The organism is Stenotrophomonas sp. DR822, from assembly GCF_019793815.1.
In the GTDB taxonomy this organism is placed as follows: domain Bacteria; phylum Pseudomonadota; class Gammaproteobacteria; order Xanthomonadales; family Xanthomonadaceae; genus Stenotrophomonas; species Stenotrophomonas indicatrix.
The window spans coordinates 2,822,501-3,051,917 of the sequence record NZ_CP081826.1; the positions used below are offsets into that span (position 1 = coordinate 2,822,501).

General features: G+C 67.1%; 194 protein-coding genes, 1 tRNA gene, 2 rRNA genes, 2 pseudogenes and 1 riboswitch (2 of these 200 cut by a window edge). Of the genes and pseudogenes, 122 read left to right on the forward strand and 77 right to left on the reverse strand.

Features of this window, described 5'->3' with window-relative positions; genetic code table 11:
• Together K5K93_RS12980 and rrf are read left to right on the forward strand one after the other, a co-directional pair.
• Positions 1-1,319 (forward strand): 23S ribosomal RNA (locus tag K5K93_RS12980); it begins 1,561 nt to the left of the window's first position.
• 168 nt (positions 1,320-1,487) lie between these two features.
• Positions 1,488-1,602 (forward strand): 5S ribosomal RNA (gene rrf, locus K5K93_RS12985).
• A 388-nt stretch (positions 1,603-1,990) separates the two neighbouring features.
• Here the strand turns inward: rrf and K5K93_RS12990 are convergent.
• From K5K93_RS12990 to hemH, 4 genes are all read right to left on the reverse strand, one after another.
• Positions 1,991-4,087 carry a methyl-accepting chemotaxis protein gene (locus K5K93_RS12990; protein WP_222388104.1) on the reverse strand — a complete coding sequence of 699 codons (2,097 nt, stop codon included), beginning with the start codon at positions 4,085-4,087 and terminating at the stop codon, positions 1,991-1,993.
• A 14-nt stretch (positions 4,088-4,101) separates the two neighbouring features.
• Complete coding sequence (locus tag K5K93_RS12995; RefSeq protein WP_222388105.1) at positions 4,102-4,251, reverse strand: hypothetical protein; 150 nt, start codon at positions 4,249-4,251, stop codon at positions 4,102-4,104.
• 127 nt (positions 4,252-4,378) lie between these two features.
• A complete protein-coding gene (locus tag K5K93_RS13000) occupies positions 4,379-5,236 on the reverse strand; it encodes an alpha/beta hydrolase (protein WP_222388106.1) in 858 nt (285 codons plus the stop codon).
• Entirely contained in the window at positions 5,233-6,195 is a 963-nt protein-coding gene (gene hemH / locus K5K93_RS13005; protein ID WP_033832561.1) for a ferrochelatase, read from the reverse strand. The genes K5K93_RS13000 and hemH overlap by 4 nt, the downstream gene beginning before the upstream one ends.
• A 166-nt stretch (positions 6,196-6,361) precedes the next feature.
• Here hemH and K5K93_RS13010 point away from each other — a divergent pair, with 166 nt between their 5' ends.
• From K5K93_RS13010 to tatC, 4 genes are all read left to right on the forward strand, one after another.
• Positions 6,362-7,252 carry a YSC84-related protein gene (locus tag K5K93_RS13010; protein ID WP_222388107.1) on the forward strand — a complete coding sequence of 297 codons (891 nt, stop codon included), beginning with the start codon at positions 6,362-6,364 and terminating at the stop codon, positions 7,250-7,252.
• A gap of 74 nt (positions 7,253-7,326) precedes the next feature.
• Positions 7,327-7,554, forward strand: a complete 228-nt coding sequence (tatA, locus tag K5K93_RS13015) for a Sec-independent protein translocase subunit TatA (RefSeq protein ID WP_025878762.1) — start codon at positions 7,327-7,329, stop codon at positions 7,552-7,554.
• A gap of 15 nt (positions 7,555-7,569) precedes the next feature.
• Complete coding sequence (gene tatB / locus K5K93_RS13020; protein ID WP_222388108.1) at positions 7,570-8,043, forward strand: Sec-independent protein translocase protein TatB; 474 nt, start codon at positions 7,570-7,572, stop codon at positions 8,041-8,043.
• Entirely contained in the window at positions 8,040-8,789 is a 750-nt protein-coding gene (tatC, locus tag K5K93_RS13025) for a twin-arginine translocase subunit TatC (protein WP_025878764.1), read from the forward strand. The genes tatB and tatC overlap by 4 nt, the downstream gene beginning before the upstream one ends.
• A 91-nt stretch (positions 8,790-8,880) precedes the next feature.
• Here tatC and K5K93_RS13030 read toward each other — a convergent pair whose 3' ends face one another.
• Genes K5K93_RS13030 through K5K93_RS13040 form a run of 3 tightly spaced genes read right to left on the reverse strand, consistent with a single transcriptional unit; the run spans position 8,881 to position 12,397 of the window.
• Positions 8,881-9,792, reverse strand: a complete 912-nt coding sequence (locus K5K93_RS13030) for a BPSS1780 family membrane protein (RefSeq protein ID WP_025878765.1) — start codon at positions 9,790-9,792, stop codon at positions 8,881-8,883.
• 51 nt (positions 9,793-9,843) lie between these two features.
• A complete protein-coding gene (locus K5K93_RS13035; RefSeq protein ID WP_093821105.1) occupies positions 9,844-10,590 on the reverse strand; it encodes a glutamine amidotransferase in 747 nt (248 codons plus the stop codon).
• Entirely contained in the window at positions 10,562-12,397 is a 1,836-nt protein-coding gene (locus tag K5K93_RS13040; RefSeq protein ID WP_222388109.1) for a GspE/PulE family protein, read from the reverse strand. The genes K5K93_RS13035 and K5K93_RS13040 overlap by 29 nt, the downstream gene beginning before the upstream one ends.
• Positions 12,398-12,480: 83 nt before the next feature.
• Between K5K93_RS13040 and glyQ the strand changes: the two genes are divergently transcribed.
• The 6 genes from glyQ (at position 12,481) to K5K93_RS13070 (ending at position 27,482) form a co-directional block, all read left to right on the forward strand.
• Positions 12,481-13,392, forward strand: coding sequence for a glycine--tRNA ligase subunit alpha (glyQ, locus tag K5K93_RS13045; protein ID WP_222388110.1), 912 nt, complete (start codon positions 12,481-12,483; stop codon positions 13,390-13,392).
• Positions 13,393-13,480: 88 nt separating this feature from the next.
• Positions 13,481-15,556, forward strand: a complete 2,076-nt coding sequence (glyS, locus tag K5K93_RS13050) for a glycine--tRNA ligase subunit beta (RefSeq protein ID WP_222388111.1) — start codon at positions 13,481-13,483, stop codon at positions 15,554-15,556.
• A gap of 243 nt (positions 15,557-15,799) precedes the next feature.
• A complete protein-coding gene (locus K5K93_RS13055) occupies positions 15,800-17,596 on the forward strand; it encodes an autotransporter assembly complex family protein (RefSeq protein ID WP_081794577.1) in 1,797 nt (598 codons plus the stop codon).
• Positions 17,593-21,483 carry a translocation/assembly module TamB domain-containing protein gene (locus K5K93_RS13060; RefSeq protein WP_222388112.1) on the forward strand — a complete coding sequence of 1,297 codons (3,891 nt, stop codon included), beginning with the start codon at positions 17,593-17,595 and terminating at the stop codon, positions 21,481-21,483. The genes K5K93_RS13055 and K5K93_RS13060 overlap by 4 nt, the downstream gene beginning before the upstream one ends.
• A 169-nt stretch (positions 21,484-21,652) precedes the next feature.
• Positions 21,653-23,800 carry a S46 family peptidase gene (locus K5K93_RS13065; protein WP_222388113.1) on the forward strand — a complete coding sequence of 716 codons (2,148 nt, stop codon included), beginning with the start codon at positions 21,653-21,655 and terminating at the stop codon, positions 23,798-23,800.
• Positions 23,801-24,038: 238 nt separating this feature from the next.
• Positions 24,039-27,482 carry a PAS domain-containing hybrid sensor histidine kinase/response regulator gene (locus K5K93_RS13070; protein WP_222388114.1) on the forward strand — a complete coding sequence of 1,148 codons (3,444 nt, stop codon included), beginning with the start codon at positions 24,039-24,041 and terminating at the stop codon, positions 27,480-27,482.
• Between the two features lie 39 nt (positions 27,483-27,521).
• On the opposite strand, the gene K5K93_RS13075 is transcribed toward K5K93_RS13070, so the two are convergent.
• The 3 genes from K5K93_RS13075 to acs form a co-directional block, all read right to left on the reverse strand.
• Positions 27,522-28,097 carry a manganese efflux pump MntP family protein gene (locus K5K93_RS13075; RefSeq protein ID WP_032976929.1) on the reverse strand — a complete coding sequence of 192 codons (576 nt, stop codon included), beginning with the start codon at positions 28,095-28,097 and terminating at the stop codon, positions 27,522-27,524.
• An 11-nt stretch (positions 28,098-28,108) separates the two neighbouring features.
• A riboswitch (yybP-ykoY riboswitch) is annotated at positions 28,109-28,276 on the reverse strand.
• Positions 28,277-28,564: 288 nt separating this feature from the next.
• A complete protein-coding gene (locus tag K5K93_RS13080; protein ID WP_006477308.1) occupies positions 28,565-29,230 on the reverse strand; it encodes a response regulator transcription factor in 666 nt (221 codons plus the stop codon).
• Between the two features lie 81 nt (positions 29,231-29,311).
• Positions 29,312-31,255, reverse strand: coding sequence for an acetate--CoA ligase (gene acs, locus K5K93_RS13085; RefSeq protein WP_222388115.1), 1,944 nt, complete (start codon positions 31,253-31,255; stop codon positions 29,312-29,314).
• A 245-nt stretch (positions 31,256-31,500) separates the two neighbouring features.
• Here acs and K5K93_RS13090 point away from each other — a divergent pair, with 245 nt between their 5' ends.
• The 4 genes from K5K93_RS13090 (at position 31,501) to xth (ending at position 37,224) form a co-directional block, all read left to right on the forward strand.
• Positions 31,501-32,922 carry a DcaP family trimeric outer membrane transporter gene (locus K5K93_RS13090; RefSeq protein ID WP_025878777.1) on the forward strand — a complete coding sequence of 474 codons (1,422 nt, stop codon included), beginning with the start codon at positions 31,501-31,503 and terminating at the stop codon, positions 32,920-32,922.
• A gap of 61 nt (positions 32,923-32,983) precedes the next feature.
• Complete coding sequence (locus tag K5K93_RS13095; protein ID WP_132823602.1) at positions 32,984-34,639, forward strand: MFS transporter; 1,656 nt, start codon at positions 32,984-32,986, stop codon at positions 34,637-34,639.
• A gap of 189 nt (positions 34,640-34,828) precedes the next feature.
• On the forward strand, positions 34,829-36,235 hold the full coding sequence (locus K5K93_RS13100; protein ID WP_222388116.1) for a coniferyl aldehyde dehydrogenase: 1,407 nt from the start codon (positions 34,829-34,831) through the stop codon (positions 36,233-36,235).
• 221 nt (positions 36,236-36,456) lie between these two features.
• Entirely contained in the window at positions 36,457-37,224 is a 768-nt protein-coding gene (gene xth / locus K5K93_RS13105) for an exodeoxyribonuclease III (protein WP_222388117.1), read from the forward strand.
• 72 nt (positions 37,225-37,296) lie between these two features.
• Here xth and K5K93_RS13110 read toward each other — a convergent pair whose 3' ends face one another.
• A complete protein-coding gene (locus tag K5K93_RS13110; protein ID WP_025878785.1) occupies positions 37,297-37,548 on the reverse strand; it encodes a GlsB/YeaQ/YmgE family stress response membrane protein in 252 nt (83 codons plus the stop codon).
• An 84-nt stretch (positions 37,549-37,632) separates the two neighbouring features.
• Between K5K93_RS13110 and K5K93_RS13115 the strand changes: the two genes are divergently transcribed.
• From K5K93_RS13115 to K5K93_RS13155, 9 genes are all read left to right on the forward strand, one after another.
• A complete protein-coding gene (locus K5K93_RS13115) occupies positions 37,633-38,232 on the forward strand; it encodes a 4'-phosphopantetheinyl transferase superfamily protein (RefSeq protein ID WP_099785896.1) in 600 nt (199 codons plus the stop codon).
• Between the two features lie 39 nt (positions 38,233-38,271).
• A complete protein-coding gene (gene rsmG, locus K5K93_RS13120; protein WP_033832551.1) occupies positions 38,272-38,910 on the forward strand; it encodes a 16S rRNA (guanine(527)-N(7))-methyltransferase RsmG in 639 nt (212 codons plus the stop codon).
• 112 nt (positions 38,911-39,022) lie between these two features.
• Positions 39,023-39,820, forward strand: coding sequence for a ParA family protein (locus K5K93_RS13125; RefSeq protein ID WP_025878788.1), 798 nt, complete (start codon positions 39,023-39,025; stop codon positions 39,818-39,820).
• Positions 39,820-40,743 carry a ParB/RepB/Spo0J family partition protein gene (locus K5K93_RS13130; protein ID WP_049465059.1) on the forward strand — a complete coding sequence of 308 codons (924 nt, stop codon included), beginning with the start codon at positions 39,820-39,822 and terminating at the stop codon, positions 40,741-40,743. Before K5K93_RS13125 ends, K5K93_RS13130 begins: the two co-directional genes overlap by 1 nt.
• Positions 40,744-40,885: 142 nt before the next feature.
• Positions 40,886-41,611 (forward strand): suppressor of fused domain protein, encoded by a 726-nt coding sequence (locus tag K5K93_RS13135; protein ID WP_093821077.1) that lies wholly within the window; start codon positions 40,886-40,888, stop codon positions 41,609-41,611.
• Positions 41,612-41,675: 64 nt separating this feature from the next.
• A complete protein-coding gene (locus tag K5K93_RS13140; RefSeq protein ID WP_222388118.1) occupies positions 41,676-42,641 on the forward strand; it encodes an NAD-dependent epimerase/dehydratase family protein in 966 nt (321 codons plus the stop codon).
• Positions 42,642-42,731: 90 nt separating this feature from the next.
• Positions 42,732-43,454, forward strand: coding sequence for a glycosyltransferase family 2 protein (locus K5K93_RS13145; protein WP_093821073.1), 723 nt, complete (start codon positions 42,732-42,734; stop codon positions 43,452-43,454).
• Positions 43,454-43,801, forward strand: coding sequence for a lipid-A-disaccharide synthase N-terminal domain-containing protein (locus K5K93_RS13150; protein ID WP_005414908.1), 348 nt, complete (start codon positions 43,454-43,456; stop codon positions 43,799-43,801). Before K5K93_RS13145 ends, K5K93_RS13150 begins: the two co-directional genes overlap by 1 nt.
• Before the next feature lie 266 nt (positions 43,802-44,067).
• The gene (locus K5K93_RS13155; protein ID WP_093821071.1) at positions 44,068-45,840 is read left to right on the forward strand and encodes a DUF885 family protein; all 1,773 of its coding nucleotides are present in this window, start codon (positions 44,068-44,070) and stop codon (positions 45,838-45,840) included.
• A gap of 122 nt (positions 45,841-45,962) precedes the next feature.
• On the opposite strand, the gene K5K93_RS13160 is transcribed toward K5K93_RS13155, so the two are convergent.
• The 5 genes from K5K93_RS13160 to K5K93_RS13180 form a co-directional block, all read right to left on the reverse strand.
• The gene (locus K5K93_RS13160) at positions 45,963-49,172 is read right to left on the reverse strand and encodes a CusA/CzcA family heavy metal efflux RND transporter (RefSeq protein WP_222388119.1); all 3,210 of its coding nucleotides are present in this window, start codon (positions 49,170-49,172) and stop codon (positions 45,963-45,965) included.
• A gap of 9 nt (positions 49,173-49,181) precedes the next feature.
• Positions 49,182-50,375, reverse strand: coding sequence for an efflux RND transporter periplasmic adaptor subunit (locus tag K5K93_RS13165; protein WP_222388120.1), 1,194 nt, complete (start codon positions 50,373-50,375; stop codon positions 49,182-49,184).
• Positions 50,372-51,625: a TolC family protein gene (locus tag K5K93_RS13170; protein WP_222388121.1), complete on the reverse strand. Its 1,254-nt coding sequence runs from the start codon at positions 51,623-51,625 to the stop codon at positions 50,372-50,374. The genes K5K93_RS13165 and K5K93_RS13170 overlap by 4 nt, the downstream gene beginning before the upstream one ends.
• 56 nt (positions 51,626-51,681) lie before the next feature.
• Positions 51,682-52,026 carry a hypothetical protein gene (locus K5K93_RS13175; RefSeq protein ID WP_222388122.1) on the reverse strand — a complete coding sequence of 115 codons (345 nt, stop codon included), beginning with the start codon at positions 52,024-52,026 and terminating at the stop codon, positions 51,682-51,684.
• Between the two features lie 161 nt (positions 52,027-52,187).
• On the reverse strand, positions 52,188-52,586 hold the full coding sequence (locus tag K5K93_RS13180; protein ID WP_222388123.1) for a RidA family protein: 399 nt from the start codon (positions 52,584-52,586) through the stop codon (positions 52,188-52,190).
• A gap of 110 nt (positions 52,587-52,696) precedes the next feature.
• Here K5K93_RS13180 and K5K93_RS13185 point away from each other — a divergent pair, with 110 nt between their 5' ends.
• Positions 52,697-53,590 carry a LysR family transcriptional regulator gene (locus tag K5K93_RS13185; RefSeq protein WP_080149557.1) on the forward strand — a complete coding sequence of 298 codons (894 nt, stop codon included), beginning with the start codon at positions 52,697-52,699 and terminating at the stop codon, positions 53,588-53,590.
• On the opposite strand, the gene K5K93_RS13190 is transcribed toward K5K93_RS13185, so the two are convergent.
• The gene (locus tag K5K93_RS13190; RefSeq protein ID WP_222388124.1) at positions 53,559-54,791 is read right to left on the reverse strand and encodes a glycosyltransferase; all 1,233 of its coding nucleotides are present in this window, start codon (positions 54,789-54,791) and stop codon (positions 53,559-53,561) included. The genes K5K93_RS13185 and K5K93_RS13190 overlap by 32 nt on opposite strands.
• 203 nt (positions 54,792-54,994) lie before the next feature.
• Here K5K93_RS13190 and dnaQ point away from each other — a divergent pair, with 203 nt between their 5' ends.
• The 7 genes from dnaQ (at position 54,995) to K5K93_RS13225 (ending at position 61,857) form a co-directional block, all read left to right on the forward strand.
• Complete coding sequence (gene dnaQ / locus K5K93_RS13195; RefSeq protein WP_208081474.1) at positions 54,995-55,504, forward strand: DNA polymerase III subunit epsilon; 510 nt, start codon at positions 54,995-54,997, stop codon at positions 55,502-55,504.
• Positions 55,505-55,744: 240 nt separating this feature from the next.
• Positions 55,745-55,981 (forward strand): 50S ribosomal protein L28, encoded by a 237-nt coding sequence (rpmB, locus tag K5K93_RS13200; RefSeq protein WP_005411638.1) that lies wholly within the window; start codon positions 55,745-55,747, stop codon positions 55,979-55,981.
• A gap of 10 nt (positions 55,982-55,991) precedes the next feature.
• On the forward strand, positions 55,992-56,159 hold the full coding sequence (rpmG, locus tag K5K93_RS13205) for a 50S ribosomal protein L33 (RefSeq protein ID WP_170272460.1): 168 nt from the start codon (positions 55,992-55,994) through the stop codon (positions 56,157-56,159).
• Positions 56,160-56,366: 207 nt separating this feature from the next.
• Positions 56,367-57,785: a cardiolipin synthase gene (cls, locus tag K5K93_RS13210; RefSeq protein ID WP_093821058.1), complete on the forward strand. Its 1,419-nt coding sequence runs from the start codon at positions 56,367-56,369 to the stop codon at positions 57,783-57,785.
• Between the two features lie 24 nt (positions 57,786-57,809).
• Complete coding sequence (locus K5K93_RS13215; protein WP_222388125.1) at positions 57,810-59,231, forward strand: FAD/NAD(P)-binding protein; 1,422 nt, start codon at positions 57,810-57,812, stop codon at positions 59,229-59,231.
• Positions 59,232-59,240: 9 nt separating this feature from the next.
• On the forward strand, positions 59,241-61,433 hold the full coding sequence (gene uvrD, locus K5K93_RS13220) for a DNA helicase II (RefSeq protein WP_032976788.1): 2,193 nt from the start codon (positions 59,241-59,243) through the stop codon (positions 61,431-61,433).
• Between the two features lie 97 nt (positions 61,434-61,530).
• Complete coding sequence (locus tag K5K93_RS13225; RefSeq protein WP_059065622.1) at positions 61,531-61,857, forward strand: low molecular weight protein tyrosine phosphatase family protein; 327 nt, start codon at positions 61,531-61,533, stop codon at positions 61,855-61,857.
• A 12-nt stretch (positions 61,858-61,869) separates the two neighbouring features.
• Here K5K93_RS13225 and K5K93_RS13230 read toward each other — a convergent pair whose 3' ends face one another.
• A complete protein-coding gene (locus K5K93_RS13230; RefSeq protein ID WP_261311845.1) occupies positions 61,870-62,496 on the reverse strand; it encodes a hypothetical protein in 627 nt (208 codons plus the stop codon).
• A gap of 140 nt (positions 62,497-62,636) precedes the next feature.
• Between K5K93_RS13230 and K5K93_RS13235 the strand changes: the two genes are divergently transcribed.
• Positions 62,637-63,191, forward strand: coding sequence for a hypothetical protein (locus K5K93_RS13235; RefSeq protein WP_222388127.1), 555 nt, complete (start codon positions 62,637-62,639; stop codon positions 63,189-63,191).
• Between the two features lie 118 nt (positions 63,192-63,309).
• Here the strand turns inward: K5K93_RS13235 and rtcR are convergent, their stop codons facing one another.
• Entirely contained in the window at positions 63,310-64,902 is a 1,593-nt protein-coding gene (gene rtcR / locus K5K93_RS13240) for an RNA repair transcriptional activator RtcR (protein WP_025878051.1), read from the reverse strand.
• Positions 64,903-65,089: 187 nt separating this feature from the next.
• Here rtcR and K5K93_RS13245 point away from each other — a divergent pair, with 187 nt between their 5' ends.
• The 4 genes from K5K93_RS13245 to K5K93_RS13260 all read left to right on the forward strand — a co-directional run bounded on the left by K5K93_RS13245 (position 65,090) and on the right by K5K93_RS13260 (position 70,129).
• Positions 65,090-66,637 (forward strand): VWA domain-containing protein, encoded by a 1,548-nt coding sequence (locus K5K93_RS13245; protein ID WP_222388128.1) that lies wholly within the window; start codon positions 65,090-65,092, stop codon positions 66,635-66,637.
• Between the two features lie 528 nt (positions 66,638-67,165).
• Positions 67,166-68,392 (forward strand): RtcB family protein, encoded by a 1,227-nt coding sequence (locus K5K93_RS13250; protein WP_222388129.1) that lies wholly within the window; start codon positions 67,166-67,168, stop codon positions 68,390-68,392.
• A gap of 81 nt (positions 68,393-68,473) precedes the next feature.
• Positions 68,474-69,490, forward strand: a complete 1,017-nt coding sequence (gene rtcA, locus K5K93_RS13255; RefSeq protein ID WP_222388130.1) for an RNA 3'-terminal phosphate cyclase — start codon at positions 68,474-68,476, stop codon at positions 69,488-69,490.
• A 192-nt stretch (positions 69,491-69,682) separates the two neighbouring features.
• Positions 69,683-70,129: a universal stress protein gene (locus K5K93_RS13260; RefSeq protein ID WP_025878044.1), complete on the forward strand. Its 447-nt coding sequence runs from the start codon at positions 69,683-69,685 to the stop codon at positions 70,127-70,129.
• Positions 70,130-70,760: 631 nt separating this feature from the next.
• Here K5K93_RS13260 and K5K93_RS13265 read toward each other — a convergent pair.
• Positions 70,761-71,045, reverse strand: coding sequence for a DUF2782 domain-containing protein (locus K5K93_RS13265; RefSeq protein ID WP_222388131.1), 285 nt, complete (start codon positions 71,043-71,045; stop codon positions 70,761-70,763).
• A 97-nt stretch (positions 71,046-71,142) separates the two neighbouring features.
• Between K5K93_RS13265 and polA the strand changes: the two genes are divergently transcribed.
• Together polA and K5K93_RS13275 are read left to right on the forward strand one after the other, a co-directional pair.
• The gene (polA, locus tag K5K93_RS13270; protein ID WP_222388132.1) at positions 71,143-73,917 is read left to right on the forward strand and encodes a DNA polymerase I; all 2,775 of its coding nucleotides are present in this window, start codon (positions 71,143-71,145) and stop codon (positions 73,915-73,917) included.
• Between the two features lie 315 nt (positions 73,918-74,232).
• On the forward strand, positions 74,233-74,715 hold the full coding sequence (locus K5K93_RS13275) for a YetF domain-containing protein (RefSeq protein WP_093819541.1): 483 nt from the start codon (positions 74,233-74,235) through the stop codon (positions 74,713-74,715).
• 95 nt (positions 74,716-74,810) lie between these two features.
• On the opposite strand, the gene hemF is transcribed toward K5K93_RS13275, so the two are convergent.
• The 6 genes from hemF to K5K93_RS13305 are packed head-to-tail and all read right to left on the reverse strand — an operon-like array spanning position 74,811 to position 81,555.
• Entirely contained in the window at positions 74,811-75,707 is an 897-nt protein-coding gene (gene hemF, locus K5K93_RS13280; protein ID WP_093819539.1) for an oxygen-dependent coproporphyrinogen oxidase, read from the reverse strand.
• Between the two features lie 10 nt (positions 75,708-75,717).
• The gene (locus K5K93_RS13285) at positions 75,718-76,896 is read right to left on the reverse strand and encodes a hypothetical protein (protein WP_222388133.1); all 1,179 of its coding nucleotides are present in this window, start codon (positions 76,894-76,896) and stop codon (positions 75,718-75,720) included.
• Positions 76,897-76,937: 41 nt separating this feature from the next.
• A complete protein-coding gene (locus tag K5K93_RS13290) occupies positions 76,938-78,137 on the reverse strand; it encodes a hypothetical protein (RefSeq protein ID WP_222388134.1) in 1,200 nt (399 codons plus the stop codon).
• Positions 78,138-78,172: 35 nt separating this feature from the next.
• Positions 78,173-78,736, reverse strand: coding sequence for a hypothetical protein (locus K5K93_RS13295; protein ID WP_222388135.1), 564 nt, complete (start codon positions 78,734-78,736; stop codon positions 78,173-78,175).
• A 30-nt stretch (positions 78,737-78,766) separates the two neighbouring features.
• The gene (locus K5K93_RS13300; protein ID WP_222388136.1) at positions 78,767-79,186 is read right to left on the reverse strand and encodes an NUDIX domain-containing protein; all 420 of its coding nucleotides are present in this window, start codon (positions 79,184-79,186) and stop codon (positions 78,767-78,769) included.
• A complete protein-coding gene (locus tag K5K93_RS13305) occupies positions 79,183-81,555 on the reverse strand; it encodes a S9 family peptidase (protein WP_222388137.1) in 2,373 nt (790 codons plus the stop codon). The genes K5K93_RS13300 and K5K93_RS13305 overlap by 4 nt, the downstream gene beginning before the upstream one ends.
• Before the next feature lie 167 nt (positions 81,556-81,722).
• Between K5K93_RS13305 and K5K93_RS13310 the strand changes: the two genes are divergently transcribed.
• The 26 genes from K5K93_RS13310 to K5K93_RS13435 all read left to right on the forward strand — a co-directional run bounded on the left by K5K93_RS13310 (position 81,723) and on the right by K5K93_RS13435 (position 106,617).
• Positions 81,723-82,052 (forward strand): hypothetical protein, encoded by a 330-nt coding sequence (locus tag K5K93_RS13310; protein WP_025878030.1) that lies wholly within the window; start codon positions 81,723-81,725, stop codon positions 82,050-82,052.
• 37 nt (positions 82,053-82,089) lie between these two features.
• Complete coding sequence (locus tag K5K93_RS13315; protein ID WP_222388138.1) at positions 82,090-82,731, forward strand: sigma-70 family RNA polymerase sigma factor; 642 nt, start codon at positions 82,090-82,092, stop codon at positions 82,729-82,731.
• On the forward strand, positions 82,728-82,943 hold the full coding sequence (locus tag K5K93_RS13320; RefSeq protein WP_032976798.1) for a membrane protein: 216 nt from the start codon (positions 82,728-82,730) through the stop codon (positions 82,941-82,943). Before K5K93_RS13315 ends, K5K93_RS13320 begins: the two co-directional genes overlap by 4 nt.
• Before the next feature lie 384 nt (positions 82,944-83,327).
• Positions 83,328-84,725, forward strand: a complete 1,398-nt coding sequence (locus tag K5K93_RS13325) for a cytochrome ubiquinol oxidase subunit I (RefSeq protein ID WP_222388139.1) — start codon at positions 83,328-83,330, stop codon at positions 84,723-84,725.
• A gap of 1 nt (position 84,726) precedes the next feature.
• Entirely contained in the window at positions 84,727-85,740 is a 1,014-nt protein-coding gene (cydB, locus tag K5K93_RS13330) for a cytochrome d ubiquinol oxidase subunit II (protein ID WP_222388140.1), read from the forward strand.
• Between the two features lie 229 nt (positions 85,741-85,969).
• Positions 85,970-86,716 (forward strand): beta-ketoacyl synthase chain length factor, encoded by a 747-nt coding sequence (locus K5K93_RS13335; RefSeq protein WP_093819519.1) that lies wholly within the window; start codon positions 85,970-85,972, stop codon positions 86,714-86,716.
• The gene (locus tag K5K93_RS13340) at positions 86,709-87,506 is read left to right on the forward strand and encodes a lysophospholipid acyltransferase family protein (RefSeq protein ID WP_025878020.1); all 798 of its coding nucleotides are present in this window, start codon (positions 86,709-86,711) and stop codon (positions 87,504-87,506) included. Before K5K93_RS13335 ends, K5K93_RS13340 begins: the two co-directional genes overlap by 8 nt.
• Entirely contained in the window at positions 87,493-87,750 is a 258-nt protein-coding gene (locus K5K93_RS13345; protein ID WP_222388141.1) for a phosphopantetheine-binding protein, read from the forward strand. The genes K5K93_RS13340 and K5K93_RS13345 overlap by 14 nt, the downstream gene beginning before the upstream one ends.
• A 16-nt stretch (positions 87,751-87,766) precedes the next feature.
• On the forward strand, positions 87,767-88,024 hold the full coding sequence (locus K5K93_RS13350) for an acyl carrier protein (protein WP_025878014.1): 258 nt from the start codon (positions 87,767-87,769) through the stop codon (positions 88,022-88,024).
• A gap of 22 nt (positions 88,025-88,046) precedes the next feature.
• Positions 88,047-88,598, forward strand: a complete 552-nt coding sequence (locus tag K5K93_RS13355; RefSeq protein ID WP_093819572.1) for a hypothetical protein — start codon at positions 88,047-88,049, stop codon at positions 88,596-88,598.
• On the forward strand, positions 88,591-90,279 hold the full coding sequence (locus K5K93_RS13360; protein WP_222388142.1) for an AMP-binding protein: 1,689 nt from the start codon (positions 88,591-88,593) through the stop codon (positions 90,277-90,279). Before K5K93_RS13355 ends, K5K93_RS13360 begins: the two co-directional genes overlap by 8 nt.
• A complete protein-coding gene (locus tag K5K93_RS13365) occupies positions 90,269-91,039 on the forward strand; it encodes a glycosyltransferase family 2 protein (RefSeq protein WP_222388143.1) in 771 nt (256 codons plus the stop codon). The genes K5K93_RS13360 and K5K93_RS13365 overlap by 11 nt, the downstream gene beginning before the upstream one ends.
• Before the next feature lies 1 nt (position 91,040).
• On the forward strand, positions 91,041-91,982 hold the full coding sequence (locus tag K5K93_RS13370) for an acyltransferase (protein WP_132823665.1): 942 nt from the start codon (positions 91,041-91,043) through the stop codon (positions 91,980-91,982).
• Positions 91,972-93,522 (forward strand): aromatic amino acid ammonia-lyase, encoded by a 1,551-nt coding sequence (locus tag K5K93_RS13375; protein ID WP_025878005.1) that lies wholly within the window; start codon positions 91,972-91,974, stop codon positions 93,520-93,522. Before K5K93_RS13370 ends, K5K93_RS13375 begins: the two co-directional genes overlap by 11 nt.
• Entirely contained in the window at positions 93,509-93,940 is a 432-nt protein-coding gene (locus K5K93_RS13380) for an acyl-CoA thioesterase (RefSeq protein ID WP_025878003.1), read from the forward strand. Before K5K93_RS13375 ends, K5K93_RS13380 begins: the two co-directional genes overlap by 14 nt.
• Positions 93,937-94,566, forward strand: a complete 630-nt coding sequence (locus K5K93_RS13385) for an outer membrane lipoprotein carrier protein LolA (protein WP_049466720.1) — start codon at positions 93,937-93,939, stop codon at positions 94,564-94,566. Before K5K93_RS13380 ends, K5K93_RS13385 begins: the two co-directional genes overlap by 4 nt.
• The gene (locus K5K93_RS13390; protein WP_222388144.1) at positions 94,559-96,904 is read left to right on the forward strand and encodes an MMPL family transporter; all 2,346 of its coding nucleotides are present in this window, start codon (positions 94,559-94,561) and stop codon (positions 96,902-96,904) included. The genes K5K93_RS13385 and K5K93_RS13390 overlap by 8 nt, the downstream gene beginning before the upstream one ends.
• A 62-nt stretch (positions 96,905-96,966) precedes the next feature.
• Complete coding sequence (locus K5K93_RS13395) at positions 96,967-98,241, forward strand: NAD(P)/FAD-dependent oxidoreductase (RefSeq protein ID WP_222388145.1); 1,275 nt, start codon at positions 96,967-96,969, stop codon at positions 98,239-98,241.
• Complete coding sequence (locus tag K5K93_RS13400; protein ID WP_222388146.1) at positions 98,229-98,783, forward strand: DUF3261 domain-containing protein; 555 nt, start codon at positions 98,229-98,231, stop codon at positions 98,781-98,783. Before K5K93_RS13395 ends, K5K93_RS13400 begins: the two co-directional genes overlap by 13 nt.
• Positions 98,780-99,967: a beta-ketoacyl-[acyl-carrier-protein] synthase family protein gene (locus tag K5K93_RS13405; RefSeq protein WP_140225349.1), complete on the forward strand. Its 1,188-nt coding sequence runs from the start codon at positions 98,780-98,782 to the stop codon at positions 99,965-99,967. Before K5K93_RS13400 ends, K5K93_RS13405 begins: the two co-directional genes overlap by 4 nt.
• Positions 99,964-100,422: a hotdog family protein gene (locus K5K93_RS13410; RefSeq protein WP_222388147.1), complete on the forward strand. Its 459-nt coding sequence runs from the start codon at positions 99,964-99,966 to the stop codon at positions 100,420-100,422. Before K5K93_RS13405 ends, K5K93_RS13410 begins: the two co-directional genes overlap by 4 nt.
• Positions 100,419-101,150 carry a 3-ketoacyl-ACP reductase FabG2 gene (locus K5K93_RS13415; protein ID WP_025877991.1) on the forward strand — a complete coding sequence of 244 codons (732 nt, stop codon included), beginning with the start codon at positions 100,419-100,421 and terminating at the stop codon, positions 101,148-101,150. Before K5K93_RS13410 ends, K5K93_RS13415 begins: the two co-directional genes overlap by 4 nt.
• Positions 101,150-102,388 (forward strand): beta-ketoacyl-ACP synthase, encoded by a 1,239-nt coding sequence (locus K5K93_RS13420; RefSeq protein WP_025877989.1) that lies wholly within the window; start codon positions 101,150-101,152, stop codon positions 102,386-102,388. The genes K5K93_RS13415 and K5K93_RS13420 overlap by 1 nt, the downstream gene beginning before the upstream one ends.
• Positions 102,389-102,425: 37 nt before the next feature.
• Complete coding sequence (locus K5K93_RS13425) at positions 102,426-102,866, forward strand: hypothetical protein (RefSeq protein WP_025877987.1); 441 nt, start codon at positions 102,426-102,428, stop codon at positions 102,864-102,866.
• A gap of 159 nt (positions 102,867-103,025) precedes the next feature.
• The gene (locus K5K93_RS13430) at positions 103,026-103,286 is read left to right on the forward strand and encodes a YcgL domain-containing protein (RefSeq protein ID WP_032976812.1); all 261 of its coding nucleotides are present in this window, start codon (positions 103,026-103,028) and stop codon (positions 103,284-103,286) included.
• Positions 103,279-106,617: an ankyrin repeat domain-containing protein gene (locus K5K93_RS13435; RefSeq protein ID WP_222388148.1), complete on the forward strand. Its 3,339-nt coding sequence runs from the start codon at positions 103,279-103,281 to the stop codon at positions 106,615-106,617. Before K5K93_RS13430 ends, K5K93_RS13435 begins: the two co-directional genes overlap by 8 nt.
• A 54-nt stretch (positions 106,618-106,671) precedes the next feature.
• Here K5K93_RS13435 and K5K93_RS13440 read toward each other — a convergent pair whose 3' ends face one another.
• A complete protein-coding gene (locus K5K93_RS13440) occupies positions 106,672-108,459 on the reverse strand; it encodes a monovalent cation:proton antiporter-2 (CPA2) family protein (RefSeq protein ID WP_032976814.1) in 1,788 nt (595 codons plus the stop codon).
• Positions 108,460-108,803: 344 nt separating this feature from the next.
• Here K5K93_RS13440 and mgtE point away from each other — a divergent pair, with 344 nt between their 5' ends.
• The gene (gene mgtE, locus K5K93_RS13445; protein ID WP_093819494.1) at positions 108,804-110,174 is read left to right on the forward strand and encodes a magnesium transporter; all 1,371 of its coding nucleotides are present in this window, start codon (positions 108,804-108,806) and stop codon (positions 110,172-110,174) included.
• A gap of 135 nt (positions 110,175-110,309) precedes the next feature.
• Positions 110,310-113,036 (forward strand): bifunctional acetate--CoA ligase family protein/GNAT family N-acetyltransferase, encoded by a 2,727-nt coding sequence (locus K5K93_RS13450; RefSeq protein ID WP_222388149.1) that lies wholly within the window; start codon positions 110,310-110,312, stop codon positions 113,034-113,036.
• 42 nt (positions 113,037-113,078) lie between these two features.
• On the opposite strand, the gene K5K93_RS13455 is transcribed toward K5K93_RS13450, so the two are convergent.
• Positions 113,079-113,459: a YbjQ family protein gene (locus tag K5K93_RS13455; RefSeq protein ID WP_222388150.1), complete on the reverse strand. Its 381-nt coding sequence runs from the start codon at positions 113,457-113,459 to the stop codon at positions 113,079-113,081.
• Positions 113,460-113,504: 45 nt separating this feature from the next.
• On the opposite strand from K5K93_RS13455, the gene K5K93_RS13460 reads away from it, so the two are divergent.
• Positions 113,505-114,206, forward strand: coding sequence for an alpha/beta hydrolase (locus K5K93_RS13460; RefSeq protein WP_222388151.1), 702 nt, complete (start codon positions 113,505-113,507; stop codon positions 114,204-114,206).
• A gap of 73 nt (positions 114,207-114,279) precedes the next feature.
• Here K5K93_RS13460 and dkgB read toward each other — a convergent pair whose 3' ends face one another.
• Together dkgB and K5K93_RS13470 are read right to left on the reverse strand one after the other, a co-directional pair.
• Entirely contained in the window at positions 114,280-115,089 is an 810-nt protein-coding gene (gene dkgB / locus K5K93_RS13465) for a 2,5-didehydrogluconate reductase DkgB (protein ID WP_093819486.1), read from the reverse strand.
• Positions 115,090-115,174: 85 nt separating this feature from the next.
• Positions 115,175-116,389: an MFS transporter gene (locus K5K93_RS13470; protein WP_093819484.1), complete on the reverse strand. Its 1,215-nt coding sequence runs from the start codon at positions 116,387-116,389 to the stop codon at positions 115,175-115,177.
• 105 nt (positions 116,390-116,494) lie between these two features.
• On the opposite strand from K5K93_RS13470, the gene K5K93_RS13475 reads away from it, so the two are divergent.
• On the forward strand, positions 116,495-117,397 hold the full coding sequence (locus tag K5K93_RS13475) for a LysR family transcriptional regulator (RefSeq protein WP_222388152.1): 903 nt from the start codon (positions 116,495-116,497) through the stop codon (positions 117,395-117,397).
• Positions 117,398-117,499: 102 nt separating this feature from the next.
• On the opposite strand, the gene K5K93_RS13480 is transcribed toward K5K93_RS13475, so the two are convergent.
• Complete coding sequence (locus K5K93_RS13480) at positions 117,500-119,620, reverse strand: methyl-accepting chemotaxis protein (RefSeq protein ID WP_222388153.1); 2,121 nt, start codon at positions 119,618-119,620, stop codon at positions 117,500-117,502.
• 183 nt (positions 119,621-119,803) lie between these two features.
• Between K5K93_RS13480 and K5K93_RS13485 the strand changes: the two genes are divergently transcribed.
• Entirely contained in the window at positions 119,804-120,259 is a 456-nt protein-coding gene (locus tag K5K93_RS13485; protein WP_117311710.1) for an Rrf2 family transcriptional regulator, read from the forward strand.
• Positions 120,249-121,154, forward strand: a complete 906-nt coding sequence (locus K5K93_RS13490) for an NAD(P)/FAD-dependent oxidoreductase (protein WP_222388154.1) — start codon at positions 120,249-120,251, stop codon at positions 121,152-121,154. The genes K5K93_RS13485 and K5K93_RS13490 overlap by 11 nt, the downstream gene beginning before the upstream one ends.
• A 65-nt stretch (positions 121,155-121,219) precedes the next feature.
• Here the strand turns inward: K5K93_RS13490 and K5K93_RS13495 are convergent, their stop codons facing one another.
• Positions 121,220-122,176 (reverse strand): aldo/keto reductase, encoded by a 957-nt coding sequence (locus K5K93_RS13495; RefSeq protein WP_222388155.1) that lies wholly within the window; start codon positions 122,174-122,176, stop codon positions 121,220-121,222.
• 169 nt (positions 122,177-122,345) lie between these two features.
• Here K5K93_RS13495 and K5K93_RS13500 point away from each other — a divergent pair, with 169 nt between their 5' ends.
• Both K5K93_RS13500 and K5K93_RS13505 read left to right on the forward strand, forming a co-directional pair.
• Positions 122,346-123,203: a class I SAM-dependent methyltransferase gene (locus K5K93_RS13500; RefSeq protein ID WP_025877590.1), complete on the forward strand. Its 858-nt coding sequence runs from the start codon at positions 122,346-122,348 to the stop codon at positions 123,201-123,203.
• An 80-nt stretch (positions 123,204-123,283) separates the two neighbouring features.
• Positions 123,284-123,823, forward strand: a complete 540-nt coding sequence (locus K5K93_RS13505; RefSeq protein ID WP_093819472.1) for a pseudouridine synthase — start codon at positions 123,284-123,286, stop codon at positions 123,821-123,823.
• Between the two features lie 89 nt (positions 123,824-123,912).
• Here the strand turns inward: K5K93_RS13505 and K5K93_RS13510 are convergent, their stop codons facing one another.
• Together K5K93_RS13510 and hrpB are read right to left on the reverse strand one after the other, a co-directional pair.
• Entirely contained in the window at positions 123,913-124,302 is a 390-nt protein-coding gene (locus tag K5K93_RS13510) for a hypothetical protein (protein WP_093819471.1), read from the reverse strand.
• Between the two features lie 128 nt (positions 124,303-124,430).
• On the reverse strand, positions 124,431-126,938 hold the full coding sequence (gene hrpB / locus K5K93_RS13515; protein ID WP_222391072.1) for an ATP-dependent helicase HrpB: 2,508 nt from the start codon (positions 126,936-126,938) through the stop codon (positions 124,431-124,433).
• A gap of 68 nt (positions 126,939-127,006) precedes the next feature.
• Between hrpB and K5K93_RS13520 the strand changes: the two genes are divergently transcribed.
• Entirely contained in the window at positions 127,007-127,804 is a 798-nt protein-coding gene (locus K5K93_RS13520; protein WP_222388156.1) for a TatD family hydrolase, read from the forward strand.
• 17 nt (positions 127,805-127,821) lie between these two features.
• Here K5K93_RS13520 and K5K93_RS13525 read toward each other — a convergent pair whose 3' ends face one another.
• The 4 genes from K5K93_RS13525 to K5K93_RS13540 all read right to left on the reverse strand — a co-directional run bounded on the left by K5K93_RS13525 (position 127,822) and on the right by K5K93_RS13540 (position 132,148).
• On the reverse strand, positions 127,822-128,745 hold the full coding sequence (locus tag K5K93_RS13525; protein ID WP_222388157.1) for an NAD-dependent epimerase/dehydratase family protein: 924 nt from the start codon (positions 128,743-128,745) through the stop codon (positions 127,822-127,824).
• Positions 128,746-128,749: 4 nt separating this feature from the next.
• Positions 128,750-129,688, reverse strand: coding sequence for a 2-dehydropantoate 2-reductase (gene panE / locus K5K93_RS13530; RefSeq protein WP_093819465.1), 939 nt, complete (start codon positions 129,686-129,688; stop codon positions 128,750-128,752).
• Positions 129,689-130,382: 694 nt separating this feature from the next.
• Positions 130,383-131,183, reverse strand: a complete 801-nt coding sequence (locus K5K93_RS13535) for an ABC transporter permease (protein WP_088101854.1) — start codon at positions 131,181-131,183, stop codon at positions 130,383-130,385.
• Positions 131,180-132,148 (reverse strand): ABC transporter ATP-binding protein, encoded by a 969-nt coding sequence (locus tag K5K93_RS13540; protein WP_177177050.1) that lies wholly within the window; start codon positions 132,146-132,148, stop codon positions 131,180-131,182. Before K5K93_RS13540 ends, K5K93_RS13535 begins: the two co-directional genes overlap by 4 nt.
• 84 nt (positions 132,149-132,232) lie before the next feature.
• On the opposite strand from K5K93_RS13540, the gene K5K93_RS13545 reads away from it, so the two are divergent.
• Positions 132,233-132,982 (forward strand): ferredoxin--NADP reductase, encoded by a 750-nt coding sequence (locus K5K93_RS13545; RefSeq protein ID WP_222388158.1) that lies wholly within the window; start codon positions 132,233-132,235, stop codon positions 132,980-132,982.
• Positions 132,983-133,047: 65 nt separating this feature from the next.
• Here K5K93_RS13545 and K5K93_RS13550 read toward each other — a convergent pair whose 3' ends face one another.
• Complete coding sequence (locus K5K93_RS13550) at positions 133,048-134,217, reverse strand: lytic polysaccharide monooxygenase (protein ID WP_222388159.1); 1,170 nt, start codon at positions 134,215-134,217, stop codon at positions 133,048-133,050.
• Positions 134,218-134,453: 236 nt separating this feature from the next.
• On the reverse strand, positions 134,454-134,939 hold the full coding sequence (locus tag K5K93_RS13555; RefSeq protein ID WP_222388160.1) for a DUF1203 domain-containing protein: 486 nt from the start codon (positions 134,937-134,939) through the stop codon (positions 134,454-134,456).
• A 145-nt stretch (positions 134,940-135,084) separates the two neighbouring features.
• Between K5K93_RS13555 and K5K93_RS13560 the strand changes: the two genes are divergently transcribed.
• The 4 genes from K5K93_RS13560 (at position 135,085) to K5K93_RS13575 (ending at position 139,848) form a co-directional block, all read left to right on the forward strand.
• A complete protein-coding gene (locus tag K5K93_RS13560) occupies positions 135,085-136,278 on the forward strand; it encodes a GGDEF domain-containing protein (RefSeq protein WP_227416516.1) in 1,194 nt (397 codons plus the stop codon).
• A 119-nt stretch (positions 136,279-136,397) separates the two neighbouring features.
• Positions 136,398-137,924, forward strand: a complete 1,527-nt coding sequence (locus K5K93_RS13565; protein ID WP_222388161.1) for an alpha/beta hydrolase — start codon at positions 136,398-136,400, stop codon at positions 137,922-137,924.
• Complete coding sequence (locus tag K5K93_RS13570; RefSeq protein WP_025877565.1) at positions 137,921-138,667, forward strand: ATP-binding cassette domain-containing protein; 747 nt, start codon at positions 137,921-137,923, stop codon at positions 138,665-138,667. Before K5K93_RS13565 ends, K5K93_RS13570 begins: the two co-directional genes overlap by 4 nt.
• Positions 138,664-139,848: an ABC transporter permease gene (locus tag K5K93_RS13575; RefSeq protein ID WP_222388162.1), complete on the forward strand. Its 1,185-nt coding sequence runs from the start codon at positions 138,664-138,666 to the stop codon at positions 139,846-139,848. Before K5K93_RS13570 ends, K5K93_RS13575 begins: the two co-directional genes overlap by 4 nt.
• A 72-nt stretch (positions 139,849-139,920) precedes the next feature.
• On the opposite strand, the gene K5K93_RS13580 is transcribed toward K5K93_RS13575, so the two are convergent.
• Positions 139,921-140,724 (reverse strand): helix-turn-helix transcriptional regulator, encoded by an 804-nt coding sequence (locus K5K93_RS13580; RefSeq protein WP_222391074.1) that lies wholly within the window; start codon positions 140,722-140,724, stop codon positions 139,921-139,923.
• Positions 140,725-140,799: 75 nt separating this feature from the next.
• On the opposite strand from K5K93_RS13580, the gene K5K93_RS13585 reads away from it, so the two are divergent.
• A complete protein-coding gene (locus K5K93_RS13585) occupies positions 140,800-141,054 on the forward strand; it encodes a hypothetical protein (RefSeq protein ID WP_105164841.1) in 255 nt (84 codons plus the stop codon).
• 74 nt (positions 141,055-141,128) lie between these two features.
• Here K5K93_RS13585 and K5K93_RS13590 read toward each other — a convergent pair whose 3' ends face one another.
• Entirely contained in the window at positions 141,129-142,136 is a 1,008-nt protein-coding gene (locus K5K93_RS13590) for an energy transducer TonB (protein ID WP_025877557.1), read from the reverse strand.
• A gap of 200 nt (positions 142,137-142,336) precedes the next feature.
• The gene (locus K5K93_RS13595; RefSeq protein ID WP_117311696.1) at positions 142,337-142,966 is read right to left on the reverse strand and encodes a TIGR00645 family protein; all 630 of its coding nucleotides are present in this window, start codon (positions 142,964-142,966) and stop codon (positions 142,337-142,339) included.
• A gap of 113 nt (positions 142,967-143,079) precedes the next feature.
• Here K5K93_RS13595 and K5K93_RS13600 point away from each other — a divergent pair, with 113 nt between their 5' ends.
• The 4 genes from K5K93_RS13600 (at position 143,080) to K5K93_RS13615 (ending at position 148,566) form a co-directional block, all read left to right on the forward strand.
• Positions 143,080-143,769, forward strand: coding sequence for a glutathione binding-like protein (locus tag K5K93_RS13600; RefSeq protein WP_033832494.1), 690 nt, complete (start codon positions 143,080-143,082; stop codon positions 143,767-143,769).
• Between the two features lie 157 nt (positions 143,770-143,926).
• On the forward strand, positions 143,927-146,152 hold the full coding sequence (locus tag K5K93_RS13605; RefSeq protein WP_222388163.1) for a DPP IV N-terminal domain-containing protein: 2,226 nt from the start codon (positions 143,927-143,929) through the stop codon (positions 146,150-146,152).
• 25 nt (positions 146,153-146,177) lie between these two features.
• Positions 146,178-146,693 (forward strand): cytochrome c oxidase assembly factor Coa1 family protein, encoded by a 516-nt coding sequence (locus K5K93_RS13610; protein ID WP_222388164.1) that lies wholly within the window; start codon positions 146,178-146,180, stop codon positions 146,691-146,693.
• A gap of 76 nt (positions 146,694-146,769) precedes the next feature.
• Positions 146,770-148,566, forward strand: a complete 1,797-nt coding sequence (locus K5K93_RS13615; RefSeq protein ID WP_049467778.1) for a DUF885 domain-containing protein — start codon at positions 146,770-146,772, stop codon at positions 148,564-148,566.
• 76 nt (positions 148,567-148,642) lie between these two features.
• Here the strand turns inward: K5K93_RS13615 and K5K93_RS13620 are convergent, their stop codons facing one another.
• The gene (locus tag K5K93_RS13620; RefSeq protein WP_025877548.1) at positions 148,643-149,101 is read right to left on the reverse strand and encodes a hypothetical protein; all 459 of its coding nucleotides are present in this window, start codon (positions 149,099-149,101) and stop codon (positions 148,643-148,645) included.
• Between the two features lie 181 nt (positions 149,102-149,282).
• Here K5K93_RS13620 and K5K93_RS13625 point away from each other — a divergent pair, with 181 nt between their 5' ends.
• The 4 genes from K5K93_RS13625 (at position 149,283) to K5K93_RS13640 (ending at position 151,884) form a co-directional block, all read left to right on the forward strand.
• The gene (locus K5K93_RS13625; protein ID WP_032952021.1) at positions 149,283-149,531 is read left to right on the forward strand and encodes a hypothetical protein; all 249 of its coding nucleotides are present in this window, start codon (positions 149,283-149,285) and stop codon (positions 149,529-149,531) included.
• Positions 149,532-149,654: 123 nt separating this feature from the next.
• Positions 149,655-150,572: a bestrophin family ion channel gene (locus tag K5K93_RS13630; RefSeq protein WP_222388165.1), complete on the forward strand. Its 918-nt coding sequence runs from the start codon at positions 149,655-149,657 to the stop codon at positions 150,570-150,572.
• A 19-nt stretch (positions 150,573-150,591) separates the two neighbouring features.
• Entirely contained in the window at positions 150,592-151,581 is a 990-nt protein-coding gene (gene hemB / locus K5K93_RS13635) for a porphobilinogen synthase (RefSeq protein ID WP_025877543.1), read from the forward strand.
• Positions 151,582-151,614: 33 nt separating this feature from the next.
• Positions 151,615-151,884 carry an SHOCT domain-containing protein gene (locus K5K93_RS13640; protein ID WP_025877541.1) on the forward strand — a complete coding sequence of 90 codons (270 nt, stop codon included), beginning with the start codon at positions 151,615-151,617 and terminating at the stop codon, positions 151,882-151,884.
• 160 nt (positions 151,885-152,044) lie between these two features.
• Here the strand turns inward: K5K93_RS13640 and K5K93_RS13645 are convergent, their stop codons facing one another.
• Positions 152,045-152,908, reverse strand: coding sequence for a hypothetical protein (locus K5K93_RS13645; protein ID WP_222388166.1), 864 nt, complete (start codon positions 152,906-152,908; stop codon positions 152,045-152,047).
• 48 nt (positions 152,909-152,956) lie between these two features.
• Between K5K93_RS13645 and aroE the strand changes: the two genes are divergently transcribed.
• The 3 genes from aroE (at position 152,957) to dinG (ending at position 156,411) form a co-directional block, all read left to right on the forward strand.
• Positions 152,957-153,802, forward strand: a complete 846-nt coding sequence (aroE, locus tag K5K93_RS13650) for a shikimate dehydrogenase (RefSeq protein ID WP_093819437.1) — start codon at positions 152,957-152,959, stop codon at positions 153,800-153,802.
• A 3-nt stretch (positions 153,803-153,805) separates the two neighbouring features.
• Positions 153,806-154,156: a hypothetical protein gene (locus K5K93_RS13655; protein ID WP_222388167.1), complete on the forward strand. Its 351-nt coding sequence runs from the start codon at positions 153,806-153,808 to the stop codon at positions 154,154-154,156.
• Between the two features lie 152 nt (positions 154,157-154,308).
• Entirely contained in the window at positions 154,309-156,411 is a 2,103-nt protein-coding gene (gene dinG, locus K5K93_RS13660; protein ID WP_222388168.1) for an ATP-dependent DNA helicase DinG, read from the forward strand.
• 40 nt (positions 156,412-156,451) lie between these two features.
• Here the strand turns inward: dinG and K5K93_RS13665 are convergent, their stop codons facing one another.
• Positions 156,452-157,063 carry a hypothetical protein gene (locus K5K93_RS13665; RefSeq protein ID WP_222388169.1) on the reverse strand — a complete coding sequence of 204 codons (612 nt, stop codon included), beginning with the start codon at positions 157,061-157,063 and terminating at the stop codon, positions 156,452-156,454.
• Positions 157,064-157,144: 81 nt separating this feature from the next.
• Entirely contained in the window at positions 157,145-158,983 is a 1,839-nt protein-coding gene (gene ilvD / locus K5K93_RS13670; protein WP_222388170.1) for a dihydroxy-acid dehydratase, read from the reverse strand.
• A gap of 322 nt (positions 158,984-159,305) precedes the next feature.
• On the opposite strand from ilvD, the gene K5K93_RS13675 reads away from it, so the two are divergent.
• The 3 genes from K5K93_RS13675 to K5K93_RS13685 are packed head-to-tail and all read left to right on the forward strand — an operon-like array spanning position 159,306 to position 161,711.
• On the forward strand, positions 159,306-159,875 hold the full coding sequence (locus tag K5K93_RS13675; RefSeq protein WP_140225328.1) for a DUF1190 domain-containing protein: 570 nt from the start codon (positions 159,306-159,308) through the stop codon (positions 159,873-159,875).
• Positions 159,876-159,882: 7 nt separating this feature from the next.
• A complete protein-coding gene (locus tag K5K93_RS13680) occupies positions 159,883-161,061 on the forward strand; it encodes a glutathionylspermidine synthase family protein (RefSeq protein ID WP_025877526.1) in 1,179 nt (392 codons plus the stop codon).
• Positions 161,061-161,711, forward strand: coding sequence for a hypothetical protein (locus K5K93_RS13685; RefSeq protein WP_222388171.1), 651 nt, complete (start codon positions 161,061-161,063; stop codon positions 161,709-161,711). Before K5K93_RS13680 ends, K5K93_RS13685 begins: the two co-directional genes overlap by 1 nt.
• A 147-nt stretch (positions 161,712-161,858) precedes the next feature.
• Here K5K93_RS13685 and K5K93_RS13690 read toward each other — a convergent pair whose 3' ends face one another.
• The 10 genes from K5K93_RS13690 to K5K93_RS13735 form a co-directional block, all read right to left on the reverse strand.
• The gene (locus K5K93_RS13690; protein ID WP_222388172.1) at positions 161,859-163,157 is read right to left on the reverse strand and encodes a DUF58 domain-containing protein; all 1,299 of its coding nucleotides are present in this window, start codon (positions 163,155-163,157) and stop codon (positions 161,859-161,861) included.
• Complete coding sequence (locus K5K93_RS13695; protein WP_132825852.1) at positions 163,154-164,140, reverse strand: MoxR family ATPase; 987 nt, start codon at positions 164,138-164,140, stop codon at positions 163,154-163,156. Before K5K93_RS13695 ends, K5K93_RS13690 begins: the two co-directional genes overlap by 4 nt.
• Entirely contained in the window at positions 164,137-165,327 is a 1,191-nt protein-coding gene (locus tag K5K93_RS13700) for a DUF4350 domain-containing protein (protein WP_222388173.1), read from the reverse strand. The genes K5K93_RS13695 and K5K93_RS13700 overlap by 4 nt, the downstream gene beginning before the upstream one ends.
• The gene (locus K5K93_RS13705) at positions 165,324-166,958 is read right to left on the reverse strand and encodes a DUF4129 domain-containing protein (RefSeq protein WP_222388174.1); all 1,635 of its coding nucleotides are present in this window, start codon (positions 166,956-166,958) and stop codon (positions 165,324-165,326) included. Before K5K93_RS13705 ends, K5K93_RS13700 begins: the two co-directional genes overlap by 4 nt.
• Positions 166,948-167,946: a stage II sporulation protein M gene (locus K5K93_RS13710; RefSeq protein ID WP_222388175.1), complete on the reverse strand. Its 999-nt coding sequence runs from the start codon at positions 167,944-167,946 to the stop codon at positions 166,948-166,950. The genes K5K93_RS13705 and K5K93_RS13710 overlap by 11 nt, the downstream gene beginning before the upstream one ends.
• Complete coding sequence (locus K5K93_RS13715; protein ID WP_032976856.1) at positions 167,943-168,632, reverse strand: RDD family protein; 690 nt, start codon at positions 168,630-168,632, stop codon at positions 167,943-167,945. The genes K5K93_RS13710 and K5K93_RS13715 overlap by 4 nt, the downstream gene beginning before the upstream one ends.
• Positions 168,633-168,756: 124 nt before the next feature.
• Complete coding sequence (locus tag K5K93_RS13720; protein WP_093819425.1) at positions 168,757-169,287, reverse strand: gamma carbonic anhydrase family protein; 531 nt, start codon at positions 169,285-169,287, stop codon at positions 168,757-168,759.
• 94 nt (positions 169,288-169,381) lie between these two features.
• The gene (locus tag K5K93_RS13725) at positions 169,382-170,200 is read right to left on the reverse strand and encodes a nucleotidyltransferase domain-containing protein (RefSeq protein WP_093819423.1); all 819 of its coding nucleotides are present in this window, start codon (positions 170,198-170,200) and stop codon (positions 169,382-169,384) included.
• Positions 170,201-170,303: 103 nt separating this feature from the next.
• Positions 170,304-172,193 carry a tRNA uridine-5-carboxymethylaminomethyl(34) synthesis enzyme MnmG gene (gene mnmG, locus K5K93_RS13730; protein WP_222388176.1) on the reverse strand — a complete coding sequence of 630 codons (1,890 nt, stop codon included), beginning with the start codon at positions 172,191-172,193 and terminating at the stop codon, positions 170,304-170,306.
• A 557-nt stretch (positions 172,194-172,750) separates the two neighbouring features.
• Positions 172,751-173,218 (reverse strand): hypothetical protein, encoded by a 468-nt coding sequence (locus tag K5K93_RS13735; protein WP_093819419.1) that lies wholly within the window; start codon positions 173,216-173,218, stop codon positions 172,751-172,753.
• Between the two features lie 159 nt (positions 173,219-173,377).
• Between K5K93_RS13735 and K5K93_RS13740 the strand changes: the two genes are divergently transcribed.
• Positions 173,378-174,340 carry a pyridoxal-phosphate dependent enzyme gene (locus tag K5K93_RS13740; protein ID WP_025877505.1) on the forward strand — a complete coding sequence of 321 codons (963 nt, stop codon included), beginning with the start codon at positions 173,378-173,380 and terminating at the stop codon, positions 174,338-174,340.
• Entirely contained in the window at positions 174,337-174,969 is a 633-nt protein-coding gene (locus tag K5K93_RS13745; protein ID WP_093819415.1) for a YdcF family protein, read from the forward strand. The genes K5K93_RS13740 and K5K93_RS13745 overlap by 4 nt, the downstream gene beginning before the upstream one ends.
• 89 nt (positions 174,970-175,058) lie before the next feature.
• On the opposite strand, the gene bioC is transcribed toward K5K93_RS13745, so the two are convergent.
• The 5 genes from bioC to bioB all read right to left on the reverse strand — a co-directional run bounded on the left by bioC (position 175,059) and on the right by bioB (position 179,897).
• Positions 175,059-175,943 (reverse strand): malonyl-ACP O-methyltransferase BioC, encoded by an 885-nt coding sequence (gene bioC / locus K5K93_RS13750; protein ID WP_025877501.1) that lies wholly within the window; start codon positions 175,941-175,943, stop codon positions 175,059-175,061.
• A gap of 12 nt (positions 175,944-175,955) precedes the next feature.
• Positions 175,956-176,735, reverse strand: coding sequence for an SDR family oxidoreductase (locus tag K5K93_RS13755; protein WP_222388177.1), 780 nt, complete (start codon positions 176,733-176,735; stop codon positions 175,956-175,958).
• Between the two features lie 29 nt (positions 176,736-176,764).
• Positions 176,765-177,544: a pimeloyl-ACP methyl ester esterase BioH gene (gene bioH / locus K5K93_RS13760; RefSeq protein ID WP_222388178.1), complete on the reverse strand. Its 780-nt coding sequence runs from the start codon at positions 177,542-177,544 to the stop codon at positions 176,765-176,767.
• Between the two features lie 18 nt (positions 177,545-177,562).
• Positions 177,563-178,786, reverse strand: a complete 1,224-nt coding sequence (bioF, locus tag K5K93_RS13765; protein WP_025877495.1) for an 8-amino-7-oxononanoate synthase — start codon at positions 178,784-178,786, stop codon at positions 177,563-177,565.
• Between the two features lie 67 nt (positions 178,787-178,853).
• Complete coding sequence (gene bioB / locus K5K93_RS13770) at positions 178,854-179,897, reverse strand: biotin synthase BioB (protein WP_222388179.1); 1,044 nt, start codon at positions 179,895-179,897, stop codon at positions 178,854-178,856.
• Between the two features lie 157 nt (positions 179,898-180,054).
• On the opposite strand from bioB, the gene K5K93_RS13775 reads away from it, so the two are divergent.
• The gene (locus tag K5K93_RS13775; protein ID WP_099785785.1) at positions 180,055-180,627 is read left to right on the forward strand and encodes a DUF3658 domain-containing protein; all 573 of its coding nucleotides are present in this window, start codon (positions 180,055-180,057) and stop codon (positions 180,625-180,627) included.
• Here K5K93_RS13775 and K5K93_RS13780 read toward each other — a convergent pair.
• A complete protein-coding gene (locus K5K93_RS13780) occupies positions 180,614-181,036 on the reverse strand; it encodes an H-NS histone family protein (RefSeq protein WP_032976866.1) in 423 nt (140 codons plus the stop codon). The two genes, K5K93_RS13775 and K5K93_RS13780, sit on opposite strands and share 14 nt — an antisense overlap.
• 175 nt (positions 181,037-181,211) lie before the next feature.
• Here K5K93_RS13780 and K5K93_RS13785 point away from each other — a divergent pair, with 175 nt between their 5' ends.
• The 3 genes from K5K93_RS13785 to K5K93_RS13795 all read left to right on the forward strand — a co-directional run bounded on the left by K5K93_RS13785 (position 181,212) and on the right by K5K93_RS13795 (position 183,011).
• On the forward strand, positions 181,212-181,907 hold the full coding sequence (locus tag K5K93_RS13785; protein ID WP_222388180.1) for a ComF family protein: 696 nt from the start codon (positions 181,212-181,214) through the stop codon (positions 181,905-181,907).
• A gap of 58 nt (positions 181,908-181,965) precedes the next feature.
• The gene (locus tag K5K93_RS13790) at positions 181,966-182,517 is read left to right on the forward strand and encodes an HdeD family acid-resistance protein (RefSeq protein WP_089237595.1); all 552 of its coding nucleotides are present in this window, start codon (positions 181,966-181,968) and stop codon (positions 182,515-182,517) included.
• A 122-nt stretch (positions 182,518-182,639) separates the two neighbouring features.
• Entirely contained in the window at positions 182,640-183,011 is a 372-nt protein-coding gene (locus K5K93_RS13795) for a hypothetical protein (protein WP_261311846.1), read from the forward strand.
• Position 183,012: 1 nt separating this feature from the next.
• On the opposite strand, the gene K5K93_RS13800 is transcribed toward K5K93_RS13795, so the two are convergent.
• The 6 genes from K5K93_RS13800 to K5K93_RS13825 form a co-directional block, all read right to left on the reverse strand.
• A complete protein-coding gene (locus tag K5K93_RS13800; RefSeq protein WP_222388182.1) occupies positions 183,013-184,824 on the reverse strand; it encodes an MFS transporter in 1,812 nt (603 codons plus the stop codon).
• An 89-nt stretch (positions 184,825-184,913) separates the two neighbouring features.
• On the reverse strand, positions 184,914-186,029 hold the full coding sequence (locus K5K93_RS13805; protein WP_222388183.1) for an amidohydrolase family protein: 1,116 nt from the start codon (positions 186,027-186,029) through the stop codon (positions 184,914-184,916).
• Positions 186,026-186,802 carry a DeoR family transcriptional regulator gene (locus tag K5K93_RS13810; protein WP_049465791.1) on the reverse strand — a complete coding sequence of 259 codons (777 nt, stop codon included), beginning with the start codon at positions 186,800-186,802 and terminating at the stop codon, positions 186,026-186,028. The genes K5K93_RS13805 and K5K93_RS13810 overlap by 4 nt, the downstream gene beginning before the upstream one ends.
• 33 nt (positions 186,803-186,835) lie before the next feature.
• A complete protein-coding gene (locus K5K93_RS13815) occupies positions 186,836-188,170 on the reverse strand; it encodes a D-tagatose-bisphosphate aldolase, class II, non-catalytic subunit (protein WP_222388184.1) in 1,335 nt (444 codons plus the stop codon).
• A 16-nt stretch (positions 188,171-188,186) separates the two neighbouring features.
• Complete coding sequence (locus tag K5K93_RS13820) at positions 188,187-189,125, reverse strand: ROK family protein (protein WP_222388185.1); 939 nt, start codon at positions 189,123-189,125, stop codon at positions 188,187-188,189.
• A complete protein-coding gene (locus tag K5K93_RS13825) occupies positions 189,118-190,272 on the reverse strand; it encodes an SIS domain-containing protein (RefSeq protein WP_222388186.1) in 1,155 nt (384 codons plus the stop codon). The genes K5K93_RS13820 and K5K93_RS13825 overlap by 8 nt, the downstream gene beginning before the upstream one ends.
• A 321-nt stretch (positions 190,273-190,593) precedes the next feature.
• On the opposite strand from K5K93_RS13825, the gene K5K93_RS13830 reads away from it, so the two are divergent.
• The 11 genes and pseudogenes from K5K93_RS13830 (at position 190,594) to K5K93_RS13880 (ending at position 210,260) form a co-directional block, all read left to right on the forward strand.
• Positions 190,594-193,953: a TIM-barrel domain-containing protein gene (locus K5K93_RS13830; RefSeq protein ID WP_222388187.1), complete on the forward strand. Its 3,360-nt coding sequence runs from the start codon at positions 190,594-190,596 to the stop codon at positions 193,951-193,953.
• A 132-nt stretch (positions 193,954-194,085) separates the two neighbouring features.
• Positions 194,086-197,061, forward strand: coding sequence for a TonB-dependent receptor (locus K5K93_RS13835; protein ID WP_032976876.1), 2,976 nt, complete (start codon positions 194,086-194,088; stop codon positions 197,059-197,061).
• Positions 197,062-197,125: 64 nt separating this feature from the next.
• Positions 197,126-198,481 (forward strand): Gfo/Idh/MocA family oxidoreductase, encoded by a 1,356-nt coding sequence (locus K5K93_RS13840; protein ID WP_049465753.1) that lies wholly within the window; start codon positions 197,126-197,128, stop codon positions 198,479-198,481.
• 281 nt (positions 198,482-198,762) lie between these two features.
• Complete coding sequence (locus K5K93_RS13845; protein ID WP_222388188.1) at positions 198,763-203,514, forward strand: RHS repeat-associated core domain-containing protein; 4,752 nt, start codon at positions 198,763-198,765, stop codon at positions 203,512-203,514.
• Entirely contained in the window at positions 203,511-203,843 is a 333-nt protein-coding gene (locus tag K5K93_RS13850) for a hypothetical protein (protein WP_222388189.1), read from the forward strand. Before K5K93_RS13845 ends, K5K93_RS13850 begins: the two co-directional genes overlap by 4 nt.
• A gap of 68 nt (positions 203,844-203,911) precedes the next feature.
• A pseudogene (locus tag K5K93_RS13855) lies at positions 203,912-204,633 on the forward strand (RHS repeat-associated core domain-containing protein); the annotation flags it as partial.
• 922 nt (positions 204,634-205,555) lie between these two features.
• Positions 205,556-205,867, forward strand: coding sequence for an RHS repeat-associated core domain-containing protein (locus tag K5K93_RS13860; protein ID WP_261311847.1), 312 nt, complete (start codon positions 205,556-205,558; stop codon positions 205,865-205,867).
• Positions 205,868-206,050: 183 nt separating this feature from the next.
• Positions 206,051-206,692 carry a hypothetical protein gene (locus K5K93_RS13865; protein ID WP_222388190.1) on the forward strand — a complete coding sequence of 214 codons (642 nt, stop codon included), beginning with the start codon at positions 206,051-206,053 and terminating at the stop codon, positions 206,690-206,692.
• A gap of 349 nt (positions 206,693-207,041) precedes the next feature.
• Positions 207,042-207,344: a hypothetical protein gene (locus tag K5K93_RS13870; RefSeq protein WP_222388191.1), complete on the forward strand. Its 303-nt coding sequence runs from the start codon at positions 207,042-207,044 to the stop codon at positions 207,342-207,344.
• Positions 207,345-207,387: 43 nt separating this feature from the next.
• Positions 207,388-208,472 (forward strand): annotated as a pseudogene (locus tag K5K93_RS13875) (RHS repeat-associated core domain-containing protein); the annotation flags it as partial.
• Positions 208,473-209,786: 1,314 nt separating this feature from the next.
• Complete coding sequence (locus tag K5K93_RS13880) at positions 209,787-210,260, forward strand: hypothetical protein (protein ID WP_261311848.1); 474 nt, start codon at positions 209,787-209,789, stop codon at positions 210,258-210,260.
• 55 nt (positions 210,261-210,315) lie between these two features.
• Here K5K93_RS13880 and K5K93_RS13885 read toward each other — a convergent pair whose 3' ends face one another.
• Both K5K93_RS13885 and K5K93_RS13890 read right to left on the reverse strand, forming a co-directional pair.
• Positions 210,316-210,471 carry a hypothetical protein gene (locus tag K5K93_RS13885; RefSeq protein WP_222388192.1) on the reverse strand — a complete coding sequence of 52 codons (156 nt, stop codon included), beginning with the start codon at positions 210,469-210,471 and terminating at the stop codon, positions 210,316-210,318.
• A 148-nt stretch (positions 210,472-210,619) separates the two neighbouring features.
• A tRNA-Arg gene (locus K5K93_RS13890) sits at positions 210,620-210,696 on the reverse strand.
• Between the two features lie 149 nt (positions 210,697-210,845).
• On the opposite strand from K5K93_RS13890, the gene ubiA reads away from it, so the two are divergent.
• A complete protein-coding gene (gene ubiA, locus K5K93_RS13895; protein ID WP_222388193.1) occupies positions 210,846-211,739 on the forward strand; it encodes a 4-hydroxybenzoate octaprenyltransferase in 894 nt (297 codons plus the stop codon).
• 173 nt (positions 211,740-211,912) lie between these two features.
• Complete coding sequence (locus K5K93_RS13900; protein ID WP_177177048.1) at positions 211,913-213,337, forward strand: TIGR00366 family protein; 1,425 nt, start codon at positions 211,913-211,915, stop codon at positions 213,335-213,337.
• 64 nt (positions 213,338-213,401) lie between these two features.
• On the opposite strand, the gene K5K93_RS13905 is transcribed toward K5K93_RS13900, so the two are convergent.
• The gene (locus K5K93_RS13905) at positions 213,402-215,066 is read right to left on the reverse strand and encodes an AMP-binding protein (protein ID WP_222388194.1); all 1,665 of its coding nucleotides are present in this window, start codon (positions 215,064-215,066) and stop codon (positions 213,402-213,404) included.
• Positions 215,067-215,376: 310 nt separating this feature from the next.
• Between K5K93_RS13905 and K5K93_RS13910 the strand changes: the two genes are divergently transcribed.
• Positions 215,377-215,538, forward strand: a complete 162-nt coding sequence (locus K5K93_RS13910; protein WP_164745118.1) for a hypothetical protein — start codon at positions 215,377-215,379, stop codon at positions 215,536-215,538.
• Between the two features lie 54 nt (positions 215,539-215,592).
• On the opposite strand, the gene K5K93_RS13915 is transcribed toward K5K93_RS13910, so the two are convergent.
• On the reverse strand, positions 215,593-216,219 hold the full coding sequence (locus K5K93_RS13915; RefSeq protein ID WP_222388195.1) for a YiiX/YebB-like N1pC/P60 family cysteine hydrolase: 627 nt from the start codon (positions 216,217-216,219) through the stop codon (positions 215,593-215,595).
• A gap of 206 nt (positions 216,220-216,425) precedes the next feature.
• On the opposite strand from K5K93_RS13915, the gene K5K93_RS13920 reads away from it, so the two are divergent.
• The 4 genes from K5K93_RS13920 to K5K93_RS13935 all read left to right on the forward strand — a co-directional run bounded on the left by K5K93_RS13920 (position 216,426) and on the right by K5K93_RS13935 (position 221,007).
• A complete protein-coding gene (locus tag K5K93_RS13920; protein ID WP_222388196.1) occupies positions 216,426-216,950 on the forward strand; it encodes a hypothetical protein in 525 nt (174 codons plus the stop codon).
• 51 nt (positions 216,951-217,001) lie between these two features.
• Entirely contained in the window at positions 217,002-217,577 is a 576-nt protein-coding gene (locus K5K93_RS13925; protein ID WP_261311849.1) for a hypothetical protein, read from the forward strand.
• A 114-nt stretch (positions 217,578-217,691) separates the two neighbouring features.
• On the forward strand, positions 217,692-219,416 hold the full coding sequence (locus tag K5K93_RS13930) for a peptidoglycan-binding protein (RefSeq protein ID WP_222388197.1): 1,725 nt from the start codon (positions 217,692-217,694) through the stop codon (positions 219,414-219,416).
• A 178-nt stretch (positions 219,417-219,594) separates the two neighbouring features.
• Positions 219,595-221,007, forward strand: coding sequence for a TPM domain-containing protein (locus K5K93_RS13935; protein ID WP_261311850.1), 1,413 nt, complete (start codon positions 219,595-219,597; stop codon positions 221,005-221,007).
• Position 221,008: 1 nt separating this feature from the next.
• Here the strand turns inward: K5K93_RS13935 and K5K93_RS13940 are convergent, their stop codons facing one another.
• From K5K93_RS13940 to K5K93_RS13950, 3 genes are all read right to left on the reverse strand, one after another.
• Positions 221,009-221,680 (reverse strand): VOC family protein, encoded by a 672-nt coding sequence (locus tag K5K93_RS13940; RefSeq protein ID WP_222388199.1) that lies wholly within the window; start codon positions 221,678-221,680, stop codon positions 221,009-221,011.
• Positions 221,681-221,798: 118 nt separating this feature from the next.
• Entirely contained in the window at positions 221,799-222,878 is a 1,080-nt protein-coding gene (locus K5K93_RS13945) for an alpha/beta fold hydrolase (RefSeq protein ID WP_222388200.1), read from the reverse strand.
• 16 nt (positions 222,879-222,894) lie between these two features.
• Positions 222,895-223,722: an AraC family transcriptional regulator gene (locus K5K93_RS13950; RefSeq protein WP_222388201.1), complete on the reverse strand. Its 828-nt coding sequence runs from the start codon at positions 223,720-223,722 to the stop codon at positions 222,895-222,897.
• On the opposite strand from K5K93_RS13950, the gene K5K93_RS20290 reads away from it, so the two are divergent.
• The 3 genes from K5K93_RS20290 (at position 223,691) to K5K93_RS13965 (ending at position 228,141) form a co-directional block, all read left to right on the forward strand.
• Complete coding sequence (locus K5K93_RS20290; protein WP_261311851.1) at positions 223,691-224,290, forward strand: hypothetical protein; 600 nt, start codon at positions 223,691-223,693, stop codon at positions 224,288-224,290. The genes K5K93_RS13950 and K5K93_RS20290 overlap by 32 nt on opposite strands.
• Positions 224,291-224,434: 144 nt before the next feature.
• Positions 224,435-226,840 (forward strand): TonB-dependent receptor, encoded by a 2,406-nt coding sequence (locus K5K93_RS13960; protein WP_222388202.1) that lies wholly within the window; start codon positions 224,435-224,437, stop codon positions 226,838-226,840.
• Entirely contained in the window at positions 226,840-228,141 is a 1,302-nt protein-coding gene (locus tag K5K93_RS13965; protein WP_222388203.1) for an aminotransferase class V-fold PLP-dependent enzyme, read from the forward strand. Before K5K93_RS13960 ends, K5K93_RS13965 begins: the two co-directional genes overlap by 1 nt.
• A gap of 165 nt (positions 228,142-228,306) precedes the next feature.
• On the opposite strand, the gene K5K93_RS13970 is transcribed toward K5K93_RS13965, so the two are convergent.
• Positions 228,307-229,417, reverse strand: the 3' portion of a protein-coding gene (locus K5K93_RS13970) for a PLP-dependent aminotransferase family protein (RefSeq protein WP_222388204.1). Its footprint extends 419 nt past the window's final position; the window shows 1,111 of its 1,530 coding nt (coding positions 420-1,530); its start codon lies off the right edge, out of view — the gene reads right to left on this strand; it ends in the stop codon at positions 228,307-228,309.

Here is a 229,417-nt window from a genome sequence, read left to right on the forward strand (position 1 = left end):
GCTTCAGCTTACGCAGACCGTACCGTAAACCGACACAGGTGGGTAGGATGAGAATTCTCAGGCGCTTGAGAGAACTCGGGTGAAGGAACTAGGCAACATGGCACCGTAACTTCGGGAGAAGGTGCACCCTTTTTGGTGGCTCGTGCGAGCTATAGCTGAAGAGGGTCGCAGTAACCAGGCCGCTGCGACTGTTTATCAAAAACACAGCACTCTGCAAACACGAAAGTGGACGTATAGGGTGTGACGCCTGCCCGGTGCTGGAAGGTTAATTGATGGGGTCAGCCGCAAGGCGAAGCTCTTGATCGAAGCCCCAGTAAACGGCGGCCGTAACTATAACGGTCCTAAGGTAGCGAAATTCCTTGTCGGGTAAGTTCCGACCTGCACGAATGGCGTAACGACAGCGGCGCTGTCTCCACCCGAGACTCAGTGAAATTGAAATCGCTGTGAAGATGCAGCGTTCCCGTGGCAAGACGGAAAGACCCCGTGAACCTTTACTATAGCTTTACACTGAACGTTGAGTTCGTCTGTGTAGGATAGGTGGGAGGCTATGAAACCATGGCGCTAGCTGTGGCGGAGCCATCCTTGAAATACCACCCTGTCGTGCTTGACGTTCTAACCTGGGCCCATTATCTGGGTCGGGGACCGTGTATGGTGGGTAGTTTGACTGGGGCGGTCTCCTCCTAAAGAGTAACGGAGGAGCTCGAAGGTACGCTCAGCGCGGTCGGACATCGCGCACTGTGTGCAAAGGCATAAGCGTGCTTGACTGCAAGATCGACGGATCAAGCAGGTAGGAAACTAGGACTTAGTGATCCGGTGGTTCTGTATGGAAGGGCCATCGCTCAACGGATAAAAGGTACTCCGGGGATAACAGGCTGATACCGCCCAAGAGTTCATATCGACGGCGGTGTTTGGCACCTCGATGTCGGCTCATCACATCCTGGGGCTGTAGTCGGTCCCAAGGGTATGGCTGTTCGCCATTTAAAGTGGTACGCGAGCTGGGTTCAGAACGTCGTGAGACAGTTCGGTCCCTATCTGCCATGGGCGTTGGAGATTTGAGAGGGGCTGCTCCTAGTACGAGAGGACCGGAGTGGACGAACCTCTGGTGTTCCGGTTGTCACGCCAGTGGCATTGCCGGGTAGCTATGTTCGGAAGCGATAACCGCTGAAAGCATCTAAGCGGGAAGCGCGCCTCAAGATGAGATCTCCCGGGGCACAAGCCCCCTGAAGGAACCATGTAGACTACGTGGTTGATAGGTCAGGTGTGTAAGTACAGCAATGTATTGAGCTAACTGATACTAATGATCCGAGAGGCTTGACCATATAACCTCAAGTTGCCTTGGCCGACATGACATGTCGATAGATCCAAGTGCACGCTACGTCACAAGACCAAACGAGAGGCAGGCGCTCAGGCGCGTCTCTTTGCAACGCTGGCATCACCATGCCAGCCCCTGCAAGGACACGACGCCCAGGCGACACTCCAACCGCCTCCCTGGTGAAATTAGCGCTATGGAACCACCCGATCCCATCCCGAACTCGGAAGTGAAACGTAGCTGCGCCGATGGTAGTGTGGCCTAAGCCATGCGAGAGTAGGTCATCGCCAGGGTTTATACCCAAAACCCCGCTGCTCACGCAGCGGGGTTTTTCTTTGTGCGCGAGAAACCCAGGGTAGTGCTGGCCGCTGGCCGGCAACCACGTGCAGCCGCGTGATGTTCATGAGGTTGCCGGCCAGCGGCCGGCACTACCGGAACTCGATACCCACGCGTAGATGCGGCGCCCAGGCGGTGCCGCATTCTTTGGAGCACAGCAGCTGGCGGACATACTCCGCCGCAGTGGCAGGTGCTCTGGCCTTCTTACTTATCATCGTGTCGCATGCAGCCTCAAACGGACCGCCTTCGTACCCGCTGAGTCAAACAACCCCGCCGGGAACCACGCCCAACAAAAAGGCGGCGCCCTGCGGGCGCCGCCTTCCATGGAGAAGACGCAGGCCCGGATCAGTCGATCAACGCGGCCTCGCGCCGGCGGAACACCGATACCGCCTGGTTCAGTGCACCGGCCTGCGACTGCAGTTCACGTGCCGCCGCAGTGGCTTCTTCCACCAGCGCCGCGTTCTGCTGCGTGGCCTGGTCCATCTGCACCACCGTCTGGTTGATCTGCTCGATACCGGAGGACTGCTCCTGTGACGCCGCCGAGATCTCGCGCATGAGATGGCTTACGTTCTCCACGCCGCCGACGATGCCCTGCATGCGCTGTCCGGCATCGGCCACCAACTGGGCGCCCTCGCCGACCTGACGTCCTGCCTCGTCGATGAGGACCTTGATCTCCTGGGCCGCCGCCGCCGATCGCTGCGCGAGCACACGGACTTCGCTGGCGACGACCGCGAACCCGCGCCCCTGTTCGCCGGCGCGTGCTGCTTCAACCGCCGCGTTGAGCGCGAGGATGTTGGTCTGGAAGGCAATGCCGTCGATCACGCCGGTAATGTCGCCGATCCGCTTCGACGCGCCTTCGATGGCCTGCATGGTGTCGACCACCCGCTGCATGGCATGGTTGCCATCACTGGCTGCGCCCTGGGTGGAGGCGGCCAGCTCGCTGGCCTGGCGCGCATGCGCTGCGTTCTGGCGCACGGTGGCGGTCAGCTCCTCCATCGAGGCGGCCGTTTCCTGTAGATGAGCGGCCTGTCGCTCGCTGCGCTCGGACAGCGCGCCGTTGCCGGCGGCGATTTCGCTGGCGGCCGTGCTGATGGTGGTGGCGCAGTGCTGGATGTGGCCGACCATGCGCGCCAGCTGGCCGGCGGTGGCGTTGGCATCGCGCTGGATCGCGGCGAACGCGCCGTGGTACTCGCCCTGCATGCGACGGTCGAGATCGCCGTTGGCCATCGCCGAAAGCATCTGCCGAACTTCGTCGACCGTGCTGCCCAGTGTGTCCAGCAGCTGGTTGATGCCCCCGGTCAGGCCGTCGAGGAAGCTGGCGCCTTCGCTGGCCTGCAGGCGCTGTTCCAGATCACCCTGCGCGGCGGCATCGACAATCCCGGCGACGGCATTCTCCAGCGTCAGTTCGTGGGTACGGTCATGCCATTCCACCGCAAAACCCAGGCGCGCGCCCTGTGCGTCGAACACCGGGGTGACGACCTGGGCGAAGTGCACCGGCCCGATCCGCACCTTGCCGTTGTGTGTCGCCTGCAGCCCATTGAGGATGCCGCGGATGCGGTCAGGGTTGGCATGGAAGCGATGGATGCTGCTGCCGACCAGCCGCTCGGCGTCGAAATCGGGGAAGGCCTGGCGCAGCGTGGCCTGCTGGTTGCGCAGCAGCGCCACCACCGAGCGGTTGACGTAGCGGATGACGTGATCGTTGTCGGCAATCATCATCGCCGTGCGCGAGGCATCCAGTGCCTTGCGAATCTGCGCGTTCTCGGCGTGTACCTCGGCCTCGCGGCCGCGCTGTGCCTGCACATGGCGTGCGGTATCGGCCAACGCGTGGGCCAGTGAGCCGGGCGCGTAGCTGCGTGCGTCGGTGTGTGCGCCGAGGTCGGCGCCGGTGGCGATGTCGCGCGCCAATGCCGCCAGGCGGTGCGGCCCGTGACCCAGCGCTTCGCTCTGTTGGCGCAGGCGTGCGGCGGTCTGGCCCAGCACCAGCGTCAGCACCGCCAGGGCCATGGCATTCAACAGCGGCGGCAGGACGGCCGCCCCATCAGGCAACGGCGCCAGCAACGCACTGACACCCACGGCGCCGGCCAGCCACAACGGCATACGGTCACGCTGGATGAGCAGCACGCCCAGCAGCAGCGCGATGGGCAATGCGGCATTCCATCCGCTGATATGGCAAAGCAGGCTCAACTGCAGCGCCAGCACGACGGCCAGGCCGTTGCGCGCGAGCGCATGGCCGGCCTGGCGCCAGCCCAGCCAGGCGGCTGGCAGCACCGCGGTGGCAACGGCGCTCGCAGCGGGCACCGACGTGCCGCGCACGGCCAGTACAAGGCCGATCGCTGCCAACACGCCGCTGGCCAGCAGCAGGCGACGATCGCTCCGCTCGGCCAGCTGTTGCAGATAGGGGAGGCGGCCCTGGTCGGGCGGGCGGGAGGACGCAATGGACATCGGCAACTCCTGGATCAACGGACGGCAACGACCCTGCAACGCCCTGCGCGGGTGAGCGCGACGACGGCATGGCCGGGGAATTCGGGGAATGCGGCGCAGGCAGCGACGCGGAGGACGGACACCGTGGCCACATCCTGTGGATGACGGTGCAGCAGACGGGACATGCGGACTTCCTTGCAGAACCAGGAACGAGCCGCAGGCACAAAGGGCCTGCGTGCTGTGGACGCAGGCGCCCACTACCGTTCTATCGGCCGCACTGGCGCAGAGTGAAGTGCGCGCGGCCGACGATGGTCAGCGTGCGTTGGCGTTTTCGCTCAGGAACGCATTGATGACGGCGGCGATTCGTGCCGGGTGTTCCATGTGCAGGTGATGGTTGCCGGGGAATACCGCCAGGCGGCCATCACGCAGATGCTGCAGGCGCTCGCTGCGCATCGGCTCGGGATAGTACGACTGTGCAGGCGTGGCATAGATCACCTGGGTCGGACAGGTGATGGCCTGCAGCAGGTTGTCGATCTGGCCTTCGCTGAGGCGGATCGCGGTGGGCAGCATCAGGCGCGGATCGCTGCACCAGCGATAGCCGCCTTCGACCGGCTCGACACCGCGTTCGACCAGCAGGCGCGCGCAGCCTTCGCTGAGCTGGTTGGTCATCATCCGCGCCCGGATCGGTGCGGCCAGATCCGGGAACACGCGCAGCTGCTTGCGTGCCAGTGCCCGGGTGGCGTCGACGTGCTCGCGCAGGCGGCTGGCGGTCTCTTCTTCCGGCCCGCGCAGGCCGCCGAGTGCCTCGATGGCGACCAGCCGTTCGATGCGATCACTGACCGCTGCGGTGAGGCTGGCGATGCCGGCACCCATCGAATGGCCGATCAGGGTGAACCGGTCCCAGCCCAGTGCATCGGCGACATCGAGGACATGGGTGATCGCTGCTGGCGTGGTGTACACCGCCCCGATCGGCAGATGCGCGCTGTGGCCGTGCCCGGGCAGATCGATCGCCACCAGGTCCAGGTGCGGAAGATGCGGCGCCAGCGGTACGAAGCTGGCCGCATTGTCGAGCCAGCCGTGCAGGGCCAGCACCCGCGGACCCTCACCCGGCCGGCGCAGGCCGGCGACGCGGACGCCCGCGACCGGCAGCTCAAACGGCTGCAGGCTCATGCCAGCGAGGCCACGGCCAGCCGAGCCAGTGCGCGAGCGTGTTCCGGTGCGGCGTTGAGGCAGGGGATGTAACGCATCTGCGCGCCGCGCTCGGCCAGTGTTTCGGTGAAGCCCATGGCGACTTCTTCCAGTGTTTCCAGGCAGTCGGTGGCAAACCCGGGGCAGACGACGTCGATCTGCTTCACCCCCGCTTCGGCCAGCTCCCACAGGCTGGGCTCGGCGTAGGGCTGCAGCCAGCGTTCGCGGCCGAAGCGCGACTGGTAACCCATCTGCCAGTCGTCCGCGCCCAGGCCCAGTGCTGCGGCGATCGCGCGTGCACTTGCCTCGCAGCGCTGCGGATAGGGATCGCCTGCATCGGCAAGGCGCTGCGGAATGCCATGGAAGGAGAACATCAGCTTCTGGCCGCGACCCTGCTGCTGCCAGTAGCGCTGGATCGAGCCGGCAACGGCGGCGACCCAGTCCGGATCGATCGAATAGTCCTGCACCAGGCTGACGGTGACCTGCGGGTTCCTGCGCTGCCAGGCATCCACACGATCCTCGACCGAGGCCGTGGTGGTGGTCGAATACTGCGGATACAGCGGCAATACCACGATGCGGCGCACGCCCTCGGTGGCCAGCCGATCCAGTTCGGTGGTGAGCGCGGGTTCGCCGTAGCGCATCGCGTGGCGTACGCGCAGCGTCGGCAGCAATGCCTGCATCGCCTGCGCCAACTGGCGGGTGTGGACCATCAGCGGCGAGCCTTCCGGCAGCCACACCTGGGCGTACTTGGCGGCTGAACGGCTGCTGCGCAGCGGCAGGATCAGACCGCGCAGCAGGGGCTGCCACAGCAGTGCCGGCAGCGAGACCACGCGCCGGTCGGACAGGAATTCGGCCAGATAACGGCGAACGGCGGGAGCCGTCGGCGTCTCGGGCGTGCCTAGGTTGACCGCCAGTACGGCGGTATCGGGTGCGTCGAGCATGGGCAGTATTGTCGCCGATTCCGCTGTCACGTCGGCATGCAGGGTTCGGATGGATGTCATCGATGAGGCCAATATGAGCAGGCAACGCTCATTGGGGATTCATCACAACACTACTAATTTCAGTCACTTGCTATATCTTCCTATGGACTGACTTCTGGAGCCTGCCATGCGTCGCCCGATCCAAGCCCTGCTGATCGCCGCCAGCCTGCTGTCCAGCCAGGCCATGGCCGGACCGCAGGAAGACCAGCGCGCCCGCAACGCGGTGCGTGTACTGGCTGAAATCCAGGGAATCCCTGAACAGGGCATTCCGGACAAATTGCTCGACGAAGGCCGCGCGGTCATCGTCATTCCCGACACGATCAAGGCCGGTCTGGTGATCGGCGGCCGTCGTGGCCACGGCCTGATGTCGGTGCGCATGCCCAATGGTGCGTGGTCCAACCCGGTATTCATCAAGCTCACCGGCGGCAGCATCGGCTTCCAGGCCGGTGTGCAGTCCTCCGACGTGGTGCTGGTGTTCCGCAACGACCGCAGCCTGGACAACCTCGTCAACGGCAAGTTCACCCTCGGCGCCGATGCCGGCGTGGCCGCCGGTCCGGTGGGCCGCAATGCCGCGGCCGCCACCGATGGCCAGCTGAAGGCCGAGATCTGGTCGTGGTCGCGCGCCCGTGGCCTGTTCGCCGGCGTCGCCCTGGATGGGGCGATCCTGCAGATCGACGATGCCGCCAACCTCGACGCGTACGGCAGCAACACCACCCCGCGGATGATCTTCGAGGGCCGCGCGGCTGGCTCGCCGTCCATGGATGTGGTCGCTTTCCGTGATCGCCTGGAAGAGGCGACCTACGCGGCGCGCAACAACCGCAATGGTGGCAATGACGCACCGCGTACGGCGGCCGCTGCAGCGCCTGCCCCGCAGCCTGTTCAGGCAGCGCCGGCGGCACCCGCTGAAGCGACCACGGCGCCGCTGCAGGCCGTGCCGCAGACCCCGCCGCCGGCCCAGCAGGGTTTCCAGCCGGTCAACGACGGTGAAATCCGCACTGAAACACTGGGCAACAACTGACTTTCGTCACGCGCGCCGGCTAACAGCCGGTGCGCTATGCTCGGCAATCTGATCACTAACGTAACGAGCGACTTATGGGCAGTTTCAGCATCTGGCATTGGTTGGTCGTGCTCGCCATCGTCCTGCTGGTGTTCGGCACCAAGCGCCTGACCAGTGGTGCCAAGGACCTCGGCTCGGCGGTCAAGGAATTCAAGAAGGGCATGCACGACGACGACAAGCCGAACGCGCAGTTGGGCGACGAGTCGCGCAGCCAGGACGCCTCGCGCACCGCGCAGGACGAGCACGACCGCAAGCCGCGTTGATCCGGAGCGGTTGCGGTGTTTGATATCGGCTTCAGCGAACTGCTGGTGATCGCGGTTGTCGCCCTGGTGGTGCTCGGACCTGAGCGCCTGCCCAAGGCGGCCCGTTTCGCCGGGCTGTGGGTACGCCGCGCGCGCAATCAATGGGATTCGGTCAAGCAGGAACTGGAACGCGAACTGCAGGCCGAAGACATCAAGCGGCAGATGCAGGACGTGCGCCAGGGCATGCAGGACACCGAGAACCAGCTGCGTGCCAGCGGCGAAGCCATGCGCCGCGAAGCCGAGCAGATGCAACAGCACAGCGACACCCTGGCGCAGCAGGTGCGTGCACCGGCCCCGGCCGAACAACCCCCCCATCTGGCGGATGCGCCCGAGCCGGGGGTGGCGTCGACTGAAGGTGCAGCCATTACGCCCGCCACCGCTGACGCTGCGGGCGATGCCGTTGCTGATGCCCCGGCAGAAACGCCTGCGCGCACGGAGCGCCCGTCATGAGCGAACACGACTTCGGCGAAAGTTCGCTGGTGGAACACCTGGTTGAACTGCGCTCGCGCCTGGTGCGTGCGCTGCTGGGGCTGGGCGTTGTGCTGCTGGGCCTGCTGCCGTTCACCCAGAAGCTTTACAACGCACTGGCCGAGCCGCTGATCTCGCAGTTGCCCAATGGGCAGACGATGATCGCCACCAACCCGGCCGGCGCCTTCTTCGCGCCGTTGAAGCTGACGTTCTTCGTGGCCCTGTTCGTGGCCGTGCCATGGCTGCTGTACCAGCTGTGGGCCTTCGTCGCGCCGGGCCTGTATGCACGCGAGAAGCGTCTGGCGATGCCGTTGCTGGTCTCCTCGGTGCTGCTGTTCTACACCGGCTGCGCCTTTGCCTATTTCCTGGTGCTGCCGGCGGTCTTCCACTTCCTCACCACCTTCAGCCCGGAAGTGATCGCGATCACGCCGGATGCGAATGCCTACCTGGATTTCGTGCTGGCGATCTTCTTCGCCTTCGGCGGCAGCTTCGAGCTGCCGGTGGCGATGGTGATCCTGGTGCTGCTGGGCTGGATCACGCCGCAGCAGTTCAAGGAAGGACGCGGCTATGCGATCGTCGGCATCTTCGTGCTCGCCGCGATCCTGACCCCGCCGGACGTGGTGTCGCAGCTGATGCTGGCGATCCCGATGTGCCTGCTGTACGAGCTGGGCATCCACGCCGCGCGCTGGCTGGTGCCGTCTTCGGTGGTCAAGAAGCCTGCGGCCTGATCCCCGGTAGCGCCAGGCCATGCCCGGCGTTCGTGGGGAGGTGACATCCATCCGCCGGGCATGGCCCGGCGGCGCTACCGTTGAGCCCCGCTCAAGCGTGGAAGACGTCGTTGGCAGGCGGCGACTGTGGCACCGGCGGTGCGCCGCGGCTGCCGCGATGCACGAACATCTGCTTCCAGGCCGCATAGACGGCGCCGACATACAGCGGCATCAGCACCGTGGTGAACACCAACTGCGCGATGAAGGCCGCCGCCAGCGGGCCGCCCAGCAGCATGCCGAGCTGGACCACGATCACGAACAGCACATAGACGCAGAACGCGGCGATCAGGCCGAGCACGGTGAACACGGCGGTGGCGCCGATGTTCTCGATGCAGCCCTGCAGGCTCAGGCGAAGCGCGTGCATGCCGCTCTGGCGGTCGAACACCACCAGTGCCGGCTGGGTGAACATCGCCAGGGTCAGCGCCACGGCGGTGCAGAACACCAGCAGCATCCACAGCGCGATGCGCTGCGCGGGCAGGTTGGCGACCAGTTCGGCGGCGGTTTCCGGACTGATCTGCTGCCCGCTGCGGCCGAGTTCCTGCATCTTGGTCATGGTGTCGCTGAAGGCGGTGAAGCCCTCGCGGCCGATCATCAGGTACAGCAGCGCGCCCAGCAGCAGCACGGCCAGCACCTGGATCGCCAGCGGCACCAGCAGGTGGCTGACACGACGGTCGCGGATCGGCTGCAGCAGATGGGTGGCCAGGCCGGGACGGCCCTGGTCGATCTCACCCATGGCGTACAGCATGCCGCCGAACATCACCGGTGAAATCACCAGCGTCATCATCTGCAGGGCCAGGCCGGCGGTGCCGGGCAGCATCGTCCCCAGCAGGGTGACCACCCAGTTCACCAGCAGCCAGGTCAGGCCGATCCGGGCCAGCTGCAGCGGCGCACGCCGATACAGCGAGAACGTATCCAGCAACCACTGGGCGCCCGCCGAGGCTGGCAGCTTGCGAATCTCTTTCATGGACATCCGGGGGGGGACAGGAGGGGCCGGGCGGTATGCCCGTGCCGCCGATTATCCCTGTTTTGCCATCGGCTGGGCTGAAGACAGCCGGGCCTGGCGGACAAAGCGCCGCAACAGCTGGCGCGCCAGCGGCGCGGCGCTGACCGCGCGCTCGATGCTGCGCGCGCAACCGCCATGACGGCCGATGCAGTCGGCGCGTGCGCGCACGTAGCCACGCATGTGGTGGGTGGCAAATTCCGGATGGAACTGCACGCCCCAGGCCTGGCGGCCCCAGCGGAAGGCATGGCAGCCATCCAGCGGCGAGCGCGCCAGCACGGCGGCACCTTCGGGTACGCGCAGCACGGTCTGCAGGTGGGTGGCGTGGGCCGCGAAGTGGCTCGGCAGGCCCTGGAACAACGGGTCCTGCGCAGCCTGCGGGTCCAGTGCCAGTTCAATCGTTCCCGATTCGCGCCCGGCGGGGTTGTAGGCCACTTCGCCGCCCAGCGCGTGGGCCAGCAGCTGGTGGCCGTAGCAGATGCCGAACACCGGCACGTCATCGTGCGCGGTCTGCCGCAGCCAGGCGGCACTGCGTTCGCTCCATTCGGCGTGGTCGGTGACGAAGGCGGCCGAGCCGGTTACCAGCACGCCAGCGAACTGGCGTGGGTCGGGCAGGTCGGCGCCGTGCTCGACGTCGACCACGACGGTCTCGTGTTCTTCCAGGCCGGCGGCAACCCGGATCCAGTGCGGAAAGCGCCCGTAGCGGCGCAACGACGGCACGGGGCGGCCGGTTTCAAGGATCAGGAAGGGCGCTGGATTCATCCGGGGGAGGCAGTACGGACAGGACTTCCTCGATTGTAGTCAGCCCCTGTGCCACCTTTTCAAGCCCGGCCTGGCGCAGGGTTCGCACTCCTTCAGCACGCGCGGCACGGTTGAAACCGGCCAGATCCATGTCCGCACGGATCAGCCCGCGCAGGCGCGAGCCCAATGGCAGCAACTCATACAGGCCGATGCGGCCGAGGAATCCGGTGCGCCGGCACTCCAGGCAACCGACCGGCCGACAGGGCGTGGCGGCATCTGGATATGCAGCTTCGCTATCAGCCAGCACTGCCCAATCGGCCCGGCCGAGGGTGTGCGGCTGCTTGCAGTGCGGGCACAGGGTGCGAACCAGACGCTGGGCGAGGATGCCGTTGACGGTGGATGACAGCAGGTAATGCGGTACGCCCAGGTCGAGCAGGCGGGTGATGGCCGAGGGCGCGTCGTTGGTGTGCAGGGTGGACAGCACCAGGTGGCCGGTCAGCGAGGCCTGCACCGCCATCTGCGCGGTTTCCAGGTCGCGGATCTCGCCGATCATGATGATGTCCGGATCCTGCCGAAGCAGGGTGCGCACGCCGCTGGCGAAATCCAGGTCGATGTTGGTCTGCACCTGCATCTGGTTGAATTCCGGCGCGATCATCTCGATCGGGTCTTCCACCGTGCATACGTTGACGTCCGGCGTGGCCAGCCGCTTCAGGGTGGAATACAGGGTGGTGGTCTTGCCCGAACCGGTCGGGCCGGTGACCAGCACGATGCCGTGCGGGCGCTCGACCAGGGCGGTCCAGCCGGCCGCTTCCTGCGGGCTGAAGCCGAGCTGGTCGATGCTCTTGAAGGCCGCTTCCGGGTCGAAGATGCGCATCACGCATTTCTCGCCGAAGGCGGTCGGCATGGTCGACAGGCGCATTTCCACTTCACGGCCGCCGGGCGAGCGGGTCTTGATGCGACCATCCTGCGGGCGCCGGCGCTCGGCCAGGTCCATGCGTCCGAGCACTTTGATACGGCTGACCACGGCGGTCATCACCGCCGGCGGCACTTCGAACACCTTGTGCAGCACGCCGTCGATGCGGAAGCGCATGCGCCCCATGTCGCGGCGGGGCTCCAGGTGGATGTCCGAGGCGCGCTGCTCGTAGGCGTACTGCAGCAGCCAGTCGACGATGTGCACGATGTGCTGGTCGTCGGCATTGACGTCGCCGGTGCGGCCCAGGTCCACCAGCTGCTCGAAGCTGGGCAGGGTGGTGTTGGCCTCACCCCGTACGTCGCCACGGGCACCGCGCACCGAGCGGGTGACGCCGAAGAACTCCATGGTGTAGCGGTGCAGGTCCAGCGGATTGACCACCGCCAGCTCGATGCGCAGGCGGGTCAGGTGCTGCAGGTCGCGCAGCCATTCCTGCGCCAGCGGCTCGCTGGTGGCCACCAGCACGCGTTCGCCATCCACCGCCAGCGGCAGGAAGCGATGGCGGCGCGCGTAGGCGTGCGAGGCCACGGCGGTGACCGAGGCGACGTCGACCCGGGTCGGGTCGATGCGCAGGTAGCGGCTGCCGGTGCGCTGGGCCAGCCACTCGGTGAGGCGTTCCAGATTGAGGTCGCCGCCGTCGCTGGCGGCCAGTTTGAGGTTGGACAGCAGCACCAGTGGATGCACTTCACTGGCGTTGCGGGCGCCCTGTGCGGAAAAACGGATGCGCTCGCGCTCGTGCGCAGCCACCACGCCGTCGGCCAGCAGGGCCGCCGCAACCTGTTCGAACTGCAGGCGACCGGGCGGCAACGGTGCCGCGCCAGGCTCGCCGGGCGTGCCCGTGGGCAGCCGATGTTCCATCCACCTGCTCCTTCCGGGTACGGAATGCCCCGCAGGTCGGCCGTTATACTAGCGCACCCCTTTGCCGGCCAAGACTCGTCCGCATGTCCGCGACCCCGACCGTTCCGATCACCTTCCAGGGCCTGATCCAGACCCTGAACCAGTTCTGGGCCCAGCAGGGCTGCGTGCTCATCCAGCCGCTCGACCTGGAGGTGGGCGCCGGTACCTTCCACCCGGCCACCTTCCTGCGTGCGATCGGTCCGGAAACCTGGAACGCGGCCTACGTGCAGCCGTCGCGGCGCCCGACCGATGGCCGCTACGGCGACAACCCGAACCGCCTGCAGCGCTACTACCAGTACCAGGTGGCGATGAAGCCGGCACCGGACAACATCCAGCAGCTGTACCTGGATTCGCTGAAGGCGGTGGGCATCGATCCGCTGGTGCACGACCTGCGCTTTGTCGAGGACAACTGGGAATCGCCGACCCTGGGTGCCTGGGGCCTCGGCTGGGAAGTCTGGCTCAACGGCATGGAGGTGACCCAGTTCACCTACTTCCAGCAGGCCGGTGGCCTGGAGTGCCGGCCGGTGCTGGGCGAGATCACCTATGGTCTCGAGCGCCTGTGCATGTACCTGCAGAACTGCGACAACGTCTACGACCTGGTCTGGACCTACGGCCCGGATGGGCAGCCGGTGACCTACGGCGACGTCTACCACCAGAACGAGGTGGAGCAGAGCACCTACAACTTCGAATACGCCGACGTGGAAGAAATGTTCCACCGCTTCGATGCCTGCGAGCGCGAAGCGCAGAAGCTGGTGGAAGTGAACCTGCCGCTGCCGGCCTACGAACAGGTGATGAAGGCCAGCCACACCTTCAACCTGCTCGATGCGCGCCGTGCGATCAGCGTGACCGAACGCCAGCGCTACATCCTGCGCGTGCGCGCGCTGGCCCAGGCGGTGGCCAAGGCCTACTACGAGCAGCGCGAGAAGCTGGGCTTCCCGGGCACGAAGAAGGCCTGACGGCCCGTTCTCCCATCACGCGTTTCACCTACTACCCCAGGGGCGCCGGCCGCGTCGCGCGCTGCGCCCCCACCACAGGATCGAACCGATGAGCCACTTGTCTCCCCTGCTGATTGAACTGGGCACCGAAGAGCTGCCGGTCAAGGCACTGCCGGGCCTGGCCCAGGCCTTCTTCGACGGTGTTGTCGACGGCCTGCGCAAGCGCGGCGTGGAACTGGAGCTGGGCGATGCACGCCCGCTGTCGACCCCGCGCCGCCTGGCCGTGCTGCTGCCGGGCGTTGGCCTGGAGCAGCCGGAACAGCACAGCGAAGTGCTGGGCCCGTACCTGAACATCGCGCTGGACGCCGAAGGCCAGCCGACCAAGGCGCTGCAGGGGTTCGCGGCCAAGGCCGGGATCGACTGGACCGCGCTGGAAAAGACCACCGACAACAAGGGTGAGCGCTTCGTGCACCGTGCGGTGACCCCGGGCGCGCGCACCGCTGCGCTGCTGCCGGAGATCCTGCGCGAGGCCATCGCCGGCATGCCCATTCCCAAGCCGATGCGCTGGGGCGACCACAGCTGGGGCTTCGCGCGCCCGGTGCACTGGCTGGTGCTGCTGCACGGCGGTGACGTGGTCGAGGCCGAACTGTTCGGCCTGAAGGCCGACCGCATGAGCCGCGGCCACCGCTTCCTGCACGACAAGACCGTGTGGCTGACCCAGCCGCAGGACTATGTGGAATCGCTGCGCGCCGCCTTCGTGCTGGTTGACCCGGCAGTGCGTCGCCAGCGCATCGTCGCCGAGGTGGAAGCCGCTGCAGCCACCGCCGGTGGCAGCGCACGCATCACCGAGGACAACCTGGAGCAGGTGGTGAACCTGGTCGAGTGGCCGTCGGCGGTGCTGTGCAGCTTCGAGCGCGCGTTCCTGGCGGTGCCGCAGGAAGCGCTGATCGAGACGATGGAGATCAACCAGAAGTTCTTCCCGGTGCTGGATGACGGCGGCACGCTGACCGAGAAGTTCATCGGCATCGCCAACATCGAGTCCAAGGACGTGGCCGAAGTGGCCAAGGGCTACGAGCGGGTGATCCGCCCGCGCTTCGCCGATGCCAAGTTCTTCTTCGACGAAGACCTGAAGCAGGGCCTGCAGGCGATGGGCGAGGGCCTGAAGACGGTGACCTACCAGGCCAAGCTGGGCAGCGTGGCCGACAAGGTCGCGCGCGTGGTGGCGCTGGCCGAAGTGATCGCGCCGCAGGTCGGCGCCGATCCGCTGCTGGCCAAGCGTGCCGCGCAGCTGGCCAAGAACGACCTGCAGTCGCGCATGGTCAATGAGTTCCCGGAACTGCAGGGCATCGCTGGCCGCCACTACGCGGTGGCCGGTGGCGAATCGCCGGAGGTGGCGCTGGCCATCGACGAGGCCTACCAGCCGCGCTTCGGTGGTGATGACATCGCGCTGTCGCCACTGGGCAAGGTGCTGGCGATCGCCGAGCGCGTGGACACCCTGGCCGGCGGTTTCGCCGCGGGCCTGAAGCCGACCGGCAACAAGGACCCGTTCGCCCTGCGCCGCAACGCGCTGGGCCTGGCCCGCACGATCATCGAAAGCGGCTTCGAGCTGGACCTGCGCGTGCTGCTGGCCAGCGCCAACGCCGGGCTGGCCGCGCGCAACGTGCAGGCCGACGTGGCTGAGCTGTACGACTTCATCCTCGACCGCCTGAAGGGCTATTACAGCGACAAGGGCGTGCCGGCCAGCCACTTCAACGCGGTGGCCGAGCTGAAGCCGGCCTCGCTGTACGATTTCGACCGCCGCCTGGATGCGATCGGAACCTTCGCGGCGTTGCCGGAAGCCGAGGCGCTGGCCGCGGCCAACAAGCGCATCCGCAACATCCTGCGCAAGGCCGAAGGCGATATTCCGGGACAGATCGATGCGGCCCTGCTGCAGGAAGATGCCGAGCGCGCGCTGGCCGAAGCCGTGACTGCCGCCATCGACGATACCGGCGCCAGCCTGCACCAGAAGGACTATGTGGCCGTGCTGGCGCGCCTGGCCCGCCTGCGTCCGCAGGTCGATGCGTTCTTCGACGGGGTGATGGTCAATGCCGAGGATCCGGCACTGCGCGGCAACCGCCTGGCGCTGCTGACGATGCTGGGCGAGCGCCTGGGCAAGGTCGCGGCGATCGAGCACCTGTCGAGCTGATCGCCCACGATGGGTAGCGCCGGGCCACGCCCGGCGGTTGTTCTGCAGGCCGCGCTGCGCGCTCGCCGGGCATGGCCCGGCGCTACCCGGTGATGTCCATCGGAGCCATCGTCGGCATCGCACACGATGCCGGCGTCCGCGCATGCGGTCGCGACGATCGCCACAAAGGCGCGTATTTTGACCGCCACTTAACAACCGATCCGGATTGACATGATGCATTTCGCATCGTCACCTCCGGTCGGTATGCTGTGCCGCATGCAGCCAACGAAATACGCCCTGCCGCTGATGGTCCTCTCGCTTTGCGCCACTTCCGTGGCCCATGCGCGCGGCACCATCGACAAGGTGGACATCAAGGGATTGGACAAGGGCGACGACGCCGCGATCATCGAGAACATCCAGGAATCGCTGTCGTTGTTCGACACGATCGGCAAGGAGCAGGGCGAGTCGCGCCTGGAATACCTGCTGTCTCAGGCCGAGCGGCAGACCCGCCAGGCGCTGGAACCGTTCGGGTACTACAACCCGGTGATCAAGGTCGAGGCGCCACGCCAGGACGAGCACGTCACCGTGCTGATCCATGTCGACAAGGGCCAGCCGGTGCTGGTGCGCCGCGAGCATATCGACATCACCGGTCCTGCGATGTACGACCAGTACCTGCAGGACGACCTGGCCGCGTTCAAGCCGCGCAAGGGCCAGCGCTTCGAACACACCCAGTACGAAGCCAGCAAGATCACCGTGACCCGGCGCCTGGCCGAGCGTGGCTACTTCGACGCCGACTACACCCAGCGCCAGGTGCAGATCACCCGCGCGGACAACGCTGCCGACATCGACCTGACCTGGGACAGCGGCCGCCGCTACAACATGGGCCCGGTGACCTTCGAGCAGAATTATTTCGACGACAAGCTGTTCGACCCGCTGGTGTACTGGGACCAGGGCAGCTACTTCCACGAAGGCAAGCTGGACCGCCTGCGCGAGTCGCTGACCAAGCTCGATTACTTCAGCGTGATCGACATCCAGCCGCGCCCGGACCAGGCCGATGAGAATGGCGAGGTGCCGGTCGATGTGAAGCTGACGCGGGCCAAGCGCAGCATCTATTCCTACGGCCTGAGCTACGGCAGCGAAAGTGGCGCGGGTGTGCGTGGCGGCCTTGAGCGGCGCTACCTGAACAGCCGCGGCCACAAGATGAACACCCAGCTGGACTATGCGCAGAAGCGCAAGAGCCTGATCACCAGCTACCGCATTCCCGCATTCAACTGGCTGGATGGTTGGTACACCTTCGCCGCCAGTGCCTACGACGAGCAGACCGACTACATCGATCTGCGCAACTTCAAGCTGATCGCCAGCCGCAGCGGCGAGATCAACGAGAACTGGACCGCCATCGCCTCGATCAACGCGCTGCGCGAGCGCTGGCGCTATGCCTCGGGCACCGAATTCACCGATGCGGTCTACAACACGTCCACGCTGGTCTACCCGCAGATCGTGGCCGACTACGTGAAGGTGGACGACGAGCTGTTCCCGCGCAGCGGCATCAGTGGCACAGCGACGGTGCGTGCCGGCGTCGAAGGCGTCGGATCGGACACCAGCTTCGTGCAGGCCAATGCCGTGCTGCGCTGGTACATCCCGGTGGGGCCGACCAATCGCCTGATTCTGCGCGGCGAAGGCGGCACCACATGGACCAGCGACCTGGTGGCGATGCCGCCCAGCCTGCGCTACTTCGCCGGTGGCGACCGCAGCATCCGCGGCTATGCCTACCGTGAGGTCGGACCGCGTACGCCGAAACCGGACAAGTACGCGCTCGGTGCCAAGCACCTGGTGGTCGGCTCGGCCGAATACGAGCACTACTTCAATGGCGGCCCGTGGGGTGCAGCGGTGTTCGTCGATACCGGCAGTGCTTTCGATACCAACATCGACCTGCATACCGGCGTCGGCTTCGGCGTGCGCTGGAAATCGCCGGTGGGCCCGGTGCGGGTCGATATCGCGCACGGTCTGAACAACCCTGATTCGCAGTTCCAGCTGTACCTCAACATCGGAGCGGACCTGTGAGCACGTCCGCACCGACTCCGTCGCCGAACACGCCGCCGAACACGCCGCCGAACACGCCGCCGCGGCGCGTGCGCTTCTACCGCCGTCGCCGCTTCTGGGCATGGTCCGGCGCGGGCGTGATCGGCCTGGTGCTGGTCGCCCTGCTGGCCGTGTACTGGCTGCTGCAGACGGTGGCCGGCCGCGACGTGCTGCTGGCGCAGGTGGTGGCGCGCCTGCCGGTGGGTGCCAGCTTTACCTGGGACAAGGTCGAGGGCCCGGTGGCCGGACCGCTGACCCTGTACAACGTCGACTTCCGCTACGACGACATCCATTTCCACGCCGAGCGCGCGCACCTGGAGCCGGACCTGCGCCCGCTGCTGGGCCGCAAGCTGCTGCTGGACAAGCTGGAGCTGACCAACGCCACGCTCAACCTGGCCAAGAGCGATGAGCCGTTCAAGCTGCCGTCGTGGCCCGATTCGCTGCCGCAGATCGAAATGCCGCTGGCGATCCAGGCCGATGTGATCACCATCGACAGTTTCCGCATCAGCCAGGCCAACGAGCCGGTGATCGACATCAGCCGCGTGCGCGGTGGCATCGAGATCGCCAATGGCGAGTTCCAGGCGCGCAAGCTGGTGGTAGACAGCGACATGGGCAATTTCACTGCCCAGGGCCGCTACATCCCGGCCAAGGACTACGACACCGACGTCACCGTCACTGCGGTGCTGCCGGCACCGCGCGGAAGGACCGCGGCCACGGTCGGCCTGGTCGCGCGCGGTGATCTGGCGCATATGGAAGTGGCGTTGGCCGGTCGCGCACCGAAGCCGCTGCACGCGATGCTGGTGTTCGATGGCCGCACCGATCCGACCTGGAACGCGACTGTACGCAGCGACGAGCTGGACCTGGCGCTGTTGTCGCCGGCATTGGCCAGCTCGGCCATCGCGCCGCTGGCATTGGACTTCACCGCCTCCGGCAAGGGCGGCAATGCCAACCTGCATGGCCGGGTGAAGCAGGGTGAGCAGGAACTGGAGCTGGCGCCCTCGGTGGTTTCGCTGCAGGACCAGGTGCTGAAGGTCTCGCCGCTGGTGGTCAAGGGCCTGGGCGGCGAAGCACGCCTGGAAGGTACCGCCGATTTCAGCCAGGAAGACCAGCAGAAGCTGAACTTCTCGGTGATCGCGCAGGACCTGACCTGGGTGCCGGCACCGGACCCGAACACCGCCGGCAGTTCGCCGGTGCCGGTGACGCTGAAGGAAGCGCGCTTTGGACTGGCCGGTACCTTGAAGGCGTGGGCGGCGATCGGCCGTGCCGATGTCGAGCGCGAAAAGCAGAAGGCGCAGCTGCGCTTCGATGTGCGTGGCAACGATCAGGCTGCGGAGATCCGCGAACTGCAGGCGCAGACCCCGGGTGGCCAGCTGCAGGTGGAAGGCAAGGTGGCCTGGGCACCGCAGCTGGACTGGGAGGCCAAGGCCACGCTGAAGGATTTCGACCCGGGCTACTTCGCACCGGGCTGGGATGGCCGTCTGTCCGGCAATCTCGTGTCCAAGGGACGCCAGCTGCCGCCGCCGGCCAATGCGCCGCCGGGCACTGCGGGCACGCTGGAGGCCACGGTGGACCTGCCGTCGCTGAAGGGCATCCTGCGCCAGCGCAATGTGGATGCCCAAGGCAAGTTCGCCCTGCAGGGTGAACAGGGCCAGGGTGAATTGAAACTGGCCGTCGGCAGCAGCCGGGTGACCGCCTCGGGCAAGGTCGGCGACCGCCTGGACATCGATGCGCGCTTCGAGCCGTTGCAGCTGAGCGATCTGCTGCCCGGCGCCGATGGTGGCCTGCGTGGCCAGGTGCAGGTGAAAGGCCCGCGCGATGCACCAGACATCACCGCAGATCTGGTCGGCAACAATCTCAACTGGGACGGCTATGGCGCTGAAGGCCTGAGCATCAAGGGCCGCCTGCCGTGGCGTGGCGACAGTGGCACGCTGGCGATACAGGGCCAGCAGGTCAATGCCGGCATGCTGCTGGAACGCTTGAACATCGATGCGCAGGGCAGTGTCTCCAACCTGCGCCTGGCCGCACAGACACGCAACGAACTGGGCGCGATCGAGCTGCAGGGCAGCGTGCGCCAGCAGGGCGAGCAATGGCGTGGCGAACTGGCCGCGCTGCGCATCGCACCGGTGAAGGGCGATGCGTGGGCACTGCGTGCGCCTGCGGCATTCGCCATCAACGGCAGCAACTACACGCTGGGCGAAACCTGTCTGGGTGCTGCGACCGGTGGCGCCCTGTGCGCGCATGCCAACTGGCCGCGCGAAGGCTTGGTGGTGCGCGGCGATGCGTTGCCGCTGGCGCTGGTGCAGCCGTGGTTGCCGCCACAGTCCGGCCGACGCATCTACCTGCGTGGCGAACTCAACCTGGACGCGCAGATCCGGCCGCGTGGCAACGCGTGGGAAGGGCATGTGGAAGTGCGCTCGGCCGAAGGCGGCGTACGCCTGGGCGAGAACCGCAACACCAGCCTGGCCGATGCCAACCGTGGCGAGCTGGTGCGTTATGACCAGTTCTCGCTGAAGCTGGACATGACCCCGGCCAGCATCAAGGGCTACCTGGGCATGGGCTTCCAGGGCAACGGCTTCGTCGATGCGAAGATGCAGACCGGTTGGGAGCCGAGTGCGCCGCTCAACGGCGAGCTCTACCTCAACATGTCGCGCCTGTACTGGCTGGAACTGTTCTCGCCGGATGTGGTGCGCCCGACCGGCCTGATCGAAGGCCACGTGAGCCTGCGTGGCACGCGCGGCCAGCCGTCGCTGGGCGGTGATGCGCAGCTGAGCAACTTCAAGGGCGAGTTCCCGGCGCTGGGCCTGACCTTCGACCAGGGCAAGGGCAGCTTCGTCGCCCAGCCCGATGGGTCGGCCAAGATCACCGCGCAGGCCAATTCGGGCAAGGGCACGCTGTATGTCGACGGCGGCCTGTCCTGGTTTGGCGATGCACAGCCGCTGCAGCTGAAGATCCACGGCGAGAATGTGCTGCTGTCCAACACCAGCGAGCTGCGCATCATCGCCAATCCCAACCTGGACTTCACCCTGGCCAAGGCCGCGATGGAGCTGCGCGGAACGGTGCACGTGCCTGAGGCCGACATCGATCTGGAGCGCTTGGACCGTGGTACCTCGGTGTCCGAGGACGTGGTGGTGCTGGACCCGGCCGATCCGGAAGAGTCGCGCACCTCGCCGCTGGACATGGAGCTGGCCGTCAGCCTGGGCGACAAGGTCAAGATGAGCGGCTTCGGCCTGAAGGGCGCGCTGACCGGCAAGATGCAGGTCTGGGCCAAGCCCGGCCGCGAGATGACCGCCAACGGTGGCCTGGAAGTCAGTGGCCGCTACAAGGCCTATGGCCAGGACCTGACCATCACCCGCGGCAACCTCAACTGGAACTACAACGCGGTGTCCGACCCGCGCATCAACATCCGCGCCGAGCGCCGGATCGGTGATGTCACCGCCGGCATCGACGTGACCGGGCGCGCGCAGCAACCGCGCGCCGATGTCTGGTCCGATCCGGCGATGTCGCAGTCCGAAGCGCTGGGCTACCTGGTGCTGGGGCGCAGCCTGACCGGTGCCAGCAGCGACCAGACCCAGCAGGTGAACGCCGCATCGGCCGCGCTGTCGGCCGGCAGCGGGCTGCTGGCTTCGCAGCTGGGTGCCAAGCTGGGCCTGGACGATGCCGGCGTCAGCCAGTCGCGCGCGCTGGGCGGCTCGGTGATCGGTGTGGGCAAGTACATTTCGCCCAAGCTGTACGTGGGCTACGGCGTGTCGCTGGTCGGTGCCGGTTCGGTGATCACCCTGAAGTACCTGCTGCGCCGCGGCTTCGACGTGGAAGTGGAATCGAGCACGGTGGAAAACCGTGGCTCGTTGAACTGGCGGCGGGAAAAATAACGATGTGGTCGTGCCGGCCGCCGGCCGGCAACTGCACCGGATTTCCCGGTTCGGTGGGTTGCCGGCCAGCGGCCGGCCCTACCGTGCACGCATACCCAACCATCGGCCGTTGCCCCATCCGGCCCCAGCAGCTATGGTCCCGGGCTGTTCTGTCGTACCGGATTGCCTCATGTCGCCACGCAAAGCCCTCCCCACTGCCCTGGCCCTGGGCCTGACCCTCGCCGCTGGCGCCCATGCCGACGAAGGCATGTGGATGCCGACGCAGCTGCCGGAGCTGGCCAAGCCGCTGCAGGCGGCTGGCTTCAAGGGCAACCCGGCCGATCTGGCCAACGTGACCGCGCCGCCGCTGAGCGCGGTCGTGCGTGCCGGCGGTGGCACCGGCTCGTTCGTGTCGGCCGATGGCCTGCTGCTGACCAACCACCACGTGGCGATGGGCGTGATCCAGTACAACAGCTCGCCCGAGCACAACTTCATCAACGATGGCTTCATCGCCAAGGGTCGCGCCGACGAGCGTCCGGCCAATCCGGACTTCCGCGTGCTGGTCACCGTCGGCTTCGACAAGGTGACCGACCAGGTGCTGGCACAGGCCAAGGGCAAGACCGGCCGCGCGTACTTCGACGCGGTGGATGCAGCCAGCAAGCAGATCGTGGCCGAGTGCGAGAAGGACGGCAGCGTGCGCTGCTCGGTGGCCAACATGTATTACGGCACCGACTTCTACCGCATCGCCCAGCTTGAGCTGAGCGATGTGCGCCTGGTCTATGCGCCACCGCGCGCGATCGGCAACTACGGCGATGAGATCGACAACTTCATGTGGCCGCGCCACACCGGCGACTTCACCCTGCTGCGTGCCTACGTGGGCAAGGACGGCAAGCCGGCCGCCTACAGCAAGGACAACGTGCCGTACCAGGCACCGGCGCACCTGCAGATGTCGGTGGAAGGCCCGAAGGAGGGCGACTACGCGATGCTGGCCGGTTACCCGGGTATCACCTACCGCCATCGCACCGCCGCCGAATTCGCTGGCCAGATCGATACCGTGCTGCCGCGCCGGGTGTCGGTGTTCCAGCAGATGATCGACACCATCGAAGCGGCCAGTGCCAAGGATGCGCAGGCACGTACCCGTTATGCCTCGCAGTTGCAGTCGCTGAAGAACAACCGCAAGCGCGCCGCCGGTGAGCTGGAAGGGCTGCTGCGCAGCGATGCCAAGGCCCAGCGTGCGGCCGACGAGCAGGCGATGCTGGCCGCCACCGATCGCAAGTACCAGGGCGACATCAAGGCGCTGCTGGCCAACCTGTCGCAGGGTGCGGCGGTGGGTGAGCGCGACCTGCTGCTGGAGCAGATGGCCGGCCAGACCCAGCTGCTGCGCTCGGCACTACTGCTGGAACGCCTGCGCATTGAATCGGCCAAGCCGGACGCGCAGCGCGAGACCGGCTACCAGCAGCGCGACCAGGCGATGATCGAGGGCGTGCTGAAGCAGGTGCAGCGCCGCTATGCACCCGAGGTCGAGAAGGCGCTGCTGACCACCCTGTTGACCCGCTACCAGCAGCTGCCGGATGCGCAGCGCGTGGCTGAGTTCGACACGGCGTTCGGCCGTACCCCGGCACAGCTGGCGCAGGCGCTGGACACGCTGTATGCCGGCACCCAGCTGGGTGACGAAGCGCAGCGCCTGTCCCGCTTCGCCGCTGCCCGCGAAGGCAAGGCGCTGGCCGCCGATCCGCTGATTGCCGTGGCCGGCCCGCTGGTGGCCGCGCAGCTGCGCATCGAAAACGAGAGCAAGACCCGCGAAGGCGAACAGCTGCGCCTGCGCCCGGCCTACATGCAGGCCTTGTTCGCCTGGCGTGCCAAGCAGGGCCGTGCGGTGTACCCGGATGCCAACCGCACCCTGCGCATCAGCTACGGCAAGGTGGAAGCGCTGCACCCGCGTGATGGCGTGACCTATTCGCCGGTGACCACCGTGGCCGGCATCGTCGAAAAGAACACCAACGCCTATCCGTTCGATGCCCCCAAGCCGCTGCTGGCCGCGATTGCCAAGGGTGACTTCGGCAGCACCGCCGACCCCGCGCTGAAGACCCAGACGGTCAATTTCCTGACCAACCTGGACACCACCGGCGGCAACTCCGGCTCGCCGGTGCTCAACGCCAAGGGCGAACTGATCGGCCTGAACTTCGACAGCAACTGGGAGTCGGTCAGTGCCAGCTGGTGGTTCGACCCGCGCTACAAGCGCGCCGTGCACGTGGACATGCGCTACCTGCGCTGGCTGCTGGCCAAGGTCTACCCGGCACCTGAACTGCTGAAGGAAATGGGCGTTCCGGCGGAATAACGCCGGTTCCCGGTAGGCGCCCACGATCTCCCGGCAGGTGCCCACCGTCTTCCGGTAGGTCCCCACTGTTTCCTGGTGGGTGCCCACCTCTTCCTCTGGTGGGTGCCCACCGTTGGTGGGCACGGACGCCCCTGCCACGACCAACGGTCGTGACCCACCTTTGCGACCCCCCGTCGTGACCTACCATCACGATCAACGGTCGTGATCTACTGGCCCCTCCTCCGACGGAAACACGCGCTTGGTCTCCAGCTGGATCCTGCTGCTGGTCTCGGTTGCCTACGCTGCGCTGCTGTTCGGCGTGGCGTGGTGGGGCGACCGTCGCCCGATGTACCCGGACCGGCCGTGGCTGCGGCCGGTCGTCTACAGCCTGGCGCTGGCGGTGTACTGCTCGTCGTGGACCTTCTACGGCGCAGTCGGTACCGCCGTGCGCAATGGCGTGGGCTACCTGCCCATCTACATCGGCCCGTTGCTGCTGCTGCTGTTCGGCTGGCGCATCATCGAGCGCCTGGCGCTGATCGCGCGCAGCCAGAACGTGGTCTCCATCGCTGATTTCATTTCCTCGCGCTTCGGCCGCTCGCGGCGGCTGGCGGCGCTGGTGGCGATCATCGCGCTGATCGGCATCATTCCCTACCTTGCCCTGCAGTACAAAGCGGTGGCGATGAGCCTGCAGGTACTGACCGGCAACACCGGCCCGACCGGGTTCTTCAGTGATCCAGCCCTGTACGTGGCGTTGCTGATGGCGCTGTTCGCCACCCTGTTCGGTACCCGCCAGGTGGACGCCACCGAACACCACCACGGCATGATGCTGGCCATCGCGCTGGAGTCGGTGATCAAGCTGGTGGCGATGGTGGCGGTGGGCGTGTTCGCCTATGTCTGGCTCAGCGACCGCAACGAGGCGGTGGTGGAGTCGGTGCATACGCTGTTCACCGGGCTTCCGCCGGTGGGTTTCATTTCGCAGACGCTGCTCAGTTTCCTGGCCATCATCTGCCTGCCGCGCCAGTTCCATGTGGCGGTGGTGGAGTGCGGCGATGTGCGCGACGTGCGCCGCGCGCGCTGGATGTTCGGCGGCTACCTGGTGCTGATCTCGGCGATGGTGCTGCCGATCGCCACGGCCGGCATCAGCCTGTTCGGTACCGGAAGCGACGTGGCCGACGACTCGATGGTGCTGGCGTTGCCGCTGGCGGAGGGTCGCAACGCGCTGGCACTGATCGCCTATATCGGCGGGTTCTCTGCCGCCACCGGCATGGTCATCGTGTCCTCGATCGCGTTGGCGACGATGGTCAGCAACGATCTGGTGATGCCGGTGCTGCTGCGTCGCAGTGGCGACCACCAGGAAGCGGCCGATGTCGCTTCGCGGGTGCTGTGGATCCGCCGGCTGGCGATCCTGCTGCTGGCACTGATGGCCTACAGCTACTACCGCAGCAGCAGCAACGACAGCACGCTGGCCTCGTACGGACTGATGGCGTTCGCCGCGGTGGCGCAGTTCGCGCCGGGCCTGATCGGTGGCCTGTACTGGCGCGGCGCCAGCCGTCGTGGCGTCGAGACCGGCATGCTGCTCGGCTTCGCCACCTGGCTGTACACCCTGCTGCTGCCGGCGATGACCATGGCCGGCTGGATGGATGCAGGCTGGGTGCAGCATGGTCCGTTCGGCATCGATTGGCTGCGGCCGCAACAGCTGTTCGGCATGACCGGCTGGGACCCGCTGACCCATGGCACGTTCTGGTCGCTGCTGGTCAACGCGGCAACGATGATGCTGGTATCGGCGCGTTGGCGTCCGGGCGTGGATGAGCGTCTGCGCGCTGCGCCCTTCCTCGATCCCTATGCCGAGCGGCCTTCAGTGGCCGGTGGTTGGCCCGGCCACGTGCACGTGGGCGACCTGCTGGCACTTGCCTCGCGCGTGGTCGGCGAGCGCCATGCGCGGCGCTCGTTCTTCGAACAGGCACAGTCGCTGGGGCGCGAGCTGCAGTCCTCGGCACCGGCAGACCGTCCGTGGGTGCAGTTCACCGAGCGCCTGCTGGCCGCATCGATCGGGGCGGCGTCCGCGCGCCTGCTGCTGACCAGCCTGCTGCGCGGTTCGGGCATGGATCTGGGCGAAGTGGTGGCGGTGCTGGACGAAGCCGGGCAGGAGCTGCGCTTCAACCGTGAGATCCTGTCGACCACCCTGGAAAACATCAGCGCCGGCGTCAGCGTGGTCGACCCGGACATGCGCCTGACCGCATGGAACCGGCGCTACCAGGACATGTTCGGCTACCCCGACGGCATGCTTTACGTCGGCCGCCCGGTGGCGGACCTGATCCGCTACAACGCCGAGCGTGGCGAACTCGGCGAGGGTGACATCGAAGTGCAGATCAATCGGCGCATCGGCTACATGCGCGCCGGTTCGCCGCACGTGTTCGAGCGCACCCGCAGCGATGGCAAGGTGATCGAAATGCGTGGGCAGGCACTGCCCGGCGGCGGCTACGTCACCAGCTACAACGACATCACCGACTACAAGCACGCCGAACGGGCGCTGCTGGAAGCCAACGAAACACTGGAACAGCGCGTGGCCGAGCGCTCGCACGAAGCGGAAGTCGCGCAGCAGTCCAAGACCCGCTTCCTGGCCGCGATCAGCCATGACGTGCTGCAGCCGTTGAATGCGGCGCGGCTGTTCGCTTCGGCGCTGCGCGACAGCGACCATGTCAGTGACGAGCAGCGGCACCTGGCCGAACGCGTGGATGCGTCGCTGCGTGCGGCCGAAGAGCTGCTGGATGGGCTGCTGGACGTGTCGCGGCTGGATGCCGGTGGCCTGCATCCGGTGATCGGCGAATTCGATGTCAGTGCGTTGATGCGTGAGCTGGCCGCGCAGTACACGCCGGTTGCGGCCGGACGTGGGCTGCGGCTGGATCTGTTCGCGCGTACCACCTGGGTGCGCAGTGATCGCCGCCTGCTGCGCCGCGTGCTGCAGAACTTCCTGGCCAATGCGCTGCGCTACACGCGGCAGGGGCGCATCGTGCTGGCCGTACGCCAGCGCGGCGACGAAGTGGAGCTGCAGGTGTGGGATACCGGCCCCGGCATTCCCGAACACCACATGCGACAGATCTTCGATGAGTTCCACCGCTACCAGCAGCCGTTCGACTGGGGCGAGCAGGGCCTGGGGCTGGGCCTGTCGATCTGCCAGCGCATCTCGCGCCTGCTTGACCATCGCTTGAATGCCCGCAGCCGGGTTGGCAGTGGATCGATGTTCTCGATCATCCTGCCGCGGGTAGCGCCGTTGCCGGGATATACCGAAGCGCTCACCGTGGCGCAGGCCGCACCGCCGATCCGCAGCGATTCGCTGGCCGGCCTGCGCGTGCTGTGCGTGGACAACGACGAGGAGATCCTTGATGGCATGCGCGCGCTGCTGGGGCGCTGGCAGGTGCAGGTGATCACCGCATCGACGGTGGACCAGGCGTTGCAGAAGATCGCCGAGCGTCCGCAGGTGATGCTGGTGGACTACCACCTGCACGATCGCATGGATGGCCTGGATGCACTGGTGGCACTGCGCGAGGCGGCGGGCTATCCATTGCCCGGTGCGCTGCTTACCGCCGATGGCCGCGATGAACTGAAGCGGATGGCACGCGAGCGCGGCTATCGCCTGTTGACCAAGCCGATCAAGCCAGCCTCGCTGCGGGCATTCCTGGGCGCGTTGCGCGACGCCCGGTAGTGCCGGCCGCTGGCCGGCAACCTCGCAATCGCCGGCAGGTTACGCCACGCCGTGCAGGTGTTCGTACAGGATCGTCGCACCGATGATCACCAGGATCACGCCACCGATGATTTCGGCGCGCTTGCCGACCATGCTGCCGAGTGCGCGGCCGAGCATGATGCCGGCGGTGACCATGGTCAGCGTGCACAGGCCGATGACCGCAGCCATCACGCCGATATGCACGTCCATGAAGGCCAGGCCGATGCCCACTGCCATCGCGTCGATGCTGGTGGCGAAGCCGGTCAGTGCCAGCTTCCAGAAGCCGTGATGCTGCGACGGATCCTCATCGTCCTCGCCGCTGTCAGGGCGCAGGCCGTTGTAGATCATGTGGATGCCCAGTGCGCCGAGCAGGCCGAAGGCGATCCAGTGGTCGAAGGCTTCGACGTACTGCAGGGCGGCACGACCGAGCAGCCAGCCGATGATGGGCGTGATCGCCTCGATGACGCCGAAGATGATGCCGGCGCGCAGCGCATCACGGAACACCGGCCTGCGCATGGCGGCACCCTTGCCGATCGCCGCGGCGAAGGCATCGGTGGACATGGCAAAGCCGATCAGGAGGATCGAAACAGGAGACATGGGCGGCAGCAGAAGGTCGGGCAAGGACGGACGCACGGCTCGCGCTCGCGCCCAACCTGACGTTGCGCGCGCGGGCCGCTGGTCTCGCCAACCATCATGGTTGTCCACGCCACGGCGCACTGGCCGAGTATGTTGACGTGGACGATTCCTGCGTAGGAATCCGGCTACTCCCCAAGGGGACGCGAAGCTTAGCACCGTGATCTGCGCGTGGCGCATTTCCTGCGAAACGCGCAGGCAGGGCTGGTTTGTATAGCGATGGCTATACCACGGGCGATACGGTAGCGCCGGGCCACGCCCGGCGAGCGCAGCGGGTAGTGCCGGCCGCTGGCCGGCACACGCAACGGCGACAGCGTGCCAAGCAAGCGTGGCACCTACCAAAGCAGTTTCCGGTAGCGCCGGGCCACGCCCGGCGAGCGCAGCGGTGACACAGGTACAGGCGAGTGCCGGCCAGCGGCCGGCACGAACCCTCAATCCTCTTCCGGCGGCAGCACGATGGCGTCGTCGTCGATCGCCAGCTTGCCGGCCATCAGCACGGCCTGGGTGCGGTTGGTCACGCCCAGCTTGCGCAGGATCGCGGTCACGTGCGCCTTGATCGTCGCTTCGGAGACGTTGAGGTCGTAGGCGATCTGCTTGTTCAAGCGGCCAGCGCCCAGCATCTGCAGCACGCGGAACTGCTGCGGGGTCAGCTCGCGCAGGCGCTGGCCGACTTCGCGTTCTTCGCTGCCGGTGGGCGGCACGTTGTGTGCTTCCGGCGGCGCCCAGGTCTCGCCATCGAGGATGGTGCCAAGTGCATGGCCGATGGTGTCCGAGTCGGCGGATTTCGGAATGAAGCCCAGCGCGCCATGGTCGAGTGCACGGCGCATCACCGTGGCTTCTTCGCGTGCGGAAACCACCACCACCGGCAGGTGCGGATGCAGCGAGCGCATGTGCACCAGTGCGTTGAAACCCTGTGCGCCGGGCATGTTGAGATCCATCAGGACCAGGTCGGCGTCGTTGTGCTGGTCAGCCAACGCATACAGCGCCTCGACGCTGTCGGCCTCGAACAGTTGAACGCCCGGAATGACCCGCTGCACGGCACCCCGCAGGGCTTCGCGGAACAACGGATGGTCATCGGCAATCAGGAGGGTGGTCATGGTCGGGGGGAACCGTGGGGGGAAAGCAGATGGGGTCAGAGCCCTTTCCTTGCGGAAAGGGATCCGACCCCGGGTCGTACGTCAGCGCACCTTGCGCTCGTCCACCAGCGACGCCACGACCGACGGATCGGCCAGGGTCGAGGTGTCGCCAAGCTGGTCCGGTGCATTCTCGGCGATCTTGCGCAGGATACGGCGCATGATCTTGCCCGAACGGGTTTTCGGCAGGCCCGGCGCCCACTGCAGGTGGTCGGGCGTGGCGATCGGCCCGATCTCCTTGCGCACCCAGGCGACCAGCTCCTTCTGCAGCTCGTCGCTGGGCGCTTCTTCGGCCACCAGGGTGACGTAGGCATAGATACCCTGGCCCTTCACGTCGTGCGGGAAGCCGACCACGGCGGCTTCGGCCACCTTCGGGTGCGAGACCAGCGCGCTTTCCACTTCGGCGGTGCCGATGCGGTGGCCGGACACGTTGATCACATCATCCACGCGGCCGGTGATCCAGTAGTAGCCGTCTTCGTCACGGCGGCAGCCGTCACCAGTGAAGTAGTTGCCCGGGTAGGTGCGGAAGTAGGTGTCGATGAATCGCTGGTGGTCGCCGTACACCGTGCGCATCTGGCCCGGCCAGGAGTCACGGATGATCAGGTTGCCTTCGGTCGGGCCGTCCTTGATCTCGCCATCGGCATTGACCAGGGCCGGCTGCACGCCGAAGAAGGGCAGGGTGGCCGAACCCGGTTTCAGATCCATCGCACCGGCCAGCGGCGAGATCAGGATGCCGCCGGTCTCGGTCTGCCACCAGGTATCGACGATCGGGCAACGGCTGTCGCCGACCACGTCGTAGTACCAGCGCCAGGCTTCGGGATTGATCGGTTCGCCGACGCTGCCAAGCAGGCGCAGCGAGGCGCGCGAGGTCTTCTTCACCGGCTCCTCGCCTTCGCGCATCAGCGCACGGATGGCGGTGGGGGCGGTGTAGAAGATCGACACTTTGTGCTTGTCGATCACGTTCCAGAAGCGCGAGGTGTCCGGGTAGTTCGGCACGCCTTCGAACATCAGCGAGGTCGCGCCGTTGGCCAGCGGGCCGTACACGATGTAGCTGTGGCCGGTGACCCAACCGACGTCGGCGGTGCACCAGTAGATGTCGTCCTCGCGCAGGTCGAACACCGCTTCATGGGTGTAGGCCGCGTACAGCAGGTAGCCGGCGGTGGTGTGCAGTACGCCCTTCGGCTTGCCGGTGGAACCGGAGGTGTAGAGGATGAACAGCGGATCCTCGGCGTTCATCGGTTCCGGCTCGCAGCTGGCCGGCTGGCTGTCGACCACATCATGGAACCAGCGGTCGCGCGGGGCCTGCATGTCCACCGCACCGCCGGTGTGGCGCACCACCAGCACGGTTTCCACGGTATTGGTGCCGGGCAGCTTCAGCGCCGCATCGACGTTGGCCTTCAGCGGAATCTTCCGGCCACCGCGCAGGCCTTCGTCGGCGGTGATGATCAGCTTGCTCTGGCAGTCGCTGACACGGTCGGCGATCGAATTCGGGGCGAAGCCACCAAACACCACCGAGTGGATCGCACCGATGCGCGCGCAGGCCAGCATGGCCACGGCAGCGTCGACGATCATCGGCAGGTAGATGGTGACCCGGTCGCCCTTCTTGACGCCCAGGTTGCGCAGCGCGTTGCCGAGACGGCAGGTGCGCTCGTACAGCTCGCGATAGGTCACGTGCTGGGCCGGCGCGTCCGGGCTGTCCGGCTCGAACAGCAGGGCCGTCTTGTCGCCGCGCTTTTCCAGCTGGCGGTCCAGGCAGTTCACGCTGGCGTTGAGCTCGCCATCTTCGAACCACTTGATGTGGAAGTCGGACAGGTCGTAGCTGACGTTCTTGATCTTCGTCGGCTTGCGCGACCAGTCCAGCCGCTCGGCGGCCTTGCCCCAGAACGCATCCGGATCGGACACCGAGGCCTGGTACTGCTGTTCATAGGTGTTCTTGTCGATACGCGCCTTGGCGGCGAACTGCGGATCGACAGGGTAGAGATCAGCCATGGCACCCTCACTTGCACGTTGACTTTGTGTGTGCAGCCGCAGCATTGCAGCAGCCGTTCCCCCTCAGTTTGCCCCATCCACCCCCGGTCGCGTCATCACTTCGGTTAGACCTTGGTCGAAAGTCGGGCCCCTGCAGGCCCGGGTTCGACCAATGGCCAATAGCCGGTGCGTGCAAACGCCCCGCAGTCTCGGCTCGACCGTGCCCCACGCGCGGCATCACCTTGCCACTTGGGAGAGAGGGCAACATGAGCCACCGTACGTTGAAAGCCGTGCGCACACCTTTGGCGGCCTGCCTGTTGGTCGCCCTGGTCGCACCGGGCATGGCGTTCGCCGAGACCGCCAAAGAGAAGGCACTGGAGTCACGCGTCGCCGAACTGGAGCGGCAGGTGCAGGCGCTGCTGGCGTCGCAGCAGCAGCAACAGACCCAGATCGTGCAGACCCAGCAGGCGGTCACCGACGTCCGCACGCTGCAGGCCGAACAGAAGCCGGCGGTGCCTGCGGGCAAGCAGCCGATCCAGGTCACCACCATCACCCCCGGCGCGGCGCCGGGCACCACGGTCAAGATCGGCGGTTTCATCAAGGCCGATTTCCTGGCCACCCAGACCAGCGATGGCCAACTGGCCGACGACGCCACCGGCCGCTCGCTGTACCTGCCCGGGCAGACCCCGGTGGAAGGCGCCGGCGGCAGCGGCAAGCGCTCGGACGTGGACTACAACGCCCACGCCAAGTTCTCGCGCTTCAACCTGGGCATCGACAACGTCAGCGAGTCGGGCAACAAGGCCGGCGCGTTCTTCGAGATGGATTTCTTCGGCAACTCGCTGGGCAACCAGACCGCCACCAACACCTATGGCGTGACCCTGCGCCATGCGTACATGTACTGGAACAACTGGATGGCCGGCCAGACCTGGTCGAACTTCATGGATGCGGCGTCGTTGCCGGAAGCGGTCGACTTCGTCGGTCCCACCGATGGCGTGATCTTCGTGCGCCAGGCGCAGGTGCGCTACACCCAGGGCGGCTTCAGCGTCGCGCTGGAGAATCCGGAAACGACCACCCTCACCGGTACGCGCAATCCGGTCACCGGCGCCTGGACCAATGCCAGCGCCAATTCCGATCGCGGCAGCCTGCCGGACCTGACCCTGCGTTATGGCTGGAAGGGTGACTGGGGCACGTTCGGCGTTGGCGGTATCGTCCGTCAGCTGAAGGTCGACAACCAGGCCACCGGCGCAAAGGCCGACAAGGTGGCCGGTGGCCTGACCCTGGGCGGCAAGTGGGTGATGGGTGACAGCGATTCGCTGCACTACCAGTTCACCGGTGGCGAGGGCATCGCCCGTTACATCGGCCTGGGCATCACCGCCGATTCGGCCTATGACGTGGCCCGTGACGAGCTCAACCCGACCGGTGTGATCGCCGGCTATGTCGGTTGGCGCCATGCGTTCTCGCCGAAGCTGCGCACCAACCTGATCTATGCGCGCAGCGACTACGACAACGACAGCATCCTCGGCCCGCTGGTGACCAAGAGCGTGCAGAGCATCCGCGGCAACATCTTCTACTCGCCACTGCCCAAGGTCGATGTCGGTGCCGAGCTGATGTATGGCAAGCGCGAGATCGAGAACGGCAACAAGGGCGATATCACCCGTCTGCAGTTCACTACGAAGTACAGCTTCTGACCGAGTGCCGACCAACGGTCGGCACCCACCAACAACGATTGCTTCGGAGGGGAAGCGTCCCATGTCCACAACACCTGCGCCGGCGAAAGCCCAACTAACCCAGGGACACAAGAAGGTCATCTTCGCGTCCAGCCTGGGCACCGTTTTCGAGTGGTACGACTTCTTCCTGTACGGCTCGCTTGCCGCGATCATCGCCAAGCAGTTCTTCAGTGGCGTCAATGAAACCACGGGCATGATCTTCGCCCTGCTGGCCTTTGCGGCCGGCTTCTTCGTGCGCCCGTTCGGTGCGGCCTTCTTCGGCAGCCTCGGCGATCGCATCGGCCGCAAGTACACCTTCCTGGTGACCATCCTGATCATGGGCATCTCGACCTTCCTGGTCGGCGTGCTGCCCAACTACGCCTCGATCGGCTTCGCCGCGCCGGTGATCCTGATCATCCTGCGCCTGGCCCAGGGCCTGGCCATGGGCGGCGAGTACGGTGGTGCGGCGACCTACGTGGCCGAGCACGCGCCGGACGACAAGCGTGGCCTGTACACCAGCTTCATCCAGTGCACGGCCACGCTCGGCCTGTTCATGTCGCTGCTGATCATCCTGGCCTGCCGCTACTTCCTCGGCAACGAAGCGTTCGAAGCCTGGGGCTGGCGCATTCCGTTCCTGGTCTCGATCGTGCTGCTGGGCGTGTCGGTGTGGATCCGCCTGCAGCTGAGCGAGTCGCCGCTGTTCCAGCAGATGAAGTCGGAGGGCAAGGGTTCCAAGACGCCGTTCCGTGACAGCCTGAAGGGCGGCAACCTGAAGCTGATGCTGCTGGTGCTGCTCGGCGCCGCAGCGGGCCAGGCGGTGGTCTGGTATGGCGGCCAGTTCTACGCGCTGTTCTTCCTCAGCAGCATGCTGAAGGTCGATGCCACCACCTCCTACCTGCTGATCGCCGCCGCGCTGGCGCTGGGCGTGCCGTTCTTCATCTTCTTCGGCTGGCTGTCCGACCGTATCGGCCGCAAGAAGATCATCCTGGCCGGCTGCCTGCTGGCCGCCGTCACCTACATCCCGATCTTCAAGGGCCTGACCCACTTCGCCAACCCGGCCATCGAAGAAGCCCGCAGCAGTTCGCCGGCGCTGGTCGTGGCCGACCCGACCACCTGCTCCTTCCAGTTCGATCCGGTGGGCCTGCGCAAGTTCACCAGCTCCTGTGACGTGGCTACCGCCGCGCTGACCAAGGCCGGTGTGCCGTATGACGTGCAGCCGGCCGCTGCTGGTTCGCTGGCGATGGTCAACGTGGGCAGCGCCAGCGTCACCTCGTACGAGGCCGCCGGCCTGACCAAGGAAGAAGGCAAGGCCAAGGCCGATGCATTCGGTGCCGAGCTGAAGACCGCGCTGACCGGCGCTGGTTATCCCGCCAAGGCTGATGGTTCGCGCATCAACTACGCCGGCACGATCCTGATGCTGTGGCTGCTGGTGCTGTACGTGACCATGGTCTACGGTCCGATCGCCGCCTACCTGGTCGAACTGTTCCCGACCCGCATCCGCTACACCTCGATGTCGCTGCCGTACCACATCGGCAACGGCTGGTTCGGTGGCTTCCTGCCGGCGATCTCCTTCGCGCTGGTGGCCGGTACCGGCAACCTGTACTACGGGTTGTGGTACCCGATCATCATCGCGCTGATGTCGGTGGTGATTGGCGGCCTGTTCCTGCGCGAGACGAAGAACGTGGACATCACCAAGTAACCGGCGTGCCGACCAACGGTCGGCACCCACCGGGTTCCAGGGGCCGTGGTGCAGACCACGGCCTTTCTTTTTCTGGTAGTGCCGGCCGCTGGCCGGCAACTGCACGATGCCTGCCGAAGTTCCATGAGATTGCCGGCCAGCGGCCGGCACTACCGGTTGTCTCACGCACGTACGCCGTATAGTCGCGGAATGACCGCCTCAGCCGCCGACCTCCCCGCCGTTCTGCATATCCTGCGTACTGCCTGGCAGACCCAGCGGCCCACGCTCGACCAGCGCGAAGCCGACCTGCGCCGCCTGCGCGCGGCGTTGAAGGACCGCATGGACGAAATGGCCCAGGCCATCGCCGAAGACTTTGGCCACCGCGCCCACGTGGAATCGAAACTGGCCGATGGCATGAGCGTGCTGTCGGCCATCGATCACCTGCGCCGCCACCTGCGACGCTGGTCGAAGCCGCGTCGTGCATCGGCGGGCTGGAAGCTATGGCCGGCGCGCGCGCAGCTGCGGCCGATGCCGCTGGGCGTGGTCGGGGTGATCTCGCCGTGGAATTATCCGGTCACGCTGGCGTTGGTGCCGCTGGCCACCGCGATTGCCGCTGGCAACCATGTGCTGTTGAAGCCTTCGGAGCACACCCCGTGCACCAGCGCGTTCCTGGCCGATCTGCTGGCCAGCGTGTTCCCGCCCGATCGCGTGGCGGTGGTGCAGGGTGGGGCGGACGTGGCTGCGGCGGTGTCTTCGCTACCGCTGGACCACCTCGTGTTTACCGGTTCCACCGCGGTCGGCCGCAAGGTGATGGCGGCGGCGGCGGAGCATCTGGTACCGCTGACGCTGGAACTGGGCGGCAAGTCGCCGGCGATCGTCTGCCGCGATTTTCCGTTGGACAAAGCCGCCGCGCGGTTGGCCACCGGCAAGTGGTTCAACGCCGGACAGACCTGCATCGCGCCGGATTACGTGCTGATCGACAGCGTGCGCCAGCGTGAGTTCGTGCAGGCGCTGCAGCAGCAGGTGCGCGAGCGCTACGGTGATTTCAGCGATGCCGACGACTACACGCGGATCATCAACGACGGCCAGTACCGGCGCCTGCAGGGCTATCTGGCGCAGGCCCGCGAACGCGGGGTGCCGGTGATTCCGCTGGCGCGGGTGGATGACGCGCGTGCCGATCGCGAGCGGCTGCTGGTGCCGACCGTGGTGCTGGACCCGCCGGATGACCTGGACCTGATGCGCGATGAGATCTTCGGCCCGATCCTGCCGGTGCGTGCCTATCCGGACCTGGATGCGGCGTTGGCCGACATCGTGGCCCGCGACCGGCCGCTGGCGTTGTATCCCTTCAGCCACGACACGGCCACGGTGGAGCGCATCCTCGGCCAGGTGCTGGCCGGCGGGGTCACGGTCAACGACACGCTGCTGCACTTCGCCGCCGATGGCTTGCCGTTTGGTGGGGTGGGCGCCAGTGGCATGGGGGCGTACCACGGGCGGGCCGGGTTTGATGCGATGAGCAAGCTGTTGCCGGTGCTGTGGCAGTCGCGCTGGGCGGCCAGTGACCGGCTGCGGCCGCCGTATTCGAAGATTGCGGGGTTGTTGAAACTGCTGCTGCGGTGAATCCAGGCAGGGCGTGCACCAGTGGTAGTGCCGTCCGCTGGCCGGCAGGTGCAGGGTCTTGCCGGAAGGGTCACCGGGTTGCCGGCCAGCGGCCGGCACTACCGGTAGGTGCCCATCCGCGCGGCCCGTTCCGGTAGGGGCCAACCTTGGTTGGCGCGCGTGAACCACAAGCGCCGACCAAGGTCGGCCTCTACCAAAGCCCACCCGGGTAGAATGCCCGCATGAAAATCGCCTCGTGGAACGTCAATTCGCTCAATGTCCGCCTGCCGCACCTGGAGCAGTGGCTCAAGGACTTCGGCCCGGACATCGTCGGCATCCAGGAAACCAAGCTGGAGGACCACAAGTTCCCGGACTCGGCGCTGGTCGCCGCCGGCTACCGCAGCGTGTTCGCCGGGCAGAAGACCTACAACGGCGTGGCGCTGGTGTCGCGCGAGCCGGCGCAGGACGTGCAGATCGGCATTCCCGGCTTCGAGGACGAGCAGAAGCGGGTCATCGCCGGCACCTTCGGCGACCTGCGGGTGATCAACCTGTACGTGGTCAACGGCCAGGACGTGGGCACCGACAAGTACGAGTACAAGCTGCGCTGGCTGGAGGCGGTGCATGCGTGGATCGCCGCGGAACTGCAGCGTCATCCGAAGCTGATCGTGATGGGCGACTTCAACATCGCCCCTGACGGGCGCGACGTGCATGACCCGGAGGTGTGGAACGACAACCACATCCTGACCTCCACTGCCGAGCGCGGCGCACTGAACAAGCTGCTGCAGCTGGGCCTGCACGATGGCTTCCGCCTGCACAATGATGAGGCCGGCACCTTCAGCTGGTGGGACTACCGCGCAGCGGGTTTCCGCCGCAACCTCGGCCTGCGCATCGACCTCACCCTGGTCTCCGATGCGCTGAAGGGCAGTGCGCTGGCCTCGGGCATCGACCGCGAGCCGCGCACCTGGGAACGTCCCAGCGATCATGCGCCGGCGTGGGTGGAATTGGGTTGAACGAACGGGGCCCGGCGATTGCCGGGCCCGTTGCGATGCATCTGCCGGCCAGCGGCCGGCACTACCGCCGCGTCAGCGTATGCTCTTGCGGGTGAACAGGTTGACGATGGCCAGCAGAATCACCGCGCCTATCAGCGAGAACAGGAACGTGCGCAGGGTGATCGCTTCATTGATGCCGCCGCCAAACAGCCAGCCGGAAATCAGTGCGCCGACGATGCCCACCACGATGTTGAGGATGATGCCCTGCTGGCCATCGCGCTTCATGATGATGCTTGCCAGCCAGCCGACGATGCCGCCGACGATCAGCCAGATGATGATGCCCATGATCGACTCTCCGGTGGATAACCGCGTCCAGTTGACGCGCAATGCCGTGAACCCGCTGTGCAATCCTGTGACGGGCGCGTGCGGATGAGCCTGCCAGCCACCCTCGAGGGCCCCTGGCGGTTTGGTCCGGTTACCGTCTGGCGCTGCCCGCACGTCCCCGGCCAGCGCGGTGAGCCGCAGGCCCGGCAGGTGCTGGCACAGGCACTGGGCGGCGAGCCGGATGCGCTGCCGCTGGTGCGCGACGACAAGGGCCGGCCGGAACTGAGCGGCGCGCTCGCCCACTACGGCACCGGCTGGAGCCACAGCGGCGAGGTGCTGCTGGTAGCGCTGGGCGAGGGCGTGCGGCTGGGCGTGGACCTGGAACTGCTACGGCCGCGCCCGCGCATGCTGGAAATCATCCAGCGCTTCTTCCATCCCGACGAAGTGGCCTGGCTGCAGGGCCTGGACGAGGCCGACCGCGAACATTGGTTCTTCCGCGTCTGGTGTGCCAAGGAAGCGATGCTGAAGGCACACGGGCAGGGCATTTCCTTCGGCCTGCACCGCCTGCAGCTGGCCCCGGCCAACGATGGCGCCCTGCACCTGCGCTGGTGCGACCCGGAGCTGGGCGAGGCCGCGCGCTGGCATCTGCACGAATGGCAGGCCAGCGGACAATTCCGCGCCGCATTGGCCTGGTATCCGCAGTGAATCGGCGAATCAACGGCGAAAACCGGCGATAATGCCGGCATGAGCGAACACGATCTTCCCGCCGGCGTAGCGACCACGCTGCAGCAGGGCCTGGCCAGCATGGGCCTGGCCGCCGAGCTGGCCCCGCCGCTGCTGCGCTACCTGGCGCTGCTGCACCGCTGGAACGGCACCTACAACCTCACCGCCATCCGCGATCCGCAGGAAATGGTCACCCGCCATCTGCTCGATTCGCTGGCGATGCAGCCGTTCGTGGCCGATGGCAGCCTGGCCGACCTCGGTACCGGCCCCGGGTTGCCGGGCATCCCGCTGGCGATCGCCTGCCCGGGCCTGCAGGTCACCCTGGTGGAAAGCAACGGCAAGAAGGCCCGCTTCATGCGCGAGGCCGTGCGCCAGCTGGGCCTGGGCAATGCCCGCGTGGCCGAATCGCGCGCCGAAGCGCTGGCCGAGCCGGGCAGCTACGACCAGCTGACCGCGCGCGCGATGGACACCCTGGCCGGCATCGTCCGCGTCGGTGGCCACCTGCTGCGCCCCGGCGGCGTGTTGCTGGCCATGAAAGGCGTCTACCCGCATGAGGAGATCGCAGCGCTGCCGGCCGGTTGGCAGGTGCGCGAGGTGGTCCCGCTGAGCGTGCCCGGTCTGGCCGGTGAACGCCATCTGGTCACCGTCACAGGTCCCTGAACCCCGCCGCCCGCCCCTTGTGGAACAAGCGGTTGGCGATCCACGATTTCCGCACGGGCCCGGTTGTACGCATAATGACCGGTCCCAGCACACGTCGACGAGGCACACCCGCATGGCCCGCATCATCGCCATCGCCAACCAGAAGGGTGGCGTCGGCAAGACCACGACCGCCGTCAACCTGGCCGCTTCCCTGGCCAACGCACCCAAGCGCGTGCTGTTGGTCGACCTGGATTCCCAGGGCAACGCGACCATGGGCAGTGGCGTGGACAAGCGCGAGCTGGTCTCCTCCACCTACGACCTGCTGCTGGGCGAGTCCAGCGCCGCCGACGTGCGCGTGCAGACTGCCGAAGGCTACGACCTGCTGCCGGGCAACATCGACCTGACCGCGGCCGAGATCCAGCTGATGGCGCAGAGCGAGCGCGAGCAGCGCCTGAAGCGCGCGCTGGCACCGATCCGCGATGAGTACGACTACATCCTGATCGACTGCCCGCCGGCGCTTTCGCTGCTGACCCTCAACGCACTGGCCGCCGCCGATTCGGTGATCGTGCCGATGCAGTGCGAGTACTACGCACTGGAAGGCCTGAGCGCGCTGGTGGAAACCATCGAAGCGCTGCGTGCCAACCTCAACCCGGCGCTGGAGATCGAAGGCGTGCTGCGCACCATGTTCGACGTGCGCAACAACCTGGCCAATGCCGTGTCGGCCGAGCTCACCGAGCATTTCGGCGACCGGGTGTTCCGCACCATCGTGCCGCGCAACGTGCGCCTGGCCGAGGCGCCCAGCCATGGCCAGAGCATCGTCGGCTACGATCGTGCTTCGCGCGGCGGCGTGGCCTACCTCGGCCTGGCCGGCGAGATCATCCGTCGCAACAACGAACGCAACAAGGCCACCAAGGCCGTGGAGACCGTCTGATGACCAGCAGCAAGCCTGCAGCCAAGAAGCGAGGCCTCGGCCGCGGCCTGGACGCACTGCTCGGTCCGAAGGGCGCGGTCAGCCAGGTGCAGGCCAGTACGGCGGTGATCGAGCCGCTGCCCGGTGAAGTGCTGCGCAAGCTGCCGGTAGGCCAGCTGCAGCCGGGCAAGTACCAGCCGCGTCGCGAGATGGACCAGGGCAAGCTGTCCGAACTGGCCGACTCGATCAAGTCGCAGGGCGTGATCCAGCCGATCCTGGTGCGCCAGCTGCCGGCAGGCAACTTCGAGATCGTCGCCGGTGAACGTCGCTGGCGCGCCTCGCAGCTGGCCGGCCTGGACGAAGTGCCGGTGGTGGTGCGCGAGCTGGAAGACCGCACCGTCATCGCGATGGCGCTGATCGAGAACATCCAGCGCGAAGACCTCAACCCGCTGGAAGAAGCCGAAGCGCTGCAGCGCCTCATCAGCGAATTCACCCTGACCCATGCCGAGGCCGCCGAGGCCGTCGGTCGCTCGCGCGCGGCGGTGTCCAACCTGCTGCGCCTGCTGGAGCTGCCGATCGCCATCCGCCTGCTGCTGGAAACGCGCCGGCTGGAGATGGGGCACGCCCGCGCGCTGCTGACGCTGGCCCCGGAACTGGCCAGCAAGCTGGCCCAGGAAGCGGCCGATGAAGGCTGGTCGGTGCGCGAGGTCGAGCGTCGCGCGCAGGCGTTCGCCGCCGGCAAGGTGCCGAGCAACCGTCCACAGCCGGTGGCCAAGGTGCAGCAGGCCGATATCGCCTCGCTGGAGACCGAGCTGTCCGAAGCGCTGGGCACCTCGGTTGCGATCAACCATGGCCGCGGCGGCAAGGGCAAGCTGATCATCCATTACGCCAACCTGGACACGCTCGATGGCGTGCTGGAGCGGCTGCGCACGCGCCAGGGCTGACCCCGGCGCATCTTCATGGGCGTACGGCCCGTTCCTGCCGTGTGCCGTCGATTGCAGGGAACGCACCGCCGCGCGTGCCGGAGGCCGCGTCGTCCACCGCAGGTGGGCCGCTCCGCCCCGTGGCTCATCCAGGGAGCAGGACATGACCATTGAAGTAGACGACGTCAGCCCGGGCGGCAGCCCGATCCTCGTGCACAGCCGCGAGAAGGACTTCACCCCGGCCCAGGGCGAGTCGCACATCGAAGAGATCAGCGCCTACATCGAGCGCCATCTTGGCCCGATCTCCGGTGTCTTCCACGAAATCATCTCCGATATCGTGCATATCGACGTGCATGTGGTGCCCGCCACCGACGAGTGCCCGTACCTGCGGCTGGTGACCTCGGGCATGAGTGATCTGCCGATGGCCGTGCCCGACGAGGTGGACGCTCCCCGGCACATGGAACTGATGGTGACCCTGCCGGCGGATTGGCCGATCACCCAGGATGCCTTCGAGGATGAGCGCAACTATTGGCCGGTGCGCCTGTTGAAGACCCTGGCGCGGCTGCCGCACGAGTACGACACCTGGCTGGGCTTCGGACACACCATTCCCAACGGCCATCCGTCCGAGCCCTATGCACCGGGCGTGGGGTTCGATGGCGCCATCGTGCTGCCGCCGGTCACGACCCCGGACGACTTCGGCACGCTGGCGCTGGAAGACGGCACCACCATCGAGTTCATGGCGATCGTGCCGCTGTACCCGGAAGAGATGGACCTGAAGCTGAAAAAGGACTCGGAAACCCTGCTGGACCGCTTCGATGCGAAGAACATCCAGGATGTCATCCAGCCGGGGCGTACCAATGTGGCCAAGAAGCGTTTCGGCCTGTTCTAGGCCCTGCGCGTACCATCAGACGCCATCACTACTGAATCGAACGTTGAATTCCAGGCTCACCGCAATGACCATCCTGCTCACCGGCGCAGCCGGCTTCATCGGTGCCTACACCGCCCGTGCCCTGCTTGATGCGGGCCAGTCGGTGGTCGGCCTGGACAACTTCAACGATTACTACGACCCGCAGATCAAGCGCGACCGCGTGGCCGCGCTGTGCCCGACGCTGGATCTGCGCACGCTGGACCTGACCGACCGCGACGGCCTGGCCGCGCTTTTCGACGAAATACAGCCGACCGCGGTGATCCACCTGGCCGCGCAGGCCGGCGTGCGCTATTCGCTGGAAAACCCGCACGCCTACGTCGACAGCAACCTGGTCGGCTTCGTCAACATGCTCGAACTGTGCCGCCACCGTGGCGTGCAGCATCTGGTGTATGCGTCCAGCAGTTCGGTCTACGGCGATTCGGCCACGCCGCCGTTTTCCGAAGACCAGCGCGTGGACCAGCCGCGCTCGCTGTATGCCGCCACCAAGGCCGCCAATGAACTGATGGCCTACACCTACGCACAGCTGTATGGCCTGCGTGCCACCGGCCTGCGCTTCTTCACCGTGTATGGCCCGTGGGGCCGGCCGGACATGGCGCCGCTGCTGTTCTCGCGCGCGGTGCTGGCTGGCCGTTCGATCGACGTGTTCAACGAAGGCCGCATGCAGCGCGATTTCACACATGTCTCCGACATCGTGGCCGGTATTCTCGGCGCCCTCGCGCATCCGGCGGATGGTCCGGTGCCGCACCGGGTGTTCAACCTCGGCAACCACACGCCGGTCGAGCTGGAGCGCTTCATCGGCGTGATCGAGCAGGCCGCCGGTCGCCCCGCGCAGAAGGTCTACAAGCCGATGCAGCCGGGCGACATGGTGCGCACGATGGCCGATACCCGGCGCGCACATGACGCATTTGGCTACGAACCGGTCATGCCGATCGAACAGGGCCTGCCGCCGGTGGTGCAGTGGTGCCGCGAGTATTTTGCTGATCGCGCCTGAAAACCGATCCTCACGCCGCTGGATTCATCTTCGGATAACCTCGGCTTCGGAAAATGCGCGGTCTTTGTCCCTTCTTGGCCGAGTCCCCCCATGAGCCAACCCGATCTGTCCGTCGTTGTCCCTGTATTCAACGAGCGCGACAACGTCGCGCCCCTGGTGGCCGAAATCACCGCTGCACTGCGCGGACGGCTGCCGTTCGAGATCGTCTACATCGACGATCATTCGCGCGATGACACCCTGGCCGTACTGCAGGGCCTGAAGGCCACCACGCCGGAGCTGCGCGTGCTGCACCACGTCTCGCAGAGCGGGCAGAGCACCGCGGTACGTACCGGCGTCAAGCACGCGCGTGCGCCGTGGATCGCCACCCTCGACGGTGATGGCCAGAACGACCCGGCCGACATCCCCAAGCTGCTGGACGCCCGTGATGCGGCCGACGCCCAGGTGAAGCTGCTCGCCGGCTGGCGCGTCAACCGCCAGGACAGCGGCAGCAAGCGCTGGGCCAGCAAGTGGGCCAATGCCATCCGCGCGCGCATGCTGCGCGATGACACCCCCGATACCGGCTGCGGCATCAAGCTGTTCGAGCGCAACGCCTTCCTCGATCTGCCGTACTTCGACCACATGCATCGTTACCTGCCGGCGCTGATGCAGCGCGCCGGCTGGAAGACCACCAGCGTGCCGGTCAACCATCGCCACCGTACGGCCGGCGTGTCCAAGTACAACAACCTGGGCCGCGCGCTGGTCGGCATCCGCGACCTGCGCGGCGTGGCCTGGCTGATTACCCGCAGCAAGCGCACTGCGGTGGAGGAGCGTTGATGGATCTGGAGCTGCACTGGCTGGACCAGCCGCTGACCTGGTTGTACTGGACCGGCCTGCATGTGACCGGTTGGAAGCTGATCGGCTACACCGGCGCGTTGATGTTCGGTGGCCGCTGGCTGGTCCAGTTCATCGCCTCCAAGCGCGCCGGCAAGCCGGTGATCCCGCGCCTGTTCTGGTACATGAGCGTGGTCGGCAGCCTGATGACGCTGAGCTACTTCCTGTTCTCGGCCAAGCAGGACTCGGTGGGCGTGCTGCAGAACCTGTTCCCGGCGTTCACCGCGTTGTACAGCCTGCAGCTGGACATCAAGCATCGCGGCTGGAAGCGGGACAAGGCCAGTCACTGACGCCCCGGTAGAGGCCGACCTTGGTCGGCACCGCTGTGGTAGCGCCGGGCCATGCCCGGCGGCTGTGGGATGGCGGCGAACATCGGCCGCGCTGCGCGCTCGCGGGGCATGGCCCGGCGCTACCACGCGCCTTGGGCGCTGGGTCTCCCCGCCTGCCAACCAAGGTTGGCAGCTACCAGGGCTAGGCCCAGGCAGGACCTTCGTCCCATGCCATGGGCGGTGCGGGGTGCCATGATCGGGGCCTGCCTTCCCGGGAACCTGTGCTTGTGAAAACCCGTCTTGCCGTTGCCCTGCTGATTGCCCTGTCCGCCCCTGCCGTGGCGTTGGCCGCACCGCCCACTGCCGCCGCGCCGGCCAGCGTGGCCACTGAATCGCCCGCCGATGCCGCCTTCCGCGCGCTGTACGAGAAGGAATGGAAGTGGCGCCAGCAAGGCGGCGGCGAGGCCAGCGAGGACGAGGACGCACCGGCCAATGCCACCCGCATGCCCGACGTCGGCCCGGCCGCGCAGCAGGCACGCCTGGAGGTATGGGACCAGACCCTGGCCGCGCTGAAGAAGATCGACCCGAAGACCCTTTCGCCCGACAACCAGGTCAACTACGCGATCTACCGCGACCAGGTGTTCAACCTGGCCGAAGAAGTGCGCCTGCGCGGCTACGAGATGCCGTTCAACGCCGATTCCTCGTTCTGGTCCAACCTGTCCTTCATGGCCCGGCGCGAAATGAAGACCGTGCAGGACTACCAGAACTACATCGCGCGCCTGAATGATGTGCCGCGCTACTTCGACCAGCAGACCGGGAACATGCGCGCCGGCCTGAAGCGCGGCTTCAGCGTGCCGCGTGCGGTGCTCGATGGCCGCGAGGTGTCCATCGCCACTGTCGCCGAACTGAAGGACCCGACCGAATCGCCGCTGTACGCGCCGTTCAAGAAGCTGCCCAACACCGTCCCGGCTGCGGAGCAGGCCAAGCTGCAGGCACAGGCCCGCGCGGCGATCAGCGGCAAGGTGGTGCCGGCGTTCCAGCAACTGCGCACCTTCTTCGTCAACGAATACGTGCCACAGGCGCGCACCACCCTGGCCGCCGAAGCGATGCCTGACGGCAAGGCGTACTACAAGCAGCAGATCCACGAATACACCACGCTGGACCTGTCGCCGGACGAGATCCACCGCATCGGCCTGGATGAAGTGGCACGCATCCAGAAGGAAATGAACGACATCATCAAGCAGGTGAAGTTCAAGGGTAGCTTTGCCGAGTTCCTGACCTTCCTGCGTACCGACCCGCAGTTCTATGCCAAGACGCCGGAAGAACTGCTGTCGCGTGCCGCATGGATCTCCAAGCGCGCCGATGGCCAGCTCGGCAAGTACATGACATTGCCGCGCGCGCGCTTCACCATCGTGCCGGTGCCGCCGGACATCGCGCCGTTCTGGACCGCCGGCCGTGGTGGAATGGGCACCTATTGGCTCAACACCTACAACCTGCCATCGCGCCCGCTGTACAACCTGCCGGCGCTGACCCTGCACGAATCCGATCCGGGCCATGCACTGCAGGGTGCCATCGCTGCCGAGCAGAAGAACCTGCCGGAGTTCCGCCGCAACGCCTACATCTCCGCCTATGGCGAAGGTTGGGCGCTGTACTGCGAGAAGCTGGGCGTGGAAATGGGTATCTACGAAACCCCGTACGAGGATTTCGGTCGCCTGACCTACGAGATGTGGCGCGCCACGCGCCTGGTGATCGACACTGGCGTGCACAGCAAGGGCTGGAGCCGCGAGCAGGCGCTGGCCTACCTGCGTGACCACACGGCGCTGAGTGAGCACGAAGTGACCACCGAAGTGGATCGCTACATTTCCTGGCCGGGGCAGGCGTTGAGCTACAAGCTCGGCGAGATCGCCATCGTGCGCCTGCGTGCGCAGGCCGAGAAGGAGCTGGGCGACAAGTTCGACGTCAAGGGCTTCCACGACACCCTGCTGAAGCAGGGTTCGGTGCCGTTGCCGGTGCTGGAGCAGCAGATCCAGGCGTACATTGCCGAGCGCAAGAAGGCCTGATCGCCGTGTCGCCGGGCATGGCCCGGCGCTAGCGGAACGTGCGGTGGTAGCGCCGGGCCATGCCCGGCGAGCGCGAAGCGCGGTAGACGGGGGCGGATCACAGGATCCGACCCCGTGAACTTTCAGCCAGCCGTCCGCACCTTGGCCACGCGCGCGGCGAAGGTCGGCAGCACCAGCAGGGTCAGCACCGTGGCGGTGATCAGGCCACCGATCACCACCGTCGCCAGCGGCTTCTGCACTTCCGCACCGGAACCACTGGCGATCGCCATCGGAATGAAGCCGACGATGGCCACCAGTGCGGTGGTCAGCACCGCGCGGATACGGCTGGATGCACCATTGATCGCGGCCATCATCGGCACGTCACCGGCGTCCAGGCGCTCGCGGATCGCCTGCATCAGCACCAGGCCGTTGAGCGTGGCCACGCCGGACACGGCGATGAAGCCCACTGCGGCCGACACCGAGAACGGCATGCCGCGCAGCAGCAGGGCGAGGATGCCGCCGACCAGCGCCAGCGGTACGCAGCTGAACACCAGCACCGCTTCCTTGCCGCTGCGCAGGGCCATGAACAGCAGGCTGCCGATCAGCAGGAATACCACCGGCACCACCGTGGCCAGGCGCTTTTCCGCGCGCTGCAGGTTCTCGAACTGGCCACCCCAGGTCAGGTACGCACCGGGCGGCAGCGCCACGTCGGCCACGGCGGCCTGTGCTTGGCCAACGAATCCGCCGAGGTCGCGGCCGCGCACGTTGGCCTGCACCACCACCCGGCGGCTGCCGTTGTTGCGGCTGATCTGGTTCGGTCCTTCGCTGACGCTGATGCGCGCTACCGAGGACAGCGGAATCACCACACCGGCCGGCGTGGCGATCGGCAGCGAGGCCAGCTGATCCGGATCGTTGCGTGCGCTGTCATCCAGCCGCACCACCACATCGAAGCGACGGTCGCCTTCGAATATCTTGCCGGCTGCCATGCCGCCGATGCCGGTGGACAGCGCATCGCTGACGTCGGCGGCGGTCAGCCCGTACTGCGCTGCCGCTACATGGTCGATCTTGACGTTGAGCGTGGGCAGGCCGGAAATCTGCTCAACCCGCACATCGGCCGCGCCCTCCACCGCGCGCAGCTTCAGCGCCACCTGGTCGGCCACCTTCTGCAGCTGGCTGAAGTCATCGCCGAAGATCATTACCGCCAGGTCGGTGCGCACGCCGGAAATCAGCTCGTTGAAGCGCAGCTCGATCGGCTGGCTGAACTCGAAGCTGTTGCCCAGCTGCTGGCCGGCCAGTGCTTCGAAGCGGGCCACCAGCGCCTCCTTGCCCAGCTTCGGATCGGGCCAGTCCGCACGTGGCTTGAGCACGATCACGCTGTCGGAGATGTTGGTCGGCATCGGGTCGATTGCCGCTTCGGCCGTACCGGTACGCGAGAACACCGTTTCCACTTCCGGTTGCTGGGCGATGGCCTTCTCCAGTGCCAGCTGCATCGCCAGCGACTGCTCCAGCGAAGTAGACGGGACGCGCAGTGCCTGCATCGCCACGTTGCCTTCATCCAGGGTAGGCATGAACTCGCGGCCGAGCAGGCCGAACGAGCCAATGCCCACCAGCAGCATCAGCGCTGCGCCGGCGATCACCGCGCGCGGCCGCGCGACGGCCTGGCGGATGATCGGCTCGATGCGTCCACGCAGCACGCGGATCAGCTTCGTTTCGTGCTGGCCATCATCACTGTGTGCCTCGCCTTCCTTCGGCTTCGGCTCGCGCACCATCAGCGCGGCCATCGCCGGCACGAAGGTGAAGGAGAAGATGAAGGCACCCACCAGGGCCAGCATGAACGTGGCGGCCATCGGGTGGAACGTCTTGCCCTCCACACCTTCCAGGGTGAGGATCGGTGCGAACACCAGCAGGATGATCAGCTGGCCGAACGCGGCCGGTCGTGCCATCTTTCGCGCCGAATCGGCCGCTACGCGCAGGCGTTCCATCGCGGTCAACGCACGGCCCAGTTCGGCACGACGCTGGCCCAGCATCAGCAGCGTCGACTCGATCACGATCACCGCGCCGTCCACCAGGATGCCGAAGTCCAGCGCACCCAGGCTCATCAGGTTGCCACTGATGCCGAAGCGGTTCATGCCGATCACCGCGAACAGGAACGACAGCGGGATCACCAGTGCGGTGATCGTCGCCGCGCGCAGGTTGCCGAGCAGCAGGAACAGCACCACCACCACCAGCAGCGCGCCCTCGGTGAGGTTCCTGGCCACGGTCTTGATGGTGGAATTGACCAGCACGCTGCGGTCCAGCACCGGCGCGGCCACGATGTCCGCCGGCAGCGAGGCATTGACCTGCTGCAGCCGTGTGGCGGCCGCCTGGGCCACGGTGCGGCTGTTGCCGCCGGCGATCATCAGCGCGGTACCGAGCACGGCCTCGTGGCCGTTGCGGCTGGCCGCCCCCAGGCGCGGTGCGCGGCTTAGGCCGACATCGGCCACATCGGCCACCCGCACCACCACGCCGTTGCGGGTGGCTACCGGCGCCTGTGCCAGGTCGTCGGTGGTCAGTGCCAGACCGTCGGCACGCACCACCAGGCCCTCGCCGGCGCGCTGCACGAAGCCGGCACCGGCCTGCACGTTGGAGCGCTGCAGGGCCGTCACCAGATCGGCCAGGCCCAGGCCATGCGCGGCCAACCGCGCGCTGTCCGGATGCACGCCGTATTCCTTCACGTAGCCACCGACGGTGTCCACGCCCGCCAGCCCGAGGCTGGAGCGCATCTGCGGCGCGATGATCCAGTCCTGCACGGTGCGCAGGTAGGTGGCGCGTTCTTCCGGCGTGCGCAGCAGGTTGCCTTCCGGCGTGCGGTAGACCTCGCCGGCCTGCCAGCCAGCTTCACCGGGCTTGGCCAGCTTCGCAGGGTCGAACGCGGTGAAGTCCACCGTCCACATCAACACCTCGCCGAGGCCGGTGGTGACCGGCGACAGCATCGGCGAGGCACCCTCGGGCAGCGCTTCGGCGGCCTCGCGCATGCGCTCGGCCACCTGCTGGCGGGCGAAGTAGATGTCGGTGGCATCGGTGAAGATCGCGGTGACCTGCGAGAAGCCATTGCGCGACAGCGAACGGGTGGTGGCCAGGCCGGGGATGCCGGCCAGCGCGGTTTCCAGCGGATAGGTCACCTGCCGCTCGATCTGCTCGGGCGTCAGTGCCGGTGCCACGGTGTTGATCTGCACCTGGCGGTTGGTGATGTCCGGTACCGCATCGATCGGCAGCTTGCCGAGCTGGAACAGGCCCACGGCGGCAACGAGTGCAGCCAGGGCCACGACCAGCCAGCGGTGGCGTACCGCGGTTTCAATGATGAGCTTGAACATGGAAGGTCCTCAGTGCCCGTGCTCGGCTTCGCCCTTGGCCAGTTCGGCCTTGAGCAGGAACGCGTTGGCGCCGACGATGCGTTCGTCGCCGTTCAAGCCGCTGAGAATCTCGATGCGGTCACCGGCACGTCGGCCGGCCAGTACCGGCTGCACCTTGAAGCCGCCCTCGACGGCGACGAATACCGCGCTGTTGCCGCCGACGTTCTGTACCGCATCAGCCGGTACGCTCAACGCGCCGTCCTTGCCGTCGGTGACCACCACCGCCGATACCGGCGAACCGGCCGGTGGCAATGCGGCACCCACCGGCGTGGCACGGATCACCGCCACGCCACCCTGCTGGCGCACATCGGCGGCCGAACCGGTGACGGTGGCACTGAAGCTGCCGCCCGGCACGGTCACTTCCAGCGTCATGCCCGGCGTGACCTGCGCGGCCAGCGCCGGTGGCGCGGTGAACACCAGCTCGTTCATCGACGGATCGGCGACGTCGGCCACCGGGCTGCCGGCCGCCACCACGCCGCCGGGCGTGACCTGCACGTTGCCGACGATGCCGGCCACCGGGCTGGTGATGCGCACGCGGCCGCTGCTGTCGGGTGAACCGGTGGCGGCGGCCTGTGCCTGCGCGGCAGCGGCCTGCGCCTGCGCCGCCAGCGAGCGCGCGCGTGAGGTTTCCAGTTCCTGGCGAGCGACCACGCCCTGTTCGACCAGTGCCTTGTCGCGGCCGTGGGCCAGGCGCGCCGCCTCGGCCTCCGCGGCGGCGGCAACCGCATTGGCGCGGAACACGGCCGCCTCGCCACTGACCACGATCGCCAGCGCCTGGTTCTGCTTCACTGCCGTGCCCGGTGCGACCAGCACGCGCTCCACGCGACCGGTCACGGTGGAAGCGACCGAGGCACGTGCACCGATCGACGGTTCCACCCGGCCGGACAGCCGCGTCGAACCACCGCCGCCGCGGCCGACGGCCACCACGTCGATGCCGGATGCCTTGATCTGCTCTGGCGTCAGCTGCACCACGCCTTCATCGGCATCTGCCGCGTTGCCGGTTTCGGCCTTGGCGTCGGTGCTGTCGGCGGCGTGGCCATCGTCGGCTGTTGCCTTGCCGGCGGGCTCCGAGGCATTCGGGGCCTGTGTGTTACCAGAACAACCGGCCAGCAATGCAGTCAGCAACAAGCCGCCAACCAGCGGAAAAGAACGGGACAGGTTCATCGGGCCTCCACAAAGGGTGCGCGCCCTTCAAGGCGGGCGAGATCGATTTCCGCGCCAACGCGCGACAGGCGCGCGTCCACAGCGGTGCCGCGGGCGGCGATGAGGGCACTGCGGGTGCTGCGCAGTTCCAGCTGCGAGATGCGCCCGGCGTCGAAGCCGATGCGCGCCAGCCGATAGGCTTCCTCGGCGGCTACCACACTTTCGTCGGCCGCGCGGGTGCGGCTGCCGGCGGCCTTCAGGCCCGCTACCGCCGACAAGCGTTCGGCTTCGCTGTCGCGCCGCTGCTGGTCCAAGCGCGCTTCGGCCGCGCGCTGTTCGGCACTGGCGGCGCGGATGCCACCACGATTGCGGTCGAACAACGGGATCGAGAGGCTCACGCCGAGCGTGTAGGCCTGTTCGCGGTCCTCGCGGAAACGCGTCTGCGCGGCGGTAACGCTGAGGTCGGGCAGGGCACGCTTGCGCTCGACGTCGACTAGACGACCGGCCGCATCAACTTCGGCTTCGGCCACGCGCACGGCCAGAGCCACATCGGTGGCGCCACGCGGTACTGGCGGTGCGCGATCGAGCAGGCTGTTGTCGATGGTCTGCACCGGTGCATCCAGCAGGGCCGCACCGGCCAGGCGGGCCAGCGCGGCGTCGCGGAAGGCCTGCGCCTCATCCAGCGCGGCGCTGGCATTGGCCACTTCGCTCTGTGCCTGCACGGCACGCAACTGCGGCTCGCGGCCATGCTTGACCATGGCGATGACCGCCGCCGCATCGTCGCGGGTGAGGCTCAGCGCTTCTTCGGCCAGCGTGTAGCGACGCAGGGCGCTTTCGGCCTGTGCGTAGATCGCCGCCAACTGGCTGGCGACATCGCTGCGGCTCTGCGTACCCCGCAGGGCAGCGGCCTGTGCCTCGGCGCGGGCGGCGCGGACGCGCGCGCCGCGCTGGCCCCAGACCTCCAGCGGCTGGGACAGGGTAAGCACGGTGTCGGCCCTGCCCATGCCGCCGTAGGCGCCTGTGCCCCAAGCGTTTTCGGCGGACCAGGAAAGGGATGGATTGGGCAGCGCCCGGGCCTGGTCGGCGCGGGCGTCGGCCGCCTCGGCCAGTGCCGCGCCGACGCGGGCGCCGGGCAGCTGGTCCAGGCGTTCAAGCAGGGTGTCGTACGAAGGTGCGGCTTGTGCGGCGACCTGTGCGGCGGGGATCAGGCCCAGCAGCACGGCGACGACCAGCCCGGCCGCGCGCGGCGACCGAGGTGTCAGGATCGACATAGGGGGATTCCGGTTGTGAGTGAAACGGGAGCCCGCGATTGCGGGACGCGCTCAACTCACGCCCGGGGAGGACGTGCCAGTTCGTCCTGGGCGACCGCATAGGTCGCCGCGTCGCCTGCATTCATCCAGCGCGCCGGTCGCGGCGTGCCAAAGGCGGCGAAGGTGCTCGCCGGCAGGCTCAGGTTGGAGTGGTGGCAGTGGTTGTGGCTGCAGGCAGCGGCGTGCTTGCCGTCGTTGTCACTGTCACCGTCGGCGTCTTCGGCGCCGGATTGCACATGCACCACCGTGCTGTCGTGCGGTTCCACCGCACACGCCAGCACATCGGCCACCGGCACGACCACGAATGCCGCCATCAGCAGCATCAGCAGGGTCGAACGAAGGTGGCGGGCGATCCGGCGCATGGAGGGGAGGCTAGCAAGCGGTTTTCGGTGGATACAATATCAATGGCCACCTCGGGAATTTGTCGGCGTGTTCCGTTCAGGCGGGTGTCCGGGGTGCCGGCCGCTGGCCGGCAATCCCATGAACCCTGCTGGCGCAATGCGCTGCCGGCCAACGGCCGGCACTACCGGTCTGCGGGCAGTTTGGCGATCACCTTGATCTCGAACTGGAACCCATACAGCCAGGTCACGCCGATGCCGGTCAGGGTCGGGTGCGGCGCTTGGCCCCAGTACTCGGGCATGATCGCCCAGGCCTTCTCGAAGTTCGTTTCCGGATCGACCAGGAACACGGTCACGTCGATCACGTCATCGAACGTGCAGCCTGCGGCGGCCAACACCGCATTGAGATTCTCGAAGGCGCGGCGGACCTGGGTCTCGAAGTCCGGTTCGGGCGAGCCGTCCTCGCGGCTGCCGACCTGGCCGGAGACGAACAGGAAGCCATTGGATCGGATCGCCGGCGAATAGCGGTTGCGCTCGTACAGCGCCTGCCGGCCGGCGGGAAAGACAACATCACGGTGGGACATGGGACGGATTCCAGACGGGAGCGGACCATCCTCCCCGCCGCCGCTGTCTGGATAAACCGTGATCATCTGTCTAGATTGATTGCATATTCCAAACAATCACAGCCACGGCCATGGACCGTTTCGAAGCGATGCGCGCGTTCGCCCGGGTGGTGGAGACCGGCAGCTTCACCCGCGCCGCGCACACCCTGCAGCTCAGCCGCACCACGGTCACCCAGCTGGTGCAGCAGCTGGAAGCGCATCTGCGGTTGCGGCTGCTCAACCGCACCACGCGCCGGGTCAGCGTTACCGCCGATGGCGCGGCGTATTACCCGCGCATCGTGCGCCTGCTGGCCGAGCTGGAAGAGGTCGAAGGGGGGCTGGGCGAGGCCGCCGCACAACCGCGCGGGCGCCTGCGCGTCGACGTGCCGGGGCCGTATGCGCGCCTGCGGCTGGTGCCGGCACTGCCGGATTTCCAGGCCCGCTATCCGGAGATCCAGCTGGACATCGGCGTCAGCGACCGCGAGGTCGATGTCATCGCCGACAACGTCGATTGCGTGATCCGTGGTGGCGCGCCTGCCGATCCCGCGCTGGTGGCACGACCGCTGGCGCGCCTGCCGATCGGCTTCCATGCCAGCCCGGGCTATGTGCAGCGGTTCGGTGTGCCGGAACACCCGCGCGCGCTGGAAGGGCCGGACCACCACACGGTCGGTTTTCTCAGCCCACGCAGTGGCCGCGCCCGCGTGTTCACCGCGCAGCGTGGCGCCGAGCGCGTCGAGGTGCAGGGGCGCTACTCAATCGGCTTCGATGATGGCAACGCCTATCTGGCCGCTGGCCTGGCCGGCCTCGGCGTGGTCGCGCTGCCCAGCTACATGGCCGAACCACATGTGGCGCGCGGCGAGCTGCTGCCCGTGCTGCACGATTGGCAGCTGCCGCCGATGCCGATGCACGTGATGTTCCCGCCGAACCGGCACATGAGCCAGCGGCTGCGGGTGTTCATTGACTGGGTGGTGGAGACGTTGGGCTGAGCCACCGCTCGAGTGCGGCCACGCCGCATGCCACTCCATCCTCGTTCGCCATTGCAGCGCCCAGCGCGGCCGCCCGGGCGCGTGTATCGGCATGCTCGGCGAACGCCAGTGCATCGGCCAACACCTTCGGCTGCAACCGCTTGGGTGACAGTGGCGCCGGTGCCACGCCCAGGTGCTGCAGGCGATCGGCCCAGAAGAACTGGTCGGCGGCGAACGGCATCACCATCGACGGTATGCCGGCGCGGCATGCCGAATGCGTGGTGCCGCTGCCGCCGTGGTGGATCGCCAGTGCGCAGCGCGGCAACAACGCTTCATGCGGGGTCGGGCCGATCACCCGTACCGAGTCGGGCAGCGTCATGTCGGGCACGCCGACCCAACCGGGAAACAGCAGCACGCGGCGCGGCGCCAGCGCCGACAACAGCGCCGGCAGCACACGTTCGCGCTCGAAGCCGGTCATGCTGCCGAAGCCCAGATAGACCGGCGGCGGTCCTGCATCGAGGAAAGCCCGCAGTTCGCACGACGGTTGCCACGGCGCAGCAGGGGCCGACCATTGGCCGCACACGAGGTGGTCGGCCGGCCAGTCCGAAGGCGGTGGCAGCAGCTGTGGCGAGATGCCATACAGCATCGGCAGGCCAGCCCAGAGGGAACGTCGTGGTGGCTGCCCGGCGTGCTGGCGGGCCGTGTTGATCGGGCCGCGGAACTGTCGCCAGATCAGGCCGTTGACCAGGCCATAACTGGCCCGGTTCAACCAGCCCGGCGAGCGTCCGGGCGGCAGGAAGGGCGAGCGGAACGCGCGCGTCGGCGTCAGCGGAATCATGCCGGCGCCGATCACCGGAAGGCCGCGACGCTCGCCGACGCTCATGCCGACGAACGCAGCCAGGCCACCGGTCAGGATCGCATCGCAGCCGTCGGCAGCAGCATCGGCCTGGCGCATCCAACCGGCGACATGTTGCAGCGCCATCCGTGCCAGCCCGGTGCTGGCGGCGGCAACGCCATTGCCGCGTGAGACCAGCGCCACCACTTCGTCGTGGATGTCGCCTTCCAGCGCGGCGTGCGGGACGCCCAAGGCCTTCGCGCTGTCGAGGGTGCCGCCGTCGGCCAGCAGCATGACCTCGTGACCGGCCGCGATCAGCCCATGGCAGAGCATGGCCAGCGGGCGCGTATCGCCTTCGGTGCCGTAGGTGAGGGCCAGCAGTCGCATTGGAGCCTCCGCAGTGAATCACCAGTATGCCGGCATCGCTGTGTTCGTCCGCGCTCCTGCCGACGCACCGCGTGGGACAATCCCGCCTCATCTGCCCCCGCCGCACGGGGCGCGCGCAACAGGATCCAGCACCGCATGACCGCACTGCCATCCCTACCGTCCCTTGTCTGCCGCATGCCGGCCGCTGCATACCGGCGTGCGCCGTGAGCCGCGTCGTCGCACTGGACACCGAAACCACCGGTATCTCGCATCGCCTGGGCCATCGGGTGATTGAAATCGGGGCGGTGGAACTGGTCGATGGACAACTCAGCGGTCGCCAGTTCCACACCTACCTGCAGCCGCAGCGGAAGGTGGACTGGGGCGCGCAGCGCGTGCACGGCATCAGCGATGCCATGCTGGTGGGCAAGCCGCTGTTTGCGAGCAAGGCCGCCGAACTGCTGGAGTTCCTGCGTGGCAGCGAGATGGTCGCGCACAACGCCACCTTTGACGTCGGCTTCCTCGACAACGAGCTGCGCCTGGCCGGCATCGCCGAAGGGCTGGCCCAGCACTGCCGCGTGACCTGCAGCCTGAAGCTGGCCCGCAAGCGCTGGCCGGGCATGCCCAACAAGCTCGACGATGTGCTGCAGCGCCTGCGCATTCCCGGCACCCGCGGCCTGCATGGCGCACTGAAGGATGCCCACCTGCTGGCCCAGGTGGTGCCGCACCTGCGCTGAGGGCAGGGCGCCGCCATCGTGTTCAGGCGTGGCCTGTGGGTAAGTTGCGCAAGGTCTTGATTGCGTGCATAATGCGCGGCTCGCTGTGTCCGGTTTCGTGCCGGGCGGCGCCCCCGGGAGCACGTCCCCGGCCGCCCAACGCCAGCGTAACCCTTTGATTCTCTTGACGTGTGGTGGGCAACCACCGAGGCCGCCGTCCCCCGGGCTACGGGGAGACACAACTTACTATCGAGGTGCGCCATGTCCCGCGTATGCCAGGTTTCCGGCAAGCGAGTGCAGACGGGTAACAACGTCTCGCACGCCAACAACAAGACCCGTCGTCGTTTCCTGCCGAATCTGCACGAGCGCCGCTTCTGGGTTGCCAGCGAGAACCGCTGGGTGAAGCTTCGTGTTTCCGCGCATGCACTGCGCACCATCGACAAGAACGGTATCGATTCCGTTCTGGCTGAGCTGCGTGCGCGCGGCGAAAAGGTCTGAGGAGTAGACGATCATGGCAGGCAAGCGCGATAAGGTCCGTATGATTTCGACCGCTGGTACCGGTCACTTCTACACGACCGACAAGAACAAGAAGAACACCCCGGGGAAGATGGAATTCTCCAAGTACGATCCGGTCGTGCGCAAGCACGTCCCGTACAAGGAAGGCAAGATCAAGTAATCCGCAAGGATTGCGGGTCGCTTCCAAAAAAACCCGCCCTCGTGGCGGGTTTTTTTGTGGCCCCCCGCCCCTGGTAGGTGTCGACCTTGACCGACACGTTCCGACCCCGTGGGTGCCGACCGTTGGTCGGCACGCTGTCCCCAGCGCTGCTCGACTCTGCACACCCCGCTGGGCAGAATGGCCCCACACCTCCCAACGGGCGACGCGATGCTGTTCGAGTGGCTGCTGGGCTCGTACCTGCTGTTGATCGACTGGCTGATCCGGCTGGTGGCGCTGTGCTGGATCCCCACCCGCACCACGCCGGGCGCGGCGCGCAGCTGGCTGCTGCTGGTCGGCTTCGTGCCGCTGCTGGGCCTGCCGCTCTACCTGCTGTTCGGGCATCCGTGGCTGTCGCGCGAGCGCATCCGCCGGCAGGCCGAGGCCTCGCAGGTCATCCGTGAAGAACAGGCGCTGCAGCGCCGCCTGCGCTGGACGCCGCAGGCCGATACCGCCAGCGCCGAAGTGGTGCCGCTGGTGCAGCGCCAGGGCGACTTCATGCCGGTGCACGGCAACGCGGTCGACCTGCTGACCGACTACAGCGAATCGCTGCATACCCTGATCGCCGACATCGACCAGGCCCAGGACCGGGTGCACCTGCTGTACTACCTGATGTTCGATGACACGGTGGGCGAGGCCATCGTCGAAGCCCTGCAGCGTGCCGCAGCGCGCGGCGTGCAGTGCCGCGTGCTGCTGGATGCGGTCGGCGCCAAGCGGGGCCTGCGCGCATACAGCAAGCGGCTGCGGTCACGTGACATCGAAGTGCGCGCGATGCTGCCCGGCGGCCTGCGTTGGCGCCGCAGCGGGCGCATGGACCTGCGCAACCATCGCAAGATCGCGGTGATCGACAACGAAGTGGGCTATGTAGGTTCGCAGAACCTGGCGCGCCCTGAATTCGTTGCCGGCCACCCCAACCGCGAGCTGGTGGCGCGCGTGCGCGGGCCTGCGGTGGCGCACCTTGAAGCCGTGTTCGCCAGCGACTGGTACATCGAAACCGGGCAGCGCCTGGAGGTCATCGCCGACGTGCCGGTGTGCAGCGAGGACATCGCCACCCAGCTGCTGCCCAGTGGCCCTGCCTACCCGTACAGCAACGCGCGCGATGCGGTGGCCGCGCTGATCCATCTTGCCCGGCGCCGGCTGGTGATGGTCACGCCCTACTTCGTGCCCGACGAAGCAACGCTGAGTGCACTGCGCATCGCCGCGCTGTCCGGCGTGCAGGTGCAGCTGATCCTGTCGGCCAGCAACAACCAGCGGCTGACCTCGTGGGCGCAGGAGGCCTACTACGATGAGCTGCTGCGCTGCGGTGTGCAGATCGCGCTGTACGAGCCGCAGTTCCTGCATGCCAAGCACATGAGCGTGGATGAGGACATCGCCGTGCTCGGGTCGATCAACATGGATATCCGCTCGTTCGCGCTGAATGCCGAAATCGGCCTGATCTGCTATGACCGACAACTGGTCACGCAGTTGTGTGCCATCGAGGACGACTACCTGCGCCAGTCGCGCCTGCTGGACCTGGAGCAGTGGCGCAAGCGTCCCACGTGGCTGCGCAGCCGCGAGGGCATCGCGCGCCTGGCCGATGCCTTGATGTAGGCCGGCGCCAGCCGGGCAGGGCCGATGGCCTACAATCGGCGCATGACTGATTCACCGCGTAGTGGCGAACTGGACCTGGCGATCATCGGCGGTGGTGCGGCTGGGGTGCTGGTGGCGATCCAGGTGTTGCGCCAGGCCCGAGCGCCGCTGGCGCTGGCCATCTTCGAGCCGGCCTCGCAGCTGGCACAGGGCATTGCCTATGCCACGCCGTGGCCGGAGCACCTGCTGAACGTGCCGGCGGCGAAGATGAGCGCCTTTGCCGACCAGCCCGGCGACTTCCTCGATTTCCTGCAGGCCGCCAACGCCTATCCGGGCGAGGCGCGCGAAGTGCTGGGCGAACGCTATGTGTGTCGCCACTACTTCGCTGCCTACCTGCAGCAGCGCCTGCGCGAGGCCGAAGCGGCCAGTGCGGCGCGATTGCAGATCGTGGCCCAGCCGGTGTTGGCATTGCATCCGGATGACCGCGGTTACCAGTTGCAGCTGGGCGATGGCCAAACATTGCATGCAGCGCAGGTGGTGATCGCCACCGGCAACAGCATGCGGCCGTTGCCGGTGGACGGCGTCGACGCGCTATCTGCCGATGACGTGGCCGAAGCTTGGGATTATGACGGCGTACGCACGCTGGCCAGTGACCATGCCCTGGCCATCGTCGGCTCCGGGCTGAGCATGGCCGACACCGTGCTGGCATTGGTGGCTGCTGGCCATAGCGGGCCGCTGCACGTGATCTCGCGCCACGGCCTGCTGCCATTGCCGCACGCCCACGGCGGCCTGCCGGCGTTCGACCCGCAGGAGCTGCTGCCGATGACCCTGCGCCAGCGCCTGCGCGTACTGCGCCGCCACGCACGGCACGCACAGGCCGACGGCATCCCGTGGCAGGGCGTGATGGATCGCATCCGCCCGCACGGCCAGGCGCTGTGGCAGAGCATGGACGCCCCCGATCAGCGCCGCTTCCTGCGCCACGTGGTGCGCTACTGGGACGTGCACCGCCATCGCATTGCTGAACCGGTGGCCGAGCAGTTGCAGGCGCTGCAGGCCAGCGGCCAGCTGCGCGTTCACCGCGCCCGCCTGCAGCGCGTGTGGCGCGACGGTGATGTCCTGCGGCTGTCGGGTCGCGAGGCGGGCGGCGGCAACGTGCAGTGGACGATCGCTGCGGTGGTCAATGCCACCGGTGTGGAGACCCGCGCCTCGGCACTGCGCAATCCCTTGCTGCAGCAGCTGCAGGCCGATGGGCTGGCCCGCCCCGGCCCGCATGGGCTGGGACTGGACAGCAGCGTGCCGGGCGACCGGCTGTGTGCAGCGGCTGGCCAGCCACAGGCGCGCCTGGGGGTACTTGGCAGCCTGCGCATCGGCAGCCTGTGGGAAAGCCTGGCGGTGCCTGAACTGCGTCAGCAGGCGCAGGCACTCGCCACGCAGGTGGTCGCAGGAGCTGCGACGTCGATGCCGTAAAATGGAGGCATGGATGTCTCCCACTTGCTTGATGGCCTGAACCCGGCCCAGCGCGAAGCCGTCTCCGCTCCCCTCGGTCACCACCTGGTGCTGGCCGGTGCCGGGTCGGGCAAGACGCGCGTACTCACCCACCGCATTGCCTGGCTGCATGAAGTCGAAGGCGTGCCGACCCACGGCATTTTCGCGGTGACCTTCACCAACAAGGCCGCCGGCGAGATGCGCCATCGCATCGACGCGCAGCTGCCGCATGGCAGCCGCGGCATGTGGATCGGCACCTTCCACGGCCTGGCCAACCGCCTGCTGCGCCTGCACTGGCAGGATGCCAAGCTGCCTGAAGGCTTCCAGGTGATGGATTCGGACGACCAGCTGCGGCTGGTCAAGCGCGTGGTACAGGCGCTGGAGCTGGATGACGGCAAGTACCCGCCCAAGCAGATTGCCTGGTGGATCAACGCGCAGAAGGATGAGGGCCGCCGCCCGCAGCACATCCAGCCCGAGCCGAACGATGCGTGGCTGGAAACCATGCGCCAGGCCTACGCCGAGTACCAGGCGCGGTGTGACCGTGCCGGCCTGGTCGATTTCGCCGAGCTGCTGCTGCGCGCGCACGAACTGCTGCGCGACAATCCGCCGTTGCTGTCGCACTACCGCGCGCGGTTCCGCGAGATCCTGGTGGACGAATTCCAGGATACCAACGCCATCCAGTACGCCTTCGTGCGGGTACTGGCCGGGCATGAGGGCCACGTGTTCGTGGTCGGTGATGATGACCAGGCCATCTACGGCTGGCGCGGCGCCAAGGTCGAGAACGTGCAGGGCTTCCTGCGCGATTTCCCGGGCGCGCAGACCATCCGCCTGGAGCAGAACTACCGTTCCACCGCCAACATCCTCAGCGCCGCCAACGCGGTGATCGCGCACAACCCGGACCGCATCGGCAAGCAGCTGTGGACCGACAGTGGTGACGGCGAGCCGATCGACCTGTACGCGGCGTACAACGAGATGGATGAGGCGCGCTACATCGTCGAGCGCGCACGGCAATGGGTGCGCGACGGCGGCAGCTACACCGAAGTGGCCGTGCTTTACCGCAGCAACGCGCAGTCGCGCGCGCTGGAAGAAGCGCTGCTGAGCGAACAGGTACCGTACCGCGTGTATGGCGGCATGCGCTTCTTCGAGCGCGCCGAAGTGAAGGATGCGCTGGCCTACCTGCGGCTGCTGTCCAACCGCAACGACGACGCTGCATTCGAGCGCGCAGTGAATACGCCCACGCGTGGCATCGGTGACCGCACGCTGGACGAAGTGCGCCGCGAAGCGCGCGCCCAGGGCATCTCGCTGTGGGAAGCCACCATGCTGGTGACCCAGGGCAGTGCGCTGGCGGCGCGTGCCCGTAATGCACTGGCCGGCTTCCTGGTGCTGGTCAACGAACTGCAGGCGCAGACCCTGCAGATGACCCTGGCCGAGCGCGTGGACCATGTACTGGTGCGCTCGCAGCTGCGCGAGCACTGGAGCAAGGAAAGCCGCAACGCGCTGGATTCGGAATCGCGCACCGACAACCTCGACGAACTGGTGTCGGTGGCCTCGCGCTTCGTGCGCCGTGCCGACGACATCGAGGAAGTGGGCGAGGACATGGACGAGCTGGTCGCGTTCCTGGCCTACGCGGCGCTGGAGGCCGGTGAGGGCCAGGCGCAGGCCGGCGAGGAAGGCGTGCAGCTGATGACGCTGCACTCGGCCAAGGGCCTGGAATTCCCGCTGGTGTTCCTGGCCGGCGTGGAAGAGGGGTTGTTCCCCAGTGCACGGTCGCTGGAGGAAAGCGGGCGGCTGGAGGAAGAGCGTCGGCTGGCCTACGTCGGCATCACCCGCGCGCGGCAGAAGCTGGTGCTGAGCTACGCTGAATCGCGGCGCATCCACGGCCAGGACAACTACAGCCTGCCTTCGCGTTTCCTGCGCGAGATCCCGCGCGAGCTGCTGCACGAAGTGCGGCCGAAGGTGCAGGTCTCGCGGCCGGCGTCGATGGGCGCAAGCCGGGTGATGGGACACGCCGCCATCGAAACGCCGCCGATCAAGCTGGGTGCGCTGGTCAACCATCCCAAGTTCGGCGAAGGCATGGTGACCGACTACGAAGGCAACGGTGCCCACGCACGCGTGCAGATCGAGTTCGCCGACGCCGGCAGCAAGTGGCTGGTGATGGCGTATGCCAACCTGACGGTGATCTGATCACCGCCGGGGTCGGATCCCTCCCGTAGGAGGGCTCTGACCCCGACGCGATGGAAAGCAGCCGAGCACGGGCTCGGCTCTACAAAGGCGAGTGCTGATGACCCGCAACGTGCTCTTCCTCTGCAGCCAGAACCGTCTGCGCAGCCCGACGGCGGAGCAGGTGTTCGCCGATTGGCCGGGCGTCGAAACCGCCTCGGCCGGGCTGCTCGCCGACGCCGAGGAAGTGCTCAGCCCCGAGCTCCTGCAATGGGCCGATCTGGTGTTCGTGATGGAGCGGGCGCACCGCAACCGGCTTTCCAGCCGCTACAAGGCATGGTTGAACGGCAAGCGGGTGATCTGCCTGGATATTCCCGATGACTACGAGTACATGGACCCGGTGCTGGTGGAACTGCTCAAGCGCAAAGTGATCCCGTTCCTGCGCTGACCCGGGCGGCGATCAGTCCTGCGCCTGCGGTTGCGCGGCCGTGTCCTGTTCGGACATGGACTGCTGCAGGCTGCTGCTGAAGCTCTTCACCGCGCGCTCCAGGGCGATCTCCCAGTTCTCGCGTGACGGCACCTGGAAAATGTTTGCGCCATGGCCGGTGGCGGTGAAGGTTCGGGTTTGACCGTCCCTCCGCGCAACGACCTGCACCGAAATGTCGGCCAGCATTTGTTGTGTGGATGACACCATCCGGAAGAAGTTCGCCGGCATCTTGACCGAGAAATCGGTGAGCGAGGTCTCCAACAGCGTGCATGACGCTTCGCACCGATCGGCGGTGCGATAACCCATGTTGCGCAATGCCTGGATCATGATTTCGCGCGTCTTGTCCGCCGCTGTGGTGGACTCGACGGAGACGAGAACGCCGTTGCCTTGCCGAACCACCCCGGCAATGTTTTTGGCGCGGTCGGCTGCCGCAACCTCCGGGAAATAAACCGGACGACTGTCACGCACCGGGGCCACCACCACCACCGGGCCCTGCTCCGGGTTCACCCGGATGTCCGGCACGTTCACGCGCACCACTTCGGTGCGGATGCCACAGCCGGTGAGCAACAGCAGCAGTGCCAGCGTAATGATCGACTTCATGTATTCCCCCTGTTGGAATGGTGTCCTTGCGCCGCGCATTATCGCTCGGCTGCCAGGCGCGGGGAGTGGCTTTGGTCAGGGAGAAGCAGTCGGGCAGGCTCAGTTCTACAATGGCGGCCACATCTCCCAGGAACGCCCTCATGACCGAACCCACGCTGCATGTCACCGTGAAGCTGAACGCCAGGCTGCAGCCCGAGCATCGCCATGAGCTGTTCGAGGATCCGCTGGACGCGCTGCTGCAGGCGGCCGAGCTGGGCGGGATAACCGGAGGCGGTACCGCGATGTCCGACGAGGGCGAAGTCGAGTACGGCGATATCGAAGTGGCACTGGCCGATGCCGCGGGTGTGCCGAAGCTGGTCGACCTGCTGGAGCAGCTGGGGGCACCGAAGGGGTCGCAGGTGCAGGGCGCAGGCGAGGCCGACCGCAGCTTCGGCGTGACCGAAGGCCTGGCCATCTACCTGGATGGCCTGACCCTGCCGGACGAGGTGTACGAGCAGTGCGATTCGAACCACGTGTTCGAGCAGCTGTCCGAGCGCATCGATGGCCTGGGCGAGATCTGCAGCTGGTGGCAGGGCCCGAGCGAGACCGCGCTGTACATGTACGGTCAGTCGTTCGAGGCGATGCGTGAGGCGATCGCCGAGTTCGTCGGCAGCTACCCGCTGTGCCAGAACGCACGCGTGGTGCAGATCGCCTGAAGCTGCGGTTTCGGGTGGGGCCGGCCTGTCGGGATAGCGGCGGCTGCCGGCCAGCGGCCGGCACTACCGGAGCGTGGCATGCGGCGTGGCCAGTGCACGCACAAGCCGGGCCGTCGCGCTACCGGGCCGGCCCCCGCACCTGCTCCCAGTCCAGCCCGAACTTCGCCAGGTACTTGCGCAGGCGGTCGGCGTCGTTGGTGCTGGCGCGCTGCGTGCGCGAGACCGCAAACAGCTCGCGCCCGGCGGCGGACAGCGACTTCGAGCGTGCACAGACCCGCACCACTTCTTCCAGCTGCACGCGGTCGAAACGGTCCAGCGCGTCCACGGCCTCGCCCAGCAGGGCATCCAGCGGAGACGGCGCATCGCCGCCGCGCCACTGTGCCCGCAGGCGCGCGATCTCGTCCTCCACGCCCTCGATCTGGATGCGCCCGGCGCTGGCCAACGTGGCCAGGCGCATGATCGACGCGCCCAGGTCGCGGAAGTTGCCGCGCCACGCCGCTTCCGGGCTGGTGGCGAATGCGAGATAGCGCGTGCGCGCTTCGGTGTTGAAGCGCACCCGCGCATGCTGGTCCAGCGACCAGCGCTCCAGCTCGAACTCGATGTTCGGCTCGATGTCTTCCATGCGCTGCGCCAGCCCGGGCAGGTGGTACGTCCACAGGTTGAGGCGCGCCAGCAGGTCTTCGCGGAAGCGGCCTTCCAGCACCGACTGCTGCAGATCGCGGTTGGTGCCGGCGATCAGCTGGAAATCGCTCTCCACTTCGCGGTCACTGCCGACCGGCAGGAAGCGCTTCTCTTCCAGCGCCCGCAGCAGCATCGCCTGTTCGTCCTGGCCGAGTTCGCCGATCTCGTCCAGGAACAGCAGCCCTTGGTGCGCTGAGCGCAGCAGGCCGGCACGGTCGCTGGAAGCGCCGGTATAGGCGCCTTTGGTGTGACCGAACAGGGTGCTCATCGCACCGTCGCCGCGCAGCGTGGCGCAGTTCACTTCGACGAAGCGACCGGGCAGCTGGTGCTTGAGCTTCTTCAGCTCGAACACGCGCTTGGCCAGCTGGCTCTTGCCGGCGCCGGTCGGTCCCATCAGCAGCATCGGCGCGCGCGAGCGGGTGGCCACCGTTTCGATCTGCTCGATCATCCGGTTGAAGGCGGCGTTGCGGGTGGCGATGCCGCCCTTCAGCAGGTCGCGATCCAGCAGCTGCTGCTGGGCGAAGCGCTGGGCGATGTGGTCGTAGCGCGACAGATCCAGGTCGATGATCGCGTACGTGCCGGCGGCACCGTCCTGCTTGCGCGGTGGCGAGGTCTGCAGCAGCCGTCCGGGGAAATGACGGCTCTCGGTCAACAGGAACCAGCAGATCTGCGCCACGTGCGTGCCGGTGGTGATGTGGACGTAGTAGTCCTCCTCCTCCGGCTGGAACGGGTAGCGCGCGAGAAAGTCGTGCAGGGAGGCGTAGACCCCCTCGAATTCCCATGGATCGGCCAGGTAGGTGTCGTGACGCTGCACGCTGATGCCCGGCGCGGCCTGCGCCAGGTCCTCGCAGACCACGCGCGCCAGCTTGCTGTAGCGGCGCTCATCCAGCAGCAGCTCGATGCGGTCGGGCAGGAAATCCTCATGCATGCCCAGCGAAACGGTCGGGCGCCACTTCTGCCAGCGGCCCGGACCCTCGCCTGCGTCGAGCTGGGTGCCCAGCATGCCGAATACCACCTGCCGACGCGCCATATCCATTCCTATAAAAGAGGCGCGGGAAATATATATCTTTTCGCCGATGTTCGCTGGGCAGGACAGTCTTGTTTCACTGAAATCATTTCAAAATCAATGGCATGCGATGGTTTCGCAAAAGTTGGCACGGCCATTGCTCTATATCCGGCAAGACACGACGCGGGCTGTTCCCGCCGAGGACATCAGCATGGCCAACCTTTCGCTCTTCTCCTGGATGCGCACGCCGCAGCCGCCGCAGGCAGACACCGTCAATGAAGCCGGTGGCCTGGCCTACCGCCGCGACCCGCGTGCGGCGCTGGCGCTGTATGCGGCCACCGGGTGCCTGAACAACACCTTCTACAGCGACGCCGAGGCACAGCTGCAGCAGGTGCTGGCGCTGACCGCGCAGGTCGAGCCGCGCTTCATCGCCCGCACCGCCCTGTACGCCCGCCAGGTCGCACACATGAAGGACATGCCGGCGCTGCTGCTGGCGGTGCTGAGCCTGCGCGACCCGGAGGCGTTCGCCCTGGCGTTCCCGCGGGTGATCGACAACGGCCGCCAGCTGCGCACCTTCGTGCAGATCATGCGCAGCGGCCAGGTGGGGCGCCGCTCGCTGGGCTCGCTGCCCAAGCGCAGGGTGCGTGAGTGGATCCAGCAGGCGTCGGCGGAAACGCTGGTGCGTGCGGCGATCGGCCAGCAGCCGTCGCTGGCCGATGTGATCCGCATGGTGCACCCGAAGCCGGCCAACGCCGAGCGCAAGGCGCTGTATGCATGGATCATCGGTCGTCCCTGCGACGAGGCGCAGCTGCCGGCAGTGGTGCAGGCGTACGAGGCGTTCAAGCGTGACCTGCGCGGACTGCCGCCGGACCTGCCGTTCCAGTACTACAGCACGCTGCCGCTGGACGCGGCGCAGTGGTCGGCACTGGCCCGCAATGCATCGTGGCAGTCGATGCGGATGAACCTCAACACGTTCGCCCGCCATGGCGTGTTCGACGATCCGGCGATGGTGCAGGTGATCGCAGAGCGCCTGCGTGATCCGCAACAGGTGCGTCGTGCCCGCGTACTGCCCTACCAGCTGCTGATGGCCTTCCACGCCGGCGGTGGCTTGCCGGCGGCGATCCTGGAAGCGTTGCAGGACGCGATGGAGATCGCCACGGCGTCGGCCCCGGCATTGCCCGGGCGGGTGGTGGTGGCGGTGGACGTGTCCGGTTCCATGCAGTCGCCGGTAACCGGCTACCGCAAGGGCTCCAGCACGGCAGCGCGCTGCGTGGACGTGGCGGCACTCGTTGCAGCCTGCGTGCTGCGCGGTCAGCCGCAGGCCAAGGTGTTGCCGTTCGATACCGAGGTGCGCCACGTGCGCCTGAACCCGCGCGACAGCGTGATGACGTTGGCCCGCCAGCTGGCCATCAACGGCGGTGGTACGTCGGTCAGCGCGCCGCTGCACTACCTCAACCTGCGGCGCGAGCCGGTGGACCTGGTGGTGCTGGTGTCGGACAACGAGAGTTGGCGTGACACCCGCCAGGGCGGCCAGACGGCCACGATGCTGCAGTGGGATGCATTGAAGCGTCGCTGCCCACAGGCGCGGCTGGTGTGCATCGACCTGCAGCCGGTGGCCAGCAGCCAGACCGTGCAGCGCGGTGACGTGCTGCACATCGGTGGCTTCAGCGATGCGGTGTTCGACCTGATGGCGCAGTACGCCGCTGCGGCCGAGGACGGCAGCAGCTGGGTCGAGCGCATCCAGGACATGGCGTTGTAAGGCGGCAGGGAGGCCGCACGGACCGCCCGGCTGGCAATGGGGCCAGCCGGGCAGGGCCAGGAATTCGTTTTCGCGGTGAATGCTGGTGGAACTACATTGGTTGTCCCTTCGGGGTCGGGTTCGAGTCCCGCGTTTCCTGCCTGTCGTGAGGAAGCAGACGTTCCACCTCCCTTGTCACCGCACCTTTTCAAACGGCACCGGCAACGGTGCCACCGCTTCAATGCCGGCAGCGCGAATGCCGGAGGAACTACAGCCCCTTAAGCTCCAGGTCGCGGGTTCGACTCCCGCCTGCCACGGCAACGCGGCAGTAGCTCAGTGGTAGAGCAGGATGTTCCTCCAGATTCTTGTCGTGCTGCCGGCACCTTCGCTTTCGTTGCGCGGGGAATGCAGGTGGAACTACATCGGAAGCCCTTCGGGGTCGGGTTCAAGTCCCGGCCGTCCTCCGCGGCAACGCGGGTGACGGAATGTTCCACCCCCTTTGTCACCGCACCTTCTTTGTTTTTGCTTTGGATGAAAGGAAACATCACCATGACCACCCTCAATTACGACGTGATCCAGCAGCCGGGCGCTGCACCGATCAAGCTGTGGACCCGCGGCGTGCCGCTGGAAGACCAGGCGCGCCAGCAGCTGCAGAACATCGCCAGGCTGCCCTTCATCCACAAGTGGATCTCGGTGATGCCCGACGTGCACCTGGGCAAGGGCGCGACCGTGGGTTCGGTGGTGCCGACCATCGGCGCGATCATTCCTGCGGCGGTGGGCGTGGACATCGGCTGCGGCATGATCGCAGTGCGCACCACGCTGGTTGCCAGCGACCTGCCGGACAACCTGTCGGCAGTGCGCAGCGCGATCGAGCGGGCGGTGCCGCACGGCCGCAGCGTCACTCGCAGTGGCCGTGACAAGGGCAGCTGGGACACGCCGCCCGAACTGGCCGTTGAGGGCTGGGCGCAGCTGGTGGATGACTTCGCATTGATCTGCGAGCGTCACCCGCGCCTGAAGAACACCAACAACCTCAAGCACCTGGGAACGCTGGGCACCGGCAACCACTTCGTCGAGGTCTGCCTGGACCAGGAGCAGCGCGTGTGGTTCATGCTGCACTCCGGTTCGCGTGGCGTAGGCAATGCCATCGGCACCTACTTCATCGAGCTGGCCAAGCAGGAAATGCGCCGCTGGATGATCAACCTGCCCGACCAGGACCTGGCCTACCTGCCCGAGGGCAGCCAGCACTACGGCGACTATGTGTTCGCGGTGGACTGGGCGCAGCGTTTCGCACGCATGAACCGCGAGGTGATGATGCGCAACGTGGTGGCCGCGGTGCGCACGGTGATCAGCAAGCCGTTCGAGGCCGAGGCCGAGGCGGTGAACTGCCACCACAACTACGTGAACCGCGAGACCCACTTCGGCAAGGAAGTGATGCTGACCCGCAAGGGCGCGGTGAGTGCGCGCAAGGGCGAACTGGGCATCATCCCGGGCAGCATGGGGGCCAAGAGCTTCATCGTGCGTGGCCTCGGCAACGAGGACAGCTTCCACAGCTGCAGCCACGGCGCCGGCCGCGTGATGAGCCGTACCCAGGCGCGCAAGCTGATCACGGTGGATGACCACGCCAAGGCCACCGCGCACGTGGAGTGCCGCAAGGATGCGGAGGTGGTGGATGAATCGCCTGCGGCCTACAAGCCGATCGAGGCGGTGATGGAGGCCCAGCGCGATCTGGTCGAGATCGTGCACACGCTGCGCCAGGTGGTGTGCGTGAAGGGATGAGGCAACCCGTGCGCGGCGTACACTGCGCCGCGCACGGCAGCAAGGCCCGGCATCGAACAACGGGCACGGAGGAACAGACAGATGGACATGATTGAACTGGATGGCGGGCACGGCGGCGGACAGCTGCTGCGCTCGGCACTGACCCTGAGCCTGTGCACCGGCACCGGCTTCACGCTGCACAACATCCGCGCAATCCGGCGCAAGCCGGGGTTGATGCGCCAGCACCTGACCGCGGTGAACGCTGCGGCACGGGTCGGCAACGCCTGTGTGCACGGTGCAGAACTGGGCGCTACCTCACTGCGCTTCGAGCCAGGTCTGGTGAGCGCGGGCGACTATCATTTCGCGACCGGCAGCAGCGGCTCGGCAACGCTGGTGCTGCAGACCGTGCTGCCGGCACTGTGGCGCGCGCAGGGGGCGTCGCAGCTGCGCCTGGAAGGCGGTACCCACAACCCGTTGGCGCCCAGCGCGGACTTCATCGCCGAAAGCTATCTGCCGGCGCTGGGCCGGATGGGCGTGCAGGCGTCGATGCAGCTGCTGCAGCACGGCTTCCATCCGGCGGGCGGTGGCGTGATGGAGGTGCAGGTGCAGCCGTGCGCGGCGTTGCAGCCGCCGTCGTTGGAGGTGCGTGCACCGTTGCAGGCGATCGAGGCACAGGTGCTGATGTCCGGGCTGTCCAGCGGCATCGGCCTGCGCGAACTGCAGGTACTGGCCGAGACGCTGGGCGTGGACCCGCACCCGCGCAACGTGCAGTCGATACGGCCGGCGCTGGGACCGGGCAACGTCGCCCTGGTGCGCGTGCGTCATGGTGATCACGTGGAGGTGTTCAGCGGCCACGGCGAGCGCAGTGTCTCCGCTGAGCAGGTCGGGGCGCGCCTGGCCGGGCAGGTCAAGCAGTACCTGGACGGGACCGGTGCTGTTGGCGAGTACCTGTCCGACCAGTTGCTGCTGCCGATGGCGCTGGCGGGCGGCGGCGCGTTCACCACCCACCTGCTGAGCGATCACCTGGTCAGCAATGCGCGGTTGATCGAGAAGTTCCTGCCGGTGGAATTCGACTGGCAGCCGCACGACGGTGGCTGGCGGGTGACGGTGCAGGCCTGAGTGCCCGCCGGGCATGGCCCGGCGCTACCGGAACATCCCAGCCGCCTGTCGATCCTGGGCGCGTCGGCCGATCATGCCGCGCTGCCCAGGCATCGCTGCGCGCTGCCGGATTGATCCTGCGCAAGGCACGATCTCCACACAGGCTGTGTAATGGTGTCGTTCCCACTGGCTGGATCACCGCGGAGCCCCACCATGTACAAGCGCATCCTGATCGCCACCGATGGCTCGGAGCTGGCCGACAAGGGCCTGGCCAAGGGCCTGGAGCTGGCCAAGGACCTCAACGCCGAGGTCGACATCGTCACCGTCTCCGAGCCTTGGGCCGTCGGCATGTACGACGCCATGGGCTGGAGCGTGGGCTACATGAACAGCCCGGAGTACAAGGCCGACCGCGAGGAAGGCGCGCAGAAGGTGCTGCAGCCGGCCCTGGCCAAGGCGGCCGAGCAGGGCATCACCGCCAATCCTGTGCATGTGCTGGACCGCTACGCGGCCGACGGCATCATCGAGACGGCGGGCCAGCGCAACAGCGATCTGATCGTAATGACCTCGCACGGCCGCCGCGGCGTCACCCGCGTGCTGCTGGGCAGCCAGACCGCCGAGGTGCTGGCGCGCAGCACGCTGCCGGTGCTGGTCATCCGCTGATACGGAAGCGTTCCCGGGGAGGGGACCCGACGCCGGCCGCAGGATGCGCGCCGGCGTTGTTTTTTATCGGCGGCCCGAAGAGCATCCACGCATGGCGTGGATCTACTCCAGTTCACCGTCAAAGGTGCACGCCATGCGTGGATGGGGCCACCGCAATGCCCGGTAGATCCACGCCATGCGCGGATAGGGCCACCGCAATGCGCAGTAGATCCACGCCATGCGTGGATAGGGCCACCGCAATGCCCGGTAGATCCACGCCATGCGTGGATGGGGCCACCGCAATTCCCGGTAGATCCACGCCACGCGTGGATGGGGCCACCGCAATTCCCGGTAGATCCACGCCATGCGTGGATGGGGCCACCGCAATGCCCGGTAGATCCACGCCATGCGTGGATGGGGCCACCGCAATTCCCGGTAGATCCACGCCATGCGTGGATGGGGCCACCGCAATGCCCGGTAGATCCACGCCATGCGTGGATAGGGCCACCGCAATGCCCGGTAGATCCACGCCATGCGTGGATGGGGCCACCGCAGTGCCCGGTAGATCCACGCCATGCGTGGATGGGCCGTGCCGATCGCCTCGATGGGGTCAGAGCCCTTTCCCGTGGAAAGGGATCCGACCCCGGCCGCATCACCAGCTGTACAGCTTCCAGTACACCGGCGACACGCCATCCTTGTCGTTGTCGAAGCGGCCATCGCCGTTCTTGTCATACATGTAGAACGGGGCGCCACGTGCCGGCGTCACCTTGACCATGCGCAACTGGCCGGACACCCGGTATTCCTCGATGGTGTCGCCGTTGTTCATCGTGCGCTTGGAAACATCGGCGCCCTTGACGTCCACCGGGGGAACACCCGCACCGCCCATGCTGGCGCAGCCAGCAAGCAGGAGCAGGGAAGCCAGCATCAGGGTCTTCATCGGCGGGGCCTTTGCCTGGAAAGAGCCTTGATTATGCCCCAACGCCGCGTCGCTGCCGTGTCGCCGCGATGCAGGAACAGGCGCGTAGAATCGACACATGAGCAGATTAGTCCTGATCGACGGGTCCAGTTACCTGTACCGCGCGTTCCACGCGCTGCCGCCCCTGTCCAATGCACAGGGTGAGCCCACCGGCGCGCTGTTCGGCGTGGTCAACATGCTGCGCTCGACGCTGAAGGAGCGCCCTGCCTACGTCGCCTTCGTCGTCGATGCCCCCGGCAAGACCTTCCGCGACGACCTGTACGACCAGTACAAGGCCAACCGACCACCGATGCCCGATGAACTGCGCAGCCAGGTCGAGCCGATGTGCCGCATCGTCGAAGCACTGGGCATCAGCATCCTGCGCATCGAAGGCGTGGAGGCCGACGATGTGATCGGCACCCTGGCCCTGCAGGGCGTGGCGCAGGACCTGAAGGTCACCATTTCCACCGGCGACAAGGATTTCGCCCAGCTGGTCCGCCCAGGCATCGAGCTGGTCAACACCATGACCGGCAGCCGCATGGACTCGGACGCGGCGGTGATGGACAAGTTCGGCGTGCGCGCCGACCAGATCGTCGACCTGCTGGCGCTGATGGGCGACGCGGTCGACAACGTGCCCGGCGTGGAGAAGTGCGGGCCGAAGACCGCTGCCAAGTGGCTGGCCGAATACCAGCATCTTGACGGGGTGATGGCGGCGGCGCCGACCATGAAGGGCAAGATCGGCGAGAACCTGCGCGCCGCGCTGGAGCGCCTGCCGCTGAACAAGGAGCTGGTGACCATCCGCACCGACGTCGCGCTGGACGCCAGCCCGACCACGCTGGCCCTGCGTGATCCGGATGTGCCCACCCTGGGCGAGCTGTACCTGCGTTACGGCTTCACCCAGGCATTGAAGGAGCTGGGCGGGCCGGTACCGGCGCCTGCAGTGGCCAACGACGCGACGCCGAGCCTGCGTGGCACCGCCGCCGGCTTTGCCCGTGGCAGCGCCGAAGCGCCGCCTGCCGGTGAGCTCGATCCGGCGCTGTCGGCGCCCGGCGAGTACGAGACCGTGCTGACCACCGAGCAGCTGCAGGCCTGGGTGGCGCGCGTGCAGCAGGCTGACCTGGTCAGCTTCGACACCGAGACCGACGCACTGGATGCGATGCGTGCGCGCCTGGTCGGCATCAGCCTGGCGGTGGAGCCGGGCAAGGCTGCCTACATCCCGGTCGGCCACGACTATCCCGGCGCCCCGGCACAGTTGCCGCTGGCGCAGGTGCTCGATGCGCTGCGGCCGGTGCTGCAGGACCCGGCGAAGAAGAAGCTGGGCCAGCATGGCAAGTACGACCTGCACGTGCTGCGCCGCCATGGCGTGGACGTGCAGGACTACCACGACGACACCATGCTTGAGAGCTTCGTGCTCAATTCCACCGCCACCCGCCACGACATGGATTCGCTGGCCCTGCGTTACCTGGGCTACAGCACCATCAAGTTCGAGGACGTGGCAGGCAAGGGCGCCAAGCAGATTTCGTTCTCGCAGGTGGGAATCGACGAGGCCGGCCGCTACGCCGCCGAAGACGCCGACATCACCCTGCGCCTGCACCACGCGCTGCAGCCGCAGCTGCTGGCCGAACCGACCCTGGACAGCGTGTACCGCAGCATCGAGATGCCGCTGGTGCCGGTGCTGGCCAGCATCGAGGCCAATGGCGTGCGGATCGACACCGACGAACTGCGCCGGCAGAGCCAGGACCTGTCCTCGCGCATGCTGGCCGCGCAGCAGAAGGCCACCGAACTGGCCGGGCGCAGCTTCAACCTGGATTCGCCCAAGCAGCTGCAGGCGGTGCTGTTTGACGAGCTGAAGCTGCCGGCGGTGGTGAAGACTCCCAAGGGCCAGCCCAGCACCAATGAAGAGGCGCTGGAGGCGATTGCCGAGCAGCACGAGCTGCCCCGGGTGATCCTCGAGTACCGTGGCCTGGCCAAACTGCGCAGCACCTATACCGACAAGCTGCCGGAGATGGTCAACCCCGATACCGGCCGGGTGCACACCAGCTACCACCAGTCCGGTGCCGCCACCGGCCGCCTGTCCTCGTCCGATCCGAACCTGCAGAACATCCCGATCCGCACCGAGGATGGCCGTCGCATCCGCCGTGCGTTCATCGCCCCGGAAGGCTTCCAGCTGCTGGCGGCCGACTATTCGCAGATCGAGCTGCGGATCATGGCCCACCTGTCCGGAGACCCGGGCCTGGTGCGGGCCTTCGAGCAGGGCGCCGACGTGCACCGCGCCACCGCCGCCGAGGTCTTCGGCCGCACCCTGGAAGAAGTGACCAGCAACGAGCGTCGCGCGGCCAAGGCCATCAACTTCGGCCTGATGTACGGCATGAGTGCGTTCGGACTGGCCCGCAACCTCGGCATCGACCGTGGCCAGGCGCAGGACTACGTGGCGCTGTACTTCAGTCGCTATCCGGGCGTCCGGGACTTCATGGAGCGCATGCGCGAGCAGGCCCGCGAGCAGGGTTACGTGGAGACCCTGTTCGGTCGCCGCCTGTACCTGAACGACATTCATGCACGTAACCAGGGCCTGCGTGCCGGTGCTGAACGTGCAGCCATCAATGCACCTATGCAGGGTACCGCCGCGGACATCATCAAGCGCGCGATGGTCGACGTGGACCAGTGGCTGCGGGACAGCGGCGCCCCGGCGCGGATGATCCTGCAGGTGCACGATGAACTGGTCTTCGAAGCCGAGGCCGGTTTCATCGAAGAACTGCGTAGCAATGTCGTGCAGCGCATGTCGCAAGCGGCACAGTTGCGAGTGCCGTTGGTAGTTGATACCGGTACAGGCAGTAACTGGGACGAGGCGCACTGAGTCGCATTCAGGCGAAAAACGCCGTGAATTCGTTCATTTGCATGATATTTCTGACTCGAACATGAATGTTTCCCTGAGGGGCGCTTATTAAATTGGGCCCCTTCACGAACCGTTAGTGTTCGGAGTGCTTCTATAACTCCCGACAGGCGCAATGCCTGTTGTGGATCTCTCCCATCCCCTGGAGCAGATCTCGGAACGGGGGCTCCTCCCCAAGCGCCCGTTCCCCGGCCCCGTTGACCTCCCCCTGGTCAGCGGGGCTTTTTATTTGTGCGCTGCTGCGCCACGCTGGGCCATTGTCCAGCAGGGAATCCCGCAATGCCCGATCTGTTCGACTTGGCGATGCCGTGGTGGGAATTCATCCTGCGCGCGGTGGTGGTCTACGCGGTCGTGCTGGGCATGGTCCGGCTCAGCGGCAAGCGCGCGCTGGGCCAGGTCACCCCGTTCGACGTGCTGCTGATCGTGCTGCTGGGCAATGCGGTGCAGAACGCACTGCTGGGCACCGATACCTCGCTGGCCGGCGGCCTGCTGCTGGCCGCCACGCTGATCCTGCTGAACTATGGCGTCGGCTGGATCACCGCCCGCAGCCGCCGCATGGAACGGCTGATCGAGGGCGAACCGGTGGTGATCGCGCGCAACGGCAAGCTCTTCGACGGTGTGCTGCGGCGCGAGCTGGTCAGCCGCGCCGATTTCGATGTCGCCATGCGCCAGCAGAGCTGCATCGGCGTGGAAGAAGTGGAACTGGCACTGCTGGAAACCAACGGCCACATCACCATCATTCCCAAGCGCAAGGACGGGTAGGCGCTGCGGTCGATATCAAGCGTTCCCGACCGCCTGTCGCCTCGGCCCTGTCCCGGTAGTGGTCGAGCTTGCTCGACCACTGTGGGCGCCACGCATCACACCCAGTCGCGCGGCACCAGGTAATCGGCCAGGCGCGCCTCGGCGCTGCCTTCATCGGGGCTGAAGCCGTACTCCCAACGCACCCGCGGCGGCAGGCTCATCAGGATGCTCTCGCTGCGCCCGCCACTCTGCAGGCCGAACAGCGTGCCACGGTCGTAGACCAGGTTGAACTCGACGTAGCGGCCGCGGCGGTACAGCTGGAACTCGCGCTCGCGTTCGCCGTAGGGCGTGTCCTTGCGCTGTTGCACGATCGGCAGGTAGGCATCGAGGAAGCCATCGCCGACCGCGCGCAGGTAGGCGAAATCGCGTTCGAAATCGCCGTGCAGGTCATCGAAGAACAGACCGCCCACACCGCGCGTCTCATTGCGGTGGCGCAGGAAGAAATACTCATCGCACCAGCGCTTGTGCGCCGCGTAGCGCTCTTCACCGAACGGCGCGCACAGATCGCGTGCCACCCGATGCCAGTGCTGCATGTCCTCGTCGAACGGGTAGAACGGGGTCAGGTCGAAGCCACCGCCGAACCAGCTGGCCACCACCTCGCCGTCGCGCTGGGCCTGGAAGAAGCGCACGTTGGCGTGGGTGGTCGGCACGTAGGGGTTGAGCGGGTGGAACACCAGCGACACACCGGTGGCGCGCCACGAGGCACCGGCCAGTTCCGGCCGGTTGGCCGACGCGGACGGCGGCAGGCGACTGCCCGCCACATCGGAAAAGCCGATGCCGGCCTGCTCGAACACCGCGCCATCGCGCAGCACGCGGGTGCGGCCACCGCCACCTTCGGCGCGCTGCCACAGGTCTTCCTGGAACCGTGCCCGGCCATCGGCGGATTCGATCGCTGCACAGATGCGGTCCTGGAGGTCGGTGAGGTAGGCGCGAACGCGCTCGAATTCGTTCATGGCGCGTACTTTACCGCAGCGCCGTGCCTGCGCTGGCGCGCGCCCCGCAGGTCGGCGACGAACCATCACGCTGGTAGCGGGCGAAGCGGGCCCAACGGTCGTTGCCGACAAGATCGCCATTGGCCAGCTGCCAGAACACGTGGTCCTCACCTTCCTCGTTCCGCACCCGGATGGCGCCCTCGCGCATGACCGCCGGCTGCCTGCCGGACGCATCGACCTGGACCTGGGCGTCGTCGCCGAACACCAGGGCGTGGCCCTGCGCCGCATAGCGGCCGCAGGGCAGCTTGGCCTCGTCCACGATGACCAGGTCTGCGCTGCTCAGTGCGGCCAAGGGGGCGACGCTGCTGCAGGCCTGCGGGTCCCGACCGATGCTGCAGGCCAGCTGCAGGGCATCGCGGGCCGGCAGCAGGCGCGCCGATGCCCACAGCGCCACGGCTGCGGCATGGCAGGAACTGGCACTGGGATGCTCGCGGCACAGCGTGCTGACCTCGTCCAGCTGCGCTGCCGGCAGCGGCACGTCGCGCGGGATGCTTCGCGCCACCGAGAACGCCCAGGCCGCGTCACGGACCCGGCCCACCGCTTCGGCCTGTTTGCATGCTTCGTCGACGTCCGTACTGCCACGCTGGCATGCCGCAGGTTCAGCAGGCTCCTGGCGATTGCTGGCCAGGGCGATGTCGAGCACCAGGGCATTGCGGGCGTCGCTGCGATAATCCTCGATCAAGCGATTGCAGCCGGCCGGCACGCCTTCACGGCACCACTGCCGCCAGCGCTCGGGTCCGGCCACTGCCATGTCATCCATGCAGCTGGCGATATCGGCGCGGCAGCTGCCCGCTGCGAACACCGGCGACGCCTGGCAGTCCGCCGTGCTTTCCAGCGTGTAGTAGCGCTCTTCGCCGGCCAGCGCGTGGCCCTCGTCGACGATCTGCAGGGCCTCGATGTCGCCGGTGGCCAGGTTGGCCAGCATCAGCACGTCCTCCAGCTGCTCCAGGTTGTAGGGCTCCGGGGCTGCGCCGGGGATGAGGCGGGAGCCCTGTACTGGGCTTTCCACCGTCAACCGGGCGCCGTTGTCGGCGTCCTTGAAGGTGCCGCACAGCAGTGGTTGCGCGGATGCTGCCGGGCCGAGCGACAACAGCAGCGCGGCGATCCACCCGCGTGACAGGCGGCTGCGGTGGGCAGTGGAGGGGAGCATGCAGGAACTCCTTGCAGAAACGGTACGTGGAACGATGGTCATCATCGGTGCGCAGATGGTGCGGTATCTCGGGCGGGCGCAGCCTTGCAGCGCACAGCACCCGGCTGCCGCTGGTAACGCTGGTAGCCGGTCCAGGCATCCATGCCCAGCAGGTCGCCATTGGCCAGCAGGCGCAGCACATGATCGCTGCCGTGGTCATTGCGCAGATGGATGGCACCGTCCAGCAGTCGCACCTGCGAGCGCTGGCTACCGATCGTCGCGTGGCCATCGTCGCCGAACGCAACCGCATCGATCGTGCCGCCGTCGGCCCGGTACAGGCCACAGGGCGGCTCGGTCGCATCGACCAGGCGCAACGCGGCACCGAGTGCCTGCAGGGGTTCGACCCGTTCGCATGCGCTGTAGCGACCGCTGTCGCAGACCACCTGCAACGCCTGCACGGCCGCGCGTGGATCGCGCGCGTTCAACTGCTGCTCGGCCACTTCGGTGCAGAAGCGGCCAGCGCGCTGCTGCAGGCACAGCTGCTGCAACTGGTCGCGCTGCGCCGCCGGCAGTTCCACCCACGCTGGATCGATGCCACGGGCGAACGCCTGGCCGCTGGCCTGTGCCACGGCGGCGGCCAACGCGTCACGACGGGCATCACGGCAGGTCAGTACCTCCTCGCGCTCCGCATCGGTGGTGCAGGGCGCCGGTGCGGCGGTAGCCAGCGCTATGCCCTTGGCAGACGCGGCAGCGAGGAGCGCATCGTCCACGTAGCCCAGCAACAGGCCGCTGCAGGCCGCGCCCACGCCCTGTTGGCAGGCGGTCAGCAGCTGCGGCGGCGTCGCCGCGTGCAGGTGAGCCATACAGCGGTTCGCATCGGCCAGGCAGCTGCCGGCGGCGTTCACGGCTACCGGCTGGCAGACCGCCGGTGCACGCAGCTGGTAGTCCTGCAGCGTGTCGTTGATGCGTCTGCCATCAGCACTGGCAGTGACCGCTGTTGCCACGCCGTCATCCAGGTTGACCAGCACCAGGCCGTTGCCATCGCGTTCGATCTGCAGCGGTTCGAAACCAAAGCCCGCCGCCAGGCGACGGCCCCGGTTGTGTGAGTCGATCACCAGTGTGGAGTCATTCTGCGCATTGACGTACTGGCCACATCGCAGCGGCGCGGGCGCGGACGTGGACGCGGAGGCTGCGGTCGGCGTTGGCGGGGTGGTCAGCAGCAGCGCAGTGACGACCAGAAACATTCGGAGCAGGGCAGGCATGCGACATCCTTGTCGTGCGGAAGGAAGGGAGATGTTCAGCGGAAGCGCGCGCGGATGTCCGGCCGCAGCAGGCGCCAGCCGAGCCAACCCTGCAGCCCCGCGAACAGCACCGAGGTACCGACCAGTGTCAGCGTGAACAGCACACGCTGGACCTGCAGCTCATGCTGCGCCGTGGGGTCGCTGGCAAGCAGCGCGATCAACACCAGCAGCAGGCGGTCCATCCACCAGGCGATCACGAAGTTGGCCAGCGCGCTCAGGCCCAGCATCCACACATAGGCCCACAAGCCCCATCGCCGCCCGCGCCACAGGCCCAAGCTGGCCAGGGTCGAGAACAGGCAGAGCAGGGCAACCAGCAGCGAGGTGGCCGCCGGGTGTTTGAGCATCCACCACAGGCTGCCGTCGAGCTGCTGTTCCCATGCCAGTGTCACCAGCGTGGTCCAGAACCCGGTGCGGGCAAGCGCCGCAGCCATCAGCGCCTGCGCGAGGAAATAGAGGGTGACCAGCAGGCTCAGCCAGAACGAGCCCTGCGCCACCGCGCCGACCCAGTTGCTGGGTGGCGGTGGGTCGGGTGCTGGAATCGGGGGAATCGAGGCTGACATCCGTTGTCCGGGTGAGCGATGCCCGCCGGGTCAGCGGGCCGTCGCCAGGGCAGCGACCGCCGGCAGGATATGGTGTTCACTCAAGGGTGCCAAGGGCCGGCCGTGCGGCGGCTGCAGCGGCACCCAGGCCAGTTCGGCGATCTCCGCGCGCGCGCACGGCTCACCTTCGATCCACACCCGCCAGGCCTGCGCCTGCACGCGGTGGCCGGGCTCGTTCACCGCCCAGTCCTCGAAACTGCCGAGTGCGATGGCCGAAGCGGTGCGCAGCTGTACGCCCAGTTCCTCGTCCAGCTCGCGCGCCAGTGCCTGCAGAGGGGCCTCGCCCGGGTCGGGCTTGCCGCCCGGCTGGATGAAGCGGCTGGCACCGTGCTTGCGCACCACCAGAGTCCGGCCACGGTCATCAAGGATGACCGCGGCCACGATGTGGATCGTGGCCGCGGCAGCACTCACTTCAGGTTCTGCTCGAACAGCTTGAGGATGCGCTTGTACTGGTCCAGCCAGGAATCGGCGCGCACATAACCATGGCGCTCCAGCGGGTACGGCGCGATCGACCAGTTGTCCTTGTGCAGCTCGATCAGGCGCTGGGTCAGGTTCACCGAATCCTGGAAGAACACGTTGTCGTCCATCATGCCGTGGGCGATCAGCAGGTTGTCCTGCAGGTTCTGTGCGTACTCGATCGGCGAGGACACGCGGTAGGCCTCCGGATCGATGTCCGGGGTGTTGAGGATGTTGCTGGTGTAGCCGTGGTTGTACTGGTGCCAGTCGACCACCGGACGCAGCGCGGCGCCGGCCTTGAACGTGCCCGGCGAGCGGAACAGGGCCATGAAGGTCATGAAGCCGCCGTAGGAGCCGCCGTAGATGCCGGCGTGGTCACGGTCACCCTGCTGGGTGTCGACCAGCCAGTCCAGGCCGTCCTTGTAGTCTTCCAGCTCCGGGTGGCCCATGTTGCGGTAGATCGCCGTGCGCCAGTCGCGGCCATAGCCCTCGCTGCCGCGGTAGTCCATGTCCAGCACGATGTAACCCTTCTGCACCAGCAGGTTGTGGAACATCTGCTCGCGGAAATAGGCCGGGTAGCGCTGGTGCACGTTCTGCAGGTAGCCGGCACCGTGCACGAACATCACGATCGGGTACTTCCTGCCGGGTTCCTTGTTTTCCGGCGCGTAGTACTTGGCCCAGACCACGCCGGCGCCATGCTTGGACGGCACCGCCACCAGCTTCGGCTGGATCCACTGGCGCGCCTTGTACTCGGCGGTACGGGTATCGGTCAGCACGCGCGCCTGGCCGGCGCCGGTACTCGGCACCACCGCCAGCTGCGCCGGCAGGTAGGCGCCGGAATAGCGCACCAGCAGCTGCTGGCCGTCCGGCGACAGCGAGAAATCTTCCACGCCATTGAGGTTGGTCAGCTCGCGCACCTGGCGGGCAGCGGTATCGACCGCGCAGACTTCGTAGTCATGCGGGGCCTGCTGGTTGCACAGGAAGTAGAAGCCCTTGCCGTCGGCCGACAGCACCGGCGCCGAGGTTTCCCACTTGCCGCTGGTCAGCGCCTGCGGCTTGCCGCCACCGGCCTGGGTGTACAGGTGCGAGAAGCCGGATTCCTCGGACAGCAGCCACAGCGTGCGGCCATCGGCCATCCAGCCGAAATCGTTGAAGCCCCAGTTGATCCAGGCGTTGTCGGTCAGCCGGTGGCGGTTCTGCACGCGGCCGTCGGCGGCAGCAACGCTGACGATCCAGCGGTCCTTGTTGTCGTTGGCGCGCAGCATCACCGCGGCCTGCTGGCCGTCAGCGCTCCAGCGGATGCCACCGCCCATGAAGTCGCTCATCACCTGCACGCTGCGGTCGCCCTTCAGTGCGTCCTTGCCGGCCTTGCGGCGCAGCTCGGCCAGCGGATCGGTGCCGATGCCCGGCAGGCTGGACAGCGACAGCTTCTCGGCCTTGCCGCTGCGTACATCCACGAACCACAGGGTGTGCGGCTCGAAGCCGTTGCGGCCGACGCGCTGGCGGGTGTCCTCGGTTTCCTCATAGCCCGACTCGGTCACGTACAGCGGCATCTTGCCGCCGCGGCCGTCATCGAAGTCCTTCGGCTTGGTGGTCACGATCAGGTGGCCCAGGTCCGGCGACAGCACGCTGTCGACGATATCCACGTCGGCACCCAGGAATACCGGACCCGGTGCGCGGGTCGGGTCGGCCTGGCGCCAGCGCTGGTCCTGGTCCTTCAGCGCCTCGCGCTGTTCGCGGTCGCGGCGCAGGGTTTCCAGCGTGCGCAGTTGCTGGTCGCGCAGCACGTCGGCCTTCGGCGGCGTGCTGGGATCCTTTTCGGCCTTCAGGCTGGCCACCTGCTGCACGCCGCTGGCGGCGGTCCAGTGGAACCAGTTCTGGCCCACGCGCCAGATCACGCCGTTGTCGGCGGCGAAGTTCACGCCGCTGGCGCGCTCGTTGCTGCGGGTCAGCTGGGTCAGTGCGCCGCTGCGCAGGTCGCGCACGAACACGTCGCCGTTGCGCACGAACGCGCTGCGCGTGCGGCTGCGGTCGTACACCGGATCGGCCACGTCCAGGCTGCCGCGCTGGTCATCGGCCACCTGCGCGGCCACGCCACCGGCGATCGGCTGGCGGAAGGTGTCGCGCACCGGGCTGCCGTTGCGCTTGAGCTGGTACTCCACCTGCTGGCTGTTCCACGACCACCAGGCCTTCTCCACCGGCGGACCGATCCAGTCCGGGTCGGCCATGGCCTGTTCGATGGTGATCGGTGTCGGCGCAGCCTGCGCGGCCGGAGCGGCCAGCACGGCAGACAGCAGGAGGGACAGGGGCAGCACTCGGGACATGGGCGGACGGCACCAGAAGAGGAAACCGGGCAAGCGTAGCAGCCGCCCCGGCCCCGGGCAGGGGCCACAGGTCATGGCAGCGGAATCGGCAAAGCGGTGCAACCGGTCGGCAGGGTCGCGCATCCAATCTCCTGAACCCGCATCATCCACCGGACAGGAGCACGACCATGCAGGAACTCATCCCGATCACCCTTTTCATCTGCATCGCCTATGCGATCCATGCCATTGCCGATGCGCGTGCGCGCAGCAAGCTGGTGGCACCGCACGTACCGGAAGAGGTGATCCGCTCGCTTGCGGTGCTGGAAGAGGAACGCCGCCGCCAGGGCGCGCTGCGCTGGGGCATCAGCCTGGTCTGCCTGGCGCTGGCCATGGCGCTGCTGGAGGCCATCGGTGCACGCGACCTGACGTTCGGCGCAGCTGCCGCGCTGGTTGGCAGTGCAGGGCTGGGCCAGCTGCTGGCTTGGCACTTCACCCGCCCCGCCACGCGCAAGGGCTGAGCCGGCGTATGCTGCGGGCACAGGGGGAGCCCCACGCATGAGCCTGCTGGGGGAAGCGCTGGCTGCACTGCGGGGGCGGCGGCGCAATGTCCCCGTGGAGGAGCCCTCTGCGTGGTCGGACGACCGCGCCCTGGTGGGCGCGATCATCGACGGCTCGCAAGCGGCCTTCGCGCAGTTGGTGGAAACACATCAGCGCACCTGCGCGCATGTGATCGGGCGCATGGTCGGCGACCGTGACCAGGTGGCCGACCTGCTGCAGGAAACCTTCCTGGCCGTGTTCCGCCAGCTGCACCGGTTCCGTTTTGAATCTTCGTTGCGGACCTGGATTTCGCGCGTGGCCTACACCACCGCGCTGCAGCACCTGCGGCGGCGGCTGGAAGCGCAGTGGATGGTGGCGGTGGAGGTACCTGAAGAGCTGGGTATCGGCGATGAAGGGCCGGGCCCGGCCGAACTCAGCGAGGCGCTGCAGGCCGGCCGCCAACTGGGCGCAGCGCTGCAGCGGTTGAGCGCGCCGCAGCGCCTGATCGTCGGCCTGCACTACCTGGAGGATTTCGATCTGGCCGAGATCGAGCAGGTGACCGGGCTGGCCCGGGGTACCATCAAGAGCCACCTGCACCGCGCGCGCCAGGTCCTGAAACAGGAGCTGGTGAAGCACGCCACCGCCGGAGAACTGTTGTGAGCCGACCAACCGATTCCCGCGAACCCGACGAGCGTGCGCTCTCGCAGGCCTTGCATGAACAGGTAAGGCAGGACGAGGTGCCGGATGTGAGCGAAGCGCTGCAGAAGCGGATTGCGTCCGAGTCGCGCGACAGCAGCGTGGGCTATGCGGTGGTGCAGATCGTGTTGCTGGGCGCGTTGCTGGCGATGGGCGTCTGGTATTTCTGGCGGTGATCGCCCCGCCGGGCATGGCCCGGCGCTACCGCGTGAATCAGCGCCCCGCCGGGCATGGCCCGGCGCTACCGCGTGAATCAGCGCCCCGCCGGGCATGGCCCGGCGCTACCGCGTGAATCAGCACCCCGCCGGGCATGGCCCGGCGCTACCGCGTGAATCAGCACCCCGCCGGGCATGGCCCGGCGCTACCGCGTGAATCAGCACCTCGCCCGGCATGGCCCGGAGCCACCAATGATGAAATGACGTGTAGCGCCGGGCCATGCCCGGCGGCGTCCGCGCACCCTGCGACAAAGTGAAGCAGCGCGTCACCCGGTCGCATCCCGGCTTAACGATATCCCCCTAAAGTGGTCTGGTATCCCACCGGCAGCTGGCAGGAGGCGTCCCTTGGACGCGTTGTTGTTGTCCCGGATCCAGTTCGGATTCGTCATCAGTTTCCACGTGCTGTTCCCGGCCTTCACCATCGGTACGGCCAGCTGGCTGGCCTTCATCGAGTGGCGCTGGCTGCGCACGAAATTGCCCGTGTGGCGCGAGCTGTATTTCTTCTGGCAGAAGATCTTCGCGGTGTCCTTCGGCATGGGCGTGGTCAGCGGCATCGTCATGGCCTTCCAGTTCGGCACCAACTGGCCGCGGCTGAGCGAAGTGGCCGGTACGGTCATCGGACCGCTGCTGACCTACGAAGTGCTGACCGCGTTCTTCCTGGAAGCCAGCTTCCTCGGCGTGATGATGTTCGGCTGGGGCCGGGTGTCGCCGCGCCTGCATTTCCTGTCCACCTGCATGGTGGCGCTGGGCACGCTGTTCTCTACCTTCTGGATCCTCTCGTCCAACAGCTGGCTGCATACGCCGGCCGGCTACGAGATGGTCAACGGCATCGTGCATCCCGTCGACTGGTGGCAGGTGGTGTTCAACCCGTCCTTCCCGTACCGGCTGGCGCACATGGCGCTGGGTTCGTTCATCACCACCTGTTTCGTGATCGGTGGCGTGGGCGCGTGGTATCTGCGCAGGGGAACGCACGTGGAAGCGGGGCGGCGCATGCTGATCGCGGCGGTGGCGTTCGCGGCGCTGACCGTGCCGCTGCAGATCTTCGTCGGCGACATGCATGGCCTGAACACGCTCAAGCACCAGCCGATGAAGATCGCGGCGATGGAAGCGCACTGGCATGAGACCAAGGAAGGCGAGGGCGTGCCGCTGGTGGTGTTCGCGCTGCCCAACGAGAAGGAGGAGCGCAACGATTTCGAGGTGGCCATTCCCAAGCTCGGCAGCGTGATCCTCACCCACACCGTGGACGGTACGTTCGATCCGCTGACGTCGGTGCCGGCCAGCGAGCGGCCGCCGGTGACGCCGGTGTTCTTCGCCTTCCGCATCATGGTCGGGCTGGGCACGCTGATGCTGGTGCTGGCCTGGGTCTCGGCCTTCCAGCTGTGGCGGAAGAAGCTGCTGGCCTCGCCGTGGCTGCTGCGTGGCTGGAACTGGATGCTGCCCAGCGGCTTCATCGCGCTGCTGTCGGGCTGGTTCGTCACCGAGATGGGGCGGCAGCCGTGGGTGGTCTATGGCGTGCTGCGCACCGCCGATGCCGTTGGCCCGCAGAGTGCATGGATGACCGCGCTGTCGCTGGGTGTCTATGTGATCGGCTATGCCTTCGTGTTCGGCTGGGGCATCTGGTACCTGGTGAAGATCCTGCGCCACGGCCCGCAGCCATACGACGAAGGCCCGTCGCTGGACCATGGCAGCCACACCCCGGCGCGGCCGCTGTCGGCCGCCGACGAACCGCTGGAGGAGCGCTGACATGGACCTGGCGACCTGGCTGCCGGTGGCATGGTTCGCGGTGATCGGCTTCGGCGTGCTGATGTACGTGGTGCTGGACGGTTTCGTGCTCGGCATCGGCATCCTCGCCCCGTTCGCCGAGGACGAGGAACAGCTGGACCTGATGATGAATACCGCCGCGCCGATCTGGGACGGCAACGAGACCTGGCTGGTGCTCGGCGGCGCTGGCCTGATGGCCGCCTTCCCGAAGGCGTATGCCGTACTGCTGTCGGCGCTGTACCTGCCGGTGCTGCTGCTGGTGGTGGCGCTGGTGTTCCGTGGCGTGGCCTTCGAGTTCCGTTTCAAGGCGCACCGTTCACGGCGGCTGTGGAGCGTGGCGTTCGGCCTCGGTTCGCTGCTGGCCACGTTCGCCCAGGGCGTTATCCTCGGCACGCTGGTACAGGGCCTGCCGCTGGTCGATGGCGTGTACCAGGGCGGCGCGTTCGGCTGGTTCAGTCCGTTCGCGATGCTGACCGGTGCCGCGCTGGTAGCCGGCTACGCACTGCTGGGCAGCACCTGGCTGATCCTGAAGACCGAAGGCCGCGTGCAGGCGCTGGCCCGGCAGATGACCCGCCCGCTGGTGGTGGCGGTGATCGCGGCAATGGGCCTGGTCAGCAGCTGGCTGCCGTTCCTGCAGTCGCGGCTGATGGACCGCTGGTTCAGCGACGGCAACTTCTGGTGGCTGTCGCCGGTGCCGCTGCTGACCTTGGCGGTGGCCATCGCGCTGTGGCGCAGCGCCACCCATCCGCGTCGCGACCTGCCGCCGTTCCTGCTCAGCCTGGCCTTGTTCGTGCTCGGCTTCGCTGGACTGGTGCTGGGCATGTGGCCGTACCTGCTGCCGCCGTCGATGACGCTGTGGCAGGCCGCCGCGCCGGCCTCGTCGCTGGGCTTCACCCTGGTGGGGCTGGTGGTGCTGCTGCCGGTGATCCTGGGCTACACGGCGTGGTCCTACCGGGTGTTCCGCGGCAAGGTACGCGCCGACGCCGGCTACCACTGAACCGGCTCGCTGGATCGGTCCAAGCGGGGGGCGGTCGCTGACCGCTCCCCGTTGTGCTTTGTGAAACATGTCATCCCTGTGTCGGACGTGCTAGCGTGCGCTCCTTTCCGGCAGCCAGGGGGGCAGCCGGCGACGTCCTGGACGGATGCATGGCTGCAGGAATGGGGGGCAGCCGCGTGTCGCCGTAATGGCTCGAGACTCTCGTTCGCCCATCGAAACATCACCGGTAATGATCGAATTTTCCGTTGTCGACTGGGCCGCCTGGGCGCCTGGCCTGACCGAGCGTAGCCAATGGATGGGCTGGGCCGGAGCACCGTTCCTGCCGCAGGGTGAGGACACGCCGGCCCTGGCCGAGATTCCGGCCATGCAGCGGCGCCGTATCGAGCGCCTGGGCCGCATGGCGATCCAGGCCGCGTGCTGGTGCGAGGACGGGCAGGGCGCTGACAGCCAGGTGCCGCTGGTGTTCGCCAGCCGCCATGGCGATGTCGCCCGTTCGATGGACCTGCTGGGCTCGCTGGTGGCCGATCAGCCGCTGTCGCCCACCGGCTTCGGTCTGTCCGTGCACAACGCGATCGCTGCGCTGTATTCGATCGCCCGCGGCCACCGGGGCAACTACCTGGCGCTGTCCTCCGGCCAGTCGACGGTGGAAGCGGCGTGCCTGGAGGCCGTGGGCCTGCTTGGTGATGGTGCGAGCGAGGTGCGGGTCGTGATCTACGAGTCGCCGTTGCCCGACGTTTACGCCGAATTCGCCGACGAACCCGACCCGTTCTTCGCCTGGTGCTGGCGCCTGGCACCTGCCGGTACTCCCGGTGGCGCCGATCTTTCGCTGTCCTGGCAGGTCGCCGGCGACGCCGATCCGACCGCGCCGGGTCTGTTGCCGCATGCACTGGACCTGCATCGCTTCCTGCTGGCCGGGGATCCGCAGCTGCAGCACGTGACCCAGGGCCAGCGCTGGTCCTGGCGCCGCCGTGGCTGAGGCGCTGCGCCGCCTCGATCATGCCTGGCGGGTGTTCGGCACCGGCCTCAGCTTCGCCGCGTTTGGCGTCGGCGGTCTGTTGCTGGGCGTGCTGGTGATGCCGGTGCTGCTGCTGATGCGCGACCCGGTGGCGCGTCGCCGCCGGGCCCGCCGGCTGGTCCAGCGCGCCTTCGCCAGCCACGTGTGGCTGATGTGCCGGCTGGGGGTGATGACCCTGCAGGTCGACGGGCGCGAACGCCTGCAGCGCGATGGCCTGCTGGTGCTGGCCAACCACCCCACCCTGATCGACGTGGTCTGCCTGATCGCCCTGCTGCCCAACGCCGACTGCGTGGTCAAGCGGGCGGTGGCCTGCAACCCGTTCATGCGCGGGCCGGTGCGTGCCGCCGGTTACATCTCCAATGACGACGGCGCTGGGCTGGTCGATGACTGCGCGGCGGCCGTGCATGCCGGCGGCACCCTGGTGATCTTCCCGGAAGGCACCCGCAGCGTGCCGGGGCAGCCGTTGCGGCTGCAGCGTGGCGCGGCCAACATCGCCGTGCGCGGGCGCCTGGACATCACCCCGGTGCGCATCACCTGCACCCCGCCGACGTTGACCAAGGGCCAGAAGTGGTATCGTGTACCCTCACGTCGTTTTCACGTTCAGCTGCAGATCGGCGAAGATATCCCGATCGCGCCGTTCCTGGCCGAAGATGACTCGCCAAGGGGGGATGCCCTGGCGGCCCGTCGCGTCACCGACCACCTCACTCGTTATTTCGACCTGTCTGGAGATCCGACCCGTGCAAGCACTTGAGCACGAGATCAAGGAATTGATCATTTCCTCGCTTTCACTGGAGGACATCACCCCGGAGGACATCGATCCGACCGCGCCTCTGTTCGTGGAAGGCCTCGGCCTGGACTCGATCGATGCACTGGAACTGGGCCTGGCGCTGCAGAAGAAGTACGGTGTCAGCCTCTCGGCCGACTCGGAAGAAACCCGTCGCCATTTCTCCAGCGTGCGCGCGCTCGGCGAGTTCGTCGCCGCCCGCCAGTTGTAAGGCGCCAGGAACTGCCATGACCAAGAATGAACTGTTCGAGCGCATCGTCCGCATCCTGACCGACAGCTTCGAGATCGAGCCGGCGCGGATCAGCCCGGAATCGCGCCTGTACGACGACCTGGACATCGACAGCATTGATGCCGTGGACCTGATCGTGCAGCTCAAGCCGCTGCTCGGTCGCAACCTGCAGCCCGAAGCGTTCAAGGCCGTGCGCACCGTGCAGGACATCGTTGATGTCGTGCATGGTCTGCTGCCCGGCCAGGCCGCTGCCTGACAGCAGCACGGACGCCGCGACCATGGCACGGGCACGCATGGTCGTGGTGGCAGCGGTTTCGCTTGCCTATCCGGTGCTGGTCTACCTGGCGATGGGCCGCTTCGAGCCGCGCTGGCTGTCGCTGCTGCTGTTCGCGCTGGCCCTGCTGCGCGCGCTGAGCACCCGCCAGCCCTTGTGGTGGGCCGCCGCCGCCGGCGCGGGCCTGCTGGCCGGGCTGGCCACCGTGCTCAACCAGGCCCTGCCGCTGAAGCTGTACCCGGCGCTGGTGAACGTGGTGATGCTGACGGTGTTCGCCACCAGCCTGCGCTTCGGTCCGCCGCTGGTGGAACGCCTGGCGCGCCTGCAGGAGCCGGACCTGCCACCGTTCGCGGTGGTCTATACCCGCCGCGTCACCCAGGTGTGGTGTGGCTTTTTCGTTCTCAATGGTGGTCTCGCCCTGTTCACCGCGCTGTATGCGTCGGACCGGGTCTGGATGCTCTACAACGGAATGTTGGCGTACGTGATGATGGGATTGTTGTTCGGGGGCGAATGGCTGGTACGGCGTCGGGTCAAGGCAGCGCACGCGCATGGCTGACTGGATTGCCCTGGACCGGCTGCTGATCGCGGCGCAGCCCGGTCGTGACATCGGTATCTGCGATGGCACTGCCCTCGACCATGTCGCCTTCCGCCTGCGCGTACTGGCCTGGCATGACGCTTTCAGCGCTGCCGAAGGTCGTGACTGGGCGCTCTACTTCGATGACACCGTGGCCTTCGCTGCGGCGTTGTTCGGTGCCTGGCATGCCGGCAAGCGGGTGTTCCTGGCCGCCGACAACCTGCCCGCGACATTGCAGGCGCTGCAGCCGCAGGTGAGTGGCTTCGCAGGCGACCTGTCGGCGGATTACCAGCCGTTGCAGGCCACCGACAGCGCCGCCGACGACGTGGCGCTGCTGCCGTTGGACGAGCGCGCCTGCGAACTGTGCGTGTTCACCTCCGGCAGCACCGGCCAGCCCAGCGCGATCAGCAAGCGGCTGGACCAGCTGGCGCGCGAAGTCGATGCGCTGCAGGCCGCCTTCGGCGCCCAGCTCGATGGGGCCCAGGTGCACGGCACCGTGTCCCACCAGCATATCTACGGCCTGCTGTTCCGCGTGCTGTGGCCGCTGGCTGCCGGCCGTGCGATCCAGCCCCGGCGCTTCTTCCACGAAGACCTGGTGGGCGCGCTGGCCGGTACCGACACGGTGCTGGTGGCGACCCCGGCCCATCTCAAGCGACTGCCCGAGCAGCTCGACTGGGCCAGCCTGCACGGCCGCCTGCGTGCGGTGTTCTCCTCCGGCGGCCCGCTGCCCGAGGACGCCGCGCGCCAGGTCCGCCAGTGGTTGGGCGTGGCGCCCACCGAGGTTTACGGCAGCAGTGAAACCGGTGGCATCGCCTGGCGGCGCTGGGACATCGATGCACCGCCGTGGCAGCCGTTGCCGGGCGTGCAGTGGCGGATCGAGGAGGACTGCCTGGCGGTGGCCTCGCCGCACCTGGAGACGTTGGACTGGTGGCGCACCCAGGATCGCGTGGAAGCACTGGCCGATGGCCGTTTCCGCCTGCTGGGCCGTGCCGACCGCATCGTCAAGATCGAAGAACGCCGTGTTTCGCTGGATGCACTGGAGCGCGCGCTGCGCGAGGATCCGGAAGTCGAGGACGTGCGCGTGCTGGTGCTGCAGGGCCAGCGCGAGCAGCTGGCGGCCGTGGTGGTGCCGGCCGATCCGGCGTTGGCACGTGCCGGTGACAGCGCACGGCGTGCGCTGGGACAGCGGCTCGGTGCGCGGTTGGCGCAGGGCCACGATGCGGTCACCCGGCCGCGGCGCTGGCGCCTGGTCGAATCGCTGCCGATCAATGCCCAGGGCAAGGTCACCCAGGCCGCACTGGTGGCGCTGTTCCAGCCGATGATGCCGGTGCCGGTCTGGGACTGTCGCGACGAGGCGGCGGCCACCCTGCGGATGACGCTGGACCCCGCGCTGCGCGCGTTCCAGGGCCATTTCCCGCAGGCGGCGATCCTGCCCGGCGTCGCCCAGCTGGACTGGGCGGTGCGCTTCGGCCGCCAGGCCTTTGTGTTGCCGACCGGTTTCCAGCGCATGGATGCAGTGAAGTTCCAACGCGTGGCCCGCCCCGGCGACGAGCTGACCCTGCACCTGGAGTGGGACACCGGGCGCGGCGTGCTGACGTTCCGCTACACCTCCGTGCATGGCGTGCACGCCAGCGGCAGGGTGGTCTTCGCCGATGCGCACTGAGCCGGCCATCGCTGGCGGCGCGTTCGCGCCGCTGGTGGTCATTCCCGTGTACGACCACGAACACGCCATCGGCGCGGTCGTCGATGGCGTGCAGGCAGCGGGCCTGCCCTGCCTGCTGGTCGACGACGGCTCGCAGCCGTCCTGCGCGCTGGTGCTGCGGGAACTGGCACAGCGAGCGGGTGTCGACCTGCTGCGGCTGGACGCGAACCAGGGCAAGGGCGGTGCGATGCTGGCCGGTTTCGCCGAAGCGCAGCGACGTGGGTATACCCATGTGCTGCAGATCGATGCCGACGGCCAGCACGACACCGGCGACCTGCCGCGCTTCATCGACGCCGCCCGCGCGCGGCCGGATGCCGTGATCTGCGGCATTCCCGCCTACGATGCCAGTGTGCCGAAGGCGCGCCTGTATGGTCGCTACGCCACCCACATCTGGGTGTGGATCAACACGCTGTCGCTGCACCTGCGCGACACCATGTGTGGATTCCGGGTGTATCCGTTGCCGCCGGTGCTGCGCCTGGTCGGCGAGGAAACCATCGGCCAGCGCATGGATTTCGACACCGAAGTGATGGTGCGCCTGTACTGGCGGCAGGTACCGGTCGAACACCTGGCTACGCGGGTGACCTATCCCGCCGACGGCGTTTCGCATTTCGACGTGTGGCGCGACAACGTGCGCATCAGCCGCATGCATACCCGGCTGTTCTTCGGCATGCTGTGGCGCGCGCCGCGCCTGCTGTGGCGCCGCCTGCAGGGGCAGGGCTGAGATGAGCCACGCGCACGACGCCCCGCACTGGGCCGACATCGGCGAGTCCACGTCGGTTGCCGGCGTGCTGTTGCTGTGCTGGGTGCACCGCTGGTTCGGGCGCTGGCCGTTCCACCTCTGCGTGTGGCCGGTCGTGGCCTGCCACTGGCTGGGCAACCGCGTCGGGCGCCAGGCCTCGATGCAGTACCTGCAGCGGCTGCAGGCCCATGCCGGTGCGCTGGGCCATGCGCCCACCCGGCGTGACAGCCTGCGCCACTTCTTCAGCTTCGCCGACACGATGCTGGACAAGATTCTCGGCCTCGGCGGCCGCTATCCGCCCGAGCGCATCCGCCTGCAGCGTGACCTGGTGCTGGGCAGGATTGCGCGCCGCGAAGGCGGCCTGATCCTGACCGCGCATATCGGCTGCCTGGAACTGTGCCAGGTGCTGGCCGAGCAGGTGCCGGGCTTCCGCATCACCGTGCTGGTGCATACCGCGCACGCGCAGCGCTTCAACCGGCTGCTGCAGCGGCTGGACCCGCTGGCCGCGGTGGAGCTGGTGCAGGTCACCGAGATGGGCCCGGCCACGGCGATGATGCTGGCCGACAAGGTCGCCTCGGGGGGCTTCGTCGCCATCGTCGGCGACCGCGTGCCGGTGCAGGGCGGGCGCAGCGTGATGGCGGATTTCCTCGGCCACCGCGCGCCGTTCCCGATCGGCGCCTACGTGCTGGCGGCCGCGCTCGGCTGCCCGGTCTACACGATGTCGTGCCTGCACCAGGGCGACGGCTATCGGGTGGCATTCGAACAGTTCGCCGACCGCGTGGTGCTGCCGCGCGGTTCGCGCGATGCCGCACTGGCCGAACAGGCGCAGCGCTTCGCGCGCTGGCTGGAACTCCAGGTCATCCAGTCCCCGCTGGACTGGTTCAATTTCTTCCCCTTCTGGGATCAGGCTCCTCATGACGATTGACGCCGTACCCGTGTGCCGTTTCGGCGATGCACCGCTGACCATCGAAGACGTGGTCGCCCTGGCCCAGCGCAAGTGCGAGGCCGCGCTGAGCGATGTGCCGGCGTTCCGCGCACATATCCAGCGTGGTGCCGACTTCCTCGACCGCCTGCTTCGCGAGGATGGCGTCATCTATGGCGTTACCACCGGCTACGGCGATTCGTGCACGGTGAACATTCCGCCGGCACTGGTCGCCGAGCTGCCGCACCACCTGTACACCTACCATGGCTGCGGCCTGGGCCGTTACCTGGACCCGGCCGAGACCCGCGCCGTGCTGGCCGCCCGCCTGGCCTCGCTGGTGCGCGGCATGTCCGGCGTCAGCGTGCCGTTGCTGGAAGGCCTGGCCACGCTGCTGCAGCACGATGTGCTGCCGTTGATTCCGGCCGAAGGCTCGGTGGGCGCCAGTGGCGACCTGACCCCGCTGTCGTACGTGGCGGCCGTGCTGTGCGGCGAACGCGAGGTGCTGCACGACGGCCGCGTACAGCCGGCTGCCGACGTGCTGGCGAAGATCGGGATGACGCCGCTGAAGCTGCGGCCGAAGGAAGGCCTGGCGATCATGAACGGCACGGCGGTGATGACCGGCCTGGCCTGCCTGGCCTGGCAGCGCGCCGATTACCTGGCACGCATGGCCACGCGCCTGACCGCGTTCAACGTGCTGTCCAGCGATGGCAACGCGCACCATTTCGATGAAACCCTGTTCGCCGCCAAGCCGCACCCGGGGCAGTCGCGCATTGCCGCACGCCTGCGCAGCGACCTGCACAGCGAGCGCCCGCCGCGCAACGAGCAGCGCCTGCAGGACCGCTACTCGCTGCGCTGCGCGCCGCACGTGATCGGCGTGCTGGAAGACACCCTGCCGTTCCTGCGCCAGCTGATCGAAACCGAACTGAACAGCGCCAACGACAACCCGCTGATCGATGCCGACGGCGAGCGCATCCTGCACGGTGGCCACTTCTACGGCGGGCACATCGCGCTGGCGATGGACACGCTGAAGAATACGGTTGCCAACATCGCCGACCTGCTCGACCGGCAGCTGGCGCTGGTGGTCGATGCCCGCTACAACCACGGCCTGCCGGCCAACCTGTCGGCGGCCACTGGCCCGCGGGCGGCGATCAACCATGGCCTGAAGGCGCTGCAGATCAGCGTTTCGGCGTGGACGGCCGAGGCCCTGAAGCAGACCATGCCGGCCTCGGTGTTCTCACGGTCCACCGAATGCCACAACCAGGACAAGGTCAGCATGGGCACCATCGCCGCGCGCGACTGCCTGCGCGTGATCGAACTGACTGAGCAGGTGGTGGCGGCCATGCTGATCGCTGCCCGTCAGGGCCTGGCGCTGCGCGAACGGGTTGGCATGAACGCGCAGCTGCATGGCAGTCTGGCCGATATGTACGCCGACCTGGGGCAGCGCATCGCCCTGGTCGAAGAAGACCGCGCGCTGGATCGCGAACTGCGGGAACTGCTGGTGGAGATCCGCGCGCAACGCTGGGAGCTGTATGTCGGTGAATGAAGGTAATGAACTGGTCGGCGAGGTCGAGTTGGCCCCCGCTTTCCACGACTGCGATCCGATGAACGTGGTCTGGCATGGCAACTACTTCAAGTACTTCGAGATCGCGCGCTGCGCGTTGCTGAAGCGCTACGACTACGACTATCCGCAGATGCTCGAATCGGGCTACCTGTGGCCGGTGGTCGACGCCCGGGTGAAGTACGTGCGGCCGCTGCTGTTCGGCCAGGCGCTGCGCGTGCGCTCGCGCATCGTCGAGTGGGAGAACCGGCTGAAGATCGAATACGAGATCCTCGATGCGGAAAGCGGCCAGGTGCTGACCCGCGCAATGACCATCCAGGTCGCGGTCGACGCGGCCAGCAAGGAAATGCTGTACCAGTGCCCGCCGGTGCTGTGGCAGCGTCTTGGAGTGCCTGCCCCGTGAACCGATCCCTTCGTCTTACGCGCGTGCTGCTGTGCGCGCTGCTGCTGGTGGCCGCACCGCTGGTGCAGGCGGCCGATGCCGCCGTCGATGCCATCACCCAGGCCGTCGCCCGACCGGACGTGCTGCGCGGGCAGTTCACCCAGGAAAAGCAGGTCAGCGGTTTCAAGAACCCGCTGCGTTCGCAGGGCCAGTTCGTGGTCGCGCGCAAGCACGGCGTGATCTGGTCCACGCTCAAGCCGTTCCCGTCGGAGGTGGTGGTCACTGCCGACCGCATCCTCAGCCGCCAGCGCGATGGCAGCACCCGCGTCGAACTGGACGCACGCCAGCAGCCGGCGATGCGCTCGGTCAACGCGATCATGTTCGCGTTGATGAGCGGTGACGTGCAGGCACTGTCCAGCCAGTTCAACGTCGAGGCCACCCGTGAAGGGCAGGGCTGGCGCCTGAAGCTGACGCCGAAGTCGGCGATGCTGGCCAAGGCCTTCCAGTCGTTGACGTTGCAGGGCGACCGTTACGTGCGCCAGGTCGAGATCATCGAAGCCAACCAGGATCGCACCCGCATCCAGTTCACTGCGCTGAGCGAAGCGCCGGCCACGTTGAACGCCGACGAGGCGCGCCGCTTTGAGTGACAGCGCCGCACCGGATCGCCTGCGCCGCTGGTGGCACTGGCTGGGTATCGCCTGGCTGCTGCTGTTGCTGGTGCTGGGTGCGCAGCAGTGGCGCCTGTGGAGCCAGGAGTCGCGGATCGACACCGACATCCTTGCCCTGCTGCCGCAGGACGCGCACGACCGCCTGCTCAGCGACGTCACCCGGCGCATTGCCGATGGCAGCTCGCGGCAGGTGGTGGTGCTGCTCGGCAGTACCGACGGTGCCGCTGCCAAGCGCGCGCAGGCCGCGTTCGCCGCGGCGATGGCCAGTGATGCCGACAGCGCGCTGCTGGTGCCCAGTGGTTCGATCGAAGGCTGGTTCGATGAAGCGCGTGCGTTCTACGCACCGTACCGCGATCGCCTGCTGACCCCGGCCCAGCGCGAGCAGTTGCAGCAGGCCGAACCCGGTGCGTTGGCCGAACAGGCACTCGGCGCGCTGTACGGCCCGATGGGCGCGCCGCGGTTGACCGAGTGGCGGCAGGATCCGCTGTCGCTGTGGCCGCAGTGGTGGCAGCAGCAGGCCCAGGGCTCCGGCCTGCGCCTGGGCGATGACGGCCTGCTCGAGGCCGAAGGCAAGCACTGGGCGGCGCTGCAGTTCGATACGCCGGGCTCGGCCTTCAGGCTCGATGGCGAGCGTCATCTCGATGGCCTGCTCGAACGCGCCGGACAGGCGGCCAAGGCCGCTGCACCGGATCTGGAGATCCTGCATGCCGGCGTGCCGTTGCATGCCGAAGCGGCTGCCGTGCAGGCCAACCAGGAGATCAACACCATCGGCTGGGGCTCGCTGGCGGCGGTGCTGCTGCTGGTGTGGCTGGCGTTCCGCTCGCTGCGGCCGATCCTGCTGGTTGCCGCCTCGCTGCTGATCGGTTGTGGCGTGGCGCTGGCGGTGACCGTGCTGGTGTTCGACAAGGTGCATGTGCTGACCCTGGTGTTCGGTGCCTCGCTGGTCGGCGTGGCCGAGGACTACGGCATCCACTGGTTCGCGTCGCGCCAGGCCGAGCCGGCCGACCGTCGCTGGAAGCTGCTGCGGCATCTGCTGCCGGGCCTGTGGCTGGCGCTGCTGACCAGTGCGCTGGCGTACCTGGCGTTGGGCCTGGCGCCGTTCCCCGGCCTGCGGCAGATGGCGCTGTTCTCGGTGGTGGGGCTGGCTGCTGCCTTCCTCACGGTGATCTTCTGGTTCCCGTGGCTGGACGGTGGCGAGATCCGCACCACCCGCTTCGCGCAGTGGCTGGGCAACACGCTGGAGCGTTTCCCGCGCCTGCACGGGCGTCGCCCGCTGGCGATCTTCCTCGGCGTGGCCGCGCTGGTGTCGGTCATCGGCATCGCCCGCCTGCAGAGCAACGACGACCTGCGCAGCCTGCAGTCGTCGCCGCCGGCGCTGATGGCCCAGCAGATCCGCCTCAGCCAGTTGCTGGGCATGCCCAGCCCGGCGCAGTTCTACCTGGTGCAGGGCAGCGATGCCGCACAACTGCTGCAGCGCGAAGAAGCGCTGACCACGCGCCTGCGTGAACTGACCCACGACAAGCGCATCGGCGGTTACCGCGCAATCAGTGACTGGTTGCCGTCGCCCGCGCGGCAGCAGGCCGATGCGGCGCTGACCGCCAGGGTGGAACCCGGCGTGCTGGCCGCAGTGGGCGAAGCGGTGGGCGAGCCCCTGCAGCGCCCCGCATTCGCAGCGGCGCCGCTGAGCGCCGAGGCCTTCCTCGCGTCGCCGGCGTCGCAGCCGTTCCGCCACCTGTGGGTCGGCAACGTGGGCGGGCAGATGATCAGCGTGGTGATGGTCGATGACCTGTCGCGTGCCGATGCACTGGCCACCCTGCGCGGCGCTGCCGAAGGCCTGGACGGCGTGCGCTGGGTCGACCGTACGGCCGATTTCTCGCAGCTGCTGGGCCACTACCGCAAGCTGATGGGCGGCCTGCTGCTGGTCGGCATCGTGCTGGTGTTCGGCGCCCTGTGGCTGCGCTACCGGCGCCAGGCCTGGCGCGTATTCGCACCGACCCTGGTGGCCGGTGCACTCACCCTTGGATTGCTCGGCCTGTTCGGCCAGCCGCTGCAGCTGTTCAACGTGCTGGCGCTGATGCTGCTGCTGGGCATGGGCATCGACTACGGCATCTTCCTGATCGAGCACCGCGGCGATGCCAGCGCCTGGCTGGCGGTATGCGTGGGTGCGGCCAGCACCTGGCTGTCGTTCGGCCTGCTGGGTCTTTCGCAGACGCCGGCGCTGCGTGCGTTCGGGCTCACCCTGCTGTTCGGCATCGGCCTGGTGTGGCTGATCTCGCCGCTGTTCCGGCCGCCACCGCATGACGCTCCGCCGGCCTGACCGGGCACGCTTCATTCCGATTCCTCCGCTTTTCCACCTGATCGAGCAACAAGGACGCACCGATGACTACTGCTGTGGATGCCGCTGATTCTTCCCGCCACGAAGACGTGGAACGTACCGAGATCCTGATCATCGGCGCCGGCCCGGCCGGCTCGGTGGCCGCGGCGATGCTGCGCCAGCAGGGCCGCAAGGTACTGATGTTGGAGCGCCAGCAGTTCCCGCGCTTTTCCATCGGCGAGAGCCTGCTGCCGCAGAGCATGGAATACATCGAAGCGGCGGGCCTGCTGCAGGACGTGGTCGAGGCGGGCTTCCAGTACAAGAACGGCGCGGCCTTCGTGCACGGGAATGCGCGCACCGCGTTCGACTTCAGGAAGAAGTTCTCGCCGGGCTGGGGCACCACCTACCAGGTGCAGCGCGCCGACTTCGACAACGTGCTGGCGCGTGGCGCCGAGCGCATGGGCGCGACCCTGCGCTTCGGTGACGAAGTGCTGTCCGTCGAGCCGGGCGAGCAGCCGCTGGTGAGCGTGCGCCGCCCCGATGGCAGCGAGTACCGCATCGAAGCCGATTTCATCCTCGACGCCTCTGGCTTCGCGCGCCTGCTGCCACGCCTGCTGGACCTGGAATCACCGTCCAACTTTCCGGTGCGGGGCGCGATCTTCTGCCACGTGCGCGACAACATCCCGGCCGAAGCGGAATTCGACCGCAACAAGATCCTGATCACCACCCATCCCGAGCACATCGACGTCTGGTACTGGACGATTCCGTTCTCCAACGGCTGCTGCTCGCTGGGCGTGGTCGCCGAGCCATCGTTCTTCGAGCGCTACGAAGGCGACGACCTGCAGAAGCTGCAGGCCATCGTCGGCGAGGATCCGAACCTGACCTCGCTGCTGGCCAATGCCGAATGGGCGGTGCTGCCGGTGCGCCGCATCACCGGCTATTCGGCCAATGTCAGCTCGCTGTGGGGCCCGGGCTATGCGCTGCTGGGCAACGCCGGTGAGTTCCTCGACCCGGTGTTCTCCTCCGGCGTCACCATCGCGTTCAAGTCGGCGCAGCTGGCCAGCGAATGCCTCAAGCGCCGTTACGCGGGCGAGACCGTGGACTGGGAAAGCGAATTCTCGATTCCGCTGCGTGCCGGCGTGAAAACCTTCCGCCGCTTCGTCGAAAGCTGGTACCAGGGCGGCTTCCAGAAGATCATCTACCACCCCGACCAGCAGCCGCAGGTGCGCGACATGATCAGCTCCATCCTGGCCGGCTACGCCTGGGACACCAACAATCCGTATGTGGCCGACGACAGTGGCCGTCGCATGCGCGTGCTGGAGGAACTGTGCAGCGCCTGATCGTCCGCCTCTCCGCGGTCCTGCTGTGCCTGCTGCTGGCCGCCTGTGCCAGCCGCATGCCGCGGCCGCTGGTCGACCTGCCGCCGCTGCGGTTGGCACCGTCCAGCCTGCCGGCGCCGTTGGCCCTGCAGCAGCAACTGCACTTCCGCTTCGGCAGCCACGAGCGTGATCTGGATGCGCTGCTGGAAGCCGACGCGCAGCAGGTGCGGCTGGCCGTGCAGGCGATGGGCCAGACCGGCGTGCGCCTGCAGTGGGACGGCCAGCAGCTGACCCAGCAGCGTGCACCGTGGCTGCCGCCACAGGTACGTGCCGAACGCGTACTGGATGACCTGCAGTTCGCGCTGTGGCCGACGGACGCCATTGCCGCCGCGCTGCCGGCCGGCTGGCAGGTGAACGACGACGGCCGCCAGCGCAGCCTGTCCCGCGACGGCACCGTGTGGCTGCAGCTGCAGCGCCTGGGCGATGGCAGCGTGCAGCTGGACAACCGCGCCGAGGGCTACACCCTGCGCATCGAATCGATCGACATGGCCGGCCAGGAATGAAGAGCGCTCCCATTTTCCTGAACGACCTCGGCGTGGTCTGCGCGTTGGGCGAGGGCCGCACCGCGGTGGCTGCTGCGCTGTTTGCCGATGCGCCCGGCGGCCTGAGCGACAACGCCAGCCTGCTGCCGGGTCGCACCCTCGCGCTGGGCGAGGTGCACAGCCCGCTGCCGACACTGGAAGAATTGCCGGTGTCCCTGCGTGGCCGCAACAATGCCCTGCTGGACGTGGCACTGGCGCAGATCGCGCCGGCCGTTGCCGATGCCATCAACCGTTACGGTGCCGAGCGTGTGGCGGTGGTGCTGGGCACCAGTACCTCGGGCATCGGTGAATCCGAACAGGCGCTGCGTACCCGCGCCGAACACGGCCATTGGCCTGAAGGGTTCGATTACGCACAGCAGGAAATGGGCACCGCCGCGCAGTTCGTGCGTGAGCGCAGCGGTGCGCTGGGCCCGGCCTGGACGCTGTCCACGGCCTGTTCGTCCAGCGCCAAGGCGTTGATGTCGGCCGCGCGCATGCTGCGTTCGGGCATCGTCGATGCGGTCATTGCCGGTGGTGCCGATTCGCTGTGTCGGTTCACCGTTGCTGGGTTCAGTGCGCTGGAATCGGTCTCCGCAGTGCGCTGCAATCCGTTCTCGCAGCATCGCTGCGGGATCAACATCGGCGAGGGCGCCGCGCTGTTCCTGCTGACCCGCGATGCCGGCCCGGTCAGCCTGGCGGGGTGGGGTGAGTCGGCCGACGCGCACCATATGTCGGCACCGGACCCGCAGGGGCTGGGTGCCATCGATGCCCTGCAGCAGGCGTTGCAGCGTGCTGGCTGGGCACCTTCGGAAGTGGATTACGTGAACCTGCATGGCACCGCGACAGGCCACAACGACGCCATGGAAAGCCACGCCGTGGCGCAGGTGCTGGGCACCGCCGTGCCGGCCAGTTCGACCAAGCCACTGACCGGCCACACGCTGGGGGCGTCCGGTGCGATCGAAGCGGCGCTGTGCTGGATCGTGCTGGCCGGGAATCCGCAGCAGCAGCTGCCGCCGCACTGGTGGGACGGCGTGGCCGATCCGGCGCTGCCGGCGTTGCCGCTGGTAGCCCCGGCGACCTTCCTGCAGCAGCTGCCGCGGCGGGTGCTGAGCAATTCGTTCGCCTTCGGCGGCAGCAATGCCGTGCTGGCACTGGAGCGCCGATGAACATGCCGCTGTATGCCATCGAAGAGGTGGTGCCGCACCGCCAGGACATGTGCCTGCTGGGCCGCATCCTGCGCTGGGACCAGGAAGGCATCGAGGCGGAACTGGTGGTGCCCGAGGCCGGCCTGTTCATCGAAGACGGTGCGGTCCCGGCATGGGTCGGCATCGAATACATGGCCCAGGCCATCGCTGCCTGGGCCGGCTGCCGCGCACGCACGGCCGGCAACCCGCCGCAGCTGGGCTTCCTGCTTGGCAGCCGGCGCTACACCAGCACGCGCAGCAGTTTCCCCAGTGGCACCCGCCTGCAGGTACAGGCGCGTTGCGAGTTGTTGGGCGACAATGGATTAGGGATGTTCGCCTGCCGCATCCTGGCAGGCGAAGAAGAATGGGCGGTTGCCAACGTGTCGGTGTTCGAACCGGCCGACTCGATGGCCTATCTGGAGAGTGGACAGGCATGACAGGGAATCCAAGCGTGCTGGTGACCGGCGCGAGCCGGGGCATCGGCCGGGCCATTGCGCTGCGTATCGCGCGCGATGGCTTCGACGTGGTGGTGCATTGCCGCAGCCGTGTGGAAGAAGCACAGGCGGTGGCCGACGAGATCCAGGCGCTGGGCCGGCAGGCGCGCGTGCTGGCCTTCGACGTGGCCGACCGTGCTGCCGCGCGTGCTGCGCTGGAGGCCGACGTGGAGGCACATGGCGCCTATTACGGCGTGGTGTGCAATGCCGGCATCGCCCGTGACGGCGCGTTCCCGGCATTGTCCGAGGACGACTGGGACCAGGTGATCCACACCAACCTGGACGGTTTCTACAACGTGCTGCATCCGCTGATCATGCCGATGGTGCGGCGGCGCAAGCCGGGCCGCATCGTCACCCTGTCCTCGGTGTCGGGCGTGGCCGGCAACCGTGGCCAGGTCAATTACAGTGCGGCCAAGGCCGGCATCATCGGTGCCAGCAAGGCATTGGCGCTGGAACTGGCCAGCCGCCAGATCACCGTCAACTGCGTGGCCCCGGGCCTGATCGAGACCGACATGCTCAACGAAGAAGTGGTCGAACACGCATTGAAGCTGATCCCGGCCGGCCGCGTCGGCCGTCCCGAGGAAGTGGCGGCCACGGTCGCGTTCCTGCTGTCCGAGCCGGCCGGCTACATCACCCGCCAGGTGATCTCGGTCAACGGAGGGATGATCTGATGGCCGCCGATCGTCGCGTGGTGGTCACCGGTGCTGCCGCCATCAGTCCGCTCGGCCACGACTGGCCGACCATCCAGGCCCATCTGCGCAGCTGCCGCAATGCGGTGCGTTCGATGCCGGAATGGGATGTGTATGCGGGCCTGAACACCAAGCTTGCCGCGCCGGCGCAGGACTACGAGCTGCCGCCGAACTACAACCGCAAGACCACCCGCTCGATGGGCAAGGTGGCGATCATGTCGGTGCGCGCCACCGAGGTCGCCCTGCGTGAGGCGGGCCTGTTCGAGCACCCGGTGCTGCGCAGTGGCCGTACCGGCGTGGCCTATGGCTCGTCGTCGGGCAGCCACGAAGCCACCGGCGAATTCGGCCGCATGCTGCATGAGTTCACCACCGACGGCATCAGCGCCACTACCTACCTGAAGATGATGAGCCACACCGCGCCGGTCAACATCGGTGTGTTCTTCGGCTTGTCCGGGCGTGTCTACACCACTTCCAGCGCCTGTACGTCGGGCAGCCAGGGCGTGGGCGCCGGCTATGAAGCGATCCGCAGCGGCAAGCAGACGGTGATGGTGGCCGGTGGTGCCGAACAGCTCGACGCCACGGCTGCGGCGGTGTTCGACACCCTGTTTGCCACCAGCACGCGCAACGACGCACCGCACACCACCCCGCGTCCGTTCGATGCCGGCCGCGATGGCCTGGTGCTGGGCGAGGGCGCCTGCACGCTGATCCTGGAGGATCTGGAACACGCGCAGGCACGCGGCGCGACCATCCTCGCCGAGATCGTTGGTTACGGCACCAACAGCGACGGCCAGCACGTCACCCAGCCCAGCGCCGATACCATGGCCCAGGCCATGCGCCTGGCGCTGGAAGACGCCGGTCTGCAGCCGGCGCAGATCGACTACGTGAACGCCCATGGCACCGCCACCGACCACGGCGACATCGCCGAGACCCAGGCCACCGCCCAGGTGTTCGGCAGCCGCGTGCCGATCAGCTCGTTGAAGAGCTACGTCGGCCACATGCTGGGCGGTTGCGGCGCGTTCGAAGCCTGGATGAGCATCGAGATGATGCGCGCCGGCTGGTTCGCGCCCACCCTGAACCTGGTCGAGGTGGACCCGCGTTGCGGCCAGCTCGACTTCATCACCGGGCAAGGCCGCGAGCTGCAGGCCGAGTACGTGATGAGCAACAACTTCGCCTTCGGCGGCATCAACACCTCGCTGGTGTTCCGCCGCTGGAGCGCGTGACCCCGCCGTACCCGCACCCCAACAAGGAGACGTTCCGATGCGCCGCACCCTGCTGATCGCCACTGCCACCGCGCTGCTGGCCCTGACTTCCACCGCTTCGGCGCGCGATACCCGCGTCGAACAGTCCCTGCGCGAGCTGATCAGTTCGCAGGCCGCCAAAGATGCCGGCATCGACGGCAGCGTGCGCTTCTACCTGGCCGGCCAGCCGGTCAGCGTGCAGCAGCGGCTGGGCGAAGACGTGACCAACAAGAAGACCAACGCCGCCAACAAGAGCGATGTCGAGGCCTGCAACTGGGTCGCGCTGTCGGCACTGCTGGCCCTGCAGGACGGTGCCAAGTCGCGCGGTGCCAACGCCGTGGTCGACATCGTCAGCTACTACAAGAAGAACGAGTTCAAGAGCGCGACCAACTACGAGTGCTGGGCCGGTACCTTCGTCGCCGGCGTGGCCCTGAAGGGCACCTACGCCAAGGTCAAGTAAGCGCTGCCGACCGGTGGCGCAGCCTGAACGGCGTCGCCACATTGCTGAACCTCAACGGGGAAACGCCGTCGATCGCGCCGCCATCGTCGCGTGACGGCTTTCCCCGGTGTCGGCTTTCCGACACAATCACGGCTCTTCCCGGGTTATCGTCCCGTGGACATGCACGCCTACGTCTATAAAAGCCAACTCAAGCCGGACACCTACGTCTATCTCGCCCGACGCGATGACTTCAGCGCTTTGCCTGCGCCGCTGTCGGCGTCGTTGGGTTCGCTCGTCTTCGTGCTGGACGTGACCCTGGACGCGGAGCGCCGGCTGGCCCAGGCCGACCCGGCCAAGGTGCGCAGCGAACTGACCGAGCGCGGGTTCTACCTGCAGGTGCCGCCGTCGGTGAGCAGCATGATGCTGCGCCACTATGACTGAGCTTTCCCGATCCCGCGCCCTGTCGCTGGCCTTCACCCTGGGTGCCTTGCTGGCACTGGGTTCGGCGCTGGACGGCCTGCCCGGTGCGGTGCTGGCGGCACTGGCACAACCGGCGTTCGCGCTGGGGATTTCGTGGTGGCGGCGCAGCCGCGCGCTGCTGCCGCCGAAGGTGATCGTCCGCCAGGACCTGCCGGCGCTGCTGGCACTGTGGATCGCCGCGCCGTTGCTGCTGGCCCTGTTGCTGGCTTGGCCGCTGGCCGCGCTGCGCGACAGCGGTAGCCTGGCTGCGGTGCTGGGCCTGAGCGTGCTGGTCAGCGCTGGCCTGCTGGCGGCCTGGCGCACCTGGCCGCTGTGGAACGATGTCGAGCGCCTCGATGGTGGCCTGGCCCAGCATTGGCAGGCGCTGGCCGGCCGCGACCTCAGCGCCTGGCGTGGCCTCGGCGTGGCCGCACTGGTGATGGCCTTGGCCGCACTGGTGGTACTGCCGACCTGGCCGGGCCTGCTGCCGGAAAGCGCGCGTTGGCCGTCGGCACTGGCGGTGCTGCTGTTGTCGCCGCTGCTGCACCTGCTGCTGCAGCGCATCGCACCGGCGCCGCTGGTCTCGCTGCGCGGCCCGGTTGGCGCTGAACTGCCGGTCGATCGCGAAACGCTGTTCAGCGCTGCGGTGGACACCACGCCGCTGGAAGCATTGGCGCCGCAGGAGCTGACCCCGGCCCTGTACGAAGCCGCGCGCCACGGCCGCATCGACCGCGCGCTGCAACTGCTGCAGGCCGGCGCCGATCCGCATTCATTGCCTGACCCGAACTGGCGCGACCAGCGCAGCCTGGCTGTACTGGCCGCGGTATTGCCGGACCTGCGCCTGCTGCGCGAGCTGATCGGCCGCGGCGTCGATGTGAACGCGCCGCACCGTGGCATGACCCCGCTGCTGGCCGCGACCCGCGACAGTTGGCATGGGCGTCCGGAAGCGGTGATGACCCTGCTGGCCAACGGTGCCGATTCGCGCGCCACCGACAGCGAGGGCAACACGCCTCTGCACCACGCCGCGCGCAGTTCCGACCCGGGCGTAGCCGCGCTGCTGCGCGACGCGGCGGCTGAAGTGGACGCACTGAACCGTGATGGCTGGTCACCGCTGGCGGTGGCCTGCCAGGTCGGCAACTGGCGCCTGGCGCGCTTCCTGCTGGAGCGTGGCGCGCGCAGCGAACCGGCTGACGGCACCCCGGTGCTGCTGGCCGCGGCCGCCACCGAGGACGACGATCCGGCCGGCGTGCAGCTGCTGCTCAAGCACAAGGCACGTGCCGACGCGCGCGACCGCCAGCGCCGCAGCGCGCTGCATGAAGCCGCACTGGCCGGCCACGTGGACATCATTGGCGTGCTGCTGGCCGCCGGTGCCAACCTGGAAGCGCGCGATGCGCTGGGCCGCACCCCGTGGCTGGAAGCCGCACGCGCCGGCCGCGCTGCCGTGGTCGAGCACCTGCTGCCGCACAAACCCGACCTGGTTGCGGTCGACACCGATGGCCGCAACGCGGTGCTGCTGGCCACGATGGCCGAGGACGTTTCGCCGCTGTTGATCAAGCGCCTGCTGGAACTGGGCATCGCCGCCGACGGCAGCGATCCGGCCGGCCGGCGCGCGGTGGACTATGCCGCCGAAGCCGGTCGCTGGGCGATCGTGGCCCTGCTGGACCCGTCCTACCCGCTGCCCGCCGCCGTCAGCGATGGCCTGGCCGAGCGCGGTGAGACGGCCAGCGCCAGCGGCCTGTTGCCCGACCGCCCGCCGTTGACCCTGCTGCGCGAGGCGCTGGGGTTCGGCAATACCGATGGCATGGCCGCACTGGCCAGGCTTTGCCAGCCCGAAGAACTGGGTGGCCTGCTGCTCGATCCGGAGCTGGCGCTGGAGCCGCGTGCGGTCGACTGGCTGCTCGCCCATGGTGCCGATCCGTACGTGCGCGACGCCTGCGCAGATACGCCGATGTTCGCCCTGCTTTCGCGTGGCATCGATGCCGTGCCAGCCCTGCAGGTGATGCTGCAGCACGGCCTGTCGCCGGCCGGGCGTGGTGGCCTGGCGCGTTTCCTCGCCGCCTGTGCGCAGCACGACCAGGCGGCGCGTGGCCTTGAGCAGCTGGCGCTGGAACTGCTGGAGCGGGGCGCCGATCCGTTTGCCGCCTCGCCGGCCGGTGATCCGCCGTTGTCGCTGGCGGTGCGCCTGGGCTGGCTGCGCCTGCAGCAGGCCCTGCTCACCACCGGCGTGGACCGCGAAGCACGCGACAGCCATGGCATGACCGCGCTGCATCTGGCCACCGCACTGGCGCGCGAAAGCGCCTTGAAGCTGCTGGTGCAGCACGGCGCCTCGCCGGAAGCGCGTGCTGCCGATGGGCAGACACCGCTGGGCGTGGCGTTGTCGATCGGTCGTCGTGATCTGGCTGATTGGCTGGACTGGCGCGTCTGGCCGCTGCCGCGCCGGACCCTGCGCGAAGGCGATCTGCCGGCCGCCGCGATGGCCGGCGATGTCGACGCCGTGCGTCGTTTGAATGATCTGGGCTTTGCCATCGATGCCGTCGATGCGCAGGGCTGCACCGCGCTGCTGCGTGCTGCCGGCGGTGGCCACCTGGCCGTGGTCGACCTGCTGCTGGCGCGCGGCGCTGATCCGCAGCATGCCGCTGCCAGTGGTGCCACGCCGTTGTCAGCGGCGGTCAGCATGCGCCAGGTCGAGATCGTCTCGGCCCTGCTCGACGCCGGTGCGCAGCTCGAACACCGCCTGCCGGGCGGGGTCACCGTGCTGATGCTGGCCTCGGCGCTGGGCCTGCCGGACATCGTGGCGCGCCTGCTCACCGCCGGTGCCGATGTGCATGCCGGCGATGCCCAGCAGCTGGCGCCGCTGCACTGCGCAGCCCTGTATGGCTTCAGTGCGCGCGACCGTTCGCGCCTGCTGGCGCTGCTCGACACCCTGCTGCTGGCTGGTGCAGAGCCGGACCAGGCCGCCGCCGGTGCGGTCACGCCGTTGCTGCTGCTGATGGGCGCGCGTGCCGAACCGGGCACTGCCTGCGACGAGCAGGTGGTGATGGCCGCCGTCGAGCGCCTGCTGGATGAAGACGTGAGCCTGGACGTGCGCGATCCGCGCGGCTTCGGCCCGCTGCACTTGGCCGCCCTGCACGGGTTGCCGCTGCTGGTGCAGCGCCTGCTGCGCGCCGGTGCCGACCCGGAAGCGCGCGATGGCTTGAACCGCAGCCCGCGCGAGATCGCGGTGATGCGCGGCTTCATCGACGTCGCCGCCGAGTTCGAGCCGCGCGTGCCGGGCGTATCGTCGATGGCCAGGTTCCTGCGCGACAACGGCTGAAGGTCGCCTTCCATTGGGTGGGTGCCGACCGTTGGTCGGCACACCGGCCCGCGGTCAGCGCTCCTTGTCGCCGTCGCTTTCCGCGTCCGCTTCGAACAGGTGCATCAGGTCGTTGCGGGCATCGCGCGAGGTCTGGATCACGGCGGCTTCGTCGTCGTAGACCAGGTACTGGTCGCGCAGCAGCTTCTCGTCGTGCTCGCGGAACTGCTGCACATGGCGCTCGGCCACGTTCGGCGCTACGCCCAGCGCGGTCAGCACGCGCCCGCTCATTTCCAGGCTGGTACCGAATACTTCGCGGAACGGTTCGGCCGACATGTCCATCAACCGCCAGGCATGCTGGCGGTTGCGCGCACGCGCCAGCACCGTCGCGTCCGGGTACAGGCGGCGCACCATGCGCACCGCACGCAGGTTGGTTTCCGGGTCGTCCACGGTGATCACGAACACGTCGATGTGCTCGCCGCCGGCGGCGCGCAGCATTTCCGGCCGGGTCGGATCGCCGTAGTACAGCTGGTTGCCGAAGCGGCGCAGGTCGGCCACCGTGTCCGGGTTCGCCTCCAGTGCCACGAACGGCACCTTCTGCGCGGTGAGCAGGCGCGCGATCACCTGGCCGAAGCGGCCCATGCCGGCAATCAGCACCTTCGGGCGATTGTCCGGCGCCACCTTGTCGGCCTCCGCCGCCTGGCGGGGTGCGACCTTCTCCTCGCCGAGCAGGCGCATCAGGGCGATCATCAGCAACGGGGTGATCGCCATCGACAGGCCGACGATCGCCACCAGCCGGTCATGGTTGGCATTGCCCAGCAGATGCGCACGCTGGGCTTCGTTGAACACCACGAAGGCGAACTCGCCGCCCAGCCACAACACGCTGCCCAGCAGCAACGACTGCCGCGAGCTGAGTCTGGCGATGCGGCCGATGGCGTACAGCAGGCTGAACTTCACCACCAGCAGGATCGCCACGCCCGCAGCGATCATCCACGGTTCGGCGGCGATGCGGTCCAGGTCGATGCCCATGCCCACGGCAATGAAGAACAGGCCCAGCAGCAGGCCCTTGAACGGCTCGATCTGCGATTCCAGCTCATGCCGGAATTCCGAATCGGACAGCAGCACGCCGGCCAGGAATGCCCCCAGGCTGGGGCTCAGCCCGGCTTCCTGCATGAACCAGGCGGTGCCCAGCACCACCAGCAGCGCGGTGGCGGTGAACACCTCCGGGCTGCGGGTGCGGGCGATGATGCCGAACACCCGGCGCAGCACCGGCCGCCCGCACAGGATCACCACCGCCAGCGCGCCCAGCGCGACGGCCGCATCTTCCCAGCGCAGCGTCTCGTTCTTGACCCCGCCCAGCAGCGGAATCGCGGCCAGCAGCGGAATGGCGATCAGGTCCTGGAACAGCAGGATGGCAAACCCCAGCCGGCCATGGTCGCTGTTGATCGCCTTGTGTTCGGACAGCAGCTGCAGGCCGACCGCAGTCGACGACAGCGCCAGCGCCACGCCCACCACCAGCGCGCTCTTCCACTGGAAGTGATCGAGCAGCAGCAGGCCGCCCAGCACCAGCCCGGACAGCGCCACCTGCGCCGCGCCCGCACCGAACACCGACCGCCGCATCACCTTCAGCCGGGCCGGGGACAGCTCCAGCCCGATCACGAACAGCAGCATGACCACGCCGATCTCGGCCGCGCCGAGGATGCGGTCGGCGTCCTGTACGAAGCCCAGACCGTCCGGCCCCAGCACCACGCCGGCCGCCAGGTAGCCCAGCACCGCGCCGAAGCCGAACTTCTTGAACACCGGCACCGCGATCACCGCGGCCAGCAGCAGCACCAGTGCCAGTTCCAGACCACCGCTATGCATGGGAATACCTGGTCATCGGGAGGCCGGCTGTGCGTCCGTTCGGCGGGGGGGGAAAGTGCGGCAGATGCCACCTGGGCATTATGCGCGCGCCGCTGTGTACGCACGAGAACGGCAGCGGGCCCATTGTCCGGTCAGCGCGGCGGGTTGACCTGCACCGACCGCAGGTCCAGACTGCCCGCCGCTGCCGGCGTGTCCGGCAGTACACCCCTCCGGAGTCCCCAACCCATGTCCAGCGACAGTAGAAGTCGACCTCGGTCGACGCCAGCGATGGCCACCGCCTGACACCGGGACGGTTTGCCTGCGTTGGCGTTGCGCGAAGTCGCACCCCATGAAGGCGAATCACCATGAACCAGAAGCAATTGCTGCGTCCGGTGGCCGATGCCGCAGCATTGTCGGCACCGCTGGCGAACTACAACACCGCCGATGCGGTGGAATTCCTCAACACGCTCGAACTGGAGCGCGCCGCCGAGACGCTGGCCGCGCTGTCGCTGCCGCGTGCAGTGAAGATGCTCGAGGCGCCGGAGCTGCACCGCAGTGGCGAACTGGTTGCCGCACTGCCGCCGGCACGCGCCGCTGCGCTGCTGGGGTTGATGGCCGACGACCGTGCCACCGATATCGTCCACGAGCTGGATGAAGAAGAACGCGCGCGGCTGATTCCGCTGCTGGGCAACGAAGCCCGGCAGACCATCCAGAAGCTGCTGAGCTACCCGCCGAACACCGCCGGTGCGCTGATGACCACCGAGTTCGTCGCCGTGCCCGCCACCTGGACCGTGGCCCAGACCCTGCAGCACATCCGCCAGGTCGAACGCACGCGCGAGACCGTGTATGCGATCTACGTGCTCGACCCGGCCAACCAGCAGCTGCAGCAGGTGGTGACCATGCGCCGGCTGATCACCGGGCTGCCGGAGGAATCGATCCTGGATGTGGCCCAGGTCAATCCGCCGGTGATGGTGGATGCGCAGATGGACCAGGAAGACGTGGCGCGGCTGATCCGCCGCCACGATCTGCTGGCCATTCCGGTGGTGGACGCGCAGCAGCACATGCTCGGCATCGTCACCGTCGATGACATCCTCGATGCGCTGATCGAAGAATCCACCGAGGACGCGCACAAGTTCGGCGGCATGGAAGCGCTGGACAAGCCGTACATGCAGATCGGCTTCTTCGAGATGCTGCGCAAGCGCGCCGGCTGGCTGAGCGTTCTGTTCGTTGGCGAGATGCTGACCGCCAGCGCGATGCAGCACTACGAGGACGAACTGGCGCGCGCGGTGGTGCTGACCCTGTTCATTCCGTTGATCATGAGCTCGGGTGGCAACTCCGGTTCGCAGGCGACCTCGCTGCTGATCCGCAGCCTGGCGCTGCGCGAACTGCGCCTGCGCGACTGGTGGAAGGTGGCCCTGCGCGAAGTGCCCACCGGCATGGTGCTCGGCGCCATCCTCGGTTGCCTGGCCATCGTACGCATCGTGATCTGGCAGCTCGGTGGCTTCCATGACTACGGCGAGCACTGGATCCTGCTGGCGATCACCATCGGTGCCGCGCTGGTGGGCATCGTCACCTTCGGCTCGCTGTCCGGGTCGATGCTGCCCTTCATCCTCAAGCGGCTGGGCTTCGACCCGGCCAGTGCCTCGGCCCCGTTCGTGGCCACCCTGGTGGATGTGACCGGCCTGGTCATCTACTTCAGCATCGCCGCGATGATCCTGCACGGGACGCTGCTGTAACGGCGGCGTCATCCACGCATGGCGTGGATCCACTGGTCCTGGCCTGCGTAGTAGATCCACGCCCTGCGTGGATGCGATGCCAGGTTCCTGCGCACGATCATGCCGCCGCAGCGCCGGTCCGTGTAACGTAGGCACATGAGTACCTACCACCTGCAGTCCGTGTTCCGTCCGCAGTCGGTCGCGGTGATCGGCGGCAGCCCGCGTGAGCGCTCGGCGGGCCGCGCAGTGATGCGCAACCTGCGCGGCACCGGCTTCCCCGGCAAAGTGGCATGGATCAACCCGCGCCATGCCGAGATCGATGGCATCCGCACGGTGAAGCGGCTGAAGGACCTGGACTGGGTGCCCGATCTGGTGGTGATCACCGCGCCGGCCGCCATCGTGCCGCAGGTGGTACGCACCGCTGCCGAACGTGGCGTGCAGGCCGCGATCATCCTCACCGCGCATCTGGGAGAAGGCCCGGGCTCGCCGTGGGCACAGGTGGAGGCCGCCGCGCGCGCGCATGGCCTGCGCATCCTTGGCCCGCACTGCCTGGGCGTGATCGCACCACATGCACGGCTCAATGCCAGCATCGCTGCGCATTTCCCGCAGGCCGGCGATCTCGCGCTGATCTCCGAATCCTCGGCGATTGCCGCGGCCCTGGTGGAGTGGGGCGTGGCGCGTTCGGTAGGGTTCTCCGCCGTGGTTTCGCTGGGTGACACCATGGACGTGGACTTCGGCGACCTGCTGGATTACTTCGCCACCGACTACCGTACCCGCGCCATCCTGCTCTATGTCGAGCAGATCAAGGACGCGCGCAAGTTCATGTCGGCCGCGCGCGCCGCTGCGCGTGCCAAACCCGTGGTGGTGGTGAAGTCCGGGCGCGCCGAACGGGTGCAGCCGGGCAGCGCCGATACCCACGTGCAGGCACTGGCGCGCGCCGATGATGTGTACGGCGCGGCATTCAACCGTGCCGGCCTGCTGCGGGTGAGCGCGCTGGACGAACTGTTCACCGCGGCCGAGTCGCTGGGCCGGCTTGGCACCTTCCCCGGTCGTCGCCTGGCCATCCTCAGCAACGGCGGTGGCGTCGGCCACCTGGCGGTGGACCAGCTGATCGCCCTGCAGGGCACGCTGGCGCAACTGTCCGACAGCACCGTGCAGAAGCTGGATGCGGTACTGCCGCAGGGCTGGACGCGCAGCAATCCGGTCGACATCGTGGTCGATGCCGATGGTGATCGCTATGCCACTGCCATCGAAGCGTTGCTGGCCGACAGCGAGAACGATGCGGTGCTGGTGGTCAACGTGCCTACCGCGTTCACCTCGTCGGCCGATGCGGCGCAGGCGCTGACCCGTACGCTCGGCCTGCGCCCGCGCCACCACCGCGACAAGCCGGTATTCGCGGTGTGGCTGGGCAACGACGACCAGGCCACTGCCACCCTCAATGCCGCACGCGTGCCGACCTATCCCACCGAAGCGGAGGCCGTGCGCGGCTTCCAGCATCTGGTGCGTTACCGGGAGGCACAGAGTGCGTTGATGGAAACGCCGCCGAGCCTGCCGCAGGATTTCAGCGTGGATACCGCGCGTGCGCGCGCGCTGGTCGAAGCCGCGCTGGCCAATGGCCAGGGCTGGCTGGACCCGTTGGCCACCCATGAACTGCTGAAGGCCTACGGCATCCCCTCTGCACCGGTGATGCACGCGCGAGATGCGCACGAGGCGATGGACCTGGCGCAACCCTTGCTGGAGCGTGGCGCGACAGTCGCGCTGAAGATCCTGTCGCCCGATATTCCGCACAAATCCGCAGTGGATGGCGTGCGCCTGAATCTGGCGACGCTGCCGGCGGTGCAGAGCGCGGCCAAGGCGATCCTTGCCCGTGCACGCCAGCTGCGGCCGGACGCGCGCATCGACGGCCTGCTGGTGCAACCGACCATCGTCCGCCCGAAGGCGCGCGAGCTCATCGTCGGGATCGCCGACGACGCCACGTTCGGACCGGTGATCGTGGTCGGGCGCGGTGGCACGGCGGTGGAAGTGATCAACGACAAGGCGCTGGCGCTGCCGCCGATGGACCTGCGCCTGGCCCACGAGCTGATCGGCCAGACGCGGGCCTCGCGCATCCTCAAGGCCTATGGCGATGTGCCCGCCGCCGATGAGCGCGCACTGGCACTGGCGCTGGTAAAACTGGCGCAGCTGGCGGCGGACATTCCCGAAGTGCGCACGCTGGACATCAATCCCCTGCTGGTGGACAGCAAGGGCATCCTCGCACTGGACGCGCGCGTGGCGGTCGCGCCGTCGCGCATCCTGCACAAGGGCCGTGGCCATCCACGCTTCGCCGTGTTCCCGTATCCGAAGGAGTGGGAGCGCACCATCGAGCTGTCCGACGGCGGTCGCGCGTTCGTGCGCCCGGTGCGGCCGGAAGATGACGCGCTGTTCCGTGCGTTCTTCGCGCGTGTCAGCGACGAGGATCTGCGTCTGCGTTTCTTCCAGTCGGTGAAGCATTTCAGCCACGAGTTCATCGCCCGCCTGACCCAGCTGGACTACGCGCGCTCGATCGCATTGGTGGCGCTCGAACCGCGCAGCGGCGAGATGCTCGGCGCGGTGCGACTGCATGCCGATGCGGATTACCACCGTGGCGAGTACGGCATCCTGATCCGTTCGGATCTGAAGGGCCACGGCATCGGCTGGCGCCTGATGGCGATCATGATCGAGTACGCCAAGTGGCTGGGCCTGGACGTGGTGGAAGGCCAGGTGCTGCGCGAGAACAGCACCATGCTGGCGATGTGCCGGAGCCTGGGCTTCAAGACCCGGCTGGACCCGGACGACCCGACGGTGATGATGGTGACGTTGCCGGTGCAGCAGGTGGAAGTGCCCGACGTCCCGCCGGTGGCGTGACCGTGACGGTAGCGCCGGGCCACGCCCGGCGGAACATCGGATTCAACGCAGCGGCTCGACCACCACCGCCGTGCCATAGCACAGCACTTCGGTCAGCCCGGTCATCACATCGGTGGCGTCGTAGCGCATGCCGATGACCGCGTTGGCCCCCAGCTGCCGTGCATGCTTGACCATGTCGCGATAGGTTTCCTCGCGCGCCTGCTCGCACAGCTCGGTGTAGATGGTGATGTTGCCGCCGAAGATCGTCTGGATGCCGCCAAGGAAGTTGCCCACGATCGAGCGCGAGCGTACGGTGATGCCGCGCACCACGCCCAGGTTGCGCGCGATGCGGTAGCCGGGCAGCTCGAAGGCGGTGGTCACCATCGAATCATCCAAGCGCGCTGCGGACGTGGTCGGGGTACCGCTGTTGTAGGGGTCGGCCATGGGTGTCTGGTCGTGTTGTGGGTTTGAAGACGCCACAATACCCACATGACCGACCGCATTCCCCTGCTGCTGCTCCCCGGCCTGCTCAACGATGCCGAACTCTGGCGCGCGCAGCTGGCCGATCTGGCCGATATCGCCGACTGCACCGTGGGCGACCAGACCCGCGGCGAGACCCTGCAGGCCGTTGCCGAGGAGGTACTGGCGCAGGCGCCGGAACGGTTTGCGCTGGCCGGTTTCTCACTGGGCGGCTTCGTCGCCCAGCAGATCCTGCGCACCGCGCCGGAGCGGGTGCTGCAGCTGGCCCTGATCGACACCTCGATCCATGCCGACTCCCCGGAACGTGCCGAACAGCGCCGCAGCCAGCGCGCCAGCGTGCGCCTGCCCGGCAGATTCCACGGCTTTGGTGACGCGCTGATGCGCAGCTATATCGACGCCTCGCGGCTGGACGACTACGTGCTGGTGCAGCGCGTGCGTGACATGACCGCACGGCTGGGTGCGGAGGTGTTCCTGCGCCAGAGCGCGCTGGAGCGCAGTGATGGCCACGATGTGCTGGCCGGCTACCGCGATCCGCTGCTGATCGTCTGTGGTGCGAACGACCGCATCACGCCGTTGGCGGTGAGCGAGGAGATGCACGCGCTGGTGCCGCATTCGCAGCTGGTGGTGGTGCCCGATTGCGGGCACCTGGCACCGATGGAGAAGCCGGACGAGGTGAGTGCGGCAATGCGCGGATGGTTGTTGCAGTACTGATGGATCCGCCGGGCATGGCCCGGCGCTACCCACCGTCATCCGGTAGCGCCGGGCCATGCCCGGCGGCCGTTCTTCAATCCCAGGCCGGTGCGATGCCTTCCGGATTGGCCAGGCGGTGGCCACGGTCCAGCTTGGCGATCTGCGCCATGTCGTCTTCGGTCAGGCGGATCGCGGCGGCTTCCAGGTTGCTGGCCAGGTTCTCGCGCTTGGTCGACGACGGAATGACCGCGTAGTCCTGCTGCAGCGCCCATGCCAGCGCGATCTGCGCCGGGCTGGCCTGATGACGGCCGGCGATGGCCTGGATCACTGGGTCCTTGATCACCTCGCCGTAGGCCAGGCTCATGTAGGCAGTGACGCGGATCCCGTTGTCCTGCAGGAACTTCACCAGCAGGCGGTTCTGCAGGTAGGGGTGGATCTCGATCTGGTTGGTGGCGATGGCATCGGCGCCGAGGATCTCGATCGCCTTGCGGGTCTGGGCGATGGTGAAGTTGGAGATACCGATCTCCCGGGTCAGCCCCTGTGCCTTGGCCTCAGCCAGGGCAGGCAGATATTCCTCCATCGGCGTGTCGACCTTGTCGTTCGGTGACGGCCAGTGGATCAACGCCAGGTCGACGTGGTCGGTGCGCAGCTTTTCCAGGCTGGTGTGCAGGCTGGCCAGCAGCGCATCGCGCTTGAACTCGGTGATCCACACCTTGGTGGTCAGGTAGATCTCGTCACGCGGCACGCCGGACTCGGCGATGGCCTGGCCGACCTCGGCTTCGTTGCCGTAGATCTGCGCGGTGTCGATGGCGCGGTAGCCGACGTCCAGCGCGTTGCGCACCGAGTCGATCACGGTCTGGTCTTTCAGGCGGAAGGTGCCGAGGCCGAAAGCGGGGACAGTCATGGAGAACTCCAAAGCGGGGGAAGGAGATGATGGGAAAGGGTAGGGCAGGGGCCGTGTGCATGCCGGCAACGGTGCATTGCACGCATCAGTGCGCGCTCACCGCGATGCCTTCGGCGCGATCATCGATGCCGTCGCGACGGTCCAGGCGGCCGCTGAGTGCCGTCAGGGCGAACGCACCGACCACCACCAGCGCACCCAGCCACGGCGTATGCATCAGGCCGATGTGCTCGACCACCAGGCCGCCCAGCGACGCACCCAGCGCGATGCCGATGTTGAAGGCGGCGATGTTCAGGCCCGAGGCCACATCGGTCGCCTGCGGTGCGTAGCGCTGTGCCTGCTTGACCACATACACCTGCAGGCCGGGCACGTTGCCGAACGCCACCGCGCCCAGTGCCAGCACGGTCAGCAGCATCAGCCAGGTGCTGTGGGCGGTGAAGGTCATGACCAGCAGCACGATGGCCAGCAGCGCGAAGATGCGCTTCAGTGCGGGAATCGGGCCCATGCGGTCGGCCATGCGGCCGCCCCACAGGTTGCCGATCGCCACCGACACGCCATACACCAGCAGCACCAGGCTGACCGCGTTGGCCGAGAAGCCGGTGACGTCCTGCAGGATCGGCGCCAGGTAGGTGAAGGACAGGAAGGTACCGCCGTAGCCAAGCGCGGTGATGGCATACACCATCAGCAGGCGCGGCTGCGCAAGCACGCCCAGCTGCTGGCGGAAGGTGGCCGGCGCGCTCTGCGCCAGCCCGCGCGGCACGAACAGCAGGCTGCCCAGCAGCGCGATCACGCCCAGGCCGGCCACGGCCAGGAAGGTCGCGCGCCAGCCCAGGTGCTGGCCGATGAAGGTGCCCAGCGGCACGCCGGTCACCAGCGCCACGGTCAGGCCGGTGAACATGATGGCGATCGCGCTGGCGGCTTTCTCTTTCGGCACCACGGCGGTGGCGATGATCGAGCCGATGGAGAAGAACACGCCGTGCGCCAGGCCGGTGAGGATGCGGGCGACGATCAGCGAGGTGTAGCCCGGTGCCATCCATGCGATGACGTTGCCGAGGGTGAACAGCACCATCAGCGCCACCAGCAGGGTCTTGCGCGGCACGCGGCCGGTGAGCGCGGTCAGCACCGGCGCGCCGACGGCCACGCCCAGGGCATACAGGGAGACCAGCAGGCCGGCCGAGGGCAGGCTGACCTGCAGGTCGGCAGCGATGGTCGGGATCAGGCCGACGATGACGAATTCGGTGGTGCCGATGGCAAAGGCACCGAGGGTCAGCGCCAGCAGGGCGAGCGGAATGCCACGGATCATGACAGTGTCCAGAGGGAAGGAAGGCGCGCAGTGTGCGCGGCCGACCTTTGCCGAAAAACCGGTCTTCACGCCAATCACTCTTGCCGCCTGGTCAATAATGGCGCCATGAAAACCACCCTCGACGAAATGCAGGCCTTCCTGGCGGTGATCGACAGCGGTTCGATCAGCGCGGCTGCCGAGCAGCTGGGGCAGACACCCTCGGGTGTGAGCCGCGCGCTGGGTCGGCTGGAGGACAAGCTGGGCACGACCCTGCTGACCCGCACCACCCGCCGCCTGCACCTGACCGCCGAGGGCGAGGCCTACCTGCGCCATGCGCGGGCGATCATCGATGCGGTGGAATCGGCCGAGGAACAGATGGCGGCGCGGCGCGAGCGTCCGGCCGGCCGGCTGCGGGTGGATGCAGCGATGCCGTTCGTGCTGCACGTGATCGCGCCGCTGGTGGCGGGTTACCGCGCGCGCTATCCGGACGTGCAGCTGGAGTTGAACAGTTCCGAGCGCTACATCGACCTGCTGGAACGGCGCACCGATCTGGCGATCCGTATCGGCCCGCTGGCCGATTCCACCCTGCATGCGCGGCCGCTGGGGCGCTGCCGGCTGCAGGTGCTGGCCAGCCCGGCCTATCTGGCCACGCACGGCCAGCCGGCCAGCGTGATGGCACTGGGTCAGCACACGCTGCTGGGGTTCAACGAGCCGGAGTCATTGAACCGATGGCCGCTGCCGGGTGATGCCGAGGGGCAGCTGCTGGTGCGGCCGGACATCGCGGTGTCCAGCGGCGAGACCCTGCGCACGCTGGCGGTGGAGGGCGTGGGCATCACCTGCCTGTCCGACTTCGTGACCGAACGCGACCGCGCGGCCGGCACCCTGGTGCCGGTGCTGGCCGCGCAGACGCTGGATGTGTACCAGCCGATCCATGCGGTGTACTACCGCAACACGGCCGTATCGGCACGCATCAGCTCGTTCCTGGATTACCTGGGCGCGGCGATGGCCGCCTCGGATTACCTGCGCTGATGGAGTGTCCGGATTGCCGGCCAGCGGCCGGCACTACCGGGAATCGCACGGATGGTAGTGCCGGCCGCTGGCCGGCAACCCCCACACTGCCTGGTGGATCCGTCAGGCCGCGCGCGCCAGCGCACCCTTGCTCGCCGTCGCGGTTCCCAGATCAAACACATCCACCGCTTCGATCAGGCGATCCGCCTGCTGTTCCAGGCTGCGTGCCGCGGCGCTGGCTTCTTCCACCAGCGCGGCATTCTGCTGGGTGGTGCCATCCATCTGGATGATGGTCTGGCTGACCTGCTCGATGCCGGCCGACTGTTCCTGCGACGCAGCGGAGATCTCGGCCATGATGTCGGTCACGCGCTGCACCGACGCGACGATCTCGGCCATGGTGTCGCCGGCCTGGCGCACGCGCTGCGCACCGTGGCCAACCTGTTCCACCGACGCCTCGATCAGCGATTTGATTTCCTTGGCCGCTGCCGCCGACCGCTGCGCCAGCGTACGCACTTCACTGGCGACCACCGCGAACCCGCGGCCCTGCTCGCCGGCACGCGCCGCTTCCACCGCGGCATTGAGCGCCAGGATGTTGGTCTGGAACGCGATGCCGTCGATGACGCTGATGATGTCGGCGATCTGCCGCGATGAGCCTTCGATCGCATCCATCGTCGCCACGACCTGGCCGACCACTTCACCGCCGTGCGAGGCCACGCTGTGTGCACCGATCGCCAGCTGGTTGGCCTGCCGCGCATGCTCGGCGTTCTGGCGCACGGTGGAGGTCAGTTCCTCCATCGACGCGGCGGTTTCTTCCAGGTTCGCCGCCTGCTGTTCGGTGCGGCGCGACAGGTCGTTGTTGCCGGCGGAAATTTCCGCAGCGGCGGTGTGGATGCTGCCGGAGGCGTGCTTGATGTCGCTGACGATCGTCGCCAGCTGTGCAGCGGTGGCGTTGGCATCCCCCGCAATGCGGGCGAACACGCCCTGGAAGTCGCCGTCCATACGCGCACCCAGGCGGCCATCGGCAATGGCACGCAGCATGGCCGAAACCTCCCCCAGGTTCTGTTCGGTGGTCTGCATCAAGCGGTTCAGGCCATCGACCATCGCGCGGAAATCATGCTCGAAGCGCGCACTGTCGCCACGCTGGCTGAAGTCGCCTGCGGCAGCGGCTTCGGCCAGGCGGCGGATCTCGCCGTTGATCGCGCCCAGGTTGGATTTGACCGCATCCAGCGCCTGGGTGATCACGGCCTTCTCGCCGGGCAGGCGCTCCATGTCCAGGCTGAGATCGCCCACGGCATAGCGGCCCATGATCGTGATCGCGCGCATTTTCACCTGGATGTGTGCATCGACCAGGGTGTTGGTGTCGGCCACCATCGTGCCGTAGGCGCCGGGGAAGGCGCTGCTGTCCATGCGGTGGCTGATCGTGCCGGCGTCGTGAGCCCTGGCCATCGCGGTCTGCGCATCAAGCACCCCACGCAGGGTGCTCTGCACGGCCTGCATCGCCTGTGCCAGGCGACCGATCTCGTCGCGGCTGCGCACCTGCACCACGTGGTCGAGGTCACCGGCGGCGACCGCACGCGCGGCCGCTTCCACCGCCAGCACCGGCTGCACCACGGCGCGCCGCAGCCACCAGCCAAGGGCGATCAGCAGCAGCACGGCGGCGCCGATGGTCAGCGCGGCGCACAGCAGCAGCGTCTGCCGTGCCTGGTGCGAACGCGCGGTCACCGCGGCTTCGGCCACCTCGGTGGCCTGCGTACCCAGCGCATCCAGCGCGGCCGCCACCGGACGGTCCTTGCCACGCACCAGGGAATCGCCCACCGCCGGGTCGTAGCTGGCGTCAGCGAAGGCCTGCAATGCGGCGTGGTAGTCCTGCTGCAACTGTGCGTGCCGGCCGGAAAACGCCTGTGCCAGTTCGCGCGTGCGCGCATCGGGGCTGGCGGCCAGGCCCGTGGCCAGCTCGGCAACGATGCGGCCCTCGTTGTCGAAGGCCTGCAGGTGGTGCTGGCGCAACGCGTCATCGTGGCCGCGCAGCAGCACGTTCTTCCACTCCTGCACCTGCCCGCGGAATTCGCGTTGCAGGCGCTCGGCATCGCGGCTGTGGGCAACCTCCGGCGGTACGTCGGTGGACAGCTTCAACCAGGCCGACGCCAGGCCCGCCAGGGCGCATACCAGGACAACAGCCAGACCTACGGAAACGGCACCGAGCAGCTTCGACTGCAGCCGCGGCGCATGGGAAGAGGCGTTCATGGGACGAGATCTCGGAAGGGGTGCGATGCGGTATCGACCATCCTTTAGGTCTCTGAAGTGCGATGTCTGTCACATTACCGTTCTGTTTAGTGATGTGAAGGATATGTTTACTTGGACAAATGTGTCCATTTGGAACAAAAGCAGACCCTCGACAGGTGGATTAAATGTAACTACTGTAGTTACATGAAATCCGCCAACCCGCTTTCCGACGCCCTGCACGTGATGGCCCATCTGGTCGGCCAGCACGGGCCGCGAACCTCCGAACAGCTGGCGACCTGCCTGCCGACCCATCCGGTGGTGATCCGCCGCCTGCTGGCGCAGATGCACAAGGCCGGCCTGGTACGCAGCACGCGCGGCCACGGTGGCGGCAGCCAGCTCGCCCGCGATGCGGCGACGATCACCCTGCACGACGTCTACCAGGCTATCGGCGCGCCGCCGATGGTCCAGGTCGGTACCCGCGAAGGCAGGGGTGGCTGCCCGATCCAGCAGCTGGTCAACCAGGCCCTGCTGGACAGTGCCCGCCAAGCGCAGCGCCTGCTCGAGCAGCGGCTGCAGGCAACCACGCTCGACCAGCTTGGCGCCGACTTCGCCCGCCATCTTGCCCATCACCGTTCCCTGGAAGGTCACCATGAATCCTGATGTCCTCATCGTCGGCGGCAGCTACGCCGGCATCGCCGCCGCACTGATCCTGGCGCGTGCGCGCCGGGCGGTCACGATCATCGATGCGGGTTCGCCGCGAAACCGCTTCGCCAGCCATTCGCACGGCGTGCCGGGCCTGGATGGCATCAGTGGCGCCGAGTTGCTGAAGAACGCGCGCCAGCAACTGCTGGACTACCCGACCGTGCGTTGGCTGAATGCCGAAGCGGTGCAGGCCACGCTCCGCACCGAAGGTGTGGAGGTGCGTACGGCTGACGACCAGGTACTGACCGCGCGCAAGCTGCTGCTGGCCACCGGCATCGCCGACCAGCTGCCCGATCTGCCCGGCCTGGCCGAGCGCTGGGGCAGCACCGTGCTGCACTGCCCGTACTGCCATGGTTATGAAGTGGGGGGCGGCTCGATCAGCCTGCTCGGCGGCCATCCGATGTCGGCCAGCAAGGCGCCGCTGTTCGCCGACTGGGGCAACGTCACCTTCTTCAGCCAGGGCCTGCCGATCAGCGACGAGGAGCTGGCCGCCATGCAGCAGCGCGCTGTGCAGGTGGAAACCACGCCGGTGGTAGCTGTGCACGGCGAGCAGCCGACGTGGCTGGAAGTGGAACTTGCCGACGGTCGCCGTGTTGCCCAGCGTGCGCTGTTCGTGCCGGCCATGCAGCAGATGGCCACGCCGCTGGTGCAGCAGCTGGGCTGCGCGTTGGTGGAGGGGCCGCTGGGCGTGCTGATCGAGGTGGACATGATGAAACAGACCTCGGTGCCGAATGTGTACGCCGCCGGTGATGCGACCACGGTCGGCAACATCACCCTGGCCATGGCCGAAGGCGTGCGCGCGGGCATCGGCATGCACCATGCGCTGGTGGCCGAGGACAGCCTGCCGCGCTGAGGCAATGCATCCACGCAGGGCGCGGATCCATTGAAGGGTGCCGACGTTGCCGGCACCCTCCGCCTTCAACCTTCCACGCTGGCCGCATCCAGCTGTGCCACGTCATGCACGCTCAACGCCACGTTCGCCGCCGCCAGCAGGTCGTGCAGCTGCTCCACGCTGGTGGCACTGACGATCGGTGCGGTGATCGACGGCCGTGCGATCTGCCAGGCCAGCGTGATCTGCGCGGCAGTGGCGTTGTGCTTGCTGGCCACGTCATCCAGTGCTTGCAGAATGCGCAGGCCGCGCGGGTTCAGGTAACGCTTGACCACGGTGGCGCCGCGCGCGGAACTCTTGCCGGCATCGTCCGGCGTGCGGTACTTGCCACTGAGGAAGCCGCTGGCCAGTGCGTAGTAGTTGATCACGCCGATCTGCTCGCGCTGCACCAGTGGTTCCAGTTCTTTCTCGTAGCCGGCGCGGTCGTACAGGTTGTACTCCGGCTGCAGGGTTTCATAGCGTGGCAGCCCGTAGTCGGTAGAGACCTTCAAGGCATCGGCAAGACGCGTGGCGCTGTAGTTGGACGCACCGATCGCGCGCACCTTGCCCGCTTCGATCAGGCGACCGAACGCGGCCAGGGTCGCTTCCAGCGGCGTGGATTCATCGTCCTCGTGGGCCTGGTACAGATCGATCACCTCGGTCTGCAGGCGGCGCAGCGAATCCTCCACCGCCGCATTGATGTTGTCCGGGGTGAGGCCGGGGCGCTCGGCCCATTTGCCCACCTTGGTCGCCAGCACCACCTTGTCGCGCTTGCCGCTGCGCGCGAACCACTTGCCCAGCAGCGTTTCCGACTCGCCACCCTGGTTGCCCGGCACCCATGCCGAGTACACGTCGGCGGTGTCGACCAGATTGAAGCCGGCATCGACGAAGGCATCCAGCAGGGCGAAGCTGGCCTTCTCATCAGCGCTCCAGCCGAACACGTTGCCACCGAAGGCGAGCGGAGCTACATGCAGGCCTGAACGGCCCAGTTCGCGGTTTGCCGTCATGGGCACGGACTCCTTGGGGGAAGTCCTTCAGGATAGAACGCGAGGTGTGACCGCGCTGCGGCGCTGACCACAAAACTGTGTTCCGCACCGCGCACGCGGCTAACGTTTTGTGAACACCTGCGGCGCGGCGGCTGCTAGTCTCGCCGCATCTTCCGCTGGAGTCGCCCCGATGATTGCTGCCTCATCCCTGCGTGGTTGCCGCCTGCTGCTTGCTTCGGCGCTGCTGGTTGCCGTTCCCGCATTCGCCGCGCCAGCCACGGTCGCACCGGCAAAGATCCAGGTGTCGCCCGCGATCGATGCCGCGGTGAAGGCCTCGACCCGCGACCCCGCCAACGTCAAGCGCGACGGTTTCCGTCATCCTGCGCAGACCCTGGGCTTCTTTGGCGTCGCGCCGGAAAAGACCGTCATCGAGATCACCCCGGGCAATGGCTGGTACTCGGAGATCCTGGCGCCGCTGCTGCGCGACAAGGGCCATTACATTGCTGCGGTGGTCGATCCGCAGGCCGTGGCCGAAGGTCGTGGCCGCGACTACCAGCAGCGCAGCCGCGACAGCCTGGAAAAGAAGTACGCCGCCGCACCGGCACAGTTCGACAAAACCACCGTGGTTGCCTACGACCCGGCCAAGCCGGTGTTCGGTGCAGCCAACTCGGCCGATGTGGTGCTGACCTTCCGCAACGTGCACAACTGGCGCAAGGCCGGCCAGGCGCAGGGCATGTTCCAGGGCTTCTTCAACGTGCTCAAGCCGGGCGGCGTGCTCGGCGTGGTCGAGCACCGCGCCAAGGCCGACGTGGCCGACGCTGACGACACCGGTTATGTGGGCCAGCAGCAGGTGATCGCGATGGCCGAGGCCGCCGGTTTCAAGCTCGACGCGCGCACCGAGGTCAATGCCAACCCGCGCGATACCAAGGACCATCCGAATGGCGTGTGGACCCTGCCGCCGACCAACCAGCATGACAAGGCGGATGACGCCAAGTACCAGGCCATCGGTGAAAGCGATCGCATGACCCTGCGTTTCGTGAAGCCGTGACCCGGTAGCGCCGGGCCATGCCCGGCGAGCACGCGGCGTGGCATGGGACAATGCCCTGCCCGCCGCCTGCCGTCCCCGCGATGCTGATTGCCTTCAACAAGCCGTTCAACGTGCTCTGCCAGTTCACCGACCGCAGCGTGCCGCCGCGGCCGACATTGGCCGGCTTCGGTTTGCCGCCGCGCGTCTACGCTGCCGGCCGCCTCGACCATGACAGTGAAGGCCTGCTGCTGCTGACCGACAACGGTACGCTGGCGCACAAGTTGACCGACCCGAAGCACAAGGCGGACAAGCTCTACTGGGTGCAGGTGGAAGGCACGCCCAGCGACGGGCAGCTGCAGCAGCTGCGCGATGGCGTGGTGCTCAATGATGGGCCGACGCTGCCGGCGAACATCGAGCGCCTCGATCCTGCGCCTGAACTGTGGCCGCGCGATCCGCCGGTGCGCTTCCGCAAGACGGTGCCCGACAGCTGGCTGGCGATCACGATCCGCGAGGGGCGCAACCGCCAGGTGCGGCGGATGACCGCTGCGGTGAACCTGCCGACGCTGCGGCTGGTACGCGCTGCAATGGGGCCATACCGGCTGGATGACCTGCAGCCCGGGCAGTGGCGGCAGATCGGCTGAAAAAAGGCCGGAGGCCTTGCGGCGTCCGACCCTCGTGCAGCGTCATGGGGTCAGAGCCCTTCCTGCGGAAGGGTTCCGAGCCCGGTCAATCAGGCGTCGCTGCCGATATCGCTGTGCTCGTCGACCACGGTGTCGTTGCGGCGATCGCGCGCGTTGATGCGCTGGGCCTGGCCGTTGACCACATGGCCATTGGCGGCCTTCTTCTTCTGCTGCTTGCGGTACAGCGCATAGCCCAGCAGGCCTACGCCCACGGCAGCTGCCGCGATGGTCACCGCCGGATTGCGGCGGGCGAACCTGGTGGCGACCTTGCCGCCGGTCTTCACCGCGCCAAGGGCGGCACCGGTCTTGATCCAGTCGCTGGCCTGCGGGCCGAGGTGACGCAGGCTGCCGCCCGCGCTCTTCAGGCCATCGCCTGCGGTATGGGCCAGGTCGAGGGCGCGCTCCAGGGCGCGGTCGGTGATTACGGTCAGCTTGCTCATGCGGGGGTGTCCTTGCCTCGGGTCGAAGTCCAGTGTCGCCTGTTGCCCGTAAACGGTATGTCAGTCAGGCGGGCGCGTGGTGTGACTCTACCGCAGCCATTCAGGAACGGGCGAGGTGTCGGCGCGCATTACGTCCCGCGCGGCTTGGCCCGGTGGGTCGCCGTAGCCGTCCAAGGGTCGTCCGGCCACGGGTGGCGCGGGTAACGGCCCTTCATCTCCTTCTTCACCTCGGCGTAGGTGTTCTCCCAGAAATTTCGCAGATCCTGGGTGACCTGCAACGGCCGGCCACCCGGCGACAGCAGGTGCAGGGTCAGCGGCACCCGGCCATCGGCGATGCGTGGCGTATCGGCCAGGCCGAACAACTCCTGCAGCTTCACCGCCAGCACCGGCGGCAGCGGCTCGCCGCTTTCGCCGTCCAGCGCATAGCTGATCGGCCGCTCCAGCCCCGACGGCACGGTGATCCGGGTGGGCGCGTGGCGCTCGACCAGCTGCCGTTGCGACCATTCCAGTGGCGACTTCAGCGCTTCGCCGAAACTGGCCTCGTCCAGTGCATCCAGCCGTGTCCTGCCCGCGAACGCCGGCTGCAGCCACTGCGCACGGTTGGCCAGCAATGCGCCATCACTGCAGTCGGGCAGGCCCAGCTCGGGCATCCAGCGCCGCAGCGATTCCACCCGTGCCTGCCACTGGCGCAGACCGTCGGTCCATGGCAACGCCTGCAGGCCGAGCTCGGCAACGGCGTCGGTCAGCGCCTGCGCCGCCAGCTGCGGATCAACCCGGCCAGCCGAACGGCTGTCCATCACGATGCGGTCGAAGCGTGTTTCGCGCAGCGCGACCAGTGCGCGGCGCGTGTCATCCCAGCGCACCGCGTCTTCAGTCACGAAGCGCTCGGGCCAGTGCCTGCGCAAATAGCCTTCATCCACCGGTGCGGCGCGCAGCAGCAGCGCATCGCGGGCTTCGAAGCGCAGCTCGCTGGCCACCAGCCACGGTTCTCCCCGCAGGTCGCTCAGTTCATGCAGGCGGGCGCTGCGGCCGTTGGCCAGCAGGTAACGCAGCGGGTCCTTCGGATGCTGGAAGGCAATGCGGTCGGGGAAGGCATGGGCCAGCAGGTCGCCCAGTTCGTGGGCCTCGATGCTGGCGGGCGGTGTAGCGTCACAGCGCAGGCGACGGCGCCACTGTTTGGCAGCGGCATCGATGGCGGCCAGGCCACTGCGATTGGCATCGGCCGGCGCACGGCCGTTGCGGAAGGCCGCCAGTGCGCGCCAGCGTGCGGCCAGTGCATCACCGCCCTGGCGCAATGGGTCACGAGCTTCCAGCAATGCCGCCAGATCGGCGGCCAACGCCTGCGCGCGGGCATCAGCTGCGGCCAGCAGCATCGCGGCCATCCGCGGGTGGGTGCCCAGCGCCAGTACGCGACGGCCGAGTGCAGTGATCGCGCCGCTGCTGGACAACGCGCCCAGGCGCTGCAGCAGTTCGCGTGCGGCGGCCATCGGCCCGGTCGGTGGCGGGTCAAGGAAACGCAGGTCACTGCTGCCCCAGGCGGCCAGTTCCAGCGCAAGGCCGGCCAGTTCAACCTGGTCGATCTCGGCGCGACGCTGCGGTTCCAGCCGCTGCGACTGCGGCCACAGCCGCCAGGCCACGCCCTCGGCCACGCGCCCGGCACGGCCGGCACGCTGGTCGGCCGAGGCCTGCGCAATGGCGACCACGTCCAAGCGGGTGAATCCACTGTTGGGGTCGTAGCGGGGCTCGCGCGCCTGGCCGCTGTCGATCACCACGCGCACGCCGGGCAGGGTCACCGAGGATTCGGCGACGTTGGTGGCCAGCACCACGCGGCGGCGGCCGTCGCTGGCGGCCTGCAGCACGCACGCCTGCTGTTCCACCGGCAGTTCACCGTGCAGGGCCAGTACGTCCACCGCAGCGCCAGCAAGGCTGTCCTGCAGGCCTGCCTGCACGCGTGCGATCTCACGTTGGCCGGGCAGGAACACCAGCAGGTCACCGGGGTGCTCGGCCAGCGCTTGCTGCACCGCGCGTCGCACCTGCAGTTCCAGCGCCTCGTCACGCCGGGCAGGGAAGTGGCTGATCGCCACCGGATAGCTGCGGCCTTCGCTGCTCAGTCGTGGTGCATCGAGGAAGCGCGCCAGGCGTTCGCCATCGAGCGTCGCCGACATCACCAGCAACCGCAGGTCATCGCGCAGCTGCGACTGCACGTCCAGCGCCAGCGCCAGGCCCAGGTCGCCACTGAGGTGGCGTTCATGGAATTCATCGAACAGGATCGCGCCCACGGTTTCCAGCATTGGATCGTCCTGCAGCATCCGGGTCAGGATGCCCTCGGTGACGACCTCGATGCGCGTGCGCGCCGATACCTTGTTCTCGAAGCGGATGCGGTAGCCGACGATGCCGCCGACCTCCTCACCGAGCTGGCGCGCCATGAACATCGCGGCACTGCGCGCGGCCACCCGGCGTGGTTCCAGCAGGATGATCCTGCGGCCCTCCAGCCACGGCGCATCGAGCAGCGCCAACGGCACCTGGGTGGTCTTGCCAGCGCCGGGCGGGGCTTCCAGCACCAGCCGCGGGTGCACGGCCAGGTGCTGTTGGATCTGCGGCAGCAGCGGAGAGATGGGGAAGTGCGGGGCGTTCATCTGCAAAGGATAAGGGGCCATGGCGGGCACGGGTACAATGCGCGGGTTTTCCTGCCTCTGCTGCCCCCATGCATCTGATCGATATCGGCGCCAACCTGACCCACGACTCCTTCGACCGCGACCGCGATGCCGTGCTGGACCGCGCACGCCAGGCCGGTGTGGTGCAGATGATCATCACCGGTGCCAGCCGTGAGCATTCGCCGCTGGCCCTGCAGCTGGCGCAGCAGCACCCGGGCTTCCTGTACGCCACTGCCGGCGTGCACCCGCACCACGCGGTGGAGTACACCGACGAGTGCGATGCGGAGATGCGCGCGCTGCACGCCCATGCCGAAGTGGTGGCGGTGGGTGAGTGCGGGCTGGACTACTTCCGCGATTTCTCGCCGCGCCCGGCGCAGCATCGCGCGTTCGAGCGCCAGCTGCAGCTGGCTGCAGACAATGGCAAGCCGCTGTTCCTGCACCAGCGCGACGCGCATGCCGATTTCATGGCGCAGATGAAGAACTTCGAAGGCCGCATCGGTCCGGCCGTGGTGCACTGCTTCACCGGCGAGCGCCAGGAGCTGTTCGACTATCTCGACCAGGACTGGTACATCGGCATCACCGGCTGGCTGTGCGACGAGCGCCGTGGCGGTCACCTGCGCGAGCTGGTGAAGAACATTCCGGCCAGCCGGTTGATGATCGAGACCGACGCACCGTACCTGCTGCCGCGCACCTTGAAGCCGATGCCGAAGGATCGCCGCAACGAACCGGTGTTCCTGTCGCACATCGTGGAAGAGCTGGCGCGGGACCGTGGCGAGGATGTGCAGACCACGGCCGCAAACGCCACGGCTGCCACGCGTGCGTTCTTCCGGTTGCCGGACGCGGGTTGATCGGCCGGCACTACCCGTCAGCCGGGAGCGCCCGGATCCGGTAGCGCCGGGCCATGCCCGGCGAGCGAAGCGGCAAGATCCGTCAGCCCTTCCCGATACGTTGGAAACCGCGGCGTCCAGCCCAGCGCGTCGCGCGTGCTGCGGCTGTCGATGCGCTTGCTGCTCTGGTAGAAGCGCCGCAATGTCGCGCTGACTGATGGATCGTCCCAGGCCACCGCGGGTGGCATGGCGAAACCCCCCAGCTGCGCAGCGAAGGCCAGTACATCCTGCGGCGGCGCCGGTTCGTCATCGCTCGGCAGATACAGTGCGTTGGCCATGGGGCGTTGCATCGCGGCGATCACCACCGCAGCCAGGTCGTCCACGTGCAGGCGATTGAACACCAGCCCTGGCCGCACCACGTGCCGTGCGCGGCCATGCGCCAGCTGCAGCAGCGCGTTGCGCCCGGGTCCGTAGAGGCCGGGCAGGCGGAACATCGCCGAGGCGATACCGCGCGCCTCCGCCAGCGCACGCCATTGCGTTTCGGCCAGGCGACGCTGCATGCCTGCCGGCCCGGTGGCATCGGCCACGCTGTGCTCGTTGATCCAGCCACCGTCGCGGTCGCCGTAGACCGAGGTCGACGACAGGTAACCGAGCCAACGCAGTGAACTGCTGTCGCCCAGCGCGGCACGCAGCAGGCGCAGCGCCGGGTCACCCTCGGCATCGGGAGGTACGCTGCACAGCACCGCGTCGGCATGGGCAATCGCAGCGAGCAGGCGGGGGGCAAGCGCGGCGTCGGCACGCAGCTGATGACGCAGCAGGCCATCGTCAGGTGCCGACGCCGGATCGCGCACCGTGCCTTCCACGTGTACGCCCTGGGCTTGAAGGCGCGCGGCCAACACGCGGCCACTCCAGCCCATGCCGAGGATCAGTACGCGCTTCGGCAACGGGCCAGGCATGTTCATCGGATCACACCGCGCGCTGGGCCTGGTAGGCCTGCAGGCTGCTGTAGGCCACCTGCAGCAGCAACGCCTCCTGGTCCGCGGCACGCGCACGCGCCAGCATGTCGCCGACGATCTGGGCCGCTTCCACCTGCTGGCCTGCTTCCAGGTCGCGCAGCATCGACGCCTTCAACGCCGAACCGGCCTGGGTCAGGGTGCCACGCGCGGTGTCCTGCGCCGCCTGCGGCACCGGCTCACCCGCTGCTTCGGCCACCGCCAGGCATTCGTCATAGAGCCCACGCACGATGGCGTCGCCGTCGTCGGTGGCCACGATCGTGCCGATGTCCGCACGCAGCAGGCAGGTGGCCGCCGCCAGCGCGGTCAGGAAGGTGTACTTGATCCACTGCTCCTGGCCGATGTGTTCACTGGCCAGATGATCGAGATTGGCCTGCGCACACGCTGCTGCGAACGCCTGCACGCGCGCGGAGATCCCACCGCCATCGCGCTCGCCGAAGGTCAGCTTGGCCGGCTTTCCCAGGTGCAGCACGGCCCCATCAGGCGCCTTGGTCGCACTGATGAAGCACAGCCCGCCGAGCACGGCGTCGCGGCCGAAGCGCGCGTCGAGCGCGTTGTAGTGATGCAGGCCGTTGAGGATCGGCAGCACGGTGGTACCCGCGCCCACCGCCGGGGCGATGGCATCGATCGAACTGTCCAGGTCGTAGGCCTTGCAGCTGAGGATCACCAGATCGAACGGCGTGTCCGCAGCCAGCGCAGGCAGGGCATCTGCGGTGACGTGCTGTACCGGGAACGTGGCATCGCCCACCGGGCTGCGCAGCACCAGGCCATCACGATCCAGCTGCGCGGCGCGCGCGGGGCGCACGAGGAAGGTCACGTCCACGCCAGCCTGGGCCAGGCGACCACCGAAGTAACCGCCGGTACCGCCGGCGCCGAGGATCAGGATACGCATTGCACGCTCACTGCAGTTGGGGGATTCACTGCAGCGATTGTGCCGGAGTTTGCGGCCAACGGCTGAGCCCTTCGTGGTGGTTTGAAGCGCAAGCTGTGTTTGGGTCGGGCGGGGGTGGGCTCACGGGGGACGCCGCAAGTACGTCCTTGTAGGCTTGGCCGCGCCATCCATGGCGCGGACACCCCCGCGAGCCCACCCCGCCCGACCCCTGACGGTTTCCGTGTGCGTCCACCACGGAAAACAAAGAAGAAAATCAAAAGCAACAGCGGGTCGCTTCGCTCGTTCCTCGCGATCATCTTTCCGATGGATCCCCATCCATCAGTTCACAAACGAAAAGAGCCGAGCAGATGCTCGGCTCCATCGCCAATGTTTCATCCACGCATGGCGTGGATCTACTGTGTCGACCAGGGTCGACACCCACCAACAGCAGCACAGACGCCGTTCCGACAGCAGCGGAGAACTGTCGAAGGCGGGGTGGTGTCGGGTTGCGGGGTGTCCGCGCCATGGATGGCGCGGCCAAGCCTACAAGGACGTACTTGCGGCGTCCCCGCAACCCGACACCATCCCGCCATCCCACGGATATCTCGCTTTTGACGTTGACGTTGCTGTTGACGTTGCTGTTGCTGTTGCTGTTGCCGGCCAGCGGCCGGCACCACCACTGCGGGTGCAGGGCCGCAGGCCCTGCAGAACATCCTCAGCTGCGCATGCCCACGCCACGGCGCAACAACCACAGCGCCAGCGCCGTCAGCACCACCACGAAACCGATCATCAGCGCATACGCCACCACCACCGGCACATCGCTGCTGCCCAGCAGGCCATAGCGGAACGCGTTGACCATGTAGAAGATCGGGTTCGCGTGCGTGGCCGCCTCCGCCCATGGCGGCAGCAGCTTCACCGAATAGAACACGCCGCCCAGGTAGGTCAGCGGGGTCAGGATGAAGGTCGGCACGATCGCCACGTCATCGAACTTCTTCGCATACACCGCGTTGATGAAGCCGGCCAGCGAGAAGATCGTCGCGCCCAGGATCACCGTGGTCAGCGTCACCAGCGGATGCGGGATGCGCACCGGCGTGAAGAACATCGCGATGATCAGCACGATCACGCCCACCATCAGGCCGCGCAGCACCGCACCGGCCACGTAGCCCCACAGGATCACCCAGTTCGGCATCGGGCTGACCAGCAGCTCTTCCACGTGGCGGCCGAACTTGGCGCCGAAGAACGAGGAGCTGATGTTGCCGTAGCTGTTCTGGATCACGCTCATCATCACCAGGCCCGGCACGATGAACTGCATGTAGGTGTAGCCGCCCATGTCGCCCACGCGCGAACCGATCAGGCCGCCGAAGATCAGGAAGTACAGGGTCATGGTGATCGCCGGCGGTACCAGGGTCTGGCCCCAGATGCGCATGATGCGGGCGACTTCGCGGCGCACGATGGTCATCAGTGCGATGCGGTTGCGCTGGCCGTCGGTCAGGACCGGGGTCGGGGTGCTGCTCATGCGGACGTCTCCTGGTTGCCGGTGAGGCGCACGAACAGTTCCTCCAGGCGGTTGCTCTTGGTACGCATCGAGCGCACGCGGATGCCCGCCGCGTTCAGTGCCTCGAACACGCGGTTGAGGTCCATCGCACGTGGCATGTCGATGTCCAGCGTATGGCCGTCGGTAGCGGTCAGGGTTGCCCCCTCGATCACCGGCAGCTCGGCGGGCAGGGTGCCGTCGATGTCCAGCAGGAAGCCTTCCACGTCAAGCTTGGCCAGCAGTTCGCGCATCGGGCCCTGGGTAACGATCTGGCCGTGGTCGATGATGGCCAGGTTGCGGCACAGGTGCTCGGCCTCTTCCAGGTAGTGGGTGGTGAGGATGATCGTGGTGCCGGCGGCGTTGATCTCCTTCAGCACCCGCCACATGTCGCGACGGATCTCGATGTCCACGCCAGCGGTCGGTTCGTCCAGGATCAACAGGCGCGGCCGGGTCATCATCGCGCGGGCGATCATCAGCCGGCGCTTCATGCCGCCGGACAGGGTGCGGCTCATCACCTGCGCCTTCTCCCACAGGTGGGCGCGCTTGAGCTCGACTTCGGCCATCTGCTCGGCTTCGGCGCGCGGCACGCCGTAGAAGCCGGCGTAGTTCACCAGGATGTCGAAGGGCTTTTCAAACAGGTTGAAGTTGATCTCCTGCGGCACCAGCCCGATCAGGCGCATGGTGGCGCTGCGGTTGCGCACCAGGTCGCTGCCGAACACTTCCACTTGGCCCTCGCTGAGGTTGACCAGGGAACTGATGATGCCGATCAGGGTGGACTTGCCGGCACCGTTCGGGCCCAGCAGGGCGAAGAAGTCGCCCGGGGCCACTTCCAGCGAGACCCCTTTCAGGGCCTGGGTGCCGTTGTCATAGGTTTTACGCAGGTCGCGCACGCGCAGGGCGGGCGCCGTATCGTTCAGGGAAGCCAAGCTCGAAGCCTTCGCGCCCATGGGCTGGCGCTGGAGAGGGGCGGGGAAGGTCTATTATAGAAGACCCCGAGGGCTTGCCCCGGCTACACACTGTCCCGAAAAGTCGTGCCTGTCCAATTCCCCATCAAACTGGTCGACCGCCGCATGCTGGCGCCCTCCATCGGCCATTACCAGTTCGTGCGTGACGACGGCCAGCCGCTGGATTTCCAGCCCGGCCAGTTCATCCAGGTCCATTTCAGCTACGCCGATGGCACCGAAACCAAGCGCAGCTATTCGCTGGCGACCGTCCATGACCACGCGCTGGGGCCAGGCGAGGCGGTGGATATCGCGGTCAGCTTCGTACCCGGTGGCGCCGCCACGGCGCTGTTCGAGGCGCTGGACATCGGCGGCCAGGTCAGCGCGTCCGGTCCCTACGGTCGGTTCTGCCTGAACCCGGGCGACCACAACGGCCGCTACCTGCTGATCGCCACCGGTACCGGCGTCACCCCGTACCGCTCGATGCTGCCGTTGCTGGCAACGGCGATGGCCGAGCGAGGCGTGCAGGTGGTCCTGCTGCAGGGCGCACGCAGCCCTGGCGAGCTGCTGTACAGCGAAGATTTCTACAGCTTCGCCGAAAAGCACCCGAACTTCCGTTATGTGCCTTGCCTGTCGCGGGAACTGCCGGCCGAGCCGCACCCGGACGTACACCATGGCTATGTGCAGCAGGCGCTGGCGGCGTTCACGCCGGACCCGGCCACCGATATCGCCTACCTGTGCGGCAACCCGGACATGGTCGACGCCTGCGCCGAAGCGCTGAAGGCGGCGGGCCTGGGTAATCCGCAGATCCGCCGCGAGAAGTACGTCAGCAGCAAGTAGTGCCGGCCGCTGGCCGGCAACCCCGCACACCGGAGGCGGCATCACGCCGCCCCCGGGACCATGCCTCAGTACGGCACCCACGCATCGCGCCAGGCCGAACCCACGCCCGGCCGGTACGCCTCGGCATTGACGTTGCACCACGCGCCTTCCGGGAACGGGCGGCAGGCGTAAAGCTTGCCGTCGCTGCTCTTCACCACGGTCTGCCCGGGCACGTAGCTGCCGATACCGGCCGGATACACATGGTCGAAATCACCGCCGGGTGACGGCGTACCCGGGTCTGGCACCTTGGTGTCCAGCTGGAAGCGGTTGCCGTCCTTCAGGTACACGCGGTTGTCGGTGGCCGAGGCGGTCGGCGTGATGGCGCCATTGCTGAGTACGCCGACGCGCGCATGCTGGGCACTGGCGTTGACCTTGCGCGCAAGCGCCAATGGCCACTGCGCCGGCGTGGTCTGGCCTGCGGCCAAGGTGGCTTCCACGCGTTCCACGTCGTTGCCGTTGGCATTGAACACACGCAGCGCCAGGGTGGTGCCCACCGGCAGCTCGGTACGTGCAGTCACCGGCCCGGCATCCTGCCACTGCGGCACCGGCGTGGTACCGCCGCCGCCTTCAAAGCGCACGTCCATGCAGGTATAGAACGCTTCGGTGGAATCGGCGCGCTGCCAGGTGTTGTAGATCACATGCTGGCCGCTGCGCTGCGGCAGCGTGCACTGCAGCTTGTAGGTGCCATCGGCCGACAGCGGCGTGTTGCCCAGCGAGCAGAATTCCTGCAGGTCGGCCCAGCGCAGCGGGCTGCCCGGTTGCCAGCTGGCGCGGGTGACGAAGAACTTCCAGTCGCGCGTAGCGTGCGGGGCGGTCGCCTTGAACACGAAGGTGAACCTGCCGTTCGCATCGGGCTGGATCGGCGTGGTCTGCCAGTCGCTGCGCTCCAGGTCCAGGCCGCGGAAGGTCGGGTTGTTGCCGCTGCACAGCTTGCCGTCGGGCACCACGGCCTGGTGGTTGCCGTTGGCGTTGGCCTGGTTGATGCCGTTCCAGTCGTAGAACGCCTGCGAGCCGGCCACTGCCTTGGCGGCCGCGCAGGCCGGGTTGGTGGGGTTCTCCGGGTTGCCCTGGAAGCAGGCATAGACGCGGCTGGCCGGGGTGGTCATCGTGCCGTGTGCGGCGGCGTTGCCGGCAACGCCAACACCGGCGCCAACGAAGACGGTGGCCAACAGCAATGGGGTGTATCGCAGAGACATGGCGCATCCTTGTGGTCGTCGAAGGGAGCGGTGACCGCAGCACCCACGCCGTGTCGCGCGACGGACGATGAGCGGTACCGCCGCGAGTATCGAGCTGCAATACGCAGTGGGAAACCACGTCAACGCCGATCCGTGACTACGCGTGTGAAGCCCTTCCCGCAGGCTTCACGCCACACTGAACGAACACGCTGGCGGTCACGCCTGCGGCGCGGCGACGATCACGTTCCTGTGCAACGTCATTGCCGCGGGTGGCCGACCCGATCCACCTGGCACGAAAAGCATCCATGTCCTGCGTTGTGCAGCTGCACGAAGGCCACCGTCGTATCGGCGAACAGCCGGTCCAGGTGCGCGGCAACCTCGGTGCCCTGGCAGACCAGGCCGCTCATCATGAAGTCCGCGCTGTCATAGGCGCGCACCGAGATCAGCCGACGTTGCACGTAGGCAGGTACCACGCCCACGGGCAGCACGCAGCGGGTTGCACCGCGCTGCACGAAGATCGGGCCCGAGGCGCGGTAAGGCGACAGCGTGGCCAGGTGGGTGTAAGGCAGCAGAAGCAGTTCTGCACCGGCAGGCGCGTCGGTCAGGCTGACCCTGCAGGGGTAGCCGCCGCTGTCGCCCGCGCGCCGGCGCACGATTCCCCGAGCGGCCAGCGCATCATCGCTGGATTCGAAAAGTGCCTCGAACGGCTGGTGGTCGATGCCACTGAGTTGCCACGGATGCATGAATGTCTCCCGGTTCTGCGCGCATTCTGTCGCCGCCACGAGGCGCCTGCTCGCCATTTTCCGCCACCGGATTCGACAGGTTGCCTGGTCGTGGCTGTTCCCGCGCTGGCTGCAGCGGCCCGGGCCAGCGCCACAAGGCGCTAAGATGCGCGCGCCGCCCTTCTTCCAGCGCCACATGTCCCTGGATTTCCCCACCGTCGCCGTCCTTGGCTTCCTGCTCTGCGTGGGCATCGCGCTGGGGTTCTCGTTGCTGCTGCTGGTGCTGCGCGGGCAACCGGTGCTGCGGCTGTGGACGATCAGCCTGTGGGCCCTGACACTGGGGGTTACCCTGCTGGCGCTGCGTCCCTACCTGCCGCAGGTGCCGGCGATTCTGGCCGGCAATGCGGCGATGGCCGCCTGCGCCGTGCTTCTGCTGCGGGGCGTGGCCCTGCATCTGGACCAACCCTTGCCGGTGTGGCGACCGCTGTTGCTGGTGGCTGCATTCATGGCCGGCATCTTCCTGTTCCTGGTGCCGTGGCCGAACCTGGTGGTGCGCCTGCATGTGTTCAGTGTGTTCGCCGCGCTCATCGATGGTTGGATCGCCTGGCTGCTGTTGCGCCATGCTCCGGCACAGCAACGCACCAGCTGCAGGTTGGCCGCTGCGGTGTTCCTGGCAGAGGGCCTGCTGTACGTGGTGCGCCTGTTCCTTCCGGTGGCGGCCGACGCTGGTGAGGACATCATGCGCACCGGCACGCCGATGTTCGTGACCTACCTGGCCGGAGTGATGCTGGAGCTGGCGCGCTGTTTCGCACTGGTGCTGCTGCTGGTCGAACGGATGCTGGTGGAACTGCGCCAGGCTGCACGGATCGATGGTCTCACCGGCCTGCTCAATCGCAGCGCGGTACTGGCTGATGGCCAGCTGCAGCTGGAGCAGGGGCGCCGGCACGGTACGCCGTTGGCGGTGCTGTTGCTGGATGTGGATCATTTCAAAAAGGTCAACGACCGCTGGGGTCACCTGGCCGGTGACCGCGTGCTGCAGCATTTCACCGGGGTGTTGCAGCGCTGTGCGATGGGGCGCGTGCATCTGCTCAGCCGCTATGGTGGCGAGGAATTCCTGATGCTGCTGCCTGGCAGCAGCGGCAACGAGGCGACGGCGCTGGCCGACGCGATCCGCCAAGGGTTGCAGCAACGTCCGGCCATGCTCGATACCGGTGCGGTGGCGGTGACTGCCAGCATCGGGCTGGTGTTGGACGATGGCCGGACCGATCTTTCCGGCCTGATCGCGCTGGCTGACGCGGCGCTGTATCGGGCAAAGGCCGAGGGTCGAAACCGCCTGGTGGCCGTGCCGACGCCGGCCTAGGACATCCACCTGTCGCCGTCAGCGTCCGGCGCGTGTAAGTTGGGTCACATTCGATTGGTCACATCTGCCGCGACAGACCGTCGTGGTGGACAGGAACGTTCCCAGGGGAATCACGCACGATGCAAAGACACCATTTCGCGCGGGCCGGGTTGCTGGCCAGCATGCTGATTGCCGGCTGCAGTGCGCCACCGCAGGCAGGACTCGACGGCGCGGGCGATACACCCAGCCGCCGCTACGGCCAGATTGATTTCCGCCCCTGCACGCTGGCCACCGAAGGCGCCAATGCCAACGTCGAGGCGCAGTGCGCGACGTTCCAGGTGCCCGAAGACCGGAGCAGGCCGGATGGCCGCAGGATCGACCTGCGCGTGGCCTGGCTGGAGTCGGGCAACAGCGGTTCGGGCCTGCCGGACCCGGTGTTCTTCCTGGCCGGCGGACCTGGCCAGGCGGCCAGCGAGGTGGCCGTCATCGTCGATACCGCACTGCGCCAGGTGCGCAAGCAGCGCGACATCTTCCTGATCGATCAGCGCGGCACCGGCGGCTCCAATCCGCTCAGCTGTCTGGGCGCGGACGGCAAGGAGCTGCCGATGGATGAAGACGCTGCGCCCAGCGAGGCACTGCTGCGCGAGTACGCGGAGCGCTGCGCTGCGTCGCTGAAGGGCCGTGCCGACCCGCGCTTCTATACCACCGCCGAAGCCATCGCCGATCTGGACGCGGTACGCCAGGCGCTGGGCGCGAACACGCTGAACCTGGTCGGTGGCTCGTACGGCACCCGCGTTGCCCAGCGCTACGCGGCCGCGTACCCGCAGCACACCCGCAGCATCGTGATCGATGGCGTGGTACCGAACGAGCTGGTGGTCGGCGGCGATTTCGCCACGACTTTCGACAACGCGATCACCCTGCAGTCCGAGCAGTGCCGCAAGGATGCTGTCTGCAGCAAGCGCTTCCCGGTCGACACCCGTGCGCAGCTGCGCAGCGTGGTGGAAACCCTGCGCCGCGCGCCGGTCACGGTCGACTACCGCGACCCCGGCACCAACGCACCGCGGCAGGAGGTGCTGACCCCGGACAGCGTGGTCGGCCTGGCGTTCGCCTTCTCCTACGTACCGCAGTACTCCTCGCTGTTGCCGCTGGTGCTGGATGAAGCGGCACAGGGTCGCTATGCACCACTGGCGTCGCTGGCGCGCGGTGCGACCCGCAGCATGGATTTCCAGATCAACCGCGGCATGCAGTGGTCGGTGATCTGCAGCGAAGACGCTCCGCGCTACCAGGCGCCGGTCGAAAGCAGCGACAGCCTGGTCGGCCCGGAAGTGGCGCGCGCGTTCTTCGCCGCCTGTCCGGTGTGGCCGCACCAACCGGCTGCGGCGGCTGCGGCAGTGCCGCTGCACAGCGACCTGCCAGTGCTGCTGCTGTCCGGCGAACTGGACCCGGTGACGCCGCCGCGTTACGCCGAGCAGGTGCTCAAGGGCCTGCCGAAGGGACGCGCGCTGGTTGCCCGCGGCCAAGGCCACGGCACCCTCACCGCCGGCTGCATGCCACGCCTGCTGGGCCAGTTCATCGACACCACCGATGCCAAGGCGCTGGATGCCAGCTGCCTGGACACGCTGAGCTACGTGCCGGCGTTCACCTCGTTCAACGGATGGGCCCCATGATCGTCGCCGACAACCTGCACAAGGCCTTCAATACCCGCACCGGTCGCATCCAGGCGGTGGCCGATGTCGGCTTCCGCGCCGAGGATGGCCGCATCACCGGCCTGCTCGGGCCGAACGGCGCCGGCAAGACCACCACCATGCGCATGCTGTACACGCTGATGACGCCCGATGAAGGCAGCATCACCGTCGATGGCATCGACGCGGCCCGCGATCCGGTGGAAGTGCGTCGCCACCTCGGCGTGCTGCCGGATGCACGTGGCGTCTACAAGCGGCTGACCGCACGCGAGAACATCGCCTACTTCGGCGAGCTGCATGGCCTGTCCGCGTCGCGCATCCGCGAACGCATCGAGGTGCTTTCGCATGCGCTGGACATGGCCGACATCCTTGATCGGCAGACCGATGGCTTCTCGCAGGGCCAGCGCACCAAGACCGCCATTGCCCGCGCGCTGGTGCACGACCCGCGCAACGTGATCCTTGATGAACCCACCAACGGCCTGGACGTGATGACCACCCGCGCGCTGCGCCGCTTCCTGCTGGGCCTGCGCGAGGAAGGGCGCTGCGTGATCCTGTCCAGCCACATCATGCAGGAGGTCGGTGCGCTGTGTGACCACATCGTGATCATCGCCAAGGGTACGGTGATGGCCGCCGGCAGTGCCGATGAACTGCGCGCGCAGTCCGGTGAGCCCAACCTGGAAGATGCGTTCGTGAAACTGATCGGCAGCGAAGAGGGCCTGCACGCATGAGCATGATGTCGACCCTGATGACGGTGATGCGCAAGGAACTGCGTGACCTCTCGCGTGACCGCCGCACCCTGCTGCTGACCCTGCTGTTCGGCCCGGTGCTGTACCCGCTGCTGATCCTTGGCATGGGCAAGCTGGCGGAAAGCCGCGTGCGCATCCAGATCGAACAGCCGCTGCAGATTCCGACCATCGGTGCGGAGAATGCGCCGAACCTGGTGCGCTTCCTGGCGGCGCAGGGATTGAACGCCGCGCCGGCACCGAAGGATCTGGCCGAAGCGATCCGCTCGCAGGAGATCGACGTGGCCCTGCGCATCAGCCCGGAGTTCGGCAAGGACTGGGCCGATGGCAAGCCCGCGCTGGTGGAAGTGATCCGTGACAGCACCCGTCGTGCCGCCGAAGTGCCCAGTGCGCGCCTGCAGGCGGCCCTGGCAACCTACAACGGCCAGGTTGGCGCGCTGCGGCTGATGGCGCGTGGCGTCGACGCGCAGGTTGCACGACCGCTGGATGTGGCCACCCAGGACATGGCCAGTGCCGAGGCCAAGCGCGGCATGATGCTGTCGATGCTGCTGCCGGTGCTGCTGACGCTGACCTCGTTCATCGGCGGCGCCTACCTGGTGATGGATGCCACTGCCGGCGAGCGCGAGCGGCAATCGCTGGAACCGCTGCTTGCGACACCCGGGTCGCGCAGCGCCATCGTCAGCGGCAAGATCGCCGCCGCCTGCGTGGTCGGCTTCGCCTCGTTGCTGCTGACCTTGATCGCGTTCAAGGCCAGCGCACAGATCGCGCCCGGCAACGTCGGCCGGCAGCTCAACATGAACATCGGCTCGATGCTGCAGATGCTGCTGGTGATGGTGCCGATGCTGCTGATCGGCACCTCGTTGCTGACCTTCCTCTCGGCCGCGGCCAAGAGCATGAAGGAAGCACAGAGCCACATGACCTGGCTGGTGCTGCTGCCGATGCTGCCCGGCTACGCGCTGATGGCGTATCCGGTGAAGAGCGAGCTGTGGCAGTACGCGGTGCCGTTCCTGTCGCAGAACCAGATGCTGCTGAAGGTGATCCGCCACGAGGACATCAGCCCAACCATCTGGGCGATCTACCTCGGCGCCAGCCTGACGCTGGCTGCCGTGCTGTGGTTCGCCGCCGTGCGCCGCTACCACAACGAGCGGCTGGCGATTTCCGGCTGAGCGTAACCGGTAGCGCCGGGCCATGCCCGGCGGATTTGAAACGAGGCCCGGTCATGCCGGGCCTCGTGCATTTCAGCGCTGTGAAGCGTTTCCGTCTGCATACCGCGCCGGCGTCACTCCCATCTCGCGCTTGAATACCGCGATGAAAGCGCTGGGCGTGTCGTAGCCCAATGACAGCGCAACGGTAGTGACGGATTCACCGGCCAGCAATCGCGGCAGCGCCAGCAGCACGCGCAGGCGCTGCCGCCAGCGGGTCAGGGTCATGTTCGTTTCGGCCTGCCAGCGGCGGGCGAGGCTGCGACTGGACAGGCCGCTGGCGGCTGCCCAGTCCTCGACGGTGCGGGTGTCATGTGGCACACGTGCCAGGGCGGCGGCGATGCGGCGCAGGCGGCGGTCGCTGGGTTGCTGCAGCGCAAGTGGCAACGGCGTGCCTGCAGCAATCTCATCGGCGATCACCCCGGCCAAGCGCTGTTGCCGCGCATCCAACGCCTGCCCGCACCAGTGCAGTGCCCGCGGTACCGCCACCTGCAACACGTCGCTGGGCTGGAAGATGCGCGGTGCGGTGGGCAGGTCCGCGCAGGCCGCCTTGCTGAAGTACAGGCTCCAGCCATCGAAGCTGCCGATGCTGGAAAGCGCATGCGGATGCTGTGGCGGAAGCCACGCCACGTGCCCGGCCGGAAGCAGCCAGTGGGTGTCGCCCACCTCGATCCGCAACAGGCCGGTGTGGGCACCCAGCAATTGCCCGCGCGCGTGCTGGTGGCGAGCGGTGCGCCGTGAACCCTGCATCGCCAACTGCGTGCCGAGCAGGGCCGGCCCCTCACTGGCATCGGCCAGTGCAGGATCGATCAGTGGTGTCTGGAGTGTCTGTTCTGCCATATCCATTGGCAGTTATACGGCAGAACCGCCGGTAGCGAGCGTCGACACTGAGCGCCCACCTCCCAGGAGCACGCCATGCAGCCGCACGACATCCTTCCCGACCACCAGAACGAGGTGCAGGTGAACGGCCTCACCGTGCGCAAGGGCAGCGTCGGCGCCTTTCTCGCCACCGTGCGGGAGTGGCAGGACCCGGCCCGTGATGCTGACCTCCGTGCCGCCGCCGAAGCTGATCTGCGCGGTCTGCTGCCCGGGCTGCACGCGCTGGGCCTGTTCCAGGTGCTGACCGCGCGTGATCCTGCGCTACAACGGCTGATCGACAGCGCAGCCTGAAACGCACAAGGCCCGGACATGCCGGGCCTTGCTCCAGAACCGCCGGGCGCGGCCCGGCGCTACCGCCCTGGGCATCAGCCGCCCGGTGCGAACACCAGCGTGCGGCGGGTGGTGACCGGGGCCGTGACCGGCTCGAAGCGCCAGCGCTTGACCGCGTTGAGGGCTTCGCGATCGAAGACACGCGATGGCGTGGCGCGCAGTACGCGTGCATTGGTCACCGAGCCGTCGGTGCCGACGGTGATCTCCACCAGGACTTCGCCGGAGGTACCCGAACGCAGTGCTTCGGCCGGGTAACGCGGTGCCGGTGTGCTGACCGGGCGCAGGCTTGGCGCAGCGGCGGTCGCGGCCTGGCGGGCGGCGTTGGCCTGCTGCGCAGCGGCCTGCTGCTGCTTCTGCTCGGCATCGCGACGCGCGGCAGCCTGGCGCTCGGCCTCCTGGCGCTCGCTGTCACGGCGGGCAACGTCCTGCTGCGCAGCAATCTGCTTGGCCGCTTCGGCTTCCTTGGCACGCTGTTCGGTCAGGCGCTGCTGCTCGGCCAGCTGCTTGGTGCGGTCTTCAGCGTCCTTCTTGACCTTCTCGGTCTCGTCTTCGGTGCGCTTGGCGGCGACCTGCACGCCCTTGGTCAGACCTTCCTTCAGGCGCGGCAGGGCCGGGGCCGAGGCATCGACCTTTTCGATCAGGGCGACCAGCCGCTGCGCTTCAGTGAAATCCTCGCGGCCCAGATGCTGCTCGGCGGCGATCAGGGTGTACGGCAGAAGATCGGTCAGCGCGCTCTTCACCGAGGCATCGTCCGGCGTCTTGTCGCGCAGTGCCAGGTAGTACTCGATGGCGTTGTCGCCGGCCGGAGCGTACATGCGGTTCTCGCGCAGTGCCTGGCTGGCCGATTCGCGCAGCTGCTCGGTCCCCATCGACTGCACCTTGGCGGCCACTGCCGGTGCGGCTGGTGCTGCAGCGGCGGGGGCAGCGGCGCCCTGCGCGGCCGGAGCCGGTGTTTCATCCTTGCCCGAGCAGGCAGCCAGGGCCAAAGCCAGAGCGACCGGCAACCACCGGCGCGCGGCAGCGATCATTGCGACGTGCGACATCCTGCTCCCCTCTAAGAAGACGACGTTACGAAAAACGTAGATACGCATGGCCGGGACGCAAGGTCCGGGCGTGGCGGGGGACGTTTCCCAGCGTCACCGTCGCCTGTAGCGAGGGTGCAATCTAGCATCCCGGCCACCCTTGCGCACAAGGGCCGGCAGCGGGGCCGGCGGCGGCAACCGTGCCGCCGCCGGCGTTGATGTCAGTGCGCGGCGGCCTTGCTGTGGCTGTTGGACATCAGCTTGTCGGTCCAGGCGATGCCGATCGCCGACAGGATGAACACGCAGTGGATGATGGTCTGCCACAGCACGCCATCGGGGGTCAGGGTGGTGCAGGTTTCGGCGCCGGCGTTGTAGAAGCTTGCCGATGCCGACGAAGCCGCCGCAGCCCATTGCTCCGGCTTGCACAGCGGCAGGCCGTTCAGCGGGCTGGCTGCGATGAACGTCTTCAACAGATGGATCGAGGAGATGCCGATGATCGCCATCGCCAGCTTCACCTTCAGCACGCTGGCGTTGACGTGGCTCAGCCATTCCGGCTGGTCCGGGTGGCCTTCCAGGCGCAGGCGCGAGACGAAGGTTTCATAGCCGCCGACGATCACCATTACCAGCAGGTTGGAGATCATCACCACGTCGATCAGGCCCAGCACGATCAGCATGATCTGCTGCTCGCCCATCGACACCGAGTGCGAGATCAGGTGCCACAGTTCCTTGCCGAACAGGAACACATAGACGCACTGGGCCACGATCAAACCCAGGTAGAGCGGCAGCTGCAGCCAGCGCGAGGCGAAGATCAGGGTGGACAGCGGGGAGAGCGGCGGACGGTTTGCACTCATGCGGAGGATGCTGCGTTTCGGGGGAGAGGCGAGGTTACCGGCCCGCCATGACGGTGCCAAGCCAACGCACGCACTAGACTTCAGGTTCCTTTCCGTACCCCAGAGCCGCCGCCATGATCGACCTGTATTACTGGCCTACCCCGAACGGCCACAAAGTGACCCTGCTGCTGGAAGAAGCCGGCCTGGAGTACCGCATCCATCCGGTCAACATCGGTTCGGGCGACCAGTTCAAGCCGGAATTCCTGGCCATTTCCCCCAACAACAAGATGCCGGCCATCGTCGACCACGCCCCGGCCGACGGCGGTGCGCCGCAGAGCGTGTTCGAGTCCGGTGCGATCCTGCTGTACCTGGCCGAGAAGACCGGCCGCTTCCTGCCGGCCGACCCGCGTGGCCGCGTCACCACCCTGGAATGGCTGTTCTGGCAGATGGCCGGGCTGGGCCCGATGAGCGGGCAGATGGGCCACTTCAATGTATACGCGCCGGAGAAGATCCCGTACGCGATCGAGCGCTACGACAATGAAGTGCGCCGCCTGCACGGGGTGATGGACAAGCGCCTGGCCGAGCACGCCTTCCTGGCCGGCGAGGAGTACACCATCGCCGACATGGCCAGCTACCCGTGGGTTGGCGCCTACGACAAGCTGCCGGCGGACTTCGACGCGTTCCCGAACCTCAAGCGCTGGCACCAGGCCATCGCCGCCCGCCCGGCGACCCAGCGCGCCTATGCGCTGCGCCAGCAGGTCAACCCGGACGCGGGCAAGCCGCTCAGCGACGAAGAACGCAGGCACCTGTTCGGCAAACGCTGACCCGGGACGGTGGGTGCCGACCGTTGGTCGGCACGCATTATGGGAAGACCTCATGGGCAGAAGGTCATGCTGTCTTCCTGCACCGGCTTGGTTAGGATGGACGCTGACCGTCCCGCGCCTGTCGCGGTGGCGGACCTGCCGTTTGCCGGGATCCTCCATGCGCCATCTGTTCGCCTCGCTCGCCCTCATGCTTGCCACCAGTACCGTCGCCCACGCTGAAAAACTTACCCTTGAAGCCATCACCGGCCCGCTGCCGTTGTCCGGCCCGACCCTGATGAAGCCGAAGGTGGCGCCGGATGGTTCGCGCGTGACCTTCCTGCGCGGCAAGGACAGCGACCGCAACCAGCTGGACCTGTGGAGCTATGACATCGGCAGCGGCCAGACCCGCCTGCTGGTGGATTCGAAGGTGGTGCTGCCCGGCACCGAAACCCTCAGCGACGAGGAAAAGGCCCGCCGCGAGCGCCAGCGCATCGCCGCCATGACCGGCATCGTCGACTACCAGTGGTCGCCGGATGCGCAGCGCCTGCTGTTCCCGCTGGGCGGCGAGCTGTACCTGTACGACCTCAAGCAGGAAGGCACGGCCGCGGTGCGCCAGCTGACCCACGGCGAAGGCTTTGCCACCGACGCCAAGCTGTCGCCCAAGGGCGGCTTCGTCAGCTTCATCCGCGGCCGCAACCTGTGGGTGATCGACCTGGCCAGCGGAAAGCAGATGCAGCTGACCGGTGATGGCAGCACGACCATCGGCAACGGTATCGCCGAATTCGTCGCCGACGAGGAGATGGATCGCCATACCGGTTACTGGTGGGCACCCGACGATTCGGCCATCGCCTACGCCCGCATCGATGAAAGCCCGGTGCCGGTGCAGAAGCGTTACGAGGTCTATGCCGACCGCACCGATGTGATCGAACAGCGCTACCCGGCCGCCGGCGATGCCAACGTGCAGGTGAAGCTGGGCGTGATCTCGCCGGCCGAACATGCGCAGACGCAGTGGATCGACCTTGGCAAGGAACAGGACATCTACCTGGCCCGCGTCGATTGGCGCGATCCGCAGCACCTGAGCTTCCAGCGCCAGTCGCGCGACCAGAAGAAGCTCGACCTGGTGGAAGTCACCCTGGCCTCGAACCAGCAGCGCGTGCTGGCCCACGAGACCAGCCCGACCTGGGTGCCGCTGCACAACAGCCTGCGTTTCCTCGATGACGGCAGCGTGCTGTGGTCGTCCGAGCGCACCGGCTTCCAGCATCTGTACCGCATCGACAGCAAGGGCAAGGCCACCGCGCTGACCCACGGCAACTGGTCGGTTGATGAACTGCTGGCGGTCGATGAAAAGGCCGGCCTGGCGTACTTCCGTGCCGGCATCGAATCGGCGCGCGAAAGCCAGATCTACGCCGTGCCGCTGCAGGGTGGCCAGCCGCAGCGCCTGTCGAAGGCACCGGGCATGCACAGCGCCAGTTTCGCGCGCAACGCCAGCGTGTACGTGGACAGCTGGTCCAACAGCAGCACGCCGCCGCAGATCGAACTGTTCCGCGCCAATGGCGAGAAGATCGCCACCCTGGTCGAGAACGATCTGGCCGATCCCAAGCATCCGTATGCGCGCTACCGCGACGCGCAGCGCCCGGTCGAATTCGGCACGCTCACCGCGGCCGACGGCAGGACGCCGCTGAACTACAGCGTGATCAAGCCGGCAGGCTTTGATCCGGCCAAGCGCTACCCGGTGGCGGTGTACGTTTATGGCGGCCCGGCCAGCCAGACCGTCACCGACAGCTGGCCTGGCCGTGGCGACCATCTGTTCAACCAGTACCTGGCCCAGCAGGGCTATGTGGTGTTTTCGCTGGACAACCGCGGTACCCCGCGCCGCGGCCGTGACTTCGGCGGCGCGCTGTATGGCAAACAGGGCACGGTGGAAGTGGCCGACCAGCTGCGCGGCGTGGCCTGGCTGAAGCAGCAGCCGTGGGTGGACCCGGCGCGCATCGGCGTGCAGGGCTGGTCCAACGGCGGCTACATGACCCTGATGCTGCTGGCCAAGGCGTCGGACAGCTACGCCTGTGGCGTGGCCGGCGCACCGGTCACCGATTGGGGCCTGTACGACAGCCACTACACCGAGCGCTACATGGACCTGCCGTCGCGCAACGACGCCGGTTACCGCGAAGCACGCGTGCTGACCCACATCGAGGGCCTGCGTTCGCCGCTGCTGCTGATCCACGGCATGGCCGACGACAACGTGCTGTTCACCAATTCGACCAGCCTGATGAGCGCGCTGCAGAAGCGCGGCCAGCCGTTTGAACTGATGACCTACCCCGGTGCCAAGCACGGCCTGTCCGGTGCCGACGCACTGCATCGCTACCGCGTTGCCGAAGCTTTCCTGGGGCGTTGCCTGAAGCCTTGATCATCATCCGGGAAGGAGCCCGCCCATGACCCTGCCGCCGCCGATTCCTGCTCCCTCCAACCTGCGATCTGGCTGGTGGTGCCGGCATTGGCGCTGGGCGATGCCGTTGGCGGTGCTGCTGTTCCTGATCGCACTGGGCGGTGCCATCGCCTGGAGCGTATTGCGCTGGACCGAAGCCGCGCACGACAGTGCGCCGATGCGCGAGGCGATGCGTCGCGCCGGCTGCAGCGTCGAACTGGTGCAGGTGTTCGGCGAACCGCTGCAGGCCGGCACGCTGCCGCTGGGCAGCATGCAGACCGCCATCAACGGCGAGCGCGACGTTGGCCTGACCGTGGCGCTGGAAGGGCCGCATGCGCACGGCCGCCTGTTCGTGAAGGGCACCCGCAGCGACGACGTGTGGGATTATCCGGTGATGTATGTGCTGGCCGAAGACAAGCAGACCTTCGACCTGAGCGCGCTGGATGATGCCGAGGCGGCCGGCGAATGCGAACTGCAGGCCTGTCGGGAGCGTGGCGAATGCGCGCTGACGGCAGCGCTGTAGATGGCGTGACCTCCGGCCGATTGTCGCCACCGCCGTGAGCGCGTAGGGTGCGGGCAACCCTCTCCTGGAGTGCTCCATGAAGCCGATCGCGCTTGCCATCGCCCTGGCCCTGACCGCCGCCCCGCTGCTGTCGGCCCCACCGGCCCTGGCCGCACCGGCCGCCAAGGCCTCCACGCCGGCCAGCCCGGCCTGGGTCGCGCGCAGCAATGCGCTGGCGCAGATCCTGCTGGATGCGCAAGGCCCGTTCCAGCCCGAGGAGACCGGCTTCTTCGGCGTGCCCGGCTACGACGACAAGGTCGCCGACCTCGGCCCGGACAACGACCAGCGCTACCGCGCCGCGATGGCCAAGGCCCGCGACGAACTGAAGGCCAAGCTGGCCAGCGAGAAGGATCCCAACGTCCGCCAGGACCTGGAGATCATGATCGCCGCCGCCAACCAGAGCATCGAAGGCAGCGAGCTCAACCAGAAGTACCTGCTGCCGTGGCGTGATGCGCCGCAGAGCGTGTTCAGCGGCCTCAACCTGCTGCTGTCCGACCAGGTGCCGGCCGAGCGCCGGGCCAAGGCGGTCGATCGCCTCAAGGCGTATGCGGGCCTGCAGCCGGGCGGCACCGCGTTCACCACGCTGGCCCGCCAGCGTTACGAAGAGCGGTTGAAGGACAGCACGCTGCTGCAGCCGACGAAGATCGAAGTGCAGCAGTCGCTGGACAACGTCGAGACCTACATCACCGGCATCGAGTCGTTGCTGAAGAAGTACCAGGTCACTGGTGCCGACGAGGCGATGAAGGCGCTTGCCGCACAGATGAAGGACTACGCCGCATGGACCCGCAAGGAGGTGCTGCCGAAGGCACGTGCCGATGCGCGCCTGCCGGCTCCGCTGTACGCCTACCAGCTCAAGCAGGTCGGCATTGATATCGACCCGAAGCTGCTGATGCAGCGCGCGCAGCTGGAGTTCATGGAAACCCGCTCGGCGATGCGCCAGCTGGCGCCGCTGGTGGTGAAGGAGAAGGGCCTGAAGGTCAGTGATCCGAGCGACCCGGTGGCGGTGATCCGCGCGCTGAAGGGCGAGAAGATTGCCGATGACCAGCTTGAAGGCCACTACCGCAAGGTGATCGATGCCATCGATCCGTTGATCCGCGAACACCGCATCGTCGACGTGCCGCAGCGCGCGATGCAGATGCGCCTGGGCTCGGCCGCCGAAAGCGCTGCCAGCCCGGCACCGCACTTCCTGCCTGCGCCGCTGGTCAACAACACCGGGCAGCAGGGCACCTTCGTGCTGCCGCTGGGCAACCCGGCTGCCGGTGCGGGTGCGCAGTACGACGACTTCAACTTCGGTTCGGCGGCCTGGACGCTGAGCGCGCATGAAGGACGCCCGGGCCACGAGCTGCAGTTCACCGCGATGGTCGAGCGTGGCGTGTCGCTGGCGCGCACCATGTTCGCGTTCAATTCGGTGAACGTGGAAGGCTGGGCGTTGTATGCCGAGGCGGAGATGGTGCCGTACGAGCCGCTGGACGGGCAGATGATCGCGCTGCAGTTCCGCCTGCTGCGTGCCGCCCGCGCGATGCTGGACCCGATGCTCAATCTCGGCCTGACCGACCGTGCCAACGGCGAGCGCGTGCTGATCGAGCAGGTGGGTCTGTCCAAGGCGATGGCCACCCAGGAACTGGACCGTTACATGGTGCGCATGCCGGGCCAGGCGGGCAGCTACTTCTACGGCTACACCCGCATCCTGGAACTGCGCATGCAGACCGAGCTGGCACTGGGCGCGAAGTTCGACCGCCTGGCGTTCAACAACTTCCTGCTCGACCAGGGCCTGTTGCCGCCGGACCAGCTGGCCGAAGCCGTGCAGCAGCAGTTCGTTCCGAAGTACCGGTAGCGCCGGGACACGCCCGGCGAGTGCAGCGGAAGAGACGCCGGGCATGGCCCGGCGCTACCCGCGGTGACGCTGCCGCTCAGCGCTGCGGGGTGATCGTCTGCGTCGGCAGGCGTGCCGGCGGCGCCGGATCCGGTACCCAGATCGCCACGCCGGCGGCGCGCTTCTGCGTCGTCGGTATGCCGATGCCCACGCCGCCGCCCACGTGCGAACCGTAACTGCCGGCACCCACCGACATGCCGACCGGCGAGCCGCTGCTGCCCACGCCCATCAGGATCACGCCGTTGGCACCCAGTGCAGCCGCTTCGCGCTTGAGGCGAGCCACGGCGGCATCGGTTTGGCCCTGGGTGCCGAAGCCCACCGCCGAAGACGATTCCAGCTGGGCGATTTCCTGCGAACCGGCGGGCGGCGTCGAATAGATCTGCACCTGGGACGGATCGATCGGCGCGCGGGCGCGGCCCAGCATGACCTTGGAGGTACTGGCGCAACCGGCAACAGTCAGCAGCATGGCCGCCAAGGCGACCCAACGGATGTTCATGGCGTATACCCCTGTAGGACTGGTTCGGATCATCAGCCGGGCACTCTGAATCGGCGCCAACATCGGGGCTCGACCCATGGCCGCACGCTAGCACGGGGCCGGTGAGGCTGACGGCAACGGCGGTAGGCGGCGCTGCCGGGAACGGCTATGGTTGGCGCATGAACAACCACGGGAGGGCGCTATGGGTGTGATCAGTCTGTTGTGGGGCGTGCTGGCGCTGCTGTGGATGATCCTGGCGTTGATACCGCTGCTGGGCTGGGGCAACTGGTTCCTGATCCCGTTCGCCGCGGTCGGCGCGATCATCGCCGCGCTCGGCATCCTGTTCACCCACCCCAGCAAGCGCGGCCGTGCGTGGACCGGGCTGATCCTGAACGGCATCGTGGTGGTGGTCGGCATCCTGCGCCTGGGGCTGGGCGGCGGCGTGATCTGAGCCGGCCGGGCCGGTGCGACCGGGCGTCGCAGGGACACGGCCGCCGGCCGGGCAGGGAGTAGAATGGGCCGCTGCGCGAGCCCCCCGCGTGCCTGTCGAACCGCGCCCTGCGCGGCTGCTCCCATGATCATTCGTTCCCGTCCCCACGGCTGGCAACTGCTGTACATCCTGCGTGGCTCGATCGTTCCGGCCATCGCGCCGAAGGTGCTGGCCATCCTCGTCCTGTCCATCGCGGTCGCCGCGGTGGTGGAAATGGCGCCGCCGATCGGCATCGAGCGCGTCTCGGTCACCCCGTTCACCCTGCTCGGCCTGGTCCTGTCGATCTTCCTCAGCTTCCGCAACAGCGCCTGCTACGACCGCTGGTGGGAGGGCCGCAAGCTGTGGGGCCAGCTGGTGTTCGAATCGCGCTCGCTGGCACGGCAGGTACAGGTGCTGCTGGCCGATGAAGCACCGCGCCGCCAGCGCATCGGCTACCTGACCACCGCCTTCGCCCATGCACTGGCCGCGCGCCTGCGCGCCCGCGACGTGGCGCTGGCGGCGGTGCCATGGCTGGGCGAGGAACAGCGCGGGCAGCTCGCCCAGCGCGGGAACGTGCCCGATGCGTTGCTGGCGATGATCGCCGCCGAACTGGCCCAGGCCCGTCGCGCCGGCACGCTCGATTCCATTCTTTACGTCCAGCTGGAAGAGCGCCTGCACGCGATGTCCTCGATCCAGGCTGGCTGCGAACGCATCCTGACCACCCCGCTGCCGTTCGCCTACACCCTGCTGCTGCACCGCTGCGCGTGGATGTTCTGCGTGCTGCTGCCGTTCGGCCTGGCCAGCTCGCTGGGCTGGGCCACGCCGGTGCTGTCGGCGGTGCTGGCCTACGCCTTCTTCGGCCTGGACCAGCTGGGCGAAGAAATGGAAGACCCGTTCGGCCTGGAGCCGAACGACCTGCCGCTGGACGCGCTGGTGCGCACCATCGAGATCGACCAGCTCGACGCCCTCGGCGAACGCCCGTTGCCCGCACCCCTGCTGCCGCAGGGCTACCTGTTGCAATAGCCACTCCCCGGAGCCTGCCATGCCTCATCCCCATTACCGCCCGCGGCGCATGCGCCATGACGAATTCTCGCGCCGCCTGATGCGCGAGAACACGCTGACCACCGACGACCTGATCTATCCGGTGTTCGTGCACGAACCGGCCGGTCGCGTGGCGGTGCCATCGATGCCGGGCGTGGAGCGGCTGTCGATCGAAGAGCTGCTGAAGGTGGCCGAGGAAGCGCTGGAACTGGGCATCCCGGTGATCGACCTGTTCCCGGTGCTGGACGCCTCGCAGAAGTCGCTGGACGCCTCGGCGGCGTGGGCCGAGGACGGCCTGGCGCAGCGTGCGATCCGCGCGCTGAAGTCGCGCTTCCCGGAGCTGGGGGTGATGACCGACGTGGCCCTGGATCCGTACACCACGCACGGCCAGGACGGCATCATCGATGACAAGGGCTACGTGCTCAACGACATCACCGTCGAAGCGCTGGTCAAGCAGTCGCTGTCGCATGCCGAGGCAGGCGCGGACATCATTTCGCCGTCGGACATGATGGATGGCCGCATCGGTGCGATCCGTCGTGCGCTGGACGCCGACCACCACCTCAACGTGCGCATCATGGCCTACTCGGCCAAGTACGCGTCGGCGTTCTACGGTCCGTTCCGCGATGCGGTGGGCAGCGCGGCCAGCCTCGGCAAGGCCGACAAGAAGACCTACCAGATGGACCCGGCCAACGGTGACGAGGCCATGCGCGAGATCGCGCTGGACCTGGAGGAGGGCGCGGACATGGTGATGGTCAAGCCGGGCATGCCGTACCTGGACCTGGTGCGGCGGGTGAAGGAAACCTTCGGGGTTCCGACCTTCGCTTACCAGGTCAGTGGCGAGTACGCGATGATGAAGGCGGCGTTCGCCAACGGCTGGCTGGACGAGCGCGCCTGCGTGCTGGAATCGCTGCTGGGCTTCAAGCGTGCCGGCGCCGATGGCGTGCTGACCTACTTCGCGCCGCAGGTGGCGCGTTGGCTGCGCGAGCGCTGACAATAGCGCCCACGACGGACGGAGGAACACGCGATGGGACCTGAAATGGGTTGGATGCAATGGTTGATCTGGGGCACCGGTACGCTGGTGTTCGGGGCCATCATCGTCGGCGTGTTCGTTGCTGCCTGGCGCGCCGCGCGGCGCCCGCCGGAGCAGCTCTCCGCTGCGGCCCGGGTCGCCCGCGAGCAGGCCGTGCCGGAAAGCGTGCAGGCCGAACTGGCCGCCCTGAACCGGCGCAAGGACAACGGCCAGCTCAGCGAAGCGGAGTACGAGCAGCAGCGCGCGAAGGTGCTGTCGCGCTGAGCGCTGTGGCCCGGGACCCGGGCCATCCACGCATGGCGTGGATCTACTGGTAGTCGCCAACCTTGGTTGGCGGTTTTGTTTCTGTGCCGACCAAGGTCGGCACCTACCGGAGGGGGGGCGGTCGGCCTCCTCCGAACGCTCATCCACGCATGGCGTGGATCTACTGCATGCACGCGGGCACTGCCGCCACCTTCGGCACGGCCAGCCGGTATACATCCACGCCACCGGCGCGGGGCGACTTCGCCGCGCTGCTGGCCACCATCATTTCGCCCGGCTTGGCGTTGTCGACCACCGGCGCGCCGGTCCAGCCGCTGGCCTGGTTGAACGACAGTCCGATCGGCTGCAGCGCAGCGCCCGTCCACGCACAACCGCTGGTCCAGACCTGCGCGGTGTCACCGCTGCCACGGCTGAAGGCCACCGCGCCAGCGCTGCCCAGCCAGTCGCCATCGGTTTCATCGGCGGGGCTGTTCAATGCCTGCAATGCCGTCGCCGGGCCTCGCACGCCCTGCGCGTCCAGCGCGGCCACGAACAGGTCCCAGCCGGCACCACGGCCCTGCTGGCGGGCAAACAGCAGCTGTCGCCCGTCCGCGCTCAATGCCGGCCCGCGCTCTTCATGGCGGCCACCATCGCCTGCCAGCGCTTGCGGCGCCCCCACGCTGCCATCGGCGGCGATGGCCGCCCGGTACAGCCCCGACCGGCCCTCGCGGCCTGCGGCGAACAGCAGCCAGCGGCCATCGCGGCTGAAATACGGATCGCGCACCTCGCCGGACACCGCCAGCGGCAACGCCTGCGCCTGCTGCCAGCGGCCGTCGACCACGCGCGCCTGCCACAGCCCCCAGCCGGCCTCGCCACGGCGGGCGAAGACGATGCGCTGGCCATCGGCGCTGATCGTGGCCCGGCCTTCATCGGCACGGGTGGAGACCACGCCCATGCCTTCGATGCCGTACTCGTTCAACGCCATCGCCACCGGGGCAGAGAGTAGACTGGCGGCGAGCACCAGCAGGGTCGGGGCGATACGCATCATCCAGGTCCATGCACGAAAGAGCACCAGTCTAGCCAGCTTGAGGATTCCATGACCGATCGTTACGCCGTCTTCGGACACCCCGTCGCCCACTCGAAGTCGCCGCAGATCCATGCGGCGTTCGGTCGCCAGGAAGGCATCTCCCTCGACTACCGCAGCATCGATCTCGCCCCGGACGCATTCCTGGCCGGGCTGGAGGCGTTCGCCTCCGAAGGCGGTGTCGGTGCCAACGTCACTTCACCGCACAAGGAAGCGGCGTTCTCGGTATGCACTACGCTGACCGCGCGCGCGCGTCGCGCCGGCTCGGTCAACACCCTGCTGCGCAAGGGCGACCGCTGGCACGGTGACACCACCGATGGCATCGGCCTGGTGCGCGACCTCACCGACCGCCACAGCCTGGACCTGCGCGGCCGCCGCGTGCTGCTGCTGGGTGCCGGTGGTTCGGCGCGCAGCGTCGCCCCGGCGCTGCTGGATGCCGGCATCACCGAACTGGTGGTGGTCAACCGCACGCCGGAACGCGCCGATGAACTGATTGATGCCATGGGCGAGCCGGGCCGCGCGCTCAGCCGCTACTGGGACGATCTGCGCGACCTCGGCGATTTCGAGCTGATCGTCAACGCCACTTCCGCCGGCCGCGATCGCGACGCCGAGTTCAAGCTGCCGCTGTCGCTGGTCAATTCAATGACCACGGCCGTCGACCTGAACTACGGCGAGGCCGCCATCGCCTTCCTGGCCTGGGCGCGCGCCGCGCAGTGCCGCAACACGGTCGATGGCCTGGGCATGCTGGTCGAGCAGGCGGCGGAGAGCTTCCTGCAGTGGCATGCCGTACGCCCGCAGACCGACGAGGTCTACCAGCAGCTGCGCGCCGGTGCCGGCGCCTTCGCCGGGCAGGACTGATCGATGGATACCCAGGCTCTGATGGTCTCCCTGCTGACCATGGTCGGCGTGCGCCTGCCGGTGCTGATTGCCCTGTGCGTCGGCCTGGTCTGGGTGCTGGGCGCGCCGCGCGATCCGGCACGCACCGGCGCGCTGACCGGCCTGCTGCTGTTGCTGGCGTCCAGCGTGGGCAGCCTGCTGGCCAACCTGGTGCCGATGTGGATGGTCAGCAACGGCGACTTCGGCGCGATCTCGCAGCTGAGCACCGTGCTGGGCGTGGTGCACTTCGGCCTGGCGATGCTCGATGCCGTCGGCACGGTCCTGCTGGTCTGGGCACTGGTACGGTTGCTGCGGCAGCGCGCTGCGACGCCCTGACTCCGATGACGGCCTTGGCCGCGTCGGTAGTGTTGCGCGGCGCGCATCCAGCCATCGCGCGACGCGGCTGACCCTGTTCAGCGCCCGCGCCTCGGAGCCCGTGGCCGGCCATGCGACAATGGCCGGCCTGACCCCGCTACGGTAGTTCTGGCGTGACCGAAACCGTCGCCGCTCCACGCAAGCTCGATGACACCTTGAAGGACGCGATCCGCAAGGCGTACACGACGCTGCAGGCCAATACCCCCGGCTTCTCCACCCGCCGCTCGCAGAGCCAGATGATCGGCGTGGTGTCGCGTGCGCTGTCCACCAGCGGTGGCGTGGGCGTGGTCGAGGCGCCGACCGGCGTTGGCAAGAGCCTGGGCTACCTGACCGCCGGGGTGCCGATTGCCCTGGCCAGCAAGAAGAAGCTGGTGATCAGCACCGGTACCGTGGCGCTGCAGTCGCAGCTGGTCGAGCGCGATATTCCGAACTTCCTCAAGGCCACCGGCCTGGAGGCGACCGTTGCCCTGGCCAAGGGCCGCACCCGCTACCTGTGCACGCGCAACGCCGCCGAGGCGCACGGCGAGGGCGCGCAGAACGGCATGTTCGAGGACGAGCAGCCGCTGTTCGACCGCCCGCTGGCGCCGATCGAGATGGACATCGCCAAGCGCCTCACCGTGGCCTTCACCAGCGGCGGCTGGGACGGCGACATCGACAACGCACCGGAAACCATCAGTCCTGGCCTGCGCAGCCGTATCACCACCCCGGCCTCAGGCTGCGCGGGGCGACGCTGCGCGTACTCGGCGCAGTGCGCGGTACTGCGCTCGCGCAACACCGTGCGCGATGCGCAGATCGTGGTCACCAACCACGCGCTGCTGCTGTCGGCGCTGTCCATTGGTGACAGCGACAACGGCCAGCCGATGATCGCCGCGCCGTCGGACATGCTGCTGGTACTCGACGAAGGCCATCACGTGGGCAACGTGGCCATCGACCAGGGCGCGGCCAGCCTGGCATTGGATGAAATGGCCAAGCGCACCGGCCGCCTGCAGATCCTGATCGCCGGTGCCTACCGCGCGGTCGACAAGGATCGCCTCGGCAACCTTCTGCCGAACGAAGCCATCGACGCGGCCAGCAACGTGGCCAAGGGCCTGCGTGCGTTCCGCGACCACGTCGAGGCGGTATGGATGCCGGCGCCGGCCGACGAGGAGCCGATGTGGCGCGCGGCCAACGGACGCCTGCCCGAGGCCTGGCGCGAGCCAATCGAGGCGCTGGCCGACGATACCCGCAGCCTCTACAACTGGGCGCACGCCGCCACCGCGCAGGTCGCCAAAGGCAAGCCGGACGATCCGGCGCGCGAGCGCCTGCAGCGCAACCTCGGCATGGCCCTGGAGATGATCGAGCAGCAGTACAACCTGTGGCAGGTCTGGCGACGCGAGGACAAGGAAGGCGCGCCACCGATGGCGCGCTGGGTGACCGCCACCCGCGATGGCGACCTGGTGCTGCATGGCTCGCCGGTGTCGGCCGCGCACGTGCTGCGCAAGCTGTTGTGGGATGAAGTGGATTCGGTGGTGATGACCTCGGCGACGCTGACCGGTGGCGGCGACTTCCAGGCGCTGGCGATCGACAACGGCATCCCCGAAACCGCCGAGATGGTCTCGCTGTCCTCGCCGTTCGACCTGCCCAACCAGGCCGAGCTGATCGTGCCGCCGTTCCCGGTCACGCCCGATGACCGCGAAGGCCATCCGCGCGAAGTGGCGCGCTACATCGGCAAGGAACTGGACTGGACGAAGGGCTCGATGGTGCTGTTCACCTCGCGCTGGAAGATGGAGAAGGTGGCGGGCCTGATGCCGGCCGCCAAGCGCAAGCAGGTGCTGGTGCAGGGCGAGATGTCGAAGACGCGCATGATCGACGAACACCTGCGCCGTGTCGCCGCCGGCGAGGGTTCGGTGCTGTTCGGGCTGAACTCGTTCGGCGAAGGCCTGGATCTTCCCGGTGAGGCCTGCACCACGGTGGTGATCACCCAGGTGCCGTTCGCGGTGCCGACCGATCCGCAGACCGCCACCCTGAGCGAATGGGTGGAAGCGCGCGGGCTCAATGCGTTCAACCTGATCGCGATCCCGCATGCGCTGCGCACGCTGACCCAGTTCGCCGGCCGCCTGATCCGCACCTCCACCGACACCGGGCGGGTGATCATCCTCGACTCGCGCCTGCTGACCCGCCGTTACGGCAAGCGCATCATCGACGCGCTGCCGCCGTTCAAGCGCACCATCGGCTGAGCCCGCACTGGTAGCGCCGGGCCATGCCCGGCGGAGACCCTCAACCGCCTTCCGGCTTCCGGCAGGCCGGGTTGCCCATCGCATTGTGGTAATCGCGGTCGAAGCAGCGCAGGAAGGCATCGAGCACATCGAGATTCGGCGGCCAAGGGGCATCCACCTGCTGCCCGCCTTTGGTAGTGAAGTGGAAACGACCGTTCTTGATGTTCTCCGCCATCGTGGGTGGCGTCGGTATCGCGACCAGCGCGGCACGTGCCTTTTCCAGTCCGCTGCGATCACGCCGCAGGAACGCGATCGTGCCGTCCACGTAGGCGTTCCAGTAGCCGGGGTCGGTGTCCTTCGGCTTGTAGGTGCGCTGCATCAGCGCAATCGCCTGCGCGGTTTGCCCAAGCTCCGCGCGCAGCTGCCCTTCGTGCCAGATGAGGGTGGTGTTGCCCGTCGCCTTGGGCAATGCCGCATACGCGGCCAGCAGGTCCGCGGCTTCCTGGGTGCAGCCGCGATCGGCCAGCGGGCGCCAGCCCCCGTCCATGTCCTGGTCGAACATGCCCGGTTCCATCGCCAGCATCGCCGCGCGGTCGTAGCCGCAGTCAGGAGCCTGCGGCGGTTCGGCGCTCGCGCCCATGGCCACGGCCAGTGCGAGGAAAAGCGGCGTCATCACAACCTCCGTGTCGATGATATTGGGATACCTTAGCGGACTACGAGGGAGGCTGCCGGCCAGCGGCCGGCACTACCGTCTTCAGTCGCCGAGCAGGGCGGTGTTGCGTACGGCGCCCTTGTCGGCGCTGGTGGCCAGCAGGGCATAGGCCTTCAACGCGCTGGTGACTTTGCGTGGTCGCGGTGCGCGCGGCTTCCAGCCCCGTGCATCGGCGTCGGCGCGGCGCTGGACCAGCGTCGCCTCCTCCACCAGCAGGTCGATGCGCCGCGCCGGGATGTCGATGCGGATGCGGTCACCATCCTCCACCAGTCCGATCACACCGCCGCTGGCCGCTTCCGGCGAAACGTGGCCGATCGACAGGCCCGAGGTGCCACCGGAGAATCGGCCGTCGGTCAGCAATGCGCACTGCTTGCCCAGGCCTTTCGATTTCAGGTAGCTGGTCGGGTACAGCATCTCCTGCATGCCCGGGCCGCCCTTCGGGCCTTCGTAGCGGATCACCACCACCTCGCCGGGCTTCACTTCATCGGCAAGAATGCCGGCCACGGCGGCGTCCTGGCTTTCGAACACGCGCGCATTGCCTTCGAACACGTGGATCGATTCGTCCACGCCTGCCGTCTTCACCACGCAGCCGTCGACGGCAAGGTTGCCGCGCAGCACGGCCAGCCCGCCTTCCTGCGAATAGGCATGTTCCAGCGCACGGATGCAGCCTTCGGCGCGATCCTGGTCCAGCGACGGCCAGCGCGTGGCCTGGCTGAAGGCCTCCTGGGTGGGAATGCCGGCGGGGCCCGCCTTGAAGAAGGTGTGCAGGGTGTCGTTGTCGCTGCGCATCACGTCCCAGCGATCGAGTGCTTCACCGAGCGTGGCGCTGTGCACGGTCGGCACCGAGGTATCCAGCAGGCCGGCGCGATCCAGTTCACCGAGGATGCCGAACACACCACCGGCGCGGTGCACGTCCTCGATGTGGTACTTCGGCGTGTTCGGTGCCACCTTGCACAGCTGCGGCACGCGCCGCGACAGTGCATCGATGTGGGTCAGGTCGAAGTCGACCTCGCCTTCCTGCGCGGCGGCCAGCAGGTGCAGGATGGTATTGGTCGAGCCGCCCATGGCGATGTCCAGGGTCATGGCGTTGGCGAACGCGGCCTGGGTGGCGATGCCGCGCGGCAGCGCACGCGGGTCTTCGCCGCCATACCAGCGGTGGCAGAGTTCGACGATCAGGCGGCCGGCGCGACGGAACAACGCTTCGCGGTCGGCATGCGTGGCCAGCGTGGTGCCGTTGCCCGGCAGCGACAGGCCCAGTGCTTCGGTCAGGCAGTTCATCGAGTTGGCGGTGAACATGCCCGAGCACGAGCCACACGTAGGGCAGGCGCTGCGCTCGTAGTCGGCGACCTTCTCGTCCGAAGCGCTGTCATCGGCAGCGACGACCATCGCGTCGACCAGGTCCAGCTTGTGCTCGGACAGCTTGGTCTTGCCGGCTTCCATCGGTCCGCCGGAGACGAACACCACCGGGATGTCCAGGCGCAGCGCCGCCATCAGCATGCCGGGGGTGATCTTGTCGCAGTTGCTGATGCACACCAGCGCATCGGCACAGTGGGCGTTGACCATGTATTCGACGGCGTCGGCGATGATCTCGCGGCTGGGCAGCGAGTACAGCATGCCGTCGTGGCCCATGGCGATGCCGTCGTCCACGGCGATGGTGTTGAATTCCTTGGCGACGCCGCCAACCTGTTCGATCTCGCGCGCGACCAGCTGGCCAAGGTCCTTCAGGTGCACGTGGCCGGGCACGAACTGGGTGAAGGAGTTGGCGATGGCGATGATCGGCTTGTGGAAGTCGCCATCCTTCATGCCGGTGGCACGCCACAGGGCGCGGGCACCGGCCATGTTGCGGCCGGCGGTGGAGGTGCGGGAGCGGTATTCGGGCATGGCTGGCGGAACGGGCGGGCCGTACGACGTGGGGGTCGGTTGATCATGGCCAATTTTTTCGGTTGCTGCTGCAACCACCGGAGGCGGTCCGGCAGGGCTGCGCCCTGCACCTGCCGAATCAACGTCAACGTCAAAATCAAAAGCGGGCTATCCGCGGGATGGCGGGGTGGCCGTGGGCCAGTAGATCCACGCCATGCGTGGATGGATCGAGGGAGAGGACGACGAAAATGAAATTCCGTTCATCTTTCCTACTTTGCCGATTCCGGTTGTTGGCCCGGATTTGGCATGATGGGGCATTGTTCCGACTTGAAGGCATGAGGCCATGAAACGTTCCCGCACCACCGCGCTGCTGCTGATGAGCGCTGCGCCGCTGCTGTTCACTGCCTGCCAGAAGGAAGAGCAGGTGCAGGTGCAGGAAGGCCTGTATACCTCGGTGGAGGCCTGCACCACGGCTACCGCTGATCCTTCGGCGTGCCGCAACGCGTTTGCCGAGGCGCAGAAGAAGTCTGCCGACGCAGCGCCGAAGTACGCGACCAAGGAAGCCTGCGAACAGGATTACAAGCCTGAGCAGTGCGTGCAGCAGCACACCTCGGCCGGCACCTCGTTCATCGGTCCGATGATGATGGGGTTCTTCATGTCGCAGATGCTGAGCAACCGCGGTGGCCTGGCCCCGCAGGCGCCGGCTTCGGCGCCGGCCTACCAGGACAAGAGCGCCGGTTGGGCGCGTCCTGCCCCGGGTGGCAGCGGCGGCCTGAACACCGCCAGCGGCATCGGCGCGGGCAAGGCCGGGCTGGCCCCGGTCACCAGCGAACCGAACCGTGCGGTGACCGCCAGCCGCAGCGGCTTCGGCAGCACCAGTGCGCGCCGCAGCGGCAGCAGCGTCGGCGGCTGATCGACCCATGCAACGTATCCGTATTGCCGAGCGCGCCCAGTGGCGGGCGCGCGCGGAGGAAGCCGGTTTCCGCTTCCACACCATCGACGGCCAGCCGTACTGGGATGAAAGCGCGTACTACGCGTTCACCCTGCGCCAGATCGAACAGGACATCGAAGACCCCAGCGCCGAACTGCACCAGATGGCGATGGACCTGGTCGGCGATGTCATCGCCAGCGAGCGCCTGATGGACCAGCTGGCGATCCCCGCGCATTACCGCGACTGGATCGCCGACAGCTGGCGCCAGCGCCAGCCGCACCTGTACGGGCGCCTGGACCTGGCCTACGACGGCACCGGCCCGGCCAAGCTGTACGAACTGAACTACGACACGCCGACCTCTCTGTTCGAAGCCAGCTTCTTCCAGTGGCAGTGGCTGGAGGACCAGCGCAACGCCGGCCGCCTGCCGCAGCACGCCGATCAGTTCAACGCGATCCATGAAGCCCTGGTCGAACGCTTCGGCGAACTGGCCACGCAGCTGCCGCCGCCGCTGTATTTCAGTGCGGTGGGCAGCTCGGACGAAGACCGCGGTACGGTCGAGTATCTGCGCGACTGCGCGTCGCAGACGGGCCTGCACGGGCAGGCGATCGCCATCGAGGACATCGGCCTGTCCGAAGACGGGCGCTTCACCGCGCTGGACGATACGGTCATCGGCACGCTGTTCAAGCTGTACCCGCTGGAAGACCTGATGGCCGAGGAATTCGGTCGCGCGCTGCCGGGCTCGGGCGTGCAGCTGCTGGAGCCGGCGTGGAAGGCGGTGCTGAGCAACAAGGGCATCCTGCCGCTGCTGTGGCAGCGCAACGTCGGCCATCCGAACCTGCTGGAAGCACACTTCGATGACGGCAGCGCGCTGGCCTCGGGCTGGGTGCGCAAGCCGCTGTTCTCGCGCGAAGGTGCCAACATCGAGATGCACCTGGCCGACGGCAGCACGCAGCGCAGCGACGGTCCGTACGACGGTCCGGCGATCCTCCAGCGTGCGCATCCGCTCACCCGCTTCGAAGGCGGTTACCCGCTGATCGGCAGCTGGGTGATCGGCGACCACGCCTGCGGCATCGGCATCCGCGAGGACGACAGCGCGATCACCCGCGACAGTGCGCGCTTCGTGCCGCACGCGATCATCGACGAAGCGCCGACGCGGATCTACGTCTGATGGCGGTGCAACGCCCGCCCGGTCGGCGCGGGCGTCCTGCTCCCGTGCCGGGCCGTCACTTCGACGATGGTCGCGGCCTGAAAGCGTTCGCCGACCGCATCGCGGTGCGCTGCCACCGCTGCGATACGCCGGGCTGGGTGCTGGCGAGCTGGCAGCCCTACCGTTGGACGGTGCGTTTCCGCTGCACCGGCTGCAGCGTTGCGCTGGACAGTGGCGACTGGGTGGGCGCGGTGTGCATGCAGGGACGCCGGCCGTGCGGGTACTGCGGGCACCAATGGCTGTATGTGCATCGCCGGATAGCGTCGGGCGTTCGTTCGCCGGCCACCTTTCCCGCGCGATGTGGGCAATGTGGGCGCAGCAGCGATGTCGACGTGTCGGCCACCCCGCTGCGCGATGCCGAGCCGGCTGATCCGCACTTCGGCCTGCCGCTGCATCTTGTTGAACCCACCCGTGCCGGCTTGCTGTGGGCCTACAACGCCGAACACCTGCAGGCGCTGCACGACTACGCCGCAGCCACGCTGCGTGAGCACGGCGGCGTACGCAACAGTTCGATGTTCTCGCGCCTGCCGCAGTGGATGAAACTGGCCCGCAACCGGGTGCTGCTTCAGCGCGCGGTGGAACGATTGCAGCGGCGGCGGCTGCAGGGGTAGTGCCGGCCGCTGGCCGGCAACCGCTGTGGGTAGAGGCCGACCTTGGTCGGCGCCGTTGATGGTGTGCCAACCAAGGCGATGTGTCGGTAGCGCCGGGCCATGCCCGGCGGTTGTGGTGATCCGCCGGCCAGCGGCCGCCACTACCCTTTACAGCAGCCCTTCGCGCTTCACCGCCAGATAGCGCTCCACCAGTGCGGCGGGCAGCGCGTCGGCGGTCACGTCCAGCACCATCACCCGTTCGGCACGCAGCGCGTCATGCGCCTGCGCGCGCTGTTGCAGGTACAGCGCGGCCGCACCGGCCTGCGCGGCATCTTCCACCGTGTGCACCTCACCTTCCAGGGCAGCATCCAGTTCGCGCTCGCGCAGGCTGGCTACGCATACCAGATGACGGCGCTGCAGCAGGCGCACCGCCGCAAGCAGGTCTTCGATGTCCTCGTCGCGCACGTTGCTGACCAGCATCACCAGCGCGCGCCGGGGCTGGCGCAGTGAGACTTCGGTGGCGGCAGCCAGGTAATCGGTGGCCACGGCCTGTGGCTGCAGGTCGTAGCTGGCGCGCAGCAGGTGCTGCACCGTGTCCATGCCGCGCTGCGGCGCCACCCAGCGACGCTCGCCGCCTACCGCGAACAGGCCGGCAGCATCGCCCTGGCGCAATGCCAGGTAGGCCACCACCAGCGAGGCGTTCAAGGCATGGTCGAAATGCGAGAGCCCACCTTCGCTGGCCAGCATGCGCCGGCCGCTATCGAGCATCAGCAGCAGCTGCTGGTTCTTCTCGTCCTGGTACTCGCGCGAGATCAGCTTGCGCGCGCGGGCCGTGGCCTTCCAGTCGAGCTGGCGCAGGCTGTCGCCGATGCGGTACTCGCGCATCTGGTGGAAGTCGGTGCCTTCGCCGCGGCGGCGCTTCACATGGGCACCGACCAGGCGCGAGGCCTGGTCGGCGCTGAACAGCGCAAATCGGGTGAGTGGCACGAAGTTGGGATAGACCCGCACCTCCAGCGCCGGTGGCAGCGTGCGTTGCTGCCACCACAACCGCCACGGCGAGCGGATGCGCAGCTGCACGCCTTCGAAGGCAAAGCGGCCGCGCTGCTGCGGCTGCACGTGGTAATGCAGCGAACTGGCATGGCCCGCCCGCAACTGCACGCGTTGCGGCAGTGATTCCAGTGGCCAACCGCCTGGCACCAGATCGAATACCTGTACCTGCATGGCCTGCCCGGACTGCAGGCGCAGGCCGACCTCGCGGCGCACGCCCAGTGCCAGGGCTTCGGGCACGTCGCGCTCGACGCTGGGCGATGGTCGTCGCCGCTGCCGCCACAGATCAACCAGTGCCAGCACCGCAACCAGTGCACCGGCCAGTGCCCAGCTCCAGCGTGGCAGGAGCCCGGGCAGCACCAGGCCGCCCAGCGCGGCCCAGGCCAACAACAACGCCAGCAGCAGCGGCGCAGGCCTCATCGGCGCGGCGCTTCCACCTTGGCCAGCAGCGCACCCAGCACGTCGTCGGCACCCTGGCCTTCGATCTGCAGCTCCGGTGCCAATGCGATGCGGTGGCGCAGGGCAGGGCGGGCGATGTCGCGCACATCATCGGGGGTGACGAAGTCACGACCGGCCAGCACCGCCTGCGCGCGCGAGGCACGCACCAGGGCAATGCTGCCGCGCGGGCCGGCACCGACGGCGATGCCTGGCCACTGCCGGGTGGCGGCCACGATGCGCACCGCGTAGTCGATCACTTCGTCATCCACGGTGATTGCCGCGGTGGCCTGCTGCAACGCCAGCAGTTCGCCGCCACCGAGCACGCGCGGCACCTGGCTCAGGTCGAAATCGCTGGCGGCACGGCCGCTGGTGATCGCCGCGACCATGCGCTTCTCGTCCTCCAGCTGCGGATAGTCGATCAGCACCTTCAGCAGGAAACGGTCCAGCTGCGCTTCCGGCAGCGGATAGGTGCCTTCCTGTTCCAGCGGGTTCTGCGTGGCCAGCGCCATGAACGGCGGTGCCAGGGTGAAGGCCTTGCCTTCGATGGTGACCTGGCCTTCCTGCATCACTTCCAGCAGCGCGGACTGGGTCTTGGCCGGGGCCCGGTTGATCTCGTCGGCCAGCAGCAGGTTGGTGAACACCGGGCCGCGACGGATCTTGAAGCTCTCGCTCTTCGGGTCGTACACCGCATGGCCGCTGACGTCGCTGGGCATCAGGTCGGGGGTGAACTGCACGCGGCCATAGTCCAGTTCCAGTGCCTGCGCCAGCGCGCGTACCAGCAGGGTCTTGCCGAGGCCGGGCACGCCTTCGATCAGCACGTGGCCACCGGCCAGCAGGGCGACCAGGATCTGGTCGAGCACATCGGCCTGGCCGATGAAGGCATGGCCGACGGCCTGGCGGATGGCGTCGACGCGTTCGATCAGGCGGGCGGTGGCGGCCGCCGGAAGTTCAGGGGCATCGGTCATAGCAGGGATCTCATCTGGAGCAGCAAGCGGATGCGCTCGCGCAGGGCGGAGGAATCATGCGGCGAAGGCGGAGTGAGGGCACTGGCGACTCGACTGACGGGCCATTGCAACACTGCGGCGATGGCCTGGTCGCGCGCAGCACCGTCGAGTGCCGCAGCGACGGGCGCGCGCAGGCGCAGGCGGTGCAGGAACAGCGCCTGCACGGCCAGGTACAGGCGCGTGCCATGGCCGAAGCGCAGCAGCAGTTCGCCACTGGCGCGGACGTGTTCCAGCAACGAACGGCGTTCGACCACGGGCGCGGGCAGGGCACTGCCGAAGCGTTGCGCGCGTGACCACAGCCAGCCGAGGATCGCCAGCAGCAGCGGCACCCACAGCGGCCAGCCCTGGTAGAAGATGCGCGCGCCCAGCGAGGGCGGGCGGCTGCCGTACACCAGCCACATCGTGCCGCGCCCATAGTTGGGATCGAGCAGGTAGCGTGTCAGGTCGCGGTGGGAGAGGTCATGCAGGCCATCGCGGGCAACGGCATCGGCGTCGACCGTGCGGCGGCGTGTTGATGCGGACGGGCCTTCACCGCGCATGACGTCCATGTCCGCCAGCACGTCGATGCGGCCCTTGCCGTGCGGCAGGCGCGCGAACACCAGTCCTTCCTGGCCACCCCAGCGGCGCTCGGCCGTGGCGTTGGCCTGGAAGCCCAGGCTGAAGCGCCGGCCGCCGCAGAACTCGACGTGGCTGGGATCATCCACCACGTGGAAGGGTTGGCAGTCACTGCCATGGAACAGGCTGTCCACGCCGATCCTGTCCAGCAGGGGGCCCTGCGTGCTGCTGGCATCGTCCTCGGCCGGTGGCTGCGTGCGCAGCAGCAGATGGCCACCCGTACCGACCCAGTCCAGCAGCGCCTGCGCCGTGCGCGGCGGCATGTTGGCGGTATCCTGCAGCAGCACCACCGTATCGGTGGCGGCCAGTGGCATCTGTGCCAGGTCCAGCCGCTGCCGGGACTGCACCTCGATGCCGTCGGCGCGCAGCGCCTGGCCCAGCACATACAGCGGGTTGTAGCTGGCTTCGCCCTGCGGCGGCAGCACGACGGTCTCGGTCACCTTCTCGTGCGTGCGCAGGAACAGGATGGTCAGCGGCACCCCGAACAGGACCAGCGCGCCGAGCAGCAACGACCAGAACAGGCGCGGGCTCATGCCTGCCACCCGTACTGCTGGCGCAGCATGCTGGCCAACGCATCGAAATCGCTGCGGGTGGGCAGGCGTCCACCGTAGGCGGCGTACTGCCACATGCGCACGATGCGTGCGAACAGTTCACGGTCGGTGCTGTCGGACATGCGCCGCGAGGCACGCAGGCATTGTGCTTCGGTGGCACCGGGCGGCAACGCGATGCCGGTACGCTCCACCAGCGTGCGCACGCTGGCGCGATACAGCAGCGCCAGCGCCTGCCGCGGCCGTCCCTGGTCCCACAGCAACCCGGCCTGGGTCGCGACATCCGGCGGCAGCACCACCGGCATTTCCACCTGCTCTTCGGTGATCTGCGGTGCCTGCTTCTCCTTGCGGCGGCCGGAACCGCGCAACCACGGCAGCCACAGCCGCGCGGTCAACAGCAGCACCAGCAGCAGGACCCCCAACAGCCCCCACAGGCCCCATTCGGCGAGCCGGGCCAGCCACAACTGGCCGCTCCTGCGCGACGTATGGTCCGCGTTGCTGCTGCTGTCCTTCTGCAGCTCCTTCTTGTCTTTCTGCTTCTCGGCGGCGTCCTCGATCGGCTTCCATCGGCTGACCTGCCGCGTCGGCCGCTGCAGCGGATCTTCGTAGGCGCGGTTCACGGCCTGGCGGAAGCCAGCGGTATCCACCGGCGTGTCGCCGAAGATCACCGCCGGTGTATTGGCCGGATCGTTTTCCGCAGTGGCCGCTTCTTCGGCTTCTTCAGCGTCTTCCGCTTCAGCGTCCTCATCGGCGTTGGCCGTGGCGGTCTGCGCGGCGTCCGGCGTGTCGGCGTCCTGTGCGTGCACGGGCGCCAACGGCAGCGCCAGGCACAACAGCAGCAGCAACGAAGAGGAGGCCGGCAGCAGGCGTTCGCGCAGGCGGCGCAGGGCGATTTCCACGTCCCAGGCTTCCATCTGCGTGCGTCGGTTCAAGTACAGGCCGAAGCCGGCGCCCACGTAGAACGGCCCGATCAGCGCCGCCGCCAGCCAGCACAACAGGTTGAAGCCAAGCTTGGCCCACGCAGGCGCCTCCACGCTGACCATCGCCCACGCTGCGCGCCAGGATTCGGGCAGCAGTTCCAGCGGGATGAAGATGAAGATAGTGGCGATCGTGCCCACCACCAGCACCAGTTCGAATGCCAGGCAGATCACCGCCAGCACCAGCGCAGGGCCCGCAGCGCCGGCAGCGACTGCACGCCGGCGTGGGCCACGCTGGGCGGGCGCATTGCCCTCCAGCAGATTGACCGGCAGGCACAGGCTGCGCAGGCCGCTGAACCGGCGCCAGCCCAGATAGCCCCAGCAGCCGCTGCCGCCCCACTGCCGCTGTGCGCGCAGCGCATCGCGCGGGCCGACCCGTTCGCCGAAGATGCCGCGCGAGAGCACGTACAGCGGTGCGCGTTCGAACAACGGTTTGCACCACCACATCGCCAGCCACGCCCAGCCGAAGGCATCCAGCCACCAGGCCAGTGCATTGAACAGCACGAACAACGGTGCACTGGCCAGCAGCCAGCTGCCCCACACACCGCGGGCGTGGCGGCGGGCCAGCGCGCTGCCCAGCTCCATCGCTTCCCAGCTGCTGCGCGCGCGCAGCACCACGTCCAGGTGGTCAATCCGCATGGCCACCTCCGCGTCCACCGCGCCACAGCCACAGCAGCACGCCGGCCCACAGCACCCCGGCCACGCTGAACTTCACTGCGGCCGGAATGTCGGCGATGGAGGACCAGAACGCTTCCACGAACGCGGCCAGCAGCAGCATGAAGGCCACGCCCAGGCACAGCCGCGCGCCGATGCGCCCGCCTTCGACCAGCGCATCCACTCGGCGCCGCCGCCCGGGAGCCAGCAGTTTCATGCCCAGCTGCAGGCCGGCGCCGCCGGCAATCACGATCGCGGTCAGCTCGAATGCACCGTGGCCGGCCACAAAGCGCCAGAACGGGCCGCCATGGCCGATGTGCTGCAGGTGGCCGGCGACCGCGCCGATGGTGATGCCATTGAAGAGCAGCACCAGCAGCGTGCCCAACCCCGCCAGCAGGCCGCTGGCGAAGGTGCGCAGGGCGATGCTGATGTTGTTCATGATGTAGTAGCCGAACATCATCCAGTCGGTGCCGCTGTCGCGGCCCAGGCGCTCGGCGGATGGATCGTACATGCGCTCCATCTCGGCGATCTGGCCGTTGTCCATCAGCAGGTGGATGCTGTCCGGGTACACCTGCACCAGCACGAAGCAGGCCAGCGCCGGCACTGCGAACATCGCCAGCGCTGCCCACATGCTGCGCGCCTGGCTGCGCACCAGCAGCGGGAAATCAGCAACGAGGAATTCCAGCGCGCGCCGCCAGCGGGTCGGCGGCGTGCGGTACAGCACGCCATGGCCGTGCTGCATCAACTGCTGCAGGCGTTGCACCAGCTGCGGGCTGTAGCCGCGTTCGCGGGCCAGCGCCAGCTGCTGGCACAGCCGTCGGTAACGCTGCGGGAAGCTGACATCGCCGGCTTCTTCCGCGCCCGGCCTGCGCCGACGCCGACGCCGACGCGAGGCACCGGCGCGATGCTGCAGCCACTGCTCCAGGTCATGCCATTCCTGTTGATGGCGGGCGACGAACTGCTCCTGCTTCATCGTCGTCCCAGCAACCAGTTGGCCATTGCATACAGGCGCAGCACGCCGACCTGGCCGGACGCGCTGGTCAACGGCTCGGCGATGCCGGCCAGTTCCTGCTGGCGTGCGGGTGACAGGCGTGGCGCGCGCTCGGCGAAGGCCATCACCGCCGCCTGCTCCTCCGGCCGCAGCGGTTGCGGCGGCGCCAGCGCGCTGTCGATGGTGGCCGGCGGCGGCAGGTAATGCGGCGGTGCATGCACCACCATCGTGCCGGCTACCAGATCGCCCAGGCGGCGGCCATGCGGATCGAACAAGCTGCTGATCAGGCCCAGTGCGTAGCCGAAAGGCAGCATGTCCACGGTGCGCAGCAGGTTGCGGGTGATCGAGGCCATCCAGCCCACCGGCGCGCCATCCTGCGCGAGCACCCGCAGGCCCAGCACGCGCTTGCCGAGGGTACGGCCCCACAGCGCTTCGCAGACGATGGGGTAGGCCCACATCAGCAGGAACATCAGCGCCATGTACAGGCCGCGGCCGAACTCATCGAGCAGGGCCAGCGGAATGGACAGCGCGGTGAGCGCGCCGAAGCGGACGGCCAGGTCGATCAGCCAGGCCAGCGCACGCGGCATCGGGCCGGCCGCAGGCAACTGCAGCGGCACGCCTTCCGGCGTTACCACCTCGCGGTAGGTATCGAGCATCGGCGCGGCCATCAGCGCGATGGCCGCCGAAGTGGGCGCTGGAGTCCTCTCCGGCGTGCAGCCACGGGCATGGGGGTCTCGACGGTTCCTGGTCGGGCCCAGACTTTAGCAGAGCCCGGCCATCGGCGAGGCGGCCTCAGCCCAGGTATTCGTCCTTCAGCCGCACGTAGTGGTCGGCCGAATAGTGCAGCGACTCGATCTCCTTGTCGCTGAGTGTGCGCGCCGGACGGGCAGGGTTGCCCACCCACAGCTCGCCTTCGCCCACCACCTTGCCGGGGCCGACTACCGCGCCGGCACCGACGAAGCCATGGCGCTCGATCCGGGCACCGTCGAGGATGCACGCGCCCATGCCGATCAGGCTGTAATCGCCGATGCTGCAGGCGTGGATGATGCAGCCATGGCCGACGGTGACGCCTTCGCCGATCAGGGTCGGGTAGCCGGCCTTGTTGTACGGGCTGTGGTGGCTGACGTGGATGATCGTGCCGTCCTGCACATTGGTGCGTGCACCGATGCGCACGAAATTGACGTCGCCACGGATGACCGTGCCCGGCCAGATCGATACGTCATCGGCCAGTTCGACATCACCGATGATCGTGCAGGCCGGATCGACATACACGCGCTGGCCGAGCACCGGCATCTTGTCGCGGAAGGGGCGCAGCGGGGTCATCGGCATCTCCGGAAGAGCAGGGCAATCGCGATGATGATACCGCGTGCAGCACGCAGCCCTGCCGGTAGTGCCGGCCGCTGGCCGGCACTACCCCTTAGTGCTGCGCGTGTTCGGCCAGCATCTGCCGGAACAGGGCATCCAGCCATGGACCATCGCCATGCCCGGCGGGCAGCTGCGGACCCTCGGCGCGCGTGGCCATTTCCTGGTCGATGTAGTCGCTGATGGCGATGATGCGGGGACCGGCCGTCACTTCGGCGCTGGCACGCTTGACCACCAGCAGCGCTTCGATCGCCCCGCGTACCGGGCCATCCGGCAGCAAACGCTCCAGCAGATGCTCGAATGCCATGGGCGGCGGGCTGGACTCGCTTTCGATCCACTGGCAGGCCAGCAGCGCGCGCAGCACGTACAGATACTTCTTGGTGCTGATGGCCCCGCCGCCGAGATGTCGGCTGTACGTGGTGCGCGCCATGCTCATGTAGTGCCACCAGCTGCCCAGCGGCGAGTAGAAGCGCTGGGCAGCCTCCCAGAGCTGCGCCACGGCGGCATCGTTCTGCTGGTAGATGATCGGCGAACGCAGCCATTCGATCAGCGTCGGGTTCGACTTGGATACCAGCCGCAGTGCCTTGCGCAAATCCCAGCCGCTGACGTCCAGCTCGTCGTCGATCGGCAGTTCGATCACATCGCGCTGCGCCTCGCCCGGCCCGGTGCTCTCGTTGACACTCAGGTACCAGGGCTGGCGGTGCACGTAGATGAAGCGTGCATCGTAGTCGCTGTCCGGCGACGAGAAACCCCAGCCGCGGCTGCCCGATTCGCAGGCCAGCAGCACGCGCACGTCGTGCGTGCGTTCGATGTCGGCCAGGGTGGCCAGGATGGCGGCGCGCTTGTCCGCCGCGATCGGATGGATGTCGTCCATGCAAGGAAGCTCCTGCTGTTGTTGCGTCGAGCCCATCGACTCTACAGGCAGCAGGCGGATACGTGTAGCGCCAGGCCATGCCCGGCGCACGCGATCATTGGGGCTATGCCACGCGTCCGCGCCGTGCGCGCTCCAGGTGCACCAGCAGCAGCGAGATCGCCGCCGGGGTCATGCCCGGAATGCGCTGGGCCTGGCCGATGGTCTGCGGACGCACGCGCTCGAGCTTCTGCAGCGCTTCGGCCGACAGCCCGCGCACGATGGCGTAGTCGAAATCGCCGGCAATCGGCGTTGCTTCATGGCGCTGCTGGCGCTCGATCTCCTCGCGCTGGCGATCCAGGTAACCGGCGTACTTCACCCCGATCTCTACCTGTTCGGCCACCTTGCCATCGGCCACGGCCGGGCCGAGCGAGGGCACCCGCATCAGCTGTGCGTAATCCAGTTCCGGGCGCTTGATCAGGTCCAGCACGTTGGTTTCGCGGCTGACCGCCACGCCCAGCGTTTCCTGCACTTCGCGGCCCAGCGCATTGGCCGGCGTGGCCCACAGCGCGCCCAGGCGCGTGCGCTCGGCGGCCACGGCAGCCTGCTTGGTTTCGAAGGCCCGCCAGCGACGATCATCGACCAGGCCCATGTCGCGGCCGGTCGGGGTCAGGCGCTGATCGGCGTTGTCTTCGCGCAGCTGCAGGCGGTACTCGGCGCGGCTGGTGAACATGCGGTACGGCTCGTTGGTGCCGTGGGTGATCAGGTCATCCACCAGCACGCCGAGGTAGGCTTCGTCGCGACGCGGGCACCAGCCCTCGAGGCCACGCACCTGGCGAGCGGCGTTGAGGCCGGCCAGCAGGCCCTGTGCGGCAGCTTCTTCATAACCGGTGGTGCCGTTGATCTGGCCGGCGAAGAACAGGCCGTTGACCAGCTTGGTTTCCAGCGAGGCCTTCAGCCCGCGTGGATCGAAGAAGTCGTACTCGATGGCATAGCCGGGGCGGGTGATGTGCGCGTTCTGGAAACCACGGATGCTGCGCACCATCTCCAGCTGCACGTCGAACGGCAGCGAGGTGGAAATGCCGTTGGGATAGATCTCGATGATGCCCAGGCCTTCGGGCTCGACGAAGATCTGGTGGCTGGCCTTCTCGGCAAAGCGCACCACCTTGTCCTCGATGGAGGGGCAGTAGCGCGGGCCGATGCCTTCGATCTGGCCGCTGTACAGCGGCGAACGGTGCAGGGCATCGCGGATGATCTGGTGGGTCTGCTCGCTGGTGTGGGTGATCCAGCAGCTGACCTGCTGCGGATGCTCATCCACCGAGCCGAGGAAGGACATCACCGGGCGCGGCGTGTCGCCGGGCTGTTCGTCCATCACGCCGTAGTCCAGCGAACGGCCGTCGATGCGCGGTGGCGTGCCGGTCTTCAGGCGGTCCACCTGGAACGGCCGCTCGCGCAGGCGTGCGGCCAGCGTGGTGGCGGGCGGATCGCCCATGCGGCCGGCTGCGTACTGGGTCGGGCCGACGTGGATCTTGCCGGCCAGGAAGGTGCCGGCGGTCAGCACCACGGCCTCGGCATCGAAACGCAGGCCGGTCTGGGTGATGACCCCGCGCACGTGGTCGCCCTCGATGACCAGGTCATCCACCGCCGCCTGGAACACGGTCAGGTTGGCCTGGCCCTCGACGATGGCGCGGATCGCCATGCGGTACAGGTTGCGGTCGGCCTGGCAGCGGGTGGCGCGCACGGCCGGGCCCTTGGAGGCGTTGAGGGTGCGCCACTGGATGCCGGCGCGGTCGGCGGCATGCGCCATCGCACCGCCCAGGGCGTCGATTTCCTTGACCAGATGGCCCTTGCCGATGCCACCGATGGCCGGGTTGCAGCTCATCGCCCCCACCGTTTCGATGTTGTGGGTCAGCAACAGGGTGCGCACGCCGGTACGGGCCGCAGCCAGCGCGGCCTCGGTGCCGGCGTGGCCACCGCCGATGACGATGACGTCGTAACGATGGAAGGAATCGATCATGGGGGCTGTTCAGCAAGGGGCAGGCGCAGCCGGAGACGGCGCCGGGGTGGCGATTTTAGCGCCAATCGGGGCAGGGACGTCGGCGCCGGCGGGCCGGCGTCGAAATCAACCCTAAAGTTGGCAGGATTTTTGCAGATAACCCAATAGCACCCACCGTGGCTGGCGCCGCAGGCGCTGGTGACCGGAATTGGAACAGGGGCCGGTACAGGCGCACGGTGGGGAAGCAGAGGGGCCGGCAGTCGGGGGACTGTCCGGCCCTGTTTTTTGGGGCGGCTGGGAACGCGTCATCCACGCATGGCGTGGATCTACTGCCCGCGCGCCCTGGTGTCCCAAACAACAAACGGCCCCGCAGTGCGGGGCCGTTCGCCTTCAAAGGTGCCGACATCCGACAGGGCCGGAACAGGGGGGATCCAGATGTTCCTGTCGGATATCGACGTAGAGCTGTTTGGGACGGGCCCTTAACGCTTTTGTCACTTTGTGACGCTGGCCGTCACCACCTGCGTAGATTGAGGCTTGGACCGTGTGAAATGCAAGATGGAACAAGCGTCAACTGTGCGCTATCTCTCACGATCCATGGCACGCCAGGGGGAACTGTTCATCCTCGGCGCACGCGGAGCCGGAGCCGGACGCGCCTGCGGCGGCGGCGAGGGGCGCTCGACCCGCTGTGCAGGCTGCGGCGGTCGACGCATCGAATCCATGTTGCGCCAGGGCGAGCCGCCATTGTTCTGGCGCGGCGGCGGTGGCGGGCGGTTTTCGCCGCCGTTGCCGGGACGCGGTGGCGGGCGGTGGTTGTGGTGCGGCGGGCGGTAGATCGGCCGCTGGTAGTACGGGCCGCCATAGCCGTAATAGCCACCGCCGCCGTAATACGGATAGCCGTAGTCGGACGGGTAGCCATAGGGGTAGCGGTACTCCACCGACGGCGCACCGTGGTAGTAACCGCCGCCGCGACCACCGACATAGTCATAGGTGGTGCAACCGGTCAGGGCCAGCAGCAGGCCACCGGCAAGCATCAGGCGCGTTTTCATGATGGGTCCCCCCAGAGGACGGGTATGCAGGCAGCTTCAGCCGCCGGCGTTGAATCAGCCCTTAATTCCGCCGGCCAGGATGAATGGCGGTGTAGGCATGCATGCTGGCATGACCGATGGCGCCCTCGCCAGCGCGGGGCCATACGTTAATCTTGCGTCATGAGCGATTCACTGTTGCCCCGCGCTGATGACGTCCTCGCCGCCGCCGCGCGGATCGCGCCCCATGCCAGCGTGACCCCGGTGCTGCGCTCGCGCACGCTGGATGCGTTGGCCGGTGCGCAACTGGCGTTCAAGGCCGAGCACCTGCAGCGCGGCGGCGCGTTCAAGTTCCGCGGTGCGTGCAATGCGGTGTGGTCGCTCGATGCCGACCACGCCGGTGCCGGTGTGGTGACCCATTCCTCCGGCAATCACGGTGCCGCCTTGGCACTGGCTGCCCGCACACGGGGCATTCCCTGCCATGTGGTGGTGCCGGAAGGGGCCGTGGCCGCCAAGCTGGCCAATATTGCCCGGCATGGCGCCACCCTCTGGCGCTGCCCGGCCACCATTGCCGACCGCGAGGCCACCTGCGCCAAGGTGCAGGCCGATACCGGCGCCACCCTGGTCCATCCGTACACCAACCCCGCGGTGATCGCCGGGCAGGGCACGGCCGCGCTGGAGCTGCTGCACAGCGAGGGGCCGTTCGACGTGCTGGTGGTGCCGGTGGGCGGTGGTGGTTTGGCCAGTGGCACCGCGTTGGCCCTGCAGCACGCCAGCCCGGGCACGCGGCTGGTGCTGGCCGAGCCGGCCGGTGCCGACGACACCGCCCGTTCGCTGGCGACCGGCAAGCGCCAGGAGGCATTTACCCCGGACACGATCTGCGACGGACTGCGCACGCTGATCGGCGCACCCAACTTCGCGCTGCTGCAGGCCGCGGGCGCCGAGGTCATCGTGGTTGACGATGCCGCCACCGTGGCGGCGATGCGCCTGCTGTGGGACGTGCTCAAGCAGGTGGTCGAGCCGTCCTCGGCGATCGTGCTGGCGGCGGTGCTTGCCCAGCCCGCGCGCTTCGCCGGCCTGCGCGTTGGACTGGTGCTGTCCGGCGGCAATGTCGATCTGCCTGCCCTGCGTTGGGGAGCGCCATGAGCCGCGGCCGCCATCGCGAACGTACCGGCCTGCTCGGTTGGGTGTGGCGGTTGTTCGTACTGCTGGTGATCTGGCTGCTGGGCGTGACCGCCTGGATCGTCTGGGTCGGCGAGCGCGACCAGGCGGCCAAGGCGGACGCGATCATCGTGCTGGGTGCGGCGGCCTACGATGCCAAGCCCTCGCCGGTGTTTGAAGAGCGCATCCGCCACGGCCTGGATCTGTACGACGCCGGCTACGCGCCATTGCTGATCTTTACCGGAGGATACGGCGGCACCGGTGCGCGCTTCTCGGAATCGCAGGTGGCCCGGCGCTATGCGCTCAAGCACGGCATTCCCGATGAGGCGATCCTCATCGAGACCGCCTCGCGCAATACCGTGCAGAACCTGGTCGAGGCCAAGCGGCTGATGGACCAGCGCAAGCTGCATTCGGTGATCATCGTCAGCGACCCGCTGCACATGGCGCGCGCGCTGCGCCTGAGCAAGGCGCTGGGCATCCAGGCGTTGGGCTCGTCCACGCCCAGCACGCGCTTCCGCAGCTTCCATACCAGCTGGCGCTTCCTGGTGCAGGAGATCTACTTCTTCCACCGCGACCTGGTACGGCCGCCGTTGAGTTCACCGGCCAATACCTGAGCCGCTGCTGCTGCGCTCGCCGGGCATGGCCCGGCGCTACCCATACGCGCGCCTGGCAGCGCCGGGCCATGCCCGGCGGCGCCTTCGAATCAGGTCTGCTTGCGCCGGATCGGGATCGCCGACACCGGCACGGACGCAATGTCATGCCCACCTTCGCGGATCGGCGCGCCCGGATCCGGCGCCCAGGCATGGGCGTAGATCACTTCCCAGCTGCTGGGCAGCTTGCCATCGGCACGGCGCATCGGTTCGTACGCCGCCGCTGCCGCCGCGAACCGCCCCCGGCCGGTCAACGTATGGCGGCGATCGACCCGTGCGTTGGTCGCGCCCATCGCGCGCAGCTCGCGCATCAACGAGGGCAGGTCGTCGTAGGTCAGGGTGAACAGGTCGCGGTCCAGAACCGGATCACGGAAGCCGGCCATCATCAGCGCATCGCCGAACTGGGCGATCTGCGCGAAGCGGCTCACGTGCGGGCGGTCGTCGGCGGCGGCGAAGGCCTCGTTGAGCTCGACCAGCGTTTCCGGCCCGAACGTCGAACACACCAGCAGCCCACCGGGCTTGAGCACGCGGCGGAAACCGGCGAACACCGCCGGCAGGTCGTCCACCCACTGCAGGCACAGGTTGCTGAAGATCACATCGACGCTGTTGTCGGCCAACGGCAGCGCCGTGGCATCGGCGGCCAGGCGCTGGAACGGCTTCCACCAGCCGGCCTGGCGCTTGGCCTGGTCGAGCATCGGCAGTGCCACGTCCAGCGCGATCACCTGCGCCTTCGGCCAGCGCTTCTTCATCAGCGCACTGGCATGGCCGGTGCCGGCACCGATATCCAGCACCACCTCCGGCTTGCGTGCCTCCAGGTAGTCCAGCGATTCCAGCAGCCGCGACTGCACCTCGCGCTGCAGGGCGGCGGCAGCGTCGTAGCTGGTGGCGGCGCGGGCGAAGGCGCGGCGGACATGGCGGGCATCGAAGTGGGACGGCATTGCAGAAGTCTCTTAGAACGTACCGGGGTAGGCGCCGCCGTCGATCAGCAGGTTCTGCCCGGTGAGGTAACCGGCCTGTGCACTGCACAGGAAGGCGCAGGCGGCGCCGAATTCGTCCGGCGTGCCGAAGCGGCCGGCCGGGATCTGCTGGCGGCGGCGTTCGGCCACCGCCTGCACGTCCCCGCCCTGGCCGGCGGCGTGGGCGAAGTTGGCGCGCAGGCGGTCGGTATCGAACTGGCCGGGCAGCAGATTGTTGATCGTGACGTTGTGGACGACGGTGCGCCGCGCCAGCCCGGCGACGAAGCCGGTCAGGCCGCTGCGCGCGCCGTTGGACAGCGCCAGCGCGTCGATGGGTGCCTTCACCGATGACGAGGTGATGTTGACGATGCGGCCGAAGCCGCGCTCGATCATCGCGTCCACGGTGGCGCGGATCAGCGCGATCGGTGCCAGCATGTTGGCGTCGAGCGCGGCGATCCAGTCGTCGCGCTCGAACGTGCGGAAGTCGCCCGGCGGCGGACCGCCGGCGTTGGTCACCAGGATGTCGACCTGCGGGCAGGCGGCCAGCGCCTGGGCGCGGCCCGCCTCGGTGGTGACGTCGGCGGCGATCGCATGCACTTCAGCGGCACCGCGCAGCGTACGCAGTTCTTCAGCCGCGGCCTGCAGCGCAGCGTCACCGCGGGCGACGATGACCACGTTCACGCCTTCGCGCACCAATGCGCGCGCGCAGCCCAGGCCAAGCCCCTTGCTGGCGCCGCAGACGAGTGCCCAGCGGCCGGAAATGCCCAGATCCATGCGTCAGTCCTGCACAAGCTTAGGAAGGCTCATTGTCCGCCATCGGCCGGTGACAGGCCGGCAACGAAGTGTTGCAGGGCGGCTGCAACGTCATCGGAATGGCCGAGGAAGGGGGCGTGGCCGCCCTGGCCGACGGTCAGCGACTGCCCGCCGGGCGCCAGCGCGGCAGCGGCCTGCATCGCCGCCGGCGAGACCAGACGGTCACGCTGGCCGGCAATCCACAGGCTGGGCTTGCCCAGTGCGGGCAGGGCGCCGCGCAGGTCGGTGCTCTCCAGCAGCTGCAGGCCCTCGTGCAGTGCGCGTTCGGTGGGCGCTCCGCGTTCGACCAGGCGCTGGCGCAGGGTGCGCAGTTCCTCGCGGGCATGCGCCGAACCCATCACGTCCAGTGCCAGGAAACGTTCCAGGGTTCCCCTGAAGTCCTGCGCGAGGTCACGACCGAACTGCTCGAACACCGATGGCTCCACCGCATGCGGCCAGTCATCACCGCGCACGAAGCGCGGCGTGGCGGCGATCATCGCCAGACCACGCACCTTCGGCAGCGTAGCCGCCGCGTGCAGCGCGAATAGGCCGCCCAGTGACCAGCCGCACCACACCGCCGGCGGCGTGGCCGCGGCAATGGCGTTGACCACGAACGGCAGGCGCAGCGGGGTGCTGTCGTCGCGGCTGTGGCCATGGCCGGGCAGGTCGACCAGATGCAGCGTGAATCGATCGGCCAGGCGCTGCACCAGCGGCGCAAACACGCCGCCCTGCAGGGCCCAGCCGTGGATCAGTACCAGGTCCGGCCCATGGCCGGTCACTTCAATATGCATGGGGAACTACACGATCACTCAGGCCAGCGCCGGCAACGACGGCGGCAGCACTTCGCGCGCGGCAAAGGCCACGCGGTCGCGTGCAACGGCGATGGCGTCGACCAGGCCGCGTACCTGCTCGGTGGTGTGCAGCGCGGACAAGGTGACGCGCAGGCGCGCCTTGCCTTCCGGCACGGTCGGTGGGCGGATCGCGCCGACCAGCCAGCCGGCCTGCTCCAGCGCCTGCGACATCGCCATGGCAGTGTGGTCGTCGCCACACAACAGCGGCTGGATCGGCGTTTCCGATGCCATCAGATCCAGCCCATGACGTCGCGCTTCGCTACGGAACAGGGCAATCAGATCGGCCAGCTTCGCGCGGCGCCAATGATCGCGGCGGGCCAGGCGCACCGCTTCCAGTGCGGATGCCGCCAGCGCCGGCGCCATGGCGGTGGTGTAGATGTAGGGGCGTGCGGTTTCGGCCAGGTGCTCGATCAGGTCTTCGCGGCCGAGCACCAGCGCGCCGGAACCGCCGAGCGCCTTGCCCAGGGTGACCAGCTGCAGCGGCACATCGTCCACGCCCAGGCCGGCGGTGGCGACCGCGCCACGGCCATCGCCGAGCACGCCCACGCCATGCGCATCGTCCACGTAGAACAGCGCCTGCTGCAGGCGCGCGACCAGCGACAGCGCACGCAGCGGCGCGATATCGCCATCCATGCTGAAGACACCGTCGGTAGCCAGCATCGCTGCGCCATCGGGCGCATGCTTGAGCTGGCGCATCGCACCTTCCGCGTCCAGGTGCGGGTAGCGGCGCAGGCGCGCGCCGGCCAGCCGGGTGGCATCGAGCAGACTGGCGTGGTTGAGCTTGTCCTGCACGCAGACATCGTTCTCTTCGCCCAGCAGCGCCTGCTGCACGGCCAGGTTGGCGGTGAAGCCACTGCCGAACAGCAAGGCACGCGGGTAACCGAGCCACTCGGCCACTTCGCGTTCCAATGCGTCGTGCAGCGCGTGGTGGCCGCAGACCAGGTGCGAAGCACCGGCACCGGCACCTTCGCGCGCGGCGGCATCCTGCAGTGCGTTGACCACGCTGAACTGCTGGGCCAGGCCCAGGTAATCGTTGCTGCAGAAGCCGGTCAGCCAGCGCCCATCGACTTCCAGGCGCACACCATCGCGACGGGTGACCGTGCGCCGCGGGCGGCGACGGCCTTGTGCATCGCGCAACGCGCGCTGGGCTTGGAGGCGGGCGGTCAGGTCGGGGCGTGCCATGGCGGCTGGATGCGGCGACGGGGCGGCTAGGGTAGCGCGTTGCCGCGACGCCTGCTTGGCCGCCGGCTCAGGCCGCGTGGGCGCAGCCACAGCCGGGGCCATCGGTGCTGATATCGGCATGCACGGTGCCGCCATGGTCATGACCGTCGGCGTCCACCTGCACCGTCATCGGCTGCAGGCCCAGGCGTGCGAACAGGGCCATGTCGCGCTCGCTCTCCGGGTTGCCGGTGGTCAGCAGCTTGTCGCCATAAAAGATGGAGTTGGCGCCGGCCAGGAAGCACAGCGCCTGCAGCTCGTCACTCATCGACTCGCGGCCGGCCGACAGGCGCACCATCGAACGCGGCATGGCGATGCGGGCCACGGCGATCATGCGCACGAACTCGAACGGGTCCAGCTCGGCACTGCCATGCAGTGGCGTGCCGGCCACCTGCACCAGCTTGTTGATCGGCACCGAATCGGGATGCGCCGGCAAGGTGGCCAGCGCGAGCAGCAGGCCGACCCGCTGCGCGCGTGTTTCGCCCATGCCAACGATGCCGCCGCAGCAGGTCTTCAACCCCGCATCACGGACATGGCCCAGCGTATCCAGACGATCCTGGTACTGCCGGGTGTGGATGATCGACTCGTAGTAGTCCGGCGCGGTATCGAGGTTGTGGTTGTAGTAGTCCAGGCCGGCGTCCTTCAACGCGCGCGCCTGCTCGCCACTGAGCATGCCCAGCGTGGCGCAGGTTTCCAGGCCCAGCGCTTTCACCCCGGCGATCATTGCCGCCACCTTGGGGATGTCGCGGTCCTTCGGCGAACGCCACGCTGCACCCATGCAGAAACGCGAGGCACCGGCCGCCTTGGCCTGGCGTGCCTTGGCCAGCACCGCGTCGGTGTCCATCAGTTTCTGTGCGTTGACCCCGGTGCTGTAGCGCTGCGCCTGCGGGCAGTACGCGCAGTCTTCCGGGCAGCCACCAGTCTTCACCGACAACAGCGTGGATACCTGCACCTGGGCCGGATCGAAGTGCTCGCGGTGGACGGCGGCGGCGCGGAACAGCAGTTCCGGGAGGGGCAGGTCGAACAGCGCCTGCAGTTCGTCGTGGTGCCAGTCGTGGCGGATGGCGGTTGCCATGGCGGGACCTTGGAAGGGCTGGAGCGAGGGCGCAGTCTGGGTGGGGTCGGGAACACTGTCAACTATTAATATAAAATATTGGTTTACAGGAAGTCGTCGCCCGGGTCAGTTGCAGCGGTGCTAAGTTCGCCGCTACGCATGGAACGTGAGAATCGGCATGGACACGCACAAGAACGCCGCAACCCTTCGCAACGCTGTGCTGTGCAGCCTGGCTGATCTGCCCGATGGAGGCTTGCGCGTGGTAATGGATGACCTGCGGAAATCGGACACCGCCGGTATGTGGCAGCACCGCACGTTCGTTACGTTCAAGGACTATCCACCAGGCATGCTTGCCGACCCGGTAGGCCTGTCCGAAGCGGAGTTGGCAGACTTTGGCTTCTTCGTGCTGGTCCGCCTGCTGGCTGTAAATGGCCGGCTGGCTGACACTGACGACGCGCCGGACTGCGATGCGCACCTCACCAACGAACAGCGGCACCGCATCGCAGCGCTGACCGAGGAGGACGTCGCGCGGATCGATCAGCAGCTGCTTTCCCACTGTGACGGTCAGTTCCGCAAAGTCGCCTATATCGTGGGCACGGCGATGTCGTTGGATCCCGAACGCCCGCCGGGAATTCCAGATGTGTTCTACGCAGGGCGTGTGCGCAAGCTGGTCGAGCGTGGCGCGCTGCAGGCTGCCGGCGACCTGTCGCGCATGCGCTACAGCGAAGTGCGCCGGGTCAGCTCTGCTTGAAGACGGTTCTCTGCCCGATCGCGCTGGACTTTCGAACGTCGGACCGGCCCAGCCCGGGAATCAGGAAATCGGCAGGGCTGCGGCCATGCTTGGTCTTCTCGGCAAGCCAGCGCGGCATCCGGCCGCGGCCCGACCACGTATTGCGCTTGTTGTCCGGGTCGCGGTACTTGGCCGCTACCTTGCCTGCCTTGCGCCGTGTGGCGGGTTTGCGGACCGGTGCAGCGGCCTCGGCGGGCGCGGCCCCGATCAGCTCTTCAATCGTGTAGCCGCACTGCGCGGCGAAGGCGATCAGCTTGCGACGGACAACGGCCACGGGGCGGCGGCTGGCAACCAGCGCCCTCCGCTGCTCGGCAGCAGTCACAAGGGCGTTCAGTTCGCGCAGGCTCAGGTGTTCGACGTCGATTGTCATGCCGCGAAGGGTCCGGACATCCCGGCAGCCTGTCAAGCAGCGGACGGTTCACCCAACCCGCCACAACGAGGCCACTGCCGGCCGCAAATGGTCAGACGCGGAGCGCGCGCTTCACCTACTCGCATGTGCTGGCTTCGCCGATGGGCAGCATCCACCTGCGTGGCGATGCTGCGGCATGCGCCTCCCACTGCCTTCTGTTCTTGGTGAACCGTTGCAGGCTGCCTTTCGCCTGTTGCTGCCCCTGCGCTGCCTGGTCTGCAGCGAGCCCGGCCACGACACCCTCGACCTCTGCGTCGCCTGTCTCGCCGACCTGCCGTGGGCGGGTCGCGCCTGCCTTCGCTGCGCGCTGCCGCTACCGGATGCAGCCCTGCCCATCTGTGGAACCTGCCGCGACGAGCCGCCACCGCATACCGCGACCCATGCGAGCCTGTTGTACCTGCCGCCGGTCGATCAGCTGCTGGTCCGCTACAAATTCCACCAGGACCTGGCTGCCGGACGCCTGCTTGCGCAGTTGATGCTGCGCAACCCGCCACCGTGGTCGTGCGCGCCGCTGGTACCCGTGCCACTGCACCGCAAGCGACTGCGTCAGCGTGGCTATGACCAGGCCGCCGAACTGTGCCGCCTGCTGCAGTTGCCGACGTGGCGCGGGCTGTACCGCCGCCGCCACACCGCGCCGCAGTCCGAACGCAGCGCCGAGCAGCGCCGCGACAACCTGTTCGACGCCTTCCATGTGCGCGGTGCTGTACCGGCGCGGCTGACCATCGTCGACGACGTGATGACCACCGGCAGTACCGTGCTGGAAATTGCAGAGACGTTGCGGTTGGTGGGGTCTGAAGACGTGCGGGCGTGGGTCTGCGCTCGCGTTCCGTGATCGCCCCTTTCATCCGCAAGGGCTAGGATGGCCACGAACCCGGATCGAAGGAGTGGTCATGAATTCCCCCTTGTCTCCCCTGTTGTCGGCCGTTGGACGCAGCTGGTGGATCCTGCTGCTGTACGGTCTGGTCGCGCTGGGCTTCGGCATCATCGCGATCGGCTGGCCGATGTCGGCGGCCATCGCGCTGGCCTGGACGCTGGGTGTAATGGCCATCGTCGAGGGCGTCATCAGCCTGCTGGCGCTGATCACCGGTGCCAGCGGCGCCTCGCGTGGCTGGCTGCTGCTGTACGTGGTCGCCTCGCTGGGCTTCGGCATCCTGGCGGTGATCAATCCACTTGCCACCGCCAGCGTGCTGGTGCTGTTCCTGGCGGCATGGCTGCTGGTGGCGGGCATCTATCGCATCGTCTTCGCCATCCGCGTGCGCAGGCAGATCCAGGGTGAGTGGTTGCTGATTCTCAGCGGTGTGCTGGCCATCGTGCTGGGCCTGCTGTTCGCGGCGAATCCGTATGCCGGCGTAGCGGTAACCACGTTGTGGATCGGCATCGGCAGCCTGCTGTACGGCGTGCTGCAGGTGCTGGTGGCGTTCAAGCTGAGGAAGCTGCGCTGATGCGGGGCTGGAGCAGATGGGCGTGGCTCGGCGGTGGGCTGGCGGTGGTGCTGCTGGCGGGCTGCAGCCGGGTGCTCCCGGCGGAGACCCGGCATCCGCCGCGGGAGGGGGTGCAGGTGCAGATGCGTGAGGTCGATCCCGATGGCCGCGCTACCCTGCAGTGGCAAGGGCGCAGCATCGCCGTGAAAGCGCCGCCGATGCTCAGCAGTGCCGATATCGTCGACGTGCGAGCGGCGTTGGATGCTGCGCACCAGCCCGTACTGGAACTGACGTTCCGCAGGGAGTCCGCCGGCCGGTTGCTGCACGCGACCGAGGCCCTGGTGGGCAAGCAGGTGGCGCTTACCGTCGATGACCACGTGCTGTCCGTGGCCACCATAGCGGGCCCTTTTGGCGAGTCCATGCAGGTGGCCGGTACCAACATGAGCGTGGCCGAAGTGCACGACATGGCGCGCTACATCGTGCACGGCGGCCCTGCGCCGCCACAGCAGCGCTGAATCAGCGCTGCTTCCCCGCAAACCCGGCTTCGATCTCTTCCAGCGAGCGCCCCTTGGTCTCCGGCAGCCAGAAAGCGGCCACCAGGAAGAACACGAACGTGCAGCCCGCCCAGAACAGGAACATGCTGGCGTAGCCGTAGTGCCCCACCGTCGGCAGGAAGATGGCGGCAATGGTGGTGGATACGAACTGGTTGATCAGCAGCGCGATGCTCATGCCGTTGGAGCGGATGCGGTTGGGCATCAGTTCGGACAGCGCCAGCCACACGCACACGCCCGGGCCGACCGCGAAGAACGCCACGAATACCAGGATGCAGGCAGCGACGGCCCAGCCATGCGCGGGCGGCGGAATCGGGCCGATACGGGCCTGTTCGATGCGCAGCGGTGCCTGCGCGGCACTGGCCGGGTCGGCGAACGGATTGAGGTGCAACGTGCGGAAGAACGCGCCGATGACGCTGTCCGGCTGCACGGTGCCGGCGCGCTCGATGCGCAGCTCGCGGTCGGTCAGGTTGTCGCTGCGCAGCGCGCGCACGTTGGTGAAGTCGCCATAGGCGTAGGACACGGTCAGCTGCAGTGGCCGGCCTTCGCGGTCGATGCCACCGGCAAGCCGCTGCCACTGCGCCTCATCCAGTACCAGTTGCAGGCCATCGCCGCTCACTGCGGCCTGCAGGTGCGGCTGCACGTCGGCGCGGCCCCGTTCGGCCTGGAAGAACAGCGTTGCTGCGGCCAGCAGGGCCACGCAGATGCCACCGCTGCCCAGCATCAGCAGGAACTTGCGACCCTTGCGGTCGACCAGCAGCAGCGCGGCGACGGTCATCACCGCGTTGAGCAGTTTGATCGCCACGTCGGCGCCGTTGGCCACCGAGCCGGACAGGCCTGCCTGGTTGAGGATGTTGACCGCATAGGCCAGCACCGAGTTGATGCCGGTGGCCTGGGTGCAGGCCAGCACCACGCAGGCCAACACGAACGGCACCACGTAGCGGCGGCTGAGCAGCGGGTCACGCTTGCCGCTGCTGCTGCTCGATTCCGGAGCCTGGATCTGCGCCAGGGTGGGCTCGACGTCGGCAGCGGGCAGCACGCGCTGCAGGCTGCGGCGCGCATCATCGATGCGGCCACGACGCACCAGCCAGCGCGGTGATTCGGACAGCCAGAAGATGCCGGCGCAGAACAGCAGGCCCGGTGCCAGGCAGGTCCAGAAGATGGTGCGCCAGGCGTGGTCCTTCACCGTGAACAGCGCCTGCGCCTGCTGCGCGACCGGCAGCGAGCGCACCGACTCTGTGGCGGCGTCCACGGCATGGGCGTGGTACAGGCCGATCAACGCGGCCAGCACCAGGCCGACGGTCAGCAGCAGCTGGAACATCGCCGCGCCGCGGCCGCGTCGTTCCGGGCTGAGCACTTCGGCCAGGTACAGGGGAATGACCACGCCGATCAGGCCGCCGCTGACACCCTGCAGCAGGCGCCCCAGCAGCAGCGGGGTGTAACCCGACGCCAGCGCCATGATCGGGATGCTGGCGGTGAACAGCACGCCGGCCAGCAGCATCGCGCCACGGCGGCCGATGAGGTCGGCGATCATGCCGGCGAACAGCGAGGACAGTACGCTGCCCAGCAGCACCGCAGCGACGACAAAACCGAGCTGCTGGCTGCTGAGCTGCCAGGCGTGGCTGGCGGTAGCTTCGAGATAGGGCAGGGCGCCAGCGATGATGCCGATGTCGATGCCGTACAGCAGGCCACCGAGGCCGCCGATGAAGAGCAGGTAACGTACGGGCCAGCGCGGGGCGGTGGAAGCGGGTACGGCAGGTGCAGTGGCTGCGGTCATCGGCTCGTTCCTGGACTAACGGGAGGGTGCGTGGCAGATGCAATGCGCTTGCGCGCCTTGAGTGCGGCATCCGGGCCGCATGGCGTGTGTCAGTCCAGATCGATCAATCGACCGCCCACCACGACCTCCTGCAGGCGCAGTTCCGCACCCAGCACCACCAGGTCGGCACGGGCGTCGGGCGCAATGCGGCCGCGATCGCTCAAGCCCAGGTAATCGGCCGGGAAGGTGGACACGCGCTGCGATGCGTCAGCCAGATCCAGACCCACCTGCACCAGGTTGCGCAGCGCCTGGTCCATGGTCAGCGCGCTGCCGGCCAGCGAGCCGGTGGCCAGGCGCACGCAGCCGCCGCACTTGTGCACGCGCTGCTCGCCCAGCGCGTACTCGCCATCGGGCATGCCGGTGGCGGCCGTCGCGTCGGTTACCGCATACAGGCGCGGAATCGCGCGTGCGGCCAGACGGATCACGCCGGGATGGATGTGCTGCAGGTCGGGAATGATCTCGGCGTACTGCGCATGCGCCAGGGCAGCGGCGGCGATGCCCGGCCGGTAGTGGTCGACGCCGGTCATGCCGTTGAACAGATGGGTGAAACCGGAAGCGCCGGCCTGCAATGCGGCCACGCCTTCCTCGTAGGTGCCGGCACTGTGGCCGAGCTGCACGCGGATGCCGAGTGCGGACAGCGCGGGGATCAGTGCGGTGTGCTCGCCGATCTCCGGCGCCAGCGTCATCACCCGGATCGGTGCCAGCGCGTGCAGCCGCCCCACCAGCGCCATCGTCGCCTCGATCGTACGATTGGGTTGTGCGCCCAGCCGCTGCGGGCTGATGAAGGGGCCCTCCAGGTGCACGCCGGCGATGCAGGCGGCATCGGCTTCGGGCGCTGCCATCGTTGCCGCAACGCCCTGCAGCGCGTATTCGATCTCGTCCAGGCCGGCGGTCATGGTGGTCGCCAGCAGCGTGGTGGTACCAAAGCGCGCATGGGTGCGGGCGATGGTGCGGGCCACGTCGCCGCCCTGCATCAGGTCGACGCCGGCCGCGCCATGCACGTGCAGGTCGATGAAGCCGGGCAGGATCACCGGCAGCTGCGGGTCATCGCCGCCGCTGTGGTCATCTACCTGCAGCTGGCGCACGTGTGAATCGAACTGCACCTGGCCGCGACGCCAGCCCAACGGGGTGAGGATGCGGCCGTGCAGGGAGCGGATATCGGTCATGCGGGAGGCTCGGCGATGATCACTTCGATGCCCAGCCGCTGCAGCCCCTCGCGGGTCGCGTCGTCGATGCCGGCGTCGGTGATGATGGCGTGGATCTGATCGAGGCGGGCGATGCGGTGCAGGCTGACGCGTCCGAATTTGGAGGCGTCGGTGAGCACCACGATGCGCCGCGCGCGTTCGACCATGCGGTGGTTGAGGCGGGCTTCGGCTTCGTCGTGGGTGGTCAGGCCGAACTGCAGGTCCAGGCCATCCACGCCTAGGAACAGCGTGTCGAAACTGTAGGAGTTGAGGCTGGCTTCGGCCTGGCTGCCCTGCAGCGACAGCGATTGCTGGCGCAGCAGTCCGCCGGTCAGCAGCACGGTGATGCCGGCGGCGTTGGCCAGTTCCCAGGCGATGTTCAGGCCGTTGGTCATCACCGTCACATCGCGGTGTCCGCGCAGATGGCGGGCCAGGGTCATCGTGGTGGAGCCGGAGTCGATGATGATGTTGTCACCGGCCTGCACCAGGCGCGCGGCCGCCGTGCCGATGGAGTCCTTCAGCGGCAGGTTCAGCGCATCCTTTTCGTGGATGTCCTGTTCCTGCGGCGGTGTACGCACCAGGGTGGCACCGCCGTGGGTACGCGTGGCCAGCCCCTGCGATTCGAAGTGGGTCAGGTCGGCACGGATGGTCACCGCCGACACGCCGAAGCGCTCGACCAGATCGGCCACCTGCACCGAGCCGTGCTCGATCAGCAGCTGCAGGATCTGTTGCCGGCGGGAGCGGGTGTTGCGCATGGCCATTCTCGGTTTCGCAGGGAAAGGTAGAGATTAGCCGTTCGCAAGATCGGCGGCAGCCGGACTTGCGTTGTGCTTGCGGGTTCCCGCCTGGTTGGCGCTGCAGGCGCGGGCGTATTCGCCCAGGCACAGGCCGATGCGATGCTGCACCAGGGCGGTAGGCGTATTGGCCAGGGTGCCCTCGCGCACGGCGCGGTACTGCTCCGGCAGGTACTGGCTGAGCAGCACCAGCGGCGGCGCGTGCTGTTCCAGGTTGGCGAACAGGGTCTGCACGGCCTGCACCAGCGCCGGCTCGCCCCAGTAGTAGCGGCAGCGGTCGCTGAAGGAATAGCTGCGCAGCAGGCGCAGGGTCGCTTCGTCGCCCTGGTAGTAGGACTGCCAGGACTTCGGCTGCGCCACCATCACCTCGTCCAGCACCTGCGGCAGGCGCGAGCACTGCGCGGCCGGCAGCAGCTCGGCCTCGATGGCAGCGAGTGCGAACAGCGCTTCGCGGTAGGCGAAGGTGGCCGCGGGGCCGACCTTGAGGATGGCGAAATGGTCGCGCACCAGGGCATGCAGGCCGCTTTCGCGCTGGTAGTCGGTCGAATGCGCTTCGAACACGATGCGCGGCTGCTGTTCGAGGAAGTCGGCCAGCTCGCTGGCGGCGGCCGCGTCGTACTCGTGCACGCTGCTGTGGTCGAAGTCCACGCCCGGCTGCACCACCATGGCCAGCACACGCTGCCATGCATCGCGCAGCAGCGGGGTGTCGAAGGCCTGCCGGTGGATGGCCAGGGTCTGCGCAGCGGCAGCCGGGGTGGTCACCTGCAGGCCACCGGCCAGCGAGGCTTCGCCACCGGGAATCGGCACTTCGGTACCGATGACATAGACCGGCGGCGGCAGGCCGTGCTCGGTGGCGGTGCGCTCGGCGATCTCGGCCAGCTCGGCCGAACGTGCAGCAACGATGGCATCGGGCAGCGGCACCGGGTCATCGGCGCAGGACATGCTGCAGTCCAGGTGGATCTTGTGGAAACCCGCGGCGACGTAGGCCTCGATCAGCACGCGCGCATGGGTCATCGCTTCGGCGGCCGGGCGCTTCTGCCAGGCGTTCGGGCCAAGGTGGTCACCGCCGAGGATCAAGCGCTCGCGCGCGAAGCCTTCCTCATCGGCCAGGGTGCCGACGTAGTCGCGGTATTGCGGCGGGGTCATGCCGGTGTAGCCGCCGAACTGGTCGACCTGGTTGGAGGTGGCTTCGATCAGCAGCACGGTATCGTGCGCCAACGCCACGTGCATGGCCGCGCGCAGCACCTGTTCGTTGCTGCAGCAGACGCTGTACAGGCCGACGTTGTGGCCGGCGCGGTGGGAGGCAAGCAGGGTCTGCAACGGGGACATGGTCAAGCTCCGGACATCAGGAAAACGAGGGTTGGCAGGCCAGCAGGGCGGCACCGCGTGCACCACCGGCATCGCCGAAGCGCGGCGGCACGATGGGCGGCACCTGCACGCCGTTGAACAGATGCGCGGCGATGGCCGCCGGCAACAGCTGGTACAGCGGTGCGTACTGGGACAGGCCGCCACCGAGCACGATCACGTGCGGGTCCAGCGCCAGCACCAGGGCGGCCAGGCTGTGGCCGAGCAGGTCGCGATGGATGTCCAGCGCCTGCCGTGCACGCGCATCGCCGGCTTCGGCCAGGGTGACCACCACGCTGGCATCGGCAGCGCTGCCACCGAGGTGGCGCTCGATCATCGCCAGGCCACTGCCGGACACGTAGCGCTCCACGCAGCCTTGCAGGCCACAGGCGCAATCAATGAGCGGCAGGCCATGACGCTGCAGCAGGTGACCCGGCACGCTCCAGTGGCCCCATTCGCCGGCCAGGCCGTTGAAGCCGGACAGCAGGCGCCCCTGCAGGCAGAAGCCGCCACCGGCACCGGTGCCGAGGATGGCGCCGAACATGCTGGGGTAGCCATCGGCGGCGCCACCATGCGCCTCGGAGAGCGCAAAACACTGCAGGTCGTTGCCGAAATGCAGCGGACGCTGCAGGCGTGCCTGCAGATCAGCCGCCACGCATTGACCGGTCAGCGCAGGCACATTGGCGCTGAGCTGGCGGCCGTTGCGATGATCACGCACGCCGGGCAGGGCGATGCCGATGGCCGCATCGCTGCGACCCAGCGCAGCATCGGCTTCAGCAACCAGTGTCACCACCGCCTGCAGGAAGCCGTCGTAGTCACCCTGCGGGGTAGCCACGCGGCGGCGCCAGGTGACCTGCATCGCCGCATCGCACACCACCAGTTCGATCTTGGTGCCGCCGATGTCGATGCCGTAGCAGGCGTTGGCGATCAGCTCAGCCATGGTGGATGGTGACACCCTTGACCACGCGGTTGACGGTGCCGTCCGGGAACGGATTGTCGGGGGTCAGGCCGAGTGCGGCCGAACGCTGCAGCGCGTACAGCTGCGCAAAGCCCAGCCACACCGGCGCCAGCCACGGGTCATCCAGGGCAGGCACGGTGAGGGTGTAGTCATCGTCGGCGCCGATATCCGAATGCGGGCCGATCGACAGCACCTGGCCGGCCACGCCGTCGCGGCGCAGTTCTTCCAGCAGGTCCTGCTCATAGCGGCGTGCCAGCGGCTGCACGCTGCGCAGCACGACCACCAGGGTGCTGCCGTCCAGCGTGGACTTCGGCCCATGGCGGAAGCCGAGCGGGGTGTTGGCCAGCGCCAGCACGCGGCCGGCGGTGAGCTCCAGCACCTTCAGCGCAGCCTCGCGCGCCAGTGCTTCCAGCGGGCCGCTGCCAAGGTAGATGACCCGGTTGAACGGGCGCTGCGCCAGCGCGGCCACAGCTGCATCCCACTGCGCCTGGCCTTCGCGGGCCAGACCGGCAATCTGCTGCAGGCGCGCGATGCGCGCATCCCACGGCGAACGGTCGAACACGGTCAATGCCGCCAGCAGCATGCAGGTCAGGCTGCTGGTCATGGCGAATGCACGGTCGCAGCTGGCCGACGGCATCAGCAGGGTGCAGGTGTCGGCACGGCCGGCGCCACGGTGGGCCAGCTCGCCCTCGGCATTGCAGGTGATGTCCAGGAAGCGCGCATCGTCCACGTCACTGCGCACGCGGTCGACGGCGGCAACGCTTTCGGGGCTGGAGCCGCTGCGGCCGAACGACACCAGCAGGGTCGGACGATCGCGCTGCAGGTACAGCGCAGGATGGGTGAGCAGGCTGGTGGTATGCACCACGCGCACCTCGGCCGGCCACTGCGCGTTGATGGCATCGGCCACCATTTCAGCGATGAAGCCGGAACTGCCGGCGCCGGTGAACAGCACGCGCTGGTTCGGGTCGTTGAGGCTGTCGCCGAGGAAGGCCTGCAGGCGGTCGCGGGCACGCGACAGATCCTGTGCAAGGGCTTCCCACAGCGCCGGCTGCTGGGCGATTTCGGTAGCGGTATCGGCTCCGCCGCGGCGCTGCCAGGCGGACACATCGGAAAGCAGGGTGACGTCCATTCGGAGGTTCCAGTTGGGCCAGCGCACCATCTGCGTTTTCTTTCGAAATGTCAAATACCGAAAGTAAAAAGAAAGATATCGCAGTGATGGCTTTCCCCGCGCGGTATGACTCTGGAAACGAAAGAAACCGCCGAATGCCGTATCGCACAATGCTTAACAGGCACCTGCAAGCGGTTACACAAAGTATTGCGCCGCAACAACTTTCGTTTCATCTAAATATATCTTCCTTTTTCCTTTCAATTTGTTGACATCTTTCGAATCGCTGCCCTAGAGTCGGCCCAACCGCTTTCGAAACGCCCGGTGAACGGGTTGGGAGTCCGTGTGGAAATCTGCGTTCGTCGTTCGCCACTGCTGCTGGCCCTGTTGCCGGCACTGCTGTCGGCGTCCCTGTCGGCCCAGGCCGCACCGGTCGGCAACCTGCGCTCGGTCAGCGCCAGTGCCAGCACCGACGGTGTAAATGGCTGGGACCTGCAGACCGACAACGGCACGCGCATCCGCATTGAGCTGCCGGCCACCGACATCATCCGCGTACAGGCCGGCCGCAACGGCAAGCTGACCGGTGCCGGCGACAAGGCCGCGCCGATCGTGCTGCCGCAGCCCAAGGCCAACGTGCAGGCACAGCTGGAAGAAGACGCGCAGGAGATCCGCGTGCGTACCGCTGCACTGGTGCTGCATGTGCAGCGGCAGCCGTTGCGCCTGCGCCTGGAGCGCCTGGACAACGGCCAGCCCACCGCGCTGTGGCAGGAACTGCAGCCGCTGGACCTGGATGCCGCGCAGAGCGTGCAGGTGCTGTCCTCGCAGGCCGATGAAGGCTATTACGGCGGTGGCCAGCAGAACGGCCGCTACCAGTTCAAGGGCCGCGAACTGGAGGTCTCGTACTCCGGCGGCTGGGAAGAGGGGGATCGCCCGAGCCCGGCACCGATGCTGCTGAGCAGCCGTGGCTGGGGCATGCTGCGCAATACGTGGAGCGATGGCAGCTACGACCTGCGGCAGAGCGACCAGGCCACCCTGCTGCATCGCGAAGACCGCTTCGATGCGTACTACTTCGTTGGCGCTGACCTGCCGAAGCTGATCGAGCGCTACACCCAGCTGACCGGCCGCCCGAACATGGTCGCGCGCTGGGCGCTGTCCTACGGCGATGCCGATTGCTACAACGACGGCGACAACAGCAAGAAGCCCGGCACCGTGCCCGAGGGCTGGAGCGACGGCCCGACCGGCACCACCCCCGATGTGATCAACAGCGTGGCCAAGCAGTACCGCGCCAATGACATGCCCGGCGGCTGGATCCTGCCCAACGATGGCTATGGCTGCGGCTACAAGCAGTTGCCTGAGACGGTGAAGGGCCTGGCCGGGTATGGCTTCCGCACCGGCCTGTGGACCGAGAACGGCGTCGACAAGATCGCCTGGGAAGTGGGCAAGGCCGGCAGCCGCGTGCAGAAACTGGACGTGGCCTGGACCGGCAAGGGCTACCAGTTCGCGATGGATGCCAACCGCCAGGCGTTCAACGGCATCCTCGACAATTCCGATTCCCGCCCGTTCCTGTGGACGGTGATGGGCTGGGCCGGCATCCAGCGCTATGCCGTGGCCTGGACCGGCGACCAGAGCAGCAGCTGGGACTACATCCGCTGGCATGTGCCGACCCTGGTGGGTTCGGGCCTGTCCGGCATGGCCTACGCCAGTGGCGATGTGGACGCGATCTTCGGCGGCAGCGCCGAGACCTTCACCCGCGACCTGCAGTGGAAGGCATTCACCCCGGTGCTGATGGGCATGAGTGGCTGGTCGTCGAATGCGCGCAAGCACCCGTGGTGGTACGACGAGCCCTACCGCAGCATCAACCGCGATTACCTGAAGTTGAAGATGCGCCTGACCCCGTACATGTATGGGCTGGTGCATGAGGCTGCGCAGACCGGTGCACCGCCGGTGCGTGGCCTGATGTGGGACAACCCGCGCGATCCGCACGCGCAGGATGAAACCTACAAGTACCAGTTCCTGCTCGGCCGCGACCTGCTGGTTGCACCGGTGTACCGCAGCCAGGCCGCCAGCCGTGGTTGGCGCCGCGACATCCACCTGCCCGCCGGCGGCTGGATCGACTACTGGGATGGCCGCCGCGTGCAGGCCGCCGCCGATGGCCGCCAGCTGGACCGCCAGGTGGACCTGGCCACGCTGCCGGTGTTCGTGCGTGCCGGTGCGATCCTGCCGATGTACCCGTCGATGCTGTTCGACGGCGAGAAACCGCTCGATGAAGTGACCTTCGACCTGTACCCGCAGGGTGATTCGCAGTACACGCTGTACGAAGATGACGGCATCACCCGCCGCTACCAGCAGGGCGAATCGAGCACGCAGCGGATCAGTGTGCAGGCGCCGGCACAGGGCAGTGGCCCGGTGCAGGTGCAGATCGATGCGGTACAGGGCCAGTACAACGGCCAGCTGGCACAGCGCCGCTATGGCCTGCGCGTGCTCAGCCGGCAGGCGCCGCGTGCGGTGCAGGCCGCTGGCCGCGCGCTGCCGGCGCTGGCCGACGCGACCGCATTCAACAGCGCCAGCGAGGGTTGGTACTTCGATGCCAAGGAGCGTCGCGGCACCCTGCATGTACGCACCGCGGCGCAGGACATCCGCCAGCCGCTGCAGCTGCAGCTGGACTTCGCCGTCGCCGCAGCGGCCGCTGACGATGCCTATCCGGCCGCACCGGTGCTGGGCCGCGGACTGCCGGCCGACAGCCTGCTGGTGATCAACCGCCCGGCCGAAGAACCCGGCCATGCGCTGGAAAATGCCTTCGATGATGATCCGGCCACCTGGTTCCGCAGCGTGCGCAACCAGGCCGTGCGCACCGGTGCCCATGAGTGGGTGATCGGTTTCGGCGAACGGAAGATGATCGATGGCATCGACATCGCGCCGCGCAACGACAAGAACTGGAAGCACGGCCAGGTGCGCGACTACGAGGTGTACCTGGGCGACAGCAACGGCGAGTGGGGTGAACCGATTGCCCGCGGCCACCTGCAGCTGAAGGAAGGCACGCAGCGCATCGACTTCCCGGCCCACGCCGGCCGCCTGCTGCGCTTCCGCGTGCTGAGCGTGCAGAACCCCGAAGGTGACGGTGCCTCCAGCAACGATCCGATGGTGACCGCTGCACAGGGCAGTGCGCGTGCCTTCGACGCGCTGCAACCGCGCGACGTCGGCCCGATTGCGCTGTCCACCTTCCACATCCTCGAACACCAGGAACCGGAGCGACCGGCCCGGCAGCGCTATCTCTCCGAGCTGCCGGTGCCGGCCGCGCTGGCCAGCCAGGTGCACGCCGACAAGGCGTTCAGCGGCGACGCCGGCATGCGCATGAACGGCCTGCAGTTCCGCCGCGGCCTGGGCGTGTCCGCCAACAGCCGCATCGACCTGCGCCTGCAGGGGGGCTGGCGCCTGCTGCGTGCCGACCTCGGCATTGACGACGCCTGCCGCACGGCCGGTGGCCTGCAGTTCCAGGTCTGGGGCGACAACCGCCTGCTGTATGACAGTGGCCTGGTGAAGGCGCCCGGCGTGGTCAAGCCGGAGCTGGACATCCGTGGCCTTTCCACCCTGAGCCTGCGCACGCTGGGTGCGCAGGGCAGCCAACCCGCCCAGGTCTGTGCCAACTGGGCCAACGCCGTGCTGATCGGCCAGGAGGGCGACTCCGCCAGCATCGTCGCCCCATGACCGCCACGTAACACCGCTCCTCCCCCGCCCATTCCGACTACGGCTTCACCACGACGGTGGGAGCCGTGGCCCGGGAGCGTTTTGCCCGCCGATCCACCATTCGCGCCGCACCCCTGCCAGGAGAGAACCCCGATGTTGCCCGCCCGCCACCACCGCCCCCCCTGTCGTTCGATCGCACCGTTGTCGCTGGCCATCGCCGGCGTGCTGCTGTCGGTCGCCGTTCCTGCCTTCGCCCAGGAGAGCAAGGACAAGGCCACCGACCTGGCCCGCATCGAGGTCACCGGTTCCAACATCCGCCGCACCGACGTTGAAACCGCCTCGCCGGTGCAGGTGATCAGCAAGCAGGACATCCAGAACATGGGTGCGCGCACGCTGCTGCAGGTACTCGACAACCTGCCGGCCGCCCGGCCAGCGCAGCAGGATTCGCGCTCGCTGTTCACCGGCTCCGACGGCGCTTCGCAGGCCAACCTGCGCGGCCTCGGCGCACAGGGCACGCTGGTGCTGTTGAATGGCCGTCGCCTGTCGTACTACGGTGCGCCGGCGGGCTTCCAGACCCAGTTCGTCAACATCGATGCGATTCCCGCCGCCGCCATCGAACGCATGGAAGTGCTGACCGACGGCGCCTCGGCCGTGTACGGCACCGACGCGGTGGCCGGCGTGATCAACGTGATCACCAAGCGCAACTTCCAGGGCGCGGAGATCAGCTTCACCAACGACACCTCCTCGCGCATCGATTCCTACGGCGAGCGCCAGGCCAGCATCACCGCCGGCTTCGGTGACCTCACCGAGAACCGCTTCAACATCTACGGCGCGGTGAACATGTACCGCCGCGACGCGATTCCGCTGGCCGACTTCTATGACAAGCGCCCGGACCAGTACTACGTCAACAACCCCAACTACCTGAACAACCTGCGCCTGGGCGTGGGCAGCAAGCCGGGCGAGTTCAACCCGGGCAGCTATTTCGCGTTCGATCCGGTGACCGGCCGCCGCGTGCAGGAAGCCGCGCCGGGCTGCAAGAACGTGCTGACCAGTGAAGCGGCCGGCCCGCGTTGCGTCTGGGAAACCTGGATGAACAACGAGATCGATGCCGGCGCCAAATCCGAGCGCAACACCGCCTACCTCAACGGCACCTTCCTGGTGGGCGACAGCACCGAGATCTTCGCCGAGGCCACCTATACCGATATCGACCTGCGTGCCAACGGCGGTACCCCGCGCAGCTACGGCACCACCACCGGCAACCCGACCAGCTGGTTCTCGCGCGATACCGGCAACAACGTCAACCAGTTCCTGTATCCGTTCCTGGGCCCGAACAACGAGTACAACCACGCCAGCCCCGAGCTGAAGGCCATGATGGGTGGCGTGGTCGGCCTGCAGTACCTGCTGCAGGATGCCGGCGCCAACTACTTCGGCCAGCGCAACACCGACAAGAGCTACCGCGTGCTGACCGGCGCGCGTGGCAACGTCGGTGACTGGAACTGGGAAACCGCGTTCGCCACCGCCGGCACGCACTCGACCACCTACCAGACGATCAACGTCAACGTGAAGGGCTTCGAGAAGGCCTTCGGTCCTTACAGCATCGACCCGGGCACGGGCCGCGTGATCATCTCCGATCATCCGGCGTACAAGTTCGGCGAGATCAGCGAGGCCAACGCCGCACTGATCCGCGGCGCCTTCCCGACCTTCGACATCCAGTCGTGGACGCGCCTGCACACCCTGGACGGCAAGATCGAAGGGCCGCTGTTCCAGCTGCCGGCCGGTGACATGCGCGCCGCGTTCGGTTTCAACGCCAGCCGCGAAACCTTCTACACCCCCGGCAACGCCGACGCGGCCGCCGGCCTGATCACCCAGCAGGGTGGCTCGTGGTTCGATGGCGCGCGCAACACCTATGCGCTGTTTGCTGAAACGGTGGCGCCGATCACCGAGAAGCTGGAGCTGGACGCGGCCGTGCGCGTGGACAAGTACCCGAACTTCAGCGCCAACGTCGCGCCGAAGATCGGCTTCAAGTACCAGGCGTTCGACCAGCTGATGCTGCGCGGTACCTATTCCACCGGCTTCCGCGCCCCCAGCCTGGCCGAGTCCGGCAACGGCGGCGTGTACGCGCAGCTGGGCGGCTACCGTGATGAACTGCGCTGCGCCGAGACCAACGCCATCGCCAACCTGCTGCTGAAATCGCAGCGCGGCGGTGATGTTGACCTGGGCAAGAGCCTGCTCAACGTGGACTGCAGCCGTACCGTGGCCCGCATGACCCAGCCGAACCAGAACCTGAAGCCGGAGAAGGCGAAGATCGCCACGCTGGGCTTCGTCTACGAGCCGGCCAGCTGGCTGTCGGTGTCGGCCGATTACTGGTTCATCTACCGCGACAACGAAATCGTTGCCCCGGACTACCGCCGCGCCGAAGACATCATCTCCTCGTCGCGCTCGCCGATCACCGACAGCGACCGCGCCAACCTGGCGCAGCTGGCGGCGATGTGCGCCGACCCGGCAAGCGGTGTGAGCTGCCCGGGAACGCTGCCGGGCTACTCGGCCGGCAACGTGGCCAGCGTGGTGGGCCAGTACAAGAACCGCGGCAAGACCCTGATCGATGGCTTCGACATCGATGCGCGCAGCCGCTTCTCGCTGGGTGAGTGGGGCGGGCTGAACATCGGCCTGGCCGCCACCATCGCCAACCGCAACCGCTTCTACATGGATGAACAGAACGGCTGGTACTACGGCGACGTGGTGGGCTACTACAACAACCCGCGCCTGCGTGCGACGCTCAATGCCGACTGGACCTACAAGCAGGTCACCACCAGCATGTTCGTCAACTACGTGGGCGGCACCAAGTGGGCCACCGACCAGATCGACGAAGAAAGCAACAACAAGGAAACCTGCACCGGCGGTTACCTGGCCCTGGAAAAGAGCAAGTGCGATGGGGCACCGTCGTGGTGGACCGCCAACATGAGCGTCACCTGGCGCCCGGATGACGCGTGGAACCTGAGCTTCACCGTCAAGAACCTGTTCAACCGCCTGCCGTTCTACGATCCCAACAGCTTCCTGGGTGACTCCAGTGACTACGCCACCATCTTCGGTCGTGGTTACAGTGTGACCATCGGCTACCGGTTCAAGTAATCCCGTTTGCGTGACCAGGCGCGCCGGCCCAGGCTGGCGCGCCTTCAAGAGGAGAGTGTTTGCCATGAAGCGTAGGGAATTCATCGCGGCCAGCGCCGCTGTCGCCGCCAGCAGCCTGCTGCCGCAGACCCCGGCATGGGCACGTGGCCGCAAGGTACGCCTGGCGGTGATCGGTACCGGCATGCGTGGCCTGGTGCTGCTGAAGGAACTGGTGCGCCGCGACGACGTGGAGGTCGTTGCCCTGTGTGATATCGAGCCGATCATGCTGGGCCGCGCCGTGGAGATGGTCAGCAAGGCGGGCAAGCCCGCGCCCAAGACCTACGGCCAGGACCGCGACATCAACGCGTGGAAGCGCCTGCTGGAGCAGAAGGGCATCGATGGCGTGATCATCGCCACGCCGTGGGAGTACCACGCACCGATGGCGATTGCCGCGATGCAGGCCGGCGTGGCCGTGGGCTGCGAAGTGGTGGCCGGCATCACCCTGCAGGATCACTGGGATGTGCTGAAGACCCAGCTGAGCACCGGCACCCCGTACATGCTGCTGGAGAACGTCTGTTACCGCCGTGACGTGATGGCGGCCCTGCAGATGGTGCGGCAGGGTCTGTTCGGCGAACTGGTGCACCTGCAGGCCGGTTACCAGCACGACCTGCGCGGGGTGAAGTTCAACTCCGGCGACCCGAACCAGCCCTACGACAGTGGCGTGGAATTCGGCCCCAAGGGCTGGAGCGAAGCACGCTGGCGCACCGAACACTCGGTGGAGCGCAATGGCGAGCTCTACCCCAGTCACGGCATCGGCCCGTGCGCAATGTATACCGGCATCAACCGCGGCAACCGTTTCACCCACATCAACGCATTCGCCACCAAGGCGCGTGGCCTGCACGAATACACCGTAGCCAAGAGTGGTGGTACCACCCATCCGAGCACCAAGGTGAAGTTCAAGCTCGGCGACATCGTCACCACCACGCTGGCCTGCGAGAACGGCGAGACCATCCTGCTGCAGCACGACACCTCGCTGCCGCGACCGTATTCGATGGGCTTCCGCGTGCAGGGCACCAAGGGCCTGTGGATGGACGTGAACCATTCGATCCATATCGAAGGCCGCAGCCCGCCGCACCAGTGGGAAGAGTTCAAGAAGTACCAGGACCAGTACGAACATCCGCTGTGGAAGCAGAATGCCGACACCGCTGCCAGCGCCGGCCATGGCGGCATGGACTGGTTCGTGATCCATGCGTTCGTGGAAGCGCTGAAGGCCAAGGCGCCGATGCCGATCGACATCTACGACGCAGTGACCTGGAGCGCGATTACTCCGTTGAGCGAGCAGTCGATCGCCAACAGTTTCCAGACGTTGGAGTTCCCGGACTTCACTGCAGGCCTGTGGCAGAAGCGCAAGCCGATTTTTGCGTTTGACGGAAAGTACTGAGGTCTACACCCTTCCACGCTGTGACGGAGACGCCGGGTATTGCCCGGCGTTTCTTATCTTCGGGCCACTATCGATGGTTGGCGGTTATCAGAAAACTCTGAAATTCGACCCGCTCCACACTTTCTGACTTGAATGCGTAACCCACATCGGAGATAACGTCCCCATGCGGCCACGCCGCAATCCGGAACAGGGACGATCCGAAGCAGGGCGGGAAAGGGCAATGGCTGCCCGAGCGCCTTCGTTCCTCCCGGTGCGGTAACCGCCCAGGAAGGAGAACAGGGATGTTGAAGCGATTGAAGGATCTGTCGTGCGCAGTGCTGGCGATGGCCGCGCTCGGGTGCGTGGGTACCACTGCGGTGCAGGCGCAGGAGGTGAAAAAGGAATGGCTTGCATTGGCGCCGGGGAGTCAAAAGCGCGCGACCGAGAAGCTGGCACAGCGTGATGTGGAGGCTCAATATGAGCGTTATCAGCAGTATGGTGCGTTCAGTTGGGAGGTGCGCGGTGTTGCATCGCTCCCCGGTAAGGTGATCTATGACTATGCGATCAAGCCTGCCAAGCTGATCAAGACCGACTGGGTGTACCGGTATCGATCCAGCGAATACAACTCCCCTGAAGAGCTGGTCGCAGCTCTGAAAGCGGAAGTTCCTCAGGATCCTTCCTGCCCTGTCACCCAGGTGGCAATAGGTGAACACTGGGAGGGAATTCCCGGTGGCGGCGCGGGTGCAGGTGCGGACGGCAGCAACACCGGCGAGCAAGGTGGAGCTACCGTTGACTTCTACTATCTCGACCCGAGTACTTCAACCTGTATGCCGATAGGCGGAACCCGCTATCTTCAGCGCCAGCGTGAAGTCAAATGCCCGAACACCAATAGCACCATCATGACTTGGCAGGCGGCCAAGGGTATGTGTGCGATGCCGCCATCGCTGGATACCGGCACGTTGTCCATGATGCGCAAGTACGTGAGTTCTCCTGTCCCCAAGCAGTGCGACAAACCGGGTAATCCTTGCGATCCAACCACGGGCGACAAAACCCAACCCGAACCGGATTTTGATCTGGGCTGGATCAGCTTCCGTCGGCACTACCATTCGTTGACCAGTACGCCGGGTGGAGCGTTGGGTACAGGTTGGACGCATTCTCACAATCTGCGCCTTACACTAGGTGTTGACAGCAGTACTTTCCCGCCTGGAACGGAGCTGAAGGTCGGGTTGCTGAGCGAAGATGGCACTCAAGCTGCTTTTGCCAAGTACGGCGCGTACTACGAATCCAATGATGGCAGCGGCGAACGCGTAGTCCAGCAGGGAAGTGGCTGGCTGCTCTCACGCTCGCAGGAACGCATCACGTTCAGTGCCTCTGGGCTGATGGAGCGCCGCGACTTCGAGGACGGTACTTGGCTATCCTACACCTATGACGCGCAGCAGCGATTGCTCGCGATCTCTCATTCCAACGGTCGTCAACTGCAGGTCGAGTACTCCGCTCCTGGCAATGATTCCCTGATTTCGGCGCTCCGACTGTCAGGGCAGGTTGTGGTCGCGTATGCATATACGCTCGCAGGTGAGCTGTCGAAGGCAACGTATGCCGACGGCGCGTCCCGAAGCTATCACTATGAGGATGCTCGCTTCCCTGCGTATCTCACGGGAATCACCGCTGAGGACAATCGCCGCTACAGCTGGTATGCCTATGACGGTAAGGGACGCGTCGTCTGCAGCCGGCATTCCGGTGACTGCACTAGGATGGATGTCGGTGTTGATGGAATTCGTCTGGACTATACGGCCGCCGGCCCGGTTGTTGTGACCGATGCATTGGGTGAGGCGAGTACCTATGGGCTGACGTCGAGTGGAAGCAGCGTGCTGCCGCGTAAAGTCAACGGCATCACCGACAGCAGGGGCACGGCCGGTCGTAGCTATCTGCCCGAGGGAACGGATTTCCGCCGTCGTCTGCAATCATCCACCGACCGACGCGGCGTGGTCACCCAGTACGCCTACGCCGAGGCCAGCGACCCGACCGCCGGTGCAGTAGCCGTGACAACGACGACGGAAGCGGCGGGTACCCCCGAGCAACGCATCAGCGAGACGCGTGTCGCGCTCGACAGTAATCGCCTCGTGCAGCAGACGGTCGGCAACCAGGAAACCCGCATTGTCCGCAACGCGCGCCTGCAGCCGACCAGCGTCACCGTGCGCGATACAGCGACCAACCATACCCGCGTGACCACGCAGAACTATTGTGAAGCCGAAGGTCCGGACTGTCCGCAGGTGGGCCTGCTGAAAAGCATCGACGGTCCACGCACGGACGTGGTCGATACCGTGACCTATGCCTGGTACACCGCCGACGATGCGGGGTGTGCGACCAACGGCGCCTGTGCGTTCCGCAAGGGCGATCTGCGCAGCGTCACCAGTGCGTTGGGCCATACCGTTGAGACCCTCGCTTACGATGCCTTCGGGCGCCCGTTGTCAGTGCGTGATGCCAATGGCGTGGTGACCGACTACACCTATCACCCACGTGGCTGGCCGACGTCGGTCACCGTGCGTGGCGCCACCACTGCCGAAGATCGCAGCACCCAGCTGAGCTACTGGCCCACCGGCCAGGTGCAGCAGGTCACCGAGCCCGACGGCAGCAGCGTCACCTATGTCTACGACGCCGCCCAGCGGCTCACGGACATTGCCGACAGTGCGGGCAACACCATTCACTACACCTTGGACAACGCCGGCAACCGTCTGCAGGAAAACACGGTCGATGCAGGGGGTACGCTGCGCCGCACGCTGGCCCGTGTCTACAACACCCTCGGGCAGCTGACCGCGCTGAAGGATGCCGGCAACAATGCCACCGGCTTTGCCTACGACGCCAATGGCAATCCGCAGTCGGTCACCGATGCCCTGCAGCGGGTGACGAACCAGCAGTACGATGCGCTGAACCGGCTGGCGCAGACCCTGCAGGACGTGGGTGGTGTTGCTGCGGAAATCCGCAGCCAGTACAACGCGCTGGATCAGGTCACCCAGGTGACCGATCCCAAGGGTCTGCACACCACCTACGCCTACAACGGTTTTGGCGATCTGACCGGGCAGGTCAGCCCGGATAGCGGGAACACTACTTTCACTGTTGACGCCGCTGGCAACCGCAAGACCCGCACTGATGCGCGCGGCGTGACCGCCACCTACAGCTACGACGCGCTCAATCGACTGGTCGGCATTGCCTATCCGGATCCCAACCTGGACGTGGGCTATCACTACGACACCGCACCAGCGGTATGTGCCAGCGACGAGCGTTTCGCCAAGGGTCGCCTGGGCCAGGTGCTGCACGCCAATGGCAGCACCGTGTACTGCCATGACCGCTTCGGCCAGGTCACCCGCAAGGTGCAGACGATCAATGGTGTAGCCAGCACGCTGCGCTACGCCTACAGCAAGTCCGGTCGCCTGACCGCGTTGACCTATCCGGACGGCAGCGTTGCCGATTATGCGCGGGACGCCCAGGGGCGGATCAGCCAGATTGGCCTGACCCTCCCGGGACAGGCCCGGCAGGTGGCGGTCAACAACGTGACCTATTCAGCCTTCGGGCCGGCGACCGGCTGGACCTACGGCAACGGCCGCCAGCTGCAGCGCCCGCTGGATCTGGACTACCGCCCGCAGGCGGTGCATGACCCCGCGGCAGGCGGTCTGTCACTGGGCTATGGCTACGATCCCGTCGGCTCGATCACCGAGCTGAAGAATGGCGCAGGCTCGGAAGTGCTGGCCAAGTATGCCTACGACACGCTCGGCCGACTGACCCAGACCCAGGACGGTGCGACGGGCACGGCGATTGAGACCTATGGCTACGACGCCACCGGCAACCGCACCTCGCTGACCACCTCGGCCGGGACCGCCAGCTACACCTATCCGGCTGACAGCCATCGACTGATTGCCGTGGATGGTCAGGCGCGCAACCAGGATGCCGCAGGCAACACCACCAGCATTGGCAGCAAGACGTTCGCCTACAACGATGCCAATCGCATGAGTGCGGTGAAGCAGGGTGCTGCTGTCGTGGAGAGTTACGGCTACAACCACCGCGGTGAGCGCGTGTTGCGTGCGCCAGCCAGTGACGATGCGCAGGTCACTGTCTATGACGAAGCCGGGCAGTGGGTCGGCAACTACTCGGCGACCGGGCAAGCGCAGCAACAGGCGATCTGGCTGGACAACTACCCGGTGGCGCTGATCCAGACACCAACTGCAGGCGTGCCGGAGTTGGCCTACATCCAGCCCGATCACCTGGGTACGCCGCGTGTGGTGATCGACCCTGTGCGCGATGTCGCGATCTGGGAGTGGAGCAACAAGAGTGAGGTGTTTGGCGAACAGGCACCGGCCAATGACCCCGACGGGGATGGCGTGCTGTTTGAGCTGGCACTGCGCTTCCCGGGACAGCAGGCGACGAACGCGAGTGGGTTGTTCTACAACTACCAGCGGGAGTACGAGCCGGCGGTGGGGCGGTACTCGCAGAGTGATCCGATTGGGTTGACGGGAGGAATCAGTACATTTGCATACGCTTTAGCGCGTCCCGTCAGCGATCTTGACGCACTTGGCCTTCAATCCGCTGCAGCCCGCCAAGCAGCAATGCAAGGCGCGCAGTCACCCGTCTACTTTCCTTCTAACGAAGGTTATTACCATCCTGACCTTGGGTACATCGCTCAGGATCAGGGGCCGATGCTCTATCCAGGCGAATTCTTGGCGTCAGGGCTCATTGCGATTGAAACATTGTTCCCAGCTATTCCAATTGGAATTAATATTGTCGCAAGCAAGGAGCCTAAGGATGCCCGCGATCCGGTCGGCGCGAAAGCTCCGGGTCTGCCCGGTGATACTGAAGGATACTGCCCCGGAAAAAGAGGGCCAAAATGGGTCAAGGCACCGAACGGCAGAGGATACGGGTGGCAGGATGGTTCTGGAAATGTTTGGATTCCGACGGGGCCAAGGACAGAGGCGCCCAATGATGCCCATGGTGGGCCACATTGGGACGTACAGCTGAAAGGTGGTGGATATATAAATGTTTATCCGGGAGGGTTGCGTCGATGATTAAGCGCGAAGTTGTTCTTAATGCGGAGCGAGTTGTTTTTTACTCGATGGTTGATGAGAGATTTTTTTTTGAATGGCTTGAAAAAATGCCATTTGTAATTGATGTTACGGGTAGAGGGATGGTTATTGAAATCACGGTAGACTCATCAAAGGTTGATTCTGATGCCTTGCGGGAACTGCTCGCGCTGTTCCAGCGATATCGTGTGTCAATGCGGCAATTGCGAGTTTTTGACTGTGAAGAATTCGCCAGTTGGTTCAGGCGTCGAAGTGCATTCTGGTATAGAAAGGTCTTTCAGCCTTCATCGAATTTGAGTAGTGATAAAAAATAATAGCGGTTGGGGTGTTTGCTAAAATCCGGAGAGATGCCTGTGCCGTTCATGTGGCGGTCTCCTCTGGTTATACCGCTATTGGCAACTGTGCCTCGCTGACCACCTCGGCCGGGACCGCCAGCTTTCCTATCCGGCTGACAGCCATCGACTGATTGCCGTGGATGGTCAGGCGCGCAACCAGGATGCCGCAGGCAATACCACCAGCATTGGCGGCAAGACGTTTGCCTACAACGATGCCAACCGCATGAGTGCGGTGAAGCAGGGCGATGCTGTGGTGGAGAGTTACGGTTACAACCACCGCGGTGAGCGCGTGCTGCGTGCGCCAGCCAGTGGCGATGCGCAGGTCACGGTCTATGACGAAGCCGGGCAGTGGGTTGGCAACTACTCGGCGACCGCGCAAGCGCAGCAGCAGGCGATCTGGCTGGACAACTACCCGGTGGCGTTGATCCAGACACCAGCCTCGGGCGTGCCGGAGCTGGCGTACATCCAGCCCGATCACCTGGGTACGCCGCGTGTGGTGATCGACCCGTTGCGTGATGTTGCGATCTGGGAGTGGAGCAACAAGAGTGAGGTGTTTGGCGATCAAGTACCGGCCAATGATCCCGATGGGGATGGCGTGGTGTTTGACCTAGCGCTGCGCTTCCCGGGGCAGCAGGCGACGAATGCGAGTGGGCTGTTCTACAACTACCAGCGGGAGTACGAGCCGGCGGTGGGGCGGTACTCGCAGAGTGATCCGATTGGGTTGGAGGGGGGGATTGGTACGTACCTGTATGCTTCGGGGAAGCCGCTTTCGAAGGTTGATGAAGATGGCTTGGTCGATGTGTGGGTGTGGATGCCGCTCCCTTATGAGGGAGGGCTGCCGAGCTATGGCAAGCTGCATTCGTCTTTCGGGCACATTTCGACAACTTCAAATGGTGTCGACTACTCATTTGGTCCTGCGGGTAACTCCATTAGCACGAATTACGTTTCATCTCAGCTGAATCTTAGGACTGGAATCAAGCACACAATAGAGCTTACGCCACAGCAAGAATCAAAAATGTCGGAATGTCTCGCGAGACCACAGGGGAAGTACAGCGCCGTAAAAAATAATTGCGGAACGCCGTTGCAGAATTGCATGCGAGAGATTGGTAAGGAGCTCCAGCCAATGAATATGATTCTTCCGGAATCAATAAATCACCTTCTTTGGTGGATGTCTGATGACTCTACCATTCAGGAGGGGGCGAAATGACGAAATTGATGCTTGGCATAATTTTGATTTGCTCAACAATCATCATCACTTCCTGCGGAAACCAAGGTAGGGAGGTTGTCCCGGAGGATGTAATGGAAATTTATGATTCGGTCGAAGGTGGCGTTGTAATTGGTAGAAGCACTACTCCGGTTCCAGTTGTTGGATATGTGTATCCCGACAAGACTCGCTACGTATTGCAGGTATGCCACTTAGGACGCCTGGGATATGTGCGGGACGGAATACGGGAGCTAAGGGCGGCCGAAAGCCCGAGGTCGTCTTGCCCGGACACTGCAAAGAGAGGCAACTAGACTTGATAGTAGAGATATGTCTGATTGGGAACCTTGGACGAACAGCCGGTGAGCTTCATTTACAAGCTTGTGGAGGTACCTGAATAGGAGGCCGATGTCGCGATCTGGGAGTGGAGCAACAAGAGTGAAGTGTTTGGCGACGAGGCACCGGCCAAGACCCCGACGGTGATGGCGTGATGTTTGATCTGGCGCGGCGCCTCTCAGGCCAGCAGGCGACGGATGCGAGTGGGTTGTTCTACAACTACCAGCGGGAGTACGACCCGGCGGTGGGGCGGTATTCGCAGAGTGATCCGATTGGGTTGGACGCAGGCATATCGACATACTCATATGTCGAGTCGAATCCAAATTCAAATCTAGACATGTTGGGTTTGGACTCTGGGCAGTTCCAGTTTGAAAAATATCGAATGAAACAGCCTGAGGCACTACCAGCAACAGACATCGGTGATGCGCTCGTCGCGGGCAGGATACTTTCAAACTATAACTCTTAGATGAAGTCGAGGAGCATAACTGGTTCAGATCAGTTCTATCATTGTTCAGCGGCTTGTTGAGCAACTCAAGTAACAAGCAATCCCCGAGTGGTGTTGGAGCTAATGGCACTGAAAGAAGTGAAGGACTACTATGCGGGCCGAGTCGGTCTCTACGGAGACGGCCGTAGAAGGAGTCACTCAGAGATGCAGAGAGATAACTCTGGAGATATGGCCGCAAATCGTCACGGAGCCGCATGTAAGTTGGGTGAAAATTGTGCAGAGCGTTGTGCCAGCTATGTTCCGGTGTCGTCTCGTGTTTTTCTGAAGAATTACATCCGGAGTGGGGCGGTGAAGACTAAATCAAAGAGGTTAGTATTTTCTGTATCGATTTTTGTAATCGCTATTTCTGGCTGCAGTGACGCGGGGCGCAGCTATGATTCGCTCTCAAAAATAGTTAACGAAGGCGACCTATCTGTCGCAAAGGTTGTAGCTATTCCAGAGGATGCCTCCTCTATTCATATTAGGTCGAATGCTGAGGCAGGCCTCTACTATATTTCATATGATACAAACTATTCGATGCGCTACATCAATGAAAATGGGATGTTAAAGATTGGCAAAGGCCTCGCGCCTCTGATTCGTGATTCACTTGGCTTTGCAGCTAATCTGCCGCCCAACATCGCTCTTTACTACAAATGCAATTCCCCTTCAGCTCCTCTGCAGGATGTTCGTAAAAATTCTCATGAAATAATAATGATGGGGTCGGATGGTCAGCGGCAATACCTGTGGAATCGTCGCAATGATGAGGAGCTAGAGGCTGTCCTCTGCCGACCTGTAGGGAATGGGTAGCGCCAGTTTGAGGCCAAACTGCGCGGAGTTGGCCTTGAGATAGGCTGGATCGGCCGCAACGGCCTCTTGATTGAAGGGCGGTGCGGGCTGTGCCACCGGCAACCACACCTCGCTGACCACTTCGGCGGGGACGGCAATCTACACCTATCCGGCTGACAGCCATCGCCTGATTGCCGTAGATGGTCAGCCGCGCAACCAGGATGCCGCGGGCAATACCACCCACCGGCCCAACGACTGACTCAGCCGGGAAACCACACGGCGGACCGCAATGGGATGTTCAGAGCAAGCGGTATCCAGGGCGATACAGGAATGTGTATCCAGGTGGACTGGTTAGGTGACATGAGCGCATATGGAACTTGAAGCCAAGAAGGTATATTTCTTTTCCCAGCAGGATGAGGGCTTTTTCTTTGAGTGGATTGGTCGAATAGGCTGCATAAAAAATGTAGTTGGTAGAGGGGATACAATTTATCTTGATCTGGAGCCAAATGAGGTGCTGGAGGATGAGGTGTGGGAAATTGCTGCAGTCTTTGGGAGGTATCGTATTCCACTGGCGCAGCTTAGGGCATTGGATCGCGATGGTTATTCGCGTGTATTGCGAAAAGAACTGCGGAGGTGGAGCGTTCAAACGAGAGAAGATCCGCGTGAGTTTTAATAAGTCGGACTGTCTCGTCTTTCCGTTTTGCTGATTCTCGTCGCTGCGTTGGCGTTGTGTGGGCAAGGCCGGCCTGACCTGGCGTAGAGGCCCGGAGGTCTGGGTCAACAACGTGACCTACGCCGCCGACCGACCGGCTGGACCTACGGCAACGGCCGCCAGCTGCAGCGCCCGCTTGATCTGGACTACCGTCCGCAGGCGGTGCATGACCCCGCGGCGGGCGGCCTTTCACTGGGCTACGGCTACGATCCCGTCGGCTCGATCACCGAGCTGAAGAGCGGTGCAGGTTCCGAGGTGCTGGCCAAATACGCCTACGACACGCTCGGCCGTCTGACCCAGACCCAAGACGGTGCGACGGGCACGCCGATTGAAACCTATGGCTACGACGCGACCGGCAACCGCACCTCGCTGACCACGTCGGCGGGGACCGCAAGCTACACCTATCCAGCGGACAGCCATCGCCTGATTGCCGTGGATGGTCAGGCGCGCAACCAGGATGCCGCAGGCAACACCACCAGCATTGGCAGCAAGACGTTCGCCTACAACGATGCCAATCGCATGAGTGCGTTGAAGCAGGATGCTGCTGTCGTGGAGAGTTACGGCTACAACCACCGCGGTGAGCGCGTGCTGCGTGCGCCAGCCAGTGGCGATGCGCAGATCACTGTCTATGACGAAGCCGGGCAGTGGGTCGGCAACTACTCGGCGACCGGGCAAGCGCAGCAGCAGGCGATCTGGCTGGACAACTACCCGGTGGCGTTGATCCAGACACCAGCCTCGGGCGTGCCGGAGCTGGCGTACATCCAGCCCGATCACCTGGGGACACCGCGCGTAGTGATCGACCCGTTGCGTGATGTTGCGATCTGGGAGTGGAGCAACAAGAGTGAGGTGTTTGGCGATCAAGTACCGGCCAATGATCCCGATGGGGATGGCGTGCTGTTTGATCTGGCGCTGCGCTTTCCGGGACAGCAGGCGACGAACGCGAGTGGGTTGTTCTACAACTACCAGCGGGAGTACGAGCCGGCGGTGGGGCGGTATTCGCAGACTGATCCGATTGGTCTTGATGGTGGGATCAGTACGTTTACCTACGTGAGCTCCAATCCACTGGGTGCCAATGATCCATTGGGATTGTTCAATGCAGCTGACCTGCCCAATCTGCCAGATTGGCTGGTTGACGGCGCTGCCGGGCTGGGAGACGGTATAAGTGGAGGTCTGACTTCTGACTTCAGAGACTGGGCCAATATCGGTAGTGTGGACAAATGCTCGACCATCTATCAGGCGGCAGAGTGGACAGGGATAGCTGCCGGATTGGCGGTGCCCGTGGGAAGGGTCAGTTATGTATACAAAGTTGGACAGCTCCCTAAAGCCGGGCTGTCTTTGGAACAGACAGTGGCAGCGAGGAATGCCTTGAAATCGTACTATCGGGGGCGGCCAATGGACACGCTGCTGCCAGCGGTCAGTGGCAGGTTTGGTTATCCGGGAGCCCAGGAAATATTGGTGAAGAATGGTGGCGATGCCGCACGTGCCATTGCTCGATCCGGGAATACGAGTCTTCCTTGGACTGCTGGATTGGTCGGCGGCGGAGCGGCTAAAGCGGCAAACAGCACTGCAAATGCGGCAGGGAGGGACTGTGGCTGCAACTAATTGTTTGACGATGGCATCTGGTGGAAGCATATGCCTTCTAGACTATTGGCATGTTGGCAGGGTGAGAACTGCAAAAATCACCCCAGACGGCACCCTACTTGTCTCCCGAGTTAGCGCTGATGCCAACGTGAATCCTGTGCGAGGAGTCGTTGGTCAAGGGCGGTTTAATGCTGCCTTTGTTCCAATGGCTTACTTGTCATGTGAATTCGATGAGGCGCATGGTGCGCCAGACTATTATCGAAATCTCATCTTGATGATAGATGGGAAGTTGATGGGGGATGGCTTCTCAGTTCCGACGATCTCTTGGTCGCGGGGTTTTTTCCATGGAATTTTCAAAGTTGTCCTCGAAGATGGTTGGAGTTTCGAGTCGAGGTACCGGCGGCCATTCCTTCGTGAGTTATGGTGGCGGCTCAATGTCGGTGGCACGCTGGACGAACAGCCGGTGGACTTCATCGAGAAGGTGGTGTCGATTGTTTCTGAAGCGAGGCCTCAATGGCTTGTGTTGAGTCCATAGGATTTTTGCTCGCACAAAGGCGATGCGTCTGCCCTTTGGGCCAGGTTCAGACGCAGTGAAATCCATTGGTACCGCCGTGTGTTAGGCGCGCGCAAAGTGGGGGCACGGCATAACCTTCTTTTTCAGTTGACGAGGGCCGTCTGTTGATCATTCGGCATCTTGGCCTTGAACTGGCGGGCCGGCCCACAGTGACGTCCGATGTGGAGAATTGGGAGTGGCGCGGCAGGAGTAGGAAGATTCCAGGTGCCCCAGCAAGGGACATCATCAAAGGGCCGGTGGCTGGCATCTTGCGCGCAGCGCTGCTGGTCTTGCCAATGCTGGGCGGGTGCAGCATCAACAAATTTCAACACACGGAATGGAGGTCGGACTGGGTAGATGTTTCATCCGATGCGATCTTGCCTGGCAATTCAACGAATCTGCCGCTTGACCGCATTTCCACGCTTGATCCGGATAGTGAAGCCGCCATAGCGGAGTGGATGTTGAAGAACTCACTGGTCGCAGTATCGGCATCAGAGGTTGAAGGGAAGATTGGTTCAATGCCGTTGAGTGGCCTGAAGCCAGCCCCCGGGGAGAGCGTCTATCTCGTCAGGACCGCTTCGTATGAAGGTAATGGCACGTTCATCGGCTATGTCAACGACAAGGGACTTCTCATCATGTATGGGGTCATGGGGGGCTGCGGCGAGCAGAAGCACCGGGTGGTTGCCGTGAGCCTGCGGGAGAAGCCCGCCAACGTGTTCGGCAGATGCTCGGCGGCGCTGTAGTGCGCTGAAGAGTCGAGCAGCGGCAGTGTGCAGGTGACTCGCCGCCGCTGCCGGATCATCCAGCAAGCGGCATGCGGAACATCAATGAAGGATCTGCAGCATGACCAAGCAGGACGTCCATCGTGCCCGGCGAACCGGTGACGGTGCTGTTCGACGGTGACGGCGCGTTTCTGCCCGGCGCGACCAGCGCTGGGGAGGAATTCTCGATCATCGTCCGCGACGCGCAGGGCTGCGCCTACCGCTCGGTTCCCTTCCAACTCAGCGCAACGGAGCCACAGCGGGGAATCGGGAAGCCGAATGAACCCACGACCAGCGCGCCATGCCGTGGTGGCAGGCGGGGACGGAAGACTGAGGGAAGATGGCGCGCCCGGAGGGATTCGAACCCCCGACCAATGGCTTCGGAAGCCACTACTCTATCCGGCTGAGCTACGAGCGCGTGTTGGAACCGCCGCGCCGTCGGCCAGGGCCGGGGCGGGCATCGCAACGCAATGAGGCGGTGCGGGATGGGCATTCTATCCAGTTTCGCCGCACAAATCTCCCCCCGCCGGCAAAGTCGGTCCGAAGGCACAGGAGTATCCTAGTGTCATGGCTGATACCCCCCTTTCCGCGCCGCATCCGGCGCCGACGCCGCGTTGGCGGCATTGCTGGTCCCTGATGCGCGCCGATCGCCCGATCGGCACGCTGCTGCTGCTGTGGCCCACCTGGTGGGCGTTGTGGCTGGCCGCTGGCGGCCTGCCGCCGCTGTGGACCCTGTTCGTGTTCACCGCTGGCGTCTGGCTGACCCGCTCGGCCGGTTGCGTCATCAACGACTACGCCGACCGCTGGCTCGACCCGCACGTAGAGCGCACCAAGGCGCGACCGCTGGCGACCGGCGCAATCAGCGGCCGGGCGGCGCTGGTGCTGTTCGCGGTGCTGATGCTGGTGGCCTTCGGCCTGGTGCTGACCCTGAACGGCCTGACCATCGCCCTGAGCTTCATCGGCGTGTTCCTGGCGGCCAGCTATCCCTACCTGAAGCGCTACACCCATCTGCCGCAGGTCTACCTGGGCATGTCCTTCGGTTGGGGCATCCCGATGGCCTTCGCCGCCGTGCAGGGCGAGGTGCCGATGCTGGGCTGGCTGCTGTATGCCGGCAACATCCTGTGGTCCACCGCCTACGACACCTGGTACGCCATGGTCGACCGCGAAGACGACCTGAAGATGGGTTCGCATTCCACTGCGATCCTGTTCGGCGATCTGGACCTGGTCATCCAGGGCGTGCTGTACGCGCTGTTCCTGGCCACGATGGCGCTGGTGGGCGTGCGCGGCGGGCTGGGTGGGTACTACCTGGCCGGCGTCGCGGTGGCGACGCTGCTGGTGGTGTACGAGTTCTGGATCTGCCGCAACCGCGAGCGTGGGCCGTGCTTCAAGGCCTTCCTGCACAACAACTGGGTGGGTGCCGCGCTGTTTGCCGGTATCGCCGTGGATCTGGCGCTGCGTTGAGAAGGCCGCCGGGCATGGCCCGGCGCCCCGCGCCAGGTGCACGGATTCGGAATCCTCGGCCGAACTGGTAGCGCCGGGCCATGCCCGGCGGGCGGCCACCTACGACCAATAGGTGGCTGACAGCTTGCACCCCACCGCCCAGAATCAGGCCATCGAACCTGGGAGGGTAGGTGATGGCCTCGACGGCAGCAGTACAGGACGGCTGGATGGCGCGCGCCGCGCTGCGCTCGGCCGCCTGGGCGGAAAAGTGGTTCCCCGATGCGTATGTATTCGCGGTGCTCGGCGTGGTCATCGTCGCGCTGGCGGCGATGGGCTTCGGCGCCACTCCGCAGGCCACCGCCAGCGCCTTCGGCGACGGCTTCTGGAGCCTGATTCCCTTCACCATGCAGATGGCCTTCGTGGTTATCGGTGGTTATGCGGTAGCCACCGCACCGGTGGTCGCGCGCTTCATCGACTACCTGGCCCGGGTACCACGCACCGGTCGTGGTGCCGTGGTGTACGTCGGCCTGGTCAGCATGCTGGCCTCGCTGCTCAGCTGGGGCTTCTCGCTGGTGTTCGGCGGCCTGCTGGTGCGCGCGCTGGCCCGCCGCACCGAGCTGCGCATGGACTATCGGGCTGCCGGTGCCTCGGCCTACCTGGGCCTGGGCGCGGTGTGGGCGATGGGCCTGAGTTCGTCGGCGGCACAGCTGCAGGCCAACCCGGCCAGCATGCCGCCGGGGCTGGTGGAGATCACCGGCGTGCTGCCGTTCACCGAAACCATCTTCCTGTGGCAGTCGATCGCGCTGACCTCGGTGTTGATCGTGGTCTCGCTGCTGATCGCCTGGCTGACCGCGCCGGCCGCCGGCAGTGCGCGTACTGCCGAAGATTTCCCCGGCGCGGCGCAGGCCGAACCGGAGCCGCTGCAGCGCCGCACCCGTCCGGGCGAGTGGCTGGAGTACAGCCCGTTGTTGACCGTGCTGCTTTCGCTGCTGGCCTTCGGCTGGCTGTTCAACGAGTTCGCCAACAAGCCATTGGTCAGCGCGATCGCCAACCTCAACACCTACAACTTCATGTTCATCTCGCTGGGCCTGCTGCTGCACTGGCGCCCGCGCAGCTTCCTCAACGCGGTGGCCAAGGCGGTACCGAGCACCACCGGTGTGCTGATCCAGTTCCCGCTGTACGGCGGCATCGCGATGATCCTCACCCACGCTGCCGGTGGCGACGGTGAGACGCTGGCGCACCGGCTGTCGAGCCTGTTCGTGCACGTGGCCAGCACCGATACGTTCGCGCTGGTGATGGGTGTGTACTCGGCGGTGCTGGGCTTCTTCGTACCGTCCGGTGGCGGTAAGTGGATCATCGAAGCGCCCTACGTGATGCAGGCCGCGAACGAGCTGAAGGCGCACCTGGGCTGGGCGGTGCAGGTCTACAACGCGGCCGAAGCGCTGCCGAACCTGATCAATCCGTTCTGGATGCTGCCACTGCTGGGCGTGCTCGGCCTGAAGGCCCGAGACATCGTCGGCTTCACGTTCATCCAGCTGCTGGTGCACATCCCGCTGGTGCTGGGGTTGCTGTGGCTGCTGGGCATGACCCTGGCCTACGTGCCGCCGGTGATGCCGTAGCGCAAGCACGGGGTCATGTGGGGCCAGAGCCTCTCCGCTGGAGAGGATCCGACCCCGGAGACCGTCAGCCAGCCGCCGCCTGCTTCTCGATCTCGGCCTTGCGCAGCAGGAAGCGCTGCAGCTTGCCGCTGGGCGTCTTCGGCAGTTCCGCCACGAACGCCACCTGGCGCGGGTACGCATGGGCGGACAGCCGTCGCCGCACATGCTGCTGCAGTTCCTGCGCCAGCGTGTCGCTGCCGCTGAACCCAGCGCGCAGGACCACGAACGCTTTGACGATCTCGGTGCGCTCTGGATCGGGTACGCCGATCACCGCCGTTTCCGCCACCGCAGGGTGTTCCATCAGCACGCTCTCCACATCGAATGGACCGATGCGATAGCCCGACGAGGTGATCAGATCGTCCGAGCGGCCGATGAAACTGATCGAGCCGTCGTCCTCGCATTCCACCGAATCACCGGTGAGGTAGTAGCGATCGCCCAGCGCCGGTGTGTCGGCACCGTAGTAGCCGGTGAACCACATGATCGGCGACTGCTGCAGGTCTATGGCGAGGATACCGGGCGTGCGCGGCGGCAGTTCGTTGCCGGCATCGTCCAGTACCGCCACGCGGTAACCGGGCATCGCAAAGCCCGATGATCCCGATCGCACGGCGTGGTCCAGTGCGTGGTGGTTGTTGACCACCATGCCGGTCTCGGTCTGGCCGTAGTGGTCGAGCACCGTGGTGCCCAGATGGGCGGCGAACCAACGGGCGATCTCCGGGTTCAGCGGTTCGCCGGCGCTGCTCACCACCCGCAGCTTGCCGTTGATGGTCGCACTGGCCTCGGGCCCGGCGGCGATGATCTGCCGGTACGCTGTGGGCGAGCCGGCAAGATTGGTGACACCCAGCCGCGCGACGATGGAGTTCAGCCCCTGCACGCTGAAACCGGCTTCGCTGAAGGTGGTGGCCTGGCCCAGCAGCAGCGGGCCGATCACGGCGTAATACAGCCCATAGGCCCAGCCGGGATCGGCGATGTTCCAGAACACGTCCTCTGGCCGGAGGTCCACGGCCAACTGCATGTAACTGGCAAAGGCCAGCAATGCGCGCAGCGGCACCGGCACGCCCTTGGGGCTGCCGGTGGTGCCGGAGGTGGACAGCAGTGCCATCAGCGCATCGCCGCGCAGCATCACCGGCGCGAAATCAGGTGTGGCATCGGCGGTGCGTGCGTTCCAGTCGATGTCGCCGGCACGTAGTGCCTGCTCCGATGCCAGGAGGGTGGCGACCGGCGGGCAGCCATCGACCTCGTCCAGCTTGCTGCGGTTTGCGCTGTCGGTCACCACCAATGCGGTGCGCCCGGTTTTCAACCGTGTTTCGATGGCCTTGGGGCCGAACGCAGTGAACAGCGGCTGGTAGATCGCACCCACCCGCCAGGTGCCGAGGATGGTCGCCAGCAGGTCCGGTGTACGCGGCAGCAGGCCGGCCACCACATCGCCCTTGCCGATGCCCTGCGCGGCCAGCACCTGGGCAACACGCGCAGAGGCATCGCGCAGGTCCTCGAAGGTGTACCGATGCAGGGCACCGTGGGCGTCCACCCAGCGCAGCGCCAGCGCACTGCGGCCGCAGTGGCGGTCGCAGCACTCCACGCAGGCGTTGATGCCGGTCTGCAGGTCACCGTGCAACTGTCGCTGTCCGCGCTCGATGCTGAAATCGGCCAGTGCCTGTTCGTAGGTGGGGCGTGCTGCAGTGTCGCGGGCCATGCGCATCTCCGGGGTGACGTCATTCCGACGATAGGCGGCGGCCCTGCATGCTGCAAATGGGACCATGGGCGTAGGCCGCCGCTGCGCGCGCCGCGCCGGGCAAGAACGCTGAATGCGTTCGTTTCCAATTGCAGCATGACGACATGCCAAACCCGCATGAATCCTTCAGTCGCTTGTGCCGCAAGGGCTGGCGCCGGTTCATTCACGCACGTACACATGGGTGTAGCCCGCTCACAACGCATGGTTAACTCATCGCTGCCGACGATTGCCCCGTCCACCGCATTCCGCGCGTGGCATTTGGAGATCGGACATGGCACAGCAGAACCAGAACCCGAACCAGAAGCAGCAGGGCCAGCAGAACCAGCAGGATCAGCAGCAGGGGCGCGGCCGCGACCAGCAGCAGCAACAGCAGCAGGAACAGCAGAAGCGCAACCAGAACCAGCAGCAGGGCGGGCAGGACGAGGAAGAGTGATCCTGGCAGCCGCCATCCATCACCGACGAAGCCCCGCCCCGCGCGGGGCTTCGCTTATTCCAGTACGCCGATCCGCTGCAGCGCCGGTGCTGCAGACATGTCGTTGGGGTTGGTACCGGGCAGGCCCTGCGGCACCTCCATGCCCATGCCGCGATACAGATCAACCCAGTGCCGGGAGATCTCACCGGTCTGCGGGTTGCGGAAGTTCATCGGCTGCAGTGCGAACACATGGTGCGCACGGAACGCGCGCTCGATGAAATCCGAGCAGTAGTAACTGTCGTCGTTCAACACGTAGGCCGTGTTGTACGGTTTGCCCAGCATCGTGCGCGCGGTGGCCACGGCATCGGCGATGGCATTGTCCGGCGGCGCACGCAGGCGATAGACCACGATCTGCCGCTGCTTGCCTCTCGCGTCCTCGCGGAACTGTTCCAGCGTCTGCCGGCGCGAGCCCTTCTCATCGGCGTGCAGCACCTCCCAGCCCTGCGGTGCCGAGGCCACCAGCGCGACATGGTCGAAGCTGGGCGCGCCTTGTTTTCCGGTCGCATCGTCGATGGCCGCACTCAGGCCGCCATGGCCGGCGGTGACGAACAGCAGGTCGCCTTCCTGGACCTCCAACGCGGCCACCGAGCAGGGCCACAGCGCAGGTACCAGCAGGGAGAGGACAAGCAGGAATACGCGCATCGGGCCAGGGTCAAAGCGGGGGGCGGGGTAGTCTAGCGGCAGCCGCGACGACGATGGCTTCAATAATAATGTGATATCCATCTCATTTCTGAGTGTCGGGATATTCCTGACAGCGTGTGTTGAAACTGAATTGACAAAGGCATGGCTATCCTTGCCTCCCTACCGCGCCGGAACCGCGCGCGACCGCCCGGAATCAGGAGGATCCCGTGAACCAGCTTCGCCCCGTTGCCCTGCTTGCCCTTGCGTTGGGGCTTGCGCTGTCGGGCTGCAAGCCCGCCCCGCAGGCTGCCCCCGCTGATGCCGCCGCACCCGCTCCGACCAGCACGGCTGCGGCCACGACGCCCGTCGCACCGGCCGCCACGACCGCGGCAGAGGCCGCTGGCAACTGCCCGCATCCGGTCTTCGACGAGTTCCTCAAGCACTTCGGCAACGAGATCGCGTTGCAGGAAACGTCCACGGCCGATCCGCTGCTGGACAGCCACATCGACGCCGAAGCCGAGCCGGAGCCGCGCAAGGTGGAGGAGAAAGTGCCACTGGCCAAGGTCGAATGGCCGGTGATGCCGGATCCGGCCACGCTGCAGCGGCAGGGTCGCCAGATGCAGGTCACCCGTCTGCCTGACGGACAGGTGCAGGTGCAGATGCGCACTCCCGATACCAGCGACCAGCAGACCTACACCTTTGCCCAGAAGCCGTGCTGGCAGCTGGTCAAGCGTGAGGACGAATCGATCTGATCCTCCGCGCGACCGCCTGCGGGGGTCGCGTGGTTCACCAAGGAGCATCGCATGCGCCTGTTTCCCGTCGCCCCCGTGCTGGCCCTGATGCTCGCTGCCTGCAGCGGCCCGGAGGCATCCGCGCCGGCGGCGCCCCCTGCTTCTTCGAACCCGGCAACGACGCCGGCCGCACCTGCTGCCGCGGCCGCCGCCCTTCCCACCTCCCCTACGCGCGATGAGACCGGCATGCATATCGATTGCCAAGGCACCCGCCTGCACCTGGCGGCCCTGCCCACCCAAGACACGGACGCTTCCCGGCTGACCACGCTGGAAATCGAAAAGGACGGCACACGCCAGGCCATTGCCGTACCCAAGGAAATGGACGGCTACACCGCCGTCGGACTGGCCTGCGTGCAGGACCGGAGCGGCACGCCGTATTTCGTCGTGCAGTACGGTGAACTGCCGTTCGGCTGCAGCTTCTGCGAGTGGTACTACCTGTACGACGCCAGTGGCCGCCAGCTGACCCACAGCACGCCGCCGCTGCGTGGCACGGAAGGCGATGAGCAGGAGCCCAACAACGACGAGTACGAGAAGCTGATCGACACGCTCGGCATCAAGCACCCGGAGGTGAACTACATCGAAGACTGAGCGCAGCGGCAGGACGTCGCATGTGCGCTGCGAGCGCAGTACCGCAACACCGGAAGTACCAGGAGCAGTACCCCTTAAGGAAATTCCCTTTTTCATAGAATGGATAGCACAGACATGGCAGACATCTACCAGGACATGGTCCAGCCCCGCGGGGCGGCCTACAGCAGTGACCGCATCAAATCGTGGAGCCACTACCGCGAGCCGATCGACCAGAGCGACGGGCGCCTGCACGGGAACTCCCGCCGCTGGGGCGATGCGACCCCGGAAGTGCAGTCACGGGTGATCGACACGCTCATCGAGTCGGCGCGCGAGAAGGGACTGACCCCGCGCGAAACCGCACATGTACTGGCCATCGCCCGCGTGGAATCGGGATTCAACCCCGATGCTGCCGCAGGCACCACCTCGGCCTCGGGCCTGGGCCAGTTCATCGACAAGACCGGCAATCACTACCACCTCAACAACCGCAACCGCTTCGACGTCGGCGCCCAGTCCGATGCATTGGTTGACCACTACATCGACAACCGCAACCTGGCACACAAGCGCGGCCAGGGCGAGGAATACATCTACAAGTACCATCACGATGGCCCGACCCGCGACTACGGCGGCCTCAACCTTTCCGAAAAGAAGGTGATGCCATACGTGGACAGGTACGAGCAGTTCGTGGAGCAGCGCCTGGCGCAGACCCACGGCCAGTCCCAGGGTGGCCAGACCGCAGCCGCCGTGGGCGCCGCTGCACAGGCGCAGGCCAAGCCGGCAGCGGCACATGCTGAAGGCCAGACCCGCACCTTCGAGCAGACCATGCAGGTGATGCTGCCCCCGCAGAACGGGGTCAAGCCGCACGTTACCGGTGAGTTCGGCGAACACCGTGCGCACAAGCCGCACGGCGGCACCGACTTCAACTACGTCGGTGGCCAGCACGGCCGCAACCTGCAGCATCCGACCGTCAACGCGCCGATTTCCGGCACGGTGACCTTTGTCGGTGGCGACTACGGCACGGTGAAGATCAGAGATGCGCAGGGCAACTCGCACGAGATCCTGCACCTGCAGTCGACCCAGGTGAAGGAGGGCCAGCCGATCAAGGCCGGCGAACCGATCGGCACCATGGGTGGGCGTGGCCCCGGTGGTGCAGGGCAGTATGCCCAGCACGTGCATTACCAGTTGAAGGATCCGCACGGCAAGCTGGTCAGCCCGCAGGATTTCTGGGACCAGGGCAAGCTGAAGGAAACCGGCAAGGGGGGCCATGCGCACGATGGCGACCACGGCGGTGTACTGCGCCAGGGCGCCAAGGGCGAGGAAGTGACTGCCATGCAGAAGGAGCTCAACCGCTTGGGCGTGCGCGACAGCCACGGCAACCGGCTGAGCGAGGATGGCAACTTTGGTGCCAATACCCGCGATGCGCTGACTGCCTACCAGAAGCAGCACGGGCTCTCCGCCGACGGCGTGGCCGGTCCGGCCACGCTGGGCAAGCTGGCCGAAGGCCGCAGCCATGCCGAGGCGGCGCCGAAAGGGCCGCAACTGGGCGACAAGGCGCATCCGGATACGCCGCTGCACAACGCGATCCGCGGCCACATGCCGGGCATGATCTGCAACGAGATGGCCGCCCATGTGACTGCCCAGGCCAAGGCCGCTGGCATTGATTCGCCGGAGAAGCTGCAGGGCGTGACCTTGCAGGATGGCAAGGCATTCGTGATGGGCACCGTTCCCGGCTTCCGCACTGCGGTGGACATGACCCAGACGGCGCCAAGCGTGCAGGAGACCAGTGCTGCACTGCTGGCCAAGCATGAGCCCTCGCAGCAGCACGTGCAGGACGAGCAGCAGCGAGTGGCCATGGGCCGTTGAGCGCTGCCTGACAAGAGGTGTGTGGTAAAGGAGGCCGGCCGGGGCGACCCGGCCGGCTTTTCCCTTTCCGGGGTGAGGAAATACACCGATGCCGTTCCGAAGCATGTGTACCACCGTCATTGCCGAGCAACGGGTCGGCCCCACGTCGTGCGCTGCACGTGCAGAGCGCGGCAGCCCCATGAGGCGGCTGCGGCAGTGGCGCAACGCAGGGCACTGGGCATGGCTTGCACTGCTGCTCTGCCTGCTGCCGCTGCTGGCGCTGGCGGCAGCCCCGGTCCCCGCGTTGAATGACCCGGTGATGGACACCGCCAATGCGCTGTCCGCCAGCACCCGCGCCGCGCTGCGCGAGCAGGCATTGCAGCTGCAGGCACGCAAGGGCGCGCAACTGCAGGTGCTGGTGGTGCCCAGCGTTGGCGAGGAAGGCATCGAAGCCTATGCACAGCGGGTCTTCGACCAATGGCAGCTGGGCCGCGCCGGTGTCGATGACGGCGTGCTGCTGCTGGTGGCGGTGCAGGATCGGCGCGTACGCATCCAGACCGGCTATGGCCTGGAAGGCACCATTCCCGATGCCTATGCCGCGCGGATCATCGACAAGGCGATCGTGCCGCGGCTGCGCGAGGGAGACCTGGACCAGGGCGTGCTGGACGGCACCCACGTGCTGGTTGCGCTGGTCGACGGCGAGCAACTGCCGCCCTGGGACGATCCGTCGGCACGCAACGTGTTGCCCGCGGACTGGCGCACGGGGGATTCAGTCGTCGCGCTGACGTTGCTGGCGGGCTTCCTGGCCGGTCTGTGGCGATCGCCACCGCCTCTGCTGGCGACCAGGACCGAAGCCGATTTCATCGGTAACCGCCGCGAGCGGCGGCGCAAAGCACTGGCAGCCAATGCGGCGATGCCCAGGTCAACGTGGCCGACATTGCCTGCGTGGGGCAGACCGCTGCTGGTGACGGCGGTGATTGCCGCGGGGGGGCTTTCTGCGTCGCTGCTGCTGCCGCGCCACGTGCTGCCGGCGTTGTTGTTCGTGCTGCTGCCCGCCGTATCGGTGGCAACCCTGCTGGGCTGGTGCTGGCGTCGCAGCGGCGGCGTACGCATCGTGCTGTACGGCATGCTGGCCGTCAGCATCGGCTTCTACGCGGTGATGCTGGTGCGCGGCCAGTTGCCGCCCAGCCTTGCGCTGCACACGCTGCTGAACCTGGCGGTCGGCATCGCCGCCATGCTGGTGTTCTTCCTGGTGCAGGCCGGTCGCGCGCGTTGGCGGAAGAACCGCAACAGCTTCGCCATCCGCTTGGTGGTGCTGGCGCTGCTGACCGGTGGCTATGCGCTGGGCGCGCTGCTGGCGATCGACCGTGCCGGCGACGAGAATGCCCGCGTGCTGGCGACGATCGTGTCCAGCATGGGCACGCTGTTCCTGTACTTCATCTGGGTGTTCACTCTGCTGCCCGGCGAAAAAGCCCGCGGCGGCCGGGGTTCGTCCAGAGGCTACCGCTCCTCCTCCAGCACCTCCTCGTCCAGTTCGTCCTCAAGCAGTTCCAGCGACTGGTCCGGTGGTGGCGGCCGCAGCGGAGGCGGTGGCGCCTCGGGCAGCTGGTAGCTCAGGCCGCCTGCACCCGCCAGCCCAGCGCGCCATCGTGCAGTTCGCCGCTGCCGCTCACATCGGCCACCTGCAGCTGCAGGCCCTGCGCGTTGGGCAGGTCCTTCTGCTCGGGGAACCAACGGCGATCGGCAGCGACTACGATCAACAGGCCCTCGTCATCGCCCATCGGCGCGAACTGGGGCGACGGCGGGCTGATCGGCCGCAGGCCGAAGCGTTGGTTGGATTGTTCGCGCACCGCATCGACATCATGGCTGGGCAGGCCGACCTCGCTCAGGCAGGTCAGTTCGCTGCCATGGAAGGCGCCACTGCGGTCGCTGGCCGGCAAGCGCCTGCGGCCGATCAGTTCCAGGATCAGGCCATCGGGTCCGGTGAAATACACCGACTGCGACTGCCAGCTGCTTTCCAGTGCGAAGTAGTCCAGCCCTTCCGGACTGCATTGCAACGGCGTGCGCGCACGCAGCCAGCTCATGGCGTCGGCGAAGCGGTTGTTCGGCACATTGAAGGCCAGGTGCACGCCGCCTACCGGACGGCCATTGGCCGGTTGCAGCTGGATCGTGCTCCAGCCGATGCGGACCTGGTCGCCGGCCACCTCCAGCTGCAGCACGTCGCGGAAGTACGCGGCGACGCTGGCAACATCGGATACCGGCAGGGAGAGATGCAACAGGCGCATGATCGATCCTCCGTGGAGCGCTGGGGGCAGTGTAGTCCCGCGCACCTTTGCGCCGCGTCATCACCTGCGCAACGAATCGTTGTTGCCAGCCCTGGCATCGAGCCGTGCTCGACTGCCTTCAGCGCAAGGCTTCCCCGAAGAAGCGCACCGCGTCTTCCACCGCCACGGCATGCGTCCGCTCCTTCGGTACCGCAGTCATGCACAGCGCCTGCAGCCGCTCATCTGCCAGCGGCGTGCAGGCAGACAGGAAATCGTAGTGGCCGACACCGGGCAGCGCGTGCAGCGTTGCTTTCGGAATCAGTGCCGCCGCCACATCACCGTTGGTCGCTGGCGGCGCCACTTCATCCGCTGAACCCAGCACGATCATCACCGGCTGCCGCAACGCCTTCAGCTGCTCCGGTGCAAACGCCTGCACGATGGCGGGCGCCAGCACGAACACCGCGCGCACGCCGGCAATCGAACGATCATCCTGTGCATGCTGCACATACGGTTGCAGTTGCGGTGACGCCGCCGCAGCAAGACGCTCCGCCATCGTATGCGCGGCCGCTTCCTGCTGCGGCCTGCACACGCCGTCGTCCGCGTGCGCCTGGCAGAACGCCAGCAGCCGCGTCATGTCCGGCCGTGCGCCGGCGCTGAGCAGTGCGGTGAAGCCACCGGCGGAATAGCCCACCACGCCCAGCCGCGATGCATCAACATGTGGCCCAAGCTGCGGGTCGGCCTGCACGGCCGCCAGCGCCGCCTTCAGGTCGTCGGCGCGCAGCCAGGTCAGCACGCTGCCGGCCAGCGTCATCTCATCGGCGCCGTTGTTGCCGGGGTGGTCCACGGCGATCACCAGGTAGCCGGCCCGCGCCAGCGCGGTGCCCAGCCACCCCATCATGCGCGCGGTGCCGCCATTGCCATGCGACAGCAACAGGGTTGGCAGGCGCCCGCCGGCAATGGGGGCATCCTTCGCCGCGCGCCCCACCTCGAACAGCGGCGCATCCGGTGGCCCGATGGTCAGCGGCGTTTCTTCGCCGCCTGGCATTGCCGGGTACCACACGGTGAAGCGCAGCACCTCGCGCCGAGCACCGTCGCGGATCGCCGCGCTGTTCAGCGTTGTCGCGCCATGACGTTCACCGGCAATGGTGGGAGCGGCCGCCATCGCCATCGGCGCCAGAGCAGCCAGCAGCAGTGTCAACATCCATCGTGTCGCACGCATCATCGGTTTCTCCGGGTCAGTCAGGACGGTGATCGACCGGCAGCCAGATCTCCACGCCGCCATGGCCGGTATGCTCGTCGAAGCGGGTGTCGTAGCGTTCAAGATCCGGCGCGTCGGTCAGGTGGAGGTCGCTGGCCGGCAGGTACTGGTCCAGCAGCCAGAACCAGGTCGAGCGGATGGTGGAGATATGGCCGCCATGCCAGGCCACCAGGTAACGGCGCGCAGGCACATCCACCCGCTGCCAGTGTGCAGGCACCGATGGCAGTGCATTCACCGGCAAGGCTGCGATGTAGTCGAAGCCACCCTCGTCGTCGCTGTTGCAGCACACACCGAAACTGACCGGCGCCGGTGTTGGCCATTCGCGGTTGAGCTGTGCCCACTGCCCGGGAATCGCACCGCCGCTGTCGCGGCTGTGGCGCATGCCGATGCCGGCCACCTGGAAGGGCGTGCAGTCGATCAGCCTGGGCGCCTCGGTGCAGGCCTGTGGCGCGTCGTCGAGGCGGATCGCGTGCACCAGTGCCAGTTCCTGCAGGCCCTGCTCGCGCACGCGCTCCGGGGTCTGCCCGAACTGCTCGCAGAAGGCACGGGTGAACGCGGCATGCGTGCTGTAGCCGGCTGCCAACGCCACCTGCAGGATGTCGCCGGCACCGTTGGCCAGCTGTTGCGCGGCGGCGGTCAGGCGGCGTCCGCGCAGGTAGCGCACCACCGACGTGCCGGTGCGGGCCTGGAACAGGCGTGACAGGTGGAAGGGCGACAGTCCGGCGGCTGCCGCGATGTCGGCCAGCGCCAGCGGCTTGTCGGCATGGCTTTCGATGTACCACAACGCTTTGCCGGCCGCGCTCATCGCGCTGTCCCTCATTCGAATGCCGGGCAGCGTACCGGATCGACGGGGTGGGGCGCTTAGCAGTTCTTGCGCCGGCAGGGCTTTGCGTTTGCCGTTGCACCGGCAACAATGCGGTCTTCATGGACACGATCGAGGCCAGGGACATGCCGGACGTCACCGCTATCAGCCAGACCGCGCAGATCGCCGCATGGTGATGATCATTGCGATTGCCCTGCTGCCGGCGCTGCTGCCACTGGCGCTGCTGGTGCTCATGTGGCGGCGGGCACCGCGCTGGCGCGGGGACCCCTGGCTGTACCGGGTGATGTTCTCATTGCTGGCAGCACTGCTGGCGCCCACGTTGTTGATGGCAGGCCATGGCGGCCTGCCGTGCCCCACCATCGGTGGCCTTGTGCTGGTGCTCATGGACCTTGAGTGGATCGGCCAACTGCAGGTGAACCTGATTGCCTTCGGAACCGAGGACACTGCCATCCTCTCCGCGCCTTTCCTGTTCGTTTTCGTGATCGCGCTGTTCATTCCGCTGCGCACGGTGCGGCCCGCCGTCTTCGGCTTCGACGACGACACTGCATAGCGCAGAGCCAGGCATGGGCGGCGGCTGCACCTCCAGCGGTCGCAACTGTCGTCTCCACGTCATCGCTGCTTCACATCCCGCCCCGAGACTGCGCGCCTTGTCCAGGTCCTACCTGGCCCTGTCGTGCCTTCCCGGAGTCCTGCCGTGCATCGTTCGAAGCTGTCGCGTTCCATCCTCCTCGCCCTTGGTCTGGTCAGCGCAGGAGGCGCGATCGCTGCAGATGCCGGAACGGCAGGCACCAGCAGCAGTGGCAACGCCGCTGCGCCCACCCAGCTCGATGCGATGCTGGTCACCGGTACCCGTGCCTCCAACCGCACCCAGTTTGAAACCCTGGCGCCGGTGGACGTGTTCACCAAGCAGGACATCCAGTCGGTCGACTCCACCGACCTGAAGGACGTGCTGGCGCAGCTGGTGCCTTCGTTCGTGGTGCAGCGCCTGCCGATGGCCGATGGCCAGGTATTCGTGCGCCCGGCCACGCTGCGTGGCCTGTCGCCGGACCAGACGCTGGTGCTGGTCAACGGCCGCCGCTTCCATCGCAGTGCGTTGCTTGGCAACCGCGGCGCACAGGCCGCCGACCTGGCGCAGATTCCAACCAGCGCCATCAAGCGCATCGAAGTGCTGCGCGATGGCGCGTCGGCGCAGTACGGCTCGGATGCCATCGCCGGTGTCATCAACATCATCCTGGAGGACAGCCCGGGCACCGAGATCACTGCGGGCTATTCGCAGTACGCGCAGGGCGATGGCGCCTCGCGCGACTTCAGTGCGCGCACCGGCTGGGCGCTGGGCGACTACGGCAGCCTCGCCCTGTTCGCCGAATCGTCCAACTCCGACGCGACCTCACGCACGCGCCAGCGTCCCGACGCCATCGCCTTCCAGGCCGCGCATCCCGAACTGGACGTGCCCAACCCGGTGCAGCGCTGGGGCCAGCCGGAGCTGGAAAGCCGCCGCGTGGGCTTCAACCTGAAGGCCAATGCCAGCGACACCCTGGAGTTGTATGCCTTCGGCCTGTACAGCCACAGCGACGGCGTCAGCGATTTCAACTGGCGCAACCCCGATACCACCACCGGCGCGTACCGTACGACCAGCATCTTCCCGGGCTGGAACCTGCGCTCGCTGTATCCGGTGGGCTTCAGCCCGCAGTACGGCAACACCCAGAACGACCTGCAGCTGGTCGCGGGCCTGCGGGGTGAGATCACCCCCAGGCTGCGCTGGGACCTGAGCGCCTCGTATGGCCGCAATGCCATCGACTACAGCCTGGACAACTCCATCAACGCCTCGCTGGGGCCGGACAGCCCGACCTCCTTCGACCTCGGCCGGCTGACCCAGACCGAGAAGAACGCCAATGCGGACTTCAACTACGAATGGGACGTGGCTGCGCTGTCGAAGCCGGTCAACGTCGCCTTCGGTGCCGAATTCCGCCAGGAGACCTACCAGGTGCGCGCCGGCGACCCGGCCTCGTATGCGGTGGGCCGTGGCGCTGCGGCGGGCCTGGAAGCCAATTCCAACGGCGCGCCGGGCTTCTCGGCCAGCCAGGCCGGGCAGTGGAGCCAGCGCAGCAAGGCCGCCTACGTGGACATGGAAGTGCCGCTGGGCGAGCGCTGGAGCATCGGCGCGGCCGGTCGCTATGAAGACTTCTCCAGCTTCGGCAGCACGGTGGATGGCAAGCTGTCGGCACGTTTTGCGATCACCCCGGAAGTGGCGCTGCGCGGCACGCTCTCCACCGGCTTCCGCGCGCCCACGCCGGCCCAGCTCAACACCACCAGCACCACCCAGGGCCTGGACACGCGCACGCTGCAGATCTTCACCAGCGGCCGCCTGTCGCCCAGCGATCCGTTGGCGCAGCTGCTGGGTGCCAAGCCGCTCACCCCGGAAGAATCGCGCACGGCCTCGCTGGGCCTGACCTGGCGCACCGACCTGGGCCTGTCCGGGTCGGTCGATGTCTACCGGATCACGCTCAGCGACCGCTTCAGCCAGTCGGCCAGCTTCGCCATTCCGGCCGGCACGCCGAACCCGCTGGGCTATACCTCGGTGAACTACTTCACCAACGATTTCGACACCACCACCACCGGCGTGGATGTGGTCGGCAACTACCTGCGCGACCTCGGCGCAGGGCGGATGACGCTGACCCTGGCATACAACTACAACCAGACCCGCGTCGACAACGGCAGCACCTCGGTGGCCACCAACGAGACCCAGCGCGTGCTGTTCGAAGACCGCCTGCCCGAGCACAAGGGCAGCTTCACCGGCAGCTGGGACGTCGGCGCGTGGTCGTTGATGGCACGCGTGCGCTATTACGGCAAGTGGACCGACTCCACCGGCAACGCCACCGGCGATATCTACCAACAGTTCGGTGCGATGACCTTCCTCGACCTGGCCGTGGGCTATCGCATCAACGAACACCACAGCCTGCGCGTGGGCGCCGACAACGTGTTCGACCGCTACCCGGATGAAGCCACCTTCCAGGCCAGCCGTGGCCTGGTCTATTCGCGCAACGCGCCGTACGACACCGATGGTGCCAACGTGTACGCGCAGTACCGGCTGAGCTTCTGATGGACCGCAGCCGCCGCTCCCTGCTGCGCGCAGGTGTGCTGCTGCCGGCCAGTGTGGCGCTTGCCGCGCTGGCTGCTCCGGCAGCCGCGCGCTACGCTGTGCCGATGGACATTCCTGCACCTTCCACGACGCCGGATGTGCTGGCCCGTGACGAGTCGTACTGGTCCGCCGTCGCCAGCCACTTCGACATCACCGATGAAGTGAACCACCTGGAGAACGGCTACTGGGGCGCGATGGGCAAGCAGACCCTGGCCAGCTACCAGCGGCATACCGCCGAAGTGAACCGGGGCAATGCCTGGTACGGTCGCCACGCGTTCCCGGCGCAGTACCTGGCCGTGCATCGGCAGGTGGCCGACATGCTTGGCGTCGGCGCCGACGAGATCGCGCTGACCCGTGGCGCCACCGAAGCGATGCTCGCGCTGATCGGCGGCTACAACCGGTTGGCCGCGGGCGACCAGGTGCTGTACGCCGACATCGACTACGACAGCATGATCAACGCGATGCGCTGGTTGCAGCAGCGTCGTGGCGTGCAGGTCGAGCGCATCGCACTGCCGGTGGTGCCCACCCATGAGCAGATCCTGCAGGCCTACGATGAGGCGTTCGCGCGCCTGCCGCGCCTGAAACTGGTACTGCTGACCCAAGTCAGCCACCGCCATGGGCTGGTGCTGCCGGTGGCCGAGCTCGCCGAGCGCGCGCGGGCGCGCGGCATCGACGTGATTGTCGATGCCGCACATGGCTTTGGCCAGATCGACTACGCGGTGCCGGACCTGAAGGGCGATTTCGTTGGCATCAACCTGCACAAGTGGATCGGCGCACCGGTGGGCGTGGGCGCGATGTACGTGCGCAAAGGACGCGTGGCCGACCTGGACCCGTACATGGGTGAGACCGACGACGGCCGCGTGGGCAGTCGCGTGCACACCGGCACGGTCAACTTCGCCGCCTATCTGGCGCTGCCGGAGGCCATCGCGCTGCATCAGCGCATCGGCGCAGCGAACAAGCAGGCGCGGCTGCGCTACCTGCGTGAGCGTTGGACGGTGGCGGCGCGGCAGATGGCGCATATCGAGGTGCTGTCGTCGCCGGATCCGGCGCTGGCCAGTGCACTGGCCAGCTTCCGCCTGCGTGGCCATGCCTCGGTGGAAGACAACCTGGCGCTGCAGAAACGGCTGCTGGATGAACATCGGATATTCACCACCCATCGCGATGGCCTGGACTCCGGCGCCTGCGTGCGGGTGACACCATCGGTATTCACCGGCCCCGCGCAGATGGATGCGCTGGTGCAGGCGTTGGCCGCGCTGGGGTAGGCGCAACACCCATCCACGCATGGCGTGGATCTACTGAAATGGGGTGGCAACGATTGCAGATGTACCCACGCATGGCGTGAACGGGCATTGCCAACCAGGGTTGGCATCTACCGCATCTACCGGAACAGGCCCAGTAGATCCACGCCATGCGTGGATGTCCTTCCACTAGCGGTCAATCGCCGGCAACCCATCGGACAACAACAACCGATCGATCCGCCGCAGCGCGTTTTCCAGTTGCCGCCGGTCCGCAGCCAATCCCAACGACAGCCGCACCCCGCTCGCGAACGGCGGGCCCGGCGGACAGAACGCCGATGAAGGCGCAATCGCCAGGCCCTGCAGCTGCGCCGTACGCACCAGCGTGGCGTCGGTCCATGGCGCTGGCACCCGGCACCACGCATGCAGCCCATCGGCGCGCTCCAGCAACGAGGGTGCCAGCAGATACCGCGCCATCCGCGTGCGCTCGCGTGCTTCCTCGCGTACCTGCGCCAGCAGCGCCTGCGCCGACCCATCCAGCAGCAGCTGGCTGGCCAGCGCGGATACCAGCGGATGGCCCATCAACCGCGTGGCACGCAGTGCGGTGGCCATCGCCTCGGCATGGGCGGCGCCCGGGCATTGCACGAACGCGGTACGCAGGCCGGGGCTGATCACCTTTGAAAGCGTGGCCACATGGAACACGTGTCGCGGTGCCAGCGTCGCCAGCGGAATGGGCGCAGTGACGGCCAGGTGCCAGTATGGATCGTCCTCGATCGCCAGCAGGCCTTCGCGCTCCAGCACCCGCGCCAGCGCTTCGCGCCGCGTGGTGGGCACGGTCAGTGCCGTCGGGTTCTGGCAGGTGGGGTTGAGGTAGACCAGGCGCGCGCCGCATTCCCGCGCCCGGCGGGCCAGCGCCTCCGGGCACATGCCATGTTCGTCGCCCTCCACCGCGACCAGTCGCCGTCCCAGTGCGGCGGCGGCCTGCAGCAGACCCGGATACACCAACCGGTCGCAGAGGATCGCATCGCCCTCGCGCCCCTGGCTGAGCAGGATCGCCGCCAGCGCCACCTGTGCGCCTTCGGTCAGCAGCAGGCGAGCATCGTCCACCGTGCCCAGCATCGGCTGCAGCCAGCGCGCCGCCGCGTGGCGATCGGTCGGGTTGCCACCGCCCAGGTGATAGGTCATCAGGTTCGGCGCATTGCTGCGCGCAAGCACCGCCGCTGCGCCTCGACGCAGCATTTCCGCCAGTGCATCGGCGTCGGGTACCGGTGGCACGTTCATGCTGAGATCGACGGCCTGGTCA

What these genes read in the sequence shown, in the direction of transcription:
- K5K93_RS13705 (WP_222388174.1), bottom strand. Translation starts at nt 166,958, where the DNA reads ATGCGGATTGACCACCTGGACGTGGTGCTGCGCGCGCGCAGCAGCTGG.
- K5K93_RS13945 (WP_222388200.1), bottom strand. Translation starts at nt 222,878, where the DNA reads ATGCGTGCGACACGATGGATGTTGACACTGCTGCTGGCTGCTCTGGCG.
- mgtE (WP_093819494.1), top strand. Translation starts at nt 108,804, where the DNA reads ATGAACCAGAAGCAATTGCTGCGTCCGGTGGCCGATGCCGCAGCATTG.
- K5K93_RS13675 (WP_140225328.1), top strand. Translation starts at nt 159,306, where the DNA reads ATGAAACGTTCCCGCACCACCGCGCTGCTGCTGATGAGCGCTGCGCCG.
- K5K93_RS13405 (WP_140225349.1), top strand. Translation starts at nt 98,780, where the DNA reads ATGAAGAGCGCTCCCATTTTCCTGAACGACCTCGGCGTGGTCTGCGCG.
- K5K93_RS13040 (WP_222388109.1), bottom strand. Translation starts at nt 12,397, where the DNA reads ATGGAACATCGGCTGCCCACGGGCACGCCCGGCGAGCCTGGCGCGGCA.
- K5K93_RS13380 (WP_025878003.1), top strand. Translation starts at nt 93,509, where the DNA reads ATGTCGGTGAATGAAGGTAATGAACTGGTCGGCGAGGTCGAGTTGGCC.
- K5K93_RS13450 (WP_222388149.1), top strand. Translation starts at nt 110,310, where the DNA reads ATGAGTACCTACCACCTGCAGTCCGTGTTCCGTCCGCAGTCGGTCGCG.
- K5K93_RS13495 (WP_222388155.1), bottom strand. Translation starts at nt 122,176, where the DNA reads ATGACGGCAAACCGCGAACTGGGCCGTTCAGGCCTGCATGTAGCTCCG.
- K5K93_RS13100 (WP_222388116.1), top strand. Translation starts at nt 34,829, where the DNA reads ATGACCGCCTCAGCCGCCGACCTCCCCGCCGTTCTGCATATCCTGCGT.
- rpmB (WP_005411638.1), top strand. Translation starts at nt 55,745, where the DNA reads ATGTCCCGCGTATGCCAGGTTTCCGGCAAGCGAGTGCAGACGGGTAAC.
- K5K93_RS13520 (WP_222388156.1), top strand. Translation starts at nt 127,007, where the DNA reads ATGCATCTGATCGATATCGGCGCCAACCTGACCCACGACTCCTTCGAC.
- K5K93_RS13940 (WP_222388199.1), bottom strand. Translation starts at nt 221,680, where the DNA reads ATGCGCCTGTTGCATCTCTCCCTGCCGGTATCCGATGTTGCCAGCGTC.
- K5K93_RS13250 (WP_222388129.1), top strand. Translation starts at nt 67,166, where the DNA reads ATGACCACCCTCAATTACGACGTGATCCAGCAGCCGGGCGCTGCACCG.
- acs (WP_222388115.1), bottom strand. Translation starts at nt 31,255, where the DNA reads ATGGCTGATCTCTACCCTGTCGATCCGCAGTTCGCCGCCAAGGCGCGT.
- K5K93_RS13080 (WP_006477308.1), bottom strand. Translation starts at nt 29,230, where the DNA reads ATGACCACCCTCCTGATTGCCGATGACCATCCGTTGTTCCGCGAAGCC.
- hemF (WP_093819539.1), bottom strand. Translation starts at nt 75,707, where the DNA reads ATGAACGAATTCGAGCGCGTTCGCGCCTACCTCACCGACCTCCAGGAC.
- K5K93_RS13470 (WP_093819484.1), bottom strand. Translation starts at nt 116,389, where the DNA reads ATGATCCGTGGCATTCCGCTCGCCCTGCTGGCGCTGACCCTCGGTGCC.
- K5K93_RS13735 (WP_093819419.1), bottom strand. Translation starts at nt 173,218, where the DNA reads ATGAAAACGCGCCTGATGCTTGCCGGTGGCCTGCTGCTGGCCCTGACC.
- K5K93_RS13420 (WP_025877989.1), top strand. Translation starts at nt 101,150, where the DNA reads ATGGCCGCCGATCGTCGCGTGGTGGTCACCGGTGCTGCCGCCATCAGT.
- K5K93_RS13615 (WP_049467778.1), top strand. Translation starts at nt 146,770, where the DNA reads ATGAAGCCGATCGCGCTTGCCATCGCCCTGGCCCTGACCGCCGCCCCG.
- K5K93_RS13310 (WP_025878030.1), top strand. Translation starts at nt 81,723, where the DNA reads ATGCAGGAACTCATCCCGATCACCCTTTTCATCTGCATCGCCTATGCG.
- K5K93_RS13690 (WP_222388172.1), bottom strand. Translation starts at nt 163,157, where the DNA reads ATGAGGCCTGCGCCGCTGCTGCTGGCGTTGTTGTTGGCCTGGGCCGCG.
- K5K93_RS13415 (WP_025877991.1), top strand. Translation starts at nt 100,419, where the DNA reads ATGACAGGGAATCCAAGCGTGCTGGTGACCGGCGCGAGCCGGGGCATC.
- K5K93_RS13370 (WP_132823665.1), top strand. Translation starts at nt 91,041, where the DNA reads ATGAGCCACGCGCACGACGCCCCGCACTGGGCCGACATCGGCGAGTCC.
- K5K93_RS13455 (WP_222388150.1), bottom strand. Translation starts at nt 113,459, where the DNA reads ATGGCCGACCCCTACAACAGCGGTACCCCGACCACGTCCGCAGCGCGC.
- K5K93_RS13625 (WP_032952021.1), top strand. Translation starts at nt 149,283, where the DNA reads ATGGGTGTGATCAGTCTGTTGTGGGGCGTGCTGGCGCTGCTGTGGATG.
- K5K93_RS13335 (WP_093819519.1), top strand. Translation starts at nt 85,970, where the DNA reads ATGATCGAATTTTCCGTTGTCGACTGGGCCGCCTGGGCGCCTGGCCTG.
- K5K93_RS13540 (WP_177177050.1), bottom strand. Translation starts at nt 132,148, where the DNA reads ATGGGCGCGAAGGCTTCGAGCTTGGCTTCCCTGAACGATACGGCGCCC.
- K5K93_RS13290 (WP_222388134.1), bottom strand. Translation starts at nt 78,137, where the DNA reads ATGCCTGCCCTGCTCCGAATGTTTCTGGTCGTCACTGCGCTGCTGCTG.
- K5K93_RS13305 (WP_222388137.1), bottom strand. Translation starts at nt 81,555, where the DNA reads ATGTCCCGAGTGCTGCCCCTGTCCCTCCTGCTGTCTGCCGTGCTGGCC.
- K5K93_RS13645 (WP_222388166.1), bottom strand. Translation starts at nt 152,908, where the DNA reads ATGATGCGTATCGCCCCGACCCTGCTGGTGCTCGCCGCCAGTCTACTC.
- glyQ (WP_222388110.1), top strand. Translation starts at nt 12,481, where the DNA reads ATGTCCGCGACCCCGACCGTTCCGATCACCTTCCAGGGCCTGATCCAG.
- K5K93_RS13870 (WP_222388191.1), top strand. Translation starts at nt 207,042, where the DNA reads ATGGAACTTGAAGCCAAGAAGGTATATTTCTTTTCCCAGCAGGATGAG.
- K5K93_RS13055 (WP_081794577.1), top strand. Translation starts at nt 15,800, where the DNA reads ATGCTGTGCCGCATGCAGCCAACGAAATACGCCCTGCCGCTGATGGTC.
- K5K93_RS13350 (WP_025878014.1), top strand. Translation starts at nt 87,767, where the DNA reads ATGACCAAGAATGAACTGTTCGAGCGCATCGTCCGCATCCTGACCGAC.
- K5K93_RS12990 (WP_222388104.1), bottom strand. Translation starts at nt 4,087, where the DNA reads ATGTCCATTGCGTCCTCCCGCCCGCCCGACCAGGGCCGCCTCCCCTAT.
- K5K93_RS13160 (WP_222388119.1), bottom strand. Translation starts at nt 49,172, where the DNA reads ATGTTCAAGCTCATCATTGAAACCGCGGTACGCCACCGCTGGCTGGTC.
- K5K93_RS13680 (WP_025877526.1), top strand. Translation starts at nt 159,883, where the DNA reads ATGCAACGTATCCGTATTGCCGAGCGCGCCCAGTGGCGGGCGCGCGCG.
- K5K93_RS13590 (WP_025877557.1), bottom strand. Translation starts at nt 142,136, where the DNA reads ATGTCGCACGTCGCAATGATCGCTGCCGCGCGCCGGTGGTTGCCGGTC.
- K5K93_RS13215 (WP_222388125.1), top strand. Translation starts at nt 57,810, where the DNA reads ATGGCCTACAATCGGCGCATGACTGATTCACCGCGTAGTGGCGAACTG.
- hemB (WP_025877543.1), top strand. Translation starts at nt 150,592, where the DNA reads ATGCCTCATCCCCATTACCGCCCGCGGCGCATGCGCCATGACGAATTC.
- K5K93_RS13965 (WP_222388203.1), top strand. Translation starts at nt 226,840, where the DNA reads ATGGACCGCAGCCGCCGCTCCCTGCTGCGCGCAGGTGTGCTGCTGCCG.
- K5K93_RS20290 (WP_261311851.1), top strand. Translation starts at nt 223,691, where the DNA reads ATGTACCACAACGCTTTGCCGGCCGCGCTCATCGCGCTGTCCCTCATT.
- K5K93_RS13580 (WP_222391074.1), bottom strand. Translation starts at nt 140,724, where the DNA reads ATGGCAGAACAGACACTCCAGACACCACTGATCGATCCTGCACTGGCC.
- cls (WP_093821058.1), top strand. Translation starts at nt 56,367, where the DNA reads ATGCTGTTCGAGTGGCTGCTGGGCTCGTACCTGCTGTTGATCGACTGG.
- mnmG (WP_222388176.1), bottom strand. Translation starts at nt 172,193, where the DNA reads ATGATCGATTCCTTCCATCGTTACGACGTCATCGTCATCGGCGGTGGC.
- K5K93_RS13395 (WP_222388145.1), top strand. Translation starts at nt 96,967, where the DNA reads ATGACTACTGCTGTGGATGCCGCTGATTCTTCCCGCCACGAAGACGTG.
- bioC (WP_025877501.1), bottom strand. Translation starts at nt 175,943, where the DNA reads ATGCCGTCCCACTTCGATGCCCGCCATGTCCGCCGCGCCTTCGCCCGC.
- K5K93_RS13715 (WP_032976856.1), bottom strand. Translation starts at nt 168,632, where the DNA reads ATGGCCGCGCCGATGCTCGATACCTACCGCGAGGTGGTAACGCCGGAA.
- K5K93_RS13720 (WP_093819425.1), bottom strand. Translation starts at nt 169,287, where the DNA reads ATGACCCCGCTGCGCCCCTTCCGCGACAAGATGCCGGTGCTCGGCCAG.
- K5K93_RS13490 (WP_222388154.1), top strand. Translation starts at nt 120,249, where the DNA reads ATGAATCCTGATGTCCTCATCGTCGGCGGCAGCTACGCCGGCATCGCC.
- K5K93_RS13030 (WP_025878765.1), bottom strand. Translation starts at nt 9,792, where the DNA reads ATGAAAGAGATTCGCAAGCTGCCAGCCTCGGCGGGCGCCCAGTGGTTG.
- K5K93_RS13230 (WP_261311845.1), bottom strand. Translation starts at nt 62,496, where the DNA reads ATGAAGTCGATCATTACGCTGGCACTGCTGCTGTTGCTCACCGGCTGT.
- K5K93_RS13265 (WP_222388131.1), bottom strand. Translation starts at nt 71,045, where the DNA reads ATGAAGACCCTGATGCTGGCTTCCCTGCTCCTGCTTGCTGGCTGCGCC.
- hrpB (WP_222391072.1), bottom strand. Translation starts at nt 126,938, where the DNA reads ATGAACGCCCCGCACTTCCCCATCTCTCCGCTGCTGCCGCAGATCCAA.
- K5K93_RS13950 (WP_222388201.1), bottom strand. Translation starts at nt 223,722, where the DNA reads ATGAGCGCGGCCGGCAAAGCGTTGTGGTACATCGAAAGCCATGCCGAC.
- K5K93_RS13610 (WP_222388164.1), top strand. Translation starts at nt 146,178, where the DNA reads ATGACCCTGCCGCCGCCGATTCCTGCTCCCTCCAACCTGCGATCTGGC.
- K5K93_RS13485 (WP_117311710.1), top strand. Translation starts at nt 119,804, where the DNA reads ATGAAATCCGCCAACCCGCTTTCCGACGCCCTGCACGTGATGGCCCAT.
- K5K93_RS13315 (WP_222388138.1), top strand. Translation starts at nt 82,090, where the DNA reads ATGAGCCTGCTGGGGGAAGCGCTGGCTGCACTGCGGGGGCGGCGGCGC.
- dkgB (WP_093819486.1), bottom strand. Translation starts at nt 115,089, where the DNA reads ATGACTGTCCCCGCTTTCGGCCTCGGCACCTTCCGCCTGAAAGACCAG.
- K5K93_RS13630 (WP_222388165.1), top strand. Translation starts at nt 149,655, where the DNA reads ATGATCATTCGTTCCCGTCCCCACGGCTGGCAACTGCTGTACATCCTG.
- K5K93_RS13905 (WP_222388194.1), bottom strand. Translation starts at nt 215,066, where the DNA reads ATGGCCCGCGACACTGCAGCACGCCCCACCTACGAACAGGCACTGGCC.
- K5K93_RS13135 (WP_093821077.1), top strand. Translation starts at nt 40,886, where the DNA reads ATGACCATTGAAGTAGACGACGTCAGCCCGGGCGGCAGCCCGATCCTC.
- K5K93_RS13150 (WP_005414908.1), top strand. Translation starts at nt 43,454, where the DNA reads ATGGATCTGGAGCTGCACTGGCTGGACCAGCCGCTGACCTGGTTGTAC.
- K5K93_RS13560 (WP_227416516.1), top strand. Translation starts at nt 135,085, where the DNA reads ATGCGCGCGCCGCCCTTCTTCCAGCGCCACATGTCCCTGGATTTCCCC.
- K5K93_RS13125 (WP_025878788.1), top strand. Translation starts at nt 39,023, where the DNA reads ATGGCCCGCATCATCGCCATCGCCAACCAGAAGGGTGGCGTCGGCAAG.
- K5K93_RS13655 (WP_222388167.1), top strand. Translation starts at nt 153,806, where the DNA reads ATGGATACCCAGGCTCTGATGGTCTCCCTGCTGACCATGGTCGGCGTG.
- K5K93_RS13695 (WP_132825852.1), bottom strand. Translation starts at nt 164,140, where the DNA reads ATGACCGATGCCCCTGAACTTCCGGCGGCCGCCACCGCCCGCCTGATC.
- K5K93_RS13685 (WP_222388171.1), top strand. Translation starts at nt 161,061, where the DNA reads ATGGCGGTGCAACGCCCGCCCGGTCGGCGCGGGCGTCCTGCTCCCGTG.
- K5K93_RS13575 (WP_222388162.1), top strand. Translation starts at nt 138,664, where the DNA reads ATGAGCATGATGTCGACCCTGATGACGGTGATGCGCAAGGAACTGCGT.
- K5K93_RS13550 (WP_222388159.1), bottom strand. Translation starts at nt 134,217, where the DNA reads ATGTCTCTGCGATACACCCCATTGCTGTTGGCCACCGTCTTCGTTGGC.
- cydB (WP_222388140.1), top strand. Translation starts at nt 84,727, where the DNA reads ATGGACCTGGCGACCTGGCTGCCGGTGGCATGGTTCGCGGTGATCGGC.
- K5K93_RS13510 (WP_093819471.1), bottom strand. Translation starts at nt 124,302, where the DNA reads ATGAGCAAGCTGACCGTAATCACCGACCGCGCCCTGGAGCGCGCCCTC.
- rsmG (WP_033832551.1), top strand. Translation starts at nt 38,272, where the DNA reads ATGAGCGAACACGATCTTCCCGCCGGCGTAGCGACCACGCTGCAGCAG.
- K5K93_RS13115 (WP_099785896.1), top strand. Translation starts at nt 37,633, where the DNA reads ATGAGCCTGCCAGCCACCCTCGAGGGCCCCTGGCGGTTTGGTCCGGTT.
- bioB (WP_222388179.1), bottom strand. Translation starts at nt 179,897, where the DNA reads ATGGCAACCGCCATCCGCCACGACTGGCACCACGACGAACTGCAGGCG.
- K5K93_RS13585 (WP_105164841.1), top strand. Translation starts at nt 140,800, where the DNA reads ATGCAGCCGCACGACATCCTTCCCGACCACCAGAACGAGGTGCAGGTG.
- K5K93_RS13275 (WP_093819541.1), top strand. Translation starts at nt 74,233, where the DNA reads ATGCCCGATCTGTTCGACTTGGCGATGCCGTGGTGGGAATTCATCCTG.
- K5K93_RS13375 (WP_025878005.1), top strand. Translation starts at nt 91,972, where the DNA reads ATGACGATTGACGCCGTACCCGTGTGCCGTTTCGGCGATGCACCGCTG.
- K5K93_RS13285 (WP_222388133.1), bottom strand. Translation starts at nt 76,896, where the DNA reads ATGCTCCCCTCCACTGCCCACCGCAGCCGCCTGTCACGCGGGTGGATC.
- K5K93_RS13815 (WP_222388184.1), bottom strand. Translation starts at nt 188,170, where the DNA reads ATGTCCCCGTTGCAGACCCTGCTTGCCTCCCACCGCGCCGGCCACAAC.
- K5K93_RS13245 (WP_222388128.1), top strand. Translation starts at nt 65,090, where the DNA reads ATGGCCAACCTTTCGCTCTTCTCCTGGATGCGCACGCCGCAGCCGCCG.
- K5K93_RS13170 (WP_222388121.1), bottom strand. Translation starts at nt 51,625, where the DNA reads ATGTCGATCCTGACACCTCGGTCGCCGCGCGCGGCCGGGCTGGTCGTC.
- K5K93_RS13535 (WP_088101854.1), bottom strand. Translation starts at nt 131,183, where the DNA reads ATGAGCAGCACCCCGACCCCGGTCCTGACCGACGGCCAGCGCAACCGC.
- K5K93_RS13460 (WP_222388151.1), top strand. Translation starts at nt 113,505, where the DNA reads ATGACCGACCGCATTCCCCTGCTGCTGCTCCCCGGCCTGCTCAACGAT.
- K5K93_RS13180 (WP_222388123.1), bottom strand. Translation starts at nt 52,586, where the DNA reads ATGTCCCACCGTGATGTTGTCTTTCCCGCCGGCCGGCAGGCGCTGTAC.
- K5K93_RS13835 (WP_032976876.1), top strand. Translation starts at nt 194,086, where the DNA reads ATGTTGCCCGCCCGCCACCACCGCCCCCCCTGTCGTTCGATCGCACCG.
- K5K93_RS13740 (WP_025877505.1), top strand. Translation starts at nt 173,378, where the DNA reads ATGAGCGATTCACTGTTGCCCCGCGCTGATGACGTCCTCGCCGCCGCC.
- rtcA (WP_222388130.1), top strand. Translation starts at nt 68,474, where the DNA reads ATGGACATGATTGAACTGGATGGCGGGCACGGCGGCGGACAGCTGCTG.
- K5K93_RS13435 (WP_222388148.1), top strand. Translation starts at nt 103,279, where the DNA reads ATGACTGAGCTTTCCCGATCCCGCGCCCTGTCGCTGGCCTTCACCCTG.
- K5K93_RS13190 (WP_222388124.1), bottom strand. Translation starts at nt 54,791, where the DNA reads ATGCGACTGCTGGCCCTCACCTACGGCACCGAAGGCGATACGCGCCCG.
- K5K93_RS13665 (WP_222388169.1), bottom strand. Translation starts at nt 157,063, where the DNA reads ATGACGCCGCTTTTCCTCGCACTGGCCGTGGCCATGGGCGCGAGCGCC.
- K5K93_RS13850 (WP_222388189.1), top strand. Translation starts at nt 203,511, where the DNA reads ATGATTAAGCGCGAAGTTGTTCTTAATGCGGAGCGAGTTGTTTTTTAC.
- K5K93_RS13885 (WP_222388192.1), bottom strand. Translation starts at nt 210,471, where the DNA reads ATGATCGAGAATTCCTCCCCAGCGCTGGTCGCGCCGGGCAGAAACGCG.
- K5K93_RS13295 (WP_222388135.1), bottom strand. Translation starts at nt 78,736, where the DNA reads ATGTCAGCCTCGATTCCCCCGATTCCAGCACCCGACCCACCGCCACCC.
- K5K93_RS13570 (WP_025877565.1), top strand. Translation starts at nt 137,921, where the DNA reads ATGATCGTCGCCGACAACCTGCACAAGGCCTTCAATACCCGCACCGGT.
- K5K93_RS13800 (WP_222388182.1), bottom strand. Translation starts at nt 184,824, where the DNA reads ATGACCGCAGCCACTGCACCTGCCGTACCCGCTTCCACCGCCCCGCGC.
- K5K93_RS13130 (WP_049465059.1), top strand. Translation starts at nt 39,820, where the DNA reads ATGACCAGCAGCAAGCCTGCAGCCAAGAAGCGAGGCCTCGGCCGCGGC.
- K5K93_RS13260 (WP_025878044.1), top strand. Translation starts at nt 69,683, where the DNA reads ATGTACAAGCGCATCCTGATCGCCACCGATGGCTCGGAGCTGGCCGAC.
- K5K93_RS13555 (WP_222388160.1), bottom strand. Translation starts at nt 134,939, where the DNA reads ATGCATCCGTGGCAACTCAGTGGCATCGACCACCAGCCGTTCGAGGCA.
- K5K93_RS13430 (WP_032976812.1), top strand. Translation starts at nt 103,026, where the DNA reads ATGCACGCCTACGTCTATAAAAGCCAACTCAAGCCGGACACCTACGTC.
- K5K93_RS13110 (WP_025878785.1), bottom strand. Translation starts at nt 37,548, where the DNA reads ATGGGCATCATCATCTGGCTGATCGTCGGCGGCATCGTCGGCTGGCTG.
- K5K93_RS13175 (WP_222388122.1), bottom strand. Translation starts at nt 52,026, where the DNA reads ATGCGCCGGATCGCCCGCCACCTTCGTTCGACCCTGCTGATGCTGCTG.
- K5K93_RS13185 (WP_080149557.1), top strand. Translation starts at nt 52,697, where the DNA reads ATGGACCGTTTCGAAGCGATGCGCGCGTTCGCCCGGGTGGTGGAGACC.
- ubiA (WP_222388193.1), top strand. Translation starts at nt 210,846, where the DNA reads ATGGCTGATACCCCCCTTTCCGCGCCGCATCCGGCGCCGACGCCGCGT.
- K5K93_RS13790 (WP_089237595.1), top strand. Translation starts at nt 181,966, where the DNA reads ATGAATTCCCCCTTGTCTCCCCTGTTGTCGGCCGTTGGACGCAGCTGG.
- K5K93_RS13360 (WP_222388142.1), top strand. Translation starts at nt 88,591, where the DNA reads ATGGCTGACTGGATTGCCCTGGACCGGCTGCTGATCGCGGCGCAGCCC.
- K5K93_RS13900 (WP_177177048.1), top strand. Translation starts at nt 211,913, where the DNA reads ATGGCCTCGACGGCAGCAGTACAGGACGGCTGGATGGCGCGCGCCGCG.
- K5K93_RS13355 (WP_093819572.1), top strand. Translation starts at nt 88,047, where the DNA reads ATGGCACGGGCACGCATGGTCGTGGTGGCAGCGGTTTCGCTTGCCTAT.
- K5K93_RS13865 (WP_222388190.1), top strand. Translation starts at nt 206,051, where the DNA reads ATGCAGAGAGATAACTCTGGAGATATGGCCGCAAATCGTCACGGAGCC.
- bioF (WP_025877495.1), bottom strand. Translation starts at nt 178,786, where the DNA reads ATGGCACGCCCCGACCTGACCGCCCGCCTCCAAGCCCAGCGCGCGTTG.
- K5K93_RS13000 (WP_222388106.1), bottom strand. Translation starts at nt 5,236, where the DNA reads ATGAGCCTGCAGCCGTTTGAGCTGCCGGTCGCGGGCGTCCGCGTCGCC.
- K5K93_RS13820 (WP_222388185.1), bottom strand. Translation starts at nt 189,125, where the DNA reads ATGGCTGAGCTGATCGCCAACGCCTGCTACGGCATCGACATCGGCGGC.
- K5K93_RS13480 (WP_222388153.1), bottom strand. Translation starts at nt 119,620, where the DNA reads ATGAACGCCTCTTCCCATGCGCCGCGGCTGCAGTCGAAGCTGCTCGGT.
- K5K93_RS13525 (WP_222388157.1), bottom strand. Translation starts at nt 128,745, where the DNA reads ATGAACATGCCTGGCCCGTTGCCGAAGCGCGTACTGATCCTCGGCATG.
- K5K93_RS13700 (WP_222388173.1), bottom strand. Translation starts at nt 165,327, where the DNA reads ATGAGCCCGCGCCTGTTCTGGTCGTTGCTGCTCGGCGCGCTGGTCCTG.
- K5K93_RS13595 (WP_117311696.1), bottom strand. Translation starts at nt 142,966, where the DNA reads ATGAGTGCAAACCGTCCGCCGCTCTCCCCGCTGTCCACCCTGATCTTC.
- ilvD (WP_222388170.1), bottom strand. Translation starts at nt 158,983, where the DNA reads ATGCCCGAATACCGCTCCCGCACCTCCACCGCCGGCCGCAACATGGCC.
- K5K93_RS13805 (WP_222388183.1), bottom strand. Translation starts at nt 186,029, where the DNA reads ATGACCGATATCCGCTCCCTGCACGGCCGCATCCTCACCCCGTTGGGC.
- K5K93_RS13840 (WP_049465753.1), top strand. Translation starts at nt 197,126, where the DNA reads ATGAAGCGTAGGGAATTCATCGCGGCCAGCGCCGCTGTCGCCGCCAGC.
- K5K93_RS13145 (WP_093821073.1), top strand. Translation starts at nt 42,732, where the DNA reads ATGAGCCAACCCGATCTGTCCGTCGTTGTCCCTGTATTCAACGAGCGC.
- K5K93_RS13605 (WP_222388163.1), top strand. Translation starts at nt 143,927, where the DNA reads ATGCGCCATCTGTTCGCCTCGCTCGCCCTCATGCTTGCCACCAGTACC.
- rtcR (WP_025878051.1), bottom strand. Translation starts at nt 64,902, where the DNA reads ATGGCGCGTCGGCAGGTGGTATTCGGCATGCTGGGCACCCAGCTCGAC.
- K5K93_RS13915 (WP_222388195.1), bottom strand. Translation starts at nt 216,219, where the DNA reads ATGCGCGTATTCCTGCTTGTCCTCTCCCTGCTGGTACCTGCGCTGTGG.
- aroE (WP_093819437.1), top strand. Translation starts at nt 152,957, where the DNA reads ATGACCGATCGTTACGCCGTCTTCGGACACCCCGTCGCCCACTCGAAG.
- tatA (WP_025878762.1), top strand. Translation starts at nt 7,327, where the DNA reads ATGGGCAGTTTCAGCATCTGGCATTGGTTGGTCGTGCTCGCCATCGTC.
- K5K93_RS13075 (WP_032976929.1), bottom strand. Translation starts at nt 28,097, where the DNA reads ATGTCTCCTGTTTCGATCCTCCTGATCGGCTTTGCCATGTCCACCGAT.
- K5K93_RS13775 (WP_099785785.1), top strand. Translation starts at nt 180,055, where the DNA reads ATGGACACGCACAAGAACGCCGCAACCCTTCGCAACGCTGTGCTGTGC.
- K5K93_RS13780 (WP_032976866.1), bottom strand. Translation starts at nt 181,036, where the DNA reads ATGACAATCGACGTCGAACACCTGAGCCTGCGCGAACTGAACGCCCTT.
- K5K93_RS13845 (WP_222388188.1), top strand. Translation starts at nt 198,763, where the DNA reads ATGTTGAAGCGATTGAAGGATCTGTCGTGCGCAGTGCTGGCGATGGCC.
- bioH (WP_222388178.1), bottom strand. Translation starts at nt 177,544, where the DNA reads ATGCATATTGAAGTGACCGGCCATGGGCCGGACCTGGTACTGATCCAC.
- K5K93_RS13935 (WP_261311850.1), top strand. Translation starts at nt 219,595, where the DNA reads ATGAGGCGGCTGCGGCAGTGGCGCAACGCAGGGCACTGGGCATGGCTT.
- K5K93_RS13825 (WP_222388186.1), bottom strand. Translation starts at nt 190,272, where the DNA reads ATGGACGTCACCCTGCTTTCCGATGTGTCCGCCTGGCAGCGCCGCGGC.
- K5K93_RS13095 (WP_132823602.1), top strand. Translation starts at nt 32,984, where the DNA reads ATGTCCACAACACCTGCGCCGGCGAAAGCCCAACTAACCCAGGGACAC.
- hemH (WP_033832561.1), bottom strand. Translation starts at nt 6,195, where the DNA reads ATGCTCGACGCACCCGATACCGCCGTACTGGCGGTCAACCTAGGCACG.
- K5K93_RS13010 (WP_222388107.1), top strand. Translation starts at nt 6,362, where the DNA reads ATGCGTCGCCCGATCCAAGCCCTGCTGATCGCCGCCAGCCTGCTGTCC.
- glyS (WP_222388111.1), top strand. Translation starts at nt 13,481, where the DNA reads ATGAGCCACTTGTCTCCCCTGCTGATTGAACTGGGCACCGAAGAGCTG.
- K5K93_RS13725 (WP_093819423.1), bottom strand. Translation starts at nt 170,200, where the DNA reads ATGGACGACATCCATCCGATCGCGGCGGACAAGCGCGCCGCCATCCTG.
- K5K93_RS13755 (WP_222388177.1), bottom strand. Translation starts at nt 176,735, where the DNA reads ATGGATCTGGGCATTTCCGGCCGCTGGGCACTCGTCTGCGGCGCCAGC.
- K5K93_RS13440 (WP_032976814.1), bottom strand. Translation starts at nt 108,459, where the DNA reads ATGCATAGCGGTGGTCTGGAACTGGCACTGGTGCTGCTGCTGGCCGCG.
- polA (WP_222388132.1), top strand. Translation starts at nt 71,143, where the DNA reads ATGAGCAGATTAGTCCTGATCGACGGGTCCAGTTACCTGTACCGCGCG.
- uvrD (WP_032976788.1), top strand. Translation starts at nt 59,241, where the DNA reads ATGGATGTCTCCCACTTGCTTGATGGCCTGAACCCGGCCCAGCGCGAA.
- K5K93_RS13035 (WP_093821105.1), bottom strand. Translation starts at nt 10,590, where the DNA reads ATGAATCCAGCGCCCTTCCTGATCCTTGAAACCGGCCGCCCCGTGCCG.
- K5K93_RS13565 (WP_222388161.1), top strand. Translation starts at nt 136,398, where the DNA reads ATGCAAAGACACCATTTCGCGCGGGCCGGGTTGCTGGCCAGCATGCTG.
- K5K93_RS13860 (WP_261311847.1), top strand. Translation starts at nt 205,556, where the DNA reads ATGTTTGATCTGGCGCGGCGCCTCTCAGGCCAGCAGGCGACGGATGCG.
- K5K93_RS13365 (WP_222388143.1), top strand. Translation starts at nt 90,269, where the DNA reads ATGCGCACTGAGCCGGCCATCGCTGGCGGCGCGTTCGCGCCGCTGGTG.
- K5K93_RS12995 (WP_222388105.1), bottom strand. Translation starts at nt 4,251, where the DNA reads ATGTCCCGTCTGCTGCACCGTCATCCACAGGATGTGGCCACGGTGTCC.
- K5K93_RS13225 (WP_059065622.1), top strand. Translation starts at nt 61,531, where the DNA reads ATGACCCGCAACGTGCTCTTCCTCTGCAGCCAGAACCGTCTGCGCAGC.
- panE (WP_093819465.1), bottom strand. Translation starts at nt 129,688, where the DNA reads ATGCGTATCCTGATCCTCGGCGCCGGCGGTACCGGCGGTTACTTCGGT.
- K5K93_RS13425 (WP_025877987.1), top strand. Translation starts at nt 102,426, where the DNA reads ATGCGCCGCACCCTGCTGATCGCCACTGCCACCGCGCTGCTGGCCCTG.
- K5K93_RS13600 (WP_033832494.1), top strand. Translation starts at nt 143,080, where the DNA reads ATGATCGACCTGTATTACTGGCCTACCCCGAACGGCCACAAAGTGACC.
- K5K93_RS13505 (WP_093819472.1), top strand. Translation starts at nt 123,284, where the DNA reads ATGCTGATTGCCTTCAACAAGCCGTTCAACGTGCTCTGCCAGTTCACC.
- K5K93_RS13810 (WP_049465791.1), bottom strand. Translation starts at nt 186,802, where the DNA reads ATGCGCAACACCCGCTCCCGCCGGCAACAGATCCTGCAGCTGCTGATC.
- K5K93_RS13410 (WP_222388147.1), top strand. Translation starts at nt 99,964, where the DNA reads ATGAACATGCCGCTGTATGCCATCGAAGAGGTGGTGCCGCACCGCCAG.
- K5K93_RS13930 (WP_222388197.1), top strand. Translation starts at nt 217,692, where the DNA reads ATGGCAGACATCTACCAGGACATGGTCCAGCCCCGCGGGGCGGCCTAC.
- K5K93_RS13090 (WP_025878777.1), top strand. Translation starts at nt 31,501, where the DNA reads ATGAGCCACCGTACGTTGAAAGCCGTGCGCACACCTTTGGCGGCCTGC.
- K5K93_RS13910 (WP_164745118.1), top strand. Translation starts at nt 215,377, where the DNA reads ATGGCACAGCAGAACCAGAACCCGAACCAGAAGCAGCAGGGCCAGCAG.
- K5K93_RS13745 (WP_093819415.1), top strand. Translation starts at nt 174,337, where the DNA reads ATGAGCCGCGGCCGCCATCGCGAACGTACCGGCCTGCTCGGTTGGGTG.
- K5K93_RS13165 (WP_222388120.1), bottom strand. Translation starts at nt 50,375, where the DNA reads ATGAACCTGTCCCGTTCTTTTCCGCTGGTTGGCGGCTTGTTGCTGACT.
- K5K93_RS13140 (WP_222388118.1), top strand. Translation starts at nt 41,676, where the DNA reads ATGACCATCCTGCTCACCGGCGCAGCCGGCTTCATCGGTGCCTACACC.
- K5K93_RS13620 (WP_025877548.1), bottom strand. Translation starts at nt 149,101, where the DNA reads ATGAACATCCGTTGGGTCGCCTTGGCGGCCATGCTGCTGACTGTTGCC.
- K5K93_RS13640 (WP_025877541.1), top strand. Translation starts at nt 151,615, where the DNA reads ATGGGACCTGAAATGGGTTGGATGCAATGGTTGATCTGGGGCACCGGT.
- K5K93_RS13710 (WP_222388175.1), bottom strand. Translation starts at nt 167,946, where the DNA reads ATGAAGCAGGAGCAGTTCGTCGCCCGCCATCAACAGGAATGGCATGAC.
- K5K93_RS13785 (WP_222388180.1), top strand. Translation starts at nt 181,212, where the DNA reads ATGCGCCTCCCACTGCCTTCTGTTCTTGGTGAACCGTTGCAGGCTGCC.
- tatC (WP_025878764.1), top strand. Translation starts at nt 8,040, where the DNA reads ATGAGCGAACACGACTTCGGCGAAAGTTCGCTGGTGGAACACCTGGTT.
- K5K93_RS13065 (WP_222388113.1), top strand. Translation starts at nt 21,653, where the DNA reads ATGTCGCCACGCAAAGCCCTCCCCACTGCCCTGGCCCTGGGCCTGACC.
- K5K93_RS13795 (WP_261311846.1), top strand. Translation starts at nt 182,640, where the DNA reads ATGCGTGAGGTCGATCCCGATGGCCGCGCTACCCTGCAGTGGCAAGGG.
- K5K93_RS13500 (WP_025877590.1), top strand. Translation starts at nt 122,346, where the DNA reads ATGATTGCTGCCTCATCCCTGCGTGGTTGCCGCCTGCTGCTTGCTTCG.
- K5K93_RS13475 (WP_222388152.1), top strand. Translation starts at nt 116,495, where the DNA reads ATGAAAACCACCCTCGACGAAATGCAGGCCTTCCTGGCGGTGATCGAC.
- K5K93_RS13235 (WP_222388127.1), top strand. Translation starts at nt 62,637, where the DNA reads ATGACCGAACCCACGCTGCATGTCACCGTGAAGCTGAACGCCAGGCTG.
- xth (WP_222388117.1), top strand. Translation starts at nt 36,457, where the DNA reads ATGAAAATCGCCTCGTGGAACGTCAATTCGCTCAATGTCCGCCTGCCG.
- K5K93_RS13925 (WP_261311849.1), top strand. Translation starts at nt 217,002, where the DNA reads ATGCGCCTGTTTCCCGTCGCCCCCGTGCTGGCCCTGATGCTCGCTGCC.